181 protein-coding genes, 3 tRNA genes, 2 pseudogenes and 1 riboswitch (1 of these 187 cut by a window edge) are annotated in these 230,686 nt (G+C 58.2%); of the genes and pseudogenes, 132 read left to right on the top strand and 54 right to left on the bottom strand.

The features are described 5' to 3' along the window. Together ACUXHH_RS06925 and ACUXHH_RS06920 are read left to right on the top strand one after the other, a co-directional pair. Nucleotides 1–953: the 3' portion of an FAD-dependent oxidoreductase gene (locus tag ACUXHH_RS06925; protein ID WP_279790639.1), read on the top strand. The gene continues 304 nt to the left of window position 1, outside the view; the window shows 953 of its 1,257 coding nt (coding positions 305–1,257); the start codon falls outside the window, past its left edge; the stop codon is at nt 951–953. Between the two features lie 370 nt (nt 954–1,323). Then, on the top strand, nt 1,324–2,541 hold the full coding sequence (locus ACUXHH_RS06920; RefSeq protein WP_070482926.1) for an MFS transporter: 1,218 nt from the start codon (nt 1,324–1,326) through the stop codon (nt 2,539–2,541). A 132-nt stretch (nt 2,542–2,673) separates the two neighbouring features. On the opposite strand, the gene ACUXHH_RS06915 is transcribed toward ACUXHH_RS06920, so the two are convergent. Then, the gene (locus ACUXHH_RS06915; RefSeq protein ID WP_458391112.1) at nt 2,674–4,080 is read right to left on the bottom strand and encodes a class II fumarate hydratase; all 1,407 of its coding nucleotides are present in this window, start codon (nt 4,078–4,080) and stop codon (nt 2,674–2,676) included. Between the two features lie 222 nt (nt 4,081–4,302). Beyond that, nucleotides 4,303–5,022 carry a carbonic anhydrase gene (locus ACUXHH_RS06910; protein ID WP_279741781.1) on the bottom strand — a complete coding sequence of 240 codons (720 nt, stop codon included), beginning with the start codon at nt 5,020–5,022 and terminating at the stop codon, nt 4,303–4,305. A gap of 403 nt (nt 5,023–5,425) precedes the next feature. Between ACUXHH_RS06910 and glpX the strand changes: the two genes are divergently transcribed. Beyond that, a complete protein-coding gene (gene glpX, locus ACUXHH_RS06905; protein WP_005508933.1) occupies nt 5,426–6,433 on the top strand; it encodes a class II fructose-bisphosphatase in 1,008 nt (335 codons plus the stop codon). Nucleotides 6,434–6,615: 182 nt separating this feature from the next. Here glpX and ACUXHH_RS06900 read toward each other — a convergent pair whose 3' ends face one another. The 3 genes from ACUXHH_RS06900 to ACUXHH_RS06890 form a co-directional block, all read right to left on the bottom strand. Further along, the gene (locus ACUXHH_RS06900; protein WP_458391111.1) at nt 6,616–7,617 is read right to left on the bottom strand and encodes a lipid II:glycine glycyltransferase FemX; all 1,002 of its coding nucleotides are present in this window, start codon (nt 7,615–7,617) and stop codon (nt 6,616–6,618) included. A gap of 19 nt (nt 7,618–7,636) precedes the next feature. After that, the gene (gene purE, locus ACUXHH_RS06895) at nt 7,637–8,275 is read right to left on the bottom strand and encodes a 5-(carboxyamino)imidazole ribonucleotide mutase (protein WP_458391110.1); all 639 of its coding nucleotides are present in this window, start codon (nt 8,273–8,275) and stop codon (nt 7,637–7,639) included. 99 nt (nt 8,276–8,374) lie between these two features. Then, a complete protein-coding gene (locus ACUXHH_RS06890) occupies nt 8,375–9,565 on the bottom strand; it encodes a 5-(carboxyamino)imidazole ribonucleotide synthase (RefSeq protein WP_279754293.1) in 1,191 nt (396 codons plus the stop codon). A gap of 363 nt (nt 9,566–9,928) precedes the next feature. Between ACUXHH_RS06890 and ACUXHH_RS06885 the strand changes: the two genes are divergently transcribed. Next, nucleotides 9,929–10,546 carry a GtrA family protein gene (locus tag ACUXHH_RS06885; protein WP_458391109.1) on the top strand — a complete coding sequence of 206 codons (618 nt, stop codon included), beginning with the start codon at nt 9,929–9,931 and terminating at the stop codon, nt 10,544–10,546. A 164-nt stretch (nt 10,547–10,710) separates the two neighbouring features. On the opposite strand, the gene ACUXHH_RS06880 is transcribed toward ACUXHH_RS06885, so the two are convergent. Continuing rightward, entirely contained in the window at nt 10,711–11,511 is an 801-nt protein-coding gene (locus ACUXHH_RS06880) for a TIGR03089 family protein (protein ID WP_458391108.1), read from the bottom strand. A 679-nt stretch (nt 11,512–12,190) separates the two neighbouring features. Between ACUXHH_RS06880 and ACUXHH_RS06875 the strand changes: the two genes are divergently transcribed. The 3 genes from ACUXHH_RS06875 (at nt 12,191) to ACUXHH_RS06865 (ending at nt 14,324) form a co-directional block, all read left to right on the top strand. Next, a complete protein-coding gene (locus tag ACUXHH_RS06875; protein ID WP_279741790.1) occupies nt 12,191–12,619 on the top strand; it encodes a WhiB family transcriptional regulator in 429 nt (142 codons plus the stop codon). A 20-nt stretch (nt 12,620–12,639) separates the two neighbouring features. Beyond that, nucleotides 12,640–12,861 (top strand): DUF3499 family protein, encoded by a 222-nt coding sequence (locus tag ACUXHH_RS06870; protein ID WP_049362309.1) that lies wholly within the window; start codon nt 12,640–12,642, stop codon nt 12,859–12,861. A 146-nt stretch (nt 12,862–13,007) separates the two neighbouring features. After that, nucleotides 13,008–14,324 (top strand): DUF1461 domain-containing protein, encoded by a 1,317-nt coding sequence (locus ACUXHH_RS06865; protein ID WP_458391107.1) that lies wholly within the window; start codon nt 13,008–13,010, stop codon nt 14,322–14,324. 199 nt (nt 14,325–14,523) lie between these two features. On the opposite strand, the gene ACUXHH_RS06860 is transcribed toward ACUXHH_RS06865, so the two are convergent. Beyond that, a complete protein-coding gene (locus tag ACUXHH_RS06860; protein ID WP_458391106.1) occupies nt 14,524–16,161 on the bottom strand; it encodes a dolichyl-phosphate-mannose--protein mannosyltransferase in 1,638 nt (545 codons plus the stop codon). 199 nt (nt 16,162–16,360) lie between these two features. Between ACUXHH_RS06860 and rsmI the strand changes: the two genes are divergently transcribed. The 7 genes from rsmI (at nt 16,361) to ACUXHH_RS06825 (ending at nt 23,911) form a co-directional block, all read left to right on the top strand. Further along, a complete protein-coding gene (gene rsmI, locus ACUXHH_RS06855; RefSeq protein WP_458391105.1) occupies nt 16,361–17,308 on the top strand; it encodes a 16S rRNA (cytidine(1402)-2'-O)-methyltransferase in 948 nt (315 codons plus the stop codon). A 65-nt stretch (nt 17,309–17,373) separates the two neighbouring features. Further along, nucleotides 17,374–18,447 carry a TatD family hydrolase gene (locus tag ACUXHH_RS06850; protein ID WP_458391104.1) on the top strand — a complete coding sequence of 358 codons (1,074 nt, stop codon included), beginning with the start codon at nt 17,374–17,376 and terminating at the stop codon, nt 18,445–18,447. Between the two features lie 230 nt (nt 18,448–18,677). Further along, the gene (locus ACUXHH_RS06845; RefSeq protein WP_458391103.1) at nt 18,678–19,505 is read left to right on the top strand and encodes a glycosyltransferase family 25 protein; all 828 of its coding nucleotides are present in this window, start codon (nt 18,678–18,680) and stop codon (nt 19,503–19,505) included. Nucleotides 19,506–19,867: 362 nt separating this feature from the next. After that, nucleotides 19,868–20,659, top strand: coding sequence for a glycosyltransferase family 25 protein (locus ACUXHH_RS06840; protein WP_279741802.1), 792 nt, complete (start codon nt 19,868–19,870; stop codon nt 20,657–20,659). Nucleotides 20,660–20,697: 38 nt separating this feature from the next. Beyond that, nucleotides 20,698–21,570 carry a 16S rRNA (adenine(1518)-N(6)/adenine(1519)-N(6))-dimethyltransferase RsmA gene (gene rsmA, locus ACUXHH_RS06835; protein WP_279790619.1) on the top strand — a complete coding sequence of 291 codons (873 nt, stop codon included), beginning with the start codon at nt 20,698–20,700 and terminating at the stop codon, nt 21,568–21,570. Nucleotides 21,571–21,638: 68 nt separating this feature from the next. Then, a complete protein-coding gene (locus tag ACUXHH_RS06830; protein ID WP_279741806.1) occupies nt 21,639–22,640 on the top strand; it encodes a 4-(cytidine 5'-diphospho)-2-C-methyl-D-erythritol kinase in 1,002 nt (333 codons plus the stop codon). Nucleotides 22,641–22,717: 77 nt separating this feature from the next. After that, nucleotides 22,718–23,911, top strand: a complete 1,194-nt coding sequence (locus ACUXHH_RS06825) for a glycosyltransferase (RefSeq protein ID WP_458391102.1) — start codon at nt 22,718–22,720, stop codon at nt 23,909–23,911. Between the two features lie 86 nt (nt 23,912–23,997). Here ACUXHH_RS06825 and ACUXHH_RS06820 read toward each other — a convergent pair whose 3' ends face one another. The 3 genes from ACUXHH_RS06820 to ACUXHH_RS06810 all read right to left on the bottom strand — a co-directional run bounded on the left by ACUXHH_RS06820 (nt 23,998) and on the right by ACUXHH_RS06810 (nt 27,400). Beyond that, nucleotides 23,998–24,936, bottom strand: a complete 939-nt coding sequence (locus ACUXHH_RS06820) for a glycosyltransferase family 2 protein (RefSeq protein WP_458391101.1) — start codon at nt 24,934–24,936, stop codon at nt 23,998–24,000. A gap of 1 nt (nt 24,937) precedes the next feature. Next, a complete protein-coding gene (locus tag ACUXHH_RS06815) occupies nt 24,938–25,420 on the bottom strand; it encodes an acyltransferase (RefSeq protein ID WP_158676576.1) in 483 nt (160 codons plus the stop codon). A 150-nt stretch (nt 25,421–25,570) separates the two neighbouring features. Beyond that, nucleotides 25,571–27,400: an ABC-F family ATP-binding cassette domain-containing protein gene (locus ACUXHH_RS06810; RefSeq protein WP_458391100.1), complete on the bottom strand. Its 1,830-nt coding sequence runs from the start codon at nt 27,398–27,400 to the stop codon at nt 25,571–25,573. 235 nt (nt 27,401–27,635) lie between these two features. Here ACUXHH_RS06810 and ACUXHH_RS06805 point away from each other — a divergent pair. From ACUXHH_RS06805 to ACUXHH_RS06795, 3 genes are all read left to right on the top strand, one after another. Continuing rightward, nucleotides 27,636–27,706: transfer RNA gene (locus ACUXHH_RS06805), tRNA-Gln, on the top strand. Between the two features lie 87 nt (nt 27,707–27,793). After that, the gene (glmU, locus tag ACUXHH_RS06800) at nt 27,794–29,248 is read left to right on the top strand and encodes a bifunctional UDP-N-acetylglucosamine diphosphorylase/glucosamine-1-phosphate N-acetyltransferase GlmU (RefSeq protein WP_458391099.1); all 1,455 of its coding nucleotides are present in this window, start codon (nt 27,794–27,796) and stop codon (nt 29,246–29,248) included. Nucleotides 29,249–29,268: 20 nt separating this feature from the next. Next, nucleotides 29,269–30,249: a ribose-phosphate diphosphokinase gene (locus ACUXHH_RS06795; protein WP_458391098.1), complete on the top strand. Its 981-nt coding sequence runs from the start codon at nt 29,269–29,271 to the stop codon at nt 30,247–30,249. 138 nt (nt 30,250–30,387) lie between these two features. Here ACUXHH_RS06795 and ACUXHH_RS06790 read toward each other — a convergent pair whose 3' ends face one another. After that, nucleotides 30,388–31,518 (bottom strand): arsenate reductase/protein-tyrosine-phosphatase family protein, encoded by a 1,131-nt coding sequence (locus tag ACUXHH_RS06790; RefSeq protein ID WP_458391097.1) that lies wholly within the window; start codon nt 31,516–31,518, stop codon nt 30,388–30,390. A gap of 309 nt (nt 31,519–31,827) precedes the next feature. On the opposite strand from ACUXHH_RS06790, the gene ACUXHH_RS06785 reads away from it, so the two are divergent. From ACUXHH_RS06785 to ACUXHH_RS06735, 11 genes are all read left to right on the top strand, one after another. Beyond that, nucleotides 31,828–33,645, top strand: a complete 1,818-nt coding sequence (locus ACUXHH_RS06785) for an ABC transporter ATP-binding protein (protein WP_279790608.1) — start codon at nt 31,828–31,830, stop codon at nt 33,643–33,645. 103 nt (nt 33,646–33,748) lie between these two features. Then, nucleotides 33,749–34,669 (top strand): glycosyltransferase family 2 protein, encoded by a 921-nt coding sequence (locus ACUXHH_RS06780; protein ID WP_458391096.1) that lies wholly within the window; start codon nt 33,749–33,751, stop codon nt 34,667–34,669. Between the two features lie 259 nt (nt 34,670–34,928). Next, on the top strand, nt 34,929–35,927 hold the full coding sequence (locus ACUXHH_RS06775; protein ID WP_458391095.1) for a CgeB family protein: 999 nt from the start codon (nt 34,929–34,931) through the stop codon (nt 35,925–35,927). Further along, nucleotides 35,918–37,021 (top strand): RNA-binding protein, encoded by a 1,104-nt coding sequence (locus ACUXHH_RS06770; RefSeq protein ID WP_458391094.1) that lies wholly within the window; start codon nt 35,918–35,920, stop codon nt 37,019–37,021. The genes ACUXHH_RS06775 and ACUXHH_RS06770 overlap by 10 nt, the downstream gene beginning before the upstream one ends. Then, nucleotides 37,021–37,749: an acylneuraminate cytidylyltransferase family protein gene (locus ACUXHH_RS06765; protein ID WP_458391093.1), complete on the top strand. Its 729-nt coding sequence runs from the start codon at nt 37,021–37,023 to the stop codon at nt 37,747–37,749. Before ACUXHH_RS06770 ends, ACUXHH_RS06765 begins: the two co-directional genes overlap by 1 nt. A 90-nt stretch (nt 37,750–37,839) precedes the next feature. Next, nucleotides 37,840–40,083 (top strand): N-acetylneuraminate synthase family protein, encoded by a 2,244-nt coding sequence (locus ACUXHH_RS06760; protein ID WP_458391092.1) that lies wholly within the window; start codon nt 37,840–37,842, stop codon nt 40,081–40,083. Nucleotides 40,084–40,100: 17 nt separating this feature from the next. Beyond that, entirely contained in the window at nt 40,101–41,228 is a 1,128-nt protein-coding gene (locus tag ACUXHH_RS06755) for a glycosyltransferase family 4 protein (RefSeq protein ID WP_458391091.1), read from the top strand. Continuing rightward, nucleotides 41,225–42,526 carry an O-antigen ligase family protein gene (locus ACUXHH_RS06750; RefSeq protein WP_279790596.1) on the top strand — a complete coding sequence of 434 codons (1,302 nt, stop codon included), beginning with the start codon at nt 41,225–41,227 and terminating at the stop codon, nt 42,524–42,526. Before ACUXHH_RS06755 ends, ACUXHH_RS06750 begins: the two co-directional genes overlap by 4 nt. A gap of 201 nt (nt 42,527–42,727) precedes the next feature. Next, a complete protein-coding gene (locus tag ACUXHH_RS06745) occupies nt 42,728–43,771 on the top strand; it encodes a glycosyltransferase family 4 protein (protein WP_458391090.1) in 1,044 nt (347 codons plus the stop codon). Nucleotides 43,772–43,835: 64 nt separating this feature from the next. After that, nucleotides 43,836–44,783, top strand: a complete 948-nt coding sequence (locus ACUXHH_RS06740) for a glycosyltransferase family 2 protein (RefSeq protein ID WP_458391089.1) — start codon at nt 43,836–43,838, stop codon at nt 44,781–44,783. A gap of 12 nt (nt 44,784–44,795) precedes the next feature. Continuing rightward, a complete protein-coding gene (locus ACUXHH_RS06735) occupies nt 44,796–46,031 on the top strand; it encodes a glycosyltransferase (protein ID WP_458391088.1) in 1,236 nt (411 codons plus the stop codon). A gap of 86 nt (nt 46,032–46,117) precedes the next feature. Here the strand turns inward: ACUXHH_RS06735 and ACUXHH_RS06730 are convergent, their stop codons facing one another. The 4 genes from ACUXHH_RS06730 to rfbA form a co-directional block, all read right to left on the bottom strand. Continuing rightward, a complete protein-coding gene (locus tag ACUXHH_RS06730; RefSeq protein ID WP_458391087.1) occupies nt 46,118–46,426 on the bottom strand; it encodes a PqqD family protein in 309 nt (102 codons plus the stop codon). Further along, nucleotides 46,423–47,280, bottom strand: coding sequence for a nucleotidyltransferase family protein (locus ACUXHH_RS06725; RefSeq protein WP_458391086.1), 858 nt, complete (start codon nt 47,278–47,280; stop codon nt 46,423–46,425). Before ACUXHH_RS06725 ends, ACUXHH_RS06730 begins: the two co-directional genes overlap by 4 nt. Nucleotides 47,281–47,391: 111 nt before the next feature. Continuing rightward, nucleotides 47,392–48,867 (bottom strand): polysaccharide biosynthesis tyrosine autokinase, encoded by a 1,476-nt coding sequence (locus ACUXHH_RS06720; protein WP_458391085.1) that lies wholly within the window; start codon nt 48,865–48,867, stop codon nt 47,392–47,394. A gap of 96 nt (nt 48,868–48,963) precedes the next feature. After that, nucleotides 48,964–49,824, bottom strand: coding sequence for a glucose-1-phosphate thymidylyltransferase RfbA (rfbA, locus tag ACUXHH_RS06715; protein ID WP_458391084.1), 861 nt, complete (start codon nt 49,822–49,824; stop codon nt 48,964–48,966). 74 nt (nt 49,825–49,898) lie between these two features. Here rfbA and rfbB point away from each other — a divergent pair, with 74 nt between their 5' ends. The 7 genes from rfbB to ACUXHH_RS06680 all read left to right on the top strand — a co-directional run bounded on the left by rfbB (nt 49,899) and on the right by ACUXHH_RS06680 (nt 57,003). After that, complete coding sequence (gene rfbB / locus ACUXHH_RS06710; RefSeq protein ID WP_279789418.1) at nt 49,899–50,897, top strand: dTDP-glucose 4,6-dehydratase; 999 nt, start codon at nt 49,899–49,901, stop codon at nt 50,895–50,897. Then, on the top strand, nt 50,897–52,321 hold the full coding sequence (gene rfbD, locus ACUXHH_RS06705; protein ID WP_458391083.1) for a dTDP-4-dehydrorhamnose reductase: 1,425 nt from the start codon (nt 50,897–50,899) through the stop codon (nt 52,319–52,321). Before rfbB ends, rfbD begins: the two co-directional genes overlap by 1 nt. 244 nt (nt 52,322–52,565) lie before the next feature. Beyond that, a complete protein-coding gene (locus ACUXHH_RS06700) occupies nt 52,566–53,225 on the top strand; it encodes a 50S ribosomal protein L25/general stress protein Ctc (protein WP_012904012.1) in 660 nt (219 codons plus the stop codon). A gap of 146 nt (nt 53,226–53,371) precedes the next feature. Next, nucleotides 53,372–53,959 carry an aminoacyl-tRNA hydrolase gene (gene pth, locus ACUXHH_RS06695; RefSeq protein WP_012904011.1) on the top strand — a complete coding sequence of 196 codons (588 nt, stop codon included), beginning with the start codon at nt 53,372–53,374 and terminating at the stop codon, nt 53,957–53,959. Nucleotides 53,960–54,147: 188 nt separating this feature from the next. Continuing rightward, on the top strand, nt 54,148–55,446 hold the full coding sequence (locus ACUXHH_RS06690; RefSeq protein WP_279789420.1) for a cysteine desulfurase: 1,299 nt from the start codon (nt 54,148–54,150) through the stop codon (nt 55,444–55,446). A 65-nt stretch (nt 55,447–55,511) separates the two neighbouring features. After that, nucleotides 55,512–55,982, top strand: coding sequence for a Fe-S cluster assembly sulfur transfer protein SufU (gene sufU, locus ACUXHH_RS06685; protein ID WP_279754318.1), 471 nt, complete (start codon nt 55,512–55,514; stop codon nt 55,980–55,982). 523 nt (nt 55,983–56,505) lie between these two features. Next, nucleotides 56,506–57,003, top strand: coding sequence for an adenylyltransferase/cytidyltransferase family protein (locus ACUXHH_RS06680; RefSeq protein ID WP_458391082.1), 498 nt, complete (start codon nt 56,506–56,508; stop codon nt 57,001–57,003). Nucleotides 57,004–57,150: 147 nt separating this feature from the next. On the opposite strand, the gene ACUXHH_RS06675 is transcribed toward ACUXHH_RS06680, so the two are convergent. The 13 genes and pseudogenes from ACUXHH_RS06675 to ACUXHH_RS06615 form a co-directional block, all read right to left on the bottom strand. Next, on the bottom strand, nt 57,151–57,648 hold the full coding sequence (locus ACUXHH_RS06675; protein ID WP_458391081.1) for a DUF2505 domain-containing protein: 498 nt from the start codon (nt 57,646–57,648) through the stop codon (nt 57,151–57,153). Nucleotides 57,649–57,907: 259 nt separating this feature from the next. After that, nucleotides 57,908–58,291, bottom strand: coding sequence for a hypothetical protein (locus tag ACUXHH_RS06670; protein WP_458391145.1), 384 nt, complete (start codon nt 58,289–58,291; stop codon nt 57,908–57,910). Between the two features lie 26 nt (nt 58,292–58,317). Continuing rightward, nucleotides 58,318–58,617, bottom strand: coding sequence for a hypothetical protein (locus ACUXHH_RS06665; RefSeq protein WP_458391080.1), 300 nt, complete (start codon nt 58,615–58,617; stop codon nt 58,318–58,320). A gap of 278 nt (nt 58,618–58,895) precedes the next feature. Next, nucleotides 58,896–59,378 carry a PssD/Cps14F family polysaccharide biosynthesis glycosyltransferase gene (pssD, locus tag ACUXHH_RS06660; protein WP_279754321.1) on the bottom strand — a complete coding sequence of 161 codons (483 nt, stop codon included), beginning with the start codon at nt 59,376–59,378 and terminating at the stop codon, nt 58,896–58,898. 219 nt (nt 59,379–59,597) lie between these two features. Beyond that, nucleotides 59,598–60,830, bottom strand: coding sequence for a Wzz/FepE/Etk N-terminal domain-containing protein (locus ACUXHH_RS06655; protein WP_458391079.1), 1,233 nt, complete (start codon nt 60,828–60,830; stop codon nt 59,598–59,600). A gap of 43 nt (nt 60,831–60,873) precedes the next feature. Beyond that, nucleotides 60,874–62,868 (bottom strand): lipopolysaccharide biosynthesis protein, encoded by a 1,995-nt coding sequence (locus tag ACUXHH_RS06650; RefSeq protein ID WP_458391078.1) that lies wholly within the window; start codon nt 62,866–62,868, stop codon nt 60,874–60,876. Next, nucleotides 62,865–64,220, bottom strand: a complete 1,356-nt coding sequence (locus tag ACUXHH_RS06645) for an O-antigen ligase family protein (RefSeq protein ID WP_458391077.1) — start codon at nt 64,218–64,220, stop codon at nt 62,865–62,867. The genes ACUXHH_RS06650 and ACUXHH_RS06645 overlap by 4 nt, the downstream gene beginning before the upstream one ends. 17 nt (nt 64,221–64,237) lie before the next feature. Then, nucleotides 64,238–65,188: a glycosyltransferase family 2 protein gene (locus ACUXHH_RS06640; RefSeq protein ID WP_458391076.1), complete on the bottom strand. Its 951-nt coding sequence runs from the start codon at nt 65,186–65,188 to the stop codon at nt 64,238–64,240. Next, nucleotides 65,185–65,988 (bottom strand): CDP-alcohol phosphatidyltransferase family protein, encoded by an 804-nt coding sequence (locus ACUXHH_RS06635; RefSeq protein WP_279741859.1) that lies wholly within the window; start codon nt 65,986–65,988, stop codon nt 65,185–65,187. The genes ACUXHH_RS06640 and ACUXHH_RS06635 overlap by 4 nt, the downstream gene beginning before the upstream one ends. A gap of 595 nt (nt 65,989–66,583) precedes the next feature. Further along, nucleotides 66,584–69,820 carry a fibrinogen-like YCDxxxxGGGW domain-containing protein gene (locus ACUXHH_RS06630; protein WP_279741861.1) on the bottom strand — a complete coding sequence of 1,079 codons (3,237 nt, stop codon included), beginning with the start codon at nt 69,818–69,820 and terminating at the stop codon, nt 66,584–66,586. 188 nt (nt 69,821–70,008) lie between these two features. Then, on the bottom strand, nt 70,009–70,863 hold the full coding sequence (locus ACUXHH_RS06625; protein WP_279741863.1) for a hypothetical protein: 855 nt from the start codon (nt 70,861–70,863) through the stop codon (nt 70,009–70,011). Nucleotides 70,864–71,207: 344 nt separating this feature from the next. Beyond that, nucleotides 71,208–71,558 carry a hypothetical protein gene (locus ACUXHH_RS06620; RefSeq protein WP_279741864.1) on the bottom strand — a complete coding sequence of 117 codons (351 nt, stop codon included), beginning with the start codon at nt 71,556–71,558 and terminating at the stop codon, nt 71,208–71,210. Nucleotides 71,559–72,375: 817 nt separating this feature from the next. Further along, nucleotides 72,376–72,468: pseudogene (locus ACUXHH_RS06615) on the bottom strand (fibrinogen-like YCDxxxxGGGW domain-containing protein); the annotation flags it as partial. Between the two features lie 697 nt (nt 72,469–73,165). On the opposite strand from ACUXHH_RS06615, the gene mfd reads away from it, so the two are divergent. Both mfd and ACUXHH_RS06605 read left to right on the top strand, forming a co-directional pair. Then, the gene (gene mfd / locus ACUXHH_RS06610) at nt 73,166–76,912 is read left to right on the top strand and encodes a transcription-repair coupling factor (RefSeq protein WP_458391075.1); all 3,747 of its coding nucleotides are present in this window, start codon (nt 73,166–73,168) and stop codon (nt 76,910–76,912) included. Nucleotides 76,913–77,070: 158 nt separating this feature from the next. Further along, a complete protein-coding gene (locus ACUXHH_RS06605) occupies nt 77,071–78,489 on the top strand; it encodes an NAD(P)H-quinone dehydrogenase (RefSeq protein WP_458391074.1) in 1,419 nt (472 codons plus the stop codon). A 154-nt stretch (nt 78,490–78,643) separates the two neighbouring features. Here the strand turns inward: ACUXHH_RS06605 and ACUXHH_RS06600 are convergent, their stop codons facing one another. The 4 genes from ACUXHH_RS06600 to ACUXHH_RS06585 all read right to left on the bottom strand — a co-directional run bounded on the left by ACUXHH_RS06600 (nt 78,644) and on the right by ACUXHH_RS06585 (nt 84,890). After that, complete coding sequence (locus ACUXHH_RS06600; protein WP_458391073.1) at nt 78,644–80,044, bottom strand: MFS transporter; 1,401 nt, start codon at nt 80,042–80,044, stop codon at nt 78,644–78,646. Between the two features lie 366 nt (nt 80,045–80,410). After that, complete coding sequence (locus tag ACUXHH_RS06595) at nt 80,411–82,231, bottom strand: acetyl/propionyl/methylcrotonyl-CoA carboxylase subunit alpha (RefSeq protein ID WP_279741983.1); 1,821 nt, start codon at nt 82,229–82,231, stop codon at nt 80,411–80,413. A gap of 140 nt (nt 82,232–82,371) precedes the next feature. Then, nucleotides 82,372–83,097, bottom strand: coding sequence for a Maf family protein (locus ACUXHH_RS06590; protein ID WP_279741984.1), 726 nt, complete (start codon nt 83,095–83,097; stop codon nt 82,372–82,374). Nucleotides 83,098–83,480: 383 nt separating this feature from the next. Beyond that, nucleotides 83,481–84,890, bottom strand: coding sequence for a dicarboxylate/amino acid:cation symporter (locus ACUXHH_RS06585; protein WP_279741985.1), 1,410 nt, complete (start codon nt 84,888–84,890; stop codon nt 83,481–83,483). Between the two features lie 419 nt (nt 84,891–85,309). Here ACUXHH_RS06585 and ACUXHH_RS06580 point away from each other — a divergent pair, with 419 nt between their 5' ends. Next, entirely contained in the window at nt 85,310–86,179 is an 870-nt protein-coding gene (locus tag ACUXHH_RS06580) for a hypothetical protein (RefSeq protein WP_458391072.1), read from the top strand. A gap of 100 nt (nt 86,180–86,279) precedes the next feature. Then, the gene (locus tag ACUXHH_RS06575; RefSeq protein ID WP_279741987.1) at nt 86,280–87,572 is read left to right on the top strand and encodes a glutathionylspermidine synthase family protein; all 1,293 of its coding nucleotides are present in this window, start codon (nt 86,280–86,282) and stop codon (nt 87,570–87,572) included. Nucleotides 87,573–87,745: 173 nt separating this feature from the next. Here the strand turns inward: ACUXHH_RS06575 and ACUXHH_RS06570 are convergent, their stop codons facing one another. The 6 genes from ACUXHH_RS06570 to ACUXHH_RS06545 form a co-directional block, all read right to left on the bottom strand. Then, nucleotides 87,746–89,503, bottom strand: a complete 1,758-nt coding sequence (locus ACUXHH_RS06570; RefSeq protein WP_279741988.1) for a DUF885 domain-containing protein — start codon at nt 89,501–89,503, stop codon at nt 87,746–87,748. 220 nt (nt 89,504–89,723) lie between these two features. Continuing rightward, the gene (locus ACUXHH_RS06565) at nt 89,724–92,099 is read right to left on the bottom strand and encodes a restriction endonuclease (protein WP_458391071.1); all 2,376 of its coding nucleotides are present in this window, start codon (nt 92,097–92,099) and stop codon (nt 89,724–89,726) included. Between the two features lie 483 nt (nt 92,100–92,582). Continuing rightward, nucleotides 92,583–93,671, bottom strand: coding sequence for a restriction endonuclease (locus ACUXHH_RS06560; protein WP_458391070.1), 1,089 nt, complete (start codon nt 93,669–93,671; stop codon nt 92,583–92,585). 299 nt (nt 93,672–93,970) lie between these two features. Further along, nucleotides 93,971–94,366, bottom strand: coding sequence for an acyl-CoA carboxylase subunit epsilon (locus tag ACUXHH_RS06555; protein WP_458391069.1), 396 nt, complete (start codon nt 94,364–94,366; stop codon nt 93,971–93,973). Between the two features lie 66 nt (nt 94,367–94,432). Further along, a complete protein-coding gene (locus ACUXHH_RS06550) occupies nt 94,433–96,034 on the bottom strand; it encodes an acyl-CoA carboxylase subunit beta (protein ID WP_279754340.1) in 1,602 nt (533 codons plus the stop codon). Nucleotides 96,035–96,343: 309 nt separating this feature from the next. After that, nucleotides 96,344–96,625, bottom strand: a complete 282-nt coding sequence (locus ACUXHH_RS06545; protein WP_005508857.1) for a YciI family protein — start codon at nt 96,623–96,625, stop codon at nt 96,344–96,346. Between the two features lie 232 nt (nt 96,626–96,857). Between ACUXHH_RS06545 and ACUXHH_RS06540 the strand changes: the two genes are divergently transcribed. The 9 genes from ACUXHH_RS06540 (at nt 96,858) to gatB (ending at nt 108,199) form a co-directional block, all read left to right on the top strand. Continuing rightward, nucleotides 96,858–97,787 (top strand): biotin--[acetyl-CoA-carboxylase] ligase, encoded by a 930-nt coding sequence (locus ACUXHH_RS06540; RefSeq protein ID WP_279754342.1) that lies wholly within the window; start codon nt 96,858–96,860, stop codon nt 97,785–97,787. A gap of 106 nt (nt 97,788–97,893) precedes the next feature. Then, nucleotides 97,894–98,382 carry a glucose ABC transporter permease gene (locus ACUXHH_RS06535; protein WP_458391068.1) on the top strand — a complete coding sequence of 163 codons (489 nt, stop codon included), beginning with the start codon at nt 97,894–97,896 and terminating at the stop codon, nt 98,380–98,382. A gap of 289 nt (nt 98,383–98,671) precedes the next feature. After that, on the top strand, nt 98,672–99,823 hold the full coding sequence (locus tag ACUXHH_RS06530) for an adenylate/guanylate cyclase domain-containing protein (protein ID WP_279741997.1): 1,152 nt from the start codon (nt 98,672–98,674) through the stop codon (nt 99,821–99,823). Then, nucleotides 99,820–100,713, top strand: a complete 894-nt coding sequence (locus ACUXHH_RS06525; RefSeq protein WP_279741998.1) for a PP2C family protein-serine/threonine phosphatase — start codon at nt 99,820–99,822, stop codon at nt 100,711–100,713. The genes ACUXHH_RS06530 and ACUXHH_RS06525 overlap by 4 nt, the downstream gene beginning before the upstream one ends. A gap of 223 nt (nt 100,714–100,936) precedes the next feature. After that, the gene (ligA, locus tag ACUXHH_RS06520) at nt 100,937–103,171 is read left to right on the top strand and encodes an NAD-dependent DNA ligase LigA (RefSeq protein ID WP_458391067.1); all 2,235 of its coding nucleotides are present in this window, start codon (nt 100,937–100,939) and stop codon (nt 103,169–103,171) included. 697 nt (nt 103,172–103,868) lie between these two features. Continuing rightward, nucleotides 103,869–104,561 carry a transglycosylase family protein gene (locus tag ACUXHH_RS06515; protein WP_314077936.1) on the top strand — a complete coding sequence of 231 codons (693 nt, stop codon included), beginning with the start codon at nt 103,869–103,871 and terminating at the stop codon, nt 104,559–104,561. A 216-nt stretch (nt 104,562–104,777) separates the two neighbouring features. Continuing rightward, nucleotides 104,778–105,074: an Asp-tRNA(Asn)/Glu-tRNA(Gln) amidotransferase subunit GatC gene (gene gatC, locus ACUXHH_RS06510; RefSeq protein WP_005507016.1), complete on the top strand. Its 297-nt coding sequence runs from the start codon at nt 104,778–104,780 to the stop codon at nt 105,072–105,074. Between the two features lie 15 nt (nt 105,075–105,089). Beyond that, entirely contained in the window at nt 105,090–106,694 is a 1,605-nt protein-coding gene (gene gatA, locus ACUXHH_RS06505; RefSeq protein ID WP_279789144.1) for an Asp-tRNA(Asn)/Glu-tRNA(Gln) amidotransferase subunit GatA, read from the top strand. Beyond that, entirely contained in the window at nt 106,694–108,199 is a 1,506-nt protein-coding gene (gatB, locus tag ACUXHH_RS06500; protein WP_279742001.1) for an Asp-tRNA(Asn)/Glu-tRNA(Gln) amidotransferase subunit GatB, read from the top strand. The genes gatA and gatB overlap by 1 nt, the downstream gene beginning before the upstream one ends. Before the next feature lie 257 nt (nt 108,200–108,456). On the opposite strand, the gene ACUXHH_RS06495 is transcribed toward gatB, so the two are convergent. The 5 genes from ACUXHH_RS06495 to ACUXHH_RS06475 all read right to left on the bottom strand — a co-directional run bounded on the left by ACUXHH_RS06495 (nt 108,457) and on the right by ACUXHH_RS06475 (nt 114,840). After that, nucleotides 108,457–110,634 (bottom strand): S9 family peptidase, encoded by a 2,178-nt coding sequence (locus ACUXHH_RS06495; RefSeq protein ID WP_458391066.1) that lies wholly within the window; start codon nt 110,632–110,634, stop codon nt 108,457–108,459. 216 nt (nt 110,635–110,850) lie between these two features. Next, nucleotides 110,851–112,071, bottom strand: a complete 1,221-nt coding sequence (gene rsgA, locus ACUXHH_RS06490) for a ribosome small subunit-dependent GTPase A (RefSeq protein ID WP_458391065.1) — start codon at nt 112,069–112,071, stop codon at nt 110,851–110,853. A gap of 75 nt (nt 112,072–112,146) precedes the next feature. Further along, nucleotides 112,147–112,995 carry an ABC transporter gene (locus tag ACUXHH_RS06485; protein WP_279790938.1) on the bottom strand — a complete coding sequence of 283 codons (849 nt, stop codon included), beginning with the start codon at nt 112,993–112,995 and terminating at the stop codon, nt 112,147–112,149. Between the two features lies 1 nt (nt 112,996). Next, nucleotides 112,997–113,857: an ABC transporter permease gene (locus tag ACUXHH_RS06480; RefSeq protein WP_314078473.1), complete on the bottom strand. Its 861-nt coding sequence runs from the start codon at nt 113,855–113,857 to the stop codon at nt 112,997–112,999. Beyond that, nucleotides 113,854–114,840 (bottom strand): ABC transporter ATP-binding protein, encoded by a 987-nt coding sequence (locus tag ACUXHH_RS06475; RefSeq protein ID WP_279754350.1) that lies wholly within the window; start codon nt 114,838–114,840, stop codon nt 113,854–113,856. Before ACUXHH_RS06475 ends, ACUXHH_RS06480 begins: the two co-directional genes overlap by 4 nt. A gap of 356 nt (nt 114,841–115,196) precedes the next feature. Beyond that, a riboswitch (SAM riboswitch) is annotated at nt 115,197–115,309 on the top strand. A gap of 103 nt (nt 115,310–115,412) precedes the next feature. Between ACUXHH_RS06475 and ACUXHH_RS06470 the strand changes: the two genes are divergently transcribed. The 3 genes from ACUXHH_RS06470 to ACUXHH_RS06460 all read left to right on the top strand — a co-directional run bounded on the left by ACUXHH_RS06470 (nt 115,413) and on the right by ACUXHH_RS06460 (nt 118,712). Next, the gene (locus ACUXHH_RS06470; RefSeq protein ID WP_279742007.1) at nt 115,413–116,759 is read left to right on the top strand and encodes a bifunctional o-acetylhomoserine/o-acetylserine sulfhydrylase; all 1,347 of its coding nucleotides are present in this window, start codon (nt 115,413–115,415) and stop codon (nt 116,757–116,759) included. Nucleotides 116,760–116,949: 190 nt separating this feature from the next. Then, complete coding sequence (gene metX, locus ACUXHH_RS06465; protein ID WP_458391064.1) at nt 116,950–118,260, top strand: homoserine O-acetyltransferase MetX; 1,311 nt, start codon at nt 116,950–116,952, stop codon at nt 118,258–118,260. 218 nt (nt 118,261–118,478) lie between these two features. Next, a complete protein-coding gene (locus ACUXHH_RS06460) occupies nt 118,479–118,712 on the top strand; it encodes a MerR family DNA-binding protein (RefSeq protein WP_348539262.1) in 234 nt (77 codons plus the stop codon). Between the two features lie 127 nt (nt 118,713–118,839). Here the strand turns inward: ACUXHH_RS06460 and ACUXHH_RS06455 are convergent, their stop codons facing one another. Continuing rightward, nucleotides 118,840–119,655 carry a MerR family transcriptional regulator gene (locus ACUXHH_RS06455; RefSeq protein WP_458391063.1) on the bottom strand — a complete coding sequence of 272 codons (816 nt, stop codon included), beginning with the start codon at nt 119,653–119,655 and terminating at the stop codon, nt 118,840–118,842. A 94-nt stretch (nt 119,656–119,749) separates the two neighbouring features. On the opposite strand from ACUXHH_RS06455, the gene ACUXHH_RS06450 reads away from it, so the two are divergent. Beyond that, nucleotides 119,750–120,502, top strand: a complete 753-nt coding sequence (locus ACUXHH_RS06450; protein ID WP_458391062.1) for an alpha/beta hydrolase — start codon at nt 119,750–119,752, stop codon at nt 120,500–120,502. A gap of 516 nt (nt 120,503–121,018) precedes the next feature. Here the strand turns inward: ACUXHH_RS06450 and ACUXHH_RS06445 are convergent. From ACUXHH_RS06445 to ACUXHH_RS06435, 3 genes and pseudogenes are all read right to left on the bottom strand, one after another. Beyond that, a complete protein-coding gene (locus ACUXHH_RS06445; RefSeq protein ID WP_458391061.1) occupies nt 121,019–122,488 on the bottom strand; it encodes a multicopper oxidase family protein in 1,470 nt (489 codons plus the stop codon). A 71-nt stretch (nt 122,489–122,559) separates the two neighbouring features. Beyond that, on the bottom strand, nt 122,560–122,754 hold the full coding sequence (locus ACUXHH_RS06440; RefSeq protein WP_279789159.1) for a hypothetical protein: 195 nt from the start codon (nt 122,752–122,754) through the stop codon (nt 122,560–122,562). A 139-nt stretch (nt 122,755–122,893) separates the two neighbouring features. Then, nucleotides 122,894–123,207, bottom strand: a pseudogene (locus ACUXHH_RS06435) (sensor histidine kinase); the annotation flags it as partial. A gap of 111 nt (nt 123,208–123,318) precedes the next feature. Between ACUXHH_RS06435 and ACUXHH_RS06430 the strand changes: the two are divergent. The 3 genes from ACUXHH_RS06430 to ACUXHH_RS06420 all read left to right on the top strand — a co-directional run bounded on the left by ACUXHH_RS06430 (nt 123,319) and on the right by ACUXHH_RS06420 (nt 126,137). Then, nucleotides 123,319–123,615 (top strand): heavy-metal-associated domain-containing protein, encoded by a 297-nt coding sequence (locus tag ACUXHH_RS06430; protein ID WP_458391060.1) that lies wholly within the window; start codon nt 123,319–123,321, stop codon nt 123,613–123,615. 260 nt (nt 123,616–123,875) lie between these two features. After that, complete coding sequence (locus ACUXHH_RS06425) at nt 123,876–125,900, top strand: copper-translocating P-type ATPase (RefSeq protein ID WP_371568330.1); 2,025 nt, start codon at nt 123,876–123,878, stop codon at nt 125,898–125,900. Nucleotides 125,901–125,972: 72 nt separating this feature from the next. Beyond that, nucleotides 125,973–126,137 (top strand): hypothetical protein, encoded by a 165-nt coding sequence (locus ACUXHH_RS06420; RefSeq protein ID WP_458391059.1) that lies wholly within the window; start codon nt 125,973–125,975, stop codon nt 126,135–126,137. 374 nt (nt 126,138–126,511) lie between these two features. Here ACUXHH_RS06420 and ACUXHH_RS06415 read toward each other — a convergent pair whose 3' ends face one another. Beyond that, on the bottom strand, nt 126,512–126,727 hold the full coding sequence (locus ACUXHH_RS06415) for an RNA-binding S4 domain-containing protein (RefSeq protein ID WP_279754358.1): 216 nt from the start codon (nt 126,725–126,727) through the stop codon (nt 126,512–126,514). 234 nt (nt 126,728–126,961) lie between these two features. Between ACUXHH_RS06415 and ACUXHH_RS06410 the strand changes: the two genes are divergently transcribed. The 10 genes from ACUXHH_RS06410 to ACUXHH_RS06365 all read left to right on the top strand — a co-directional run bounded on the left by ACUXHH_RS06410 (nt 126,962) and on the right by ACUXHH_RS06365 (nt 139,738). Next, the gene (locus ACUXHH_RS06410) at nt 126,962–128,341 is read left to right on the top strand and encodes a glycine--tRNA ligase (protein ID WP_279789165.1); all 1,380 of its coding nucleotides are present in this window, start codon (nt 126,962–126,964) and stop codon (nt 128,339–128,341) included. Between the two features lie 128 nt (nt 128,342–128,469). Next, the gene (locus tag ACUXHH_RS06405; RefSeq protein ID WP_458391058.1) at nt 128,470–129,447 is read left to right on the top strand and encodes an N-acetyltransferase family protein; all 978 of its coding nucleotides are present in this window, start codon (nt 128,470–128,472) and stop codon (nt 129,445–129,447) included. 207 nt (nt 129,448–129,654) lie between these two features. Next, nucleotides 129,655–130,821, top strand: a complete 1,167-nt coding sequence (gene dusB / locus ACUXHH_RS06400) for a tRNA dihydrouridine synthase DusB (protein ID WP_279754361.1) — start codon at nt 129,655–129,657, stop codon at nt 130,819–130,821. A gap of 137 nt (nt 130,822–130,958) precedes the next feature. Beyond that, nucleotides 130,959–133,046 (top strand): DNA primase, encoded by a 2,088-nt coding sequence (dnaG, locus tag ACUXHH_RS06395; RefSeq protein WP_458391057.1) that lies wholly within the window; start codon nt 130,959–130,961, stop codon nt 133,044–133,046. Nucleotides 133,047–133,262: 216 nt separating this feature from the next. Next, nucleotides 133,263–133,335: transfer RNA gene (locus ACUXHH_RS06390), tRNA-Asn, on the top strand. Between the two features lie 404 nt (nt 133,336–133,739). Next, nucleotides 133,740–134,612 (top strand): phage holin family protein, encoded by an 873-nt coding sequence (locus ACUXHH_RS06385; RefSeq protein WP_279742021.1) that lies wholly within the window; start codon nt 133,740–133,742, stop codon nt 134,610–134,612. A 312-nt stretch (nt 134,613–134,924) separates the two neighbouring features. Continuing rightward, on the top strand, nt 134,925–136,130 hold the full coding sequence (locus ACUXHH_RS06380; RefSeq protein WP_279742022.1) for a glycosyltransferase: 1,206 nt from the start codon (nt 134,925–134,927) through the stop codon (nt 136,128–136,130). A 110-nt stretch (nt 136,131–136,240) separates the two neighbouring features. Then, nucleotides 136,241–136,314, top strand: a tRNA-Ile gene (locus ACUXHH_RS06375). Between the two features lie 267 nt (nt 136,315–136,581). Beyond that, the gene (locus ACUXHH_RS06370; protein ID WP_458391056.1) at nt 136,582–137,538 is read left to right on the top strand and encodes a hypothetical protein; all 957 of its coding nucleotides are present in this window, start codon (nt 136,582–136,584) and stop codon (nt 137,536–137,538) included. Nucleotides 137,539–137,548: 10 nt separating this feature from the next. After that, nucleotides 137,549–139,738, top strand: coding sequence for a flagellar motor protein (locus ACUXHH_RS06365; protein ID WP_279742024.1), 2,190 nt, complete (start codon nt 137,549–137,551; stop codon nt 139,736–139,738). Between the two features lie 131 nt (nt 139,739–139,869). On the opposite strand, the gene ACUXHH_RS06360 is transcribed toward ACUXHH_RS06365, so the two are convergent. After that, nucleotides 139,870–140,406 carry a M23 family metallopeptidase gene (locus tag ACUXHH_RS06360; protein WP_279742025.1) on the bottom strand — a complete coding sequence of 179 codons (537 nt, stop codon included), beginning with the start codon at nt 140,404–140,406 and terminating at the stop codon, nt 139,870–139,872. 611 nt (nt 140,407–141,017) lie between these two features. On the opposite strand from ACUXHH_RS06360, the gene rpsB reads away from it, so the two are divergent. From rpsB to ACUXHH_RS06215, 29 genes are all read left to right on the top strand, one after another. Beyond that, complete coding sequence (gene rpsB / locus ACUXHH_RS06355; protein ID WP_005508818.1) at nt 141,018–141,815, top strand: 30S ribosomal protein S2; 798 nt, start codon at nt 141,018–141,020, stop codon at nt 141,813–141,815. Between the two features lie 153 nt (nt 141,816–141,968). Then, entirely contained in the window at nt 141,969–142,799 is an 831-nt protein-coding gene (gene tsf / locus ACUXHH_RS06350; RefSeq protein ID WP_279742027.1) for a translation elongation factor Ts, read from the top strand. Between the two features lie 195 nt (nt 142,800–142,994). Continuing rightward, nucleotides 142,995–143,738, top strand: a complete 744-nt coding sequence (pyrH, locus tag ACUXHH_RS06345) for a UMP kinase (protein WP_279742029.1) — start codon at nt 142,995–142,997, stop codon at nt 143,736–143,738. A gap of 295 nt (nt 143,739–144,033) precedes the next feature. After that, nucleotides 144,034–144,591, top strand: a complete 558-nt coding sequence (gene frr / locus ACUXHH_RS06340; RefSeq protein ID WP_049350195.1) for a ribosome recycling factor — start codon at nt 144,034–144,036, stop codon at nt 144,589–144,591. 6 nt (nt 144,592–144,597) lie between these two features. Then, on the top strand, nt 144,598–145,506 hold the full coding sequence (locus tag ACUXHH_RS06335) for a phosphatidate cytidylyltransferase (protein WP_279742030.1): 909 nt from the start codon (nt 144,598–144,600) through the stop codon (nt 145,504–145,506). A 202-nt stretch (nt 145,507–145,708) separates the two neighbouring features. Next, the gene (locus tag ACUXHH_RS06330) at nt 145,709–146,296 is read left to right on the top strand and encodes a cell division protein DivIVA (protein WP_279742031.1); all 588 of its coding nucleotides are present in this window, start codon (nt 145,709–145,711) and stop codon (nt 146,294–146,296) included. 152 nt (nt 146,297–146,448) lie between these two features. Further along, nucleotides 146,449–147,774, top strand: a complete 1,326-nt coding sequence (dxr, locus tag ACUXHH_RS06325) for a 1-deoxy-D-xylulose-5-phosphate reductoisomerase (protein ID WP_279742032.1) — start codon at nt 146,449–146,451, stop codon at nt 147,772–147,774. Between the two features lie 487 nt (nt 147,775–148,261). Then, on the top strand, nt 148,262–149,116 hold the full coding sequence (locus ACUXHH_RS06320) for a chromosome partitioning protein ParA (RefSeq protein ID WP_279742034.1): 855 nt from the start codon (nt 148,262–148,264) through the stop codon (nt 149,114–149,116). Between the two features lie 182 nt (nt 149,117–149,298). Beyond that, complete coding sequence (locus tag ACUXHH_RS06315) at nt 149,299–150,489, top strand: secretion protein HlyD (RefSeq protein WP_458391055.1); 1,191 nt, start codon at nt 149,299–149,301, stop codon at nt 150,487–150,489. Nucleotides 150,490–150,498: 9 nt separating this feature from the next. Continuing rightward, nucleotides 150,499–152,547 (top strand): ABC transporter ATP-binding protein/permease, encoded by a 2,049-nt coding sequence (locus ACUXHH_RS06310; protein WP_458391054.1) that lies wholly within the window; start codon nt 150,499–150,501, stop codon nt 152,545–152,547. A gap of 214 nt (nt 152,548–152,761) precedes the next feature. After that, nucleotides 152,762–154,117: a M50 family metallopeptidase gene (locus ACUXHH_RS06305; protein ID WP_458391053.1), complete on the top strand. Its 1,356-nt coding sequence runs from the start codon at nt 152,762–152,764 to the stop codon at nt 154,115–154,117. Between the two features lie 139 nt (nt 154,118–154,256). After that, complete coding sequence (gene ispG / locus ACUXHH_RS06300) at nt 154,257–155,399, top strand: flavodoxin-dependent (E)-4-hydroxy-3-methylbut-2-enyl-diphosphate synthase (protein WP_044142245.1); 1,143 nt, start codon at nt 154,257–154,259, stop codon at nt 155,397–155,399. A gap of 191 nt (nt 155,400–155,590) precedes the next feature. After that, on the top strand, nt 155,591–156,826 hold the full coding sequence (locus tag ACUXHH_RS06295; protein ID WP_458391052.1) for a GNAT family N-acetyltransferase: 1,236 nt from the start codon (nt 155,591–155,593) through the stop codon (nt 156,824–156,826). Nucleotides 156,827–156,938: 112 nt separating this feature from the next. Then, nucleotides 156,939–158,771 (top strand): proline--tRNA ligase, encoded by a 1,833-nt coding sequence (locus tag ACUXHH_RS06290; RefSeq protein WP_458391051.1) that lies wholly within the window; start codon nt 156,939–156,941, stop codon nt 158,769–158,771. Between the two features lie 2 nt (nt 158,772–158,773). Further along, nucleotides 158,774–159,445, top strand: a complete 672-nt coding sequence (locus ACUXHH_RS06285) for a ribosome maturation factor RimP (RefSeq protein WP_279754372.1) — start codon at nt 158,774–158,776, stop codon at nt 159,443–159,445. 109 nt (nt 159,446–159,554) lie between these two features. Continuing rightward, nucleotides 159,555–160,622: a transcription termination factor NusA gene (nusA, locus tag ACUXHH_RS06280; protein ID WP_279742042.1), complete on the top strand. Its 1,068-nt coding sequence runs from the start codon at nt 159,555–159,557 to the stop codon at nt 160,620–160,622. Nucleotides 160,623–160,858: 236 nt separating this feature from the next. Then, complete coding sequence (locus ACUXHH_RS06275; RefSeq protein ID WP_279742043.1) at nt 160,859–161,200, top strand: YlxR family protein; 342 nt, start codon at nt 160,859–160,861, stop codon at nt 161,198–161,200. Between the two features lie 219 nt (nt 161,201–161,419). Then, nucleotides 161,420–164,179: a translation initiation factor IF-2 gene (infB, locus tag ACUXHH_RS06270; RefSeq protein WP_279789190.1), complete on the top strand. Its 2,760-nt coding sequence runs from the start codon at nt 161,420–161,422 to the stop codon at nt 164,177–164,179. Nucleotides 164,180–164,364: 185 nt separating this feature from the next. Further along, nucleotides 164,365–164,805, top strand: coding sequence for a 30S ribosome-binding factor RbfA (rbfA, locus tag ACUXHH_RS06265; protein ID WP_279754375.1), 441 nt, complete (start codon nt 164,365–164,367; stop codon nt 164,803–164,805). Continuing rightward, on the top strand, nt 164,806–165,903 hold the full coding sequence (truB, locus tag ACUXHH_RS06260; RefSeq protein WP_458391050.1) for a tRNA pseudouridine(55) synthase TruB: 1,098 nt from the start codon (nt 164,806–164,808) through the stop codon (nt 165,901–165,903). It abuts the gene before it with no gap. A gap of 191 nt (nt 165,904–166,094) precedes the next feature. Further along, nucleotides 166,095–166,820, top strand: coding sequence for a DUF4345 domain-containing protein (locus ACUXHH_RS06255; RefSeq protein ID WP_279742047.1), 726 nt, complete (start codon nt 166,095–166,097; stop codon nt 166,818–166,820). 253 nt (nt 166,821–167,073) lie between these two features. After that, complete coding sequence (locus tag ACUXHH_RS06250; RefSeq protein WP_279742049.1) at nt 167,074–168,078, top strand: bifunctional riboflavin kinase/FAD synthetase; 1,005 nt, start codon at nt 167,074–167,076, stop codon at nt 168,076–168,078. A gap of 238 nt (nt 168,079–168,316) precedes the next feature. Beyond that, nucleotides 168,317–168,775 (top strand): S-ribosylhomocysteine lyase, encoded by a 459-nt coding sequence (locus ACUXHH_RS06245; protein ID WP_279754378.1) that lies wholly within the window; start codon nt 168,317–168,319, stop codon nt 168,773–168,775. Continuing rightward, complete coding sequence (mtnN, locus tag ACUXHH_RS06240) at nt 168,775–169,668, top strand: 5'-methylthioadenosine/S-adenosylhomocysteine nucleosidase (protein WP_279742052.1); 894 nt, start codon at nt 168,775–168,777, stop codon at nt 169,666–169,668. Before ACUXHH_RS06245 ends, mtnN begins: the two co-directional genes overlap by 1 nt. 220 nt (nt 169,669–169,888) lie before the next feature. Beyond that, nucleotides 169,889–170,227, top strand: coding sequence for a hypothetical protein (locus tag ACUXHH_RS06235; protein WP_279742053.1), 339 nt, complete (start codon nt 169,889–169,891; stop codon nt 170,225–170,227). A 269-nt stretch (nt 170,228–170,496) separates the two neighbouring features. Next, nucleotides 170,497–171,897: an amino acid permease gene (locus ACUXHH_RS06230; RefSeq protein ID WP_279742054.1), complete on the top strand. Its 1,401-nt coding sequence runs from the start codon at nt 170,497–170,499 to the stop codon at nt 171,895–171,897. A gap of 287 nt (nt 171,898–172,184) precedes the next feature. Beyond that, complete coding sequence (rpsO, locus tag ACUXHH_RS06225; protein WP_005507098.1) at nt 172,185–172,454, top strand: 30S ribosomal protein S15; 270 nt, start codon at nt 172,185–172,187, stop codon at nt 172,452–172,454. A gap of 406 nt (nt 172,455–172,860) precedes the next feature. Next, the gene (locus ACUXHH_RS06220) at nt 172,861–175,080 is read left to right on the top strand and encodes a polyribonucleotide nucleotidyltransferase (RefSeq protein WP_279754379.1); all 2,220 of its coding nucleotides are present in this window, start codon (nt 172,861–172,863) and stop codon (nt 175,078–175,080) included. A gap of 200 nt (nt 175,081–175,280) precedes the next feature. Next, entirely contained in the window at nt 175,281–176,612 is a 1,332-nt protein-coding gene (locus ACUXHH_RS06215; protein ID WP_105360564.1) for a M16 family metallopeptidase, read from the top strand. A 209-nt stretch (nt 176,613–176,821) separates the two neighbouring features. Here ACUXHH_RS06215 and ACUXHH_RS06210 read toward each other — a convergent pair whose 3' ends face one another. Beyond that, the gene (locus ACUXHH_RS06210) at nt 176,822–178,768 is read right to left on the bottom strand and encodes an acyltransferase family protein (RefSeq protein ID WP_279754380.1); all 1,947 of its coding nucleotides are present in this window, start codon (nt 178,766–178,768) and stop codon (nt 176,822–176,824) included. Nucleotides 178,769–179,016: 248 nt separating this feature from the next. Between ACUXHH_RS06210 and dapB the strand changes: the two genes are divergently transcribed. The 11 genes from dapB to ACUXHH_RS06155 all read left to right on the top strand — a co-directional run bounded on the left by dapB (nt 179,017) and on the right by ACUXHH_RS06155 (nt 193,383). Then, nucleotides 179,017–179,787, top strand: a complete 771-nt coding sequence (gene dapB / locus ACUXHH_RS06205; RefSeq protein ID WP_279754381.1) for a 4-hydroxy-tetrahydrodipicolinate reductase — start codon at nt 179,017–179,019, stop codon at nt 179,785–179,787. Between the two features lie 9 nt (nt 179,788–179,796). Continuing rightward, nucleotides 179,797–180,465 carry a hypothetical protein gene (locus ACUXHH_RS06200; RefSeq protein ID WP_279789211.1) on the top strand — a complete coding sequence of 223 codons (669 nt, stop codon included), beginning with the start codon at nt 179,797–179,799 and terminating at the stop codon, nt 180,463–180,465. A gap of 206 nt (nt 180,466–180,671) precedes the next feature. Continuing rightward, complete coding sequence (gene dapA / locus ACUXHH_RS06195; protein ID WP_279789213.1) at nt 180,672–181,607, top strand: 4-hydroxy-tetrahydrodipicolinate synthase; 936 nt, start codon at nt 180,672–180,674, stop codon at nt 181,605–181,607. Between the two features lie 390 nt (nt 181,608–181,997). Continuing rightward, entirely contained in the window at nt 181,998–183,713 is a 1,716-nt protein-coding gene (locus ACUXHH_RS06190) for a ribonuclease J (RefSeq protein ID WP_279754382.1), read from the top strand. Between the two features lie 260 nt (nt 183,714–183,973). Next, nucleotides 183,974–187,153 carry a DNA translocase FtsK 4TM domain-containing protein gene (locus ACUXHH_RS06185; protein WP_458391049.1) on the top strand — a complete coding sequence of 1,060 codons (3,180 nt, stop codon included), beginning with the start codon at nt 183,974–183,976 and terminating at the stop codon, nt 187,151–187,153. Nucleotides 187,154–187,339: 186 nt separating this feature from the next. Further along, nucleotides 187,340–187,987: a CDP-diacylglycerol--glycerol-3-phosphate 3-phosphatidyltransferase gene (gene pgsA, locus ACUXHH_RS06180; protein ID WP_279742150.1), complete on the top strand. Its 648-nt coding sequence runs from the start codon at nt 187,340–187,342 to the stop codon at nt 187,985–187,987. 105 nt (nt 187,988–188,092) lie between these two features. Then, complete coding sequence (locus ACUXHH_RS06175; protein ID WP_371568217.1) at nt 188,093–188,665, top strand: CinA family protein; 573 nt, start codon at nt 188,093–188,095, stop codon at nt 188,663–188,665. Nucleotides 188,666–188,958: 293 nt separating this feature from the next. Further along, nucleotides 188,959–189,366: a helix-turn-helix domain-containing protein gene (locus ACUXHH_RS06170; protein WP_005507109.1), complete on the top strand. Its 408-nt coding sequence runs from the start codon at nt 188,959–188,961 to the stop codon at nt 189,364–189,366. A 144-nt stretch (nt 189,367–189,510) separates the two neighbouring features. Then, nucleotides 189,511–189,732: a DUF3046 domain-containing protein gene (locus ACUXHH_RS06165; protein ID WP_279790897.1), complete on the top strand. Its 222-nt coding sequence runs from the start codon at nt 189,511–189,513 to the stop codon at nt 189,730–189,732. 403 nt (nt 189,733–190,135) lie between these two features. After that, the gene (gene recA, locus ACUXHH_RS06160) at nt 190,136–191,242 is read left to right on the top strand and encodes a recombinase RecA (protein WP_279742153.1); all 1,107 of its coding nucleotides are present in this window, start codon (nt 190,136–190,138) and stop codon (nt 191,240–191,242) included. Nucleotides 191,243–191,466: 224 nt separating this feature from the next. Further along, nucleotides 191,467–193,383 carry a regulatory protein RecX gene (locus tag ACUXHH_RS06155; protein WP_458391048.1) on the top strand — a complete coding sequence of 639 codons (1,917 nt, stop codon included), beginning with the start codon at nt 191,467–191,469 and terminating at the stop codon, nt 193,381–193,383. A 154-nt stretch (nt 193,384–193,537) separates the two neighbouring features. Here ACUXHH_RS06155 and ACUXHH_RS06150 read toward each other — a convergent pair whose 3' ends face one another. Further along, entirely contained in the window at nt 193,538–194,902 is a 1,365-nt protein-coding gene (locus tag ACUXHH_RS06150) for a hemin ABC transporter substrate-binding protein (RefSeq protein ID WP_279790893.1), read from the bottom strand. A gap of 35 nt (nt 194,903–194,937) precedes the next feature. Between ACUXHH_RS06150 and miaB the strand changes: the two genes are divergently transcribed. The 3 genes from miaB to dapF all read left to right on the top strand — a co-directional run bounded on the left by miaB (nt 194,938) and on the right by dapF (nt 198,489). After that, nucleotides 194,938–196,452, top strand: coding sequence for a tRNA (N6-isopentenyl adenosine(37)-C2)-methylthiotransferase MiaB (gene miaB / locus ACUXHH_RS06145; protein WP_279742156.1), 1,515 nt, complete (start codon nt 194,938–194,940; stop codon nt 196,450–196,452). An 84-nt stretch (nt 196,453–196,536) separates the two neighbouring features. Next, nucleotides 196,537–197,457, top strand: coding sequence for a tRNA (adenosine(37)-N6)-dimethylallyltransferase MiaA (gene miaA / locus ACUXHH_RS06140; protein ID WP_458391047.1), 921 nt, complete (start codon nt 196,537–196,539; stop codon nt 197,455–197,457). A 96-nt stretch (nt 197,458–197,553) separates the two neighbouring features. Continuing rightward, nucleotides 197,554–198,489, top strand: coding sequence for a diaminopimelate epimerase (dapF, locus tag ACUXHH_RS06135; protein ID WP_279754393.1), 936 nt, complete (start codon nt 197,554–197,556; stop codon nt 198,487–198,489). A 124-nt stretch (nt 198,490–198,613) separates the two neighbouring features. Here dapF and ACUXHH_RS06130 read toward each other — a convergent pair whose 3' ends face one another. Further along, the gene (locus ACUXHH_RS06130; protein WP_279755188.1) at nt 198,614–199,237 is read right to left on the bottom strand and encodes a class I SAM-dependent methyltransferase; all 624 of its coding nucleotides are present in this window, start codon (nt 199,235–199,237) and stop codon (nt 198,614–198,616) included. Nucleotides 199,238–199,380: 143 nt separating this feature from the next. On the opposite strand from ACUXHH_RS06130, the gene hflX reads away from it, so the two are divergent. Together hflX and ACUXHH_RS06120 are read left to right on the top strand one after the other, a co-directional pair. Continuing rightward, the gene (gene hflX / locus ACUXHH_RS06125) at nt 199,381–201,096 is read left to right on the top strand and encodes a GTPase HflX (RefSeq protein ID WP_279755189.1); all 1,716 of its coding nucleotides are present in this window, start codon (nt 199,381–199,383) and stop codon (nt 201,094–201,096) included. Nucleotides 201,097–201,102: 6 nt separating this feature from the next. Next, nucleotides 201,103–203,175, top strand: coding sequence for an ATP-dependent DNA helicase (locus ACUXHH_RS06120; protein WP_458391046.1), 2,073 nt, complete (start codon nt 201,103–201,105; stop codon nt 203,173–203,175). A gap of 212 nt (nt 203,176–203,387) precedes the next feature. On the opposite strand, the gene lexA is transcribed toward ACUXHH_RS06120, so the two are convergent. Beyond that, nucleotides 203,388–204,062, bottom strand: coding sequence for a transcriptional repressor LexA (lexA, locus tag ACUXHH_RS06115; RefSeq protein ID WP_070614766.1), 675 nt, complete (start codon nt 204,060–204,062; stop codon nt 203,388–203,390). A gap of 828 nt (nt 204,063–204,890) precedes the next feature. Here lexA and ACUXHH_RS06110 point away from each other — a divergent pair. The 3 genes from ACUXHH_RS06110 (at nt 204,891) to ACUXHH_RS06100 (ending at nt 207,207) form a co-directional block, all read left to right on the top strand. Continuing rightward, nucleotides 204,891–205,547 (top strand): LysM peptidoglycan-binding domain-containing protein, encoded by a 657-nt coding sequence (locus ACUXHH_RS06110; RefSeq protein ID WP_458391045.1) that lies wholly within the window; start codon nt 204,891–204,893, stop codon nt 205,545–205,547. Between the two features lie 119 nt (nt 205,548–205,666). Continuing rightward, complete coding sequence (locus ACUXHH_RS06105) at nt 205,667–206,419, top strand: imidazole glycerol phosphate synthase (RefSeq protein ID WP_458391044.1); 753 nt, start codon at nt 205,667–205,669, stop codon at nt 206,417–206,419. Further along, a complete protein-coding gene (locus ACUXHH_RS06100) occupies nt 206,419–207,207 on the top strand; it encodes a HisA/HisF-related TIM barrel protein (RefSeq protein WP_458391043.1) in 789 nt (262 codons plus the stop codon). Before ACUXHH_RS06105 ends, ACUXHH_RS06100 begins: the two co-directional genes overlap by 1 nt. A gap of 174 nt (nt 207,208–207,381) precedes the next feature. Here ACUXHH_RS06100 and ACUXHH_RS06095 read toward each other — a convergent pair whose 3' ends face one another. Further along, nucleotides 207,382–207,804 (bottom strand): DUF1844 domain-containing protein, encoded by a 423-nt coding sequence (locus ACUXHH_RS06095; protein WP_458391042.1) that lies wholly within the window; start codon nt 207,802–207,804, stop codon nt 207,382–207,384. 292 nt (nt 207,805–208,096) lie between these two features. Between ACUXHH_RS06095 and infC the strand changes: the two genes are divergently transcribed. The 19 genes from infC to tyrS all read left to right on the top strand — a co-directional run bounded on the left by infC (nt 208,097) and on the right by tyrS (nt 230,310). Continuing rightward, nucleotides 208,097–208,798, top strand: a complete 702-nt coding sequence (gene infC / locus ACUXHH_RS06090) for a translation initiation factor IF-3 (RefSeq protein WP_083294482.1) — start codon at nt 208,097–208,099, stop codon at nt 208,796–208,798. 197 nt (nt 208,799–208,995) lie between these two features. Further along, the gene (gene rpmI / locus ACUXHH_RS06085; protein WP_004006287.1) at nt 208,996–209,190 is read left to right on the top strand and encodes a 50S ribosomal protein L35; all 195 of its coding nucleotides are present in this window, start codon (nt 208,996–208,998) and stop codon (nt 209,188–209,190) included. Between the two features lie 114 nt (nt 209,191–209,304). Then, nucleotides 209,305–209,685: a 50S ribosomal protein L20 gene (rplT, locus tag ACUXHH_RS06080; RefSeq protein WP_005507127.1), complete on the top strand. Its 381-nt coding sequence runs from the start codon at nt 209,305–209,307 to the stop codon at nt 209,683–209,685. Nucleotides 209,686–209,896: 211 nt separating this feature from the next. Further along, on the top strand, nt 209,897–210,808 hold the full coding sequence (locus ACUXHH_RS06075; RefSeq protein WP_458391144.1) for a TrmH family RNA methyltransferase: 912 nt from the start codon (nt 209,897–209,899) through the stop codon (nt 210,806–210,808). A gap of 119 nt (nt 210,809–210,927) precedes the next feature. Further along, nucleotides 210,928–211,854 carry a cation diffusion facilitator family transporter gene (locus ACUXHH_RS06070; protein ID WP_371568186.1) on the top strand — a complete coding sequence of 309 codons (927 nt, stop codon included), beginning with the start codon at nt 210,928–210,930 and terminating at the stop codon, nt 211,852–211,854. Nucleotides 211,855–211,972: 118 nt separating this feature from the next. Further along, the gene (locus ACUXHH_RS06065) at nt 211,973–212,782 is read left to right on the top strand and encodes a DUF421 domain-containing protein (protein WP_458391041.1); all 810 of its coding nucleotides are present in this window, start codon (nt 211,973–211,975) and stop codon (nt 212,780–212,782) included. Next, complete coding sequence (locus ACUXHH_RS06060) at nt 212,782–213,273, top strand: (deoxy)nucleoside triphosphate pyrophosphohydrolase (RefSeq protein WP_279755191.1); 492 nt, start codon at nt 212,782–212,784, stop codon at nt 213,271–213,273. The genes ACUXHH_RS06065 and ACUXHH_RS06060 overlap by 1 nt, the downstream gene beginning before the upstream one ends. A 412-nt stretch (nt 213,274–213,685) precedes the next feature. After that, a complete protein-coding gene (gene efeU, locus ACUXHH_RS06055; RefSeq protein WP_458391040.1) occupies nt 213,686–214,522 on the top strand; it encodes an iron uptake transporter permease EfeU in 837 nt (278 codons plus the stop codon). Nucleotides 214,523–214,660: 138 nt separating this feature from the next. Next, the gene (gene efeO, locus ACUXHH_RS06050; RefSeq protein ID WP_458391039.1) at nt 214,661–215,878 is read left to right on the top strand and encodes an iron uptake system protein EfeO; all 1,218 of its coding nucleotides are present in this window, start codon (nt 214,661–214,663) and stop codon (nt 215,876–215,878) included. A gap of 129 nt (nt 215,879–216,007) precedes the next feature. Continuing rightward, on the top strand, nt 216,008–217,330 hold the full coding sequence (gene efeB, locus ACUXHH_RS06045) for an iron uptake transporter deferrochelatase/peroxidase subunit (protein WP_458391038.1): 1,323 nt from the start codon (nt 216,008–216,010) through the stop codon (nt 217,328–217,330). 272 nt (nt 217,331–217,602) lie between these two features. Continuing rightward, complete coding sequence (locus ACUXHH_RS06040; protein WP_279789242.1) at nt 217,603–218,124, top strand: ABC transporter ATPase; 522 nt, start codon at nt 217,603–217,605, stop codon at nt 218,122–218,124. Nucleotides 218,125–218,359: 235 nt separating this feature from the next. Continuing rightward, the gene (gene pheS, locus ACUXHH_RS06035; RefSeq protein ID WP_279742171.1) at nt 218,360–219,487 is read left to right on the top strand and encodes a phenylalanine--tRNA ligase subunit alpha; all 1,128 of its coding nucleotides are present in this window, start codon (nt 218,360–218,362) and stop codon (nt 219,485–219,487) included. 3 nt (nt 219,488–219,490) lie between these two features. Further along, the gene (gene pheT, locus ACUXHH_RS06030) at nt 219,491–222,061 is read left to right on the top strand and encodes a phenylalanine--tRNA ligase subunit beta (protein ID WP_458391037.1); all 2,571 of its coding nucleotides are present in this window, start codon (nt 219,491–219,493) and stop codon (nt 222,059–222,061) included. A gap of 192 nt (nt 222,062–222,253) precedes the next feature. Next, nucleotides 222,254–223,006 (top strand): hypothetical protein, encoded by a 753-nt coding sequence (locus ACUXHH_RS06025; RefSeq protein ID WP_279742173.1) that lies wholly within the window; start codon nt 222,254–222,256, stop codon nt 223,004–223,006. 396 nt (nt 223,007–223,402) lie between these two features. Further along, the gene (locus ACUXHH_RS06020; RefSeq protein WP_279742174.1) at nt 223,403–223,888 is read left to right on the top strand and encodes an arginine repressor; all 486 of its coding nucleotides are present in this window, start codon (nt 223,403–223,405) and stop codon (nt 223,886–223,888) included. 148 nt (nt 223,889–224,036) lie between these two features. After that, nucleotides 224,037–225,626 (top strand): AMP-binding protein, encoded by a 1,590-nt coding sequence (locus ACUXHH_RS06015; protein WP_458391036.1) that lies wholly within the window; start codon nt 224,037–224,039, stop codon nt 225,624–225,626. A 134-nt stretch (nt 225,627–225,760) separates the two neighbouring features. Beyond that, entirely contained in the window at nt 225,761–226,336 is a 576-nt protein-coding gene (locus ACUXHH_RS06010; protein ID WP_458391035.1) for an adenine phosphoribosyltransferase, read from the top strand. A 202-nt stretch (nt 226,337–226,538) separates the two neighbouring features. After that, entirely contained in the window at nt 226,539–228,833 is a 2,295-nt protein-coding gene (locus ACUXHH_RS06005; RefSeq protein WP_458391034.1) for a HelD family protein, read from the top strand. Between the two features lie 172 nt (nt 228,834–229,005). Further along, nucleotides 229,006–230,310 carry a tyrosine--tRNA ligase gene (gene tyrS, locus ACUXHH_RS06000; RefSeq protein WP_005507861.1) on the top strand — a complete coding sequence of 435 codons (1,305 nt, stop codon included), beginning with the start codon at nt 229,006–229,008 and terminating at the stop codon, nt 230,308–230,310. Nucleotides 230,311–230,686 lie beyond the last annotated feature (376 nt).

The raw sequence follows: 230,686 nt of genomic DNA, 5'->3' as shown, positions 1-230,686 counted from the left end.
CATATGAACATCATCCAGGTTGCCAATTTGTTCACGATTGTGAATTAGTGGATTTTGCTCGAATTAAATACAGTTTCCTTACTGTGACGGAAAGGGAACAAGTTAAAATGTCAATCATGGGGCATCGATCCATAGTTCCTATGGATGTTTTTGAAGGGTTCGTGCGTCATGTGATTGAATTGCATGAACTCGAAAAAAGGCACATTGAGGATGAAGTGAAAAATATTTCCAAGATGGGTGGATATTATACTGTTTCGCTTAAATCTGGAATTATGCTTAAATCTCGCAATGTTGTTTTTTGCACTGGTCAAGAATCTATTGAAGTACCAGATGGGTATAGTACCCCCTGGGACTTGAATACTCTCCAGGAGGCAAAGCCAGGAGATAAGTTTGCGGTATTTGGAGGTGGGCAAACAGCTGCTACTTTGACTTATGCGCTCTTGAAATTAGGTGCTAACGTTGATTTATATCATAGAGGCGAGTCTATTACTTTTCGTTGCGCAGATGTTCCTGCTGAGTTTTTCAGGCCTGAAGGGCGAGAAAAATACAGAAAAAGTTCATCTTTAGGATTTAAAAAATCTTCAGTTATGCATGAGTATTTAGATATATTTAATGCTTATAGGGCTAAGGGATTCCTAAATATTTATCCAATGGCTCACCTGAAAGACCGTTCTATCTATGTGGATGGAATTAGGGTTGATGGTGAAGGAATGGGTTATAAAAAAATTATTCTCTGTTTTGGTTTGGTGCCGAAGAGTTTTCGTTGCCTTATTGATGAGAGTATAGATATCTGGGATGTGGATTATTGGTGTGCTATTCATGATGGATTGTATGTATTGGGGGCAGGGGCTGAGGCCGCCTTGGGTCCTGCGGCTAAGAATATTGATGGGCATAGAGTTGGCGTGATTAGAATTTTGGATTCTATTACAAGGAAGAGCGAAAAACTAAAATGAAATATTTTGATTTAGTTAAGAGTTTGCCTGATGACTATCCAGGTATTTCTCAATGTGAAATTGTTATGATGTCTTTGGGAAATGAAGTTTTGTATGCTTCTCTTCAAGATTCATTAAACTCCTGCAGGGATACAATGTGTTTGGGGGAGCATATTTTAAGAGGCGAAATCCTATCTCATAGGAATTGGCCTGTATGTAAGGAGGTGGAGGATACTGTCAATATTGTCTCTAGCAAAGTTCAGATTCCTAGGACAACATTTCATTATTCTGCCTATAAATCTTTAAGGCATGCCATTTTTTGTGAACTAGGATCATCGTGTTCATCACAATTGTTAGCAGCTATTTTGATGCGTGCTGGAAGGAATAAAGCATGACAACACATAAAATACCGTGGAGAATCTACGTAGCCCTTATCGGCTCTCTGGTAGGTACAGGAATATATTCCTTCGCCCTACCCATCGCGATTCTCGCTAGTACAGGCGAAATTGGGTTAGCTGGCGTGATGGCAGTAGCCATGCAAATCCCCAATATCGCCTTGGCATATCCACTAGCAACCCTATCTGATAGTCTGCCTCGAAAACCTATGATCGTGATTGCCGGGGCAGTAAACATCCTCAGCATCCTTACCTTGGCGTTGATGATTGAGCAGCATATGCTGTCATGGTTCACCATCGCCGCACTAGGATTTGTGAGCGGTGTCTTCTCCGAACTGGCTGCTGCCTCAGAAGCGGGATATATTCCGCAGCTTCTCGGACGAGAAAACCTTCTTTCGTACAACGCACGTCGTGAAATTTGCGAGGGAATATCCGCAATCATTGCGCCCCCTACAGCAGGATTTATTGTTCTTGTCGCGGGTGCAACGGTCGGTCTTATCGTCCCGGTGCTCCTTTTCGGAGCGGCAACTATTTCATACGCAACGTTGCCATCTGTAGAGATGGAAACTAAAACTGAGCAACGCGAAACCGCACAACATGGGTTTATCCACCGGATGTTTGACGGTATCCAATACATGTTCTCCGGTGCCCCGCAGAGACTTATCCTTGTCTACACGTTCTTCTTGGCGGCAGCTACGGCATCGTATTCACTCATCATTATTTACCGCCTGTACGAGGAACTCACCTTTGAAGCCTCAGTGGTAGGCATGATTATGGCCTGCAGCGGTATCGGTGGTATCGTCGCGGCGCTCATCATCGATCGTTTCCTCTCTTTCGAGAACACACGAGGAATGCTGCTGGTCGCCAACGTCGTATCCCTGCTCGGAATACCGCTCGTCACCATCAGCAATAACCCCGTAGTGCTCGGAGCCTTGCTCTTCATCCTGGACGTAGGATGGGCATCAGCTTTCATCTTCTCCAACAATCTGCGTGACTGCATTACACCGAATGAGCTACTGGGGCGTGCCAGCTCTCTTGACGGTGCCGTGTTTGGGCTAGGAACGCTGTACTCCATGGGTGCGGTAGCACTGATGCTTGACCATCTAGGCTCCTTCAACGCTGCACTCGTCGTCAGTATCCCGGCTGTACTCTGCCTCATCTACACGCTGGTCCACTATAAACAGTTCAAAGTGTTCAACATCGTTGAACAATAGTGAGAACCCGCTACCCACTTAATGACGGGGCGGAGAACATACACAGAAGGAGGGGCGACCCGCCGTCATGGCGAGTCGCCCCTCCCTCTATGGTTAAGCCGCGAACCTCAGAGGAGGTTCAGGCGGGTGAGATTAGAAGTTGCCCAGCATCTTGGTGACGTCCAGAGCCGCATCCAGCTGCTCCTCAGTCACTTCGCCGCGCTCCACATAACCCAGAGCCACAACTGCCTCACGGACAGTCACCTTGTGAGCCACCGAGTACTTAGCAATCTTCGCAGCAGCCTCGTAACCAATCAGCTTGTTCAGCGGGGTCACGGTCGACGGCGAAGCCTCAGCCAGGAAGCGGCAACGGTCAACGTTAGCGGTCAGACCGTCAATCATCTTCTCAGCCGAAACGCGAGAAACATTAGCGAGCAGGCGGATCGACTGCAGCAGGTTAGCAGCCATCACCGGGATACCCACGTTCAGCTCAAACGCGCCGTTAGTGGATGACAGAGCAATGGTTGCGTCGTTACCGATAACCTGAGCGGCAACCATGATGGTAGCCTCACAAATCACGGGGTTGACCTTACCGGGCATAATCGAGGAGCCGGGCTGCAAATCGGGGATATGTAGCTCGCCCAGACCGGTGTTCGGGCCCGAACCCATCCAGCGGATGTCGTTGCTGATCTTCATCAGACCGTACGCCAGGGTGCGCAGCTGACCGGAAACCTCAATCAGACCGTCACGGTTAGCCTGAGCCTCGAAGTGGTTACGAGCCTCGGTCAGGGGCAGGCCGGTCTCCTCAGCGAGTAGCTCAATCACGCGAGCGGAGAAGCCGTCCGGGGTATTAATGCCGGTACCCACAGCGGTACCGCCGAGGGGAACCTCAGCTACGCGGGGCAGGGAAGCGTTCACACGCTCAATGCCGTAACGTACGGTTGCGGCGTAACCGGAGAACTCCTGGCCCAGGGTGATGGGGGTTGCGTCCATCAGGTGGGTACGACCGGACTTCACAACGTCCCTGAACTCTGCGGACTTGCGCTCCAGGGACTCAGCGAGCACCTCGAGAGCAGGAATCAGGTCCTTTACCAGAGCCTCGGTCACAGCAACGTGCACGGAGGTGGGGAAGACGTCGTTAGAGGACTGGGATGCGTTCACGTGGTCGTTGGGGTGAACCTCAATGCCCTTGGACTCCAGGGAACGGGTTGCCAGGGTTGCCAGGACCTCGTTCGCGTTCATATTCGAGGAGGTACCGGAACCGGTCTGGAAGACGTCAATGGGGAAGTGGGCGTCGTAGTCACCGGTTGCTACCAGATCCGCTGCGTCGCGGATAGCCTGGGCGCGCTCAGCGTCGAGCACCTTGAGTTCCTCATTGGCGGTCGCGGCTGCCTTCTTCACGAGGGCAAGCGCACGAATATGGGCGGATTCGAGGGTCTGACCCGAAATCGGGAAGTTCTCGACTGCGCGCTGGGTCTGTGCACGGTAAAGTGCATCAGCCGGAACGCGAACTTCGCCCATGGTGTCATGTTCAATGCGGTATTCAATGTTTTCAGCCATACCTCTAGGATAGGCGTTCAAAGTGGCTTACGTCGCCTCGAAAAGGTGTCAAATGAGGAAAAACGCTTATAAATTTTGCGGCGTGAGAAGGCGTGTAAAACCCCCCGCCCCGGCAGATGTGTGAACACTCTACCGTGGCGGGGGTATCCCATAGAAAAATCTGTTCTTCAGTGTGAGTATGTGGGTTCTCGCTCTACGGCTCGTAACGAGTGAAGAAGAAATCTAGTCCAGGTTCTCAGCAACCACAACGCGCGGGGGGGTCTTCACGACCACCGGAAGCGCCTGAGTCAGCGGGTTCTGCGCGCCGTTCTTCTCCTCAGGCAAGGTTAGGTCCTGTGAAGTGAACACCAGCTCCGCCTTACCCTCCTTCAGATGGTAGAAGACACCAATCACGGCGACCTTGCCCTCAACCACTGCATCCGAAATGATGTGGGACTGCTCAATAATGCGGATAGCGGTCTGGCGGGTATGTTCACGCACCATGTCGTTGACGGTCGGGTTCTCCGGCAGCTTCGGAGACATTGCCGAAGGCAGGATGTGCTGCACCAGGTTACGGATGAAGCCGTGTGGCATCCTACCGGAGTCTAGGGCATTGCTAGCAGCAGTGACCGCACCACAGGAGTCGTGGCCAAGAACCATCACGACAGGGGTCTCAAACTCATCGACCGCATACTCGAGCGAACCAAGAGCAGCATTCTCCAGCACATGGCCGGCGGTACGCACCACGAATGCGTCGCCCAGACCCAGATCAAAAATAATCTCCGCGGCCAGACGAGAGTCACCGCAACCAAAAATTGAGGCAAATGGGAACTGCCCCGACGCCAAATCGGTACGGCGAATCGTGTCCTGGTTGGGGTGCTCGTTACTGCCCTCAATAAAACGACGGTTGCCGTCTCGAAGACGCCTCCACGCCTCAGCGGGAGTCGGTTGAATGCCAGCCATGTGATGCTCCTTAGCGGACAGGGATAGGAACTCGTATATGCTCACCCGCTCGTTTCTGTGAGCGGTAGTGGGGAAGCTTCAATCGCTCATACTGAAGCTCAGGTTGGTTCCGGGGTCCCGTGAAATAACCTATCTCAAATATGCCTTAAAAATGCAAAAAATAGCTAGTTCGGCACACCTTCCCGTGCCCAAGAGTACAAAAAGATGCATAAAGAGAGATGAAGCCCTCACAGATTTGCCGCATCTGCTCACGATAAAGTCAACACGCACGCAAACTCGTTCAGAACAAGAAAAACGAAGCGCCCGCGCGCTATCCTGAAAGGAGCACTACTGCGTCGGCGACTTCGTGCTGGAAAGAACCAGCCAGCCGACGGATGTACTCAGAATCCTCGAAGGTGAGTCTATGACTACGAATAATAACCACGGCGACCGCAACCTCGCAATGGAACTGGTTCGCGCGACTGAAGCAGCAGCAATTGCTGCAGGCCCCTGGGTCGGCGCAGGCGAAAAGAACCTCGCAGATGGTGCAGCCGTAGATGCAATGCGTTACCGCCTCTCCACCGTCAACTTCAACGGCACCGTTGTTATCGGTGAAGGTGAAAAAGACAAAGCCCCCATGCTGTACAACGGTGAGAATGTCGGCGACGGCTCCGGCCCCTCCCTCGACGTGGCAGTGGATCCCATCGACGGCACCCGCCTGACCGCACTAGGTATGGACAACGCTCTTTCCGTGATTGCTGTGGCAGACGGCGGTACCATGTTCGATCCCTCCGCAGTGTTCTACATGGAGAAGCTGGTCACCGGCCCTGACGCCGCAGAATTCGTGGATTTGCGTCTGCCCGTCAAGCAGAACCTGCACCTGGTTGCTAAGGCTAAGGGCAAGAAGGTCAGCGAGCTAACCGTTTGCGTGCTGGACCGCCCCCGCCACGCTAAGCTGATTCAGGAAATCCGTGAGGCAGGCGCTCGTACCCGCATCATCCTCGACGGTGACGTTGCAGGTGCTATCGCAGCCTGCCGCGAGAACACTGGTGTGGACCTGATGCTCGGCACCGGCGGCACCCCCGAAGGCGTTGTCGCAGCCTGCGCTATCAAGGCAACCGGCGGCGTCATCCAGGGCCGCCTGGCACCGACCGACGAGGCAGAGCGCGAAAAGGCACTGGAAGCCGGCCACGACCTCGACCGCGTGCTGACCACCAACGACCTGGTCACCAGCGACAACTGCTTCTTCGCCGCAACCGGTATCACCGACGGTAAGCTGCTGCGCGGCGTTCGCTACAGCAAGAACGTTGTGACCACCCAGTCGCTGGTTATGCGTTCCTCCTCGGGCACCGTGCGTACCGTCGAGGCTGAGCACCGCCTCTCCCGCCTGCGCGAGATCCTCTCACACACCAAGAGCCCCGAAGAGCAGTAATCTTCGAAGAGCAGTAATCTTCGCCCCCGCAAGGGCTGAGGAGCCGCGTCAAGACTCCTCAAACATTGCGCATAACATACACAGGGAGCCGCCCCCACCGAAGAACTCGGTGAGGGCGGCTCCCTCATGTATTTAGCTTTTAGTTCTCAGGATACGCCCCAGTAACGGTGCGCCTGAACCCGTTAGCGAGAGCGGAAAGACTGAACCTTCGCCTTCGCCTTCGACACAGCATCACGAACTGCCGGACGAGCCTTGTACGCCAGCGTGTAGGCGCGGTAACCCAGCGAGGACACCGGAACATCCCAGGTACCCGGGTACTCCACAGACTCGCCACCGAAGGACTTCTTGAACTTCGTGAAACCAGCCCACTCGTGGTCCGGCTGATCCTCCGGCGCAATACCGAACAGGTCAACGTACTTCAGACCCTTGCGCTTAGCGTCCAGGATGAAGTTCGTCACTACTACAACACCTGCACTAAGGTTGCGGTGCTCAAAAGAAGCCGCAGCGTGCGCGTAGGTGCGGGTGTCATCCGAATCGTACACAAATGCCGCCGCAATCGGGATGCTCTCACCGTTCTCATCGGTCAACTTCGCAATGTACAGGGACGCCGCACCGGCGGGCATCAGCACCCGAGCAACCTGCATCAGATACTCATCCTGCTGACGGTTAAAACCGTTGCGGTCCGCGGTTTCCTCGAGGAAGCCGAAGAGAATCGTCATATCCGAGGGATTGGTCGACACCTCAATGGTCACGCCCTTCTTGTGGAGATTACGATGACGATTACGGTAACTGGAGCTCATTCCCTTGAGGATTTCGTCCTCGGTGCCCGAGAGATCAATAATCTGCGTATGCGAGGGCTGCACCTGGCGAGGAGCCAGAACCGCACCGCGACGAGCCAAGAAAGCAGCCGCATCCTGATCGCCCCAAATAGCGGATTCAGTCGGCTCAATGCGCACAAACAGGCAACGATGCTTCGCGGCTTCTTCCTTCAACGACGCGAGAGCCTCATCAAAAGCCACAGCGCTGGAGGCGACCGGTCCGTACGGGCTGTACAGGTAGCGGCCGGTAGCGCTCCCCTCAACGGTTGCAAGGTACGACCAGCCGTTACCGCTCTTGCGGATTACGGTGTGACCATTAGATTCCTGAAAACGCGCCCAAATATCGGACTGAAGAATATTGCTCATCCTTCTAGTGTATCTGAGCTTAGGGGACGTAAGCCTGGGGCTCCGACGACGCTTCGGAATCGGGAGTGGGCCGGGGTGCAGAGGAGCTCTCCTCCGCCTCGCGCTCAGCTACTGCCTTAGCCTTAGCCTCAGCAAGGCGGGCGCGCAGAGCGGCTCCCTTGTCCATAGCGGTCTGGCGCAGATTCTGAGAGAACTGACGCAAATCAGTATGAACCTGCTGAGCGAATGCATCAGTACCCGAACCCAGAATACGCAGAGCCAGCAGACCCGCATTGCGAGCACCGTTAATGGAGACGGTAGCTACCGGAACACCGGCGGGCATCTGAACGATCGACAGCAGCGAGTCCATGCCCTCGAGGTTCTTCAGGCGCACCGGAACACCAATCACGGGTAGTGCGGTGACGGAAGCGAGCATACCGGGCAGGTGAGCGGCACCGCCTGCACCGGCAATAATCACGCGAATACCGCGGCTGTGAGCCTTCTTGCCGTACTCAATCATGTCCTCGGGCATGCGGTGTGCAGAAACAACATCAGCCTCGTAAGGGATGCCGAACTCGTCCAGAACCTCGGCTGCGGCCTCCATGACCGACCAATCCGAATCCGAACCCATCACAATGCCAACAATGGGCTGGGAAGAATCATAGGGAGACTGAGACATAATCCTCATATCCTTTCAGGATGCGGTGGCGAACCACCATCAATAGGGTGCGTCGGATACGCAGGATGCTCTCACCCCACGCACCGGCTAAAACAGGGGCTACAGGGGGCGGCCGTCACGCAAAATGGAGGCGGCATTCGCGGCGCTATGGCGCAGCGCCTCAAGCTCAGCCACCGTACCGGTAATGTTTACGTGACCAATCTTGCGGCCCGGACGAGTCTCCTTGCCGTAGAAGTGGATCTTTGCGCGCGGTTCAGCCGAAAGCGCCAGCGGGTAGACGCCAAAGATATCTTCGTTCTCGCCGCCCAGGTAGTTCTTCATCACGGCAACACCCTCCAGCACGGAGGTATCACCCAGCGGAAGGTCGAGTACCGCACGCAGGTGCTGCTCGAACTGGCTGGTCACCGAGCCGTCCTGAGTCCAGTGGCCGGTGTTGTGCGGGCGCATCGCCAGCTCGTTGATGTAGAAGCCGGCGGGGGAGCCGGGAACCTCGAAAAGCTCAGCTGCCATTACACCGGTCACGCCCAGCTCGGAGGCAATGGTCACCGCAGCGGCTGCGGCAGCCTCAGCGATATCGGGGTCCAGGTCCTGTGCGGGTGCAATAACCTCGTCACAGATGGAGTTCACCTGAATCGTCTCAACAACCGGCCAGGGGCGCACCTCGCCGCTTTCACGGCGAGCCACCAATGCGGAGAGTTCACGGGTGAAGGGTACCTTCTCCTCGGCAAGCAGAGCGGAGAAATCGGTGCGGGAAGGTAACTGCTCAAACCATGCAGCACTGCGCTCGCGAGCCTCCTCTGGGGAATCCAGAACGAGTACACCCTTGCCGTCGTAGCCGCCGCGCGGGGTCTTCAGCACAACGGGCCAGCCAATCTCATCACCGAAAGCAAGCAGCTCATCCAAAGTGCTCACTTGAGCCCAGCGAGGGTTCGGCAAACCCAGACGCTCGACAGCCTGGCGCATGAGGAGTTTATCCTGTGCGTACTGCAGAGCCTCCGGGTGGGGTTGTACATTTACGCCTTCTGCCATGAGGGTGCGCAGAAATTCGGTGGGCACATGCTCATGGTCGAAAGTGATGACATCCTTGCCGCGAGCAAATTCGCGGAGGGTGTCCAAATCCTTGTAGTCCCCGACGGGTGCGGTACGTACCGCTGCCACGGCGCCAACGGTGGGCGCCTCCGCGAGAATCTGCAGGTTCAGGCCAAGGTTAGTTGCTGCGGGAGCCATCATGCGGGCCAGCTGGCCTCCGCCGATGACGCCAATTACGGGTCCAGTCACAGGGTAAGTCACAGCACCTAAGTGTACCGGTTTCAGAGTGCTTATGGGAGCAAGACCACATTAAGGTCACAGAATGGGTTTAACTGGGCGGTAGAGCCCAATATTTGGGCGTAAAAGCCGGAAGAAATCGTAAAAACCTGCCTTCTGCACGGTCAGGCAGAGACGAAACTATCAGCGCATGATGAAAAGAGTCACTCGGTGGCTGAGAGATCTATGGAAAAACTCCCCGAGGGACAAACAACGCACCGGAACTGTATTAACATGGAAGAGCTTGTAAAAGAGACCGAAGCACCATGCAGTGACAACGTAACCAACGCTCACCGTTGCAGCATCGGCACCTTTTTCTTTGATAAAATCCCGCTAGATAGGCCACGCATGAGTGCACAGACGAAACTGACCATTACCGAACGCTTGAAATCCCTCTGGGACAGCTACGGTATTGAGGTACTCAAATTCGGTACCGTGGGCGGTGCCGCCTTCATCGTCAACTCTGTGACGGTGTGGGTGCTGATGATGACCATCATGTCGGAGTCCCACACCAAGGCGAAAATTGTAGCGAGTGTTGTCGCAACCATCTTCTCCTGGCTCATGAACCGCCTGTGGACCTTCCGCGACTCCCGCTCCGAAAACTGGAAGCGCGAAGCACTCGAATTTGGTCTGGTGAACCTGCTCGGTATTCTCGTCGAAGCCGGCTGTGTGGCATTCAGTACCTACGTGCTGAACCTTCGTACCCCCGAGGCGTCCTTCATCTCCGGTACGATTATCGGTACCATCCTGGGTACCATTCTTCGCTACTTCCTCTACCGATTCTGGGTGTACGGATCGCACCGCAAGCAGGTTGAAAAGGGCGAAGGCACCGATCACGAAGAGCTCGGCCGCATGTTTGATGAGGCTGCTGCCATTCTCGAAGGCGAAGAACCCACCAAGCAGAAGGCACGCTTTGAGACGTCTGCATCCGAGGCGCAGCCGAAGCCCGGCTTGCAGAACTACTAAGCTCCTCGGAATGTAGAAACAGCATAGTTAGAACGTTACATAACAATCCATCCCCCGATACGAACGGTATCGGGGGATGGATCATTTAAAGTCCTATGTGCATGTTGGTGATCCGGGCGGTCGTTAGCCATCCGTGCGATTTTTCGGGTAACAGTGGAGGAGTACTACGCGCGGGGAAGCTCGACCGCACGCTCAGCAACCATCAGAGACGCCAGCTGCCCATCCTGCCAGTTGACGCTCGGATCAGCCACAAACACCGCATGCCCCGAAACCAAAATAGCTAGCACCTCCAGCAGAGCGCTCAGAGCCGCCTCTGAAGCATCAAAACCGTAGTCGGGGCTCAACTCCAGTGCGAGCGCCCGCTGCCCCGAAGGTAGCATGTATCCCGCCGTGCGATAGGTCTGTGCCTGCGTAAGAACCTGCTCGTAGGCTTCCGCGTAGCTGAAACCCTCAATGATTTCTGCCGAATCATTGGGAAGCAGACCCGAGTACTGGTCGCTAAAGCTGCGCACCAGGGCGCAGTAATCGAGCACCTCCTCGGCGTGCGGAGCCAGTGCCTGCAGATTGTCGGTGTAGGAAAGAGCCAGCGGTGCACGGTCGACCGCCAGAAGGTACGCGGGGTCATTCGTGTAGCCCGCCTCCTGCTCGGTGCAGACCGCAGCAACCAGCGGCTCGTCCTGATCAAGGATCGCGCCCACGCGTAGTGCCGCCAGACCCAGAACAATAGTGCGCCAGTGCAGGGGAGCCTGCAGGTCAAAACCTTCATCGGGCGCCAGTTCACATTCTTCAACCAGCAGGTTTGCGCTCTTGTCTACCCAGTTCATGAGGACCCTGCCGGAGAGCTCAATGCGCTCGCCTGCCGCCGAATACCAGATCAGGGCGGGGGTCTGCTGAGCACTGAGTTTCTCGAAGAAACGGTTCAGAGTCGTGGGTGCGGAAGCGCTGGTGGGGGAGAGAATAACCATGGGTTTCACTCTACCTCACGGTTCAGAGGGAGCGGAGGTAAAGGGGTGGTTCTGCGGGGAGGGGAGTAACCGTTACCGGGCTAGAAAAGTACAGAAGTAAAGTAAAAACTTCTAAGGGGTGCTTGAAAAACCTAATGATGAAAAACCTTTGGACCACCTAAGGTCCTATTTTGAAATATGGCATGCAGATAAATTGGAAATATAAATGTTTCGCAATAAGCCTGGAAAAAATATGCAGAGCATGGGTATCGAAAAGATAAACTTTTCTTTTTGAATGTCCTGAAAATTTCTGGGAGTGGGGTTTGGGGGATTCCTGCAGGGGTAACTTTCCTTATATTTGGAGTCAAGATACTGAATTTGCATGCAGTGGCAACTGGTCCTAAAAAGGGGAAACTTGAGGCTGACTCAAGATGTGACTGGGGGCAAGTGAAGGGGTGAAAAATATATAAAGGTCAAATTCACATTAAATATGAAGATTGTAACAAGTACATCTAAACATTGATTAAGTCTAGTTTGACGAAGCGGCGTGTCGCACGTCTAATAGATATATAAGCGTGTTTGCTCCGGAAGGGACCGTAGAGGCCAGAGCAAACCATGCCACACCATACACATGAAGATTCCGTCTACGACGGATCCGCAGACTCATTATGCTCACAATGAGAACACGGAAGGAAAACCCATGGGCTCCTACATTGCATCCGACCGCTCCGTCGCGGCCGCGCGCGCATCAGGCGCTCAGCACCGTAGCATGAATCCCACTCCACCCCTCGAAAAAATCGCCGATGTCTTTCTCTCAGAAGCAGAACGAGCCAAGCAGCTCAACCCCCCTCCCTGCGCCGACGTGTGGACCGCCGCGGCAGGGCTCTACGGAACCGAAGGCGAAGACGGAGAACTCGCCTGGCAAGCTGAAGCGCTCTGCGCCCAAACTGACCCCGAGGCCTTCTTCCCTGAGAAAGGAGGCTCCACCCGAGACGCCAAAAGGGTATGCGGCGTATGCCCCGTGCGCGAAGAATGTCTACAATATGCAATGGACAATGACGAGCGCTTCGGAATCTGGGGCGGGCTGTCAGAACGTGAACGCCGCCGACTGCGCAAGCAGACGAGCTAAGCCAGGAAGGTACCACCTACATGCAGACTGCACGACTATGCTCCCGCCAGACCTGCCAACGAGAGGCGACTGTTACTCTCCACTACTCCTATGCAGACTCCACGGCACTTATCGATGCACTCTCTGAATTCCGCGAACCCCACGCCTATGACCTCTGCGACCATCACGCTGCACGGCTGACTGCACCCCAGGGTTGGCGAGTGGTCTACAAGGTACCCGTTCAAGACACCACCGAATCCTAGAATTCAAAACCAAGAATTAAACACCCGAATGTAAAGAACCTTCCGCGAATTCATGCGGAAGGTTCTTTGCATATGAGAAACTGGCAGATAGCATAGACACCCGCAACTCACCCAAACACCGACCACTCGAAAAGAACGCGAGATCCATGACCAAAGAAACACACCGAGGGATGTGGGGCGCACTGCGCCCGGCCATCCGTCGCACCAGTGCCGAAGAACTACTCCACGCCCGACGCGCTGAAATTAAAGCCAGCGAACCGGCTCCGTACACCGGCGCCTTCGGACGCATTGCAGCAGACGTACCCACCGTCGCCGAAGAACTCGACCTGCCCACCGGGAGCGTACCCGTCGTCCCTGCACGCAGCAAACTACGCGAACAGGGCGTCGGCACCCGCGTGCGCACCCGCACGAACGTCTCCACCGGTTTCGTGCCCCTCGTACGAGACTCGAAGACCACCCCCAAAAACCCGACGCTCAGCGACCTCAATCGCGAAACCATGCAGAAGGCCGCTGAAGCAGAAGCCAAAAATGCGGTCGAAGCACAAACCATCGATACCGCGGAGGCGGCAAGCGCCTCCACCGCCGGACGTAAGTACCGCACCGAAACCACCCGTACAGGTCACACCCAAACGGTCGCAGACCCCAACGCGCCGCTGTCCTCCCTGGCGGCCTCACCCGAGGCAGCAGAACGCGCCGCAGCCCGCGAAGATGCCGTGGAAGACACCCCGCGCTTCCTCAAGCTCCGCGCAACCCTCATCGCGCTCACAGTACCGCTGACCGTACTCATGATTGCGATCCGCACCGTAGCCTCCGCCCCCTTCCTCTGGTTTGAATACCACCGCCCCGGATTCCCCGAAGACAGCTACGGCTACTACCTCATCGAGAGGATGCGCCTGGGCTCCTACGGCGTGGACTACATCAACAACTTCGCGCCGCGAGAATACCTCGCCCGCGTCACCACCGGTGCCGACAATACCCTCGCCTTCACCGAAGCAGAAGTGAACCACATGCACGACGTGAAGTGGGTACTGCTTGTCGCCATCATAGCTGTTGCCGCGCTCTTCCTACTGACGCTCTTTAGTAGCATCTCCCTGCGTGAACGCTCCCCCGGAACCATCCGCCGTAGCCTCTTCTCTGGCGCTTGGATTACCCTGGGACTCATCGCGGTGCTCGGCGTTATGGGCTTCTTCAATTGGGAATGGCTGTTCACCACCTTCCATCAGGTGTTTTTCCCGCAGGGCAACTGGGAGTTTTCCGTACGAAGCTCGCTCATCCGCCTCTACCCGCCGCAATTCTGGATCGATACAGCAATCGCTGTAGCGGTCCTCATGGCAGCGCAGATTACCCTCCTGCTCGTGGCCACCTGGCCCACCAAATACCGCAAGCTCAAGGCAGAACGCCGCCGCCAGGAACGCCAGGAGCTGCGCGTCAAGCTTGCTTCCGCACGAGTCGGTGACAACTAGAAATCATCAGCCACTTCACCATGCAAGCCAGCGCGGAAAGGGCATGACAGGGGGGCTGGGCTCTACCACACGGTAGAACCCAGCCTCCTTCGTTATACCTAAGCTCGCATCGCTCGCGCTGCGACCCAGGTCTAAAACCAGGACTAAAACCTCAGCCTAGACCCCCAGCCTAAAACCCAAGCCCAAAAGCCGAGCTATCCTAAATCCAGGACTTAAACCACATATGCGAATACCACTGCTCATACGGAATCACCTGAGCAGTCCACAACGGTATAAAGTACGCGCTCAACACCAGCACACCCACCAGGTAAATCGCCACCAGCGTCACGCCCAAACGAGCACGCAACACCGAACCGCGAGAACCCGACAGAGCCAGACCCAAAACACCCGCCAACAGTAGAATCAGGAACGGCTCAAAGGACAGCGCATAGAAATAGAACATCGTGCGAGTCGGGTACATAAACCACGGGAAATAGCCCGCACCGAATACAACCAGCAGCGCACCAAAACGCCAATCCCGCTTCAGCAGCAGAATCAGAAGCGCCACAATAATCGCCGGAATAAAAGCCCACCAAATCGCCGGGTTACCGATATTCAAAATAGCCTCGGAACACGACTTCACGGTACAACCCGAAGAACCCAACTGCGGCGACTCATAGTAGTACGAGGTTGGGCGACCCAAAACCAGCCACTGCCACGCCTGCGAAGAATATGTATGCGGGCTGCTCAAACCAGAATGGAACTTAAACGCCGAGACATGGTACTCCCACAGGGAACGCAAATCCTCAGGAAGCCACATGACACCCTTACCCGGGTTCTCAACCGCCCAGCGACGGAAATACGCATTCGACGACTGGAACCAGCCCGCCCAAGTGCTCAGATACACCAGCAGACCCACACCAATCATCTGGAAGAATGCGGGGATGCCATCACGCACCAGCGCCGTCAAACCCCACTTGTTCAGACCCACAATACGGCGAGCATTAATATCCCAGAACACCGTCAGCAGACCCATCGCCGCAATAAAGAACAACGAATTCCACTTCACGCCCACCGCAGCGCCGGCACATACACCGGCAGCGAAACGCCACAGACGCAGACCCATACTCGGGCCCCATGGCGTCGGTGGAAGCACACCGCTATTTTGGCGTGCTGCTTCCGCAATATGGTGCGCCAACACACCCCGCGCCTGAATACGGTCAAGCACCAGACACACAAAAGTCGCCAAAATCCAGAACATCTGGAAAATATCCAGCAGAGCCAGACGAGACTCCACCAGCATCAGACCATCAACAGCAGCCAGTAGCGCCGCAATAGTCGCCACAGTCATCGAACGGAACAGCAACCAGCCAGAATAGGCAATCAACGCCACCGACAGGGTGCCAACCACCGCAGCAGAAACACGCCAACCAAAGGGATTATTATCACCAAAAATCGCCATGCCCGCAGCAATCATCCACTTACCCAACGGCGGATGCACCACATACTCCGGCGAATCCGTCAACAGACCCGACGGGTGACCGGCAGCGAAGGAAGCATTAGCCTCCTTTGACCAGCTCAGCTCATAGCCGTAATGCACATACGAATAGGCATCCTTGGCGTAGTAGGTCTCATCAAAAACAATGGCATTCGGATGCGCCAAATTATAAAAACGCAGAATGCCGGCAACCAGCACAATCAATGCAGGCGCCAACCAACCCCAACGCGGGGCACGAATATAGGCAACAGCGAGCGCATCCAGCAGAGAATCGAGGCTGTAACGACCATGTTCAGACGAAGAACGGGTCGAATCAGCCGGAGCGGCAGATGCGGGAGAAAGTAGCTTAGGTATCTTCACCCCATCAATCCTAAAGGGTCAGAAGGTACGATGCACCATTTCAGCACGTGAACGGCATATATGACGCACTCGGACCCCCCCACTCGCACTAGCTACTTCTATCCTCTACCTCGCCTAGTAAGCCCACCCGGCATCCGACAGAGCGCGGGCGTTACACTTAGTGGGTACACGAAGACCAGACACAGACACGAGGCCTGCCATGACTGCATCCGCAGAATACACTGAAGCAACCACCGACCCCTTAGAAACGGTCCAGGGACCCCAGACTGACATCGCTGATACCGCTGACACCGCCGTCACTTCCGAAGAAGGCGGCGTGCTCATCCTCGGCGGTACCCCCATCGGCAACCTTGCCGATGCCTCCGACCGACTGCGCTCAGCCCTCGCCACCGCAGACCTCATCGCCGTTGAAGACACCCGTAAGCTACGAACCCTCGCCTCCGGGCTTGGCGTGCGCACGCGCGGCCGCATCATCGTCAACCACGACCATAATGAAGCCGAACGCAGTGAAACCATTGTGCAGGCGGTACAGGACGGCCAGCGTGTGCTGCTGCTCTCGGATGCGGGCATGCCCACAATCTCCGACCCCGGCTATATTGCCGCCGCAGCCGTCGCAGAAGCCGACCTACCCGTCACCGTGGTGCCCGGCCCCTCCGCGGCGTTGACCGCGCTCGCGCTCTCCGGCCTGCCGACGGGACGATTCACCTTCGAAGGTTTCCTCGCCCGCAAGGGCTCCGAGCGCACCCGCCGCCTCGCATCGCTGGCGGGGGAGGAGCGTACCATGGTCTTCTACGAATCCCCGCATCGCACCGCCGCAACCCTGGCAGACTTCGTGCAGACCTTCGGCGCCGCCCGCCGCGGAACGGTCAGCCGTGAGCTAACCAAGCTCCACGAAGAAGTCCGACGCGGTACCCTGGCTGAGCTTGCCGAATGGGCCGAACGAGAACGCGTCCGTGGCGAAATCGTTATTATTGTCGAGGGTGCACAAGCCCCCGAAACCCCCGAAGCGCAGGACGTAGTGCAACTGGTCCTCGACCGTGTGGCGGGCGGCGAGCGGCTCAAGAGCGCCTGCGCCGCGGTCGCCGCTGAGACCGGCACCTCCAAGCGTGACTTGTACGAGGCGGCACTGGCTGCTCGCTCTGAATAACATAGAATCACCGCGCAGCTTTACCCCCCAGTTTTACCCTGCAGTTTTATCCCGAGGATTTATCAATGTGTCAGAGCCATCCCGGTCCTGAAATCACCCAGGAGTACCTGAACTCCCTCGCTGCCCTGGCGAACTACACCCTGCCTACCCCCGCGGCACTCCAGGCAACCGCCCTGCCTAACGGCTGGGCGCCTGTCCCCGGTGAAGTACCCGCACCCTATAAGGCGGAACTCTACACCGGCATCAGCGACGCCGAAGGAGGAGAAGGAACCCGCCGCCGCTCCACCACCGGCGAGAACGGCCGTAGCCGCAATCTGGTCTTCCCGCCTGCCCCCGAGCCGCTGCCGTACCCCATCGTGGATAACCACACCCACATGGACCTGCTCGACGGCGAAGTAGAAATCAGCGCCCGCGACGCACTCGACGCCGGTGAGAAGCTCGGCATTGCCGCCATCGTGCAGGTTGGATGCGATATCCACTCCTCCCTATATGCGGTCGCCGCCGCGCAGGCTGATGAGCGTGTCCTCGCCGCTATTGCGATTCACCCCAACACCGCCCCCGAGCTGGCTGCAACAGGACAGCTGGAGGTGGCGCTGGCCACCCTCGACGAGCTCGCTACCGCCGACCGTGTGCGCGCTATTGGCGAGACCGGCCTGGACTATTTCCGCACCGGCGAAGAAGGCATGGAGGCGCAGCACTACAGCTTCCGCGAGCATATTCGCATTGCGAAGAAGCACAACCTGGCGCTGCAGATTCACGACCGTGATGCGCATGAGGACGTTGTGCGGATCCTGGATGAAGAGGGTGCGCCGGAACGTACCGTGTTCCACTGCTATTCGGGTGGCCCGGAGCTTGCGGCGATCTGCAATGAGCGCGGCTGGTATATGAGCTTTGCCGGCACGGTGACCTTCAAGAACTCGAAGGGTATTCAGGAGTCGTTGGCGATGGCTCGCCCGGAGCTGATTCTTGCTGAGACGGATGCGCCGTTCTTGACCCCGCATCCGTTCCGTGGTCGCCCGAATGCGTCTTATATGACAAATTACACAGTGCGTTTTATGGCGGCTCACCGCGGTGAGGATCTGGAGGTGCTCTGCCGCCGTATTCGTGAGAATTCGGAGCGGGTTTACGGTCAATGGTAGGCGCGTACAGCTTATAGCGGATAGCTACTCTGAGTCGCCTCGCGGTGCGTGGCTGCGTGCTAGACTGTAGCGACTACAAACAACTCACTCAAACAGCTATGCCATGATCTGGTCTGCAGTATTTAGGTACGTATAGTGCCTCAATGACGTGTTCAAAATTTGGTGTTGCAAACGTCCCTACGAGATTTTATGTTTAGCACCCGGCAACTGGTGCTTTTAGAGAGGACACTATGGCGAAGATTCTGAAGTATGTTCTGGGCATGGATGGCGCGAACCGTTTTGAATCGTTCTATTCGGTGGGCGTACCCGCGAAGGATTTTGTGCCTTATTCAGCGGTGGATAACCGCGATAATCATGTGACCGATGACGAATTTGATGTTGAACTTTTCCGCAACCGCTGGCATCGTGACCCCACCCCGGCTGAGCGCGGTTGCATGCTCAGCCACGTAAAGATGTGGGAGGACTTTGTTGCGTCGGATGCTGACTGGGCTCTGATTGCTGAGGATGACGTCCTTATTTCTCCGGATGCTGAGGCGGTGGTGAATGCAATCATCACCAAGTATTCGCAGGTTCAGCTGGTGAACCTGTGCGATGCGTGCTCGTTCAAGGCGGGCACCATGAACCCGCGTGTGGAGTATATTCGCTTGTCTCTGCTGTCTCCTTTTGTGCATGGTAAGTACCGTATGGGCAAGCTGTACGGTTCGACTCGCCTGGGTTGCACCGGTCTGTACTTGATTTCCCGTTCGGGCGCTGAGCTGCTGCTCAAGCAGTTTGAGAATAAGGCCCCGGGTACCGTGGCTGATGATTACAAACTGTACCAGCAGTGGGGTGTGGATGTGCGTTTCGTGCAGCCCGGTCTGTGCGATTGGGAGGGTAGCAGCGTCATTCTGGATTCCGGTAAGAACCACCTGGAGATGCTGGCTGAGAATCAGAAGGGTTCGAGCGCCCTGGATCGAGTGCGTATTGCGTTGGCTCCGAAGATGCGTTTGGTGAATGCAAAGAACGCCCTGGATGCTACTCTTGATGAGGTGAAGCAGCGCCTGGGTAAACCGAAGTAAGCAAGCTCTATATGAAGTCCCTCTTCGTCACATGTGTGGTGGAGAGAGTTTTTTTGACGGGTATTTTCAGATTTTGTGTGTGAGATTGTGCACAAAGTGTGAGACATAACAGGAAACTGTGTACCAGTTGCTGGACTATCTTAGGCTGGGTGATAGGCTATTTTATACATATCATTTCATTCACTCATTGACTAGGCATTATGCCATAATACGCGTGCGCTTTCGGCGTGCCCCGTATATGTTGTTGTCGAGTCAATACTTTGGTAACTCATGCAGGGCTCATGTCGTTTCACGCTAAGGCTGTATGGGCGTGCCACAGAAAAGGGAACATCATGGCAAAAGTCCTAAAATACGTCCTTGGCATGGACAATAAGAATCGCTTTGAATCTTTCTATTCGGCGGGTGCGCCTGCCCAAGATTTTGTGCGCTACTCTGCCGTAGATAACCTTGACGGCCACGTCACTGATGAAGAATTTGATGTCGAATTTTTTCGATCCCGTTGGCATCGTGACCCGAAGAACGCCGAACGAGGATGTATGCTCAGCCACCTGAATATGTGGCGTGATTTTCTGGCAAGCGATGCTGACTGGGCCCTCATTGCTGAGGACGACATTATTATCTCCGCAGATGCTGAGCCCGTAGTGCAGAATATTATTGCTAAGTATCCGCATGTCCAGATGGTTGTCCTCTGTGATGCACTCGCGCTCGAAGCGGGTAAGATGAACCCGCGGGTGAAATATCCTCGTATCTCTTTGCTCTCCCCGTTCGTATACGGTAAATACCGTATGGGAGGGAAATACAGCCTGACCCGCTTGACCGGTACTGGTCTATACCTAATTTCGCGTTCCGGTGCTGAACTTCTTCTGAAGAATTTTGATAAGGGAATGCCGGGTACTGTGGCTGATGATTACCCCCTGTACGAGGAATGGGGCATGGACGTGCGCTACGTACAGCCCGGCCTATGCGATTGGGAAGGCTCTAGCCTCATCGAAGACCTTGGCATTCGCCACGTTGAAACGCTGTATAGGGGTCTGCAAGCTAATAACATTATTGGTCGCTTGCGTGTTTTGCTAGCGCCGAAGGCACGTTTGGCCAACGCTAAGAACGCCTTGCTGTCTACCGTTGAAGATGTGAAGCGTCGCCTGGCACGGTAACCTGGAGTGTAGAAACCTACACCTACCGAAGGAACACCGTGAACGATCTGCCCCTGCTCGGCCCCGCTGAGATTCGTGAGCTTGCCGAGATGCTGGGTATTCGCCCGACGAAGACTCTTGGGCAGAACTTTGTGATTGACCCCAATACGATTCGTCGTATTGTCAGCGCGGCAGAGATTTCACCGGAGGAGACGGTGCTGGAGGTTGGCCCGGGCCTGGGTTCGTTGACCCTCGGCATCCTGGATGCTGCGAAGGACATGGTGGCGGTTGAGATTGACCCGCCGCTGGCTCAGCAGCTTCCGCACACGATTGAGAAGTTCCGCCCCGAGAAGGCGGGCGATATTGATGTGGTGCTCATGGATGCTCTGAAGGTCACCGAGCTGCCCCGCACCCCGGACGCCCTGGTGGCGAACCTGCCCTATAACGTGGCGGTTCCGGTGCTTCTGCACCTATTTGCGCAGTTCTCGAGCATTCGTCACGCCATGGTGATGGTTCAGGACGAGGTCGCCGACCGTCTTTCGGCGACCCCGGGTTCGAAGATCTACGGTGTGCCCTCGGTGAAGGCTAATTGGTATGCCGAGGTGTATAAGGCGGGCGTGATTGGCAAGAACGTGTTCTGGCCTGCACCAAAGATTAACTCGGGCCTGGTGGGTTTCCGTATGCGCGAGGAGCCTCTCTCCACCGTTGACCGCGACCTGGTGTTCACGATTGTGGACGCCGCTTTCGCTCAGCGCCGTAAGACTCTGCGCGCTGCGTTGAGCTCCTGGGCGGGCTCGGGTGCGCGTGCGGAGCAGATTTTAATGGCTGCCGGTATCGCTCCGACGGAGCGCGGTGAGAAGCTGGATATTCACGGTTTTATCCGCATTGCGGAGGCTTCGCTGACTGTCCCGGCTGAGCCTGTAACGGAGTAGCTTCTTCCCGCTCTGAATTTTTCACTAACGTTCTCACGCGAGTTCCCGCGCGAAAGGTGTATACGCTGATGAGTACCGCCTCCCAGGTCGCTATTTCGGTTGATGCTCCAGGTAAGGTCAACCTGTATCTTGCCGTGGGGGATGTTCGTCCGGACGGCTACCACCCGTTGACTACGCTTTTTGCGGCGGTCTCTTTGATGGAGACCATCACGGTCTCTGAGAGGCAGATACCGGGGCTGAGCTTGAGCATGGATATTGTGCCCGGCTCCCTGGTGGATCAGCAGATGCAGGCGGGGCAGTTCGACTCTGCCGCTGTGCCGATGGATGAGCGGAATCTCGTGTATCGTGCCGCTGCGCTGATTCTTGCGGAGCACGGTATCGAATCTGCCCCGGCGCTGCACCTGCATATTGCGAAGGCTGTACCCGTGGCAGGCGGTATGGCAGGCGGCTCAGCGGATGCAGCTGCCGCCCTCATTGCTACAGACCGCTACCTGCACGCAACCGGCCGCACCGGGGCGCTCCTGACCCAGACAGATTATGAACGTCTTGCCGCGCAACTGGGCGCCGATATTCCCTTTAGCGTGCGTGCCGCGCTCGGGCAGACCCTCGCACTGGGGCAGGGGACCGGTACCGAGCTGCAGAACGTTGCGGCTCCTCGGAAACCCCTGCATCTGGTGATTGTTGCCGCGCAGTTTGGCCTCTCAACCCCCAGTGTCTTCAAACAGTTGGACGCCGGCCGCGCCTCGGCGCTGTACCCCGCCTCCGGTGAGCTGCTAGAACCCGCAGAGCTTCTCGAAGCACTGAACTCTTACGACGGTTCAGAGGCGGCGCTCGCCTCCTTGACACCGCTGCTACATAACGATCTGCAGGCTCCCGCACTTTCCTGCGCCCCGCAGCTGGAACAGACCCTGAACCTGTGTGATAGCGAGGGCGTGTACGCGTCCCTGGTGTCCGGTTCCGGTCCGACGGTGCTTCTGCTGGTTTCTTCGCAGGCTCGGGCGGAGGCTCTGGCTGCCTCTCTCCGCGCTGCGGGCAACCATGCTGTAGCTACCGAAGTAACTAGTGCATAGCTTTTTTATCTGTCACACTAGATAACGATTTATCACTCACTGACTTCTACCGTTCTCTGATTGAAAGGGAGGATACGATGAAGGTTAAAAATATTGTTGTCGCCCAGGACCGTTTTAGCCTTCTTGGCGGTATTACGACAGTTAACAGGATTTTGGGTAGGGCTTTCGAAGAAGCAGGGTACAACGTTAGCTACCTGGCTCTCTACGACAATATGGGAGATAACCCTGACGCAGTCACTCCTGATTTTATTGTTCGATCTGGTTCGCTTGTTTCGAAGACCACTCATAACAATCTGGTGTACAACAACCCCGGCCCCCTGGACGCTGTGCTGACTGCCAAAAAGGGATTTACCGCGCTGTGGGACCGTTACAACGCGGTGCGTACCCGTCGTTACCTGCAGTCTTTGGGCGAGGAGACTGTCATTTTGACGACGATGACCAGTATCGCCACGTACCTGGTGGATTATGCGCGCTCTGCTCAGAAACAGGGGATTGGCTACCTATACGAGTTCCATAGTAGCTATGACAGCTCATACCGTCTGGACGCAGAGAAAGAGTTGCGTCAGATTTCCGATACCTTTGATTCTTTCGTTGCGCTTTCTGAAGGTGACGCGCAGCTTTTCGCCCAGTGGCTGAACCGCCCGGTGGATGCCGTATCGAACCTGAACGCATCGTTGGACCCTGCCGTTGAGCGGAAGGTTCTGGCGTTGGCTGAGCAGAAGAAACCGGTGGTGCAGTATATCGGCCGCTACTCTGAGGAGAAGGGCCTGATGCGTATCCTAGAGAGCTTTATCGCGTGTGCGACGGAGTTTCCCGAGTGGATTTTGAAGCTTAACGGTAGCGGTGGTGAAGCGATTGAGCGTCAGCTGAAGGAGCGTATTGCTTCTCTGGATTCTGTGCTAGCTGAGCGTATCGTGGTGGATGGGCCGTTGAACTCTGAGCAGGTACTTGAGGCGTATGCCGAAGCGTCGTTGACCATTGGTGCTTCAGACTTTGAGGGTGCACCGATGGCACTGCAGGAGGCGATGCGTGTGGGTACTCCTATGGTGTCGTACCCCTCATGCTGGGTTTTGCGTGATGTGCTTCCCCAGGTGGGTTACTTGGCTCAGGAGCGTAGCATAGAAGCGCTGACCGAACAGTTGCGTGTTGCGATGGGCGATGATGCGCAACGTAAGGAGAAGTCCGAGCGTTGCCTCCAGAAGGCTCAGGAATACACCCCGGAGCATATTGTTCGCCGTTGGGAAGAAGTTTTCGCCTCGATTCAGCGCTAGTCTAGGGCGCGAATATAAACCTGAATATAAGAGAATGCCGGTTCTAGATTCACTCTAGAACCGGCATTCTCTATATCTACATATTTTTAGCTATCCATCAGCTGACGCTCGGGAACCGTGCGGAAGCGGTACTGGAACATGCCCTCAAGCGCACCCAGGTTCGCGCCTGCTTCTCGTGCACCCACCAGACGAGTGGCTGGGGAAAGCAACAGCGGTAGGGACTTTGCCAGAGCGATGACGGAATACTTGATGCTGGGGCCATTCATACCCTGATCCTTGAAGCGCATCCACAGGAGCATACGGTAGTGCTGGTAGTTGCGCTGCTGACGGAAAATCTTCTTCGGAGTAGAACGAAGACGGTAGTGTACCAGCGCTGCATAGGTCTTGTAGAAGGGGATACCGCTCTGGCTAACACGCCAGGAAAAATCGGTTTCTTCAGAACCTGCGATGTAGCTGCAGTCCATGCCGTTGTTGCGCAGGTACACATCGCGCGGGACGGAGAAATTACAACCAGTAATTGAGGGCAGGAAACCGGCGAAAGGCGGGATTTCTTCCTCAGCCTCTACCAGAGAGGGATTCGCTAGGACCTTCTCATCAGAGTCGAGGGGAACACCGTAGGCGTTGAGCACCTCAACAGGATTGTTATTGTGCAAGTTAGCACCCGAAACGAGTGCGGGACCGTGCTCATCCTGGACCGCCAAGTGACCGTCCAACCACCCGGTTTCTACATAGTCGTCGGAGTCGCAGAAGACGAGAATCTTGCCGCGTGCCTCACATGCGCCGACATTACGAGCGTTGGCGGGGCCCTTAATATTGCTGGAATCCACCCATCGGAGGGGATAGGGGGCGTCGAAGGCTTCGATCAGGGCGATGGTGTTATCGGTACTGCCGTTATCGCTGACGACCACCTCAAAAGAGCGGGTGGTGGTTTGCTTAGCTAGAGCCTCCAGCTGCGTTGTGATGAAGCGGGCTGCGTTGTATGCGGGGATGACGACGGATGCCTCGTACTCGTACTTTTCGCTCATATTATTCACCGAGTTTCTTGATACGGCGGGCAGGGACACCAGCATAAAGGCCATTCGGCTCGCAGTCGGAGACTACTACGGCACCCGCTGCAATCATGCATCCGGCGCCAATGGTCACGCCGGCAATGACAGATACATTCTGTCCAAGCCAGGAACCGTCACCAATCACGATGGGAGCCTCAATATTTTTGCCTGCACGCTGGCGTGAGGGGCCCATCTCGTGGCTTGCGGTGCACAGGGTAACGCGCGGTCCCAGGTAGACGCGGTCGCCGATCTGCGCGGCACGGTCGATAAAGATATCGCGGTTGACCCAGCAACCGGCGCCAATCTGGGCACCGGGAAGAATTTCGGAGCTGGGATGCACGTAGGTGCCGTCACCAATGGAGACGCCAGCAGCGCGGAGTTTTTCAATGCGTGCCGCGCGACGCTTGGTTTTCTGCTTCAGAAAATGCTGATGCTTGAGCTGTTTGAGAGTGTTGAGCATAGATACCTTCATAAGGGCGAGCGGGAAAATTACTCCCTAAAAGTGTTAAAAGCTAATACCTATAGTAACGGGATATCGTCCCGAAACGAGGCGGTATCCTGCAGAAGCAGATGAGAAATCCGCTGTTACATATGGCATATGAAGTTGGCGTTAGCCCAGCAGTTCGGAGAGTTCGAGCCAGCGCATTTCTAGCTCGTCAATCTCATCCTGAAGTGCCTGTTGCTGCTCGCCGAGCGCCGCCAAACCGGCGTAGTCAGCGGCATTGTGCGCGCTCATCTGCTCGGATAGCTTCTCCTGCTCTGTAGAGAGTTTGGCGAGGCGACGCTCAATCGCACCGGACTCCTTCTGTGCCGCACGCAGCTCGGCACCGGAGACCTTCGGGGTATCCGGCTCAGCAGAAGCCTGCGCCGAGGAGACGGCACGTGCCTGCGCGCTACCGGCAGCAGAACCGCCAGTACCGGCTGCCGAGAGCGCCAAATACTCGTCCACACCACCGGGCAGGTGACGGAACAAACCGTCAATCACGGCGTACTGCTGATCGGTCACGCGTTCCATGAGGTAGCGGTCGTGGCTGACCACCAGCAGGGTACCCGGCCAGGTATCCAGCAGATCCTCCATGGCCGCGAGCATATCGGTGTCCAGGTCGTTGGACGGCTCGTCGAGAATCAGCACGTTCGGCTCATCCAGCAGAATCAGCATGAGCTGCAGGCGACGCTTCTGACCACCCGACAGGTCCTTGACCGGGGTAGACAGCTGCGCGCTCGTAAAGCCCAGACGCTCCAGCATCTGTGAGGGGGACAGCTCCTTACCATCGGCAATGTAGCTGCGCTTCTTGCGGCCAATCACATCTGAGACGCGATCGTTAGCGACCTCGTTGAGCTCATCGAGCTGCTGGGTCAGGGTCGCAATCTTCACGGTCTTACCGTGCTTGACACGGCCCTCGGTCGGCTTCAAATCGCCGGTCACCAGAGAGAGCAGAGTAGACTTACCCGCGCCGTTCACGCCCAGGATGCCGGTGCGCTCGCCGGGGGCAATACGCCAGGTGACCTTCTTCAGCACGGGACGCTTGCCGCCGGGCATTGAGGGGTCGTCGTAGACGACGGAAACATTCTCGAGGTCGACCACGTCCTTGCCGAGGCGGGAGACTGCCATCTTCTTCAGTTCCACGGTGTCACGCACCGGCGGAACGTCCGCAATGAGGGCGTTGGCGGCATCAATGCGGAACTTCGGCTTGGAGGTACGCGCGGGCGCACCGCGGCGCAGCCAAGCGAGCTCCTTGCGCATCAGGTTCTGACGCTTCGCCTCCGCTGCGGCTGCCTGACGGTCACGCTCCACACGCTGCAGGATGTACGCCGCGTAGCCGCCCTCGAAGGGCTCGACGATGCGGTCGTGCACTTCCCATGTGTCGGTACAGATTTCGTCTAGGAACCAGCGGTCGTGGGTGACGACCATGAGGCCGCCCGCGTTCTTGGACCAGCGGGACTTCAGGTGGTTAGCGAGCCAGGTGATGGCTTCAACATCCAAGTGGTTGGTGGGCTCATCGAGCATGAGCACGTCCCACTCCTGCGCGAGCAGGGAGGCGAGAGCTACGCGTCGACGCTGACCGCCAGAGAGCGAATAGACAGGTGTATCCCAGGGCAGATCGGAGACCAGGCCCGAGATGACATCGCGGATACGGGACTGCGAGGCCCACTCGTATTCGGGGGTGTCGCCCACAATCGCGTAGCCAACCGTGTGGTCGTCGTCGAGGACGTCTGACTGGTCAAGGTAGCCGATGCGGGTACCGCCGCGCACGGTGACCCGGCCGAAGTCCGGTTCGAGCCGGCCGGCAAGGATTTTCATGAGGGTGGACTTGCCGTCGCCATTGCGACCAACAATGCCGATGCGGTCGCCTTCGTTCAGACCGACCGTGATGCCCTCAAAGATGGTTCGGGTAGGGAATTCGAGGTGCAGCGATTCGCCGCCAAGTAGATGTGCCACGCCTTCTAGGGTACAGGGTGAGTCTTCAGTTCAAGTATCGCTCCAAGCTTTGATGAGGGGGTACTTGGCGGTGCTGAGAAAAGCTGTGGGGATTGCGGGGTGCGCGGCTAAGCTGAGCACAGATATTTGATAAACTGAGGAAAGCATTTCCTGCATTGCGCTGTTCTGTCCCCAAAATGGCGGTCAATGACGATGAGCACCCGCTAGCGGGGACTTGTCGTGAATGTAAGGATAATCCGCCATGGTGTAATGGCAGCACAGCGGCCTTTGGAGCCGTTTGTCTAGGTTCGAGTCCTAGTGGCGGAGCGTAAGCACTCACCGGCACCGTTGATAGAGAGTTAGCGGTCCGCGCCCACTCCTCACTCTTACAACCTCGTCTAAGGAGTCTTCCCAGTGAATACTGAACTGGCACCCTCTGCAGTGATTGTTCTCGCTGCAGGCGCTGGTACGCGCATGAAGTCCTCTACTCCCAAGGTCATGCACGGCATTGGTGGTCGTTCCATGGTTGAGCATGCTGTCGCTGCTGCACGTGATCTGAACCCTGAGCGCCTCGCTGTTGTGGTACGCCACCAGCGCGATAAGGTCGCTGAGCATGTGCTTACATTTGACCCTGAGGTAACCATCGTTGATCAGGACGAGACTCCGGGTACCGGCCGCGCTGTTGAGGTCGGTTTGAACGCTCTGGATGCGCAGGCATCCGTCTCCGGCACCGTCTTGGTGACCTACGGCGATGTTCCTCTGCTGCGCCCCGAGACTCTGCGCGAACTGATTGCTTTCCACGAGGAAGACAAGAACTCTGTAACCGTCCTGACCACCCACATCGATGAGCCCGGCGCCTACGGTCGTATTGTCCGTAACCAGGCTGGCGAAGTGACCGCCATTGTTGAGGCGAAGGACGCTGCCCCCGAAGAGCTCGAAATTACCGAAATTAACTCCGGTATTTACGCTTTTGACGCCGCTGTTCTGCGTGAGGCACTGCTCGAAGTGACCACCAACAACGCGCAGGGTGAGAAGTACATTACTGACGTTTTGTCCATCGCTCGTTCTAAGGGTTACCGTACCTCCGCTCTGGCTATTGAGGACCGCTGGGAGGTTGAGGGCGCTAACGACCGCGTGCAGCTGGCTCAGCTGGGTCGTATGCTCAACAACCGCATCCTTGAGGCTCACATGCGTAACGGCGTGACCATCGTTGATCCTGAGAACACTTGGGTTGACGTCACCGTCAGCATTGAGAACGACGTAACCCTGTTGCCCGGTGTGCAGCTGCACGGTTCTACCACCGTCGCTACCGGTGCCACTATTGGTCCGGACACCACCCTGACCGATATGACCGTTGAGGCTGACGCTACCGTCATCCGCGCGCACGGTCACGGCGCTGTCATTGGTGAAGGCGCAAATGTTGGTCCCTTCGCATACCTGCGCCCCGGTACCACCCTGGGCAAGGACGCTAAGCTTGGCACCTTCTGCGAGGCTAAGAATTCGCAGATCGGCGATGGCGCAAAGATTCCGCATCTGTCCTACGTTGGCGACGCCACCATCGGTGAGGGTGCCAACATTGGCGCTGGCTCGATTTTCGCGAACTACAACGGCCTGGTGAAGAGCCGCTCCGTTATTGGCGCGCACGCCCGTATGGGTGCTGCAGGCATTTACGTTGCACCTGTTACCGTCGGTGATGGTGCCTACTCCGGCGCGGGCGCGCTGATCCGTAAGGATGTTCCTGCGGGCGCCCTCGCCTACTCTGAGACCTCCCAGCGTACTATCGATGGCTGGGTTCTGAAGAACCGTGCTGGTACCGAACCCGCCGAGGCTGCTAAGGCTGCTGGCGCTCAGGATCCGGCAGAATTCTAATTCGAGGAAAGAACAACACCATGAGTAGCGAGATTACCAATCCCGGTGAGCGTAAGCTTGTAGTGGTCTCCGGTCGAGCACACCCTAAGCTTGCCGAGGAGATTGCACAGGCGCTTGATCACGACCTGCTGCCCACCTCCGCATACACCTTCGCCAACGGCGAGACCTACGTTCGCTTTGAGGAGTCGGTGCGCGGTGCAGACGCTTTCGTGATTCAGTCCCACCCGGCACCCATCAACGAATGGCTCATGGAGCAGATCATTATGATCGATGCGCTCAAGCGTGCATCCGCTCGTTCCATTACCGTGGTGTCTCCCTTCTACCCCTACGCTCGTCAGGACAAGAAGCACAAGGGTCGCGAGCCCATCTCGGCACGTCTAATTTCGGACCTGTATAAGACCGCGGGTGCTGACCGCCTGATGTGCGTGGATCTGCACACTTCGCAGATTCAGGGCTTCTTCGATGGCCCGGTTGACCACCTCTTCGCGATTCCGGTGCTGGCTAAGCACATCCGTGAGCGCGTTGCAGATCTGTCGAACGTGACCGTCGTATCCCCGGACACCGGTCGTGTGCGTGTAGCGGAGCACTGGGCTGATCTGCTGGACGGCGCACCACTGGCATTCGTACACAAGACCCGCGATATCAACGTCCCTAACCAGGCTGTTTCTAAGACTGTTGTGGGTGACATTGAAGGCCGTACCTGCGTGCTGATTGACGACATGATTGACACTGGCGGCACCATTGCTGGCGCTGTGAAGGTCCTCATGGACAAGGGCGCAAAGGAAGTTATCATCGCAGCAACCCACCCGGTTCTGTCCGATCCGGCTGCTGAGCGCCTGTCTCAGTGCGGTGCTGTGGAGGTCGTCGTGACCAATACCCTGCCCGTGCCGGAAGAGAAGCAGTTCGATAACCTGACTATTCTCTCCATCGCTCCATTGATTGCTCGTGCTATTCGCGAGGTCTTCGATGAGGGTTCTGTAACCGAGATTTTCGAGCACTAAGCTTTCTTAAAGCGTGCGGAAAGTCCCCCGCTGACCGTTAGGTCGGCGGGGGACTTTCTGTTGTAGGGGGCTAAAGCTAACCCGGCAGGAATAGAGATCTGTTTCAGTCGGGTTAGTACTGTATTTAGAGTCGTACGCTTAGCGGTGTGCCTGTGCGAGCCAGGGCAGAATCACACGCAGGGACTGCTCCACCTCGTCCACTGCGACCTTCGCTGCTGCGGGGCCGCGGCGGTAGGGGTCTTCCAGCTTGTCGCTATCAAGTGGGCGGGCGCCGTAGGCGTAGAGGTAAGAGAGCGGCTCGGCGCGGCGTGCATCCTCGCGAATACGAGCAGCCTGCTTGAGTAGCTTGATCTTGGCGTGGTGCTGGGGCCACTCGCGAACGATCCAGTCGGCGTGTACCTTCTCAGCGACCAGGATGACGGTGGCGTTCTCGATAATCTGATCGTTGAGCTGGCGGGAGGTGAAACCTTCGGGGTTGTAGCCGCGCTCAATAAGTTCGTTGGCTACATGCTCGTAGACACCGTGACCGACGAGTGCGCCGGTGCCCGCGCTGGTGAAAATCCATTTGTCTTCCAGACCGTATTCTGAAGCGAGGTGCTTGGAAATCACTTCACCGGATGCGCTACGGGCAATGTTGCCGGTGCACACGAAGAGTGCTTCGAAGGGGCCGTCTTTGCCGGTGCTGTCGGTACGGTTGAGAGTCTTGGGGGAGAACTTGAAGAGCGGGGTGCGTTCGCCGCGGGAGTTAGTAGCGGGGGAGGACTGTGCGTTTCCTGCGCTCTGGCTGTTGGCTTCTTCAGGGTTGGCGAGTTCTTCGGCATCAACGGTGGGCGCGTTGTGCTGGGCCACGCGGATGATACCGGAGCTTGCGGGCTTGCAGTCTACGTCGAGAATGTCATCGGGGGTAGCCTTGATATCGGTGTGTGTGAGGGGCTGTGCGGAGACGGTTGCAGTGCCGCCGGCACTGAGCTCTTCTTCGGGAGTGACTCCCTGAGCGGCTACCTCGGAGGGGGAATAGACTTCGTAATCTCCGATAGCTTCGCGGAGTGAGTCGTCGGGGGTGATGGTACGGCCGGCAACCCCGCGGCGGTTCTTATCCGCAAGTTCGGGGTTGCTCTTAACGAGGGAACGGCCTCCATCAGCAATATTTGCGGAGGAAGAAACAACGGTCGCCGAATGTTCCTCGGTGGTTTCTGCGGAGTTGGTTTTATCCTCGGAGGAGCCCCATGCGTACTTGTCCTTGAGGGACTTAATGTTGAAGATGCCCATCAAAAAGCCTTTTCTAATTGACGTACCCAACAGTGAACAGGGAAGCCGGAAGTGTCGGGTTGGTTGAATGAATAGTATCTATCATACCGAGTTACTTGCACCTTCAACGGTTCCTTTTCCTGTGTGTGGCGAATACCCATAAATGTCTTGTGTTTTAGCTACGAATTAGAGGTGCTTCTTTCCGCTAAAGATGACCAAAAGTACAAGCTTGATGCTGAAAATGTTTAGAGGGTGCGTGCTAGAATTGGCGTGAAATGCTGGTCTTCTTCTCGCTCAGGGGCCAGCGAGTACACTCACCAACGAGGACCAATGAAGAGCATTTATACTAAGCTTCGCCTGTTTTTTCCCGGACGGAGCTTTACGCTACTTGTCTTTAACCTGATCGGCCTGTTCGTTCTGTCTTTGATGGAGATGGTCGGTGTTGCTGCTGTTCTTCCCATCGTGAATATTGCGATGGGCGCGGAAATTACCGGCTATCTGGCTGTTCTCTCGGATGCTTTTGGTAATCCTCAGCGATCTGAGCTGGCGCTCTATCTGGGCAGTGTTCTGGTGCTCGTCTTTGTCATTAAAGGCATTGCATCGCTCATCTTTAAGCGCTGGAGCCTGAAATTCACCGGTTACCAGCAGTTGGCAACTTCTTCGACTATCCTTAACCACTACATGAAGGATAGCTACTTCAATCATAGGAAGTCCCAACCTGAAGATACTGTGTATCTGATTGGTACTTATGCGGTTTTTGCCTACCGCGGTTACGTCGGCTCAATTATTAACTTCATCGGTGACCTACTGTCGGTTCTTGTGTTGCTGGTGATGATTCTCTGCGTTATGCCGATTCCGGCTTTGATTGCCTTTGCTTATTTCGGTATCACTATCTCTGTGATGCAGTTCTTCCTGCGTCAAGGAAACGCTAAGTACGGTGAGATTTCTGCTCGTGCCGGTCGTGACGCTCTCCGCTCGCTTTTCGACAACATCAAGGGTTTTCGCGAGATTCGTATTTCTAATTCGCGTGAATTGACCGTTGAAGAGTACCGCCAGTACGCGCTGCGTAGCGTGAATAGCGATGTGAATATTTCCTTCTTCGCTGATTTCCCCAAGTACGCTCTAGAAATTATCTTCATTGTCGGTATTGCAGGTCTTTTGGGCCTGATGACATCGACCCAGGGAGCCGATAGTCTGCCAGCTCTGATGCTTTTCGCAACCGCATGCATCCGTATTCTGCCGAATGCCACCCGTATGGTTGCTTCTCTGGGCAGCATTCGTGCGAACGAGTTCGCTAGTGAAGAGGTTGCTAAGGTTATCCGCTCAATGAGCCCCGAAGAGCAGCGTCTGCAGATGGTTAAAGCCAAGAGTGAAGTTGACCCGGCAACCATTATCAACTCGGGTATTGAACTCGTGGATGTTCAGATCGATAACTTGGTCTACCGTTACCCGGATGGTGATAAGGATGTTCTCAAGGACATTCAGCTGGATGTTCCGGCTGGTACCTCGGTTGCTTTCGTGGGTGGTTCCGGCTCGGGTAAGACTACTCTGGTTGACTTGATTCTTGGTCTGCTGATCCCGGCGAGCGGTACGATTTCTAGCCAGGGTAAGGATATCCATACTGATTTGCCTTCCTGGTACCAGAAGATTGGTTATGTCCCTCAGGATCCCTACCTGGGTAATGGCACCCTGCGTGAGGCAGTTGCCTTCGGTATCCCCGACAAACACATTGACGATGACCGTGTGCTCTACTGCCTTGAGCTGGCGGAGCTGATGCCCGTTGTCGAGACTCTGGAAGAAGGCATTAACACTCCGATTGGCGAGAACGGTAACCGTCTTTCCGGTGGTCAGCGTCAGCGTGTGGGTATTGCGCGTGCGATGTACCGTAACCCGAGTGTGTTGATTCTGGATGAAGCAACCAGCGCATTGGACAACGAGACCGAGCACAAGATCACGAAGACAATCGAGCGTATTTCTAAGGACATTACGGTCATTATCGTGGCTCACCGTCTTTCCACGGTGCGCAACGTTGATCAGCTGGTATACCTCTCCCAGGGCCGCATTGCCAATAAGGGAACTTTTAAGGAAGTTCAGGCGGCAAACCAAGAATTCGCGAACCTCGTTCGCCTGGGCCAGCTGCCCGACTAATTGAAACTAAGGGGGTGATCGTATACAGATATAGATACGGTCGCCCCCATATTTAGACTTCTATAGCTTGTGAATTTCCGGCACATCACTCAAAGGACATATTGTGACTCATACTCCCCGTGTTTCTGCGGTTATTCCTTTCTACGGCGAACCGGAACCGGTTCTTGCCATTATTGACACTCTGCGTGCTCAGCAGGGCATTGACCCTACCGATATCGAGATTATTGTCTCTGATGATGTTTCTCCCACCCCCTTCCCCGAAGTTGAGGGCGTGACCATGGTTCGCCGCCCTGTTAATGGTGGTTTCGGTAAGGCTGTGAACTCTGGTGTTGCTGCCGCTACCGGTGAGTGGGTTTTCATCCTCAACAGCGACCTGGAGCTGGATAACAGCTTCGTCTCGCGCATGCTCGCAGCCGTGGAACGCCACGGCGAGATCCTGGCTAGCCCGCAGATCATTGGCCACGACGGCAAGCAGCAGTGGGTGGCACGTAAGTTCCCCACCGCAGCGCATGTGGCGTGGGAGTGGTTCACTCCGTTGGCTCGTTTCAAGCCGACCAACTGGTGGCACCGCGGTGTTGGCCACGATGTTGAGGCATGCACCGGCACCTCCGATGCGAAGGTCGACTGGGTTATGGGTGCGTGCATGGTCGTTCCTCGTGCGACCTTCAACCGCATTGGTGGCATGGATGAGCGTTTCTACATGAACAGTGAAGAGGTGGACTTCCAGTACCGCCTCCGGAACGCTGGCGTGGACCGTTACCTGATTCCTTCGGTGACTGTAACCCACGAGGGTGGCGGATCTTCGCCCTCCGAACGTCGTGTACAGTGGCTGACCACTGCTCGTTTCATTTATGCGGACAAATGGGGCTGGGAGAAGAAACTGACCAACCTACTGCGTGTGACCAGCTACGCGAACTTCCTGGTGAACTCGGTACGCGGCCTGCGCAATAAGGATGTGGATGCTCGTGGCTTCCTCGCCACCGAGTTGGAGCGTATCTCCAAGGCAGAGCACCGCGAGAACTAGACGCGGAACGTGCGGAATCTACCGCGGTAGTTCCGCAAGATTTCTATTGCTCTTCATTAGAAGGCTCACGCAGAACGTAGGAGGCGACACAACGCACTCGCGTGTGTCGTCTCCTGCTTTCGTTGTAAAATTTTAATAGATATGTTTTGCCTCAAATTGCAGGTGAAACTTTCCGTTCCTCTTCACTCCAACACATAGCACCGTACGGTTTTACCCTGCGGGTTCGTATAGCAAACGCCGACAGGATTCAATCCTCAATATGACTCAGACCAAACTTCTACTGCTCTCGCCCGCATTCCACGGGTACTGGAAGGCAATTCAGGCATCTCTGGAAGTGCACGGATACGAAGTGCGCACCCACATCTACGATGCGCCGGGTACTCTGCCCGAGCGTATCCTCAACAAGCTTGCCCACGAGCTGCCTGAGAAGTACCGCCCTGAAAGTTTCGCAGCGCAGGCAACCCGTAAGGCTATTGACGCTTTCAATGAGTTCCGCCCCGATATTGTGCTGATCATTAAGGGCGATATGCTCTCCCGCGAATGGTGGGATCTGCTGGAGACTTCCGGTGTTCGCTACGGTACCTGGCTCTACGACGAAATACGCCGCATGAGCTACACCGAAGAGGACCTGCACCACCTGGGCGCGTTGGCAAGCTACAGCCCGCTGGATGCGCAGCACCTGCGTGAGCAGGGCTTCGAGGTGCTCGACATGCCTAACGCCTACGACACCCACTGCCCGGTTGTCCCCATGCGCGAGGACTCCATCAACTTCGTGGGCGCTAAGTACCCTAACCGTGAGGAGACCCTGCAGGCGCTGGTCGCAGCCGGTCTGCCGGTGCGTGCTTATGGTCGTGCTTGGTCGCGTCACCCCTACGACATTATGCGCACTAAGCAGTTCAATGATTCCGGTGTGCCCGCAGGTCGCGATATTGACCGCTCTGAGGCGTACGGTATTATGGCGTCCTCCCCGGCAACGCTGAACATCCACAATAATCAGGATGGTTTCACTATGCGTACCTTTGAGGCTCCAGGCGTGGGCGCTCTGCAGGTGATCGACCGTGCTGATGTGGATCGCTACTACATTCCCGGTGAAGAGGTCCTGGTCTACCAGAGCATTGATGAGCTCATTGAGATTTGTACCCGTATTTTCCGTGAGCCGAAGTGGGCTCGTCAGATTCGTGAAGCCGGTCAGAAGCGCACTTTGGCCGAGCACACCTTCGATCAGCGTGTAAAGATTTTGGAGCAGCTATGGGCCTAACCTATCCCATTGATATTGATGCATGGGCTGCCTGGCAGAAGCGCCAGAACACCCTGCGTTGGGCTAAGACCGAGGCTCGTAGCCTTATCGGCCGTCTGCGTGGAGGAGGTAGCGTTGAGCAGGAAGGCCCCGTCGGAGGCGTGCTATACACCCGCGGTGCTGTACCCCGTGTGCTCATCGTGCTCGATTCTTTCTCCCCGACAAGTCGCAACTCCCTGCTGGAGCCGCTCAAGCATCTTGAGAATGTGGGTGTGGCCCTGTGGGTCCCTGAGGACGCCTCGGAGTACCTTAACGGTCAGTACGCCACCGAGCGCTACAGCCGTGATGCCTGGACCGAACAGGAAGTGACGGGTAACCAGTTGCAGGAGCTACTACCCGGTGTGCGCGTGGTTCTATCCCTAGGCCACTACCTGGCCCGCGGTGCAGTAGCTTATGAGTTCTCTCGCGCGATTGGTGCTGAGTACTGGGTGGTTCAGCACGGTCTGCTGGTGCCTCAGGCACCGCCGCTACCGGTAGGATGCACCCTGCTGGCTTTCAGCGAGGCAGACGCCGAGTTCTGGGCATCGGGCCGACGCGACGTGACCACCCACACGGTGGGTTCACAGCTGCTCTACCTGGCAGCGCAGAAGGCTGCCGGTGCTGAGGCGCAGCAGCAGGACCACCTGGAGCCGATCTTCCTGGGGCAGATGCACGGTGCGGAACTGCCGCGCGCATCCTTCGCGTACGCATCCCACTCTTTCTTGAAGAAGTTCGGTGGAAGCTACCGTCCGCACCCGAGCGAGAAGGACAAGCTTTCAGTACTGACCCATAAATTGTGGGAGAAGGAAGGCATCCGCATTGACCGTTCCGGCACCCCGCTGAACGAGGTGCCGAACCCGGTGGTATCCATCTTCTCCACAGGTGTTCTGGAGGCTGCAATACGCGGAATCCCGGCGTGGGTTTACCATCCGGCACCGCCGGCATGGCTGGTGGAATTCTGGGACCGCTACGGCATGAACCAGTGGGGTCAGGAACCGACCCCGGCACCGGTTCAGCCGAATAAGGAGCCCGCGCGTCGCATTGCCGAGCTCATGATTGAAACTTTGGAGGCATAATGCGTATTCTCTGCGTCATCCCCGTGCGGGGTGGCTCAAAGGGCATTCCGCGTAAGAACCTGCGCCCCATCGCGGGTAAGCCGCTGGTCGCATGGACCATCGAGCAGGCACTGTCTGCTAAGGAAGAAGTATTCGACGAGCACGAGCTACGTGTTGTTGTCTCCACTGATGATGTTGAGCTGGCTGATATCGCCCGCGAGTACGGGGCAGAGGTGCCGTTCATGCGCCCGGTACATCTGGCTGAAGACACCACCGCAACCGAGCCGGTTATCGAGCACGCTATCGAGTTTTACACTGAAAACGGTTGGGAACCTGAGGCAGTCATGCTGCTGCAGGCAACCAGCCCCGTGCGTCTGCCCGGCACTCTGGCTCGTGCGGTTCGCCAGTTCGCGGAGAACGGTAAGGAATCCATGGTCGGTGTGATTCCGATTGGTCCGTTCATCTGGACCTGGCACGCTGACGGTGAGCCCACTGCGGCGTTCGAGATTATGGCTCGTCCGCGCCGCCAGGAACTGACCAAGGAAACCTTCCGCTACCGCGAGAACGGGTCGATGTACATCACCAAGACTCACGTGTACATGGACCACCACAACCGCCTGGCGGGCTACCCCGGCGGTACCATTGACTTGTTCATGCTGGACGAGGTCGAGGGCGTCGACATCGACGCGCCGATTGACTTCTCCGTGGCAGAGCACCAGCTCACTCAGATCCTGGCCGAAGGCAAGTAACCTTCACCCGCGGCAGTACCTCGTCTGCCGCTCCCGGCTTGGCCGGCACTCAGGCATTCAACTAAACGCTCAAACGAAAAGGTCAAAATCGTGATTATTGAACGCAATATTGCCCCCTACGTGGTCTTCGCTGAAGACCCGATTCTCAACGCTCTGCAGAAGATTTCTGCTAACGGCCAGCGCATTATCTTCCTGGTGAACGAGTCCGGTATTCTGCGCGGTTCGCTCTCTGACGGCGACTTCCGTCGTTGGCTGATTGCTAACCCTACCGCATCCCTGGAGACCAGCGCGCTGGAGGCAGCAAACACCAACCCGCAGACCGCACCGGCTAACGCTGAACCCGAGACCCTGCGCGCATACTTCGCGAAGGGTATTAACCACGTGCCGCTGACTGACGAGCGCGGTCACCTCGTAGCACTGGCAATGGACGAGCAGGATGTCCTGCGCATCGGTAAGCACACCATCAGCGAGGATTCCCCCTCCTTCATCATTGCTGAGATCGGTAACAACCACCAGGGTAGCGTTGACTTCGCTAAGGAACTGGTGGACCTCGCTGTTGAGTCCGGCGCTGATGCTGTGAAGTTCCAGCTGCGCGATATGGACGCTCTGTACCGCCAGCGCGGTGCAGCAACCGCAGGTGAGGATCTGGGCGTTCAGTACACCCTGGACCTGCTGTCTCGCTTCTCCCTGACCGTTGACCAGATGTACGAGGTCTTCGACCACGTCAAGCAGCACGACATGGACATCATGTGCACCCCCTGGGACGCACCCTCCGTTCAGGCGCTGGTTGATTACGGTATCCAGGGCATGAAGATTGCTTCTGCTGACCTGACCAACCACGAGCTGCTGCGCGACGTTGCTTCCCGGGGCCTGCCCATGTTGATTTCTACCGGCATGAGCCGTGAAGAGGAAATCCTCGAGTCCGTGGCTCTGCTGCGTAACGCTGGGGCATCCTATGCTCTGCTGCAGTGCCAGTCCGCATACCCGGCACCCTTCAAGGACGTCAACCTGGCATACATGGACCGCCTGGCTGAGATTGGTCAGTGCCTGGTTGGTTACTCCGGCCACGAACGTGGCTACCACGTGCCGATCGCTGCTGTTGCTCGCGGTGCGAAGATCATTGAGAAGCACTTCACCACTGACAAGACCCTTGAGGGTAACGACCACACGGTCTCCCTGCTGCCTGAGGAATTCAAGGCAATGGTTCAGCAGATCCGTGAGGTTGAGGCCGCTATTGGCTCCGCTGCTCCTCGCGAGGTGTCCACCGGTGAGCTGATGAACCGCGTGAACCTGGCGAAGTCCCTGGTCGCTACCCGCCACATTGCCAAGGGTGAGGTTGTTACCGAGGCTGACGTTGCTGTGAAGTCCCCCGGCCGCGGTCTGCAGCCGAACTACCTGCCGAAGTTGCTGGGCCGTACCATGCAGCGCGACGTTGAAGAAGGCTCGTTCTTCTTCGAGGGCGACCTGAAGGACGATCTGGTGACCCGCCGCGACTTCAAGTTCGACCGCCCCTGGGGTCTGCCGGTTCGTTACCACGACTACAAGCCGCTGATCGAAGAGGCAAAGCCGGACTTCCTGGAGTTCCATTTCTCCTACAAGGACCTCGAGATCAACATCGACGACGTCTTTGACTCTAAGCTGGACATGGGCTTCACCACCCACCTGCCCGACCTGTTCGCAGGCGACTTCCTGGTGGACCTCGCGTCGAAGGACCCCGAGGTGTGGGAGCGCTCCATCGCTGAGGTTCAGCGCACCATTGACATCACCCGTGATTTGACCCGCTACTTCACCGTAGATGAGGACCCGGTCATGGTCGTGACCATGGGTGGCTTCACCAAGGACAAGCACATCCCCGCATCGGCACGTGCTGAGAAGTATGAGCGCATCGGTGAGGCACTGAAGCGTCTGGACGCATCCGGCGTTCGCCTGGCTGCTCAGACTCTGCCTCCGTACCCCTGGCTGATGGGCGGTCAGCAGTACCACAACCTGTTCCTGGACCCGAAGGACACCGCAGAGTTCTCGCGTGCGTTCGAAACCGCGCTCTGCTTGGACATCTCCCACACCATGCTTGCTTGCAACTTCCTGAACATTCCGCTGTCGGAGGCTGTTGAGCAGCTGGCACCGCTGTCCATCCACCTGCACCTGGTGGACGGCACCGGCGTCGACGGTGAGGGCGTTCAGGTCGGCGAAGGCGATGTCGACTGGGCATCCCTGGGCAAGCAGCTGCGTGAGCTGGCACCGAAGGCATCCTTCATTCCCGAAATCTGGCAGGGCCACATCAACAACGGTGAAGGCTTCTTCACTGCACTGGACCGCCTCGAGAAGTGGCTGTAGAAAGTAGACACTCACTCATGAATTCAAACGGATTTCCCACTGCCCTGTGGGTCGTTCCGGTTCCCGAGTTTGGTGGAGTAGCTCGGCACGTTGTCGATATGGTACGTGCCGGGCTCCCCGGCTTTAACCTGGTGGTTCTCGCACCCGAGGGTAAGCTCACAAGCCGTCTTGAGGAACTGGGCGTCACCGTCATCAAGGCTGAGTTCGGTCCCGACTACGGTTTTAAGACTTCTTTTGCTTCTTTGCAGAATGCTATTGAGCAGCTCCGCCCGGATATTGTCCACAGCCACCTGGCGTATGCAGACGTTGTCGCTACCGCTGTGGTCAACGCACTACGCATCCGTAGGGTCATCAAGCGCGGCACCTGCGTGCCGAAGCGTCTGACCACTGAACACGGTATTGCCGGTAATGACTCGGTGTACCACGGTAGCTCCTGGCGTTCTAAGCTCATGGAGACCGTGCACCGTGTGCGCCTGTGGGGTACCGACCAAGCGATTGCTGTTTCTCGTTCCACCGCTGATCAGATGCGTGCCAAGTGGGGCGCTCGTGGCGTGGAACTGGTGTACAACGGCGTGGATATCCCCGAGGTGCACGCGGCTGTTGAGCAGCAGCGTGCACCCGCTGAGGGCGGCCCTCGTATTCTTTCGCTGTCTCGTCTGTCTCCTGAGAAGGGTATTGACGTGCTGTTGGACGCTTTTGCACAGCTTCGTGTTGATTACCCGCAGGCTCATCTTGAGATTGCGGGCTCTGGTGATTTGGCGTCCGAGTTGCAGGCTCAGGCTCAGCGTCTGAACCTGGGTGATTCGGTGACCTTCAGCGGCTTTGTTAACCCGATTGAGGCGATGGGCCGTAGCGACATGATTGTTCAGCTGTCGGTGTGGGAGAACTGTTCCTACACTCTGCTGGATGCTAAGGCTGCTGGCCTGAAGACGGTCGCTACCGCTGTGGGCGGCAACCCGGAGATTTTGGGTGCCGACGAGCTGGTGGACCGCCAGAGCGCAACCCTAACTCAGGATGTTCTGCAGGCTATGCGCCAGCAGCTGCAGAAGGGTGAGGCTGAGTCTTTCACCTGGATTTCGAATGAGCAGATGGCCGCTCAGACGGTTGATGTATACGCACGTGTACTTCGAGGAGGCAGCTCATGAGCCAGACTTCGCAGGTTTACGCGCACTTGAACGAGCCCGCTGAGAAGCCGGAAGCTTCACGTTTCTCTGAAGCGGTGTCTCGCAGTAGCGATTATGTCCGCCATCAGACTAGCCAGATTCGTATGCCCGAGTTCATTATGGCGTTCCTTCTGCTTTTTGGTGATGCTGTGCCTGGCCTCGGTTTGCCCTTTAACCAGGTGGTCATTCTTGTTTTGGCAGCGTACGGTCTGACCCGTAAGCCGACCTTTGACGTCAGCCATTTTTCCGGTTTGCACGCCATCATGTTCGTTGCGATGGGTTACCTGGCAATCGTTTCAATCAACGGTGTGCATTCAGAGGATGCATCGGATTGGACACGACGCTTACTTCGTCTGGTGGCAGCAACAGTGCTGGTTTGGGCTATTGCAGCCGGACGCCTGCATATTCGCTCTATTGTTCTGGGATACTCAGCAGCGATTCTTTTCAACGCGGTAGCTTACTTTGCTGGTTTTGCTCCGGTGACGGGATACTACGGTTACCTGACTGGTTGGCTGGGTGACAAGAACTTCTCGGGTCTGGTGTACTGTCTGTTTGGTCTGTTGATTCTGAGCTTTGCCCGTAACAAGTTTGAAGTTATCGGCGCCATTGTTGTTTTCTCCGGTCTGCTATGGGCTACGGGTTCTCGTACCTCTATTGCGGCGTATGTTGCAGGCCTGATTTGGATTGTCATCGCGAACCGTCTGAAGACTTTCGGTCGCATCGCCTTGGGTGTGGCCCTGTACTGGCTGATTGATATTTTGACCAGTGACTACGCACAGTCCGGTGTCTTCGCAGATCGTACCGGTACGGATGCGCTTCGTTCGCTGATTGACCAGGCATCTGAGATTAAGGTTCAGGCTTCTGGCTTCTTCGGTCAGGGTTTGGGTGAGGCATACGTTTATCTAGCCCATACTGGTTCGAAGACCTGGTTTTTCCATAACTCGTACTGGTCTGCTCTGGTTGAGGGCGGCTGGCCGTGGATGATTCTGGTTGTCACCATCACGCTGCTCTTTATCGTGAATGTGTTTAGCGGCCAGAAGACACTACCTACAAAGTTCTATGTTGTACAGGGCGCTGGTGTTGCCATCATGATTTGTGCTTCTCGTCTGGGTGAGGTGTTCTACACCTGGCCGTGGGCCGTCACCTGTGGTTTGGCTCTGCGTGTGTTGTTGATTGAACGCGAACAGCGTTTGGGCACTGGCCACGATGAGGCAAGTATCGAAGGCTTCGACGAGCGAATTGAGATTCGTGATGCTGAAGAAGCCGATAACCACGTGTAGCGACCCAGAACATCCATAAGGCGTAGAGGATATTCATATTGTGTCGTCTGCCTCGGCAGGTAGTTTCTCTAAGTCTCCAGCATAGCGTGCTACATATTTGTTGAAACGCTTATTGGAGCGCCTTGTTTTGGCGTATCTGGGGGGTACTAATGATTCCCTAGAAGAACTATTCCCCTCGTCATTTGCTCTAGGAGTAGAACGTTGAAGAAAGAACTGTACATCGCTACTAATAACGGTGATATTGGCGGCGGCGAGGTTATGCTTCTGAACATCGCCCGCGCAGCCCGTAGCCTTGGCTACAAGGTCACTATTGTGGGTCCTTCCGAGCCGAAGCAGCTTGTAGAAGCCGCTGCGGATGAGGGGTTCCCCCGCATTGTCTTGCCGGCTAAGAACCGTGCACAGTACATGGTGGCTCTGCGTAGTTGGCACGCCCGCCACAAGGATGTTTTGCTGTGGTGTAACGGTCTGGTTCCTGCAGCGGCTACCGGCGGTCGTAAGAACCGCATCGTGCACCTGCACCAGCTGCCTACCGGCGTGAACGCTAAGCTCGTACCCTTTGCCCGCCGTAAAGCGTCTGTCACCCTGGTCCCGAGCCGCTATGTGGCACGTGCCTGCCCCGGCAGCGAGCTGTTTGCGAACTGGGTCAACGGCGTATCCACCGAGCTGGATCACCGCGTGGGGGAGCGCCGACTCCGCGTCGGTTACCTGGGGCGTTTGACTCCGTCTAAGGGCATCGCAACCCTGTGCCAGGCGATGAGCTCCTTGAACTCTAACGGCATCGAATACGACTTGGTGATTGGTGGCGAGCCTGTCTTCGCATCTGACGAAGAACGCGCTGAGGTTGAGGACGCGCTAGCCCGTGTTGCTGCGTTCAGCACTCGCTTGGGCTGGACTACCCTGGACCGTCTTTTCGGTGACATCGACATGCTCGTTGTGCCTTCGATTGCCCCCGAGTCCTTTGGCTTGGTGGTCGCTGAAGCGATGAGCGCACGCGTCCCTGTGATTGTCAGTGACGCGGGTGCTCTGTCGGAGGTGCTGGGCGGCGCCTCGTACCCGTACGTCATGCCTGCTGATCAGCCGGTAGCTCTTGAGCAGGCCATTAAGAGCCTGGGTACTGAGCTTCGAGAAGATACGGATGCCCTGGCGGAGCGAACCTCCGAGCTGTTCTGGCGTTGGCAGGAGAATTACTCGCCTGAAGCAGGTAAGGTCCGTGTTGGTGAGGTTCTGGAGCGTTTTATCCGCTAAGGTGCTTCTAACCCTATAGATCATTCCCAACGGATATCCTCTCACTCAAACCCGAAGGAAAATTATGACGACTACCCACCGTTACAAGGCTGCGGTTATCATCCCCTCTCGCGGTGGTGCAGATATTCTGCACTACCCGCTGGATGCGCTTGCTGCCCAGACCGAGAAGGACTTCCAGGTTATCGTGGTCCTCGACGGCGATATTGATAACAGCGAAGCTGTGCTTGACCGCTACATTGCGGAAGGCAAGCTGAACCTGACCAAGATTGTTTTCGAGGAGAACCGCGGTCGTGTGGCAGCGCTGAACGCTGGTCACCGTGCGGCTGACGCGGATATCCTCATCCGTTGCGATGACGATCTTGAGCCTGCTGCTGACTATGTCGAGGCGCAGATTCGCCTGCACCGTGATTATGGCGGTGTGATTGGTACCTTGAAGAACGTGTACCCGGACACTCCCTATTCTCGTGTGTACGGTAATTTCCGCGATGCCCGCTTCAAAGAGGGAGCCCTCAGCGTAGCTGAAGAAGGCCGTTGGCTGTACTGGAACGGCAACTCTTCTATCTCTGCGGAGTACTTTGACCGTACTGGCGGATACGACCCTGCGTACCGCCTCTACGGGTGGGAAGACGTAGACATGGGCAAAATGGTCCATGACGCTGGTGGTCGCATCATCATCTCTGATGAGGTTGAGGTCAAGCACTATGCTGAGGCTACCACCACTGCGGTGCGTGCCCTGCGTGCCCTGCACTCGGGTTCTGCCCGCACCATCTTCGTGCGTAAGCACGGCGATGCGGCGCACCCTGCCCCGAACCCGACCGGTCCCTGGGGCTTCTTGGTCAAGACCCTCGCTCATTTCACCACCGAGAAGACCATCAAGGCTCTGGGGGATGCGAGCGATAAGATTCTGCTCAAGCTGCCCGCTAAGGCGGCTGAGAAGCTTGTGGCTTTGCAGGTTGAGGCTGCATCTTACGCCGGTATTCACTATCCTGAGCGAGCTCAGAAAGTTTTCTAGGAGGAAAAGAAAATGTCACTCACTCAGCTCTTGACCTCCGCTCCGTTTACCGGGCCAAAGAACCCCGACGCGGTGCTCGCGGATATCCCGAAGAGCCTCAAGAAGCTTGGCCGCCTGGCGCGCCGTTACGCGCCGATGGTCAAGCCTGAGGCTACTGAAGAGATTGCGATTGCCCATGATTACCTGACTCAGCGCGGCGGCGCGGAGCGTGTTGTCCTGGCAATGCACCGTGCGTTCCCGGACGCACCGATTTACACGACTCTGTACGACCCGGAGGGTACCTTTCCCGAGTTCAAGGACGCGAAGATTATCACGAGTCCTTTGAATAAGATTGGTTATCTGCGTCGTAACCACCGCATGGCTTTGCCGATTCTGCCGTTTGCTTCTTCTTTCTTGAAGGTGCCGGCTGAGCGTGCTGTAGTGTCGACGACCGGTTGGGCGCACGGCTTCAACTTCGCCGGCCGTAAGTTCATCTACTGCCATTCGCCGGCGCGTTGGCTATACCTGAGCGATCAGTACTTGGGCGAGAAGAGCACCGGCCCCGTACCTCTGCTGCTGAAGACCCTGCGTCCTGCACTGATGCTGTGGGATCACTGGGCGGCTCACCGCTCGGCGGTATACGTGGCGAACGCGAGCGTAATTAAGAAGCGCATCGAGAACGTGTACGGCAAGAAGGATGTTCCGATTTTCTTCCCGCCACACTCGGTAGACACCACCGCACCGGTTGAGCCTATTCCGGGTCTGGAAGAGTTCACCGAATCGGACGATTATTTCTTGATCGTTTCTCGCCTGCTGCCCTACAAGAATGTTGACAAGGCTGTTGAAGCCTGCAATGAGTTGGGTAAGAAGCTGCTGGTGATTGGCCGCGGTCCGGAGAAGGAACGTCTGGAAGCGCTTGCGGGCCCGACTGTTCGTATTGCTTCGGGTGTTTCGGACGCGCAGCTTCGTTATGCGTACCGTCACTGCCTGGCACTGCTGGCTATCTCGTATGAGGACTTCGGTATTACTCCGCTGGAAGCGGGTGCTAGCGGCAAGGCCGTGATTGCCTACCGTGCGGGCGGCTTCTTGGATACTATTCAGGAAGGCAAGACCGGTATGTTCATCAACCAGCCGACCGTGGAGCAACTGGTGGATTTCAACCCGGACGACTGGGATGCCGACTACATCCGTGAGCACGTTGACGGTTTTTCGGAGGCTCGTTTTATCAGCCGCTTGAAGACTTACGTGCAGGCCCTGCCCGAAGACTAAAAGAGCTAGACGGCTCATAGAAGAAGGCGGGGCGGTAGAACTATAAAAGTTCTACCGCCCCGCCTTCTTTATTCGTTCTGAGAGCCTTAGCGGGCCTCTAGGAGTCCCTTGGAGAGCAGCTCGGGAATGAAACCCTCAATCTGCGGTCCCATGGTCTCTATGGGCTGTTCATACATTTCGCAGAGCGCATCGATAGCATCCTGCAGAGACATCGGATCTTCAAAAATACTCCAAATAATGGAGGCTGAATCCTGAAGAACAGACAGCTCACCGTTGGCAAGATTCGCGAGATAAGTTGCCGTGGGGGAGTACTTAGCGAACTCTTCAGAATGAACGTACGCGATGTTCTCGGGGATGCCGTACACGGTCTGACGGGAATCTACCGGATTGCTCATTTATTCACCTTGATTCCGAAACGTTCAAAGAACTTTGCACGTATCTCTGCCTTAGTGGGGGTGCGTCCCAGCTGCATCGCCAGGTGGTCCTTATTTACGAGGAAAATGTTCTTGAGGGTGCGTAGCTTATCGTGCAGGGTGGTCGCTGACTGCAGGCGCCCAATCCACTGAATATAGTGGGGCACATCCTGGGAGACTGAGAGCCACAGCAGATAGTCGCGGTCGTCACGGTACTGCTCCAGACCACCCATAGCCGCGCTATATGCGAGGGATGAGTCAAGCTCCTCGGCACGGGCTCGCAGGCGCTGCCAATCGCTATAGGAGAGTAGAGAAACCAGATAGTTAATATCCGCGCTGTAGCGTGATGCCGCACGGGCGCGGTGAAGCACCACGAGAAGACGTGCGTCCAGATCGCTGGGAACAGCGCAGGGATGGTGAGCAATCATACGGGTCTTACGTGCCGCCCAGACACGGTCAAACGCCTTCTCATAATCGCCGTGGCGTCCAAGACCGGGGAAGAAACGATGAATATCGGTTAGGCCCCATGAAGCGTGGTAGAGCGTCATTGCGTGCTCGAACACTGAGCCTGTCTCGAAGTGCGCTTGAATACGCCATCCATCTGCCAGAAGAATCTCTACAAAACGGTCCACATGAGAGGGACGGACCAGCAGGTCAGCGTCGGAGCTGTACCTACCCTTGCGGTAAATTTCCTGAGAGAAAGCGTAGCCTTTGACATGCAGAATATCGATGGAGTGCATGTCAGCAATCCGCTGGAAGTAGGCGTGCGCAAGCCGAATTCGTGCCGCGAGCGGAGTAGTCTGCGGCTTCGGGGTATTGGGTGAGTGAGTGGTCACAATAGCCTTTCGGTGCACATGTATACCAGATAAGTATAAGGCGGGACGGGCAGAAAAACTGCCCATCCCGCCCTAAGTCGCTCCCTATGGTTTAGGGCGCTTATTATGTTGTTACTTACTTCTTGTCGAGGACTTCTTTGACGACTTCTTGTCGCCTTCCTTGCCGTAACCGTAGTAGGTCGCATAACCAACGTAGGCGCTTGCGTAACCGAAGCCGTAGTAGGAGTTACCCAGGCCCTTACGGGGTGCACGGTTCAGAACCATACCGAGGAGGTTCGCATTGACCTTCTTCAGGATGTTGGAAGCTTCAGTCATCTGCTCACGGTGGCTTCGGCCGATAGAACCAACGAGAATCACGCCATCCACGGAGCGGGAGAGCAGCGAAGCGTCGGTCACGGGCAGCAGCGGCGGAACGTCGATGACCACGATGAACTCTTCGGAGAGCTCGTTAATTAGCTGGCGCATCTTATCCGAGCCCAGAAGTTCGGAGGGGTTCGGGGGGATACGGCCCGCAGGTAGGACGAAGAGGTTAGATTCGTCTAACTGGTGGACGGCGTTAGCAATCTCAACCTGACCAGCCAGAACCTGGGTCAGACCGACCTTAGCGTCAAGTTTCAGCTTCTTAGCCACGGTCGGGCGGCGCAGGTCGGCGTCAATGAGGAGGACGGGCGAACCCGCATCAGCCATTGCGCGAGCCAGAGACAGCGACACGGTCGACTTACCTTCACCGGGCACTGCGGAGGTGACGATGAACGAACGCGGGGGGGTATCAACATTCACGAAGCGTAGGTTGGTGCGCAGCTGACGGATGGATTCCTGTGCAATGTGGTCGTCAGTGTTGCCGTTAACGATGTTTTCTTCGTTCAGGTCGTCACTAACAGGCAGAACGCCCAGGACGCTTGCGCCGGTTGCCTTGGTAGCGTCGTCACGGGTACGGATGCGCTGATCCAGTGCACGGCGCAGGAAGATTGCCGCGTAGACCAGAACCAAACCGGCACCAGCACCCATGAGCACGTTCTGCTGGTAGTTCGGAGCTATCAGCGGAGGGTTTACGCTTGCGTTATTCAACGGAATCACGCGAATGGTGTTGCCTCCAGCAGGTGAAGCAGCAGTATCGTCGCCATTTACCAGAGCCTCAGCGTTACCGGGGTTCTGCTCAATTTGCTTGATATAGTCCGCAGTAGCCTGCAAAGCACTGTTAGCGAGCAACTGTGCGTTTTTTGGCGAAGAAGCTTGCGCGTTCACGGTAATCAGTGCAGTATTTTCACCTGCAGCTGCAGTGAGGCTTGCGCGAATCTGGCCGGTAGTCAGGGACAGCTCAGGGGTGTTCTGCTTAATCTTCTGTGCCACAGCCTCAGAGGAGACGATAGCTGCGTAGGCGCGAGCGCGATCCTTAGCGGCCGAAGAGCCTGAGAGAACATCCACCGTACCGGATTCACCCACGGTCACGTAGCCCGAGGCCGATGCGGCGTAGACCTTCGGCTGGAGAGAAGCATAGCCGAAGCCCGCTGCGGCACCGACAACGATGCCAATGATCAGCAACCAGAGGTTAGCCCTCGTGGTGCGGAAAAATTCCAAAATGGTCATGGTAGTGAGAATACTCCAGAAAGTTTGAGTTAGTGTACCTGCGACGTGGAGTGTTGTTGCAGACGGTGAAGGGATAGGAAAATCCCCTGGTGTTTATTAGCGGAACAATCCGAGCAGGTAGCTACCGTAACCGCTCTTGACGAGGGGGGTAGCAATGTCGCGCAACTGCTCATCGGAAAGCCAACCGTGGCGCCACGCAATTTCCTCCGGGCAACCAACTGACAGGCCCTGACGGCTCTGAACAGTGCGGATGAAGTTACTGGCGTCAGCTAGTGAATCAAAGGTTCCGGTGTCCAGCCACGCGGTACCGCGAGGTAGAACCTCTACCTTCAGTTTACCCTGTTCCAGGTAGACGCGGTTGAGGTCAGTGATTTCCAACTCACCGCGCGGGGAAGGCTTGATCTGACGTGCATACTCTACAACCTTTGAGTCGTAGAAGTACAGACCCGGAATAGCGTAGTCGCTCTTGGGGTTTTCAGGTTTCTCCTCAATGGATAGCGCGTTGAAGTCCTCATCGAACTCCACCACACCGTAGGCGCGAGGGTCAGCAACCTGGTAAGCGAAGACAGTCGCGCCGTCCTTCTGCTCGTAGGTGGCAAGCTGAGTGCCCAGACCGGGACCGTAGAAGATATTGTCACCGAGCACGAGCGCTACAGGGTCATTGCCAATAAAGTCGGCACCCAGAATGAATGCCTGTGCCAGGCCATCCGGAGAAGGCTGCACCTTATATTCGAGATTAATACCGAAACGGGAACCGTCACCGAGCAGTCGCTGGAACTGCTCCTGGTCGGCAGGAGTGGTAATAATCAAAATATCGCGGATACCCGCCAACATGAGAGTGGACAGCGGGTAGTAAATCATCGGCTTGTCATAGACCGGAGTGAGCTGCTTGCTAATACCCTGAGTGATAGGGTGCAAACGGCTTCCGGTACCGCCGGCAAGAATAATTCCCTTCATAACTTCTTATTGTGTCATGTTTATCTCTTTGTTGAGGCATAAAAATCACTGTTTAGCCAGGTAAAATCTACCGTATGACTCACATTCTTGTTACCGGCGGTGCCGGTTTTATCGGTTCGAACTTTGTTCACCACCTCATCGATAACACTGATCACACTATTACTGTGCTAGATAAGATGACCTACGCCGCAAACGCCGCGTCTTTGGAAGGTCTTCCTGAATCCCGCTTCAAGCTCGTCGTAGGCGACATCGCCGACCGAGAGCTGGCTGATGAACTGGTCGGCAAGGCGGACGCTGTTGTCCACTACGCTGCGGAATCGCACAACGACAATTCTCTGTCCAACCCCGAACCGTTCATCCACACTAACCTCATCGGTACTTTCAGCCTCCTGGAAGCAGTCCGTAAGCACGGCACTCGCTACCACCATATCTCCACCGACGAGGTCTTCGGTGACCTTGAGTTGGACGATCCGGCAAAGTTCACCGAAACCACCCCCTATAACCCCTCTTCCCCTTACTCCTCCACTAAGGCAGGCTCCGACCTGCTCGTGCGTGCATGGGTCCGCTCCTTCGGTATTGAAGCAACCATCTCTAACTGCTCCAATAACTACGGCCCCTACCAGCACATCGAGAAGTTTATCCCCCGCCAGATCACTAACATCCTCTCGGGTCTGACCCCGAAGCTGTACGGCGAGGGCCTGAACGTTCGTGACTGGATTCACGCATCCGATCACTCTTCTGCTGTGCTGCGCATCCTGGAGCAGGGAAAGATTGGCGAAACCTACCTCATCGGTGCAGACGGTGAAGAGAATAACATCACCGTTCTGCGCACCATCCTGCGCCTGATGGGCAAGGATGAGAACGATTTCGAGCACGTGGTTGACCGCCCCGGTCACGACCTGCGCTACGCAATCGACGGTAGCCGCCTGCGTGCAGAGCTCGGTTGGGAGCCGAAGTTCACCGACTTCGAGTCCGGTCTTGCCGACACCATTAAGTGGTACACCGAGAACCGTGGCTGGTGGGAGCCCCTGAAGGCTGAAGTCGAGGCTAAGTACGCAAAGGCAGGTCAGTAATGACCAAGGAACTAAAGGTTACTGAAACCGAGATTCCGGGTCTGCTCATTATTGACCTGCCGGTTCACGGCGATAACCGCGGCTGGTTCAAGGAAAACTGGCAGCGCGAGAAGATGCTCGCAGCTGGTCTGCCCGACTTCAACCCCGTCCAGAACAACATCTCGTTCAACGCTTCGGTAGGTACCACTCGCGGTATCCACGCCGAGCCGTGGGATAAGTACGTTTCTGTTGCGACCGGCCGTATCTTTGGCGCGTGGGTTGACCTGCGTGCCGGCGAGTCCTTCGGCAAGCTCGTCACCGTGGAGCTGGGCCCGGACACCGCAATCTTCGTGCCCCGCGGCGTGGGTAACTCCTTCCAGACCCTGGAAGAGAACACTGCCTACACCTACCTGGTGAACGACCACTGGTCGGCGGACGCAGTATCCGGCTATAGCTTTCTGAACCTTGCCGATGAGACCGTTGCAATCGACTGGCCCATCGACCTGACGAAGGCAGAGCTCTCCGAGAAGGACCGTAACCACCCACGTCTGAACGAGATCGAGCCCCTGGAGGCCGATCCGATCCTGATCATTGGCGCGGGCGGTCAGCTCGGTACCGAGCTGGTTCGCCAGCTCACCGAGCAGAACGTACCCTTCCTGACTGTGGATCGCGACCGCCTCGACCTGGGCAAGCCCGAGCAGTGGCGCGATGCATTCCGTTGGCGCTCCTTCCGTGCGGTCATCAATGCTGCAGCGTACACCGCAGTGGATCAGGCTGAAACCCCCGAGGGTCGCCGCGACGCATGGGCAGCTAACGCCCTGGGCGTGAGCGCTCTTGCCTCCATCTGTGAAGAAGCTAACCTGCCGCTGGTTCACGTATCCACCGACTACGTCTTTGACGGCTCCCTGCCCCTGGGTGAGGAATACCCGGAGAATTATCCCCTGGCGCCGCTGAGCGTCTACGGCGCGTCCAAGGCTGCTGGTGAGGTTGCCGCTGCCGCATGGCGTAAACACTACATCCTGCGCACCAGCTGGGTTGTTGGTGCCGGCAAGAACTTCGTTGGCACCATGGCGTCCCTGGCTGAGCGCGGTATCGACCCGTCCGTGGTTGCCGACCAGTGGGGTCGTCCGACCTTCACACAGGATCTGGCAGCAGTTGCCCTGTACCTGCTCTTCTCCGGCGCTGAATACGGCACCTACAACGTGTCGAACACCGGTGAAGTCATCAACTGGGCACAGTTCGCTCGTGCAGTGTACGAAGGCACCGGCCACGACCCGGCACGAGTCAGCGACACCACCACCGAGGAATACTTTGCCAACGCTGAGCTCTTCGCTCACCGTCCGGCGAACTCGGCAATGGACCTGTCCAAGCTGATTGCTGCAGGCTTCATCCCGCGCGATCACCGCGAGGCGCTCGCCGCTTACCTTGCGGAAATGGGTTCCTAATCCTCGAGGATTTGGTCCTATATCTGCTGATAACAGCATAAAAGGCGTGAAAAGCGCCATATCACAGGTTCCCGGCCCTTGAAGATAGAGCCGGGCACCTGTACAATACTGTCTTGGCCAAGGCGGTGGAATACACGAAACGTGTAGGTCCGTAACTGACGGTGGCTGGTTGGAAAGAGATTTCTGGCGCCAGTCCCTATTCCACTTGGCGCATCACTTCTAACCAAGAAAGGGTGGACAACTCATGTCAGATACCATCAAAATTTCAGCTACCGTACGTAGCGACTTCGGCAAGGGCTACGCGCGCCGCATCCGCATGGCAGGCGACATCCCCGCCGTCATCTACGGCCACGGCGAAGAGCCCAAGCACGTAGTACTCCCCGGCCACGCAACCACCCTGGCTGCCCGCGTCCCCAACGCTATCCTCGACCTCGACATCGAAGGTGAATCACACCTCGCAATGATCAAGGACATCCAGCGTCACGCAATCCGCCCCGAACTGCAGCACATCGACCTGCTGACCGTTAAGCGCGGCGAGCGCGTTGAGATTGAGGTTCCTGTACACGTTGAAGGCGAGCCCGCTGTTGGCGCCGTTGCTAACCAGGAAGAAACCGTTCTTCTGGTTGAAGCTGACGCACTGAAGGCACCCGAAGCTTTGACCGTGAGCATCGAAGGCCGCGAAGCTGGCGCTCACGTTCTGGCATCAGACGTTGAACTGCCCTCAGGCGTAACCCTGGTTGCAGACGCTGAACTGCTGATCGTTAACGTTTCTGAGCCCGAGGAACTCGACGTTCCCGAGCCCGGTGAAGAAGGCGAAAACGCACCCGAGGGTGACATCGTTGAAGCTTCCGAGGAATCAGATCAGGCTGGCGAAGCTCACGACTCAGATAACTCAAAGCACTAGACCGCGCCCTGCGCCTAGCACAACAGTGATTTGTGGATGGCCCGCCGCTACCTCTCTTCTGAGGTGGTAGCGGGCCATACTCATAGAATGGTGTAGTCCATGAATTTTCTAAAAACCTTTTACAGCGCCGTGGAAAGGGCGAAGATATGTCTGATGCGTGGCTCATTGTTGGTCTGGGGAACCCGGGCCCGGAGTACGAGAAAACCCGCCATAACATCGGCCAGATGGTGGTTGATGAACTGGCGCGTGAAGTAGGCGGTGGCTTCAAGAAGCACGGACGCGCGCGCGCCCAGGTGCTGGAAGGACGTTTGGGTATAGGCGGGCCCAAGGTAGTGCTGGCCAAGCCCCTGACCTATATGAATACCTCGGGCGGCCCGGTATCGGCTCTAGCCCAGTTCTACGATATTAACCCCGACCGTATCATCGCGGTGCACGATGAACTGGATATCCCCTTCGACACCATTAAGCTCAAGATTGGTGGGGGAGAGGGCGGTCATAACGGTCTGCGCGATATCACCAAGGCGCTGGGTACCAAGGACTACTACCGTGTTCGCACCGGCATCGGTCGTCCTCCCGGACGCATGGACACCGCAGACTTCGTGCTCAAGCCTTTCAGCAGCACCGAAGCGAAGGACCTGCCCTTCCTCATCTCAAACGCAGCGGATGCAACCATGATGCTCGTGAAGGAAGGCCTGCTGGCAACCCAGCAGCGCTACCACGGAGCAGGCTCCTAGCCGTATGACCCGTACCGAGTAAATGCTGAACTGAGGTAACGCATGATGCGGGCCGATGCGTGAACTAGGCTCTACCTAACTATGCAAGAGCCAGATGAGGGAATAAGCTAGAAAAGAATGACGTTATACGCTCCACGACGGGAAAATACCCGACCCGTGGAGCGTATGAGCGAGAGAAGAAGGTACCCGTGGCTGAATACTCCACCCCCGCCAATACCCCGCTGAGCGACGACATCGTACGCCAGCTTCGCCAGGACTTCCCGATCCTCAACACTGAGGTTAACGGGCACCCTTTGATTTACCTGGATTCGGGGGCGACCAGCCAGAAACCCCTTCAGGTTCTCGACGCAGAACGCGACTTCTACCTGCACGCCAACTCTGCCGTACACCGCGGCGCCCACACTCTCGCGGTCGAAGCAACCGACCTGTTTGAGGATGCGCGCATCACCGTCGCGAACTTCGTCGGTGCCGCTGAGGAAGAAATCGTGTGGACCTCCAACGCAACCGAGGCGCTAAACCTGGTTGCCTACTCCATCGGCAATGCCTCCCAGGGCATCGGCGGTTCCGCCGCTGAGCGCTTCGTGCTGAAGCCCGGCGATGAAATCGTCACCACGGAGATTGAGCACCACGCGAACCTCATCCCCTGGCAGATTCTTGCACAGCGTACCGGCGCGACTCTGCGCCACATCCCCTCCACCGAGGACGGCCAGCTCGACTACGAGGCAGCCGAGAGCATCATCAACGAGAAGACCCGCATCGTGGCCTTCACCCACGTCTCGAACGTGACCGGCGCGATTACCGATGTGCCCCGCATGGTCGCCATGGCACGCAAGTATGGCGCGCTCGTCGTACTGGACGCCTGCCAATCCGTACCGCATATGCCCGTAGACTTCCACGCCCTGGATGTTGACTTCGCGGCGTTCTCCGGCCACAAGATGCTGGCACCCACCGGTATCGGTGCCCTCTACGGCCGTGCTGAACTGCTCGAAGCTCTGCCGCCCTTCCTGACCGGTGGCTCCATGATTACCCGCGTGGGTCTGCAGGATGCCGAGTACATGCCCGCCCCCATCAAGTTTGAGGCAGGTACCCAGCGTGTCTCGCAGGCAGTCGCTTTTGCTGCTGCTGTGTGCTACCTGCAGCACCTGGGCATGGAGAATGTTGAGGCGTGGGAACACGAACTGGGTGCCCGCCTGGTTGAGGGAGTTCAGAAGATTGAGGGTGTGCGCCTGCTCGGGCCCACCGACCCCACCAAACGTGCCGGCCTGGTATCCCTCGCTATTGAGGGTGTGCACCCGCATGATGTGGGTCAGCTGCTCGACACCCAGGGCATCGCCGTGCGCGTGGGTCACCACTGCGCCCAGCCGCTGCACCGCTGCGCAGGCGTGACCGCCTCGACCCGCGCCTCCACCTACATCTACAACACCACTGAAGATGTGGATGCTTTTCTGAAAGCACTTGCCAAGGTGCGCCCCTACTTCGGCTTTTGAAGCAGATGCGTTAGAAGCTAACGTCCCAATTTTTCAGACAGACCAACTGACGGAAGAAGATCACCGTGTCTCTTGAATCCCTGTACCAGGAAATTATTTTGGAGCATTCTAAGCAGCGCAGCGGCGAGCACCTCGTAGAGGTACCCGTCGGCCATGCAAGCGCCGATAACCACCAGTACAACCCCACTTGCGGCGACGAAATCAACCTGCGCGTGGTGCTCTCTGACGAGCTGAAGGACGGCGAGAAGACCATTGAGTCGATCTCCTGGGAAGGTGATGGTTGCTCCATCTCCATGGCTGCCGCCTCTGTGCTTTCTGAAATGGCTCCCGGTATGACCACCTCTGAGCTGCAGAGTCACGTGGATGCGTTCCGCGAGATGCTGCGCTCGCGCGGTAAGGTGACCCTGGACGAAGAGGAGTACGGCGATATGGCGGCTTTCTCCGGCGTTTCGAAGTTCATGGCACGTGTGAAGTGCGCGATGCTTTCGTGGGTTGCGGTTGAGGAAGCTACTAAGGAAGCAGCCGCAAAGAGCTAATTCTTTGCCGAGAGGGTAGGCTGGATTGTTCGGTAAGTGACCAATATTTGAACACCAATCGAAAATATCGAATGGAGCCATCGACAATATATTGCATGGATATGTAATGCTTTTCGATGAACTTTTAGCGGTGAGCGCCGAACAAGACTCGGGTCGAGAATCTACACCCTACTCTTTCTTGATATAAGATTTCTTTATAAATCAATATGATGAAAATATGAGGTGGATACTACTCTGTATCCGCCTCATATTTATATCTTTTCCTTTTTCCTTCAAAAAGGTGACTGGTAAAATAAAAGGACGAAGGGCACCCAACCAGCACCCTCGAGAAACTCTTTTCGGACCCGCATATTCTCATGTGATAGCGAGAAGAAAAACAGCTTAGAGAGAGTATTTTCTCAGTGGTAAACATTCTTCGCTAATTCTCGTGTTTTCACTACAGATATCGGTTATATTTCTCACCCCTCCGATACTTCAACCACACCGGAATAACTATCGCCGCTACCAACCACAAGGAAGCCCCATGATTATTGGCTACGCCGCTGGCGCCTACGACCTTTTCCACTACGGCCACCTCGAGATTCTCCGCAAGGCTAAGGAAAACTGCGACTACCTCATTGCAGGCGTCGTGCACGATGACGTTCTGGAAATGACCAAGGGCCGTCGCCCCGTCATCCCCATCGAAGAGCGTGCCGCCATCGTCAGCCACATCGACTACGTGGACGAAGTGCACATTGAAACCACCCCCGACAAGCTCAAAACCTGGAAGCAGAAGCCCTTCAATATCTTCTTCAAGGGCGACGACTGGAAGGGTACCGAAAAAGGCAACGCCCTGGAAGCATGCTTCGCAGAGGTCGGTGTGGAAGTACACTATTTCCCCTACACCGAGCACACCTCCAGTACCAAGCTGTGCAAGGTCGTTGATTTGCTCGAAGCAGAACACGATCTGCGCGTAGAGATGCGCCGCTTCGCTGAGCTGCTTGGCGAGCGCGAATACTCCGAAGCGATTGTCGCCCCCTAACACCCCTACCCCTTCATCGGTGCGTTAGAGCTCATAAGACTCATGAAGAGACACAAAGAAGATCCCCGCCGTAAGTACTTACAGCGGAGATCCTCTGCATATTCGCGGTATATCAGCTACACCTCAAAGGTGAGCGTCTCATAAGCTTTAGCGCTGTGCCAGCCACTTCTCAGCGGAGGACCCCAGAACCTTCAGCACACGGCCAACCTGCGGCTCAGCAGCGACTGCAATCTTCTTGCCCACCAGCGGGATGGAGCAGGAAACTTCACCGTTGACGTCCAGGCGGGTCTGCTCACCCTCGGGGGTCAGCTTCTGAGTAGCCTGAGCGGACACGGGCATGCCGTTGACCTTGACCTCGGTAGAAACAGTGCGGGAGCCGTCAGCAGCCGGTGCGCTTACGGTGTCCACCTGGGTCATAGCAACGCCGTTGCCGACGAACTTACGAGCGATGTCCGGCACGCGCTCGGCGGGCACGGTACGCTCGGTGGTTGCGGTGAACTCAGCGGAGGTGTCACCGGAAACGGAGAAGCTACCGAATTCCACGCCAATCTCGGAGCATACGAAGCGTGCGAAATCCTCGTTAGAGAATGCCTCGATAACCTGCTCAACGCTTGCGTTGATAATGGTTGATTCCTGAACTGCCATAATTATTCCTTTCGTAGTGCGCGAAAAGCCCGCGCATTATTCCTTCTAAGGATACGGTGCGCGGGGTTTCGCAACCAATGTAAAGACGCGAATCCACCTGAGAATATGCCGTGAACAAGGGAAAATGTCCGCAGCCTCTCCCAGAGTGGTTGGAGGATTTGCATGCCGGCCTAAAAATGCGGGAAACACCTCCGAGTAGCTCCCACCTCGTATCACTAAGGATGCTAGGGTTTAGAAAGCTAAAGCTTTTAGACGCTGGTTAGGTGCTGGGAGCCATCGCGTCAATGCGAGCCATCTCAGCCTTACCCGCACGGTGTGTGTGAGCAGCCTGCTTCAAGCGAGCCCAGAAGGAATCCTTACGGTGGGTCTTGCCAGCGAGCAGATTCTGCAGTTCCTTGCCCAGTTGCGCTGCAGAAATCTCCGGGGTGGAGATGTAGGGCTCAGCGGTGCGGAACAGGGAAGGGTTTGCCAGAGCAAGATCCAGCTTGCCGAAGAGGTCTTCGCGGCTTTTAACAACAACAGCGTGACCGCGCTTCTCCATCAGAGTGGTGAAGGGGACCTGGTGGTTGTCAACGACTTCGTCGAACTCTGCGCGGCGCGGAACAGCCAGGGGCAGAGCGCCGGTACGGCGTGCATCATGGATGGAGCCGGGTCCGCCCTGAACCAGTACTACGCGTGCTGTTGCGTAGTATCCAGCAGTTCGGAGGCGGGAAGAAGCTTAAGGTTGTCTGCGTGCTTAACGGGAGCAGTGTGGCCATGCTGCACGAGGCAGGTGACCTCGGGGTGAGCCTCAAGATAAGCCTCAACCCAACACAGGAGACGATCAAAAGTGTGAACGTCGGTGCCGAGGGACACCACCAAATCGTATGTCTTAGTAGGAATATGAACGGGCGCGACGGCAGGGGTAAATACGGGCAGGTCGAACTTGGAAGTATCAACGCTGACGTGGGGGAAGTTCTGAATAGACATAGCCTATTCCTCTCTACGTATTTATCGGTAGTAACCCCGTATACTTGACGCAAAAATCCGGAGGGCATCATTGGTATATGCGGCGGTGTCGTGCCGGAGAAAATGGTGAGTAATCTCCGCATACGCTTCTCTGGCGAGTGGTTAGTTCGCTTGGATGGTGAGTCCATAGCGGAGTGTGCGACTTATGCGTATCTGTATGTATTAATTAAATACCATACCCTGAAAATAAGGCCCTCAGTACACGCGAGGATGCTATTTTCAGGATAAATTCATCACTCTTAGAAAATGGGATGAATTACACGAGAATCAGGGAAATTCTCCTGCTGTTCCTCGCTCTGAACAATCATTCGATCAGCAAAGGTGTATAATATCTTGCCAGTCATCGTCGGTAGAGTCGGGCGGTCAAAACACTCAATATAAAGAGTCTTTACGCCAAAGAGTCTAGCCGCCACAAAGAAAGGAACGGCAACACCGGCGCCGGCAGAAACAACCGCATCCGGATGTTCCTTCGGAAAAATATGAAATGCCAAGAACAGATTACGAATAGCGTTCTTAATATTTCGAGTGGTTGGGTAATAAGCCCAATAGGTCTTCTCATCAGCCAGAGAAGATTCAACATCGGGCTGCTTAAAGCTAACCCACACGCGGTCATAATCCTGCCACGCAGCAGAAGTAGCCGTCAGATGCTTCAAGTGTCCGCCACTGCTAGAAACCAGCAGAAGCTTCTTCTTCGGTGCCTGAGAGGAAGCTGCCTCAGTCATAGTGTTCTCCTAAAGCCCGAATACAAGAGAAAAATAAGAAGAGAAGATAAAGGTGAGTTGACGGGTTTGGCAACGCCTGGATCAACAGACCTGCTACAACAGATTCGCCTCAACAGGAGTTACCGACCCCACGCTTAAGGACGAAGAATGAACCCGCACAGAGGCGAGGTATCCATCAACAGACCCCGATTACGCGCGGTCCAGTTATTCCCGGCCTAGTTATTCGCGGTCCAGGAAAACAGCTAGAGCGTTCACGCCCTCAAGCTGATCCAGCTGAGTGAAAAGCTCACGAACCTGCTGCAGAGAAGTAGCAACAGTAACCGGAACCAGAGCCAGGCCGGCAGCCTGAACGAAACGCAGCTGGGTCGACAGGGGAGTAACGGTGCTCAGGCTAATCACCAGAGGAGTCTCGCTCTTCTCAACCAGTGACTCGGGAGTGTGACGGGTCAAAATGTTACGAACCGAAGCGTAATCGGTGAAACGGGCGTACTCGGTGGGCATAACGCGCTGCAGCATCTGGTACAGGTGCTCAACGCCGCGGTCAGTACCGGGTAGAATGACAATGCCGGATGCGCCAGCACTCTTCAGATCGCCATCAGGAGCGCCAATAGTGCGCAGCAGCATGAATGGGTCATTCGATTCAGAAGAGGAGCCCAGCTCGTGAACCGGGATACCAGCATCTTCCAGACGGTCAGCGTAACCAACGTGACGCATGGTGCGGTCACGACCGTAAGCCAGTACAGCACCAATCAGCAGACCGGCAACAGCACCAACAATAGCCATCTTTACCGGGCCAAGAGCCGAGGAAGAAACCGGAATCTGAGCCTCGCTCATCACGCGGCCACCGGTGGTGGAAGTCAGCTGGATCTGGACGCGACGCTCCTGTAGCTGAGAAAGCAGACCTACACGGCCGTTATCACCCTCGAGAGCAGAAATCTGCTCATCAATCTGGTGCACAGCAGAATCAACGCTGCTCTTTAGAGACTCGGAACGAACCTGCAGGTACGCGTTAGCCATAGCGTTAGCGTAATGTGCAGCATCCGTGCCGTTGGGGCGGGTTACCTCAATATCCAGCACGGCAGTCTGGGAGGTACCGGTCACCTTGACGGAGCTCATCAGGCGGCTGGTCAGCTGAGCCTCAGAGAGGGTATCGCCGTTAGCAATCAGAGACTTCGCGGCGTTCTGCGCAACCTCACGAGAGGAAGCAACGCGAGACTCAGTAGCAATATCCACCTTCGTAGAGTTAGCACTACCGGTACCGGCGGGATCAACCACCAGCGGGTAAACAACCAACGAAGCCTTAGAAGTGTACTTGCTATTGGTCATGTAGCCGTAAGCGGCACCCGCTACAGCGAAAACCACGACCGACAGCAGAATTAGCAGACGGTGTCGAAAAATGCGACGTACCTGGCTGCCAAGGGTAACTGAGGAGGTATGAGAGGTGTTATCCATAAGGACATCCTAGAGGAAGAGAAATGTAGAAGAAGTCGAAGGCTTAAGACTTCGCGCGGCGGGCGGAGAAGAAGCGCTCAATACCGAGAGCCTTGCGGAAACGGTATAGCACCGCACCGTATACCGGAACGAGCAGCACCAGGTACACGATGATGCCCTGAACGCTCTGACCCAAGAAGGCCAAAGACACCAGAGCATACGCTGTCGGGACAGCCGCACCCACGAAGAGTGAAGGAGCCATCTCACGGAGCGAAGCACGAATACCTACGAGGCGGAACACCTGGTAGCTCGCCAGGAAGGTGTCAACCAGCAGAGCAGAAGCCCAAGCCGTCACCGCACCGTAGAGGCCCCAGACCGGCACCAAGGTGAAGTTCAAGGTCACAGCCACCACCAGCGAGGAGAGCTTGTTCAACAGCTGCCAGCGACTCTTACCGCTCATCAGCAGAACAGACTGCACCCCACCGGCACTTATCGACAGCATCGCCGCCGGGCAAATCACCCAGAGAATACCGGCGCCAGCCTCAAAGCCCTTACCGAAGAAGCCCAGAAGAACCGGACCAAAGAACGCCAGAGAGAGGTAGAACGGCCAAGACAACGCAGTCAACACGCGAGTGGTCGAAATGAAAATCTCTCGAGCACGATCCAGCTGACGAGTAGCCAACGCCGCACTAATCGATGGGCCGGTCACCACGCGGCCGGTGTGCTCAATCATGGCGCCCACACGAACACAACGGTTCACAGCACCATAGACACCACCGGCAACGGCACCTGAGAATGCCGTCACCACCAGCACGTCAATCCATTCCAAGATAGTCTCCATAACGGTAGCGACACCCCGTGCAGAGCTGAAACCCCAGAACGAACGGAATGTCTCGGTCGGAGAATCTTCAGAAGGAAGAACCTCCACATGCTCCTCAGAAGGGAACGCACGCTCCAAAAGCCACAGGGCAACCACCGCAGTAATCGCAACCGGAATAGTCCAGGCGTACACCAAATCCATGAGCTGACCCGAGAAAAGAACCACCAAACCCACTGCCGCAAGACGCAGAGTAGGAAGCAGAACATTCTGTAGGAGCGTAAAAGTCACCACACGCTGCAGACCGCGTAGCGCGCCGAAGAACACCGTCATCAACGCCGCTAGCAGCACAAAAGCTGAGCTGACGCGCATTGCCGCCTGATACGCAGGAGCCATCGGCACAAGCTTGGTGTACATGTACACACCCGCCACCAGAAGTACCGAAGTCACCAGTGAAGGAATCAGACCGTAACGGATCAGCTGCGGAAGCACACCGTAACGACCCAGCGCACGCTGAGCACTCATCGTACGAACCAAGCCAGTATCCGCGCCGAAGGTCACCAGCGAAATCGAAATCGCGAATAACGCCATCAGACGGAAAAACTCGCCCGAGCCCTCAGCACCGATACCGTTCGACACCACCATCGTGGTCACAAAGGCGATACCCGCACCGTACATCACACATAGAGAAGCAAGAGAGCCGCTCTTTGTGAGGCTGGGCTGCTTATCCCTTCCGGGAGTTTTCTTAACCGGCGCGCTCTTCGCGGACGCGGTATCAGCCTGAGTACCTGATACGGAAGGCTTAACCTTCTCATTCAGAGTCTTTTCTTCCTGCGCCTTTTCTACAGCCCCAGCAGTAGCCGGGACAACCCGCCGGGAACCGGACAGATGAGCACCCGCTACAGCGGTAGCTTTCGCTGCTGAGGAACCTACAGCCGAAGTACCTGACTCCGAAGAACCCGCCTCCAAAGAATCGGGCAACGATCTCTCGGAAGCAAAGCCTCGAGCCGGAGGCACAACCGACAGTGCCATAGTCGCAGGAAAACGACCGGAACGGATATCATCTACCGTCAGAGCGAACTCATCGGCAGAAGACTCTGCCAGCGAGTCAGTCTGCTCAACATACTCGCCGCTCTCATGCAGGTGTGCACAGCGGCTAGGATGGCCACCCGTCGAGTAGGCATCATCGAAAGGTGAAACCGCGGTGGTCTCTAAACCAAGGGGGGACTGGTTCTTCGTCATAACCGCTCACCACCCCGGATGGAACGGATGCAGGCCATCGACGCCAGCATCAGAATGGTTAGCTGAGCAATATCGAAACTGTAGAAGATGAAAACAACACAGCACGTGACCGGCACGCTATGTAGCCAGTACCCGGAGGTGGTCTTCACTCGCGCGCCGCTTGCCACAGTGCACGCCATGAAGAGCACGAATAGCGCCAGACCCACGAAGCCGAAGCAGAACATCAGAGTCCACAGATACCCCTGGGTACCCATTGACACACCAATGCTCGGTTCCATACGCGGAGCGCCGTAACCAATAATCGGGGACTCCAAGGTTGCCTTCCAGGTGGCGCGGTAGAGCGCCGCACGGCCACCGGTGGAGTCCGAGTAGTCCTGACGACCCAGAATATTGTCCACAGTGCCCGACGCAAAGAGTGTCACAACCACAGCTACGATTGCCGCAACACCCATACCCACCGCACGCCAATGAGCCGCCAGGAACTGACGCAACAGTACGTATGCTGCGCTGATGCCAAGACCAATGAACATACCGCGGTTACTGGTCGCAATTGCTGGCACGGTAGAAAGTGCCATACCGATCAGCAACGCAATACGCAGCCAGATGGAACGCAGACGAAGTAAACACGCCAGCATCACCGGGGTGAGCAGGGTGTACGCCAGACCCCAACTATTTGTATAAGGGAACGGTGCGGAGGGTCGAATATACGCCTTGGGTGCACCCCAAGGATGCTGAACCTCAGCCAGGGGAGGAAGCATGTAGTCGCGAACCAGCGGGTTCTGCATAAAACCAGCAGGCATGATGAAGCTCATTGGAGTATGCAGACGGAACTCGGGGAAGAGAACACCACCGTAACCCAGAACAATCAGGGTCACCCACAGAGTCGCTAGACCACTCAGCAGCCTATTGATGCTAATAGAGGATCGTGCGTTGTAGTAGTACAGGGAGTAAATGCCGGCACTGAGAATATTTATAAAGCGCAGACCCCAACCAATAATGTCGGTGGAGCGGGTCAGTGCAAGGGCTGCAACAATAACCCACACGCAGAATGCGCCCCACACCCACAGGGAACCGGGCACATGCACATTACCTCGAATAATGAGGTAAAAAAGCATGATCGCTGCCAGTACCAGCGGTGCAATCTGAAGCACACCCAAAGCCCACAGCGCCGGGAAGCTGTACAGCAACGCCAACAGAGGCCAGGCGGGGAGCTTCTTCTGCGCCGTAGATACCGGGTGGTTGCGCGCGCGGGCACGTAGAATACCGCTGGGCGGTGTGGCCACCGACCCGGTGGAATCCTTGAGGGTCACAGGCGAAGTACCCGGAGGGGAAAGAACGGAAGAAGAAACCATATCTGTGCGATACCTGGTTAGAGACCTCGACCGGTCTTCTGGACGAGATCAAGAAGAGTAGCGGGCTTAATAATGCCGGTGGACACAATATATGCCGCCCAAGCACGAAGCTGCTTGGGGTCGCGGCGCAGAGCAGCGCGAGTGTAGGCACGCGCCTGCTTGTTGTTACCCAGGGACGCCTGAGCGTATGCAATCTGACCGGCGATACGTGCCAAGCCTTTGGGATCCTGCTCGAATTCGGGGAACTTACGCAGAATGTAGCTGAGGCCGTCAACCATGGATTGCCACTTGCCGGAGAAGAAGGAAGGGCGGTCCCAGAGCACCAGAATCAGCGGCTCGGGTACGCTCAGTACATCGCCGTGGCGGGTTGCGCGTAGCAACAGGTCGTAGTCTTCACCATAGGCGGCGGGCAGCTCCTCATCGACCAGACCGATGCGGGCGGGCTTACCGTCAACGCCGAGTAGATCCTCGCGGGAGTACAGCATGGCGGAGGGGTGAATTTCGGTAATGCGCGAACGCAGGAAGTCAGCGAAGGTTGCGTGCTCGGGTGCCCGGCGCACGATGTCCTGACCGCCGGAACGGACGGTAATACCCGAAGAGATAGCGGCTGCTTCGGGGTTTTCGCGCCAGAGAGCGACCTGCTGGGTGAGCTTGGAAGGCATCCAGTAGTCGTCATCATCGCAGAAGCCAATCATCTCACCGATGGAGGCGATGATGCCGCTGTTGCGGCCGCCAGCCAGACCACCGGAGCGGGTGTTGGAGACAATCTTCAGGGCACGGTTTTCACCGACCTCAATGTCCTCAAGGCGGTCGGGGTCGACTCGGTCAAAGACGACAACAACTTCAACGTAACCGCGGTAGCTCTGCTCAAGGATGGAACGTACAGCCACGCGTAGCAGTTCGGGACGCTTGCCGTTGGTTGTGATAACAGCGGAAACAGCAGGGTTGCGAGAGGTGAAGCGCATCATTGGGGTTCTCCTGACTCAGCGGGGGTCGCGAGGCTAACGTACTTGCGACGCATGGACAGAAGGGCGGTTGCTGCATTAGCCAGTAGAAGCAGTGCGTAGATGATGACGAATACGGGGCCGAAGCCAACAAAAATGTAAATCCAGCAGAGGGCGCCGGCGTCCATGTGCAGGTTGATGAAGGAGCGCAGGGGACCACCGCTCGGGGGAGCAGCGGTCTTGCGGTTGTTGCGTAGCTGCTCAGCCAGAGTCTGGCTCATGAAGTGACCGGCGGTCAGCGCGGTGAAAATCATGGGCATCGCAATGATCCAGCTGTTGAATGTGCTGGATCCGGTGAAGGAGTAGTGCGCCGGGTACAGCAGGAAGGAGAGCAAAGTCGCCATGTGCACGGAGGGCACACGGATGGAGTCGACTACATGGTCGAGCCACTCACCGGCGGGGGAGGATGCGCCGGTCACGCGAGCAACCTGGCCATCAGCGGAGTCCAGGCCGTAACCGAGGGCGAAGAGTAGTGCAACGCAGACACCCATACCAACGCTAGGTGGGTAGGTAATCAGAACGATGAGCCCTGCTGCGGAACATGCGGCGGAAATTGCGGTGACGCGGTTGGGGGTGATGCCCAGCGCGACAGCAGTCGCGGCGAAGTAGCGTGCTACTCGGCGGTTGACCCAGCGGGTGTAGGCGGGAACGCCAATGCTAGGCTTCTGCGCTGCTTCAAGAGAGCGCAGGGTGTGAGAAAACTTCGCAGAAAATCCCGATGTGGGCGTGGAATTTGGGGTGTGAGGTGCCTCAGAGGTGGACATGTATATTCCTTTTTAACCGGTGAGAGAAGTGAAGGAGAGTGAATTACTCCCTTTCGAGATGGTTGCGAGAAAGTCCGGAAGTCTCACACACGAAAAAGAGGCGGTTAATCCCTTTTTTCACATACACCACTATATAGATATTTTACAACGAGATAAAGTGCAACAGGGGGCGTATGGTCAGGGCCAATAATTGTATTGTAAAAAGCTGGTGAAAATGCGCTTTAGTGCAAATGTACGGGTCTATGTGAAGGGTCTGCGACTGCTTCTCGCTCGGCATGTCAGTGCTTTCCTCCCGCACACTGCGGCTGTAGAAAACATTTCTGGACATTGTACAGAGATGCACATAACAGGAACACAATAACCGGAATAAATAATGCAAAAAACACAGAAAAGCGAGTGGAACACGCAAATGGGGTTTGATTTCCTGAAATATCAGAAAATCAAACCCCATTTATCGAGATTGTCTAGAAGGTATTAGTTCCTTCGGGACTGAATCGGAACACGAGTTCCAATTCCGTTGTTGAGAGCGCGTTGCTCACCCTGCTCAGCGGTAGCGTTATTCGCCTTCTCAACCACGGCTGCTCAGCCTCGTTGGCTACGGGTGCCTTCGCTCCCTTGTCTTGGCGGGCTGCTCAGCAACCGGTGCCTTAGCAGTTGCCTGCATGTCGAAGCTTATATTCGGGCGAACGTTACGTCGAGTAATGCCCGCATGAACCTCAATCGCGATGAGGTTCTCGCCAACCTTCAGCTTGGAAGAAGGAACGGTGAAGGTCACCGGAGTCTTCTGAGCATCAGCAGTATCAATCGAGCTTGATGCCAGCGAGCTAGCCCACAGCTTTCCATGGGTGTCGAAGTTGGTACGACCAACTTCTTCACCGTTGACACCGACCGCAATAGCATCGTCTGCGTAAGTAGTTAGCACGAGATCACGGCTGGCCTGCTCACGGGTGAGATGGACGGTGGCGTAGGCGTAGATGTTATTGCGGGTCTGCATCGGCGGGGTCTCAGCAATGGTGTTGAGTTTGTTGCTGCCCAAGCCAATCGGAGTCTTGCCGGTCTTCCATGCCTCCTGGGCGATATCCTCCAGGGAGAAGTGGAAGCCGTACTTCCAGCCGTACTTACGGTTGGGAGCATTGGAAGCAACCATGTACTTCCACTCGGATGCATAGGGTAGAACAATCTGGTCCTTAGTGGCCTCGTCCTTCTGCTCGTCCTTAGGAGTTTCTTCCTTCGGCGCCTCAGTAGTTGCTTCTGCACTCGGGGTAATGCTTGCGGTCAGGTCTGCAGTTGCAGTTGGGTCTGCTATAGGCGTTTCGGTTGTTGTATCCGTAGGAGTCGGGTGAACCGGTGCTACCTGAACCGGAGTAGAGGCAGAGTAGTTATCCGAGCTGTCCACAGCACGCACAAAGTAATGTGTGTTATCGGTGTGATCAATCTCGAACTTCGTACCCGAAGTGCTAGCGATGACTCGGTCATCACGCAGAATCTGGTAACGAACACTACCGGTATCCTGCACAGCGTCCCAGGTCAGAACGTCCTTATCGTCCTTCAACTCTACCTGCAGGTTCTGCGGGGTAGGCGGAGGAGTCACATCACGAGCCTCAAAGCGTGCAAAACCAATGGTCTCCTGAGTGCCGTGAACACCCAGCGAACGGTGGATATCGCCGCCAACCCACAGGGTACCCTTCGAATCCACGAAGGACTCCCAGATACCGAAGCCGTTATTACCCTTAATAGAAGGGGAGAACTCCGGCAGCATCTTACCGCTGTCCTTATCGAATGCAGCAACCAGCTTGACCGAGTGGACCACACTCGAACCGCCCAGAGGGCGCTGTTTATTACGAGAACCCTGGTAGAGGAAGTCACCACAGTGGCAGGCACCGTAAATATTGTTACCATTCAGGTGCAGATCCTGGAAGTCGCCACCTTCGCGAGTAATCGCGGTGTAGGTGGGGGTCAAAGACGCCTTGTCGTAACGAGAAATGAGGTGTTCAGTACCGCCCACCCATATGCCGGTACCGGCATCCTGGACGTCGAACTGGAAACCCCAAATCTTAGTTTCATTACGCAGGTCAGAGACATGAGCACGGGCAGGAATCTCAGACTGCTGGTACACCCACGGGCTACCCTTCTGCATGTGCTGAGTAATATCGGCCACGCGGTAGGCAAGACCGCCGTTGAGCCAGGTGAAGTAACCGGCGACGTAAACGTGAGAGTTATCAGCGGAGGCACTAATACCGTTGACGGTACCGTTGAACACCTGGCGCCAATTACGGTCCACGCTCACAGTACCGGGTACGCTGTTAGAAGGCTCACCCAACTTAAAACGGGCAATATTGCGTGAATACGCAACACCCGCTTTTTTACTTTCGTAAATGTGGGTAAAGGTGCCACCAATATACACATAGTCACCCTGACGGTGGATGGTCTTCACCTTCATGACCTCAGTAGAAATACGATCTTCGATTCTAACCTGGGCCCATTCGGGGGCAATTTCACCGGTCGTAGCGTCAACGACAACGAAGCTCTCATGCTTCTCACCGTTCACCATGGTAAAGAAGCCACCAACAGCCAGGCGGTTATTTGGCAGAGCTTCAACAGCCTTCACCTGACCATTAACAGTCAGCTTGAAACCGCGGCGCAATTCGCCAGTTTCAGGGTCAAAGGCAGCAATATTAGCCTGCTTAACCACCTCTCCGGAGGAGGACTCAACATGCTTGAAGTCGCCGGCAAGGAACACGCTGGAGGTGCCGTTACCGTGATCAACCTCGGTAATAGCCTCAACGAAGGTGTTCATTTCGGTGGTTTTACCTGAGGCCGTGCTATTGCTGGTACGCCAACGCCAAGTAGCCGAACGGCTACTGGGCAGGGCACGACGAGCGCTCGCCGGAGTACCGGAATCCGGGATAGTATCCAGGTTCAAATTATTCTGAGTCAGCTTGGGGCGCAGGAACATCTGGGTGTAACCGAAAGAGGTTTCACCGTTGCCTTCCTTGCCGTAAATATAGGAGTTCCGCGCGTCGGTCAACGCCGGCTCAGAACCATCCTGCGAAATGGGGGAGTTTGCACCGTAGCGGAAACCCATGCGGTAATCCTGTGAAGCTAACTCATCAAAAATCAAGGCCTTGAAGCCGTTGTTCTGGCCACGCAGAATGTGGTCCTGCCACGTGCCGTCAGCCCAGTACTTGCGGCCCTCTTCGTTATAGGAAGAGAACTCGTCAGGGTTGGTGATGGTCGCATTCGACCAGACAGCGCTCGCACGCAGAGCCCAGGTCCACTCGGAGGTTTGACGGCGGTCAACCGTAGTTTCCTGCCACTTGGTGCCCGAAGTGTTTAGAGCGCGGCGGAAACGGTAACCGTCGGGCAGCTGATCGGGGCGAGTGCCGTTGAGCAGCTGAGAAATAGTGGTGCCCGAAAGCTGAATCGGGGTCTTCGCAGCGGGCAAGGAGCTCAGCGCCTTGCCCTGTTCAAGAGTCATACCCGAAGATGCGGGCGCGGCATCGCTGTAGAGCTGCGAAGTGTCACCCTGACCTTCGTAGTTTTCGGTCCAGCCGTCGCGGCCCTCACCAATCTTGACCCAACCGCCACCATCGGTTTCCTGATCGCAGTAGAACTGAGTCGGCTGGCTCATCGAAGGAGTGTATAGCCAATAGGCGCCGCTCTTTGCCTCGGGGTCAGCCTGCTTGGCTTCCCAGCAGCTGGCGGCAGCACGCTCAGAGGTCGTGCCATTGTAGAAAGCAGAGTTCCTTTTTTCCGCAGTCTGTTCGACAGCGGTACTCGGCGTAATAGTGGGGATAGCTACAGGCAAAGCCAAAGCCGTAGCAATGCTCAAGCAAAGAGCTGAGCGAGTTATAGCAGAACGTGAAAAGCCGGAGCCCGTCATGCCAAGGTGGGCTTTCATAATATCTCCAAATGAATGCCAAGAAATGTTATCGAGTGCGCATCAACATTAATGCGCTATGGAGGATAATGCACGGTTCCCAGCGAATCATAGCTGGAAACCGGTATTTTTATTAAACCCTAGCAGTCGGCGTTGTTCGGGAAATCATGGGTTGCAATCTTCCACTGACCGTCAACCTGGACAAGGGTATAAATATTGAGCGAACGCTTCGGAGAATTGTCATCCTTAACAGGATGATTATTCTCGTCATAGATCTTCACCGAAGAAGAGTCCATGCATACTTCCAGCATGTGTGCGGGCTGACCCTTGTACTGGGTTTCAGCCATACGGGGAGTACCCACCACAGTGGAAGAACCATCATAATGCCAGCCAGCCAGAGCGTACTCGGAAGCCTGCACGGCAAACTCAGCCGCAGCGGAATCTACGGCTACTGCCTCGATAGAACGAATCGTCTCATCGTCGAGAACAGCACGAGCCTGCTTAACGTTCTGTCGCTCAACTTCCTCATTGCTGGTCGGTTCAGCAGCGTTCTCAGGGGAAGGAACAGCAGAAGGAGCTGCCTTGACCTTATTCAGAATATTTTCATAGGAGTTGACCAGCTCGGTAATCTTCTTAACCTCTTCGCTGTCAACGGCCGCAGAAGAAGCATTCTTCATCTCTTCAGAACCGATGTAAACCTCTTCAAGCTTCTGAGCATCAGAGGAAGTCGCCTCATTCTTTGCTTCAGCTGAAGCCTCGGTGGAGGCGTTGGAGGAAGTCTTAGCAGTGCCCTGATCGGAAACACGGGGAGAAGAGCTAGAAGACTGCGCAGAAGAAGCGTGAGCAGAAGCGCTCGCAGATGCAGAAGCAGAAGAAGAGCTATCGGATTTCGGGTTCTCGGTGGCGCAACCGCTCAGAATTAGAGCAGATACACCAACGGTGCCCAGGGTACCCAAAAGGAGGGAGTGGGAGGACTGCTTGAAAAATGCTGACATAGGAAGCCTCTTTAGTGGTTGGACTGAGAATGACTATATTCAGGAAAATATTACCCCGCGGTGACAAAACACCTAAGGCTAACACGTAAAGCTGGGAGAATACTTAGACTTGTAAAAAATAATGTTTTTATAACTTATGAGAATAGAACCTAAAAAAATGCCTATTAGTACCTAACTTGAAGGTAAATGTATATCGCCGAATGAAAGAAATTTCAAGGAAATGAATAAAATAGATTCACTTTGTGCAAAAATATCCCTGGCGATTATAAAACCAGCCCGGGATAATAGGGTGAATATCACTAAAAATCTTTGTTATAAAAGTGGGTATCGCCCTTATGAGGGGGTTATACCGCCTGAACAGCCTTGGTACTTGCTGAATAGTTGTCCGTAGTATCTACCGCACGCACATAATAGTGGGCGCCATCGTGGTAATCCACCGAATAGCTCGTACCCTTAACCGTCGCAATAGGACGATCATCACGCAGAACCTGGTAGCGAGCGCTGCTCTCGCGAACGCCAGGCCAGGATAGCTTATCGGTCGAACCATAACGCTGAACCGACAGCTTAGGCGGAGCCGACGGGGCAGTCACAGTGCGAGGAGCAAAGGGAGTGAAACCAACCGTATGCTGCTTACCGTGAGAGTCCAGCGAACGGTTGTTGTCGCCACCAACCCACAGGTTGCTACGAGAATCCACGAAGGACTCCCGGATGCCGAAAAGGAACGAACCGGCTCACCCGAATCCACGTTGTAGTCAGCCAAGTATGGCTGATCAACGCGCTCGCCGCCAGCGGACTCCATATACTTGAAGTCGCCACCGGCGAAGACAATATCGCTCACCTGAGTAATAGCCTGACCGTAGGTGTTCATCTCGTTCTTTTGCTCGGTGCCAGTCTGCTAACTGGTACGCGAACGAACGGGTATTGTGTAGCTATTGGGCAGATCACAACGGTTGCTAGTGGCAGAGTCAGAACCAATCTGCGAGAAATTCAAGTCACGCTGAGTTAGCTTTGGGCGCAGGAACACCTGAGCGAACGGAATAAAATAACCGGTAGAACTGCGCCTCGTTAAATGTTAAGAATCGGCACGATCATTACCGAAGTTCACCAGCGAACTGTATGTAAAACGATCTGGTAGCCCTGGTTTGTGTGAGTGAATAAACGCACTGAGCTGGTGGTAATACCGGGAGCCATCTCCGAGGTGGAACCGACCATATGGGGGTGCGGTTAATGTCGGCATCGGTGAACTTCACGTTGCCCCAACGCTGACCGTAGCTCAACGCCCAGGTCCACTGCTCAATTTGAGGACGCTGAACATAAACATTCTGACACTGGGGCCCCTCGCATTGTGAGCACGGTGCAGGCGCATGCCGTCGGAAAGGTTCTGAGGCTTAATGCCGTTCAGTAACACATAGACAGTGTTTTCCGGAAGCTGGATCGGAGTATAAAAGCGGAAGGGTCGGTGAGGTTCTGGTGCAGCTGATTCGGGTCGCCGGGGCCATTGTAGGACTGGATCTAACCCTCATGACCGCCGCCAATCATGACCCAGCCGCCGCCATCAGGTTCCTGATCGCAGTAGAACTGCGCCGGGTCGCTCATCTGCGGGGTGTACGGCCAATAAGTGCCAGAGGAGGCTGAAGGGTTGACTTGCTTGACCTTGTAGCAGGAAGCAGCCGCCTGATCGCTGCTGGAACCATCATGGGTGCCGGTAGAGCAGCCGAAGCTGGGGTAGTAGGAGTAAGAGGTGCCGCGCTGAGAGCGGTAACAAAAGCGAGTGCGAAAGCGGCATACTTCTTAGCGGACCATGAAAGGGTTATGGGCTTTTTCAGCGGGATTGTTCGTGTATATGGTTGTCATATGCGTCTTTCTGATGCGACGTTCCGGGAGGAAGACGCGGTGCGGTTTTTCTATAAGTGTTATTGAATGGGTTACATGATTAAGCTATGAAAATAATAGTGCACAAAGTGCAAAGATGCGGATGAGGGTGTGATTTGTATCCTATAAAATCGACTTTGTCGTCAAGAAATGACGCAGAAGAAAACCATACTCATATATCGCCATTGAAAGTGACAATCGGGTACAAAAAGCTATATCTACAGCCAAAGAAGCCCACGAAAGAAAAATGCCATAAAAAGCAGAGTAGACCTACAATAGAAAAGCCGCACACATCACCAAAAGTGCACATAAAATTCCTCAAAATAAAACACTCGGGCACCCCACCCGACACCACCTCACACCAGCCACCCATCGACACCCTCAACCAGCCAAACCGCCGGAACCGAGGACAGCAGATTCAGGAGAACCCGTGAGCACCACCCGAAAAGCTACCGCACAGCCCCTCGAAGCGCCCCTGCACCCCCTCCTGAAAACCCTCAACCAACTCAGCAGCTGGGCCGCAATCCGCACCGCCGCCTCCGTGCACCCCACAGAACGTAGCGCACACACCCTCATCGGCGCCGTCGGAGGAACACACGCCGCACTCATTGCCGAGATCTCCGCCGCCGTACGCGCAACCACCCCCGAAGCTCTCAGCCTCATTATCACCCCCACCGATCGCCAAGCAGAAGACCTCGCTGCAGCCCTGCGCTCCTACCTGCCCGCCGCCGACATTGCGCTCTTCCCCGCCTGGGAAACCCTGCCCCACGAACGTCTCTCACCGCGTTCCGACACCGTAGGCCGCCGGCTACAGGTACTGCGCGCCATGACCGGGGAAGCAGCCAAACGCCCCCAAATCGTTATTGCACCCGTACGCGCCGTGATCCAGCCCATCGTCACCGGCATCGAAAAACTTGAACCTGTACACCTGGTTCGCGGCGAAGAATACCCCTTCAAAGACGTAGTACGAGGCCTCAACGACGCCGCATACTCCCGCGTAGACCTTGTCGCCAAGCGCGGCGAATACGCCGTACGAGGCGGCATTATCGACGTCTTCCCGCCCACAGCAACCACCCCCGTCCGCCTCGAATTCTTCGGTGACGAACTCGATGAAATACGCCACTTCTCCGCTGCTGACCAGCGCACTCTCAGCGAGGGAGAAGAGCTCGCTGAACTCACCCTGCTGCCCTGCCGTGAATTGCTCATCACCCCCGAGGTTATGAGCCGCGCCGCCCGCCTGAAAGCCGACTATCCGGCAGCTGCAGCCATGCTCGAAAAGATTGCCGGCGGAATCTACGTCGAAGGCATGGAGTCGCTCATCCCGCTGCTCATCGAATCCATGAACACCCTCACCGAGCTGCTGCCGGCAGGGTCCATGATCATTAACGTCGAACCCGAGCGCGTGCGTGCCCGCGCCGAAGACCTCGTCGCCACCAACGAAGAATTCCTCGCCGCCGCATGGGATACCTCCGCAGAAGCCGACGCAGTAGCACCCATCGACCTCGGCCAGCTACGCATGAGCGACAGCGGATTCCGCACCATCGACCAAACCGCCGCACAGGCGCTCGAAGCCAAGCTCAGTTGGTGGGAAATCACCGAACTCGTCACTGACGCAGACCTACTCGAAGACGCCGCCGGGGCACTCCAGCACCAGAGTATTGCCGACGCCATCGAAGACGGAATCGACACCTACTCCGTCAACGCCACCCCCGCAACCGCCTTCAACGGTTCCGTCGAACGCATGCTCAGCCAGGTTGGCGACCTCATCCGCCAACAGTGGACCGTCCTCGCCCTCACCAATGGCCGTGGATCCACCGACCGCATCATCGACCTCTTCCACTCCGGCCAAGGGGCACCTGCCGTACCCGCAGCCCGCCGAACCAGTCTAGAAACTGACCCCGCTGGCAAGCTCGACCACGGCATTGTCGAGGTGTGCGAGGCGCCCGCCTCCGCAGGCTTCCTCATCGAGGAGGTGAAGCTAGCCGTCTTCACCGAAGCTGAACTGCTCGGCCGCCGCGGCACCTACTCGCCCCGAGGCGCTGCCGGACAAAAATTCAAGACACGCCGCCGCCGCAACGCTGTCGACCCGCTCGCCCTGAACCCCGGCGACTACGTGGTGCACGAACGCCACGGTATCGGCAGGTTCGTCGAGATGACCTCCCGCCCGGTGGCTGGCGTATCCCCGGTCAATGGCGTACAGCCCATGAAGGAATACCTGGTCATCGAGTACGCCCCCGCCAAGCGCGGCGGCGCACCTGACCGCCTCTTTGTTCCTTCCGACCAGCTGGACCTCATTTCTAACTACGTGGGTGGCGAGAACCCGAGCCTGTCGAAGATGGGCGGTAGTGACTGGGCTAAGACCAAGTCCCGCGCTCGCAAGGCTGTCAAGGAAATCGCCGCCGACCTGGTGAAACTCTATTCGGCTCGCCAGGCATCGCGCGGTCACGCCTTTGCGGCAGATACTCCCTGGCAGCGAGAGCTGGAAGAATCCTTCCCCTACAACGAGACTCCCGACCAGCTCACCGCCATCCACGAGGTGAAGGAAGACATGGAGAGAGAAATCCCCATGGATCGCCTCATCTCCGGTGACGTGGGATTCGGCAAAACTGAGGTTGCTGTGCGTGCCGCATTCAAGGCGGTACAGGACGGCAAACAGGTCGCCGTGCTCGTACCCACGACCCTGCTCGCACAGCAACACTACGAGACGTTTAGCGAACGCTTCTCTGGCTTCCCCGTGAAGATTCGCGTGCTCTCCCGCTTCCAGAAGGCGAAAGAAACCCGCCAGATTACCGAAGAAATTGCATCCGGCGCGGTGGACGTGGTGATTGGCACCCACCGGATTCTCTCGGACAGCGTGGTGTTCAAGGACCTGGGCCTGGTCATCATTGACGAGGAACAGCGCTTCGGTGTGGAGCACAAGGAAAAGCTCAAGCAGATGCGCACGAATGTGGACGTGCTCGCCATGAGTGCTACCCCGATTCCGCGCACCCTGGAAATGTCGCTAACCGGTATTCGCGAGACCTCTACCCTTGCCACCGCGCCGGATGAACGCCACCCCGTGTTGACATTCGTCGGTCCGCGAACCGACAGCCAGATTACCGCCGCAATCCGTCGCGAGCTCATGCGTGAAGGACAGGTGTTCTTCGTGCACAACCGCGTGGCTGACATCGACGATGTCGCCGCGGAAATCGGCAAGCTCGTGCCGGAGGCACGCATCGCCACCGCCCACGGCCGCATGAGTGAATCGCGCCTGGAGCAGATTATTGTGGACTTCTGGGAACGCCGCTTTGACGTGCTGGTCTGCACCACCATCGTTGAGACGGGCCTGGATATTTCGAACGCGAACACCCTTATTGTTGACCATGCCCAGAACTACGGTCTGAGCCAGCTACACCAGCTGCGTGGACGCGTGGGCCGTGGCCGCGAGCGCGCCTACGCGTACTTCCTGTACCCGGTGGATAAGACCCTCGGCGAGATTGCGCATGAGCGTCTGAAGGCTGTGGCGACCCATAACGAGCTGGGTGCAGGTCTGCAGCTCGCCATGAAAGACCTGGAGATTCGCGGTGCCGGCAATCTGCTCGGCGGCGAACAGTCCGGCCATATTGCCGGTGTCGGTTTTGACCTGTACCTGCGTCTGGTCGGCGAGGCGGTGGCGAACTATCGCGGCGAGAAGGAAGAGCGAGAGGTCGAAACGAAGATTGACCTGCCCGTCAACGCGCATATTCCTCACAACTACATTGATTCTGAGCGTCTGCGCTTGCAGGCGTACCGTCAGATTGCAGCCGCGGACACTGAAGAAAAAATTGCTGAGGCTCGTGAAGAGCTCACCGATCGTTACGGTGAGCTGCCGGAGGCGGTAGAAAACCTGCTGGCCGTCGCGACGGTGCGTATGCATGCCCGTGCCGCCGGTATTCACGAGTTGGTGGTTTTGGGCCCGAAGGTGCGTGTGGTGACCGCTACGCCGCTGCCGGAGTCACGCCAGATACGTCTGAAGCGCGTGTACCCGGGCTCTACCCATGCCCAGCCGAAGGGCATGGACACCTGGCTGACTCTGGTGCCGCGCCCGAAGACCATGCCGGTTGGCGGTAAGGACCTGGTGGACGGTGCGATGCTGCAGTGGGCTGAGAAGTTCATCAACTCGATTTATTCGGAGAAGCCGCAGGCTCTCGAGGACTAGAAGTCAGAAGAATAGGGTAGAGGTTAGAAGAACATGGGAGCGCCCCGTCTAACCGGCATGCCCCAAGTAAATGCTCGCCGTGCAGGTTGCCATAATATGGCATATCTGCACGGCGAGTGCGTTTGCCCCGTAGGGGCGGCATAGCTCACAATTAAGGTATGACTTCAACGGTGAACTATGCATCTCAGCGAATTGTAATTATTGGTGGTGGCCCCGGTGGCTACGAGGCAGCGATGGTGGCTGCCGCATCCAATGCGGACGTGACTCTCATCGAGCGTAATGCCATTGGTGGCTCCGCCGTTCTGACTGACGTTGTACCCTCTAAAACCCTGATTGCTACGGCGGATATGATGACCCGCTTCTCCGAGGCGGGTAGCTTGGGCATTGAAAATACCAAGGGTAAGGCTCCGCAGCTTCGTGTTGATATGGACCGTGTGAACCGCCGAGTCCGCGACCTGGCTCAGCAGCAGTCTGCCGATATCAAACGTGCTCTGGCTTCTGCGGGCGTGAAGATTATTCACGGTACCGGTAAGCTCCTGGACCGCCACACCGTTCAGGTGACCGATGAGGCGGGTCTGGTCTACCCCCTGCAGGCGGACTTTGTGTTGCTGTCGGTGGGTACGCATCCGCGTGAAATGGCGACCGGTATGCCTGATGGAGAGCGCATCCTGACCTGGACTCAGCTGTACAACCTGTGCGAGGTTCCTGAGGAGCTCATCGTGATTGGTTCGGGTGTGACTGGTGCGGAGTTCGCCTCTGCATATAACGGTCTGGGTTCTAAGGTGACCCTGGTGTCTTCGCGTGACCGCGTGCTTCCCGGTGAGGACGAGGACGCAGCCCGCGTGCTGGAGGACGTCTTTGAACGTCGCGGGGTGCAAGTGATGCCGCGTTCTCGCGCGTCTGCTGTTGAGCGTACTGAGGACGGCTCCGGTGTCATCGTGACCCTGTCCGATGGCCGTAAGGTCTCTGGCACTCACTGCCTGGTGGCTATTGGTTCGATTCCGAACACTGAAGATTTGGGCCTGGAAAATGCTGGTGTTGAACAGACTCCGAGTGGCCATATTAAGGTGGACGGCGTGTCCCGCACGAGCGTGAACAGCATTTACGCCGCTGGCGACTGCACGGGCGTGTACCCGCTGGCTTCCGTGGCTGCAATGCAGGGACGTATCGCTATGGCACACATCCTCGGTGACGCGGTGCGCCCGCTGCGCACTGATAAGGTTGCCGCAAACATCTTCACCTCTCCGGAGATTGCGACCGTAGGTGTGGGCGAGAAGGACCTTGCCGAGGGGGCGTACCGTGGCGATGCAGTGACCCTGCAGCTGAGCACCAACCCGCGTGCGAAGATGATGGCGATGCGCGATGGATTCGTGAAAATTTTTGCTCGCCGCCACTCCGGCACCGTCATCGGTGGCGTGGTGGTTGGTCAGCGCGCCTCCGAGCTGATTTACCCCATTGCCTTGGCTGTGGAGAAGAAACTCGCGGTGGATGATTTGGCGGATACCTTCACAGTCTACCCCTCGCTCTCCGGCTCTATTGCTGAGGCGGCACGCAAGCTGCACACTCGCGGTCTGTAATCTGTGCAGATGAGGCACTGAGCCGGACTTAGCATCTCTGAAGGTCCAGTATCTCTGCGCGTATAAAAGCGGTGGGTGCCGCCTCCTGAAGTTCTAAGATTCAGGAGGCGGCCCCCACCGCTTTGCTGTAGAGACGCGTTAGCTCCGCGAAGTTTTACTTCGTGGTGCTGACAGCGTTCATGTCCACATCACGGGTTTCGTGAGTGAGCAGGATGAAGACAACGCTCAGGATCGAAGCGAACGCCAGGTAACCGCCTACGGCAGCCACACCGTAGGAGGTGTTCAGCCACACTGCCACGAACGGGGTCAGCGCCGCACCGAGGATGGACGCCACGTTGTAGGCGATACCGCTGGCGGTGTATCGCACGTTGGTGGGGTACAACTCCGGCAGGTATGCGGACATGGAACCAAAGGACAGACCCATCAGGCACATACCGATGAAGATGAAGAAGGTGACCACTGCGACGTTCGCATTCTGGCCGGTGCCGACAACGGAGGGGGAGATGAACAGGCCGAAGCACAGACCGAAGACTGCCATCGCGATGGTGGTCCACAGCTGCTGGGTGCGGCGGCCGTACTTATCGGCCAGCCAACCCGAGATCGGGATGAAGATTGCGAAGCCGATGATGGAAATCAGCTGAATCACAAGGAACTCTCGGTAGGGGATAGCCAGACCGCCCTTTTCAACCTTGCCGATACCGTAGGAAAGAACCCACGCTGTCATCAGGTAGAACAGCACGTAGCATGCAACCATGATGAAGGTACCCTGAATCATGGGCCACCAAGCGACCTTGAACGCCTCAACGAGGGGGGTCTTAACCTTCTCGTTGTTAGCGGCAGCCTTGGCGAAGACGGGGGTCTCCTCCAGCTTAAAACGCACGTACAGGCCGACAGCGACCATCACGATGGACATCAGGAACGGAATACGCCAACCCCAGACGAGGAAGGGATGATCAAGGGTCTTACCGTCGGTCGCGGAGTTGAAGGAAATCCAGCTGGTCAGCAGCAGCATGAAGCCGTTTGCAAGCACAAAGCCGATGGGTGCGCCCAGCTGAGGCCACATAGCGGCGCGGGCACGCTTGCCTTCCTCAGCATATTCGCTGGCGAGTAGTGCTGCACCGGACCATTCACCACCCAGGCCCAGGCCCTGGCAGAAACGCATAATGGTTAGCATAGTCGGTGCCCACAGACCAATCTGGTGGTAGGTGGGCAGCAGACCGATGATGAAGGTTGCCAGACCCATAGTGAGCAGCGCACCGACGAGGGTTGCCTTACGGCCAATCTTGTCGCCGAAGTGGCCGAAGATTATTGAACCGAGAGGGCGCGCGATGAAGGCAACGCCGAAAGTAGCGAAGGACGCCAGAAGTTCAGTGGTTGCGTCCTTCGAGGGGAAGAACAGCACAGGGAGCACAGCCACGGCTGCGGTGGCGTAAATGTAGAAATCGTAGAACTCGATGGTGGTACCAACGAGCGAGGCAAGAATAACTCGACTACGAGGAGTCGTATTCTTCACCGATGCAGCAGACGCTTTCGTGTCAGGTGCAGAGGCGCTCATGAGGAAAACTCCCAGATGGTGAATTTGTGTGTACACAAGGAGCCTGAGGTAGGTGTTCCATGACCGTTCAGCGCGGGATGCGGGTGTGCTGTAGACGCGTACCGGGGGCCGTAACTGCACCGGGTGGGGTGCGGTGGGCGCTGGATTCTGAAAGGCTCCTCTAAAGTGCAACATTATAACTCTGTTCAGAAAAAGCCCAACAAATGCAGTCACTATCTGGACGTAATCACAGGGGTTAGTCGCGTAAATCCCATAGAAACAGAAGAGAGCACATATGGAGAATCCCCCGAAAGGGTACGAGGTAATACCTCAACCCTTCCGGGGGATTTGTATAGCCTGGAGCGCTCGCGAGGGTGCTGAAAGGTCTTACTTGATGGTCGCCAGCACCGTACCGGAGGTGACGGTATCGCCAGCCTTAGCCGACAGACCCGAAACCTTACCCGCCTTGTGCGCGATAATGGGCTGCTCCATCTTCATGGCCTCCAACACCAGAATCAGGTCGCCTTCAGCGACGGTGTCACCGTCAGAAGCGGCAACCTTCACAATGGTGCCCTGCATGGGGCTGGTCAGCTCGTCACCGCCACCCTTCGCGGCGCCGCGCGCCGAACGGGACTTGCGGGTTTTGGACGCGGACTTAGCGGCAGGCTTCGCGTTACCGCTCAAATCGGGCAGAGATACCTCCATGCGCTTGCCGTTCACCTCAACGACCACGGTGGTGCGTTCATCCTCATCGGAGCCCACGCTACCGGGTGCACCAGAGTACATGGGGATGGTGTTGTTGAACTCGGTCTCAATCCAGCGGGTGTGCACCTTGAAATCGCCGCCCTCAGCCGGCGCGAAAGCGGGATCATTCAACACAACGCGGTGGAACGGAATGACGGTGGGCATACCCTCAATAGTCAGCTCAGCCAAGGCACGGCGGGCACGCTGCAGAGCCTGCTCGCGATCCGCTCCGGTGACAATGAGCTTAGCCAGCATGGAGTCGAAGTTACCGCCGATAACGTCGCCAGCCACGAAGCCGGAATCCCAGCGAACACCGGGTCCGGTGGGTACGGTCATCTTCTCTATGGTACCGGGGGCAGGCATGAAGGAACGGCCCGCATCCTCACCGTTAATACGGAACTCGAAGGAGTGACCGCGCAGAACCGGGTCCTTATCCTCAATCTTCTCGCCGCGGGCAATGCGGAACTGCTCACGAACCAAATCCAGGCCGGAAATCTCTTCAGAGACGGGGTGCTCCACCTGCAGTCGAGTGTTCACCTCCAGGAAGGAGATGGTGCCGTCGGTACCGACCAGGAACTCACAGGTGCCAGCACCCTGGTAGCCAGCCTCACGCAGAATTGCGCGGGATGCCTCGTAGAGGCGCTTGTTCTGCTCATCACTCAGGTAGGGGGCGGGTGCCTCCTCGACAAGCTTCTGGTTACGGCGCTGCAGGGAGCAGTCACGGGTGGATACCACCACAACGTTGCCGTGCGCATCCGCCAGGCACTGGGTCTCAACGTGGCGGGGCGAGTCCAGGAAGCGTTCAATGAAGCATTCGCCACGGCCGAATGCTGCGGTGGCTTCACGAACAGCGGATTCGTACATCTCGACGATGCTTTCACGGTCACGGGCAACCTTAATGCCGCGGCCACCGCCACCGAATGCGGCCTTCACCGCGATGGGCAGACCGTGCTCATCTGCGAAAGCAACAACCTCATCGGCGGACTTGACAGGGTCCTTAGTACCGGGCACCAGGGGAGCGCCCACCTTCTGCGCGATGTGGCGGGCAGCCACCTTATCACCCAGCTGGGTGATGGACTCGGGGGAGGGGCCAATCCAGGTCAGACCAGCGTCAATGCACTTCTGCGCGAACTGTGCGTTCTCAGAAAGGAAACCGTAGCCGGGGTGTACAGCGTCAGCACCGGAGCGGCGAGCGATTTCAATGAGCTTGTCCATCACCAGGTAGGACTGTGCCGCGGTGGCTCCGCCGAGAGCGTAGGCTTCATCGGCAAGCTTTACATGCTGGGCGTCGCGGTCGGGGTCAGCGTAGACGGCGACGGTCTGCAGGCCCTCATCACGGGCCGCACGAATCACGCGGACAGCAATTTCGCCGCGGTTAGCAATCAGAATCTTGCTGACCGGGCCAGTATGGCGGCCGGGGACTGCAGTAAATTTCTTGGGGGTTTCTGCCTGGTGCTGAGTCACTTAAAGCTCTCCTTTAATCTCCTGCTCCAAGGATACATTGGCAGGATTGGCGAATATAACGCGCATCATACTGTTCTATCTTATCGATTGGTGTTCAATAATGTGTATTTCAGGGCGCGCTTTGAGACAGATTTATATGATTACGCTGGATCTAATTCCTCGTCTTGGGCTGCTATCCACAACTCGGTTACCGCAACTTCGCGGCGGCGCAGCATATCGCGTAGCGCGTGGATGGATAAGCCCACCACCGTGTGGAACTCACCCTCAATACCGCGAATAAATGCCGAACCGTAGCCGTCCAGGGTAAAGGAACCGGCTACCCAGAGCGGCTCACTGGTAGCAATGTACGCCTCAATTTCTTCGGGGCTGAGCGTATCGAAGTGGACGGTAGCACTGCGCAACTCAGAAACAGTGGGTAGGTCAGAAGTAGCGGGTAATTCGGCACCCAGCTCAATGCCACGCAAATCCACGAGTGCGTGACCGGTATGCAGCACACCGTAGTTGCCGCTCATTGCGCTGATGCGCTCACGTGCCGCCTGAGCAGTGTGAGGCTTACCGTAGGCAACCCCCTCAAACTCGAAGACCGAATCGCATCCCAGAACCAATGCATTGCGTACACCCTCGGCGGCAAGTTCGGCGGCAACTGCCTGCGCCTTCAGTTGCGCCAGCAGGGAGGCTGTTTCAGCCGGGGTGAGTCCTGCCCGTCCCTGCGCTCGTGCCTGGTTGTTGGCGGCGGTGAGCGCGGCGTCCTCATCTACGGAGGAGACGCGCACCGTGAACACGATGCGCGAGTCTTCCAGGAGCTTGCGGCGCGCCGGAGAGGCGGAGGCAAGAATCAGTTGGGTTGATGAAGCACTGGTAGTCATGGGTTCTATTTTAGAGTGTTGCCGGCGAGTTTTACTCTCGGGTGCAGATTGAGGGTCACTAGGTGGAACCCTCCGCCGGTGTATCAGCGCTGAATACGGGCCCTAGGAGTAATCTGAGGGCGTGATCTGCGGGAGGGGAGGGCCGGAGCGTCGAGCTCGGAGGGTATAAAAAAGAGCGTGTCCCATCCCCCTCAACCACGTAGGAGATGGAGCACGCCGCTCAAAATCATAACTCTTCTCAAGAATTAACGAAAAGAAGGGTCGATCGTGATGTTTTATGACGTTTGGCGAATGTATTTTGCCCATGCTGGGGGCATAGACGGTGGAGAAGCAGCACGGCGCTAAGCAGTACCGCCTAGCGCCGTGTGTGAGCCTCAGCCAGATTAGCGGCGTGCCGTCTCCTCCACCTCGTGAAGTCGCTGCGCCTCGCCGGCGATGCGCTCATTGTAGAATTCCTGAGTCACAAAGCCACCCTCCAAACGGGGAGCGTTGTAGAGATCCTCATCCAGGATGCCCTCGCGGCGAGCCACAATTGCGGGAACCAGAGCCTGACCGGCAACGTTCAGAGCGGTACGGCCCATATCAACAATCGGGTCAATCGCCAGGAGCAGACCCACACCGTCCAGCGGCAGACCCAGAGTGGAAAGGGTCAGGGTCAGCATCACGATAGCGCCGGTCGTACCGGCAGTCGCAGCCGAACCGAGAACGGATACCATTACAATCAGCAGATACTGGGTGAAGTCCAGTTGAATACCGTAGAACTGAGCCACGAAGACCGCGGCAAGAGCGGGGTAAACCGAGGCACAACCGTCCATCTTGGTGGTCGCACCCAGCGGAACGGCGAAGGATGCGTAGGCGCGGGGAACACCCAGGTTGCGTTCGGCAACGGTCTGAGTCATCGGCATCGAACCCATCGAAGAGCGGGACACGAAGCCCAGCTGGAGCGCCGGCCACACGCCAGAGAAGTACTGGCGGACCGACAGGCCGTTCGCGCGAACAATAATCGGGTAGACCACGAGAAAGACCAGTAGCAGGCCAATGTAGAGGGCGATGACGAACGCGACCAGCGAACCCATTGACGCCCAACCGTACGCGAACACTGCCTTAGCAATCAGACCCACGGTACCCAGCGGTGCCAGGCGAATAATCCACCATAGAATCTTCTGAATAATCTCCAGAGCGCTCTTGACCACGTCAATGAACGGCTTGGCTGCCTCACCGACCTTGAGCGCGGCAATGCCGACCACGCCGGAAATGACCAGGATCTGCAGCACGTTGAAGGATGCCGAGGCGGTGATGCCGGAATCACCGGACTTAGCGCTGACACCCAGACCCAAGAAGTTCACCGGAATCAGACCGGTCAGGAACGCGGTCCATGACCCGGTCGAGCCGGTGTACGCCTTGCCCTGCACCTGCGCGCCCACGCCCGGCTGAACAAGCAGGCCCATCGCAATACCAATGAGCACTGCGAAGAACGCGGTAATCGCAAACCAGATGAGCGTGTTAACCGCCAGACGCGCCGCGTTAGTCACCTGTGACAGGTTAGAGATGGAGGCGACCACGGCGGTGAAAATCAGCGGAACAACAGCCGCCTTCAGCAGGGTGATGTAGGAGGAACCAATGGTATCTAAGGTCACCATGAGCCAGTTAGGGTTGCTCTTCGCGTCCCCGCCCAATGCGAGAGCGAGCGCGCCAAGAACAATACCCAGAAGGAGGGAGGCAATGATTTGGTTGCCGAAAGAAGTAGCCCACTTGGGTAGACGTGAACGAGATGCTGCATGCGGTGTAGACATGTGGCATACTCTAAACCTTTTGCGTACTCCGGCGCGAGTTTGTGTGAAGAAGTATTGCAATCCGGTGCAGTATAGGGTATGTGTGACGAATCGTGACCTTCCGGCGGCACCTTTCGGCAGTGCATCCAACAGCACATCTACCAGTGTGTCCACCAGTGCTGCCTGCTGCGCCAGTAGGCAGTTAGATCGGCTGATAGTTAACCGGCAGTCACCGCAAAAGCAAAAAGAAAGGAAACAACTGCGCAACATGCTGGGAAGCTTGCTGAGATTTTGCCGTCAGCTAATAATCCGAAAGCTAGAGCTTGATATGCTGGAGCCACACCGGTAGTCCGGCGAAAGTCGCCGGATGATGCTGTATTCACTCAGTTTTATATACGCGCTGAGTAATACGCCACGCACCACCGTTCAAGGAGAGATGCATGAGTTCTGCTCCCCAATACCCCGGCGGAACCACCACCCCTAACGTTCCGAAGAAGCCCGGCAACCGCATGGAAGCAGTTGCCAACTTTGCTACCCGTGCCGCACAGACCTCTGCCCAGCAGGCCCTGAACCTGGGTGCAACCCGCCCCGGCATCGCCAAAATGATTGCCGTAGCTGGCGCTGGCGTGCTACTGATTGGCGGTGGCATCTTCGCCTACAACTCCATGCACCAGGAAGAGAACGCATTCCTGTCGCAGGGTGAAGAGTACGCCCGCGTCTGCCAGGACGCGAAGACCGCCCTGCGCGTGGAAGATAGCGAATGTGAGAAGGCATGCGTTCAGGAGCCGACCGAATCGCCTTCAGGCTCTTCTACGGAGTCCTCAAGCTCTTCCGGTTCTTTTGGTTCCTCTAGTTCCTCAGGTTCGACCACCACCCACAGTAATTCGAATGCGTTCCTCTGGTACTACCTGGGTCGCCAGAGTGCTGCGAACTCCACCGGTACCCCCATGGTTCCCGGTGTGGGTACCAGGCTCTCCGGAGGTAGTACTACCCGACCCAGCAACGGCACCGTCTACAGTGGCGTTTCCTCTAAGGGCGGTAGCTTTGAAGACTCCTACCGCAGCGCGAAGAAGTCCTCCACCATCTCCTCGGGCAAGGTGACCGGCACCAACAACTCCGGTAAGACCTCCTCGGTGCGTAATAAGACCACCGGCTCGGTCTCCAGCGGTAAGCAGGGCACCAGCAATAGCGGTAGCACCGGCTCCTACAGCAAGTCGAACACCTCCAAGTCGGGTTCGTCCTCGAAGTCCGGCAGTAAGGGCGGTTTTGGCGGCGGCTCCAAGTCGGGTGGCGGTACCTCTGGTGGCTAAGCCATAAACCATCACACTGAATGCGGGCAGGGACTGAACGGTTCCGCCCGCATTTTCCTCACTATTTTCCAATCACTATTTCGAAGGAGCCTAGCCCCTCATGCGCCGTGAAGAATTTCCTGTCGGTCGACCCGACTGGGAGAACGTCATCATTGAGGAAGGCCTCACATACAGCGTGGACGGCCCCCACGACACCGACCACTATTGGAACGAATACGCCGCCTACATTTTCAGTCCGCAAGAAATGGACTTCCTGCGTGCCCAGGCGGAAGAAATGCACCGCATATGCCTGGAAACCGTCGAATACATTGCCTCCGGCGCGTTCGGTACCCTCGGTCTGCCGCAGGCGGCATTCAACCTCGCCGTAGAATCCTGGAACCGCCGCGACGCCGACTTCTACGGCCGCTTCGACTTCAGCTACTCCGGTGTGCCCGGAGACCCTATGAAACTGCTCGAATACAACGCAGACACCCCCACCGGCATCGTGGAGGCGGCAGTCAGCCAGAAAACCTGGGCGAAAGATCAGCGCCTCGACACCCGCGGCTACGCCCACTGGGGCGAAATCGGCGAAGCCTTCACCAACCGTTGGCGCCATATCTTCGCAGCCGAAATTGCCGCCGGCGTGCAGCCTGTATTGCACCTGGCGCATGTGACCGCTGAGATTGATGAGAATAACGAGGACTACAACAACCTCTGGCTCATCGCCTACGCGGCACAGCAGGCGGGCATCAAAACCCACATGATTCCCATCGACGAAATCATCTTCAACGATGAAACCAAGAGCTGGGAAGATGCCTACGGATGCGCCATCACCAACCTCTTCAAGCTTTACCCCTGGGAAGACCTGGTCACCGACAGCGATGCAGGCTACGACAAGCTCCTCTTCGCCTACCATGGCGCTGTGCAGCGCTGGATTGAGCCAGCGTGGAAGATGTTCCTCTCCAATAAGCTGCTGCTCGCTGCGCTCTGGGACAAGTACCCGGGCCACCCGAACCTCGTACCCACCTACGCGGGCCACCGCGGCGGCATGCGTAACTGGGTTCGCAAGCCCATCTTCGGGCGTGAAGGTGACGGCGTAGAAATCTACGCCCCCGACTACGACGTCTTCATCAAGCCTGAAGACGACGATTTCTTCGCCAGCGCTCCCGAAAGCGAATTCATCTACCAGGAGTACATTCCGGCACCGCACTACGAAGGGATTATCAATCCGGTCAGCCACCCCATCCTCGGCGTGTGGGTGGTCGACGGACGCACCGTAGGTGTGGGCATCCGTGAATCAAACGGCGCGCTCACCGACTACTGGTGCCGCTTTGCCCCGCACCTGGTGGATCTGAACGACTCTACCGGCATGGGATTCGACACCACCGACCCCCGCACCGCAAACTTCGGATAGCCCCCAGAAGATATAATCCTCAGAAGACACGAAAATACAGCGAAGTCCCCGCATCAGCCGCAAAGCTGGAGCGGGGACTTCATCTATAGAGTTCCTCATCGAAGACTCTAGCTCAGAGATTCCAGATCAGAGGCTCCAGAGATCCACTCGCCGAGGAACGAGCAGACGAGGGGCTACTCGTCGTCCTCATCATCGTCATCCTCAGTATCCAGAGGAAGCATCATCTCGTCGGTCAGGGCGCGGCGCAGAGTGTCCAGACCCACCGAACCAAGCAGAAGCGCACGTGTGTGGAACGCACGCATGTCATCGCCGCGGTGCAGAGCCTGATCGCGTAGCTCCAGCCAGAGGCGCTCGCCAATCTTGTAGCTTGGTGCCTGACCCGGCCAACCCAGGTAACGCAGGAACTCGAAACGCTGCTGACCCTCGGACTCGTCCAGGTTCAGCTTCAAGAACTCGTAACCCAGGTCAGAAGTCCAGATGGTGCCCGGCTCAACGCCCAACTGCTCAGCCCACTCATCGGGAATCGGCATCTCGCAGTGAACACCAATATCGAAGACCACGCGAGCGGCACGCATACGCTGAGCGTTCAGCATGCCCATGCGGTCACCCGGATCCTTCAGATAGCCCAGTTCCTCCATGAGTCGCTCGGCATACAGTGCCCAGCCCTCACCGTGACCGGAAACCCACAGCATGTTTGTGCGCCAGGAGTTCATGGTGCCCTTCAGAGCCGTAGCGATAGCGATCTGCAGGTGGTGGCCCGGAACACCCTCGTGGTACACAGTGGAGGTTTCACGCCAGGTAGTGAACGTGTCCTCACCCTCGGGAACCGACCACCACATGCGTCCGGGGCGCGAGAAATCGGGGGAGGGGCCGGTGTAGTAAATACCGCCCTCATTCGTGGGCGCAATGCAACACTCAATGCGGCGCATGGGGCCGCCAATTTCAAAATGAGTATCCGCCAGGTTCTCTACCGCAGTGTCGGCGAGCTTCTGCATCCACGCCTTCAGCTCATCGGTGCCGTGCAGCTGACGTGCCGGATCCTCATCGAGCAGCTGCTTCGCACGCTCAATGCTTGCGCCCGGCTCAATCTCTTCGGCAACCTCACGCTGACGAGCAATAATGCTCTCCAGCTCCTTCACGCCCCAGGCATAGGTTTCGTCCAGGTCAATGGTGGTACCCAGGAATGAACGGGAGTGCAGGCTGTACGCCTTACGGCCCACAGCGTCGCGGGAGGGCGCGACCGGCTGCAGCTTCTCCACCAGGTAGCTGTTGAGGCAGCGGTAGCCTTCCTTTGCAGCCTCGGCACCGGCGGCAGCCTCATCCTTTAGGGAGGGCACAGCTGCGGCAACTTCGGTCGCAAGCTCGTCAAAGAAACCACCGGGAGCATAGTATGCGGCGGTCTGCTCAATGACAATATCCACCTGGCGGCGCGGGGCAACCTTACCCTCTTCACGAGCCGCCTCAAGAGTCTGGATGTGGCCCTCCAGCGCCTCGGTCACGCGGTGCATACGACCAATAATGTGCTCCCAATCCTGCTGGGTATTGCGCTTCATCAGGTCAAAGACTGAGCGCACCTCCTGCGGGACGGAGGCAATATTGTTCATCTGCCAGCCACCAAAGCCAGCCTTGTACTGCTTGCGATACAGGCTCAGACGCTCCTGCAGAGCATCCAGGGTGACCAGGTCAACGTCATCAACAGGCAGGACGTTATCGACCTTCTTCAAAGTCTTCTTAGCAAGGCGCGCAAAAGCCTTCTCCCCGGCGGGTGAGTAGTCGGGATACAGCGTCTCTACACCTTTACGACCAAGCTCGGTTGCCTGGACGGGGTTCAGGTCGAGGACCTTTTCAAAATATTCGTTAGCGATCTGATCGACGTCGGTCAGCGAGCGCTTCAATCGGTAGATGCTGGGAAGTTCCTGGTAAGTGCTCATGTTCATATCCTAACTCAGGGGTGTGCCTTCAACCACGATTTTCGGTGATTTAGGTCGCCTAAACCGGCAATATTACGGGCTGAGCAGCACCGAATGCGAGGAAAATGGCTCACCTGGGGACAACTCACCGGGGCGCAGGCGCGAAAACGCCCCGGCTTTCTCCCACCTGAACGTGCAGGAAAGAGAAGACCGGGACGCCGCCAAGATAGGCTAAAAGCTGCTAGATGGCGAAGTATTCGCCGTTGAGTTCCAGCAGACCGTTCGTGCCCTCAACCACGCCGAGGCGGTGGGCAATGAGGCGGTCCTGCAGCTCATCGCCGGATACCAAGTCAACCAGAATGTTCGGGTATTTGGTTGAGCAGCGGATGAACTCATCGTATGCCTCATCACTGAATGGTGCGTTCGTGATGAAGGTGCCGAGCTGACCACCGCGGGCGTGAATCGCCAGGAAGAACGCGGTAATATCCTGCGGCTGAACGCTTGCGGACAGAACACTGCCAGCTACCGGGCGCAGAGTACGTACGTAGAATGCGCGTTCTTTTTCGCCGGTGGCGGGGATTGCCACACCGTCCACGCCCTGAGCTTCCAAAGCCTCTACAGTGTAGCCGCGCATTAGGAACAAATCGAAACCAATGCTACGGAAACGCTCCTCAGACACCTGAGCCAACGCCGGAGCCAACGCCTCGCGGCGGAACACCTGACGGTAACGCTTCAGCGCCTCACGCACCTGAGCGGCAGCCACCTGCAACGCGGTCGAGGGCTCAGTAGCCGAAACAGCAGGAGTGGGTACAGCAGACTGGGCGGTAGCCTCAGCGACCGGTCCCGCCGGAACCTCAGCGGGCCCCTGGGCAGTAGCCGCTACCGGCGAACCAGCTGGACGCGCCAACAACGCCGGAGAAGCACCCGGAACCGGAGCCAACTGCTCACGAGATGCACCCTCACGAGCCGCCAGACGAGCCTGACGCTCCGCCGCGCGCGCCTCCTTAGCAGCCTGAAGAGCCTCCTCACGAGCCTGCAATTCAGCCGCAATATCCTGAGGCAGCTTGTGCTTGAGTGACTGCGGCGGCAACGGTGCCATGCGGGCGGTCACCGCCTCCGGAGCACCCTCCGGGAATCGCTTGAGCAGCTCCTTACCCGCATCGCTCAGCTCATAACGCTCCGGATTCTTGCGAGAAGTACGACCCGTACCCTCACGCAGAGCATTCAGGTAGCGTTCGCCCTTAAGCACATGCATCGCCACCGAATAGCGGTTACGCAGACGTGGGGTCAGCTTATAACGGTGCGGAGCAACCTCACCCTGCAGGTACGGGATATCCAGGGCGAGCTTCAACTCATCGTAGATGTTGTAGTAGGAAATACGCGGGTTCTCCTCCACAAGCTTCAGAATCGGGTGCAGCAACTGATGTGGGTATGGCAGAGCATCTACAGCAGCGGGATCCAGTAGGGCCGAAGCCACCAGCTTCTGAACGCTCGGCTCAACCATCTGCGCCAGAGCCGGCGCGAAAGCCGAACCCAGTGAATAGACAGTCTCACCCTCGGAGAGGTAGTGGTGGGCAATCAGCACATCGTAGAGGTAATCCTGTGCGTCAATCTGCACAAAGTAAGGGTTTGAGGACTCCTGCTGAATGCGCTCGTCGCGGTCAAAGACCTGCTCCAGGCTCGGAAGGCTCAGCTCCACATCGGCGCCATGGTCGTTGAGGGTGTCGAGCAGAAGAACACCCATATGGGTCAGCAGAGCATCAGTTGCGGCAATATCCTCAGCCGTAATGGAGGCGCCCTCATCTTTCACCAGTGCCAGCACGGAGCTTAGCTCGCTCGCCGGCACGCCGGTCTCCTCATAGCGTGCCACCAGCTCCTTCGCCGAAGGCGACAGCGAGTACAGAGTCAGCGGAGAATCCGTGTGCTCGTGAATAGTCTTGGTGCGGAGGTAGCCCTCGCGGGTCAACAGGCTCAGCGCCTTAGCAATCACCGGCTCAATAATGCGCTGCTCCAGGTATGACAGACCGTACCAGCCCTGTACGAAACCGCACTCGCGTAGCACCAGCTCGCGAATCTTCACGGGAGCCGCCGCAGGGTAGGACGGGGTCACGCTCAGAACGATGGGCAGAAGCTCACGTACCGTAATGTGAGAGAGCAGAACCGGGTAGAACTGCTTCAGGTAGAAGAGGTGCACGCCGCTAAGGAGAGGCAGAACCGGCAGAAGAGCCTGTGCCTGCTGTTCCTTCGGAGTACCGAGTAGCTCACGGCCAGCCTTGCTGAGGCTGTAGTGCAGGTTGCCCGGATGCAACTGGCTGAGGGATACCTCAAGATAGTTAGCATTGACCAGCGCCGCGATCAGCTTATTGAGTGCCTCACGGAAGAGAACATTGTCATCGACCGCAATGAAACGCTGAGTCATATTGAAACCCAGGTCCACACCTACGGGGGTGTACATATCGGGGAAGAAAACCTTCTCGCCATGGTCCTGAGCGCGCTCAAAATGGCGGAGCAGAGAGAAAGCCGCCGCAACGCTGAGAGTGCGTGCTTCCTCTGGTAGAGCCTCCCACGAGGTTTCCTGCTGCAGAGAGTGCAATTCCGAATGGTCGATATGGAGCATTGTTTTATTCACAAAAGCCACGCTGGGCTCCTTATCTGGTGGTATTTATCGTGCGGGCATTCTTCATAAAGTGCAGTCATTCGAGCGGGAAAATAATCACACAATACTGGGCGACACCATCTTTATTTTTGGGTCGTCACTTTGGTAACCCGTCGTGAAGAGAAGCAGGAAAGACAGATTTCTCAGCCCGTTTCGCTTACGTACCGTCTTCTATGACGTGCACCCGGAAAGAACGCTATAAATTATGGTGAAGTACTGACACCGTCACGGGTATATGCACTTCGTGAAATAATGCGAGTATATATAACGCATTACAATCCCATTGTATCGGCTGGTTCAAAAAATAACCTAGATTTCTAAAACCAGCCGATATATGAAAAATATCCTCAAGGAAAAGTGAAAATACATTAAGTGAAATAACGCAGGAAATGCGCGAAGACCAGAGACATTCAGAGAGAAAAACTCACCTCAAAACACCCCCGGCTACTCCAAACCGCAAGCAAAATACTCCTCATCAATGCGATAACCGCACTCGCCCTCACCATCAAGCACGCCCACACGATGGCGAATCATCAGCTCCACCAAGTGGTGCTGATCAACCAGAGCAATATTGCGTGCACCCGGCAAACCCTGCAAATACTCAGGCACCGGATGCGCAAAAGCACCGCAGGTCACCAAAACGCCCTGTAAACCGCCGTGTAAAAGTACCGCACCGGCAAGCTTCTGAATCTGGTTGGGGGTGACCTTCATAGTTCCGCAATAATGCTTCACCTGAATATAAATCGGCGCGAAATCCAGGCCCTCAGAATAGTGGGCAATAACATCAACACCCTTATCATCAGCACTGCCGGTTACCTCGGTACTAAAACCAAGAGCCGTAAAAATATCGGCAACAATCTGCTCAAAATATTCTGGCGTCACCGCGTGAATATGCTGAATCAGATCCTGCGTAAAATGCTCCGCAAACTCAGCCTGAGCGTGAATCACCGGCGAATCGCTGGCACGCAAAATAATATCCAGCGGAGACTGACCGGCAGGCCAAGAATTTGCAGGTCCAGCAGAATTTAGGGCGGGGATAGGGTAGTCGGCATCGGTTGCATCATAAGCAGCGGGGTTCAGCTGAGTATAATCAGCACCTGAGAAAGGTGACAGAGTATGAAGGGCACCGGTATCAGAAGCGCCAAAAATGAGGCGATGCTCTTCCTCAGCATTCTCCAGTAGCGCGTTCGCCTGCTTCTGCAGCTTCTTCACACTCTTCGCCGTCAAACTCTGAGAGCACAAAGCCTGCACCTGCTTCACAACATGCGGCGGCACCGAACCGTGCAGATGCGGGGTGCAGGTCAGTTCGGCACCCAGGGGAGTAAGCAGGTACTTCCTCTTCTCCCACGGAGTCAAACGAGGCATAAGCTGGGCATAACGAAGTGCCACCAAGATTTTCAAGGTGGTACGCACAGCCACCGCAAAATCGGTGGATTCAAGAGCCGGTAGGTTCTTCTTCGACCCCAACGCCTTAGTCTGCTGCCGCAACTGCTCGCTAACATAGGCGGCGGTGCGAGGCACAGTCTTCGACAAGCGCCGTAGTGCCGGCAACAGAAGCGTGATATAGACATCCGGTGGGGGCCTATGGTTTTTATTCATCATCTTTGCCACGGTCCCTGCCAATTTACTAACACTATTGTGACGGTATATACATCGTAGCATCAGCATATATCATCATGACTTTATTGGCTCTAATATGACGAAACCATATGAATCAGTGTATTAGATATTGAATAACGCAATATAAGTCTTGAATTTGGGACAATACAATAGATTCCCGTCATACCAGCAGGTGTAACGGGAATCTATCCGTCAGATGTGAGCTACCCGCATTACATGGGGCGAGCGCGCCTCCACGAACCGGGGCCCGGGCGCAAGGAAGCGCCCAGGCGCTGACCGCGGTTCAGGATCCGTGAAGCGGCACCCACCAGCAAGTTCTGCTCCTGCTGCTCGCCATTTGCCTGTATCATTGCAACCACCGCGGTGAGGGCAGCAATCTCCTCCGGGGTGGGGGATCCCATAACCACCTTCAGTAGAGGCTCCTGCTTAGTGTCAGTATCTACCGAAGGCTGAGCAGAATCCTTCGCGGCGCTGGATGCGGTATCTGCATGCGCAGAAGAATGTGCGGAGCTACGCTCAAGCTGCTCGGCGCTCTCAGTAGCCTCCGAACTATCCTTCTTTTTACCGAATGAGAAATAATTCAGCGGGTTGTAGCCTGCCAAAGGCACACCTCCTTAGAAAACCTAAAATCCTGTGAATGCCCGCGCCACAAATGGTGCGGGCACATCGGAAGCCTACAGCGGGATATTGCCGTGCTTCTTCGCCGGGGTTGCCGCACGCTTATCGTGCAGGGCACGCAACGAGGAAATAATACGCATGCGAGTCTCACTCGGGGCAATAACCTCATCAATGTAACCCAGCTCAGCAGCCTGGTATGGGTTCAGCAGCTCTTCCTCATACTTGGTAATCAGCTCAGCGCGGCGAGCCTCAACATCGCCACCCTCAGCCGCCAGAGCAGCCAGCTCACGACGGTACAGAATATTCACCGCACCCTGGGCACCCATCACGCCAATCTGAGCGGTGGGCCACGCCAGGTTAATATCGGCACCCAGCTTCTTCGAACCCATCACAATGTACGCACCGCCGTACGCCTTACGGGTAATAACGGTGACCAACGGAACGGTCGCCTCCGCGTATGCGTAGAGCAGCTTAGCGCCGCGGCGAATAATACCGTTGAACTCCTGATCGGTACCGGGTAGGAAGCCGGGAACATCTACAAAAGTCAGAATCGGAATGTTGAACGCATCGCAATGGCGCACAAAACGGGCAGCCTTCTCCGAAGCGGAGATATCCAGGCAACCTGCGAACTGCATCGGCTGGTTCGCCACAATACCAACCGTGCGGCCCTCAACGCGGGCGTAACCAATCATCACGTTCGGGGCGTAAAGTGCCTGCATCTCCAAGAAGTGGCCGTCATCCACGACGGACTCAATGACCGCGCGCATGTCATAAGGCTGGTTTGCCGAATCCGGGATGAGAGTATCCAAATCCAAATCGTCTACAGTTACCACCGGTTCCTGGTCATGCTCCAGGGGCAGAGGCTCAGCAAGGTTGTTTGAGGGCAGGAACTCCAGAAGCTCACGCACAAAGTCGAAAGCGTCTTCCTCATCTTCAGCCAGGTATGTGCTGGTGCCGGTCACGGCGTTATGCTGACGCGCACCACCGAGGGTTTCCATGTCCACGTCCTCACCGGTCACAGTCTTGATGACGTCCGGGCCGGTAATGAACATGTGTGAAGTTTTATCCACCATGATGATGTAGTCAGTCAGAGCGGGGGAGTACGCGGCACCACCAGCGCAGGGGCCCATAATGACAGAAATCTGCGGAACCACACCGGAGGCGCGCACGTTCATGCGGAAAATATCGGCAAACATCGCCAGAGAAGCCACACCCTCTTGGATACGGGCACCACCACCATCGTTAATGCCGATAACCGGGCAGCCGTTCTTCAGAGCGAACTTCTGCACCTTCACAATCTTCTCGCCGTTCACCTGTGAGAGAGAACCACCGTAGACGGTGAAATCCTGCGAATACACGGCAACAAGGCGACCATCCACGGTGCCGTAACCGGAGACTAGGCCGTCCCCCAGAGGCTTCTTCGCCTCCATGCCGAACGCGGTGGTGCGGTGGCGGGCGAGGGCATCAAATTCTACGAAAGAACCCTCGTCTAGAAGCATGTCGATGCGCTCGCGGGCGGTGTTCTTACCGCGTGCGTGCTGCTTCTCAATAGCTGCCTCACCGCTGGGAGCAAAGCTATGTTCTCGACGTGCATAAAAATCAGCGAGCTTACCGGCGGTGGTGCTCAAGTCAAAATCCTGCTGGAGGTTCTCGGACATTATTCCTCGTTCCTGCTCCACCCGATCGTCGGGAGCCAGTGGTTGCGGTGATAGGGTGCTCAGGTGCCCCGAAGAGCACTCTTGAACAACGTACATATCTCTCAACTATAGTGCGAACTAGCACACATATGCCAGATGAGGAGCCAGAATATCAACACTAGATACACTTTCATGCACACACTGCCCGCAATGATGCGCGAAGAGCGCGAAAGAGGCATCTAGGACGCAAAGATACGATGCGGAAAAACCCCCTCTTGCACCGGCAATCCTTGTCGGCGAAGGGGGGGAGCTACTTGAGCTTTGCGAAATTTAGATGGTGCCCAGGACCGGGTTCCATTCAGTCACGGTGTGAGACAGAACTGCGCCACCAATGTTCATCGGGTCGTTAGCCACAATCTTCTCAGCAGCCTCAGCGGAATCAACCTTGGCAATCAGCAGAGCGCCGGCGGGGGTCTCGCCATCCAGCAGGGGGCCGGAAACAATCAGGTTGCCCGCCTCAATCTGCGAACCAAGGTACTCACGGTGAGCAGGACGGTACTTCGCCTGCTCCTCAGGAGCAGCGTAAACGTAAGTAATTGCGTAATAAGCCATATCGGTCTTCTTTCGAGCAGAGCGGAGGAACCTCCGCAGCCGGTCGGTGCTTCATGCACCCTCACTGTCTAATGTACCGTCTCGGGTGCCGGGTGGGTATCACCGGCGGCAAGAAATTGATATGGTGAGAAACCAGTGCGATTGGAGAGAAACCGGCAGGTTTTGGCGGCGGGTCGGAGTACTGCAGAGTAGCTTCGGACAGGACAGAAAGGCGCAAACTATGGAGGAGAATATGCATACCGAGAGTGATCGTTCGGTTTTGGATGCGCCGCGCATCCGCACCATTGCAATGGAAACTGGATACTCCAGCGTAAATCTCTACAATAAAGTCGACTCCACTACCACCCGTGCCCGCGAGGTACTTATGGGCGGCACGGACTCCGAACGCGAACAGCTCGGCGAGCTCTCTGTCTACACTAGCCTCTACCAAAGCGCCGGACGCGGCCGTCTGGCCCGAGTCTGGATCGCCCCTGCCGGTGCCTGCCTCGCCACAAGTATCGTGGTGCGCCCGCATGCCTCCGCCGACCCTCTCGCTCGAGAACTCACCGAAGACAGCTACCACTGGCTGACCCTCATCGCCGGGCTCAGCGTGGTCGATATTTGGCGTGACTACGGGGTAGACGCCGCCCTCAAATGGCCCAACGATGTGATTGCACAGGGTGCCAAAGGCTGCGGAATCCTCGCCCAGCTCGTTCCCGAAAGCGGCTCCACCGAGCAACAACGCAGCATTATTGTGGGCATCGGCCAGAATACGAACATGTCCGCCGAACAGCTGCCCGTACCCACCGCCACCAGCCTGAGCCTGTGCACCGGGCAGGTCATCGACTCCTCCGAGGTGCTCACCCGACTCCTTAAGATCTTCGCCCGCCGCTACCGCGCCTTCGTGCGCGCCGGCGGTGACCCTGAGCGCCCCGACCCCCTCAACCCGCAGAGCATCAGTCTGCTCGATCAGGCACGCGCCGCCACTGCAACTCTCGGAGCTAGCGTGCGCATGAGCCTGCCGGATGGAAGCACTGTAGAAGGCATCGCCGAAGACCTCGACGCGCAGGGGCGCATCCTCATTCGCCGCGAAGATGGAACCCTAGAGCCCTACGCGGTGGGCGATATTGAGCATCTTCGCCCCGTCAACGGTAGCTACGGAGACTTTCAGCAGGCACACTAGAACCAACCCCTAAAATTACAGTCCGGCACGGCAACTGCATCAATCCACACCGCCTCAACTGGCGCCTCCAGCCGGCCCATAACAACCAGCACAGCTAAGGAACACCATGCGTCTGCGCGGAAAACTCAACCCCGGTGAGCATGTCATCATTACCACTCGACAGCACTACGGCGCCCTGCTACCCGCGCTCGCCTACATACTGGTTGCTATCGCCGCCTCAACCTTTGCCTCCACGGTACGGTCCTCACCGATTCTGTGGACTCTCGGCATGATGTGTGCGGTTGGTACTGTTCTCGGAGCGGTGCGTACCGGATGGCGTTGGGCTACCACCTCCTACCTGCTCACCACGCACCGGCTTGTGGTTCGCCGTGGCGTGATGATCCGAACAGGAGACGACTCTCTCTACTTGGATTCCATGGGGGAACGCTGGGTAAAACAACGCGGCCCGGGCGCCTGGTTAGGCTATGGCTCCGTGTATGTGGTCTGCCACGGAGCGCACCACTGTCTGACCTATGTGCCTGAACCCAGGCGTTTTGAAAAAGAAATTAAATCCGCTAGACGTGACTATTACGCCTTGAGTTCCCGCTACATCTAGCTTTTCGGGGGTGTGTCTGCCAACTATAAAGAGGGTAGACCGGTTGACTCAGAGCCTAACCTGGCACCTAAATCAGCTGAAAAATGTGGATTAGAGTATTCTTAAATGTGAATTACTCCACTAAAATATCTTTGGGGGTGGATGCTTTGGTGCCCAAAACACCGCAGTGGAGGGTATATTAACAAGGCGCTATACAGTGAAGTAGTGCACAATCGACGCACAGCACCAGCTAGCGCACCCGCACGAGAGAACAGATGATTCGGCAGATATGAAAGGAGCAGCAACGGTAATGAGCACGGCAGACCCCCAGAAACCTGCACACTCTCTGCAGGGTACTGGCGCCACCATGGGCCCCGAAACCCAAATGCTGAACCTCAAAATTCTGCAGAACCTCGCGCAGAACAATATCTATCGAGACGAGGAATCCAAAGCAGGAATCCGAGCCCTCGAAAAGTCGCTCCTGGGACAGGGCCGCCGCTACACCCCCGTAGAAGCCGCAGAGTGCGCCGGACTTCCTCTCGAAACCGCCCAGCGTATCTGGCACAACATGGGTTTCCCAACGATCGCCGACCACTCGCCCTACTTCACTGAAACAGACGTGCAGATGCTTGCAGACCTGCAGAAGTTGGACGCAGAAGGCGACATTCGCATGGAATACGTGGCATCCCTTGTGCGCTCCGAAGGTCAACTGACCGACCGTACCGTCGCATGGCAGATTGAGGCGCTCGTGCACAATATCATGGTCACCGAAAACCTCAGCGATAATGATGCCCGCCGTAAGCTCCTCAAAGACTTCCCGCGCTACCTTGACGTTCTTGAGCGCCTGGCGCTCTACGCATACCGTCGCCAGATGTACGCCGGAATCCTGCGCCTGGGATTGCGCGAAAACAACGTGACCACCTCCGGACTTTCTCGCCTGCCCCTGGTGCGAGGCGTAGGGTTCGTTGACCTGGTTTCCTACACCTCCCTGGTACGTAACCTAGATGCCGCAGCTCTCTCTCAGCTCATCAACCACTTTGAACAGAGCTGCCTGGACGTTATCGCACCCCTGGGCGGTCGTATTATTAAGACCCTCGGTGATGAAGTTTTCTTCCTTACCGAAGCCCCGGACGCTATCGCAGAAATTAGCCTGCGGCTCTCCGAAAAGATCGGTGCCGACCCGCAACTACCGGATGCCCGCGTCGCCTTCATCTGGGGCGAAGTTCTGGCTAACCGCGGCGACGTGTACGGCTCCAGCGTGAACCTGGCCGCACGCCTGGTCTCCCTCGCTGAACCGGGTACCGTACTGACCGATAATGAGACAGCAAACACGCTCCGACAGGTGGGAAATCGCTATACTCTCACCTCGCAGGGAACGCGAAATGTTAGAAGCTTTGGTAACGTAGACCCCGTGGCGGTGACCCGTCGCGTGAACTACACAATGGAGATAGACCTCTCATGACTGAACTGAAACTACGTACCGGTGGTGCAACGCACCGCGGCGCACATCGAGAAAATAACGAAGATTCGATGGTCGTCGCCGGTTCCCTCTGCGTGGTCGCGGACGGTATGGGAGGCCATGAATCGGGCGAGGTCGCTTCGCGCCTGTGCGTGCGTCAGCTCGCCTACTCGCCCTTCTTCACCATGCCTGGCGGACGCAGCGAAGGAGAACAGCAGACCTACGTTAAGCGCCTCGCAGCTATTGATGAGGAAGACCCCGTTAAGCGCCGTCGCCGCGCAAATACCCTGCTTAACAACGAAATTGTGGGCGCCCTGAACCGTTTGCACGATATCCTCGGCGAAACCAACGAAGAAATTAAACAGGCGCTCTCCCACGCTGGCGGCACGACCGTCACTGGCGCCTGGCTAACCAACATCGGGGACCGTAACCTGTGGGTTATTTTCAACGTGGGCGACTCGCGAACCTACCGTCTGTTGCGTGAGGATGAGGGTATTCACCACTCCGCCATGGAGAAGCTGCCCGGTTCTGAGGGCTCCGCCTCGCTGGAGCAGGTCACCGCTGACCACTCCGAGGTGCAGTACCTGGTCGATGAAGGTCAGATTACCGCCCTGGAGGCGCTGACCCACCCGCGCCGCAACGTAATTACCCGCGCGCTGGGTACCGGTAACTACTGGGAACCGGACTTCTGGGTTCTGCCCGCCCGTGCCGGTGACCGCCTGATGCTCTGCTCCGATGGTCTTTCCGGTGAGCTTTCGCACGAATACATGGCGCGAGTACTCACCTCGATTCGCCACCCGCAGGACGCCGCTGACGTGCTCCAGCACGAGGCGTTGCGTTCCGGCGGTCGCGATAACATTACCGTGATTGTTGCTGACGCGGTCGAAGCCTAAACTTCATACTGTTTGATTCACCCCCGCCTTCTATAGGCACTCGCTCGAGTGCCTATAGAAGGCGGGGGTGAACTGTATCCGCGCACAGAAACTAAGGAGGCATAATCGGGTAAGCGGCTACGGCACTCTTGCATTATCGTTTACGTCATCGTTTGCGTTCGCGGAACCTGCCAATATGACCAGCGATAGGGGAGAGGCGGATCAAAAACGCTAGACTGGACGGGTGACTGAGAACAACACCACCCAGCAGACTGCCCCCGCCGAGATTCGAGCAGAGAGCCCCGCAGAAAACTCCGTGGAGATTACCGAGGCCCTGCGTGCCGAGTATGCGGAACTGACCGATAAGATTCGTGCCGCACGCCGCGCCTACTACAACGAGGATGCGCCCTTCCTCTCTGACGCCGAGTACGATGCGCTCTACCGCCGCCTTGGAATCATTGAGGCGGAATATCCGCTCATTATCGCCAACGACTCGCCCACCCAGGAAGTCGGTGGTGAAGCCATCGAAGCCTTCGCGCCCGTCACCCACTTGCAGCGCATGTACTCCCTCGAGGACGTCTTCTCCTTCGAGGAGTTGCGCAGCTGGCTGACCAAGACTGAAGAGAACGCCCGGAACCTTACCGGTGGCGCACCGCAGTGGCTGACCGAGCTGAAGATTGACGGCCTGGCGGTGAATCTGCTCTACCGCAACGGCACCCTCGTGCGCGCGGCAACCCGCGGTGACGGCACCACCGGTGAAGACGTCACCCACAACGTGCGCACCATTGCGGGCATCCCGCAGCAGCTGACCGGCGAGAACCACCCTGAGGAAATTGAAATCCGCGGCGAAGTGTTCATCTCCTCCGCAGATTTTGAGAAGCTCAATGAGTCCATGATTGCCGCCGGTAAGAACCCCTTCGCGAACCCGCGTAACGCCGCGGCAGGCTCGCTACGCCAGAAGGACGCGGCGATTACCGCCTCGCGCCCGCTGAGCATGTACGTGCACGGCATCGGTTCACGCACCGGCCTGGATATTGCCACTCAGTACGAGACTTACGACCTGCTCGCCTCCTGGGGTCTGCCCGTGAGCCCCTACAGCGAAATTGCCGATAACACCGAGGCGGTGTTCGACTTCATTAACAAGTACGGTGAGCAGCGCCACTCCCTGGTGCACGAAATTGACGGCATCGTCATTAAGGTCAACGACTTCGCGACCCAGGCTCAGCTGGGCTACACCTCCCGCGTGCCGCGCTGGGCGGTGGCGTATAAGTACCCGCCCGAAGAGGTGCACACCAAGCTGCTGGACATCCGTGTGGACGTGGGACGCACCGGCCGCGTGACCCCCTACGGCGTCATGGAGCCTGTGTTCGTCTCCGGCTCGACCGTGGAGCGCGCCACCCTGCACAACCAGGACGTGGTCAAGGCTAAGGGCGTGCTCATCGGTGATACTGTGGTGCTACGCAAGGCAGGTGACGTGATCCCCGAGATTGTCGCCCCCGTGGTTGCCCTACGTGACGGCACTGAACGTGAGTTCGTCATGCCCAGCGAATGCCCATCCTGCGGTTCGCCCCTTGCCCCCGGCAAGGAAGGCGATGTGGATCTGCGTTGCACGAACCCTCGCTCCTGCCCGGCGCAGCTGACCGAGCGTGTGTACTATGCGGCAAGCCGCGGTGCCTTCGACATTGAGGCACTCGGCTTCGAAGCAGCTAAGGCGCTCACCAGCCCCGCAACCCCGGACACCCCTCCACTAACAACCGAGGCACACCTGTTCACCCTCAACATTGAGGACCTGCGCGAGGTCACTATCGAGCGTGAGAAGAAGGTCAAGGGCGTGGTCACCGGAAAGATGGAGCGCGTGCCCTACTTCTACACCAAGCCGACCAAGGCACGCCCCGAGCCGAAGCCTACGAAGAATACGCTGAACCTCTTCGCTGAGCTGGAGAAGGCTAAGCAGCAGCCGCTGTGGCGGGTGCTGGTGGCTCTCTCGATTCGTCACGTGGGACCGACCGCTGCCCGCGCGCTTGCCGCCGAGCTCGGTTCGATGCAGGCAATCCGCGAGGCTGATCGTGAGCGTCTTGCTGCTGTGGATGGTGTGGGCACCACGATTGCCGATTCGATTATTGAATGGTTTGCTGAGGATTGGCACGCCGAGGTTGTGGACTCCTGGGCTGCCGCCGGTGTGCGCATGGAAGATACTCGTGACGAGTCCGTGGAGCGCACTCTGGAGGGCCTGACCGTGGTCGTAACCGGCACGCTGAACGGTTACACCCGTGACGGTGCGAAGGAAGCCATTATTTCTCGCGGCGGTAAGGCTTCGGCGTCGGTTTCGAAGAAGACCCACTTTGTGGTCGCAGGCGCGAATGCCGGCTCGAAGCTGGATAAGGCTCAGCAGCTGGGTCTGAAGGTGCTGGACGAGGAAGGCTTTACTGCTCTGCTTGAAGGTGGCCCCGAGGCAGTTGAAGCCGCTTCGGAGGAGTAGACCCGGTAGCGGGGTTATCTGAATCTGAACCCTGCAATATATATAGAGCATTCAGGCTCTGGAGTACGGGCTTCAGAGCCTGAATGCCAATTTTGGGCATTTGTAATTACCACAGCATTTAAGGTGGAAGCGCCTTAAAACACTCCCAAAGCGTGTAAATATTTAAAAAATATTTACACGCTGTTCAAAACCTTTGAAATCGGCACCCATTCAATACTGAATCGGAGCACTCCAGGAGGGGAAACCTCCGACTGCACGCCCTAGAAAACCCCGAAATTCCGCGGTTAAACCTTGAAGATATGCGGCCTGCAAGAGCGCCAATAAAGTTTCTTGCACTTTTAACCTGAAAGAACCCTGGGAACCCTGCGCGTTCGCCGTGAACCTGAAACTGGGTTGGAATCATAAAAAACCTCGGTTATCTTTGAGACCAGATAGATTCTCGCAAGGGGATCGCCTGTGTGGTTTCAAGCTTGGAATGCTTGAAACGATGCCCGGTTCTACCGCACGTCCCTATCGAGGAAGTGCCACCCGGATTCCGCACACAAGTGCAGAATCACTCACGGTGACATGAAATCGGTGGAGAGCCGCTCACATGGTAGAGCCAGAACATGAGTAACCTACTTCGTTATCAAAGGGTGAGCGGCAGCGCGTTAGAGTTCCGGGGACGGAACGAGCGGGGACGGCCCCAAGGAGCATTATGAAGAACACTTCCATTCGTCGTACCGCAGCAGCTCTCGCCATCGGTGGCGCTGTAGCAGCTACCATGTCGATGCCCGCTGCAAACGCAGTAGACGGTGCTACCTGGGACGCACTGGCACAGTGCGAGTCCGGTGGTAACTGGTCCATCAACACCGGTAACGGCTTCTACGGTGGTCTGCAGTTCACCCAGCAGTCCTGGAACGGCGTCGGCATGTCCGGCTCCCCCGTGACCGCTTCCCGTGCACAGCAGATTGAGGCTGGCGAGCGTCTGCTCGCTATCCAGGGCTGGGGCGCATGGCCCGCTTGCTCCGCTAAGCTTGGCCTCTACGGCAAGACCGGCGCAGCTCCCACCTACACTGAGCCCACCACCGTGGCTGTCCAGTCGCAGACCCAGCAGACCTACACCGCTCCCGCGGCACAGGCTGCACCCGCAGCTCCTGCAGTTCAGGCTGCACCCGCAGCTGCTGAGGCACCTGCAGCACCGGCAGTTGAGGCTCCCGCAGCACCCGTCGCAGTAGCTCCCAAGGCTGCAGCAGGTACCTACACCGTGGTTCCCGGTGACTCCCTCTCGCTGATCGCTGCAAAGCTCGGCGTTGCAGGCGGCTACCAGGCAATCGCAGCTGCGAACACCGACATCATCTACAACGTTGACCTGATCTTCCCCGGCCAGGTTCTGACCATCCCTGCCTAAGGTTTTAACTCTCAAGCGTAACTTGGGCACGTTGTAGTCCAACGCCCCGCACCTCACACGAGGAGCGGGGCGTTGAGCATTTAACCGAAAACAGGGGAGAAAAATACCGCCTGAACACACAAGCCAGCAGGTAAACCCTCCAACCCTCAATGAGACGGAAAACGCAACCTCCACTACACTAGAGAAGAGACAAGAAAACAAAACTACGGGAGAACCATGTCTGCCATCACCTTTGAACAGGTCAAGCACCTGGCATCGCTGGCACTCATTGAGATGACCGATGAAGAACTCACCGCGATGGCGTCTGAGCTGGACGTCATCGTCGCATCCGTTGAGACCATGTCGCAGAAAGCAACTGCTGACATCCCCGCGACCAGCCACCCCATCCCCCTCGAGAACGTCTTCCGTGAAGACGTACCCGTCACCACCCTTACCCAGGAAGAGGCGCTCTCAGGCGCCCCCGACGCACAGGACGGCAAGTTCCGCGTGCCGGCAATCCTCGACGAAGACTAAGAGGAGAACAACCAAGTGAACGAATTGATCCAGCTCACCGCCGCAGAAGCAGTAGAAAAGCTCGCATCCGGCGAAATCACCTCCGTTGAGCTTACCCAGGCACACCTGGACCGTATCGCAGCCACCGACGGCGCACCCCTGAGCGACAACCGAGCAGACGGCAAGAACGGCCTCAACGCCTTCCTGCACGTCAACGCTGAAGAAGCACTCGCCACCGCAGCCGCAGTGGACGCAGACCGTGCAGCAGGCAAGGAATTGCCGCTGCTCGCAGGCGTACCCATCGCCGTCAAGGACCTCATCGTCACCAAGGGCCAGCCTACCACCGCAGCATCGCGCATGCTCGAAGGCTGGATGAGCCCCTACGATGGCACCGTCACCCGCAAGGTCCGCGAAGCACGCATGCCCATCCTCGGCAAGACCAACCTCGACGAATTCGCAATGGGCTCCTCCAACGAGCACTCTGCATTCGGCGTAGTCCGCAACCCCTGGGCACTCGACCGTGCACCCGGCGGCTCCGGCGGCGGCTCCGCAGCAGCCGTCACCGCCTTCCAGGCACCCCTGGCGCTCGGCACCGACACCGGCGGCTCTATCCGCCAGCCTGCAGCACTGACCGGTAGCGTTGGTGTCAAGCCCACCTACGGCTCCGTCTCCCGCTACGGTGTCATCGCCATGGCATCTTCCCTCGACCAGGTAGGCCCCTGCGCCCGCACTGTCCTGGATACCGCACTGCTCCACGAAGCAATCGCAGGCCACGACCCGCTCGATGCAACCTCCCTGCCTGATGAGCCCGGCAACTTTGTTGAAGAAGCCAAGGCAGGCGCAGAAGCCGCACGCAAGCGCGACCTGTCTGGCCTGCGCATCGGCGTCATTAAGGAACTCGGAGGCGGCGACGGCGCAGGCTTCGAAGCAGGTGTCCTCGCACGCTTCCGTGAATCCGTCGAAGAGCTGCGTGCCGCAGGTGCAGAAATCGTTGAGGTCTCCCTGCCCTCCGTCACCGAAGCCATCAGCGCCTACTACATGATCATGTCCTCCGAGGTGTCCTCCAACCTGGCACGCTACGACGGCGTCCGCTACGGCCTGCGCGTCGTACCCGAAGACGGCCCCGTCACCATCGAGCGCGTCATGTCCGCAACCCGCTCCGCAGGCTTCGGTCACGAGGTCAAGCGCCGCATTATTCTCGGCACCTACGCACTGTCTGCAGGTAACTTCGATGCCTACTATGGCGCCGCACTGCGCGTACGCACCCTCATCCAGCGCGATTACGCAGCAGCATTCGAAAAGTGCGACGTGCTCATCTCCCCGACTGCACCCTCCACCGCGTTCAAGCTCGGCGAGAAGACCGAAGGCGACCCCATGGCAATGTACCTGGGTGACGTCGCAACCGTGCCCGTCAACCTGGCAGGTGTCCCGGCGCTCTCCCTGCCCGGCGGCCTCTCCGAAGAGAACAACCTGCCCGTCGGTATCCAGTTCACCGCACCCGCACGCGAAGACGCACGCCTCTACCGCGTCGGCGCAGCACTGGAAGAACTGCTCACCGCAAAATGGGGCGCACCGCTCTACAGGAGCCTGCCCGACACTGAAACTCTGATCCGCGACTTTGACTTTGGGGGAACCAAATAATGAGTGAAGAAGTCCTCAGCTTCGAAGAAGCCATCGAAAAGTACGACCCGGTCCTCGGCTTCGAGGTGCACGTCGAACTGAACACCAAAACCAAGATGTTTGACTCCGCACCCAACGAGTTCGGCGACGACCCCAACACCAACGTCACCCCCGTATCGCTCGGCCTGCCCGGTGCGCTGCCCATGGTGAACAAGACCGCTGTTGAGTCTGCCATCAAGCTCGGCCTGGCACTGGGCTGCGAGATTGCAGACAAGTCCTACTTCGCCCGCAAGAACTACTTCTACCCGGACTCCCCGAAGAACTTCCAGACCTCCCAGGCTGGCGGCCCCATCGCGGAAAACGGCTCCCTGGACGTTGAGCTCGAAGACGGCACTATCTTCACCGTTGAAATTGAGCGCGCCCACATGGAAGAAGACGCAGGCAAGCTCACCCACGTCGGTGGTGCAGATGGACGAATCCAGGGTGCAACCTCCTCACTGGTCGACTACAACCGCGCAGGCGTTCCTCTGATCGAGATCGTCACCCGACCCATAGTCGGTGCCGGCGAGCGTGCACCCGAACTGGCACGCGCCTACGTTGCCGCAATCCGCGACATCGTCCGCTCCCTCGGCATCTCTGACGCCCGCATGGAACGTGGTAACGTCCGCTGCGATGCCAACGTCTCCCTCATGCCCAAGGGCGCAGAGAAGTTCGGCACCCGCTCCGAAACCAAAAACGTGAACTCCCTTCGTTCGGTTGAGCGCGCCGTCCGCTACGAGATCCGCCGCCACGCAGCAATCCTCGAACGCGGTGAAAAGGTCACCCAGGAGACCCGCCACTGGCACGAAGACACACGCGAAACCTCCTCGGGTCGCCCCAAGTCCGATGCTGACGACTACCGCTACTTCCCCGAACCGGACCTCGTACCGGTCGTCACCAACAGCGAATGGATTGAGCGTCTGCGCGCTGAACTGCCCGAACCCCCGGCAGAACGCCGCCGCCGACTCAAGGGCGAATGGGGCTACTCTGACGAAGAGTTCCGTGACGTAGTTAATGCCGGCGCACTCGACGTCATCGAAGAGACCGTCGCCGCAGGCGCAACCGCCGCAGCAGCCCGCAAGTGGTGGATGGGCGAAATCGCCCGCCGCGCAAAGCAGGCTGAAGTTGAGCTCACCGCACTCGGCGTGGAGCCCGCAACCGTGGTTGCCCTCGAAGCACTCATCTCTGAGGGGAAGATTAACGACAAGATCGCCCGCCAGGTGCTCGAGTTCGTCCTCGCCGGTGAAGGCACCCCCGCCGAAATCGTTGAGGCACGCGGCCTCGCCGTGGTTTCCGATGACGGCGCGCTCACCGCAGCTGTCCAGGAAGCACTGGCGGCAATGCCCGACGTTGCCGACAAGATTCGTGCCGGTAAGGTTCAGGCTGCTGGTGCTATCGTCGGTCAGGTTATGAAGGCTACCCGCGGTCAGGCTGATGCCGCCCGCGTGCGTGAGCTGATTCTGGCTGAGTGCGGCGTGGAAGGCTAAGCTTTTCCGCTGACCCGGCTCTAACGAAAGAGGCGCTGTCTCCCGAGGTGGGAGGCGGCGCCTCTTTTGCTCCATTCCAGGGTCTGCGCGAGTGCGGCCGTGTTTTCCGGATGCGCCCTCCGGGTGACGGGTGCCCCTGCGTAGGCGCGGAGGAAATATGCGGTGCCTCACCCCTCGAGCAGAGCAACGTACATAAACGAAGAACGCTCCGTCCGTATCACTTAGATACAGACGGAGCGTTCTATTTAAGAGACCAGCTACTCAGTAACGCCGAGGTTGCTCATGAGGAACGCGTAATCCCACGCAATCTCGCGCCAACGCGTATACCTGCCGGAACCACCACCGTGACCGCCCGACATGTCAATCTTCAGCAGCGGCACCGGCGACGAGGGGTCAATTTGCTCACGCAGCGCCGCAACCCACTTCGCGGGCTCCACGTAGAGCACGCGCGTGTCGTGCAGGCTCGTCACCGCAGCAATCGCCGGGTAGCGGACCGGGCGGATGTTCTCGTACGGGGTGTACGACTTCATGTAGGCGTACACTTCCGGGTCCTCAATCGGGTTGCCCCACTCTTCCCACTCCATTGCCGACAGTGGCAGCTCCGGATCGAGGATGGTGGTCAGCGCATCCACGAACGGTACGGCTGCCAGGCAGGCGGCGTACTTTTCGGGGGCGAGGTTCAGCACGGCGCCCATGAGCAGACCGCCGGCGCTACCGCCGTAGCAGCCGATACGCGCCTCATCAGCCCACGGCTTAGCCGCAACGTAGCTGGTGACGTCCACGAAGTCGGTGAAGGTGTTCTTCTTCGCGAGCTTCTTGCCGTTCTGGTACCAGGAGCGGCCCATCTCGCCGCCGCCGCGAATATGCGCGATGACGTAGATGACGCCGTGGTCCAGAATCGACAGCATCGGGATGGAGAACATCGGGTCCATGGACGACTCGTACGAGCCGTAACCGTACTGGATGACCGGGTGCGGCTTGCTCATGTCCAGATCGGCGCGGTGAATCACCGAGATCGGGATGAGCGTGCCGTCCGCCGCCGGTGCCCAGTCGCGGTAGGCGCGGTAGTCCTCACGGTTGTAGCCGCCGAGTACCGGGGTTTCACGGCGCAACAGCAGGGTCTGCGACATGGGGAAGTAGTCGTAGACGCGGCGCGGCGTCAGGTACGAGGTGTAGGCGATGCGCAGCACGGGGGAGTAGTTCTCCGCACGTAGTACGGAGGCGGTGTACAGTTCCTCATCGAAGCCGGCAGGTTCCATGAAGGTCACGCCGGCGGGGCGGCGGCGGCGCCACTGGATGGGCAACTGCTCACGCGGTGCGAGGAAGATGCGGGTGGTGGTGTCCGCGCGGGCGGTGACGACCAGGTGCGTTGCGGTGAAGGTGAAGCCCTCCAGGCGCACGTTTTCGCTGTGGCGGATGACCGGCACCCAACGCTGGGCGTACTCTTCGAGGCTTTCACTTTCGCGCGGCATGTCTGCGAGGACCAGCTCGGAGTTCAGTGCATTGTAGTCGTGCTGGATTAGCAGGTGCTGCTCGCCGGCAATGTTGAGCGGCTCGGCGTAGTATTCGATGCCTGCGCTCTTGGGAATGAGCAGGGTCGGCTCGCTCTTGGGTTCGTGGGTGGGGATGAGGCGCACCTCCGTGTACTCGGAATTCGAGCTGGTAATGACCACGGAGGAACGGTCGGAGCTCATGGCGGCGCCGAGCCACATGGTGTTGTCCGGTTCCTCGTAGATTAGGTGGTCTTCGGTGCCCTGTCCGACGTCGTGCACGTAGACACGCCAGGGGCGCCACGAATCGTCGGGGACGAGGTAGATGAGCTGTTCGGCGTGGTTGATGAAGAAGGATCCCGCGGCGATGTTGGGGATGGTGTCTTCGAGGAAGGAGCCGGTTTCCATGTTGAGGAAGCGCTGCTCGTAGCGTTCGTCGCCCTTTTCGTCCACGGAGATGCTCAGTAGCTTGCCGTTACGTGCGGGCTGGAAGCTGCCGAGGGAGAAGAACTCCATGTCCTTGGCGTATTCGTTGCAGTCGAGGATGACGACTTCACCCTCGAGTACTTCGCCGGGGGTGACGGTCGGCGGGGTGTAGCGCACTACCTCGTCGCCTTCGTTCAGGGCGGGGTAGCGGTAGAAGACGGGGTACTGGCCGCCGGGCACCATGCGGCTGTAGTACCACCAGTCACCGATACGGTTCGGGACGGTCAGATCCGACAGCAGGGTGCGGTCCTTGATTTCGTTGAAGATGGATTCGCGGAGGGGCTGCTGATCTGCGGTGACAGCTTCGGTGTATTCGGCTTCTGCCTTGAGGTAGTTGAGGACCTCTTCGCTTTCCTTGTCACGGAGCCATTCGTAGGGGTCGTTGAAGATGTCGCCGTGGTGTTCGCGGCGGTGCTCGACCTTCTTCGGTACGGGCGGGGTGAGGTTCTGTTCAGCCATGCTGCCACCTCTTTCATTGAGTTATGGGTTTGTGAATGGTGTGTGCCGTCTGCGCCCGCGTTCCTGTGCCGCCGGGTGGCGGTGAGGGCGCGCGGGGGACTGTGGGCACGCCTAGTTCTAGTGTATCGAAGAGTGAGGCAGGCTACTATATTGCGGCCTGGGCAGTATCACCCAGATTAGCCCCCTGCGCTCTTCTGGAACGTGCGCATTTGGTGGCTAGTTAGCGCGCCCCTTAATGGACATGAGGGTGCGGCGGCCCGCCTTATTCGCCTTCGTGAAGGCACGGTTACTTTGCCTGTACTCACGTTCTTGAGAGCGCAGGCGTAGACGCGCGGATTCGGCTATCATCCTGCGGTAGCGTTCGAAGCGCTCGGGGTCGAGAGAGCCGTCGGCGAGCGCCTGCTGCACCGCGCATCCGGGTTCGGAACCGTGGGAGCAGTCGCTGTACCGGCAGGCAGAAGCGTAACCGGAGACGTCGTCGAAGGTTTCGTCAATCGCGGCGCTATCGCTCGTTGCGGCTAGGGCTCGTACGCCCGGAGTGTCGATCAGCACCGTGCCAGATGATGATTTTGCGTTGGTCGAGTCTCCTTCGCTTGAGCCTTCCGCACCGGGTAAAACAAGCATCTGGCGGCTGGTGGTGGTGTGGCGCCCCTTGCCGTCAGCATCTCGGACTGTGGAGGTGACCTGCACCTGATGTTCTTGGTTATCCTCGCGGGGGTCAACTCCGGGGTTGAGCAGGGCGTTGACCAGGGTGGATTTTCCTGCGCCGCTGCGACCCAGGAATGCGGCGGTGCGTCCGGCGACAAGCTCCGCCACCGGGGCAGGGTCGTAGCCGTTGTCCGTGCAGACGGCAAGCACCGCATCCACACCACCTGCGAGGGAGTCCCTGTAGTTGGTGAGCTGTTCGGCCGTTACCAGGTCACCTTTGGTGAGAATCAGCGCGACCTGCACCCCGGAAGCGTGCGCCAGGGCGGTGTAGCGTTCAATTCGCCCAATGGACGGCTCGGGGAAGCAGGGCTCAACGATGCAGAGTATATCCACGTTGGCGGCGACAGGCTGATCCGCGGATTCTCGGGTGGCGCTGGGTCGGGTGAGGTAGCTTCGCCGGGGCAGTATCGCGAGAGGTTTGTGCTCCGCGGGCTGGCTATCGCTACCGGTTCCAGGGATGGGCTGGGTGAGTACCCAGTCGCCGACGACGGGGTACTCTTCTTCGCCGTAGTCGTTCTCAACCGGACGCAGCGGAGCGGAAAGCTTAATGAGCTCACCCCGCTCGCAGGTCAGTAGCTCGCAGCGGGTGCGGTGCACGGCGCTGACACGGGCGAGGGTAAAGTTTTCGAGGGTACCGCCGAGGGTGAACGCGGCGCGGATTGCTGAACCCTGCCAGGAAGGGTCGAACCCTAGGGTCTCTAAGGTGTATGAAGCGGGAGCAATGGTCACAGGAATAGTCTTTCTTGGTTGCGGCGCCCGGATAGCGGGTGATTACAAGGTTCGTTCTTTTTCAGGTTTCACCGTTTACAACAGCGAGGCGCGGGCGCCGGCACGGATACGGCGGGCGGCAAGGACCATCAGCCCCAACCCGATTGCGGCGTAGAGTACTGCCAGGGCTGTGTCTGCCGCCAGGAGCGCGAAAAGCTCCGGCGCGGTGCCGTTCGCGATACCGCTAGAGGCATCTAAAACCTGCACCAGCCGGGACCCTGGAACCCAGGAACACAGCCATGCAAGCCAACCCGGGTAGGTACTCACCGGCACAATCACGCCCGCGCTCACTGGCAGAATAATCGACAGAAAATTCGACCCCGTGTACGGATCCGACAGGTACAGACCGAGCCCGGCGGCAAAAATGCCCAGGCAGACCCCGCCCAGAACCGCAACCGGCATCAGTAAGATGGCACCGACTAAAAGTCCGGAACTTGCTCCCGTAGCGGAGGATGTGAGGGACAGTAACCACACGATGCCCACATTGCTCAGACCCGTTACGGATGCCAGCAACGCGGGTACCGCCGCCGCACCGAGCCAGTATCCAGCATCTACCGGGCGCGCCGTGCACACGTACTCGAAGACGCCAATCCACCGGTCTGTGGCAACGCGCGCGACAATACCGGCTGCCACGGAGCTGAGGGTCGCAATCAGGGCGGTCGCGCAGCCGATGCGTACCGTATCGTTTGCGGCAAGATCAGCACCCAGAAGCACCGTGAAAAGCACGTTAAGACCGGGTACGAGAACCAGGGTCGTGATGGCCGTTCCGAGGGTTGCGAAGGTAATAGACGACGACCAGCCAATAGAAGCGGTCGACAGAGCCCGACGCGCCGTGCCAGACAGTGATACAGCGCCAGGCAGGGCAACAGAGGAGAGAGCACGCACGCTACATCGCCCCCAGGGTGCCGCGACGGCGGGCTGAGGCGAGAGCCTTCCGAGCAAAGAGGAAGGCGCACAACGCCCAGATGAAGCTCACGACCAGGGTCTGAATTACGGGCAAGAGTGCATCCGCCGAGGTAGTGATGGCGGTACGCCCAAGTAGCAGGTGAACCGGCGCCTGCAGGGGAATGAGCATGCCTACACTATCTAGCCAGGCGGGCGCTTCAATGGTCGTGAAGAGAACCCCGGAAAGAATAAAAACCGGTACGAGCAACAGCTCCTCGTAGGCGATAGCGTTCGGCGTCGCCACGAAGAACACCGCAATCATGAACGTGACCGACAGACACGCAAGCCACAGCAGGGGAACGCCCAGAACGTAGCGCGGCCAGAGTGCTGAAAAGTCTGTGACCTGCGGGTTGAGCGTCACAAGAGCCCAGATGAGCCACGACAGGGGCAAAGCCGCTAAACCCACAACGGATGCGCTTGAAACGATAGCCGCCAGCACCCGCACCGGAGAAATCGACCCCGAACACAGGTACACGAGGGTCCCACGGAAACGCTCAAAATTGATGATGCCCGCAGACACGATGCAGACCGACCACATGCCCACAATGCCCGCGCGGGTCCACGCGAGAGTCGGGTCAACGGAGTGACCCGCGGAGCTCTGCGCCGCCGCATGCACGGCGAGCGCCTGAAGGATGACTGAGCCGAGTACCGTGCTAATGAGCAGCTGAATGAAGTAGGGGACCGTCAGGAACTGGCGCAGGCTAAAGCCCATGAGCCGTAGCTGCCGGGCGCACTCCTGCCACAGGTCGTACCGTCGACCCTGCCGCTGGAACTCTTCTGAGCGTTGCGTCTGAGCGTTCATCGCTTGAGCCCCTCCGCCATCGCCAGGTATGCCTCTTCCAAGGTTGCCGGGCGCGTGTACGGTTCGGTTCGCGCCCCAATGCGTGCGGCGGCAAGTCCCTCCGCCAGGATGCGGTGCGTCTCGCCCGCCTCGAACGTGGCGCGCTCGCCGTGCCAGTAGAGGGTCAGTTCCCAGCCGGAACCGCGTGGGGCAAAAAGTACCGCCGCCTTATCGCCGAGGAACCCGCGGAGCGTATCAATGCCCTCGGTGGCGGTGGGCTCGACCTGAACCACGGTCGTGGCGGCAATACCTGCGTGCGCGGCAACGTCCTCGAGACTGCCGCTCACAGCAACGGAGCCAGCGCCCAAGACGGTGATGGTGTGCGCCAGGTCCTCGATTTCGCCCAGCAGGTGGCTTGTGAGCAGAATGGCGGCGCCGTCTTCCGCGAGAGAACGGATAAGGGTTCGTACGGTTAGGGCGATATCGGGGTCGAGCCCGTTGGTCGGCTCATCCAGCAGGAGCAGAGCGGGGGAGCCGAGCAGTGCACGGGCAATATGTAGGCGCTGCTTCATGCCGCGGGAAAACTCCTGGACAGGCCGCGTTGCCGCATCGGTGAGTTCCACACGGGCTAGGGCATGCTCAACCTCGTGCCCTCGGGCCCGCCCGGAAACCCCCGTAACATCGGCAAAGAACAGCAGATTATCGCGGGCACTGGCGCGCGGGTAGAAGCCGTTCTCCCCGCCCAGCGCGAGGCCCACGTGACGGCGCGCCCGTTGCGGGTGGGCGATAGCGTCAATACCGTTCACGGTGAGGCTACCGCCGGTGGGGGTGAGCAGAGTCGAGCACATCTGCACGGTCGTCGTTTTGCCCGCACCGTTGGGGCCGAGGAGGGCGTGAATTTCCCCGGAACTGACGCGAAGTGACACCCGGTCGACGGCGGTAAAGGTATTTTTACCTTTGCCAAAGACTCGGCTGAGTTGCGTGGCGTCAAGAACAAGAGACATGGTAGGTAACCTTCGGGTATGACCCTCTGGCTCCTATACCGGAGGGATGTTGAGCAGGATAAGCGGCTTAGCGAGCCGTAGCGAGTTGTACCCTGCGTGAGTGTATGTGTCATTTCAGTGTACCGAAAAGCACAGATAAAAGTGATGGAGGTTACTACGCAAATAGTGGGTGTTCACCTCCGCATTCTAATTACCTCGCCCTCTGACTGTCCCGGCATCGTCACTCACGTTTTGTTGCAGGCGATTTTTGGTGACAGACGTTAAAAAACGTCATCTTTGCAATGAAATGTCTTAAAGTACCGCACACCCACAAAACCCTTGACCCCACCCCGTGCCCTATGACACTCTAAATAACAGGTCAAGAGCGCCAGCGATAAGCCCCAGCTAGCTGGCCGGCAACCCTCCTCCGCGGTGGGGTGCCCTGGGTGAAGACCGGGCGGCACGCAAGAGCGTGACGCAAGCGCGGGACCGATGTGACCGAAAACGGTACATCAATCGTGACAGGATTATTCGACGACGATTCCTGTACCGTCGGCATGCGGCCCCCTAAGAATCCCCATTAGGAGCCACGCATGAGCAACAACACTACCGTCCCGACTCCCGCCAACCCCGCCGGTTGGAAGTTCGAAACCCGCCAGATTCACGCAGGTCAGGCGCCGGATGCCGCAACGGGAGCTCGGGCACTACCCATCTACCAGACCACCTCTTTCGTCTTTGAAAGCGCCGAGCAGGCAGCGAACCGTTTCGCCCTCGCCGAGCTGGGCCCCATTTACACTCGCCTCAACAACCCCACCCAGGAAGCAATTGAAAACCGTATCGCTTCCCTGGAAGGCGGCGTTGGCGCGCTACTGCTGGCATCCGGTCAGGCAGCTATCACCTACGCAATCCTGAACATTGCCGGTGCAGGCGACCACGTAGTTGCATCGCCCTCCGTATACGGCGGCACCTACAATCTGCTCAAGTACACCCTCGCCGACCTCGGTATCGAAACCACCTTCGTTGAGGACCCGGACGACCTGGACGCATGGCGCGCCGCAGTCCGCCCCAACACCAAGCTCTTCTACGGCGAGTCCGTGCCTAACCCCCGTAACGACGTGCTCGACATTGAGCCTATTGCTGCAATTGCGCACGAAAACGGTGTACCCCTGATTGTGGACAACACCGTACCCACCCCCTACCTGCTGCGCCCCATCGAACATGGCGCGGACGTGGTCGTCCACTCCGCAACCAAGTACCTGGGTGGCCACGGAACCTCCATCGGCGGCGTAATCGTTGATTCCGGTAACTTCGACTACGGTGCAGACCCCGAGAAGTTCCCCAAGTTCAACCAGCCCGCCCCCGGCTACCACGGCCTGGTCTACGCACGCGACCTGGGCAAGGACTCCGCATTCGGCGCGAACCTCTCCTACATCCTGAAGGCGCGCGTCTCCCTGCTGCGCGACACCGGTGCCGCCATCTCCCCGACCAACGCCTTCAACATCGGTATCGGTCTGGAAACTCTCTCTCTGCGCATCGAACGCCACATTGAAAACGCTACCAAGGTTGCCCACTGGCTCGAAGCAAACCCGCAGGTCGAGAAGGTCATCTGGGCTGGCGTGGAATCCTCCCCCTGGTACGAGCGTGCACAGAAGTACCTGCCCAAGGGCCCCGGCGCGGTTCTCGGCTTCACCCTCAAAGACGCAACCCTGGAGCAGACCCGCGACTTCGTAGATGCCCTGAAGCTGCACTCCAATGTGGCGAACATCGGTGACGTGCGCTCGCTCGTAATTCACCCCGCCTCCACCACCCACTCCCAGCTTTCCGCTGAGGAGCTGGAGAAGATCGGCGTGTACCCGAACTTTGTGCGCCTGGCAGTAGGCATTGAGAACATTGATGATATTCTCGCCGACCTGCAGCTGGGCTTTGACACCCTCTCCTAAACGGTGATGTAATCCGCAGGTGGACCGGTAAGCTACGGCTTTTCGGTCCACCTGCGGATTCCCCGTTACGGAGCGTTTTGTCACTGCGCGGCGCTGATGCCGCCCCACCCGTTGCTCCTTCTACCCACAGACGAGTACCCCGCTCACACCCGGCACTACCTTGCCGGCCAAACCCAGTGAAGGGACCCCCATGACTACCCAGAGCACTAACCAGTCCGGTACCACCCAGCCTGTTACCGCGCCCATCCCCGTGGCAGGTACCCAGCGCGAACACCCCGAAGCACAAGGCTATCTGCGTCAGCTGAACATCGGCGATTTGGAGCTCGTATCCGGCGTGATTCTTCCGCAGGTCACTATCGGCTACGAAACCTGGGGTACGCTCAATGAGGCTGGCGACAATGCCATCCTGATTTTGCATGCACTCACTGGCGATACGCATGTCTCTCGGGGCGTACCCACCCCCGACATGCCCGCCCCGCTGATTCGGGCTATTGAATCGGATGGCTGGTGGGAAGGCATCGTGGGGCCCGGCTCGGTCGTAGACACTAACCGTTATTTTGTGATTGCCCCCAATATTCTGGGTGGTTGCTATGGGTCGACTGGACCGGCAAGCATCATTCCCGAAGGTTACCCGGGTGCCGGTGAATACTGGGGTTCCCGCTTCCCGCAGGTAACCATCCGTGATTCTGTGCGTGCTGAGGCGTACCTGGCCCGGGCCCTGGGGGTGACCAGCTTCCGCTACGTGATTGGTGGTTCTCTCGGCGGCGCTCGTGCCCTGGAATGGGCGGTAACTAACCCTGAGCTGGTACGTGGATGCGCGGTGATTGCCTCCGGCCCTTCAGCAACGGCGGAGCAGATTTCATGGGCTCACACCCAGAATATTGCGATTCGTTCGGATGCGAACTTTGCCGGCGGTGACTACTATGCCGGTCCCGCGCCGACCGCAGGACTTGCCTTAGCTCGCCGTATCGCGCACACCACCTACCGCAGCCCCGCCGAGCTGGAGCACCGCTTCGGCCGTGAAGAGAACCGTGGCGAAAGCACCGTGGGTGGCTCGCTGGGTGAGCCGCGTGGCCGCTACGCTATCGAAAGCTACCTGGACCATCACGGTGCCAAGCTGGTTGAGCGTTTTGACGCGAACAGCTACCTGGCGGTTAATGAGGCACTGATTTCGCACGACGTGGCGCGTGGCCGCGGCACCCTGGCGCAGGCGCTGGTGCACACCGATTGTGAGTGGACGATTGCGGCGGTGAACACGGACCGCCTGTTCTTCCCGCATGAGTCGCACCGCCTGGCGGAGGCGCTACCCACTCCGGTGCCCGTGGACATTATCGAGTCGAACCACGGCCATGATGGCTTCCTCATTGAGTCGAAGCAGGTGGAGAAGATTCTGGCGCGTGCCCTCGGCGTTGAAGATGAATCCGCCACCCAGAGTGAGGCGCAGCGTGAACGTGAAGCTCTGGAGTCGATGACTCGACTGTACGGCGCTGTTACTCGCTAAGGCAACCGGCACCCGGGCGCGTTACGCGCATCCCGCTGAATGTTGTTTTCTCCAAACAGTGGGTGTGGGATTGTGAGGGAATGGCTGGGTATTCTCAACTGTCTTTCCGCCCGTTGAGAATTAACGTTCACCTTAACGGTTGGGTTATGGGACGCCGGGTGCTCGTATAGCGTGAGTGCCCGGCGTTTCTTGGAACTCGCGCTTTTGACGAGGAATTCATCTCCTCGGTACGGTTTATTGCTACCTGCCGTCAGACCGGAATGAGTCTTGCCGACAATCGCACAATTTTGGATAATCTGGATAACCACGCACTCTCCATCGACGTGATGGAGCGCGCCCGCCGAAAGATTGAAAACGAGATTGTCGGGCTGCAACAGAACCTTAAACACCTGGATCGCCGTATTCAGGAGCACCGCCATCACCTCGACAGCACCCGCTCGATAACCATCTAGTTTTAATGCACAAACAGCATGTAACACCCGGTAGACCCGATGTAGGGAATACCGGGCATCTTTTCATATTCAGCTGAGTATGCTTGGTTACTCATGCTAAGCTGCTGGGTATTTTCAGCTTCTAGCTTTAGCTCCAGGTAGCTTCCAGCGGGTCAACACCGTGTGCACGAGCATTCTCATAGATGACTTCCCGCAACCACTCTGCAAGCCCGGTCACGAGCTTCTCGTAATACGCCTTGAAGCGGGCATCCTCAACGTAACCGCGGGCTAGAATAGCGTGCTTAGCGGGGGTGACCTCAAAGAAGAACAGGGAGGCGCGGTGCCGTTCGGCGAGCGCATTCGCCTCCTCGCTGCCCGGCTGCACGCCGTGGTTGAACGCCTCGACGAGGGCTCGTTCTACCTCGTCAATCTGCTGTTTGCCGTTCTGCCAGTCGGCACGGTCCATTGAGGCAGTACGGCGCTGGTATTCAGCCCAGTCGTCAGTTTTTTCGTAACGCTCCTGCGCTTCCTGCTGGTGGGCGAGGCTGAACCCTTCACCCATAATCTCTGCTTTTTCGGCAGCGCTGAGCTGCTCATTTTTAGGTGCCATAGTGTCCTCCAAAAGGCGTTCGATGGTTTCAAGCATGCGCCGGTGGGCGGCGATTTTGCGTTGAAGCATATCCCGCTGAGCGAGCAGATGCTCGGTGCTGTTCTCCTGGTCCTGCAGTATGTTGCGAATAGCGTCAAGGCCCATGCCGATGGAGCGGTACCCCAGGATGACGGTGATTCGTTCAAGGTCTGTATCGGTGTAGTACCGGTGCCCGTTGAACTCATCATGTGCCGGGTTGAGTAAGCCCCGCTGCTCCCAGTGGTGTAGCGTGCGGACTGTGAGCCCGTGCAATGATGCTGCTTCTCCTACGGTGTATTCATGATGCCCGTCAGGTGGTGTTATGTTCGCGTCCATGGTGTCACTCTAAAACCTGACGTTAGGTGAGGGTCAAGCTGGCGGCGGAACCTACGGTGCAGGTTTGCGCGGCAGTCCTCGCTAAGATGGGTGCATGAGCGAAAACAAATACGTCGTCGAATACACCCGCCCCGAGAACGAACGAGCAGGCACCCACCTAGTGCTCATGCTGCACGGCTACGGCTCCCAGGAGCACGATCTGCTGTCCCTGGCGGCGCACCTACCACAGGAGGGGTTTACCTACGCCTCCATGCGTGCGCCGCAGCCGGTCGGTACCCAGTTCTCCGCGGACTCGACCGGCGCTTACATTGCCGCAGATGCTATCGGCTACCAGTGGTACCCGCTGAACCAGCAGCTCGAATCTAACCAGCGCGCCATCGAACAGGCGAGCGACTACGTGCTGGAATGGGTGCGCGAGAACCGTGCACCGTACGCTTCGGTGACCCTGCTGGGCTTCTCGCAGGGCATGGGTGTCGCAACTTCGATGGTGCGTCATGCCCCCGGCGAGTTCGCTGCGGTGGTGGGTCTGTCCGGCTACGCGGTGGACTCGGATTCGCCGTACTTCAAGGATGATGAGCTGAAGAAGACCGAACTGCCGGTGTTCTTTGGTCGCGATCAGGAAGACCCCGTCATCCCGCAGGAGATGGTGAACTACACCTATGACTGGATCCGCAAGTACACCGACGGCATCAAGGTGCTGTACGCCGGTACGGGTCACGGCGTGAGCGCCATGGAGATTCGCCATGTGGGCGAGTTCCTGGAGGTGAAGGTGCAGGGTCAGGAGCCGCGTATTCGTGCGCAGAAGGTTGCGGAGGCGACCGGCGCCGCGGAAGGCTCTGACGCCTAAATCGACTATATGGAAAGCCCTCGGGTCATGACGACTCGGGGGCTTACGTTGAGCTTTTGCTTCTGCTTGGGATGCCCGGTTCCGCTTGGAAAGGTGGTTATCGTCCTCGTTCCTACAGGGAACCCGCCTTCGCTTCGCTTCGGGCACCCTGATGTCACGTTCGGACGATACCGCCTTTTCGCGCTGGAGTTAGCAGGCCTGCCTGTAGAGCTGTGCGGGTGCGGCCGCGTTTTCCGGATGCGCCCTCAGGGTGTCAGCCCGGACGCTCTCCGATGCGGAGCGAGGAGAGGGCGGAGCGTCCGGGTGACGGGTGCCCCTGCGTAGGCGCGGAGGAAATATGCGGCGCCCCGCCCCTGCTTAGTGAGGGGAGGAACGAAGGGGAGCACCGCGGCAACCACGATAAGACGGTGTTCTGGCTGTCCCGGAAGACCACAACACCGAGGAAGATCATCGTGCTGCCCGGTGGGTGGTCTGTAGCGACTCTGCCCACCTCGGCACTCAACCCTGCTGTGGGGGTTACGTGTAGCGAAGCGAGCTGAACATCCCGGTTTCCATGTGATAGGCGTTATGGCAGTGAAATGCCCACTCACCGGGGTTCTCAGCGATCAGGTCGGCGATTATGGTTTCGCCGCCGCGGAGAAGGACGGTGTCCTTGCGTAGCCCGCCGCTGCCGGGCAGCGACCACGTGTGGCCGTGGATGTGCATGGGGTGGGGCATCATGGTCCTGTTGTGCATGACCATCCGCAGGCGCTGGCCCTCCTGCACGGTCGCGGAGGAGGATTGGCCGTCGGTGAGAATGCTCCATTTATACGGCATCATCTGCCCGTCCAGGTCGATGCTGACTTCTCGGTCTGGTGTGCCCTCGGGCAGGAGTGCACGGTCTGCTGGCTTCAGGGAGGACAGAAGCAGCCCGGTGGACGACAACTCGGGGAAGTCGACATCGGGGCTGGGGGCCTGGCCGCCGGCGGTGCGGATGACGGCGAAGGCGCGGTCGTTCTTACCCACCGCCAAAGCCGTGAGCGGGAAGACGCCGTCGCCGAGGATGACCTCGACGTCGACACGCTCGCCCATCGACAGGTAGATCGATTCGGTCTCCAAGGGCTGGACAGGGAAGCCGTCGGTGTGGGTAACGGTCATGCGATGACCCCCGAGGGCCAACTTGAAGATGGTGTCACCGCCGGAGTTGATAAACCGCAGGCGGGCCTTGTTGCCCGGGCGAGCCTCGAAGGTCCGGTGAGCACGGGGGATACGTCCGTTGATGAGGTAGTACGGATACATCACATCGCCGGCATCCCCGCCCAGTACCCGATCCGGGGTGCCGTGATGATTTCCCATTCCCATCTTCCCGTGATGGTCGCCCGAACCCATTCCGGTGAGCTTGTCGAGCTCATCGTCGGGAGTGCCCTGAATGCCATCGACCCAGTCGTCGAGCACGATGGTCCACTCGACGTCCTGGTCCTCAGCGTCTTGCGGGTCACGGATGATCAGTGGGGCGTGGAGGCCGCGATCAAGCTGCAGGCCGGTGTGGGAATGGTAGAAGTAGGTGCCACCGTGGGGGACTTTAAAAACATAGGAGAAAGACTTACCAGGTTCAATGGGGTCCTGGGTCATGCCGGGCACACCGTCGGTTGCGTTGTGGAGTGCGATGCCATGCCAGTGGATGGAGGTGCTCTCAGGCAGTTCATTGGTGATATCGACCTGGAGGACGTCGCCGACGGTGGCCTCAATGGCCGCATCCCCGGTGTTAGAGACGTATCCCCACGTCTTGGCTTCGATGCCGCCGATATCCAGGGAGAGGGGCCGGGCGGTCAGCGTCCGGCGCACCGTCGGCTCACCGAGCGCAGTGGGGGTGGGAGTGGGGCGAAGGGAGGGACCTGGTGTCGAGGCAGCGGGTCCAGGGTTGCTGGTGCAGGCGGCCAAGGCCCCGGTGCCGGCGAGGGCGAGCCCGCCGAGCAGAAACTGTCGTCGGGGAAACGCGTTCGTCATGATTTAACCTTTCTTGGTACAAGATTTCAGTGATATGGGAGACAGGCGCAGGTGAGGACTCTGCTGAGCCATCACGTCAGGCGCAGGTCTGTGACACAGATGGCACCGTCGTCGGTGGTGGAAAACTCCGTGGTGCCGGTACGCCCCTGGTAGCTGACCTCAATCAGGCCGATGGCATCATCGGTGATTGTGACCTGGATATCCTCATTGTCGAGTTCCCCCAGGCAGGTCGTGAGGCTGTGGTAGAAGCAGTCGTGGGAGGCCATCGGCAAGAGGCGGGGCGGTGATCACGGGAAAGCTCCTACGAGTCGGTGGGATGCGGTGATGCCACTTCTCCAGCATATACCCCCCTGGGGTATATTTTCAAAGGGGGAGGGTATGGCTCTCGCGCGGGGCAGGGCGTGGTCACCGAGTAGCCTCCTCACTATTGGGAGGGGACAGTGGGAGGCGGAGGGTAAACACTGCTCTGCGACCGGGCCCGGGGGAGGTGGCGGTGAGAGTGCCGCCGTGGGCCTCAATCTATGCCTTGGAGATGGTCAGACCGATACTGGCCCCGCCATTGTCCCGACTGCGGGCGCCCCCCCCGGGTAGAAGCGTTCGAAGATATGTCCGGGCTGGCCAGGTGGGATGCCCTCGCCGTCATCGGCGACGTGGATGAGCACGGTGGACGCCCCCTGTCGGTGGACGCTAATCCGGACCTGCCCGCCGGCCGGGGTGTGTCCTCCACCTCTTGAAAATATACCCCTGGGGGGTATATACTGGAGAATAGCATCGCCGCATCCCACCGACCCGTAGGAGCTTTCCCGTGATCACCGCCCCGCCTCTTGCCGATGGCCTCCCACGGCTGCAGCTGTTGCGGACCTGCCTCACGTGCCGACACCGTCTCCAACCCTGCCGCCAGCGACTCGTCAGCAGGAGGGTCCTCCTCTAGCTATCAGGTCACCGGCCTTACCTGCGGGCACTGCGCGAAAAGCGTGACCCAGGCCCTTCATACCCTCCCCCAGGTCGACGACGTCCAGGTTGATCTCGCTGCTGGTGGTGTTTCCACCGTCACGGTCACCGGTGTCGTACCTCCGGAGATGGTTCGCCGGGCTATCGAGGCGACCGGCTACACCGTCTTATCCTGATCGATTTACCCATCATCTCGACCCCGACCGGGTTGAGCGAAAGGAACGTCATGAACACTCCCCACCATTCCGGCGATCACCATGGTGATCACCCCGCTCCAGAAACAGACCACACCCACCACCCGGATCATGCCAGCCACGAACACCATGCAGATGCCGACACTCACGGCCAGGCGATGTCCCACGGTCACCCGCACTCTGTCCTGGACGAAGACCACCAGGTTCATGGTCACGGCGAACACGCCGGGCACAGTACCGCAATGTTTCGGGAACGCTTCTGGTGGTCACTGATTCTGTCCATTCCCGTCGTTATTTTCAGCCCCATGGTCGCCCACCTGCTCGGCTACCCCCTCCCGGAATTCCCCGGATCCACCTGGATTCCCCCGATACTGGACACGATCATCTTCGTCTACGGCGGAACGCCTTTCCTCAAGGGCGGATGGAAGGAACTGAAATCCCGCCAACCCGGGATGATGCTCCTGATTGCCATGGCCATCACCGTGGCGTTTGTCGCCTCCTGGGTCACCACTCTGGGGCTGGGCGGTTTTGACCTGGACTTCTGGTGGGAGTTGGCCCTGCTGGTGACCATCATGCTGCTGGGACACTGGCTGGAGATGCGCGCTCTCGGGGGTGCGTCCTCCGCGCTTGACGCGCTGGCTGCCCTATTGCCGGATGAGGCCGAGAAAGTCATCGATGGGACCACCCGCACCGTGGACATCTCCGAGCTGGTCGTCGGCGACGTCGTACTGGTGAGGGCCGGTGCCCGGGTGCCGGCCGACGGAACCATCATCGACGGAGCCGCCGAATTCGATGAGGGGATGATCACTGGCGAATCCCGTCCCGTCTTCCGCGACACCGGTGACAAGGTGGTCGCCGGTACCGTGGCCACCGACAACACCGTCCGCGTCCGGGTGGAGGCTACCGGCGGGGACACCGCCTTGGCCGGAATCCAACGCATGGTTGCCGACGCACAGGAGTCCTCCTCCCGGGCCCAGGCCCTGGCGGATCGGGCGGCGGCGTTGTTGTTCTGGTTCGCGCTGATCTCTGCTCTGATCACCGCGGTGGTGTGGACCACCATCGGCAGCCCGGACGATGCCGTGGTGCGCACGGTCACGGTGCTGGTCATCGCCTGCCCGCACGCCTTGGGCCTGGCGATTCCGCTGGTCATTGCGATCTCCACCGAGCGGGCCGCGAAATCCGGGGTGCTCATCAAGGACCGGATGGCGCTCGAGCGGATGCGCACCATCGACGTGGTGCTCTTCGATAAAACCGGTACCCTGACCGAGGGCGCGCACGCGGTCACCGGTGTCGCGGCAACTGTCGGCGTCACTGAGGGCGAGCTGCTGGCCCTGGCCGCCGCCGCGGAGGCCGACAGCGAGCATCCCGTGGCCCGCGCCATCGTGGCGGCCGCGGCCACCCATCCCGAGGCCTCTCGTCGGCAAATCCGTGCAACTGGTTTCAGCGCCGCCTCCGGCAGGGGGGTCCGGGCCACTGTCGATGGCGCTGAGATCTTCGTGGGCGGGCCGAACATGCTGCGCGAGTTCAACCTCACCACCCCGGCCGAGCTCACCGACGCCACCAGCGCCTGGACCGGGCGTGGGGCCGGTGTACTCCATATTGTCCGCGACGGTCAGATTATCGGTGCGGTGGCCGTCGAGGACAAGATCCGCCCCGAATCCCGCGCCGCTGTGAAAGCCCTGCAGGACCGCGGGGTGAAGGTCGCGATGATTACCGGTGACGCGCAGCAGGTGGCCCATGCGGTTGGCCAGGACCTGGGGATTGATGAGGTCTTCGCCGAGGTTCTGCCCCAGGACAAGGACACCAAGGTCACCCAGTTACAGGAGCGTGGCCTGAGCGTGGCCATGGTCGGCGACGGTGTCAACGACGCCCCGGCCCTGGCCCGCGCCGAGGTCGGCATCGCCATCGGAGCCGGCACGGATGTGGCAATGGAATCCGCCGGAGTGGTCCTGGCCAGTGACGATCCCCGGGCAATATTGTCGATGATTGAGCTCTCGCAGGCCAGCTACCGTAAGATGATCCAGAACCTCATCTGGGCGTCCGGTTACAACATCTTGTCCGTGCCCCTGGCCGCCGGCGTGCTCGCCTCTAGCGGCATTCTGCTTCCCCCGGCTGCTGCTGCGGTGTTGATGTCGCTGTCGACGATTGTGGTGGCGCTTAACGCTCAGTTGCTGCGCCGGATTGATCTGGACCCGGCCCACCTGGCTCCCACCAGTCCGAAGGAAGAACACACCACGCCTACTCCGGCATCCACCGCCGTCCACTGATTCACCACTTCTCTCCACTGCCCCATATGACCCTGAAAGGCTCCACCATGAAGCGCACCCTTTCAGGGTCATATGGGGACCATGGACGAGATGGGTGGAATGGATCACGGCGTGAGCGCCATGGAGATTCGTCACGTGGGCGAGTTCCTGGAGGTGAAGGTGCAGGGTCAGGAGCCGCGTATTCGTGAGCAGAAGGTTGCGGAGGCGACCGGCGCCGCGGAAGGCTCTGACGCCTAAATCGACTATATGGAAAGCCCCCGGGTCATGACGACTCGGGGGCTTACGTGTGGTTCCGCTTGGAAAGGCGGTTATCGTCCTCGTTCTTACAGGGGCTGGGTGGGTGGACGATATACCCTTCCTCCGCTCCTGCAGGGGTACCCGCCGCACCCGGACGCTCCGCTTCTCCTTGCTTCGCAGCGGAGAGCGCCCGGGGCGGCACCCTGATGTCGCTTCCGGAGGGTATAGCTACCCCAGCTGTCCGTGGTGCGCGCGGAGGGGCGGTGTCGTCCGTAGTGACATCAGGGTGCCCGAAGCGAAGCGAGGGCGGGTTCCCTGTAGGAACGAGGGCGAACACCGTCCCTCGCATGTAGCCCTAACCAAGCAGAGAGAGGCTAGCCCTCGTGCGCAACCTTCACGGTCACGCTGTTGAAGGTCACCGTATCGCCGGGGTGCAGCTGCTTGCCGCGTGCTTCCTCAATGTCGCCGTTGACCTTTACCAGGCCGTGCTGAATGACCTCGCGTGCCTGCGCGCCGTCCTCGACAAGGTTAGCTAGCTTCAAAAACTGGCCCAGACGAATCATGTCGTCGCGAATAAAAATTTCTTCCATGCTCTCTAGTTTATCCCGCCGGGTGCATCCTGGCGTCCGGCAAAAAAAGGGGGAGTGGTGGGCCGGGGCAGGCATACCCAGGGGTGGGGCGGTGATGGTACCCTAGTGTCTTGCATCAAAAAGTGTGCATATTGCGCCGATGAGCGCGAATACGGGCGCCCCGTTCTGGGCGGTGTCCCTTATGAACCCGAACTCACGCACGTCACAGCCGGTGGCGGGGCAGAAGGAGTAACTATGGCTGAAAAGTCCACCCTCGATAACGTTATTGCGCTCGCGAAGCGCCGCGGCTTTGTTTTTCAGGCCGGTGAAATTTACGGCGGTTCCCGCTCCGCATGGGACTATGGCCCCCTCGGTGCAGAGCTGAAGGAAAACATCCGTCAGCAGTGGTGGCAGCGTTTCGTCCGCTCTCGTGCGGATATGGTTGGCCTGGATTCTTCCGTTATTCTGCCTCGTGCGGTGTGGGAGGCGTCCGGTCACGTGGCGACCTTCACCGACCCGCTGGTTGAGTGCCTGTCGTGCCACAAGCGTCTGCGTCAGGATCACCTGTTGGAGAACTTTGAGGCGAAGAAGGGTCGCGCGGCTGAGGGCATGGATGAGATTGCTTGCCCGAACTGTGGTACTCGTGGTGAGTGGACTGAGCCGCAGAACTTCTCCGGTCTGATGAAGACTTACCTGGGCCCGGTTGATAATGAGGAGGGTCTGCACTTCCTGCGTCCGGAGACCGCTCAGGGTATTTTCGTGAACTTCAACAATGTGGTGACTGCTTCTCGTAAGCGCCCGCCGTTCGGTATTGGCCAGATTGGTAAGTCGTTCCGTAACGAGATCACTCCCGGTAACTTCATTTTCCGTACTCGTGAGTTCGAGCAGATGGAAATTGAGTACTTCGTGCACCCGGATGACGCTGATAAGTACTTCAACGAGTGGGTTGAGGATTGCTGGAACTGGTTCATTGACCTGGGTATTAACCCGGAGAACATGCGCCGCTTCGACGTTCCTCAGGATGAACGTGCACACTACTCGGCTGGCACTATTGACGTTGAGTACCGCTTCGGCTTCCAGGGGTCTGAGTGGGGCGAGCTGATGGGTGTTGCGAACCGCACCGACTACGACCTGGGTGTGCACAACGAGCACTCCAATGCGAAGCTTGAATACTTTGACCAGGCTACCGGTGAGCGTTACGTGCCGTACGTGATTGAGCCGTCCTTCGGTCTGACCCGCTCCATGATGGCGTTCCTTGTTGACGCATACGTCGAGGATGAGGCACCCAACACTAAGGGCGGCGTGGATAAGCGCGTCGTGCTGAAGCTCGACCCGCGCCTGGCGCCGGTCAAAGCTGCTGTCCTGCCGCTGTCGAAGAAGGCTGAACTGTCTGAGCCGGCAACCAAGCTGGCGAATGAGCTGCGTGGCCTGTGGAACGTGGACTACGACGAAGCGGGCGCTATTGGCCGCCGTTACCGCCGCCAGGATGAGATCGGTACCCCGTTCTGCATCACCGTGGACTTTGACACTCTCGAGGATCAGGCTGTGACTATCCGCGAGCGCGACACCATGAACCAGGAGCGTGTGGCTCTGGATCAGGTGAAGTCTTACCTGGCTGCACGCCTGGCAGGCTAAAAATAATTCATAACATGGTCGGCGGGTAGCTTCTTAGAGTGAAAGAGGCTACCCGCCGTCGTGTATTTGGGCTACCCTGGTTAGACTGATTGGCACGATTGATGCGAGCGAAGGAAAGGTGCAGGAACATGGCTAAACGCCTCAGCGAAAAATTTGAGATTCGCCCTTGGCAGGAGGGTGATGACCTTGCCCTGCTTGAGATTTGGAACTCTGCCCGCAATGAGAATGAGGAGCGCCAGCGTGGCCTTTTCGGCCCGGATACGGACGCGCCGTTTAGCCGCACCCTGGTGGTGACTGTTTCTGGTGTTCCGGTTGCTGCGGGTACTGTGGTTGCTTCGCTGATGCATCCGACGCGTTTGTGGTCGTATGTGGAGGTGGCTACTGATCACCGCCGTCAGGGTATCGGTTCGGCGCTGCTGGATGCGTTGCGTGAGGTTGCGGCGGAGCACGGCCAGACCACTACTCTGCGTGTGAAGCTTGCACCGTTTAGTGACGGTGAGGAGTTCGCTCAGGCTGCTGGTTTTAAGCTGGTTCAGCGTTCCCGCATGGTGCGTGTGGAGCCGGGCGCGATCCCTCCGGTGTCTTTGCGTGAGGATGCTGACGGTAACGAGACTCAGGCGATTGAGGATTTGGCGACCGGTTCGGTGGAGCTGACCTCCGCGCTCTGGAATTTCTACCGCCGCGCCCATGAGTGGGATGTTCCCGCCGAGGTGGGTCTGGGTACGGTGAACCGCTACTTCCTTTCCGATGAGTCGCGTGCTTTTGGTGCCGTGGTGCTTCGCGACCATATTCGTGAGGCTGCTGCCGAGGGTAAGAAGGGCCCGATTGTTGCATTTGCGGTGAGCTACCACCCGTTCGAGACTGACCCGGAGGCGGCCCTGGTGGATGAGAACACCGCCACCGAACTGCTGCTGGGCTACGACTTTGATAATGAGGGCGCCGTGGAGGCGATTATGCAGGTACTGTCCCTGCTGAGCGCTAAGTATCCTGTGCTGGTTGAGGTTGATGACTCTATGGAGGCGCTGGTTCAGGTAACCGATGTGTTGCTGCGCGCCGGTACTGCTTCAGTGGAGGGTGATCCGACCTATATTTACGTGACCGAGTAGGTTTTCGGTACCGGGCCTGCTGGCTGATTCTTGCTGAGAGGGGCGGGGGAGTGGAGTGCTTCCCCGCCCCTTGTGCGTACCTGCGCCTCCTGGCGGTTGCTGTGCCTGCGCCATGCCGCTGTGCTGTGTTGTGCTGTTGTGTCGCGCCGCTGTACCCCCTCAGCTGAGTCCGGTTCTCAATTTGCCCCCGTATGCCACAATATAGGGGTGAATTCTGAAGCACCCCGTCTTACCCTTCCGCCCCTGAAACTGGGCAAACTGACCGTTGATACTCCCGTGGTTCTCGCCCCGATGGCTGGCGTGACCAATAAGGCTTTCCGCCGCCTCTGCAGTGAATATGGCGGCGGCCTGTACGTTACCGAAATGGTGACTGCGCGTGCCCTGGTGGAGCGTAAGCCCGAGTCCATGCGCATTATTGAACATGACCCGGACGAGAAGATCCGCTCCATCCAGATTTACGGTGTGGACGCGGTCAATGTCGGTAAGGCTGTGCGCATGGTCGTTGAAGAGGACCGAGCCGACCACATTGACTTGAACTTTGGTTGCCCGGCTCCTAAGGTGACTCGCCGCGGTGGCGGTGCCGCCCTGCCCTGGAAGACTGACCTGTTCACTGCGATCGTGCAGACCGCGGTGAAGGAGGCGTCCCGTAACGATATTCCGCTGACCATTAAGATGCGTAAGGGTATCGACGATGACCACATTACGTTCTTGGAGTCCGCCAAGATTGCTCGTGATACCGGTGTTGCAGCGATTGCCCTGCATGGTCGTACTGCGGCTCAGCATTATTCGGGTAAGGCTGACTGGGATTCGATTGCGCAGCTGCGTGAGCTGATTCCGGATGTGCCGATTCTGGGTAATGGCGATATTTTCTCCGCTGAGGATGCGGTGCGTATGGTTGAGCAGACCGGCGTGGACGGCGTGGTGATTGGTCGCGGCTGCCAGGGTCGCCCGTGGCTGTTTGGTGACCTGCAGAATGCGTTTGATGGTTCGTCGGAGCGTATCCGCCCGACCCTGACTGAGGTGTCGGACATGATTTACCGCCATGCAGAACTGCTGGTGGAAACCTTCGGCGATGAGACCCGAGGCCTGCGTGAGATCCGCAAGCATGTGGCGTGGTACTTCAAGGGTTACCCGGTCGGTGGCGAGCTACGTGCGAAGATGGCTCAGGTGCCCGATCTGGTGACGTTCCGTGAACTGATTGCTCAGCTGGACCACTCGATTGGTTACCCGGGTGCCGCCGTGGAGGGTTCGCGCGGTCGCGCCGGCAGCCCCAAGCAGCCGCACCTGCCCGATGGCTGGCTGGATTCGCGCATCCTGGGGGATGCTGAGCGTCTGGGCCTGGTCGAGGCTGAGCTGGATATTTCCGGCGGCTAAACACCTGTACTTGTGTGCCGCGGCGTGCTGTTTGCGCGTCGCGGCGCATCCTTTTTGCGAGCCTGTTTGCGCGCTATCTCCCGCTCCTGCAACGCCTGTAGGCGCTACCTGTTGACCCTCACCGTAGAATTGAGTTTATGGCTGGATTAATCCGCAAAGAAGATATTGACGAAGTCCGCGCTCGTACCGATATCCGCGAAATCATTGAAGGCTATGTGAGCCTCAAAAGTGCCGGTATAGGCACCTTCAAGGGGCTGTGCCCGTTCCACGACGAGCGCACGCCCTCCTTCAATGTGCGCCCGCAGGTTGGCTCGTACCACTGCTTTGGCTGCGGTGAATCCGGTGATGTGTACTCCTTCGTCATGGCGATGGAACACACCAGCTTCGTGGAGACGGTGGAGCGCCTTGCCGCGCGCATCGGCTACACTCTGCATTATGAGGGCGGTAAGCCGGGCGACCGCTACGAGGCGGGCATGCGCCGCCGCTTGCTCGATGCGCACAAGATTGCCACTGAGTTCTTTGAACGCAACCTCTACTCACCGGATGCGCAGGAGGCACAACGCTTCCTCGGCGCCCGCGGTTTCGACCCCGCCGCAACCCGCAAGTTCGGTGTCGGCTACGCCCCGCGCGGCTGGGACCACCTGCTCAAGCACCTTCGCTCCCAGGGGTTCACCGATGAGGAACTGAAGGCTACCGGCATGTTCTCGGAGGGTAACCGTGGCCTGTATGACCGCTTCCGTGGCCGCATCATCTGGCCGATTCGTACCATCGCCGGTGAAACCATCGGCTTCGGTGCTCGCCGCCTTTTTGACGATGACCAGGGTCCCAAATACCTGAACACTCCCGAGACGCAACTGTACAAGAAATCCCAGGTGCTCTACGGCATTGACCTGGCAAAACGCGATATGACCAAGACTAAGCAGGTTGTCATTGTGGAAGGCTATACGGACGTCATGGCGGCACACCTCGCCGGAATCACCACCGCCGTTGCGACCTGCGGCACCGCGTTCGGTCCCGGGCACATCAAGATGGTGCGCCGTATGATTACCGACGACGGCTCCGGTGGCGAAATCATCTTCACCTTCGATGGTGATGCCGCAGGACAGAAAGCCGCCATGGCCGCCTTCCAGGAGGATCAGCGCTTCGTCGCAAAGACCTTTGTGGCGGTAGCCGAGAATGGTATGGACCCCTGCGACCTGCGCCTGCATAAGGGCGACGCCGCCGTGCGCTCTCTGATTGCTTCGCGCCGACCGCTCTTCGAGTTTGCGATTGATTCGACCCTCGTCAAGTACGATTTGGCGACCCTTGAAGGTCGCGTGCTGGCGATGCGCGCTATCGCCCCGATTATTGCCGGCATCAAGGACCGCGATCTGCGCCCCGCCTACATGCGTAAGGTGTCTGGTCAGCTCGGTCTGGAACTCGACGAGATTCAGCGTGCCGTGGCGTACGCGCAGAACCACCCGAAGCTTTCGCGCATCCAGCAAGCGGAGGCTACCGCCGCGCCGCGGTACGAGCGTCTGAATGAAGGTCCGCAGGGTGTGCCCGGCGCGCCGGGGTATGCAGGTATTCAGGGGGCAGTTCATGCGGACGCGCCCTACGACCCCGCCTACGATGCACCGCCCCCGGAAGACCACGTCGCACCCAGCGCCTACGCCGGGCAGAACGCTGCCGCGCACCCACCGAGCAGTATTCAACCCGCTGTACCCCAGCCGGAGGCGACCGCCCCCGCCGTCGAGGAATTCCTCACCCCCGACCCGCGCGACCCGGTTGCCCGCCTCGAAAAGGCGGCGCTCGAGATTGCCCTGCAGCACCCCGAGCTCATCAGCGTGGAACAGTGGCGTAATCTTGCCATCGTGCAGTTCCGCTACCGCACCCACCGCGAGGTAGCGGCCGGCATTATTCATGCGGCAACCGTCATGGCACCTACCCCTGGAATCGAATGGATTAACTGTGTGCGCTCCGGCGCCGTGGAAGGCGTACACCCCGCTATCGCGGAGCTTGCTGTCTCACCGCTACCGGTCAGCAGCGACGAGTACCTGCCCAATTTCGTTACCGGCGCACTCAACGCCCTATTCGAACAGCAGATCGCCCGCCAAAAATCTGACCTGATGATGCGCCTGGAACAGCTCAGCGCCAACCCCGACGACGAAGAGTTTGAAGCGGTACAGCGTCAGCTCCTCGAACTGGAAATGCGCCGCCGCCAGCTCAGCACACAGCGCGGCTAAGCACGGTTCCTTGTGAATACCCCGGCTAGCTGTAGAACCTCTACGTTCCACAGGTAGCTGGGGGAGCACCGCCAATCAGCAGGAGCCGTACCGCCCAATCTCATCAGACAGCCCAAAGAGTGACGCACTTCACGGTATTTAAAGTTGCGGAGCCCAAACAGTCCCGGTATAGTTATTACTCGTTGCAAGGGAAACCGGCAACGAAAAGCAAAATAATCCCCCGTAGCTCAATTGGCAGAGCATTCGACTGTTAATCGAAGGGTTACTGGTTCGAGTCCAGTCGGGGGAGCAAATAGTGAAAGCCTCAGAACAAAGTTCTGAGGCTTTTCCATTTTCCCGACGGGACTCCAGCGCAGTAACCACTCGGCGAGGCAACGATGCTTCACCCTGCAAAAATGTGAAGTCTAACGCACAGAAAAGTTCCCCACTTACACGCCACGCATCCACCCAGCGTGTAGCGGGGGAGTGGTCGGTCAGCATCCTCTTGCGCCTGCTCCAGAGCAAATCCGTAGCGCAACCAAACCCAGAAAGCTACGCCTGTAGCTCAACACAATCTCCAGAAAGTCGAAAATACCTGAAGAGATAGTATAAAACCGCACTCAAACGGTCATCCAGAGATGGAATAAGGGGCTAAACTATAGGAGGTGGAGTGCGAAAAAGAAGCCTCCAAAAACACGTCACGGAGAGGTGGTCATGACCACTACTACTAATCCTAAGGCACCTAAGGGTTTCTTTGCTGGCATCAGCGGGATTAAGTCCGGCGTCGCGAACATCATCGACGCTGGCAAAACCTTCAAGACCCTTGGACCCAGCCAGGTTAAGGACGAAATCCAGATTGCAAAACACGAGCTGAAGACCAAGGGTATCGCCGTTGGTAAGGGTGCGGCCTTCTTCGGTGTAGCAGCAGTCTTCGGTCTGTTCCTGATCATTGCCCTGGTTGCTGCAGCAATCCTCGGTCTCGGCACCGTCATGCCCTACTGGGCATCCGCGCTGGTCTTCGCCCTCATCTTCCTCATTGTCCTGGCAATCTGTGCCCTGGTCGGTCTGAAGAAGGTCAAGGCGCAGCTGCCGTTCAAGCCCGAATCCGCAATCTTCGGTCTGCTCTTCGACCTCGGCGTACTCAAGGAAGGTACCGCCATGTCCGCTGAGCGCCTGAAGAAGGAACAGGCAGAGCGTGCAGAGCAGAAGGCTAAGGAAGCTGAAGAAGCAGCAGAACGCGCACGTCAGGAAGCTGAAGAGCGTAAGGCACGCGGTGAGGAAGAGCCCAAGCCGCCGACCTTCGAAGAGCTCAAGCAGCGCACCGCAGAGCGTCGCCAGCACCTGGCAGCCTTGCGCGACGACCTGCAGTCCTACACCGGCGACGTTCAGAACAACACCGAGCAGGCTCTGGATGCTCTCAAGGCAGTCCCCTCCGAGGTTGCTGCAGGTGCAGCAGCTACCGGTCGTGGCCTGGCAGAGAACGTGCGCAAGCCCGAGGTTTTGCAGGCACGCTGGAAGTCTTTCGCAGTACTGGGTGCATCCATTGCAACCGTCCTGCACTTCCTGAACCGCCTGGTTCGCCGCTAATAAAGACCGTTTGCCGCTCAAACCGGCATAGGTTTAATGCCAAGCGTCCAAACGCCCCGATGAGTACATCGGGGCGTTTGCGCGTCTTGGGTAAATTGAGGGCACCTGGCCGGACGGGAGGTTTAGAGGCAACTCCCAGCCAAACCCTCCCTCCATGAATCGGAGAAGGACGCAGCTCACAGGTAGAATAGACAAGTGCTATACGTACTGGACCCACCCGGTTCACGCGACAGGCAGAGGTAGAAGCGGCGCACCGTCGCACCCGAAACCCCAAAGTCACCGACACGCTACACCCCGATGAGGAGCCCCGTCATGGAACAGGCAAAGACGATTCTGATTGGCGCAGAAACCTACCCGCCGGACATTAACGGTGCAGCACAATTCGGTCACCGCCTCGCCACCTCCATGCTCAAGCGCGGCCACTCCGTACACGTAGTCGCAGCCAGCCCTATCCCCGGCCCCAGCTACCGCACCGAAGTAGAGGGCGGTATCGTTGAGCACCGCCTGCGCTCGCATCTGCCCCCGACCCACGAGACGAACCGCATCTGCCTGCCCTGGGAGATTTGGTCCGAGGTCGGCGCAATCCTCGATGAGGTCCGCCCGGATGTGGTGCACGTGCAGTGCCACTACATTATTGGTCGCGCCCTTATCTTTCAGGCGAAGCGTCGCGGTATCCGCGTCATCTCCACGAACCACTTCATGCCGGCGAACCTTGACCCGTTCCTGCCCTTCCCCTCCGCAGTGAAGCGTGTGATTGAGAAGATCACCTGGAGGGACATGCGTTTCTGCTTTTCCCAGACCGCCGTCGTTACCACCCCCACCCAGATTGGTGCGGATGCGATGCGCGACCTGGGCCATTTTAATCGCCCCGTTATGCCCGTTTCTAACGGTATTGAGATTAGCGACTACGAGCTGGCTGAGGGCGCTGACGCTGGCAAGGTTCCGGGTGAGCTGCGTATCGCCTTCGTGGGTCGCCTGGCTGAAGAGAAGAATGTGGACGTGCTGATCGAGGCGCTCTCCCTGCTGCCGGATACTCTCGAGCACGTCGTGCTGGATATCGCCGGTGGCGGCGAGCTGCGTGAGGCTCTCGAACAGAAGGCGCACGATTGCGGCGTGTTCGACCGCGTGATTTTCCGCGGCTTCGTTCCGGATGAGCGTCTGCCCGAGGTGTACCAGATGGCTGATGTGTTTTGCCAGCCCGGTACCGCCGAACTGCAGTCCCTGGTTTCCCTGGAGGCGATGAGCGCCTCCACCCCCGTGGTTCTCGCGAATGCGCTGGCTCTGCCGCACCTGGTGGAGGATGGTGTGAACGGCTACCTCTTCGAACCCAATAACGCTCAGGATTTGGCCAAGAAGCTGGAGGCTGTGCTCTCCCTGCCCGCCGCTGAGCGTGAGCAGATGGGTCGTGAGTCCCACCGCATCGTGGGCTTCCACAGCGCTGAGAACACCTGGCGCACCTTCGAGGAGCTGTACGTGAGGGACGCTCCGTACCAGCGTTACCTGGACTCGCGACGCTAAGCTTCTCTAGCCCCTTGAGCGGCGGATTGAGTATTTTTCGTTCTCAGTCGCTGTTCAGGTATTCTAGAGGATGGTGCTGGCGCCCATTGTGCGCCATCACTGCACCGGATGGGGAGTTAGCTCAGCCGGTTAGAGCAGGGGACTCATAATCCCTTGGTCGCGGGTTCGAGCCCCGCACTCCCTACTGCCCCGCCCGTCGACTTCACCCACTTGTCGGCGGGCGGGGCTTTTTCGCACCCTCTTTTCGTGCTTTTGTCGTGCTCTCAGGGCGCCTATTTTCATGCATGGAGTGCATCAATGGTGATGAAAATGGGTAAATGACGAACGAAGACGCATCATAGCGTTCAATACGGTAGGGTTGAAAAGTCTTGTCACGAAAGACGGGGAGATACCGCAGGTAAGCTAATTCTGCCGGCGATATTGCTTCCACACACCATACGAGAGGATCTCAATGTCGGAGAACACTCCCAACAACCCGTCGCAGGGTGCATCTGCAGTCGGTGGTTACGGCTATGATCCCGGCGTGCGTCCCGCGCAGGACGCTTCGCTGCCTGCTCAGCCGGGTAAGGCAGCTCAGGTGAGCCAGCAGGGTAATGCTACTCAGCCTGCCGTGCCGCTAGCACCTCAGCAGCCCGTCCATCCGCAGCAGGCACCTCACCCCGCTCAGGTAAATGCTAATGCACAGCCGAGTGCTGAGGCTCAGACAGCCCCCGCACAGCCTGGCCAGCCTGCACAACCGGTATATGCTGCTACCGGGCCGGATCCTTTTATGAAAGCTTTGAGTGCTACATGGGACGCTTTTCAGGATGTCTTTGCTGGTAAGCCTGGCCCGGCTCACGCCCGTTTGGAGGCTTCCGGTCTATGGGGCTGGGTAATTCCTGTCTTTCTGCAAGCCATCGTTGCTGCCTTCTTCCTTACCCAGCTTCTGCTGGGATTCCTCAAATTTATGTTCCGCGATGCTTACAGCTTTATGACCGCTAAGATTACCTTCGGTCAGCTCTTCCTCGTTTTTCTGGGACTCCTCGTAATCTCAGCTGTAGTGTTGATTCTGCGTGGAGTACAGATTATGCTGACTGCTCGCACAGGCAAGGTTCCGGTTACATTTGCTTCCTCGATGCAAGTAGTAGCGGTGTCGACTCTGACTGTAGCCCCTACGTATATTGTATTGAGCCTTGTAGCTCTCTTCATGCGTGGAATCAGTAGCAACGAAGGGTTCGGTTTTATCTTCGTACTGCTGGGGCTGTTGCTAGCTTTCGCTGTTTTCTCTGGTGAGGCCCTCGTCTACCTTGGTTTGAATCGTCTGGGCCGTTTCGTGAAGTCCCCGATTATCATGCACGCGACGCTGAGCACAGCATGGGTACTTGCCGTCATGCTTGTGTACTTCATCAGCTACCGACTGGTGAGTTAGGGAGATATACGTGCAGACTTTGAATTACTCTGTGAAACCTGACAGTCACCAGCGTTGGATATTCTTGGCGGTTCTGCTGACCATTGCCGCCCTGATCCTGAGCGCCTGCGGTGCTAAGATTGAGACCCAGCTTGGTCTTGAGAATGCTGAGAAGGGTACACGCACCATGCTGGTTTCTTTCGATATGAAGGACAACAAGGACAAGATTAAAGGTGGCGCCCAGGCGCTGGATGCGTCCGTGCGTAAACACCTGCCTGAGGGCCTGGAGTACGGTGGTATTCAGTCTGAGGGTGGCAAGGCACGTGCGACCTTCACCATTCCCTTCTCCTCTGTGGACGAGTACCGTACCAAGGTCGCTTCTATCCTGAAGGCTGCTGGTTCCAGTGCTACCCCGCAGATTAGCATCGTCAACTCTGACCAGGGTCTGGTACAGGGTATTCAGGTGAAGGAAAACTTCAGCTCGAAAGACTTGCTGGACTGGCTCCCGGAAGCTCTTGTTGTTGATGGTGTGATTGATTCCTCCCAGAAGAACAGTGTGTTCAACAGCAGCGGCAGCGAAACCACTGTGAAGTTTGGCGAGAAGAAAGTGAAGAACTCCGGCGGCTCCACCATTTCTGCGAAGGACGTCCAGGACCGCGGCTTCAAGGCTGTATTCATGGATATCAACGAGAAGGATGGCGGTTACTCTGTTATGGTTTCCTTCTCGGCCAAGGAAATTATGAATAGCGAAACTTCCTCTGCAGTGGATGCCTACCTGAATCAGGTCAAGCCTGAAGGCGCTGAGCTGAAGAAGGGGCTGGATTCTTCTGAAGCGAGGGGTTACGCTCCTTCCGCATCAACCAACGCTGCTAAGGAAGAAATTGGTCGCACCCTGATCTTCCAGGCTTCCTCTTCGCAGGACCTGAGCGATAAGCTCAAGAAGATTTTTGGTGCAAGCAGCTCTGATTTGTCCTTTAGCCGTGAAGTAACCGAGAAGGACGGATCTTTCAAGGTTGAGAAGACCATCTCGGGTACTCTGGATTGCTCCCTGCTGTGCTCCCCGGAGGGTCAGGGTATGACCCTTACGATGAAGGAGAGCGAGGACCGCCGCTACGAGCCTAACTACAGCCGACGCGATAGTAACTCTTCCAGCTCGAACAATAGGATTCTCGCGGTTAACCTTGTTTCTTCGCGCCAGATTGAGATGAAGAGTATGAAGGTGGTTACTTCCCTGGGCCTGGACGGTTCCATGGAAGCGCGTTTCCTCTACGCATTCCCGACCGAGGATGTTTCGGGCGCTGAGCAGAAGCTCAAGGACGTTTTCGCAGGCGGTAGCAATGACGAGACCGAGGTCCGTCAGGACGGTGGCGCCACCATCGTGAGCGTGAAGGTTCGCGGTAAGGACCAGAACGAGTTCAACCAGCGTTTGAACGGGTACCTGCCCGATTCGAAGGTGACCGTCACCCGCCCCGGTGGCTACCACCCCTTCGGCTCCGACTACATTGTGACCCCTGAGATTAAGCTCTCTTCGAAGCTGGGTAGCTACTACTCGGCTCCCTTCGAGTTCACCTTCAAGGCACCGACTTTCTCCTCGTTGGACCAGCAGAAGGTAGATGCCGCGAACAGCATCGCGAAGAACTCTCAGCATGTGCAGCTCACCGTGAATGGTGGCGAGCTGAGCGTCAAGACTGACCGCGGTGTCAGTAGCACCTCCGGTCTGACTGTTCCGGCGTCCGGTCTGAGCATGATTGACGTGATTGTGGATGCAATCATTGTGGGTCTGCTGCTGCTCATCTTGGTTCTGCTCTTCGTCTTCCGCAAGAAGATTGCGGCGGCTCGTGCGAAGGGCCGTGAGCGTCGTGCCGCTTCGGCGGCAGCCCTTGGTGCTGCGGCGGGTGTTGCGACCGGTTACGGTGCAACCCAGGCTGATGTACAGAACGGCTATCCGGCACAGGGTGGCTACGCTGGTCAGCCCGGTTACCCTGCGCAGAACACTGCCTATACTGTGGGTGATGACTCGCCGACTCAGGTGTTCACTCCGCAGCAGGGCTTAAACTACGGTGAGACTGAACCGACCAAGGCAATGCCCGCGTACGATGCGCACGCAGCACATGCAGCGCAGCCGGTTCAGCCCGGTCAGACTGCTCAGCAGCCTGCACATCCCAACCAGTCGGTACAGCTGAACCAGTTCGGTGCTGATGACGGTGACATCCTCCAGTAAGTAGCTACCTCTAGCGCCTAGACTAGTAAGCACAACTTAGACTGGCTCCTGTGGCCCGTTACCTCCTTTCCCGGAGGTGACGGACCACAGCTGTATTTGCTTCAGCTCATGCTCGGCACAAGTACCCGTGCCTAATATCCGCCCGGTACGGGAAGTAAAATGCTCGGCTCCTTCGACCCCAGCAGGCTCATGGGGTTGATGTACTCGGCGGTCTTGCCGCTGCCGTCCCCGCGGGCGCCTCCCTGGCGTACGCCCCAGTACAGGCACGGGGTGGAGCATCGCCGGTAGGGGCGCTCGCTGGTGCCGTCCGCCGTGACAGCGACGGTGCCGATTACCTCACCGGCTGCAACCATGGTGCCGACCGGTAATGTTTCGTCCATAGGTTCGAAGGTGCTGCGTCGCCCGTCCGGATGTGCAAGGACCAGTACTTTTCGGTTGACGACCGTGCCGCTGAAAACCACTTTCCCCGCCGCCGGTGCGTAGATGCGCCGGTCGTTCTCAGGTACGGCAAGGTCTATGCCGCGGTGCCCGGCGCTCCAGCGTTGGGCGGGCTTCTCAAAGGGGCGGATTACCCGCGGTCTGGATTCGGCGGTGGGGGAGCGGTAGCGTAGTCGGCTCGCGGTGAGTTCAACGGCGCTGGGAGCTCGCGCACTACTGGGAACGTGCACACTTGAGGTGCCACTCTCTGTGAAACCATCCCCGTCTGTAGAACTGATCCAGCTCAAATAACCCTGACTACCCGCGTAGCCCTGCTCACCCGCACTCAGAAGTGCACCCAGCAGACAGCACACCACCAAGATCGTGTGCCGTAGCTTTCCCTCTAATGTCTTCATGTTCTGCTTCATCTTCTGAGCACATCACGAATTGCCCCGCCCCGCAGTGCCTCACGAAAAATTGTGGATAACCCCGCCGTTGCCGCCTTAAAATCCTTTATCCACAGTGCCCCTGCACACACCCGGCCCGCCTTCACAGGCTTTAACCCTAATCCGGCGGATTAATCGCGGAATATACGGTATAATGTCGTATTGCAGTGTGCCTGCGCCGGTATTCTCCCTCTTCGAGGGGATTTGCACAGCATCACTGACGACGCGCGGCGTGAGCGGCATCCTCAGACGGGGAGTCGATAAGGGACCTTCGGTCCACCCACACAGGGTGGTTAGGGCCTGAGCAAAACGGGTAACCGTGAACGCTAATCGCCGCCAGGAAAAACTGATAACTACTATGCGCGCGTTGGGCTAGCCCGAATGGGAGGTCCGCGCGGCACCACAAAGGAGACGACATGCCCGTCGTAACTATGCGTGAAATGCTGGACTCCGGCGTTCACTTCGGTCACCAGACCCGCCGTTGGAACCCCAAGATGAAGCGTTTCATCCTGACCGAGCGCAACGGCATCTACATCATCGACCTGCAGCAGTCCCTCGCCTTCATCGACAAGGCATACGAGGCTGTTAAGTCGACCGTCGCACACGGTGGCAACATCCTGTTCGTGGGTACCAAGAAGCAGGCTCAGGAAGTTATCGCTGAGCAGGCAACCCGCGTGAACATGCCCTACGTGAACCACCGCTGGCTCGGTGGTATGCTGACCAACTTCAGCACCATCTCCAAGAGCATTGAGCGCATGAAGGAACTCGAGCAGATTGACTTCGACGATGTAGCAGGTTCTCGCTACACCAAGAAGGAGCTGCTCCTTATGCGTCGCGAGTTCGAGAAGCTCGAGAAGACCCTCGGTGGTATCCGCAACCTGTCCAAGGTTCCCTCCCTCCTGTGGGTTGTTGACACCAAGAAGGAGCACCTGGCAGTTAACGAGGCTCAGAAGCTGGGCATCCCCGTTGTTGCTATCCTCGACACCAACTGCGACCCCGACGAGGTTGCTTTCCCGATCCCCGGTAACGACGACGCTATCCGCTCCGTCAACCTGCTCACCCGCGTGATTGCTGACGCAGTGGCAGCCGGCCTGATCGAGCGCAACGCTAAGAAGAACGGCAAGGCTGAAGCAGCTGAAGAGCCCATGGCAGCTTGGGAGCGCGAGCTCCTGGAGCAGCACGAGGCTGCACAGGCTGAAGAGGCAGCTAAGTAAGCTTCCTTAGCCCACTAAGCTTTATGCTTTGTGGCCCCCGCCCGCGGGGACCACGTTCGGACGGCGCCCGCCCTGACCTGGGCGCGGCGCCGTCCGCCATTTGTACCACCGGGATGTCATCCCGATTTATTACAGCAACACAAGGAGTTCACAATGGCGAACTACACCGCAGCAGACATCAAGGCACTGCGCGAGAAGACCGGCGCAGGTATGCTCGACGTCAAGAAGGCTCTGGACGAGGCTAACGGCGACCAGCAGAAGGCTGCCGAGATCATCCGCGTTAAGGGTCTGAAGGGCATCACCAAGCGCGAGGGTCGCGCAACCGCTGAGGGTCTGGTGGCTGCACGCGTTGAGAACGGCGTTGGCTACATGGTTGAGGTCAACTCCGAGACCGACTTCGTGGCAAAGTCCGACCCCTTCATCGCTTTCGGCCAGAACGTGCTCGAGGCTGCTATTGCTGCTGACGCTTCCACCCTGGAAGAGCTGCAGGCTGCATCCTACGAGGGCAAGACCGTTGAGGAGCTGACCACCGACGCTGGTGCACTGCTGGGCGAGAAGATCGTTGTCCGCCGTATTGCACGCGTTGAGGGTGAGCACGTTGCAGTGTACCTGCACAAGACCTCCAAGGACCTGCCCGCACAGGTTGGCGTTCTGCTGGCTGTCTCCGGTGAGAACACCGAGGAGATCGCACACGACGTTGCAGTCCACATTGCTGCAATGAGCCCCAAGTACCTGGATTCCGAGTCCATCCCCGCAGACCAGGTTGAGACCGAGAAGCGCGTTGCTCGCGAGACCGCAATCGCTGAGGGCAAGCCCGAGAAGATTCTGGACAAGATCGTTGAGGGTCGACTGAAGGGCTTCTTCAAGGAGAACACCCTGCTCGACCAGGACTTCGCAAAGGACGCAAAGAAGTCTGTTGCACAGGTTCTGTCCGAGGCTGGCGCAACCGCAACCGCATTCGCACGTTTCCGCGTGGGTGCATAAGGACTCGCAGCAGTTCTACCCTCCCGTATTGCAGGTTCCCGGTAGGGGAAATAGTATGACGTTGGGGTTATAACCTGAAGCCGGGTAGTCACCACTGGTGGCTACCCGGCTTTGCTGTATCCTTGATAAGGACTAGGCGGCAGGAGCCCGCCCCGATCACCTATAACAACCCCTAGGTAAGCCACTGGAGGAACCATGACCGAAGCTATTTCGCACCCGATTAACCATGACGAGACCGGCCGTCGCCGCGTTCTGCTCAAGCTTTCCGGTGAGGTTTTTGGTGGCGGTGAAGTTGGTATTTCGACCGAGGTCGTGCGCAGCATCGCTAAGCAGATTGCCGCAACCGTTGGTGAAGTTGAGACCTCCATCGTGATTGGTGGCGGCAACTTCTTCCGCGGCGCTGAACTCTCCCAGGCAGGTATGGACCGTTCCCGTGCAGACTACATGGGTATGCTCGGCACCGTGATGAACTCCCTGGCTCTGCAGGACTTCCTGGAGCAGGAGGGCATTGACACCCGCGTTCAGTCCGCAATCACCATGCCGCAGGTTGCTGAGACTTACATTCCTCGCCGCGCGATCCGTCACATGCAGAAGGACCGCGTCGTGATCTTCGGTGCCGGTGCGGGTCTGCCCTACTTCTCCACCGACACTGTGGCTGCTCAGCGCGCCCTGGAAATCCACGCAGATGAGGTTCTGGTCGCTAAGAACGGCGTGGATGGCATCTACACTGCTGACCCGAACAAGGACCCCAACGCTGAGCGCCTGTACAACCTCACCTACGATGAGGCAATGCAGCGTAACATCCGCGTGCTGGACCAGACCGCGTTCTCCCTGTGCCGTGACAACAACGTGACCATGCGCGTGTTCGGCATGCAGGGTGAAGGTAATGTGACCCGCGCAATTCTGGGCGAGAAGATGGGTACCCTCGTTACTCGCTAACACCTAAATTTTTAGGGTGGGGCGTATGGAACGCCCCCTCACACTGTGACCGTGCTCGATAGCGCGGACTTATTCTGGACGGTACCGCGCGGGTAAGCGCTAAAACTCGCTTATGCCCGCCGGCACCGTCTAGACTTATATCAAACAAGATGTTCTGCCTCTTTCCCGTCGACTTCGCGTTATTTCTAAGGTTTTCGCCTCGGATGCGCCGCGAACCGGTGAGAAATCATGAGGGCTGAACGCGCACCCACCGACAATTCTGGTCCCCCAGAATTCCGACAAAGGAGATCCTTTCGTGATCGAAGAAATCCTTGCCGAAGCCGGCGAGAAGATGGAAAAGACCATCGAAGCAACTAAGACTGAGTTCGCTAAGGTCCGCACCGGTCGTGTGAACCCCGCAATCTTCAGCGGCCTGACCGCCGACTACTACGGTGCACCGACCCCGCTGCAGCAGCTGGTGTCCTTCAACGTTGAGGACGCACGTACCGTCAAGATCGTTCCCTTCGACGTGACCGCACTGGCAGCTATCGAGAAGGCTCTGCGTGACTCCGACCTGGGTGTTAACCCCAGCAATGACGGTGCAGCTATCCGCGTTGTTATGCCCGAAATGACCGCTGAGCGCCGTAAGGAATATACCAAGCTCGTCAACCACAAGGCTGAAGAGGCTCGTATCTCCATCCGTAATGTTCGCCGCCATGCTAAGACCGCTATTGACAAGCTGGTCAAGGACAGTGAAATCGGTGAAGACGAAGGCGCACGTGCTGAGAAGGAACTGGACGCACAGACCAAGAAGCACATCGACCAGGTCGACGCACTGTACAAGCACAAGGAAGCTGAACTGCTTGAGGTCTAAACCCTAATGAGTGCACGCAAAGATGCGAAAGAAGAGAGAAGCGAGCCGCCTGCTCCACAGCCGAGCCCGCAGACTGCTGCAACACTGGTGAAGTCGCGTAGCGCCAAAGCTGGCCGTAACCTGCCCGCTGCCATTGGTGTGGGCGTTGGTTTCGGTGTGCTGTTGGTGCTGGGCTTGATTTACCAGCCGATTTTTGTTGCGGTCGCTACCGTCTCGGCGGCTTTGGGCGCCTGGGAGATTGGACATGTGCTCAATACCCGCCGCGGCTACGGCATCCCGGAGTACCTGCTGGGTGGCCTGTCGGGCGCAATTGTGGTGGTGGCCTTCCTGTTCGGTTTTACCGGGCTGGGCATCGCCCTGGCGGTGAGCCTGCTGGTGTTGCTGCTCTCTTCTGCTCTTGTGCGTGCTGACCGTCAGGTCTCACTGGGTAAGTCTTTGAGCGGTAGCGCCCTGGCTCTGCTGTGGGTGCCGCTGATGCTGGGTATCGCCATGGTCTACTTCCAGACGGAACACGGCGAGCGCGGCATCCTCATGATTCTGCTGATGGCCATCTGCAATGACACATTCGGCTTTATTGCCGGCGTGAATTGGGGTAAGCACCCGATGGTGCCGAAGATTTCCCCGAAGAAAAGCTGGGAGGGCCTGGCCGGTTCCTTCATCGGCTCGGCGGTTGTTGGTGCTATCGCCTTGGCGGTCATGGATTCGCCCTGGTACTGGGCTATTCCGCTGGCGGCGGTCATGGTGATCGCTTCGACTGCCGGTGACCTGGTGGAGTCCGTGTTCAAGCGCCGTATGGGTGTGAAGGATATGTCGAATATTCTGCCCGGTCACGGCGGTATGATGGATCGTCTGGACTCGATTCTTTTCGCTGCGGCGGCTGGTTGCCTGATTTTCCGGTTTATTATGCCGCTCTAAAGCCTGAAGCTTTGGTTGCTCATGAAAGGCGGGGCGTTTCTTCCCATGAATGGGGAGGGACGCCCCGCCTTTGCTGGACCCATTTACTGTACCCGGTGCATCAGGGGCGTAAGGGACTATATTTACGACACCGCCCGCCAACCTTGCGTCAGGTAGCCTGCGCATTGGTATTCTTAAAGTTCAATCGTCGAGAGGAGCCACCTTGGCAAGCACCACCCGCGGAGGCGGATTTGCCCGTGCAGCAGAAACCGAACCCGGCTACAAGCGCAGTGAAGTCGACCGCCTGTTCACCCGCCTTGCCGAGGACTACGAGAAGCTCAGCGGAGCCCCCGAACTGCCCGAAGACCTCTACACCTCCCGACGAATCCGCCAGGTCGTCTTCCGTGAAGAACCCGGCGGCTACCAGCTGGATGTGGTCGACCGCGCCCTTGAAAAGATTGAGGAACGCTTCGCCAAGCTCGAACGCAGCCGCTACATTGAGGCGTACGGCCTGGAGAACTGGGAACGCTCCCTCGTAGAAACCGGCGAGTTGCTTGCAGGCCGCCTGGAACGCCCCGCCGGTGAGCGTTTCCGCCGCCCCAGCAAGCGCCGACACATGGGCTACTTCGTCGGCGATGTGGACGCCATCTGCGACCGTGTGTACGCCCAGCTCAACAGCGAAGAGCCGCTGGACCCCTCCGTGGTGCGCCACGCAAAGTTCAGCCCCGCCTCGGGAACCGTCAGCTACGAGGAATCACAGGTGGATGCTTTCCTGGACCGCTGCATTGAGCTGCTGCAGGATCTGCTCTAAAACGTATGCGTTGAATCCCCCGCCCCGTACCAGGGTGGGGGATTTTTCTGTGCTGGAGCGTTCTGCCCTGATGTCTTCTATACTGAGTCCATCTACGTAGCGGCGAATCAGCGTGCCCCTGCAAAGCCGCGAGCTCATGAGACACTAGAACCATGAAGTTTGGATCCTCAGCACGCGTCGGCGGCAACCGCGACCGCCTCACCGACGCCCTCACAGAACTCACCCGCGCACCGCAGCGCGTCACCCTCCTCGGCTCAACCGGCTCCATCGGCACCCAAGCCATGGAAGTCATCGACCACCTCGCCGCGCTCAAGGGTACCAGCGCCTCCGCCGCCGACGCACCGCTGAAGGTTGTCGCCCTCTCTGCAGGCTCCCGCTCCCTCGAACTGCTCGCAGGCCAGGCAGTGCATGTGCGCGCTGAACTGGTCGCCACCAGCGGCACCGCAGAAGACGCGCAGCGCCTCCGTGAACTTATCGAAGTGGCAGCCTCCGAAGCCGGCATCACCGGCTACACCCCGCAGATCGCCCACGGCGCCGAAGCATCCGTACAGGCGGCAGCATACCCGGCAGACACCGTGCTGAACGGCATCACCGGCTCCATCGGCCTGGAACCGACCCTCACCGCGCTCAACAGTGGTTACCGCGTGGCACTGGCTAACAAGGAATCCCTCATCGCAGGTGGCCCACTCGTATGCGCTGCCGTCGATGCATCGCCCCTGGACACCCCCATGGTGCCCGTCGACTCCGAACACTCCGCCCTCGCCCAGGCACTCGCCTCCGGAACCGACGCAGAAATCGACCGACTGATTCTCACCGCATCCGGCGGCCCCTTCCGCGGCTACAAGCGAGAACAGTTGCACGATGTGACCCCCGCACAGGCGCTCGCACACCCCACCTGGGACATGGGCCTGGTCGTCACCACCAATTCGGCAACCATGGTCAACAAGGCACTCGAAGTGCTTGAGGCACACCACCTGTTCGGTGTGGACCTGGATCGTATTGACGTGGCGGTTCACCCGCAGTCCATCGTGCATTCCATGGTGCAGTTCGTGGACGGCTCGACCATTGCGCAGGCGTCCCCGCCGAGCATGGTTCTGCCCATCGCACTGGGTCTGACCTGGCCGCACCGCATCCCCGGTGCTGTGCCCGCATGTGACTGGTCGAAGGCGACATCCTGGACTTTTGAGCCGCTGGACGAGGAAGCATTCCCCGCCGTGCGCATGATCAAGGAGGCTGGCAAGGTCGGCGGCACCCACCCGGCAGTGTTCAACGCCGCCAACGAGGAAGCCGTCGCAGCATTCCATGCAGGCGCGATTCGCTTTACCGACATTGTCGATTCGGTCGCACGTGTACTGGAAGAGCACACCGGCAGCGCTGAGGCTGTCTCTGACGCTGATTTGACGCTGGAGGCGGTGCTGAACGCGGAGCGTTGGGCTCGCGTTCGCGCGAATGAGCTGCTGGGTATGACAGGCAACTAACCGGTTCTTGGGGCGGTACTTGCATCTCTACGGATGCGGCCGGTGCAGACCTTCCTACGCTCCTACAGGGGAACCCACCCTCTCGGGCGCTCCGCTCTTCCTTGCTTCGCGGCGGAGAGCACCCGAGAGGGTACCCTGATGTCGCTTCCGGAAGGTACACCGGCTTGATCTGGCAGTGGTTGGTGCGCGTGGAGGGGCGGTATCGTCCGAAGTGACATCAGGGTGCTCGAAGCGAAGCGAGGGCGGGTGCCCCTGTAGGAACGAGGACGAATACCGTCCCTCCAGTCACATCCAGATGGAGAAACATGCGGCGTGCCGTCCCAGACACTGCATGAGGCGAGAGGACGGATACCGGTCCCTCTTGCCTCCCCCCCCGGCGCATAGTAGGCTAGTGTTCAAATACTCTTCTCTCAAGGGCAAACAACGATGAGCCCTGTGAACGAGTGGACAAAGATGCAGCATATATTTCACGAGGAAGTGCCCACCTATGCGTCGACAGAACACCCTACGAACCCTCGCCGGGGCTCTACTCCCACTAACCCTGCTGCTTAGCTCCTGCGCATCCGGGCAGCCCAGTGCCGACTCCTCGGCGTCCGCTAACGCTGAGAAAGCGTATAGCGCCTCCACGAGCCCCGATAGTCAAGCTATCGAAAAAGTAGAGAACCTCGCCTCACTTTCTGACAACGTTGTTCGTGCCTACCAGCGCTCCCTGAGCCAGTGCATGGCTGAACGAGGATTCCCGAACTACAAGGTTCCTGCCGGAGAAACTGAAATCCCGCTGCTTCTGCAGGCTGATCTTGAACCTCTCACCGTTGCGGATGCCCGCGCTCGCGGATACGAAGAGCGCTACTCTTTGGCTACTACAGCACTGGAAGAGCAGAGCCCTACTATGAGCGAAGCCGAAATGCAGGCTCTAAACGGCACCGAAGGAAAGGGCGGTTGCCAACAAGAAGCCACCCGCGCAGTCTTCGGTTCAGAAGAATCCCGTGCGACCATAAAAAAGGTCTACGTCACTGCGGTTCACTACCTCAACAACGACGCAATCTTCAAAGACCTTGGGCCCGCCACCGAGAAGTGGGCACAGTGCATGAAAGAACGCTTCGGAGGCGACTACACGTCTCCGGATATGGCTCGCCTACAGTACCGCCAGAACAACCAGGACACCCATGAACTGGCGATCAACGATGCGACCTGCCGCGAAGCAACTGGGCTGGATGCCGAACAGCGAAAGATTGCTATCGCTTACCTGAGTTCTTTCCTCGAAAAGGAGCAGGGGCTCATCGAGCAGGTGACCACCGCCAAGAAAACTGCTGAAGAGAACGCCCGAAAGATTCTGAGCTAATCCTGTGGACTAACCAGAACAAGCGTACAGAGTAGCTGCAACGGCTACACCTCGTCACAGCGTATTGTGCACGGCACGTATCCCGTGCCGGGCACAAACTAATCCCACACGGCATCGCCGCCCCTAAGCCCAAACGGCACAGACAATAGCGTTTCCGTACGCGCACCCAAAGAAGGGACACCATGAGCGCCACCCCCACCCGCCAGAAGAAAACCCTCTGGCTCTACGGCATTATCGCCCTGCTCCTCATCATCACCGTCGGTACGCTCATCAGCGCCCAAAACATCAAAACCACCGCCCAAAAAGATGCGGAAGCGGCACCCCCGGCCCCCTCCACCATCACCGCCACGGTCACCCGCGAAAAACTGCGCACCACCGTGCCCCTGACCTGCACCGCGAACTACGCCACCTCAACCCCGCTGCGCTACAGCGGCGAAGGGCAGTACACCGCAATCACCATCAAACACGGTGACACCGTCGGCAACGGCACCCTCATCGCAGAAGTTAACGGTGAACCTCTCATCACCCTCACCGGTGGTTTCGCACTCTACCGCGACCTCAAGCTCGACGACAGTGGCCCCGACGCCGCACTCCTCAACGAGGCACTGACCGCCTTGGGACGCCAGGGGCCTCAGCCCGCGCGCATCACCGAAGACACCTACGAGGCTCTCAACAACCTCCTCGACAGCCTCGGCTACGCACACGTAAAGACTGACCAGCCTATTCCCGCCCGCTACTTCCTCATCATCAACCGTGCCGGAGTTGTCACCGGCAACCCCCGTGCAACTGGCGCTATCGCAGATGGTCCCGTAGCCACCATCGCAGAAGGTAGCAAGACCCTCAGCTGCACCGGAACCACCGGTAGGCTCACCCCCGAAGCCCGTAGCGGCCAGAAGGTAACCGTGCCCTCCCTCGGTGATACTGAGTACGTCGCAACCCTCGGATACAAGAACACCTCCGAAGCCGCCGGTGCCGCAGGCAACAGCCAGGCTGGCCGCCAGGTCAATGGCGCAGAAGGTGCGGCTGGCTCCAACCTCAACGGTGTAGCCGGTGCGGCAGGAAACACCGAAGGGGAACGCATCCTCACCCTCGACGTAGGGGATAAGGCGGACAGCCTCCGAGGCACCGTCAACGCGGAACTCACCCTCGAAGAAACCCCCGAAGCACACCTGGTCGTACCCTCATCGGCGCTCTACACCCGTGACGGACAGACCCGAGTCATCGTGCTCGGCCCCGAAAGTTCCAACGGATCGAAGGCCCGCGAAGAACGCGAGGTAACCGTTACCGTCATCAGCAACGCCAACGGCAAGAACGCCGTCACCGGTGACCTGCACGAAGGCGACAGCGTCAAAATCATGCGCGAGAAAAAGTAGGGAGTAGCCATGACTGACTCCCGCGCCGCTCACGCGCACCCACCAGCCTATAGCGTCGATATTCAGGGAGTGTCCCAGCACTTTATGCAGGGTGACACTCAAATTGACGTGCTCAAAAATATTGACCTGAAAGTCCGCTACGGAGAAGTCGTCGCAATCCTGGGACCGTCCGGCAGCGGCAAATCAACCCTGCTGAACATCCTCGGTCTGCTCAGTACGCCCGCCTCCGGCAGCTACCTGCTGGACGGTATAGACACCGCAACCTTCAACGCGGCACAGCGAGCTGAAGCGCGCCTGGACAGCATCGGTTTCGTCTTCCAGGCGTTCCACCTCATCGAGCATAAGAATGTGTACCGCAACGTTGAGCTGCCGCTCATCTACCGTGGCGTGCCCAAAGCTGAACGAGCACAACGGGTTACGGACACTCTCGCCCTGCTGGGGCTGAGCCACCGAACGGATGCCCCCATCACCACTCTCTCCGGCGGTGAAAAGCAGCGTGTGGCTATTGCTCGTGCGCTCATTGGGGAACCAGCGTTGCTGCTCTGTGATGAGCCGACCGGCTCGCTGGATGAAGAGCTCACCCGTGAAGTCATTGACCTGCTCCGCGAATGTACGGGTGACCAGCAAAGCACGATTGTGATTACTCACGACCCGCTCGTGGCGGAGCACTGCGACCGGGTGCTACGTATGCACGAGGGGCAGCTCATCGAGCAGGATGCACCGCGGCAGGAAGAAACGACCGCCCGCGCGTCTCTGAGCCTGCCTAGCTTTGCTGAGGAGCAAACATCTAAGCCGCAGGGGAGCGGTCGTGCACCTTGGGCGCTCGCCTCCCTCAAAGAAGCCTGGGACGCTACCGTTCACCGGGTGAGGCGCAATATCTTCACCATGCTTGGTGTGGTGCTGGGTATTGCTTCGCTTGTGCTGACCGTTGGTCTGACCGCCACCATTTCTGGGCAGTTGGCTGACAGTTTCGACATTTTTAGGGCTAAGTACCTGACGATAAGCTCCACTCGAACCGAACCCCTGAGCCGGGCTGAACTATTGAGCCTGGCGGCTAGTGAGAACTACCGGCGTGTTAGCCAACTGAACGGAGTGACCGGTACCGCGCTAGTGGATCAGCTGGATGAATCCGCCGATATTCAGCGCGGCCCAGACAACTTTGGCGAGCGCGGCGCTAACGTGACGGCTGCCGTCCTTGCGGCAACCCCCAGCATCTTTAGCGTGCAGGGTCACGAGCTGGTGTGGGGTCGTACCTTCGACGAGGGGCACGTGGAGCGGAACGATAAGGTTGTGGTGCTCAGCGAAAGCGTGATGCGCCAGCTTGCGCTGCCCTATAGCCTCGGAGTTACGGTCTATATTCACGATGAGCCGTACACCGTTATTGGTGTGGTGCGGGAGAACCCTTCGCTGACTCTGTCGTACGGTTCGGTCTACCTGCCTCTGGGCGCGAAGCCTGGTGCCGATGCGGAAGAAGCGCAGCCCGCTGCCGGTGGTGGCGCGGCTGCGGCGCAGACCGGTAAGCGTTCCACTCAGATTGTGGTGAGTACTGTTGCCGGTGCCGCAAACCAGATTGCGGAGGAAGCACCGTACGCGCTCTCGCCGGAACGTCCCGCCCTGTATAGCGTGAGTGTCCCGCCGGAGCCGAAAACTCTTCGTGAGGCTGTCGACCAGCAGCAACGCACCATGCTTATATCCATGAGTGTTATTACCCTCGTGATTGGCGCGATGGGCATTATGAATACGTTCCTGGTTGCGGTGATGGAGCGTCGCCGTGAGGTTGGTTTGCGTCTGGCTATTGGTATGCGCCCTTCGGGTATTCTGCTGCAGTTCTCGGCGGAGGCGCTGCTGACCGGCATCCTGGGCGCTGTGGCTGGTATCGTGCTGGCGGTTAACGGCATCTCGATTGTGTCTTTGATGAACCGCTGGACGCCAATTATTAGTGTTGACACTATCCTGCTGGGTTTGGGCGCTGGTGCGCTGGTTGGCGTGTTGGCTGGTCTGTATCCGGCGGCGAAGGCTTCGCGTATTGATCCGGCGCAGACCTTGGCGGCAGGCTAGTCGCGTTGGCTAGGTGTTGAGGGGCGGTATCGTCCGAAGTGACATCAGGGTGCTCGAAGCGAAGCGAGGGCGGGTGCCCCTGTAGGAACGAGGACGAACACTGCCCCTCTTATCGTCCCCCATCCAGCCCCTCCAGAAAGCGGGGGAGGGCGCTTTCACAGGCTAAGCGAGTATCCTAGAAGCTTCGTATCCCCGAACCGAAACGAGAAAAAGCGTGGAAATCCTGCTGTACGCTGTGGGCATTATCCTCATGGCAATCGCTATTGCCGTCTCGATCGCCCTGCACGAGGTGGGGCATCTGGTGCCCGCAAAGCTGTTCAATGTGCGTGTTCCGCAGTACATGATTGGCTTCGGTAAGACCGTGTTCTCTTTCCGTCGCGGCGAGACTGAGTACGGTTTCAAGGCGATCCCGTTGGGCGGTTACATTTCGATGATTGGCATGTACCCGCCGAGCCCTGCTGAGGTGAAGGAGCACCATGAGGAGGGCCATTCGGGCAGTACCAGCCCGTTTGCGTCCATGGCTGAGGAGGCGCGTGCGGCGGATGCTGAGCGTATGATGCCCGGTGATGAGGACCGCCTGTTCTATAAGTTGCCGGTGCTCAAGCGCATGGTGATTATGTTGGGCGGTCCGACCATGAACCTGCTGATTGGTGTGGTGTGTACTGCTGTGCTGATTTGTGGTTTTGGTACGGCGCAGGTGACGAATAAGGTTTCGGCGGTGTCTGAGTGCGTGCCGAGCGTGAATGTCACTCATGATTCGATTAGCTATGGTGAGTGTACGGATAAGTCCACTCCGTCGCCTGCGAAGGCTGCTGGTGTGCAGGTGGGTGACCGTGTGGTTGCTGTGAATGGTGCATCGACGGGTTCGTGGGAGGCTGTGTCTTCGGCGATTCGTGCGGCGGGTTCTCACCCGAGCACCTTGACGGTGGAGCGTAATGGTCAGCGTCTGGATTTGTCGGTAACTCCGGTTGAGATGATTCGCCCGGTTTCTGATGGTAAGGGCCAGTATGCGCGTGCTGCGGATGGTTCGATTGCGACGACTCGTGGCGGTTTTGTGGGTGTTTCGCCGTCGAGTGAGTTGGTGCCTGGTTCTATTACTGAGGTGCCTACGATGGTGGGCGATACGCTCTCTCGTGTGGGTTCGTCGATGCTTTCGTTGCCGCAGCGTGTGTGGGAGTTGACGGTGACTTTGGTGACTGGTGGTGAGCGTAGTGCCGAGTCGCCGGTGTCTGTGGTTGGTGTGAGCCGTATTGCCGGTGAGGTGACGGCTACTGACCGTATTGATGTGAAGGCGAAGGCTGCGATGTTGGTCTCGCTGGTGGCGAATATGAATTTGATGCTTTTTGCATTCAATTTGATTCCGCTTCTGCCTCTGGACGGTGGCCATGTGTTGGGCGCTGTTTGGGAGGGCGTGCGTCGCTTCTTTGCACGTTTGACTGGGCGTAAGGATCCGGGTCCGTTTGATCCGGTGAAGTTGTTGCCGTTGACGTATGTGGTGGCGGGCGCGTTCATTGTGATGTCTATCATTCTGATTGTGGCGGATATTGTTAAGCCCATCACCCTGTTTTAGTGTGTTGTTGCACGCGGTAAGGGTACCCGTATTAGTGCTTTCTTTCGCGTCAGTGGCACAATAAAAAGTTGAACGAAGGATGCGTCGTACGTCCTTCACAACCCATGTATGGAGGAAAACCTTGTCGGTCAGCCTTGGTATGCCGAAGCCCGCTCCCGCGGTTCTGTCCCCGCGTCGTAAGACCCGCCAGTTCAAGGTGGGTTCTGTCGGTGTTGGTTCTGAATCTCCGATTTCGGTGCAGTCGATGACGACGACTAAGACCCATGACATTGGTGCGACTCTGCAGCAGATTGCTGAGTTGACCGCTGCCGGTTGCGATATTGTGCGTGTGGCGTGCCCGACTGATAAGGATGCGGAGGCTCTGCCCATTATTGCCAAGCAGTCCCGTATTCCGGTGATTGCTGATATTCACTTCCAGCCGAAGTACGTGTATGCGGCTATTCAGGCTGGTTGCGGTGCTGTGCGTGTGAACCCGGGTAATATCCGTAAGTTCGACGACCAGGTGAAGGAAATTGCGCAGATGGCTTCGGACCACGGCGTTTCTCTGCGTATTGGTGTGAATGCTGGTTCGCTGGATAAGCGTCTGCTGGAGAAGTACGGTAAGGCTACTCCGGAGGCTTTGGTTGAGTCTGCTGTGTGGGAGGCGTCGCTCTTTGAGGAGCACGGTTTCCGTGATTTCAAGATTTCTGTGAAGCATAATGACCCTGTGGTGATGGTGGAGGCGTACCGTCAGCTGGCTGAGCGCGGTGACTGGCCCCTGCACCTGGGTGTGACTGAGGCTGGTCCGGCGTTCCAGGGCACCATTAAGAGCTCGGTGGCCTTCGGTACTTTGCTGTCTCAGGGTATTGGTGACACTATTCGCGTGTCGCTGTCTGCTCCTCCGGTTGAGGAGGTGAAGGTGGGCACCAAGATTCTGGAGTCACTGAACCTTCGCCCCCGCAAGCTGGATATCGTTTCTTGTCCGTCGTGTGGTCGTGCGCAGGTGAACGTATGGGAGCTTGCTGAGAATGTGACGAAGGGCCTGGAGCATATGAAGGTTCCGCTGCGTGTTGCCGTGATGGGTTGTGTGGTGAACGGTCCGGGTGAGGCTCGTGAGGCTGACCTGGGTGTGGCGTCCGGTAACGGTAAGGGCCAGATTTTCGTGAAGGGTGAGGTCATTAAGACCGTGCCTGAGGATCAGATTGTTGAGACTCTGATTGAAGAGGCTACCCGTATTGCTGCTGAGATGGAGGCTTCGGGCGAGTATGTTCCTGAGGGTTCCCCGGCTGTTTCGGTGAGCTAGTTAGCTTTTGTGCGCGGAGGCGCCCTGGTGAGGGCGCCTCCGCGCTTTTCCGGTTATGGTGGTGGCAGGCTCGGTGATTGCCGCTGCTGGTTGTGGCCGCATGATCCGGCTACCTTTTAGGGATCACATGTCCCCGTATTTTCACTCAATTTTTATCACTCGTTCTCTATCACTCAACCACTCAACACGTCATGTTCACTCTTTTTTCTCGCCGCCGTAAAGCTAATCGTGCCCGGCGTGCTGCTGTTTCGTCTGCTGCTGTTTCGTCGATGGATTCTTCCCCTATGCCTAATCGCGTGAAGGAACACGTTTTTGCTCTGGATGCTCGGTGGTGCGATGAGTTGGAGGAGGCCCTGTTCAGCGACCCGGTCCCGAATCTGTATTCCATTGAGCATTATTTGGCGTGTCCTCTTCCGGTGAGGTCCCCGCGTATTCCGCTGCACTACTATCAGGGTTTTGTGGGTTGTGAGCGCGATGGGCAGTTGTGCTGTGTGCTGCTGTTGGGTTCGAATGTGGTGCCGGTGCGATTGTGCGGTGCCGCAGTTGAACACATTGGACATGATGCGGATTCTCATGGCGCTGAAGTGCCGGATGCCCCCTCCTTGGACACTCCCACCCTGGACGCGACGGCGCTTGCGCATCGTGACGCGCTGGCTCAGCTACTGCTACAGGTGGGTTCTCGCCTGGAATCCATGTTCGGTGAGAGCGCCTTCGTGATGCCCTTGTGGACGCGTATGCAGGAGCTGTGCGAGCAGACTCGGGGCGGTAAGAGTCCGCTACTGCCGATGCGGCAGCTGAGCCTGCGTGACGGTTGCGATCACCGTGCGCGGGTTTTGTCGGAGCGCCCCAATCAGCCGCTGCTGTATCTGCCACCGGAGAAGGACCTGGCCCGCTTCTACACTGTGGAGCTTCCTGAGCTGCCGGCGCACCTGCCCGCGCCCCTCAAACCGGGGGAGAGCCTCGCCGGTGCTTTCCAGCTCAGCGGTGAGGCTGCCGGGTATGCGCGCCTCGCCACCTCCGCGGATCTGGGGGAGCTTCTACCTGCTGCAGCGGCCATGTTCACCGAGGAGGTCGGCTTCGACCCGATTGCCCGCTACGGGGACGGTTACGCGGGGCGCCTGCGTATGCTCATTGCCGGTCAGCGCAGCGCCATTGTCACCGATGTGAACGGGCGCATCATCTTCAAAGCGGATGCGGGCATCGTGAATCTGGATGTCGCGCAGGTGCAGGGTGTGTGGCTGCACCCGGACTACCGCGGCTACGGTCTGGCTAAGCCGTTCTTTGCTGCCGCCGTGCAGCTTCTGCAGCACCGATACCCGCACTTGAGCCTGTACGTGAACGACTACAACGCCCGCGCTCTTGCCATATACCGGGGGACCGGTTGGGAACAGATTGGGCAGTTCTCGACCATCATTTTTGAGCGCTAAACACGCCGAACCCTAAAACGCTATAAAATTAAAGACGATTGTGCCTTTTTCTCGGCTTACCTGGTGAGCAATGGGCACCCTACCTAAACCTATCGACCTTTCAAGGAGAATCGTGGTACTTCGCCTTTCCAACCTCTTCGTGCGCACTCTGCGCGAGGATCCCGTAGACGCTGAGGTCGCCAGCCACAAGCTGCTGGTCCGCGCCGGTTACATCCGCCGCGCAGCCCCCGGCGTGTACACCTGGCTGCCCCTGGGCCTGAAGGTACTGCGCAAGGTCGAGAACATCATCCGCGAAGAGATGGACGCCATCGGCGCGCAGGAAGTCCACTTCCCCGCACTGCTGCCCCGCGAACCCTACGAGGCAACCAACCGTTGGGATGAGTACGGCGATAACCTCTTCCGCCTCAAGGACCGTAAGGGCGCAGACATGTTGCTGGCACCCACCCACGAGGAAATGTTCACCCTGCTGGTGAAGGACCTGTACTCCTCCTATAAGGACCTGCCGCTGTCCCTGTACCAGATTCAGACCAAGTACCGCGATGAAGCGCGCCCCCGCGCGGGTCTGCTGCGCGGCCGTGAGTTCGTCATGAAGGACTCCTACTCCTTCAACATTGATGATGAGGGCCTGAACGAGGCGTACATGGCGCACCGTGCCGCCTACCAGCGCATTTTCGACCGCCTGGGTCTGGAGATTGTCATTGTGACCGCACAGTCCGGTGCGATGGGTGGCTCCCGCAGTGAAGAGTTCCTGCACCCGACCCCCATCGGTGAGGACACTTTCGTGCGTTCCGCGGGCGGCTACGCGGCTAATGTTGAGGCCGTGACCACCGTGGTTCCCGAGGAAATCGAGATTACCGAGGGCACCCCGGCCGCAATCGTTCTGGACACCCCCGACTCCGTCACCATTGAGACCCTGGTGGAGCGCATGAACGAACTGTACTCCGAGGTTACCGGCGGCACTCTGGATGCTTCGCAGACCCTCAAGTGCTTCCTGGGCGCCGTCATCACCCCCTCTGGCGAGCGTAAGGTCTTCGCCGTGGGCGTTCCCGGCGATCGTGCCGTGGACCTGGGCCGCGTTGAGGTCAACATCGGCACCCTGCTGGGCATCGGCGGCGAGGTTGAGGTTGAGGCAGCCAACGAAGAGGACCTGAAGGCATTCCCGCAGCTGGTTAAGGGCTACATTGGCCCCGGCCTGAGCCTGGATGCGCCTCTGCTCGGCGCGCATACCGAGGACGAGGATGCGGTGGCTTCCGCAACCGGCATTCCCTTCTTCGTTGACCCCCGCGTGGTGCGCGGTACCCGCTGGGTGACCGGCGCGAACGAAGAGGGCAAGCACGTGGCTAACCTGGTCTTCGGCCGCGACTTCAGCGCCGACGGCGTGATCGAGGCGTGCGAGGTACGCGAAGGCGACCCGGCACCGGACGGCTCCGGCGACCTGGTGGCAGCCCGCGGCATCGAAATGGGCCACATCTTCGCTCTGGGACGCAAGTACGCTGAGGCACTGGGCCTGAAGGTCCTGGACCAGAACGGCAAGCTGCAGACCGTGACCATGGGCTCCTACGGTGTCGGCGTGACCCGCGCACTGGCCGCCATCGCCGAGGGCAACCACGACGAGAAGGGCCTGATCTGGCCGCGTAACCTGGCACCGGCAGACGTGCATATTGTCATCACCGGCAAGGATGCAGCATCCCACGAGTACGCTGAAGAACTCAGCGCATCCCTGGAATCCGCCGGCCTGCAGGTCATGCTCGATGACCGTCCGAAAACCAGCCCCGGAGTGAAGTTCGGCGACGCCGAGCTGCTGGGTGTGCCCACCATCCTGGTGATTGGTCGCGGCTTCAAGGACGGCGTGCTGGAGCTCAAGGACCGCCGCAGCGGTGAGGCTCGCGAGGTGTCCGTCGAGAATGCGGTGGCTGAGGTCATCGCTGAGGTCAAGGGGGAGTAGCCGTGGCGTATAAGCCGAAGCGTTCTGGCTCTAAGAAGAGCGCCCCGAATGCGCGCGCTCGCCGTGCCGCATCCCGCGTAGCGAATGGTGTGAACACTTCCCGTACTCGCGCTGAGAGCGAGCCCGTGGTGGAGGCACCGGTTCGCGTGGGTACCCGTGCGATCCGTGAGGAAGAGGTTGCCGAGGCGATTGCTCCGGTTATCTCCGAGTTCTCGCTGGTGCTGGAGGACCTGAAGATTTCGGGCCCGGCGGCGAACCGTACCGTGAAGATTACGGTGGACTACACCACTGAGCGTACCGATTCGCTGTCGCTGGATTCCCTGGCGGAGATTTCCGGTGCGATTTCGAGCGCCCTGGACCGTGCGGATGAAAACGATGAGTTCTTCCCCTACGAGCTGGAGGTGTCCTCGCCCGGTGCTACCCGCTCCCTGACCGAGCGTCGCCACTGGGAACGTGCCCGTACCCGCCTGATTGCGGTCACCGCACCCGACGGCACTGAGTACCTGGCGCGTCTGCACGAGGTGCAAGACGAGGGTCCGGTGCTGGCTCGTAAGAAGAACACGAAGAAGGGTCAAAAGGAGTCCTACCACGAGCCGAGCTTGCTTCCGTGGGAAAATATTGCTTCTGCTCACGTCGAGATTGACTTCAATTCGTCTGCTGAGCCGGTAGAATAGAGTTATTAAAGCTTCAGGCACGGGGTTCTCCGTGCCAGGTAGATACCGTTCGGGAGCCGGGGCGCATTCAGCGTCCCGGCGCCGTGCTAACTGGGAAAGGCTGAAAAGCGTGGAGGATATTAAAACTATTGACCTGGGCGCACTGCGCGCATTGGCGAAGCAGCGCTCTCTCGTCATGGAGGAGCTCTTCACCCTGGTTGAGAACGCCCTGCTGCTTGCGTACATGAAGCAGCCTGGCGCTATTAAGGGCTCTCGTGCCGTCATCGACCACACCACCGGTGAGTTCGTCATTCTGGCTCCTGAGCTTGATGAGGACAACCAGAAGATTGACGAGTTTGACGATACCCCGAACAACTTTGGCCGTATCGCTGCCGCAACCGTCCGTCAGGTGCTTTCGCAGCGTCTGCGTGACGCTGAGGACGCATCTGTTCTGGGCGAGTTCAAGGACCGTGAGGGCACCCTGGTGTCTGGCGTGATTCAGCAGGGCAATAACCCGCGTATGGTTCAGGTTGACCTGGGCACCGTTGAAGCTGTTCTGCCTAGCAATGAGCAGGTTCCGGGCGAGAAATACCCGCACGGCGCCCGCCTGCGCGCCTACCTGGTTGAGGCTCGCCGCGGCCCCAAGGGTCCCTCGATTGTGGTTTCTCGTTCGCACCCGAACCTGGTTCTGCGTCTGTTCGAGCACGAGGTTCCCGAAATCTCTGAGGGCTTGGTGTCTATTAACTCCATCGCACGTGAAGCTGGCCACCGCTCTAAGATTGCTGTGTCCGCGAAGAACCCGACCATTAACGCTAAGGGTGCGTGCATCGGCGATATGGGTGCCCGCGTGCGTGCGGTTGCTGCCGAGCTGAACGATGAGAAGATTGACATTGTCGACTACTCGACCGATCCGGCCACCTTCATCGCTGCGGCACTGTCCCCGGCGAAGGTCACCGAGGTCATTATCGAGAACCCGCGTGAGTACTCCGCTCGTGCGGTGGTTCCGGATGATCAGCTGTCCCTGGCTATCGGCCGTGAGGGTCAGAATGCACGTCTTGCAGCAAAGCTGACTGGCTGGCGTATCGATATTCTCTCCGAGTCCAAGTACGCTCAGGTTCGTGCTGAGGAAGAGGTGGCAGCACGCGTGGCTCGTAGCCTGGCTGAAGAAGCAGCAGAGTACGCACAGGACGCTGAATAAGTATTAGCCCCGGTGAGGGGTGTATCCCTTTGATGCAGGCGTAGGATATTGGGCAGTAAGGTGCCCGGTGTTTTTGCGCCTGCGTCACAGTTTTGCCCATGATTCTTAAAAACGGGATACACTATTAAGATGTGCCGGTGTGTAACCGGGCGCTTTAACGTGCCCTCACACACCGGATAGACCATCACGAATGTACCGCGAACGCGGTTCTACACACGCTAGAGAGGGGAGAGACCATGAGCGATCACGACCTCACTGCAACCTCCGAAGCGTTTGAAGGACCGATCCGCACCTGCATCGGATGCCGTGCCCGCGATGAACAGCGCAAGCTGCTACGCATCGCCCGCACACCCGTCACGTCTGCTACAGAGCAGGCGGACACCCCGCCCTATCAGCCCGATGTGGCGGGAACTATGCCCGGACGAGGCGCTTGGATCCATCCGAGCGAAAAATGCGTAGCCGCTCTACAGAAAAAGAACGGTCTGGCGCGCGCCTTCAAAAAAGCGGTCCCTGCAGCACAGCTGCAGGCGTGCTGTGAGCAGATTCGAGCCGTGATTGCGGGCTCGACCCCCTCATAGATGCTTTTCGGGTATATGCCCTCTATAAGTCAACGAGTTTGACGACTTCTTATCTGAAAGCGAGTCAGAAAACTGATGGATATCTAATGAGTGCCGCGAAATGAGTGCCCTTTCGTGCTCACCCACCGGCAATTTCACGAATTGGCGCGCCTTCGGGCGTGCACCCCGTAAACATTAGTGTCCGCACCATTCCCGGTGCGGACCGGGAATGGAGAAAATTTGGCTCAGCCTCGAGTACACGAGTTTGCTAAAGAGGTAGGCGTTCCTTCTAAGGAAGTTATCGCCAAGCTCAAGGATATGGGCGAGTTCGTTAAGAGCTCCTCTTCCACCCTGAACCCCATGGTTCTGAAGAAGCTGCGCGCGGAATTCCCTGCCGCAGCCGCTAAGCCTGCCGCAAAGGCAGCACCCGCGGAGTCGGCAGCTAAGCCGGCACCTAAGCCCGCAGCGGCAAAGCCTGCTGTTAAGCCGGCACCCAGGCCTGCAGCTAAGCCCGCCGCAAAGCCGGCAGCAGCAGCACCCAAGCCCGGCGGTCCCCGCCCGGGTAACAACCCCTTTGCATCCCAGCAGGGCATGGCACGCCCCGAGGCTGCACCGAAGCCGGCAGCGCCCAAGCCTGCTGCACCGAAGCCCGGCCCCAAGCCCGGTCCTCGCCCCGGTAACAACCCCTTCGCATCCCAGCAGGGTATGAAGCGTGGCGGCGGTGACTCCCAGCGTTCCGGCGGTCCCCGTCCGGCACGTAACGGTCGTCCCGGCGGCAACGGTGGCGCACGTCCCGGCGGTAACGGTGGTCCCCGCCCCGCAGGTGGCGCACGTCCCGGCGGTAACGGTGGCCCCCGTCCGGCAGCTGGCGCACGTCCCGGTGCACCCCGTCCGTCCGGCGGTGGCGCGCGCCCGAACCCCTCGATGATGCCCAAGGTTTCCAACGTTGGTGGCGGCGCGTCTGGTTCCAACAACGGCGGCGGTAACGGCGGCGGCGCACGTCGCGGTGGCGGTTCCGGCGGCTTCAACCGCGGTCCGGGTCGTCCCGGCCCCGGCGGTCGCGGTAATGCACAGGGTGCATTCGGTCGCGGTGGCTCCAAGCGTAAGGGTCGCAAGTCCAAGGCAGCTCGCCGTCATGAGCAAGAGCAGCTGAACGTACCGGCACCCGGTGGCGTGGTTGTTCCTCGCGGCGACGGCTCGACCGAGATTCGTCTACGCCGCGGCGCGTCCATCATGGACTTCGCTGAGAAGATTGGCGCAAACCCGGCATCGCTGATTACGGTTCTCTTCCACCTGGGTGAGATGGCTACCCAGACTCAGTCCCTGGATGAGGAGACCTTCGAGCTGCTGGGTGCCGAACTGGGCTACTCGATTAAGATCGTTTCCCCGGAGGATGAGGAGCGTGAGCTGCTCGAGTCCTTCGACATCAACCTTGAAGCCGAAGCAGAAGCTGAGGGCGAGGATGTTCTGGAGGCTCGTCCCCCGGTCGTTACCGTCATGGGTCACGTTGACCACGGTAAAACCCGCCTGCTGGACGCTATCCGTAACACCAATGTCATTGAGGGTGAGGCCGGCGGCATTACCCAGCACATCGGTGCATACCAGGTCCACACCACCGTCGAAGGTGAAGACCGCGCGATTACCTTCATCGATACCCCCGGTCACGAGGCGTTCACCGCTATGCGTGCCCGTGGTGCGAAGGTCACCGACGTGGCAATCCTCGTGGTCGCAGCGGATGACGGCGTTATGCCTCAGACCGTTGAGGCACTGAACCACGCCCAGGCAGCTAACGTACCGATCGTGGTGGCAGTGAACAAGATCGATAAGGAAGGCGCGTCCCCGGACAAGATTCGTGGCCAGCTCACCGAGTACGGTCTGATCCCCGAAGAGTACGGTGGCGACACCATGTTCGTGGACGTCTCTGCTCGCAACGGTACCAACATCGACGAGCTGCTTGAGGCCGTCACCCTGACCGCTGACGTGCTCGAACTGACCGCTAACCCGAACAAGGAAGCACGCGGCGTTGCTATTGAGGCAAACCTGGACAAGGGCCGCGGTGCGGTTTCCACCGTCTTGGTTCAGTCCGGTACCCTGCACGTCGGTGACGCTATCGTTGCCGGTGTTGCTCACGGTCGTGTTCGTGCAATGTTCGATGAGAACGGTCAGGCTGTGAAGGAAGCTGGTCCGTCCCGCCCCGTTCAGGTGCTGGGTCTGTCCACCGTTCCTCGTGCAGGCGACACCTTCCTCTCCACCGAGGAAGAGCGTACCGCACGTCAGATCGCTGAGAAGCGTGAGGCTGCTGATCGTAACGCTCAGCTGGCTAAGCGTCGTAAGCGTGTGACCCTCGAGTCCTTCGACGCCGCTGTGGCTGAGGGCAAGATGGACACCCTGAACCTGATTATTAAGGGTGACGTCTCCGGTGCTGTGGAAGCACTGGAGGAGTCCCTGATGAAGATCGACGCCGGTGGCGACGAGGTTCAGTTGCGCGTCATCCACCGCGGTGTGGGTGCTATTACCCAGAACGACGTGAACCTGGCTACCGTGGACAACGCGGTCATCATCGGCTTCAACGTCCGCCCGGCAGAGCGCGTTGCAGAACTTGCCGACCGCGAAGGCGTCGAGATGAAGTTCTACTCGGTCATCTACCGTGCGATTGAGGAAATTGAGCAGGCCGTCAAGGGTATGCTCAAGCCCGAGTACGAGGAAGTGGAGCTCGGCTCCGCAGAGATCCGCGAGGTCTTCCGCTCTTCCAAGTGGGGCAACATCGCAGGTTCGATCGTCAAGAACGGCATCATCAAGCGCAACGCCAAGGCACGTCTGGTGCGCGACGGTTCCGTGGTGGCAGACAACCTCACCATCGAGTCGCTGCGTCGTTTCAAGGACGACGCTACCGAGGTTCGCGAAGGTTTCGAGTGTGGTATTGGCCTTGGTTCCTTCAACGACATCAAGGAAGGCGACATTATCGAGACTTGGGAGATGCGCGAAAAGCCGCGTGTCTAAGACTCACATGCTGATGCGCCCGTCGCCCGCTAGTGTTCCCGTACCCACAGGCTTCTAAAACTGGAGCTTGCGGGGCGGGCGCCGGCGGGGCGGGCGCTTCCGTATTACCTGGAACGCTTCCAAAGCACCTCGAGTGCCCACGGAAGCGCCACAACATTTCACCACGACATTTCAAGGAGAAACACATGGCTGATGCAGCCCGCGCGGCACGACTTGCCGACCGCATCAAGGTAATTGTGGCGAAGGCGCTGGAGCGTCGTGTTAAGGATCCTCGCCTCGGTTTTGTGACCATTACCGATGCCCGCGTGACCAACGACCTGCAGCACGCAACCCTCTACTACACCGTGTTCGGCTCCGAAGAGGACGCCGAAAACACCAAGAAGGCGTTGGAATCCGCTAAGGGTATTCTGCGCTCCGAGGTGGGCAAGAACATTACTGCCCGCCTGACCCCCACCCTGACTTTCGTCGCCGACGAGGTTCCCGAGAATGCCTTCCACATCGAGGCGCTTCTGCGTGAGACTCGCGAGCGCGACGCCGCCCTGGCTGCTGCAGCCGAGGGCGCGCAGTACGCTGGCGAGGCCGACCCTTACAAGAAGGATGAGCCTGCCGAGGGTGAGGACGCCTAAGTGGCGAAGAATCAACCTCAGGGCCCGTCCGGCCTGATGGTCATTGACAAGCCCGCTGGGATGAGCAGTCACGACGCAGTCTCTCAGATGCGTCGTATTGCTGGCACCCGGCGGGTTGGTCATGCCGGTACGCTGGATCCTGCCGCGACCGGCGTACTGATTCTGGGCATTAATAAGGCGACCAAGTTGCTGACCTACCTGGTTGGTCAGGATAAAACCTATGATGCGACGATTCGCCTGGGCATTGAGACGCTGACTGAGGACGCCGAGGGGGAGCACACTGCCGCACATCCGGATGCTGTTGAGGCGCTGACCGGTATGGACACTGAGCAGATGCGTGCGCACATCCTGGAGGCTGTGGCGCGGCTGAGTGGCGACATTCTGCAGGTTCCTTCTGCGGTGTCTGCTATCAAGATCAACGGTGTTCGCTCGTATGCGCGTGTGCGTAGCGGTGAACAGGTTGAATTGGCGGCGCGTCCGGTGACGATTAGTGAGTTCACGGTGCATTCTGTGACTGTCGGCTTTGCCGAGTACGTGATTGAGGACCCCGAGAATGAGGGTGAGCACACGGCAACCTCGGTTCCCGTGATTGACTGCGATGTGACGGTTTCGTGCTCTTCGGGCACCTACATTCGTGCCCTGGCGCGTGATTTGGGCAAGATTCTGGGCACCGGTGGCCACCTGACGGCCCTTCGCCGTACCCGTGTGGGTGCCGTGGTGCTTGAGGACGCCGCCGACTTGGCGCACTTGAAGCAGCGCCGTGAAGAGTCGGAGGCACCGCTGGAAGATTTGCCGTTGCTTCCCCTGGAGGAGGCGGCACGCCGCATCTTTGGTGCGCGTGAGCTCTCTGCTGCGGAGGCAAGCGATATTTCCTACGGACGCCGTATTAGCCCCAGCGGTGATGGTTTCGTGGTGAAGCGTTCCGTGCACCCGAGTGCGGATGAGTCTGGTGCGGTGCAGCATGCCAGCGTTGAGGGTATTGTGGCGGGCTTTGCCCCGGACGGCACCCTGGTTGCCCTCCTGGAGAATAAGAAACAGCGCGGAAAGGTTCAGGCTGCCCCGGTACTGGTTTTTGAGGCGAATCGTTCCTTCAACTAGGTGTTGAGGCATTATGATGGGCGAAGAGGGTTCGGTGTTTGCACCTAACCCAAAGCTGATTCCTCAAGCCTGATTGATTCAGCGCCTGTTGAACGTGAGCCCTTATTCATTCAACACGCTAACGTAATACAACCCCCGAACACACATGACTACTCGTGCGGGTGCCACCCGGCCCTGCTGAAGGAGAGAAAATGAGCGAGAACCAGAGCTCCGCTAATAAGGCGAGTGAGCCTCGTACTGCGCCGGTACCCCGCGTAGAGTTTGCACAGGCTGAAGCTACCGCATCCAGGGCTGCTGCTCAGAGCGGTGCCGCGAAGGTTGCCGGTGCTAAGACTGCTGAGCCTATTTCTGCGGTGAAGGCACCCGAGGGTGTTCGCGTGGCCGCACCGGCGTCCGGCGATAAGGCGTCGCAGAAGGCGGAGAAGAAGGCAACCCGCGAGGCGTTTGTCCGCCCCAAGAGCATTGAGGAAGCGGCTAAACCTCAGAATCGTGCGGCGTTTCGTGCGGCGGTGGCGCTGTACGGTCTGTTCATGATTGCGTACGGTGTATGGCAGGTTCTGGGTGGTATCCGCGTCATTCCGGATGCGCCTGCAGATTTTACGAACCCCTCGGTGCAGTCGAACTACGTGTTCTTCGCGGCAACCTATGTGGGTGTGGGCCTGTCATTCGTGTTCATTGCCCTGAAGTTCAAGTGGGTGAACATGCTCGCGTTCTCCTGCCTGGTGGTTTTCCTGGGCGGCGTGGGTCGTATCCTGGCGTGGGTGTTCTTTGGTACCCCGCACTGGTCGCTGATCGTGCTGATGGTGACTGAGCTTGTGATTCCTCCGTGCCTGCTGGTGTGGTATAGCTGGATTAACAAGTCCAATAAGATTCGCGAGGAGATGCTGAAGGCTTCTCGTAGCCAGGCTCGTAAGTAGTCGTAACGCCCGGGAAGGTTCCTGCCGCACGGTGGGGTGCCTGCCCGGGCTTTTCTTATGGGCTGGGTTTTCTGCGGGCGGGGCTTGGCTTGTAGGTGTGGTTCTGCTGCTGCCTGTCAGATACGCCGCTGCACCCGGCACGCTAGGGGAGAGGGGTGCCGTTCCATTCCCTGTTGATTCCCGTTTTAAATTCTGCATCCTGCCGCCTGTGGTCTAGGATGGTTAGGTACATTTATCTTTTTCAGGAGAGCCCGTGACCCTCTACACCGCTTTGAGCGAGGTCCCCGCCGGCTACGGCCCCTCGGTCGTGACCATCGGCAATTTTGACGGCGTGCACCGTGGACATGCCCGCGTGATTTCGCGCGTGGTCTCCCTTGCTGAAGAGCAGGGTTTGAGCTCTATCGCGGTCTCTTTTGACCCGCACCCGATGCAGGTGCACCGTCCCGAGGTAACCCACCACGACATTATGGGCCAGGGCTCGCGCCGCTACTTTATGTGCCTGCTGGGTCTGAACGACTACCTGCTGTTGAACTACAATTTGGAGTTCGCTTCGCAGACCCCCGAAGAGTTCGTGAAGTCCACCTTCGTGGATGCGCTGAATGCGCGTTTCGTGGTCATCGGTGACGACGTGCGCTTTGGTAACAACAACTCGGGCGACCTGAACACCATGCGTGAGTTGGGCGAGAAGTACGGCTTTGAGGTGGTTGTCGTTGAGGATCTGATGGTGGATGAGAACACCCGCTGCTCTTCGACCCGCATTCGTCAGCTACTGCTGGAGGGCGATATGCCTGCTGCCACCGAGCTGTTGGGTCGGCACCATATGATGGCTGGCGAGGTCGTGCACGGTCTGGCGCGCGGCCGCGAGTTGGGTTTCCCGACTGCGAACCTTGAGTTTGAGGCGCGCGGATTGATTCCGGCCGATGGCGTGTACGCCGGCTGGCTGGTGGATGAGGCGGGTAACCGTCACCCCTCCGCTATTTCGGTGGGTACAAACCCGACCTTTGACGGTATTGAGCACCGCCAGGTTGAGGCGCACGTGATTGACCGCCCCGAGGAACGCGTGGAGGATTTCAACCTGTACGGTCAGCATGTGCTGATTGAGTTCGTGAAGCGTCTGCGCCCCATGGTGGCGTACACCGGTGTTGAGGCGCTGATTGAGCAGATTAATGATGATGTGGTGCAGACCCGCGAGGTGCTGGCTGAGGACGTTAGAAGTTACTGCCCGCCGGAGTGCCCGGTGCAGGCGGAAGTAAAGTAGCCCCACTGCTCATCTATGAGCGGCGTCCTGCGCTCATGCCCCTGTGATAACAGCTTGTAGCCCCGGCGGCAGATTTTTGAATCTGCCGCCGGGGCTTTTGTGCACCGGACTGGGTATCTTTCCGCGCCTGACCTGCTGCGCCGCCCGTGAAACATCCTGTGTTGTCAGTCTTTACGTCCTATGTCGCCCGCGAGGTATCCCTGTTTTAGTCGCCCCGGTTTTAAGAGAAGATAGAGTCATGGAAAAAATGAACGTCGAATCCTTCAACCTCGACCACCGCGCGGTAGCAGCACCCTACGTGCGTATCGCAGACCGCAAGGTCCTGCCCGGTGGCGACACCCTCATCAAGTACGATATCCGCTTCACCCAGCCGAACACCGCGCATCTGGAAATGCCCACCGTGCACTCCATCGAGCACCTGAGTGCCGAACATATGCGCAACCACACCGACCGTCTGATTGACTTCTCCCCGATGGGTTGCCAGACCGGTTTCTACGCGCTGACCCTGGGCCTGGAGCCCGAGGAGTTCTTCCCCATCCTGGAAGCAACCCTCAACGATATCCTCAATGCGACCGAGGTTCCGGCAGCGAACGAGGTGCAGTGCGGTTGGGGCGCCAACCACACCCTCGAAGGTGCGCAAGTTGCGGCTCGAGAGTTTCTCGCGGCACGCGATGAGTGGGCGCAGGTGATGGCGTAATGAGTGCACAGATTCCCGACGCTTTCGCATCCGCCTTCAACCCGGTGGACTTTGATCCGAATGCTTTCGACCCGGCTGAGGCGTTCAACAGCATGTTTGAGCTGATGGACGGCATGTCCAACGCCATTATTATTCAGGTGGCTATGGATGAGGAGCTCGCGCCTTTCCTGAAGATGACCGAGGAACTGCAGCCCTCCTTCACCGAGGGCGCGGCGGTATTCCACCCGCGCTACCTGCAGGTGGGCGAGGACCAGGTTCCGCTGCTGCTGGTTCGCTCCAAGATTGGTCTGGTGAACGCGGCGAGTGCCGTCACCGAGGCAATCAGCTACTCCTCGAATTGCCTGGGCGTCATTAGCGCAGGTACCGCAGGCGGTTTGGCTCGCGGCATTAACGTGGGCGATGTGCTGATTGGTGAGAACTACACTTATACTGATGCCGACGCGACTGCGTTCGGTTACGCACGCGGCCAGGTTCCCGGCATGCCCGAAAGCTACGACGGTCAGGCGGACGAGTGGCAGGATGCTCTGGAGCATGCGCTCGCCGCATTGGAGCCGGTGCGTGAGCAGTCTGAGAGCGCGTGGGAGGTGCGCCGCGGCCAGATGCTGGCGGGTAACTCCTTCGTGACCGCCCACAACGTGAAAGACACCCGCGAAGCATTCGAGGGTGCCATCAGCACCGACATGGAGACCACCGCTATTGCGCAGGTCTGCCACAACTACGAGATTCCGTTTATCGGTGTGCGTTGCGTGTCTGATCTGTGCGGCCCGGAGGCTGACCAGGACTTCCACCTCTCCGTGGATGTCGTGGCTCCTCGTTCGGCTCGTTACGCTCTGCAGCTGGCTGCTGAGCTGTGGACCGAAGCGCAGCTGGAGGCGCTGGATCTGGCTCTCTAAAGCTAAATCTCTGAAACTAAAACTCTAAATCTTTTAGAGCATGCGTCGGGATGTGAGCTCGCATTGAGAAGCGCCGGGGCGTGAGCCTAATGGGTTTGCGCCCCGGTCTTTTTTACCTCAGTCTTTCTGTTGCCCGGCTCTTTGATGCACCCGATCCGTGATAAATGCAGAAATATTAATCGTGGTGAATATACATTCTGTGTGTCGTGGAGTACTATGAATGTGGAAACTATCCGATCTCACAGAGGAGTCCGTCGTGAAGTTCTGCCCGACTCTCGCCTCCGTCACCGGTCTGCTCGGTGGCTACAAGGTTGCATCTAGCACTGGCGTCCGCCCGCTCGGTGGCGCTGTCCTGGCACTGTGTGGTGCCGTGGCTTACAAGAATTGGAAGCGTAAGGCTGGCGCAGGCCGTGCCACCTTCCTCACCGCTCTCTACCTCGGAGCGTTCGGCGCCGCTCATCCGCTCGCCAAAAAGCTTGGCGCGTGGCCTGCAGTCTACACTGTGACTGCTGTAACCGCTCTGTGTTCTATCGTCATTGGACGTAAGCGACAGAAGTAGTCTTTGACAAAAAAGACGGCGGAAAGGCAACGTTGCCTTCCCGCCGTCTTTTGCGTTCCCTCCCGCCGTGCAGGCTGGGAGCGGATGCGTCGGGGCGACGCGCGAAGACAACACCTTCTCGCAACGCCCCATCACTCGATGGGGAGTGAACCAGTCGGTGCCGCGCTAGACCACCTGCGAACTGCTATAGCACAGGCAAGCTCAGCACCGCCCGATACGTTTCCCCGCCATAAGCGGGTACACCCCACGAGGTAAAGGAAAAGAAGAAGATGAATACCACTCCGGACTCATCCCCGGTACAGCAGGGAGCAGTAGCCCCCGAGAGCCCGCAGTTAGCGCGTGGACTCTCCCTGCGCCATATCATGTTCATCGCCCTCGGCTCCGCCATCGGCACCGGCCTGTTCTACGGCTCGGCATCCGCCATTCAGCTGGCGGGCCCCTCCGTACTGCTTGCCTACGTTATTGGCGGCGCGGCAGTGTTCATGGTGATGCGCGCAATGGGCGAACTTGCCCTGGCGCACCCGGTCTCCGGAGCATTCTCCGAATACGCCACCCGATACCTCGGGCGCTGGGCTGGTTTCGTGACCGGCTGGACCTACGCCCTGGAAATGGCGCTGGTCGCCATTGCGGACGTCACCGCCTTTGCCGTGTACATGAAGTTCTGGTTCCCGAACAGCCCCTCCTGGATTTGGATTGTCTCTGTCCTGCTGATTCTGCTCGCCATTAACCTGGCGAAGGTCAAGGCATTCGGCGAGACCGAATTCTGGTTCACCCTCGTGAAAGTCACCGCCATTATCGCCATGATTGTTGGCGGTATCGCCCTACTTTTCGTCGGCGTGCAGGCGCATGATTCGGTGGCACCATCGGTCACGAACCTCTGGTCACTTGAGGGTGGCTTCTTCGCGAACGGATTTACCGGCTTCCTTGCCTGCTTTACCGTGGTGATGTTTGCTTTCGGCGGTATTGAGAACATCGGTATTGCCGCCGGTGAGGCGAAGGACCCGCGCACCTCAATTCCCAAGGCGATTCGCACGGTGCCGTTCCGCATCCTCATCTTCTACATTCTGACCCTGTCGGTCATCATGTCCCTGTACCCCTGGTACTCAGTGACGAAGGCAAACTCGCCGTTCGTGCAGATCTTTGAGGGACTGGGTATTCCGGCTGCTGCTTCGATTCTGAACGTGGTCATCATTACCGCCGCAATCTCTGCGCTGAACGCGGACGTGTACGGTGCCGGCCGCATGATGTACGGTTTGGCGAAGCAGAACCTGGCACCGGCCTCCTTCGCGAAGGTCACCAAAAATGGTGCGCCCTGGATGACCACCATCATCATGGTGCTGGTCATGGCGGTCGGTGTGATCGTGAACGTGCTCTTCGAGAATGCGTTCGAGGTGGTCGCCTCCCTGGCAACCTTCGCGACCGTATTCGTGTGGGTTATGATTTTGCTGGCGCACATCGCGTTCAAGCGCAGTGGTGCTGATATCAAGGTGCAGCCGGTACGCCAGCCTCTGTGGCTGAGCTACCTGGCGTTGGCGTTCATGATCTTTATAGTGGTGCTCTTCGGCTGCTTCGCCGATACCCAGCTGGCGCTGGTGATGGGCGCAATCTGGTGCCTGTTCCTGCTGGGCTACTATCGCCTCGTGGTGGTCCGCGCTCGCGCTGAAGCGTAGAGAAGAGAAGCACAAAGAGCAGAAGCATAAACACTGAATTCTCAACGTCAAGCCCGGTACACGAACCCTGCGTGAGAACCAGGCTGTGAAGCCCGGCGACTGGTAGTGTGATGAGCTACCTGCCGCCGGGATTCTGTTCACCCTTCCACGAAAGTGCCCCGGTAGCGTAGAATGGGAAGAACGCGTCTGCAGTCCGCAGTAGACGACGTGTAGTACAGGGCGTAAGCCCACCCCCGGCGGCAACCGTCCGTACGGGACGTATGCGGTACTAACTCTAGGAGTTAAAAGTGGCACTGGATCCCGCTGTCAAGCAGGCAATCATCAAGGAATACGCAACCCACGAGGGCGACACCGGTTCGCCCGAGGTTCAGATTGCAGTTCTGTCTCGTCGTATCGCCGACCTGACCGAGCACCTGAAGTTCCACAAGCACGATCACCACTCCCGTCGTGGCCTGATGATCCTCGTTGGTCGTCGCCGCAACATGCTCGGCTACCTGAAGAGCGTCGACATCGAGCGTTACCGTTCGCTGATCGAGCGCCTGGGTCTGCGCCGATAAAACAGGAGCGTCTTGACGCTTTTGTGGTGATTAATCGCCTTGAGGCGGTGTGTGCGGACGTGCTGTCAGCACTACCAACCCTCCATCATGGAGGCGGGTAGCGCCAGCGCGTCCGTACTGCCGCGTTGAGGGGCGCATCTTCTACTCGCTAGATTTCAGTGTTAGATTCCAATGCTAGAATCCACAGCGAGTAATCGTGAGAAGATGCCGTCCCACCTGAAAGAAAGAACAGAAGGCCGTGCCGGCACACACGCCGCGGTCCTCGGTAGCGAATTACGGAACAACACCACCCCACAACCTTGCTGACACGCGTCGCGCACACGAAAAGGTAGGGGAGAGGTGCCGTGGTTTCCTATCGAAGGCCGACTCGTGCACCGTACGGCCTGCCAAGAAGAAAGAAGGAACCGTGGAAGGTCCCGAAATCAAGTTTGCCGAAGTCGAAATCGACAACGGCATTCACGGTAAGCGCCACGTGCGCTTTGAAACTGGCCGCCTCGCAAAGCAGGCAGCTGGCTCCGTCCTCGTCACTATCGATGACGAGACCACCCTGCTCTCCGCAACTGCAATCGGCAAGTCTCCCCGTGAGGGCTTCGACTTCTTCCCGCTGACCGTGGATGTGGAAGAGCGCATGTATGCAGGCGGCAAGATCCCCGCATCGTACTTCCGCCGCGAAGGCCGCCCCAGTACCGAAGCAATCCTGGCTGCACGCCTGATTGACCGCCCGCTGCGCCCCGCCTTCACCAAGGGCATCCGCAACGAAGTGCAGGTTGTTGTTACTGTCCTGACCTATGAGCCGGATGAAATCTACAACACCTTCGCAATCAACGCTGCCTCCGCATCGACCTCCCTGTCCGGCGCGCCGTTCAACGGCCCCATCGGTGGTGTGCGCATGGCACTGATTGACGGTCAGTGGGTCTGCTTCCCCAAGTACTCCCAGCTGGAAAACGCTGTCTTCGACATGGCTGTTGCAGGCCGTATCGTCACCAAGGCTGACGGTACCGAAGACGTCGCAATCATGATGGTTGAGGCGGAAGCAACCGACAACTCCTGGAAGCTCATCAAGGAAGACGGCCAGACCGCCCCCACCGAAGAGATCGTGGCAGAGGGTCTGGAAGCAGCTAAGCCCTTCATCGCAGCACTGTGCAAGGCACAGGCTGACCTGGTGGCTCGCGCAGGTAAGCCCGCCCTTGAACTGCCCTTCTTCGGCGGCCACGGCGAGGATGTTGACGCAGCAGTTGAGGCATTCGCAGCAGACCGCCTGGCAGAGGTGTACTCCATCGCTGGCAAGCAGGAGCGCGAAGCAGCAGCTGCTGAGCTGCAGGAAGAGCTCATGGCAGCTCTCACTGGTGAAGGTAAGGAATTCGAAGAGCGCTCCAACGAGGTCTCCGTAGCATTTGCTGCCCTGACCAAGCACGTGGTTCGCCAGCGCATCCTCACCGAGCAGGTCCGTATTGACGGCCGCGGCCTGACCGACATCCGCCAGCTCACCGCTGAGGTTGAAATCCTGCCCCGCGTTCACGGTTCCGCTCTCTTCGAGCGCGGCGAAACCCAGATTATGGGTATCACCACCCTGAACATGCTCAAGATGGAGCAGCAGCTGGACTCCCTCCACCCGGTGAAGTCCAAGCGCTACATCCACCACTACAACTTCCCGCCGTACTCCACCGGTGAGACCGGCCGCGTGGGTTCACCCAAGCGCCGTGAAATCGGCCACGGTGCACTAGCAGAGCGCGCAATCACCCCGGTGCTGCCCTCCCGCGAAGAGTTCCCCTACGCAATCCGTCAGGTCTCTGAGGCTCTGGGCTCCAACGGCTCGACCTCCATGGGTTCGGTTTGCGCATCGACCCTGTCCCTGCTGAACGCCGGTGTGCCGCTGCGCGCACCCGTTGCAGGTATTGCAATGGGTCTGGTCTCTGACGAGGTTGACGGCGAGACCCGCTACGCAGCCCTGACCGACATTCTCGGTGCGGAAGACGCACTGGGCGATATGGACTTCAAGGTTGCAGGTACCTCCGAGTTCGTGACCGCTATCCAGCTGGACACCAAGCTCGACGGTATCCCCGCATCCGTGCTCGCTGGCGCACTGACTCAGGCACGTGAGGCTCGCCTGCACATCCTCGAGGTGCTCGTCAGCGCGATTGACGCACCGGATGAGATGAGCGAGTTCGCACCGCGCATTATTTCCGTGAAGATCCCGGTTGCCAAGATTGGTGAGGTCATCGGCCCCAAGGGTAAGATGATCAACCAGATTCAGGAAGACACCGGCGCAGACATCTCCATTGAGGACGACGGCACCGTGTATATCGGCGCAGCTGACGGCCCCTCCGCCGAGGCTGCCCGTGCGGCAGTAAACGCTATCGCAAACCCGCAGGTTCCCGAGGTCGGCGAACGCTACCTGGGTACCGTGGTGAAGGTGACCGACTTCGGTGCGTTTATCTCCCTGACCCCCGGTAAGGACGGCCTGCTGCACATCTCCGAGATGCGTAAGCTTAACGGCGGCAAGCGCGTTGTTGATGCTGAGGACGTTGTCTCCGTGGGCCAGAAGGTCCAGGTGGAGATCACCAAGATTGATGACCGCGGCAAGCTCTCGCTGGCACCGGTTGTTGAGGGTGGCGACGACGAGTAGTCGTAACCTCTGCTAAACGATGAGGGGCGTTCGGCGCACCCGGTGCGGTTCATTCCCCACCGGATGTACCGGGCGCCCCTTCGCTGTGCTTGTCCTGCATCTTTTGACTCTCACCCGCCCCACCAACTGTGGGACTGCCTACAGGTAGTGGGACAGAAATGCTTACCTTCAGATGTACCTGTTGAAAGGTTCTTCTCTCTATGTCTATTTCCCTACCCGTCGAGCTTGAGGCCATTGCCGAAGAGCTCAACTACGAGCATGGCCGCCTCATCTACGAGGGTGTAGGCGGTAACGAGGTGCGCCGCTCCATCCTGCCCGGTGGCGTACGCGTGATTACCGAAAAAATGCCCGGTACCCGCGGCGTATCTATCGGATTCTGGGTCGGAGTCGGCTCCCGAGACGAAGCCCCCGGCATGCTTGGTTCCACCCACTTCCTGGAGCACCTGCTGTTCAAAGGCACCGGCACCCGCACCGCCCTGGACATCGCATCATCCTTCGATGCGGTAGGCGGTGAATCCAATGCGCTGACCGCTAAGGAACACACCTGCTACTACGCGCGTGTGCTCGACGATGACGCGCCCATGGCGGTGGACGTCATCACCGATATGGTCACCAACGCCCTGCTGGATCCGGCTCATCTTGAGCAGGAACGCGGTGTGATCCTCGAAGAGATCGCCATGGACCAGGACGACCCGACCGACGTTGCTTTCGAAAACTTTGTGGAGCAGCTCATGGGTGAGAACCCGCTGGGCCGACCCATTGGCGGTACCCCGCTGGAGATTACCGAGGTGCCGCGTGACGCCGTGTGGGAGCACTACAAGCGCTACTACACCCCGGACCGCCTGGTTATTTCTGCCGCCGGTTCGCTGGAACACAGCACTATGGTCCGCCTCGTGCTGGAGGCACTGACCCGCTACGGCTGGAACCTACAGGAGGGTGTGGCACCGGCACCGCGTCGCGTACGTACCGACAGCGGCATTGTTCCGCTGAGCGAGCTGCGTGAGGTGGAGAAAGGCTTCGAACAGACCAACATTGTGATGGGCTGCCCGAGCATTATTGCCGGGGATGACCGCCGCTACGCGATGAGCGTACTGACCAGCGCGTTCGGTGCGGGTATGTCCTCGCGTCTGTTCCAGGAGATTCGTGAGAAGCGCGGTCTGGCATACAGCACGTTTGCGTTCTCCGGTGCGTACTCGGACGCCGGCTACTTCGGCATGTACGCAGGCTGCCTACCCGCTAAGACCGAGCAGGTGCGCGAGGTCATGGGCTACGAGTTCGATAAGCTCGCCACCGCCGGTATTACCGAAGAGGAGCTGACGAAGGTCCGCGGCCAGCTGGCTGGTTCCACCGTGCTCGGTAGCGAGGATTCGGGTTCGCGCATGTCCCGCCTGGGCCGCGCCGAGCTGGACTCGGGTCTGTTCACCAGCACCGATGAACTGCTGGAGAAGATCCGTGCGGTCTCTCTGGAGGAGGTGCGCGACCTGGCGGCGTACCTGGGGCAGCAGCAGATGATTACCACCATCGTGCGCTAACGCTCAATGCTTACGGCATAGAATGCCCGTTTCCACACCCCACTAAAGCGGGGAGGGAACGGGCATTTGGTTTGTATCGGTCCTATTGCAGAGGCGTTTCCGAGAAGTGCTTCTGGGGCACTCTGCCGTCCATGCTCTTGACGCTCAGCATGAGCGGCAGAATCGAAAAGCTACCCCAGAACACTACCTCTGAGGGCTACTTCTGCACGCTACTTCTGTGCCTTGGCGATAGCCTCCATCAGCACTTGAGCGTAGAGTTCCTGGCCGGCTGCCTCCGGATGAACACCATCGGAGGTGAGAAGACCATTCTGAGTTTGCAGAGCCTGGCGAATCGCAGAGTTCCAATCCGCAATAATCACACGATTAGAATGCTGAGCCGCAAACTCGTGAATCTTACCGTTCGAGTAGTCAATCCAGGTTAGGTTGCGCGGGCCGTAACCGGTGACCAGCACCAGTTTAGAATCGGCGGGCATAGCCGCCAGAACCTCGTCGAGCTGACCGTCCAGAATGGTCGAGTTCGCGGTCACCGACAGCACGAAGGTCTTACGGATTTGGCCGCTGGCTCCCATGGACTTAATAATCGGCAGAGCCTTGGCGATGGTGCGTCCCTCCGCCGCATCGATGGATGCTTCGGGCATCTTGTCGTACAGCTCGGGGGATACTGCCACCACAATGGAGTCACCCACAATAGTCACCTGTGAAGAGTTCACGGAACCGGTCGCTTCCTTCGAAGCTGAGGGGCTTGCGGAAGCCTTTGTATCCTTACCCGTAGCGCTTGCGCTTGCTGATGCGCTCGCAGCCTGCGCCTCCTGACGTGCCTTCAGACGCTCAACGGCGGCACGCTTGCCATCCTCAACGGACTGCTGGGCGGTAGTCATTGCCGGAGCGGTGTATACCGCCAGACCGGTTGAAGCAGCCGCCACGACAGCCGCAAGGGCGACCGAAACCGGCAGGAACTTAGTGCGCGAGGACTGGAAGGCCGCCACCACACGGTTAGCACTACCTCGGAAACCGTAGCGGCGAATCGGGGTCTCAACCCAGCGGTACGACATCTCTGCAATAACGAAGGTCGCAACAAAAACGCCCGCGTTCACCAGCGGGGAGCGATCCGCGCCCAGCACATAATGCATCACTACAGCAAGCGGCCAATGCCACAGATACAGGCCGTAGGAGCGCTCGCCCACCCAGCGTAGGGGAGCGAAGTTCAGTAGGCGGCGCAACATTTCGGAGGCGCCAGCAAGCATATCGGGTAACATACCCTGAATTACGCCCAGCGCCAACAGGGAGGCACCGAACAGACCCCAGGGAATCGCTCCGGGTGCAGACTCAGGAACCAGAATTGCGTAGGGAATCAGGGCGAATAGGGATAACCAGCTAATCATGACGCGGGCGAAAGCGACCAGACCGAAGGGCTGAGCTACGCGGTACAGTACGGACTGCTGTAGCGGGGGATACAGGGACCAGGGGCGAGCGAACGCCAGCAGGGCGCCGAGTAGCAGACCGTAGAGGTGAGTGTCAGTGCCGTAGTAGATGCGGCTAATGGGGGAGCCGGACATCAGCAGTGCGGTGGCAGTGCTCAGCGACGCAATAATACCAAGCACCATGACCACGCTGAAACGACGCCATGAACGGCGCAACAGTATGCCAGCGCTAACAATCAGCAGGGGCCAGACCACGTAGAACTGTTCTTCCACTGCCAGGGACCAGAAGTTCGTGAAAAGCTCCGGGGAAGTCTGCGCGAAGTAGTCGTTACCGGAAAAAATGGAAATCCAGTTGGACGAGAAGGTCGCCGCACCGGCAAGTTGTCGACCCAGGTTCACCTGAATATCGCCGCCAACGAGCAGGCTGACCGGTCCCATGACCAGAATCAGCAGGGCAATGGCGGGAAGCAGTCGGCGGGCACGGCGAATCCAGAAGCTACCCAGGGCAATTTTGCCGGTGAGTGTACCTTCACGTAGAAGCAGGGAAGTAATCAGGAAACCGGAGATGACGAAGAAAATATCTACGCCGATCATGCCGCCGGGTAGTACGGTGGGCCAGAAGTGGTACACCATCACGAGGAGCACAGCGATTGCTCGCAGGCCGTCCAAACCCGGCAGAATATAACGCCGGTTAGCCTCATCTGGACGCACGGAGGAGGTAAAGAGGGACTTCATACTGTTTGTGTACTCCGTAGGACGGAAATTATAGAAATACTTGCTAATTATATGTTTGTTCCCTTTAGATGACATATAAATACCCGTATATGACGCACATAATACTTCGTTTTTATACTGATGAGGTTCCGCAGGGTATCTCACCCTGTGTGTGCGATGGCGTGCACCGTGCCCACAGAGGGGATAATAGAGGCTGTACGTCACAACCCCCATCGTCGGGGCGCCAACAAGTTACGGAGGAGAGAATCATGACCCACGAGGTTGATGAAAAAATCTGGAAGGTAGCGGTACTCGGTGCTGCGGGCCGCATGGGTTCCGAGGCGGTGCGTGCCGTCAACACCTCCGCAGACATAGACCTGGTGGCGGCGCTGGGCCGCGGCGACGACCTGCAGGAGCTGGTCGATGCCGGGGCAGAGATTGTTATTGACCTGACCGTTCCTGAATCCAGCGAAGCAAATGTGCGCTTCGCGGTGGAGCATGGTATGCACGCTGTGGTTGGTACGACCGGTTGGACCCCCGAACGCCTGGAGTCCCTGAGAGCGCTACTGGCTGAGCACACCGAGGTGGGTGTGCTCATCGCCCCGAACTTCGCGATTGGTTCGATCCTCGCCACCGAGTTTGCGGCGAAAGCGGCACGCTACTTCGAATCTGTAGAAATTATTGAGATTCACCACCCGAATAAGGTGGACGCCCCCTCCGGTACCGCTGTGCATACTGCCCGCAAGGTGGCTGCTGCCCGTACGGAGGCTGGCGTGGGTGTAAGCCCCGATGCCACCACTTCCGATCCTTTGGGCTCGCGTGGCGCAGTGGTCGACGATATTCACGTACACGCGGTGCGTCTGCGCGGCATGGTGGCGCACCAGGAGATTCTGCTGGGAGACCCCGGTCAGCAGCTCGTGATTCGTCATGATTCCTTTGACCGTGCCTCCTTTATGCCCGGCGTGCTGTTGGGTGTGCGTGAGGTGGCGGCGTATCCCGGTTTGAGCGTGGGCTTGGACGCCTACATGGATTTGTCCTAGGAGAGAGTATTGTCTGAACAGACTTCACACGAGGTTTCGTCGGCTCCGTCTGAGGCGCGTAGCCGTGGCCCCTGGTGGACTTCCCTGCGTTTGTGGGCTGTCTGCGCCTGTGCGCTGATGGTGCTGACTGTGCTGATTCTGCCGCTGCCGCTGACGGTGCGTGCTTTGATTTTGGGCGTACTGATTTTTAGCGCCGTCTTCGTTGCGGTGGATGCCGGCGGTTGGGGTAAGACCTTCGCGGCAATGACTTGCGCCCTACTGACCCTGTATTTGGCGCATATTGCGCAACAGGGCTTTGTGATGCTGGCTTCCGGTTCGGTGGCTGGCATTGTGCTTGGTGCGGGTATGATTTTGCTGCCGATTCTGGGCGCGTGGGCGCTGGTGCGTGAGGTGCTTTTCGGCGCCCGTATTCAGCGTATGGCTCGGGAATTGGCGGCTTCGAACGAGCTGGTGGAGGATAACCTGCCGCGCACCCCCTCCGGCCGTGTGGACCGTGAGGCTGCGGCTGCGGAGTTTGAGAGCTTCGCGGAGGCGGTGGAGCAGGAGCCGAATAACTGGAAGGCGTGGTTCAACTTGTCGTGCATGTACGATGCGGGTGGTGAGCGCAAGCGTGCCCGTGCGGCAATGCGTAACGCGTGGGCATTGCGTTCGGGCCGTCAGGCGAAGGCTATTCACTAGGCGTAGCCGCGGTGATTCATTCTCAATGCCGCATATTTTTTTGATGTGTGGTTGATAACGCTGAGGCTTCGCGCCCGGTTTCATAGCCCCTGCGGGTGAACCTTCGCGAAAGTACCGTGGGTTTGAAAGAGTCCGAATAGTAGAACAGATATGAAAACTTATGCGCTCTGTGGCAAAAATCTGCAGTTCGGGCGTACTCTGGACATATGTCTGAGAACCTTTCGAATCCCGGCACTTTTGTTGAACCAGTCTTCGGTCGCCTTCTGACCGCAATGGTAACCCCCTTCGCGAAGGACGGCTCCGTTGACGAAAAGCAGGTCGCAGACCTGGCGAGCTACCTTGTGGAGAATGGCCACGATGGCCTGGTGGTCTGCGGCACCACCGGCGAATACTCCACCATGACCGATGACGAAAACGAGCGCGTCTTCCAAATCGTGAAGGACACTGTTGGTTCTCGAGCAAAGATTATTGCCGGTGTTGGTTCGAACGATACCGCGCATACTATTGAGCTGGCGCACCGCGCCGAAAAGGTTGGTGTGGACGGCCTGCTGGTCGTGACTCCGTACTACAACAAGCCGACTCAGCCGGGTGTCTACGCTCATTTTGCGACCGTTGCGAAGGCAACTGAGACCCCCGTCATGCTTTACGATATTCCGGGTCGTGCGGGCATCCCCATCGCACCCGAAACCTACCATCGCCTGGCAGAAATTGATAGTATTGTAGCGGTGAAAGACGCCAAGGCAGACTTCGGTGCCGCAACCGAAGTCATGGCAACCACCGACCTGCACTACTACAGCGGCGACGACGGACTGACCCTTCCCTGGATGGCAACGGGTGCCGTCGGCCTTGTTTCGGTGACCGCACATGTGGCACCCGCACTCTTCCGTGCCCTGATTGATGCTGTCGTTGCACAGGATCTGGTGGAAGCGCAGCGTCTTCACCTGGAACTGACTCCGATTGTCCGAGCGACCATGGGACGTGCCCCCGGTTGCGTTGCCGCCAAGGAAATTCTTTCCTGGCAGGGTGTACTGGACCAGCCTGTCGTTCGCCTGCCGCACGTACTCTCCGAACCGGATGTTGCCCAGGCGATGCGAGCTGACCTGCTCTCCTCGAGTATCGCTCACACCCTGAAGAACTCCTAAACTTTGATGCCTGCCCAATCACGCAATAGTGCGGGGAGCGCATATATAGAGGATTTTGGCTACCGTCATACCCCGCCTTCGGGGGGGCATGATATAGCCAACGGACGCGGACTCCACACCTAGCAATGGGTGAGGGGTCCGCTCTGACGTATTGCCGCGGTTTACTGCCCAATGATTCGGTCCCCACTCAGGCAGGGACTTAACTTAGGCAGAGGCACCCGTGCAGTACGTCCCCAATACTTTTAATACTTTCGGTGATTTGGACGCACCGGCAGCACTTCCGCAGCCTCGGCACGTGAGAGCCGAACCCGCTGGAGTGCTTGCGGTACGAAGCATCGCCTACGAATCACAGACATCACAAGAAAACATAGAAGAAAGAGGAGACACACGATGAGCGTCTTTGAAGCGAATCTTCCCCTCCCGCCCCGCCTGAAGAAGGACACCCTGCGCGTGGTGCCCCTGGGCGGTTTGGGCGAAGTCGGTCGTAATATGACCGTGTACGAAATTAACGGCAAGCTGCTGATTGTTGACTGTGGCGTGCTCTTCCCCGAAGAGTCCCAGCCCGGCGTGGACCTAATCCTGCCCGACTTCAGCTACATTGTTGACCGTCTGGACGACGTCGTTGCCATGGTTCTGACCCACGGCCACGAGGACCATATTGGCGCGGTCCCCTACCTGCTGCGCCGCCGCCCCGATATCCCCCTGGTTGGTTCCGAACTGACCCTGGCGCTGGTTGAGGCGAAGCTCGCCGAGCACCGCATCAAGCCCTACACCCTCGCGGTGAAGGAGCACCAGGTGGAGCGTTTCGGCCCGTTTGAGTGTGAGTTCGTTGCCGTGAACCACTCGATTCCGGATGCGCTGGCTGTCTACATCCGCACCCAGGCGGGTAAGGTCCTGCACACCGGTGACTTCAAGATGGACCAGCTGCCGCTGGATGGCCGTATCACCGACCTGCGCCACTTCGCCCGCCTGGGCGAGGAGGGCGTGGACCTGTTCCTGCCGGACTCCACCAACGCTGAGGTTCCCGGCTTCACCCCGACCGAGAAGCATATCGGTCCGGTGCTATCGAACGTTTTCCGTGACGCAAGCGGTCGCATTATTGTGGCGTCCTTTTCCTCGCACGTTCACCGAGTGCAGCAGGTGCTGGATGCAGCCGCTGAGCGTGGCCGTAAGGTCGTGCTCGTGGGCCGCTCCATGGTGCGTAACATGACCATTGCTGAGAAGCTGGGCTACCTGAAGGTTCCCGCGAACGTGCTGGTGGACTTGAAGAAGGTCGATGACTATCGCCCCGACCAGATCGTGATGATGTGCACCGGTTCGCAGGGCGAGCCGATGGCGGCACTGTCGCGCATGGCGAACGGTGACCACAAGATTCAAATTGAGCCTGGCGATACCGTGGTGCTCGCATCCTCGTTGATTCCCGGTAACGAGACCAGCGTCTTCCGCATCATTAACGCCCTCATGAAGCTGGGAGCTAACGTGGTGCACAAGGGCAATGCGAAGGTTCACGTTTCCGGTCACGCTGCTGCGGGTGAGCTGCTGTACTGCTACAACATTCTCAAGCCGAAGAACGTTATGCCGGTTCACGGTGAGGTTCGCCACCTGATTGCCAGCGGCGACCTGGCGATGGAGACCGGTGTTCCGAAGAAGAGCGTGCTGCTCTGCGAGTCCGGCACCGTCGTGGATTTGCGCGATGGCGTGGCCTCTGTGGTGGGCGAGGTTCCCTGCGAGTACCTGTACGTTGACGGCCGCTCTGTCGGTGAGGTCACCGAGAGCGATCTGAAGGACCGCCGCATCCTGGGCGAAGAGGGCTTCGTGTCCATTGTGACCGTCATTGACCGCGCAACTAAGCGCGTGGTGACCGGCCCGGATATTCATGCTCGCGGTATCGCTGAGGACGACTCGGTCTTTGACGAGATTGTTCCGAAGATTACTGCCGCTCTGGAGGATGCTCTGCACCGCGCACCGGAGAAGGTGCACACCGTGCAGCAGCTGCAGCAGATTGTGCGCCGCACCATCGGCGCCTGGATTTCTCGCCGTCTGCGTCGCAAGCCCATGATTGTTCCCGTGGTTGTTGAGAACACCTCGAAGGCCGCGAAGAACTAATACTCTGCGCGAGGCTAGCTGCCTGTCATAGCGAAAAGGCGGGGTCGATACGTTGTGTCGGCTCCGCCTGCTGTGTACCTGCAGAACGTATGCGCGAAAGCTACGCGAAAGCGAACGCAGTGGGGGGGGGGGGGGGGGGAGAGAAGCGCCTTATCAGTGCCCTATCAATGCCCACATAGGCGCCGGGCGAGGTGCACTTTTTAGCTCACTGATAACGAAAGAATCGGTACATTAACGGGAAGGTTGATACCCTAAAAGGTATGGCTCCACGGACCACGAAGGGTCGTAACACGACCTCTACTAAAGCAAACACTAAAAAGACCACCCGCAAGCGCACCACCTCCCGAGGCGGCGCCCAGCGCGGTGCCAACACAGCGAACCCTGTAGCGGGCGCTATCTCCTCCGTCTGGCTGAGTATAGCTCACGCTATCGGTGGGCTCTTCCGCTCCATTGGTGCGGTGCGCACCGACCTTGCGCCCGAAGACCGCCGTGACGGTGGCGCGCTCACCATCCTGCTGTTTGGCATGATTAGCGCAGGGGTGGAGTGGTACAACTGGCGTTCCCATACCTCCCTCGGTTTGTTGCGAGCGCCGCTGGATGCCTGGCACACCATGCTGGGCGGTATTTTCGGTCAGGGTGCCCTGCTGATTCCGGTGTTCTGCCTTATCATGGCGTGGTGCATTTTCCGTGGACCTGACCTCATTAAACGTAATAACCGCGTGGCGGTGGGCTCCTTCATCATACTGGTGGCGACCTCCCTGTTCTTTGCCCGCCATGCGGGTCACCCGACCTTCGCGGATGGTTTTGACGCCGTCTGGGCTGGTGGAGGCGTGGCTGGCGTTCTGCTGGGCACCCCCATTGTGCGTGTGAGCGGCGGTATTGCGTTCGTTGAGATTCTGATTCATCTGCTGCTGGGTATTGCCGGTCTGATGGTTCTGACGAATACTCCGATTCGTCAGGTGGTGCCGCGTACCCTGCACATGGTCGGTCTGGCTCTGGGTGAGAAGCCCAACGGCACGACTCGAACCTCCGTGAAGGACAGCCCTTCGGATGCAACTCAGACCGTGAATCTGAACGCTGAGGAGCACGACCGTAGCTACCTGTACGAGGATGAGAAGCCGGCACGTACGGCTCCGAAGTCTGGCGGCCTGTTCGCTCGTCTGCGCGGTTGGTTGGGCATTGCTCCCGCTGCGTCGACGGATTCTTCCCTGGACGAGTACGCCGGTGATGAAGCATTCGTGAGCGCCGTGGTGGATGAGACTCACCCGGAGACCACGCAGATGCCGGTACAGCCCGTGGACTCTGCACAGGGATCCGCTCAGCAGGCGCGCCCGGCGGCTAAGCCGAACCGCCTGTCCCGTCTGCCGGGCCGCCTCAACCAGGCACCGGCTGCGCAGGGTACTTCTGCGCAGAACAGTGCGTATTCGAGCAGCCCGGACCTCTTCGATGTTGAGGCATCGGATGCACCCGCAGCCCGCCTGGACCAGGTGCAGCGTGCCGCCGTGGCGAATGGCCGCGTGAACCGTATTCCTGGCGAGGAGCCCCTCTTTGACGTTGAAGCATACGATGGCTTCGGCGCTTCTGAGGAAGCTGCACCGCAGACGAAGCACCACCAGGTAGTTAACTCTGCACAGCCTGCAGCACGGTCGGCGGCCCCGGTTTCTGCACCCCAGGCTCCTGTTGCCCCCGCGGCTCAGCCTCCGATTCCGACCCGCATGCACTCGCCGGGTGCGCACCCGAAGAACGTGGCTCCCGCGGCTTCGCGAGCGCCTGAGGCTGGCGCATCCCGCCCGCTGCAGAACAATACTCAGGTGGCAACCACCGAGCAGGCGCGCGGCGAGCAGGTTGTGCAGTCCTCCCGCGGCACCTATGTGCTGCCCTCGGAGGAGTTACTGGTTGCTGGTCCTCCCGCCAAGGAATCTTCCGAGGTCAACGAGCATGTGGTTGAGGCTCTGACGAATGTGCTGGAGCAGTTCAAGGTGGATGCGCAGGTCACCGGCTTCTCGCGCGGCCCGACCGTGACCCGCTATGAGATTGAGCTGGGTCCCGCCACGAAGGTGGAGCGTGTGACCGCGCTGAGCAAGAATATTGCGTACGCTGTGGCGAGCCCGGATGTTCGTATTCTGTCCCCGATTCCGGGTAAGTCTGCTATTGGTATTGAGATTCCGAATACGGACCGTGAGACCGTTGCGCTGGGTGACGTGCTGCGTTCCTCACAGGCTCATGCGAACTACCACCCGATGGTTATGGGTGTGGGTAAGGACGTTGAGGGCGGCTTCGTGCTGGCCAACCTCGCAAAGATGCCGCATATGCTGGTCGCTGGTGCGACCGGTGCCGGTAAGTCTTCGTTTGTGAACTCGATGATTACCTCGATTCTGATGCGTTCAACCCCGGACCAGGTGCGCCTGGTGATGGTCGACCCGAAGCGTGTGGAGCTCACCGCCTACGAGGGCATTCCGCATCTGATTACGCCCATCATTACGAACCCGAAGAAGGCAGCTGAGGCTCTTCAGTGGGTGGTTCGTGAGATGGACGCCCGCTACGATGACCTCGCCCATTACGGCTATAAGCACGTGGACGATTTCAATAAGGCGGTGCGTGAGGGTAAGGTTCAGCCCGATCCCGGTAGTAAGCGCACGGTGCACGAGTACCCGTACCTGCTGGTGATTGTTGACGAGCTCGCCGACCTGATGATGGTCGCTCCGCGTGACGTGGAAGAAGCGATTGTTCGTATTACGCAGCTGGCGCGTGCGGCGGGTATTCACCTGGTGCTGGCAACCCAGCGTCCGTCGGTGGATGTGGTGACCGGTCTGATTAAGGCGAACGTTCCGTCTCGTATGGCGTTTGCGACCTCCTCGGTGACGGACTCTCGCGTGGTGCTGGATCAGCCCGGCGCCGAGAAACTGATCGGTCAGGGTGACGCACTCTTCCTGCCGATGGGTGCCTCGAAGCCGATGCGTGTTCAGGGTGCGTGGGTGTCTGAGTCTGAGATTCACGCAGTGGTTGAGCACGTGAAGAAGCAGGCGCCGACCATCTACCGTGAGGACGTGATGGTCTCTGCCGCGAAGAAGCAGATTGATGAGGAAATTGGCGATGACCTCGACGATCTGTTACAGGCGGCGGAGATTGTGATTACGACCCAATTCGGTTCGACTTCGATGCTGCAGCGTAAGCTGCGCATGGGCTTCGCGAAGGCTGGCCGTATCATGGACCTGCTGGAATCGCAGGGCGTGGTGGGCCCCTCGGAGGGCTCGAAGGCACGTGAGGTGCTGATCCGCCCGGATGACCTGCAGGTGACCCTGGCACGTATTCGCGGTGAGGAGCCTCCGGCTGCCGACCCGTACGCGAATGCGGTGGACCCGGGTGAAGCGGTCACCGACTATTTCGATGAGCCCGATGATGAGGGTTCAGAGGACGCCTGGCAGCTGACTGGCCGCTAGTCCTCCAGCGCCCTGCCCACTCAGCTGAGTGAACCCGCGACATGCACCCCGCATTGTCCCCGTGATGTCTGCTACGGCACACGTATAATGGATGGTACGGGGTGTTTGCGTATCCCCGATACGTTTAGGTGTCGGCGCGTACGCGGTCTCTCACCGTCGAAAGCGATCTACCCGTAAGGAGCCGTTATGAGTGAAGCTCGCAATTCCGCACCCGCAGGTGCGGTCAGCGCAGCGAAGCCTTCGAACTGGAATGTGCCGAATGTGTTGACGGTTCTGCGTATTATTGCGGTTCCTTTCTTCATTGTTGCCCTGGTTACGGGTGGTACTTTTGGTGCCGCAGATTCGATGCACCGCTGGTTGGCGTGGATTATTTTCATTCTTGCCATGCTCACGGACTGGGCGGACGGCTATCTGGCGCGCTCGCGTAATCTGATTACGAGCTTCGGCAAGATTGCTGACCCGATTGCCGATAAGTTCCTCACCGGCGCGGCGTTTATTGTGCTGTCGACGCTGGGTGAGCTGTGGTGGTGGGTCACGATTGTGATTCTGCTGCGCGAGTGGGGCATTACAATCATGCGTCTGTTCATCATTAAGTACGGTGTGATGGCCGCTAGCAAGGGCGGCAAGATTAAGACCGTGCTACAGACGGTGGCGCTGGTGCTGATGCTTCTGCCGCTGGGTCAGCTGGGTCTTGGGTGGCTGATTCCTGGTTGGGTTCTGATGGGCGCGGTCACTGCGATTACCGTGTGGACCGGCCTGGTGTATGTGCGTGATGCGTATATTTTGCGTCGTAACTGGTTGCAGGCTCAGGCCTCCCAGGGCGGCGGTCATTAGAGGCGAGGGGGGAGTGGCGTGTGCTGCTCCCCTTCGTTGTACCTGCGGTGCGTTGTGTGCCGCGTGAGGTTTTGGTCGGCGGTTCGCCGCTGAAAGGAGAGAATAATGGTTCCCCTCATACTTGAAGATGCTCCGTCCCTTGATCCTGCTGAGGTTTTCTCCGGTACCCCGGAGGCGGCGGCTCTGCTGCTCCGTGATGCGGTGCGGTTGCGTGCCTCCCAGGAGGGGCCGGTGCTGGTGGCAACGGCTGAGTCGCTGACCGGCGGGGATGTGGGCGGCGCGATTTGTACGGTGCCGGGCGCATCCGCGTATTACCGTGGCGGAGTGATTTCCTATGCCTACGAGGTGAAGGCTCAGGTGTTGGGTGTGGATGCTCAGCTGCTGGCGCGTGAGGGGGCGGTGCATCCTGCGGTGGCGGTGCAGATGGCGGTCGGTGCGGCGCGTGTGTGCGGTGCTGATTATGCGGTGTCGACCACGGGTGTTGCCGGTCCTGATCCTGCGGATGGTCAGACGGTGGGTACGGTCTATATTGGTGTGTGTTCTCCGTCCGGTTCTGAGGTGTTTGAGCGGCACTATTCGGGGGATCGGGCGCAGATTCGTGAGGCGGCGAGCGCGGATGCGATTGCTCTGCTGGCGCGTGCGGTGCGCGGTGGTGCTGGTGGGGGTTCTGGAGAATGAGCTGGCGTAGCGACTCGGCTAGACTGTGCTGTGCTGTGTGGCGCCTGGAATGGCTGTGTAATCATCTGTGCAGCGCCTACCTGAGAAAAAATTTTACGGTTCAAATATATTCACAGGGTTCTTTCAGCTCCGCAGGAATAAAGGCATAGGTTCGTCTGTTTGAATAGATACAAGCCGTAAGAAGAAGACGAAAGTGGCGGGGCACCTAGCTCACGCTCCAAAAATCAGTTAGGCTTATTCTGTACAGTCCCGCGCGTCGGGAATACCTACTCAGGAAAGTGATATAGAAGCTCATGGCTAAGCAGCGTGTATCGATTAATGGCATTACTAAGTGGAAGGAAATCGAGGAGACCCCCCGACAGGTCGCCCCGGTCGTTGAGGAAGCTAAGGTTGTTCCCCTGCGACAGGCAATCGGTGAGGTTCTTCGCGATGTTCGCCAGCGTCAGGGTCGCACCCTGCGCGAGGTTTCCCAGCGTGCCCGTGTTTCCCTCGGTTACCTGAGCGAAGTTGAGCGCGGTCAGAAGGAAGCTTCCTCCGAACTGCTGGCATGGATTTGCCAGGCTCTGGATATTCCGATGTCCCAGATGTTGCGTGAGGTTGCCGACCGTATGGCAGTTCTCGAGGGTGTTCAGATTCCGGATACTGTTCCGGCTGAGATGTCTGAGCAGTACAAGAGCGATTACTACATTCTCTCGAAGTAACGCAAGGCGGCACATGCCGCGCTAAATGTGAAGCGATGCCGTGCATCCCCGTAAGGTGGTGTGCGGCATCGCTTATTCTCAGTTTATTCTCGGGCGATGTGACGAATTATGAAGCAAACTAGCGGTGAAGAGGAAGGAGCGCTTGTGAAGCTGAGCGAATTTTGGGTGTGCATGGAGTATGAGTTCGGTGCCGGGTATGCTCCGGTGCTGGCGCGTGACTTGGTGCTGGGGTCGTTGGGTCATGTGACCGCTGCGGAGGCGCTGGATCAGGGCGTTAACCCGAAGGATGTGTGGCTTGCGATTTGTGAGGAGCAGGAGATTCCGCAGGAACGCCGCCTGGGTCCCGATAAGGAGCCGTTGCGCTAGGTAGTGAGCCTGGCGTGTTCTAGCGCCTGTGCGGTGCCTACCAGCTGTTCCCTGGCAATTGTTCGAGTGCTGGCGCCTGTGCGGGAAGTATTTTCGAATAATTAGCCGAGAATCCGGGTTTTTCGAAAATATATGCCGAAACCCTATCCGATTTATTCGAAACCGGGTCGTAATTTTGTTCGACTCATGCTAGACTTTTCCACATCAGGAATTTTTTGGAAAAGTCTTCAAAGTTTTCCACAGATTTTAAAAAATGGCCTTATCCTGTCAGGCTGTGACCCTAGAGTAGTCTCAGAAGGAACCGGTAGGCCAAAACCTTCAAGGTCTCGATTACGAGTCCCACCGATTCCGAAGAAACATTACTCCCGTCAACCACTGACAACACAAAGAACGAGGTACTACCGTGGCTAAGAACACCAAGTCTCAGAGCGTAGCTCGCGTTCCCGAAGAGGGTCGCGCCAAGGCACTTGAAGCCGTGATGGCACAGATCGATAAGAATTACGGCAAGGGCGCGGTCATGCGCTTGGGTGATAAGGAAATCACCAAGACTGAGGTGATCTCCACCGGCGCTATCGCTCTGGATGCAGCTCTGGGTATTGGCGGCCTGCCCCGTGGCCGCGTCATCGAGATCTACGGTCCCGAGTCCTCTGGTAAGACCACCGTTGCACTGCACGCTGTAGCGAACGTTCAGAAGGCAGGCGGCGTGGCGGCGTTCATCGACGCCGAGCACGCACTGGATCCGATCTACGCGGCTAAGCTGGGTGTGGACATCGACCAGCTGCTGGTCTCTCAGCCCGACACCGGCGAGCAGGCACTGGAGATCATGGACATGCTGGTTGGTTCCGGCGCCGTTGATATCGTGGTCGTCGACTCCGTTGCAGCACTGGTACCCCGCGCCGAAATTGAAGGTGACATGGGTGACTCCCACGTGGGCCTGCAGGCTCGCCTCATGAGCCAGGCTCTGCGTAAGATTACCGGCCGCCTCTCCGCAACCGGCACCACCGCAATCTTCATCAACCAGCTGCGTGAGAAGATTGGTGTCTTCTTCGGCTCTCCCGAAACTACCACCGGTGGTAAGGCACTGAAGTTCTACGCTTCGGTCCGTATCGACATCCGCCGCATTGAGACCCTCAAGGACGGCGCTAACCCGATCGGTAACCGCACCCGCGCCAAGATTGTGAAGAATAAGATGGCTCCGCCCTTCAAGCAGGCTGAGTTCGACATCCTCTACGGTGAGGGCATCTCCGTTGAGGGCGGCATCCTGGACCTGGCGGTGGAGAACGACATCGTCAAGAAGTCCGGCGCATGGTTCACCTACGATGGTGAGCAGCTGGGTCAGGGCCGTGAGAACGTTCGTAAGCTGCTCAAGGACAACCCCGAGCTCACCGAGGAACTGCAGTACAAGGTTCTGGTGAAGCTGGGCATCATTGAGGAAGAAGCTGAAGAGCAGGCAGTTGCTTCTGAATCCGAGGGTAACGACCCGCTGGACGAGCTGGCTGAGGACTTCTAAACCGGCCCGCGTAGCTTCTTGCTAACGCCACGACTGATTGCCGTGTGCTGTGCATTCCGCACGGTGCACGGCAATCTGTCGTTAACGGAGAGTGCTTTAAAGAGAGTATCGGGGGTGCCGAGACAGCGCCTCGTTACAATGGGGGAGCGCCGTATAGTCTGGTGCACGGGTCAACAGTGACCCGTCAATAAACGATCCAATACAGGGGAGAGGAGGAACTGAGCATGACGGAACAGCACGGTCATGAAGAGCACGAGCAAAACAGCGCGCGTGACGACGATGCCGGTTTTGCGGCGCTGGATGGGACCGAACCGCACTTCGGTTCCTCGGCTCTGGAAGGTTCAGCCTTCCAAGACTCTGCATTCTCTGCGTCTGTTTCCTTTGAGACCGCTATTTCCTTTGAACCGGCAGCCCCGCCTGTTGAGGTAGGCGGCTTCGAAGCGCTCAATTTTGAGGCGCCTACCGCCCTGGCGGAGCCCACCCTCAGCTGGGAGGCGCCTCCTGCTGTTACGCTTCCTGCTGTCGGAGAGCCCCCGTATCAGGATGAACCCCCGTACCCTGACGAGCCTCCTTATGAGGTTGAACCTCAGTATCCGGCAGAGCCTAAGTATGTAGGGGAATACTGGGTATCCTCGGACGAAGCAGCACCCGCAGAAGCGATAGCGGAGAAGCTTGAGGGTCAAGAACCTTCACCCCAAAAAACCAAGCCGAAAGCGCGGCAGGCTGAAAAGCCCGCGCCCAAGAAGAAGTTAGCGGCTAAGAAGAAACCAGCGGCCACAGAAAACGCATCCAAAAAGTGGGCGCGGAACAGGGTCGCGGATTCGGTAGCCGCTGAGGAGTTCCCGGACTGGCACCCCGCCGCGCACGGCTTTGTTGAAGAAAGCATCGCCCGCGATAACGGCGGCGACTACGCGGGGGAGTTCCGCGTACCCGAGCTGCTCCTGAAAGCTGCGCCCGCCAACTTTAAAGATGGCAGTTCCGAAGAAAGTAGCGAGCCCCCGCGTCGTAGCCTGCTCGTTGACCCGAACCTGCCCGCCGTCTCCATTGACGAAGCGCCCGTTCGTGCCTTCACCCCCGGCGGTGCCGAGCCGCGCCCCATGGCGGCTGGCCGTATGAGTCGAGCCGGTGCCGCATCCATCGGGTCGGGGCTCACCGCCGAAGAAAAGGAAGAGATTGAGCGGCAAGCAGCTCAGCGGGATAAGCAGAAGAAACGCAAGTCTTCGCGTGCCTCCAAGAACACAGACTACAAGCGTGGGTTCCGTCGTATGAGCGCGGCGCAGGAAGAGAAAATGCGGAGCCGTTCGCCCTACGCGCCCGCCTTCGGAGCTCGCAGTGACGATGAGGAAACCCGCAAGAGTCCAACCGGCCGCGGCTCGGGGAGCAACCTATTCAGGGAAGGAAGCAGCTTGAACGAAGAACTCACCCCGGCTGAAGAAGCACTCATTCGCGGCATTGCTGAGGAAGAGGCGCAGGGCGTTGGTACCGGAAAGAGCCGTGCCGCTTCGGCGGGTTCCCCAAAGAGCGGTTCTCGAGCTCGGGGCTTCCAACCGGGCGGCTCTCAGATAGGACATGCTTCCTCACCGTCGGAAAGCAACGTGCCTTCCTGGAAGCAGAAGGTGCGTACCGCCCGCGTCGCGGAAGAAACAGACCCCTACACTCGCGCTAAAACCATCGTGTACAATCAGCTGGCGTACTCGGCAAAAACCCGAGGTCAGCTGCGTAAGAAGTTGCAGGCAGAAGGCTTCGAGGCGGAGCTCATTGAGCCGCTGCTCGATAAGTTTGAGGCGGCAAAACTCATTGACGACGCCGAATACGCCCAAATGTTTGTGGCACAGAAGAGCCGCACCAAGAAGCTCTCCCGCGCCGCGCTGCGTCGTGAGCTCGCTGAACGCGGGGTGCGCGGTGAAGAAGCAGAGAACGCACTGGCTCAGCGCACCGACGAGCAGGAACGTGAGGACGCTGCCGAGCTGGTGCGTAAGAAGCTGCGCCCCGGTATGGACCTGAGCGACCGTGCCGAAAAGGATAAGGTGACCCGCCGACTACTGGGGATGCTGGCTCGCCGCGGGTACTCCTCCTCGGTGTCGATGTCGGTGATTCGTGAGGAACTTGCCGACTACGGTGCGGATGACGAGCTCTGGTAGTTGGCGGCTCTGGTCTAGGATGAGTAGGTCGCTCCGTCTAAGGCTTCCATCAATGAGTTAAAAGGGTGAGTCCGCTACAGACATACTCTGTAGCGGGCTCACCCTTACGTTTTTGAGCTTTATAAAACGACTTGTCGAAGGCTATATTCGCTGTTTACTTGAGCGCTCCCAGATGGTCCGCGAACTCGGCGAGGGTTGCATCCTGAGAACCAGCGATTTCCAGCAGCAGGCGCATCAGTTGCGCACCCTCACGGCGAATACGAGGTAACAAGCCGGAGCGTGCCGAAGAAGAGTACAGTTCCAGTAGAGCGCACACGGTTACCGCCGTGCACACCGCCAAATCCTCCGCCAGGTGCTCATCCAGTGGGGCGTCCTCGAACAGCGCAGAGTACAGCGCCGGCAGCGCCTTCTTACGATCCACCCGGTAGCGCGGGTACTCCGGTGAGGATGGGAAGCCCAGCATCGCCTCAACGAAGGGGAAGCCGCGGTGGTGCAGGCAGGTGCCCTCCGCATCGACCATGCGCACCTGCGTCCCGTCCGCCGAGCCAATCAGCACGTTCTGCGGCGAAAAATCGCCCGAAGAGAGCATATAGACCTTGCCGCGGTTGAGCTTGAACTGCTCGGGTACCGGCGGACGCTTGGTGAAGAAGGGCTGCAGAACGCGGCGGAAACGGAAGGACAGCTCCTCAACAGCGGCGGGAAGAACGGGTGCGTCCTCATGCTCGGCAGAGCTGGAATCCATGCTGTCAGCATCGGGCTCGGGGGAGCGTGCCTCATCAGCCACACCGTACAGCTTCTTCAACCCGCGCTCAGCTAAACCCGGCGAGGCAATAGCTCCCGGGAAGTGTGCCTTGCGATCGGCACGTGCTAGGTTCAGGCGATATTCCTCCACCGCCTCACCCATAATGCCGCTGGCGGCAAGCGGACGGTACGCCTCAATGTAGTAGTTCAGTGCATCCAGTGCCTGCTGCTCGGTGCCCTCCAGCAGGGCGTGGGCGACCGAATACTGCTCGCCCTCAACGGTTCCGGCGCTCACATCCTCCAGAGCCAGCACTCGTAGCTCAGGATCTGCGCCGTAGAGCTGCGGGAACAGGCCCGGAACCTGCAGGTTCAGTGCCTCCAAACCGTAGCGCTCACGCAGGTACCCGAAACCGCCCGCGTTCACCGTCGAATCCTTACGGCGGTAACGCTTCACAATAATCGAGGTCGGCAAAGACTCCGCAGACTCGGCTGCAGGCTTATACGCCACACACACCACAACGGAACGCATGCCGGTGCCTAGAATCTGCAAACGCTCAACCGTGCGGGCATCCACCTGCTCCAAAGAATGCGCCCAGCTGAGCAGCTGCATAAGGTTCTGACGCATCGAGACAGAATCAGCGCTCGCCTGAGGTGGCACCGGGGAGTAAGCGGCAATCGCCTCCTCAATGAGGGCGCTCAGGAGCTCGCCGTCAGGGGCGGGAGCAGAAGAATCGTTCGGTGACAGAGCCGGAAAGTTACTACTAAGGGAAACCTGCATAGAGCCATTATCCCCCATCGGATACCCTATAGGGCATGACTTCGACCCTCAGCGATTCCGCCCAGATCCCCGAAACCAGCCCCCGCACCTACGAAGTGCGCACTTTCGGCTGCCAGATGAACGTGCACGACTCCGAACGAATGTCCGGCCTGCTGGAGGCTAACGGCTACGTTCGCGCGGAGGAAGGCACCCAGCCCGACCTGGTTGTTTTCAACACCTGCGCGGTCCGCGAAAATGCTTCCAACCGCCTGTACGGTCATCTTGGCCAGCTCGCACCGGTCAAGCGTAGTCACCAGGGCATGCAGATTGCTGTGGGCGGCTGTCTGGCGCAGAAGGACCAGGACGCCATCATTGAGAAGGCACCCTGGGTTGACGTCGTGTTCGGTACTCACAACATTGGCTCCCTGCCGGCGTTGCTGGAGCGCGCCCGCCACAACCACGAGGCGCAGGCAGAACTGCTCGAATCCCTCGAAGTTTTCCCCTCCACCCTGCCCACTAAGCGCGATCACGTGTACTCCGGCTGGGTGTCCATCTCCGTTGGCTGTAATAACACCTGCACCTTCTGTATCGTGCCGTCCCTGCGCGGTAAGGAAAAGGACCGCCGCCCCGGCGACATTCTCGCAGAAGTTCAGGCGTTGGTCGATGACGGCGCTATTGAGGTGACCCTGCTCGGCCAGAATGTAAACTCCTACGGCGTGGAGTTCGGCGACCGCCAGGCATTCTCCAAGCTGCTGCGTGCCTGCGGTGAGATTGAGGGCCTGGAGCGTGTACGCTTCACCTCCCCCCACCCGGCAATGTTCACCGACGACGTGATTGACGCGATGGCGGAGACCCCGAACGTCATGCCCGTGCTGCACATGCCGCTGCAGTCCGGCTCCGACAAGGTGCTCAAGGATATGCGCCGCTCCTACCGTTCCAAGAAGTTCCTGAATATTCTGGACAAGGTGCGTGAGCGCATCCCGAACGCCGTGATTACCACCGATATCATTGTGGGCTTCCCCGGCGAGACGGAAGAGGACTTCCAGGACACTTTGAAGGTTGTGGAGCAGGCTCGTTTCTCCTCCGCATTCACCTTCCAGTACTCGATCCGCCCCGGCACCCCGGCGGCGACCATGGAGAACCAGATTCCGAAGGAGGTCGTGCAGGAACGCTACGAGCGTCTGATTGCCCTGCAGGACCGTATCGCCGGTGAAGAGAACCGCAAGCAGCTCGGTAAGACCGTTGAGCTGATGGTCGTTGCGGAGGCTGGTCGTAAGGCTGACCAGACTCACCGTCTCTCCGGTCGTGGCCCGGACCAGCGCCTCGTGCACTTTTCGGTGCCCGAGGGTTGCGAGACTCCACGCCCCGGTGACATGGTCACCGTGCCCATTACCGAGGCTGGTTCCTTCCACCTGATTTCTGACCCGACCGCCGAGCAGTACCAGCTGCGCCGCACCCGCGCCGGTGACGCGTGGGACCGCTCCCAGGCTGACTCTTGCGGTACCGGCACCACCCAGGTGCCCGGTGCGCCGGTGGGTCTGGGCATGCCGACCATCGGTCTGCGCCCCTAAAACCTATAACGAATCATGGGCCCTGTTCTTCGGGCTCTTGCCACCACCGCAAGTGGGGGTGAGGGAACCGGTAGAATGGGGCGCATGACTATCTCCGAAACTCTGCCCGTTATCGCTATTGTGGGCCCGACCGGCACCGGTAAGAGCGCGCTCGCCATTGAGCTGGCTCTGCGCCTGAATGGTGAGTGCATTAACGCTGATTCTATGCAGTTCTATCGGGGCATGGATATTGGTACCGCGAAGGTTACCGCGGAGGAGATGCGCGGCGTTCCGCACCACCTGCTGGACATTATGGATGTGCGGGATGAGGCATCCGTGGCGGAGTTTCAGGAGCGTAGCCGTGAGCTGATTGAGCAGATTCGTGCTCGTGGCCGCTACCCGATTTTGGTGGGTGGTTCCGGTCTGTATGTGCGTGCAGCCCTGGATAGGTTGGAGTTCCCCGGCACGGATGCGCGGGTGCGTGAGCGCCTGGAGGAGCAGGCGCGTACCGAGGGTATTGGTGTTCTGCACTCCCGCCTGGCGGAGGTTGACCCGGAGTCGGCTGCGCGCGTGAAGGATGAGCGCCGCATTATTCGTGCCCTGGAGGTGTTTGAGGTGACGGGTCGCCCGTTCTCGGCGTTCATGCCGGTGCGCGAGTACGTGACGGAGAGTATTCAGATTGGTTTGGATATGGATCGTGCCCTGCTGCATGAGCGTCTGCACCGCCGTGTGGAGCTGATGCACGAGCAGGGTCTGCTCGATGAGATTCGTACCCTGAACGAGCAGGGACTGCAGGAGGGTAAGACTGCTTCCCGCGCGATTGGTTACGCGCAGTTCGCTCGCGCCCTTGAGGATGCGGACTACAGCGTGGAGCAGGCGATTGAGGATACGACCATTGCGACTCGCCAGTTTGCGCGCCGCCAGCTGACCTGGTTCCGTGCGGACCCGCGCGTGCACTGGCTGGATGCGCTCTCATCCACCCTTGTAGATGAGGCGGAAGCCATCATCTGCGAAAGCACCCGATAAGCCACAATAACGAGCTGGAGCCGAGCGGATACCCCTTTGAACCGGTCCGCGCGGTAAAATCATAAACGGATAGGTCACCAACCTTAAGGACAGCATATGAGCGAGAACCCTTCCATCTGGGGCGAGCTGGCAGGCCTGACCCTCACTAAGGGTCACGGCACCGGTAACGATTTCATCTTTCTGACGGACGAGAACGCAGAAATTGCCCTCACCCCCGAGCTGGTAGCCCGCGCCTGCGACCGACACTTCGGCATTGGCGCGGACGGCTTCATTCGTGCTGCCCGCAGCACCGCCTCCCGCGCGAGTCAGAAGCTGCTCGAGGAGCACCCGGACGCTGTCTGGTTCATGGACTACCGCAACGGTGACGGTTCTGTCGCTGAAATGTGCGGCAACGGTGTGCGTGCGTTCGTGGAGTACCTGCGCACTGAGGGCCTGATTGAGCTTGAGGTGGGCGAGACCGTCAAGATTGGTACCCGTGCCGGCGTGAAGACTGTGGCGCGTACCGAAGAGGGCTACGCGATTGATATGGGTCCGTGGAGCTTCATTCACGGTGAGGCTGCCCGCGAGGGTGGCGAGGACTGCCTGGTGTCTGCTCGTGGCCTGAAGACTCCGCGTGCTGGCCTGTCCATTTCGATGGGTAACCCGCACACCGTGGTGATGCTCGGCTCCGATGGTAAGCTGGACGGTCTGGACCTGCACAGCCTGCCTCAAGTGAGCCCCGCCCCGGTCAATGGCACGAACGTTGAGTTTGTGGTGCCGGTCGACCTGGATGTTGAGAGCGGCGCGCATGTGGGTGCTATCCGTATGCGTGTGCACGAACGCGGCGTGGGCGAGACTCTGTCCTGCGGTACCGGCGCGTGTGCGGCTGCTGCTGCGACCCGTTTCTGGGGTGGTGAGGAAGCACCGGATGAGTGGCTGGTGCATGTGCCCGGCGGTACCCTCGCGGTGACTTTCGTGCTGGGCCCGGACGACCTGGAGCATGTTGTTCTGGCTGGCCCGGCGCAGATGGTTGCGACCGTTGTGCTGCGATAGCCTGCAACGATAGCGAGCAGCCCTAGACCAGAGATTTTATAGAGAAAAGCGGCGGGTGTTTTCTGACAATAAATTCAGAAAACACCCGCCGCTTTTACGTTTTTAGCAATGAGCGCGAGAGGTTCTAGTCCTCGTAGCGGTGCACCTGCAGAATACGGAAGCCCTTCGAGGTCGCATAGCGCGACACCTCAAACTCGCCGGGGTGCAGCTCCTCAAGCTGCGCGTCCATCCACTTCTGCAAAGAATCGGAGCCCAGGTTCTTCTGAACCACCAGGTAGGCGTCACCACCGGGTGCCAGGCGCGGCAGCCAGGTCAGCAGGATCTCGTGCAGAACCTCCTTGCCCACGCGAATCGGCGGGTTCGACCAGATGGTGTCAAAACGCAGTTCGGGGTCAACCGATTCGGGGGTTCCCACGGTGACGTTGGACAGGCCGAGAGCGGCGGCGTTGCGTTCGGTCAGGCTAATGGAGCGGGAGTTCACATCCACCGCGTGCACCTGCGCCTGCGGTGCGAGCATCGCCAAAGTCAGGGTGATGGGGCCCCAACCGCAGCCGATGTCGAGCATGCGTTCGCCCTGCGGGTCGGGTGCTTCCTGCAGCAAAATAGCGGTGCCCTTATCAATACCGGAGGGGCTAAAAATGCCGGTAGCTGTAGTGACGGTGACCTTGCGGCCGGCAAGCTCCACCTGCACGGGGCGGGGCTTGAATTCGGTCTCGGGGGTCTCAGAGAAATAATGCTGCTCGCTCATGCTATCCAGTGTACCGGTCGGGCAAGAACCCGCCGCACACGGGCAGAGAATGCACGGGGCGGGTCGGCAGCTTGCACGCCCTCAGCGCACAGGCGACCGAATCCCCTACCTGATGCGGGCAACGGCGGTAGAATTAGAGTCGTATGAATTCTAAGAACAACCCCGTATCTGATACCGAAAAGCTGCCCAGTGATGAGCAGTTGCGCCGCACCGTAGACCGCGTTCTGGGCCGCTCCCAGGCCACTGCCTCCGTCACGACGTATGACGCAGCCGGTACCGCGCATCACAGCGATAACTCTTCCAGCACCCACGGCAGCCACAATAGCCGCCGTGTGCTGGATACTCGCGCACGTGAAATTTCTGACGTTCAGCGCGAACATTCCGAATATGACGGTGACCAGGAAGACCTCGCTGAGCGCCGCGCACTGCGCCGTATCGCAAACCTCTCCACCGAGCTTGAAGATGTCACCGAGGTCGAGTACCGCCAGCTGCGCCTGGAGCGCGTGGTGCTGGCTGGTCTGTGGACTGAAGGCACCGTAGAGGACGCGGAGAACTCCCTACGTGAGCTCGCGGCACTGGCTGAAACCGCAGGTTCCGAGGTTTTGGACGGTTTGGTTCAGCGCCGACTCAAGCCGGACCCCGGCACCTTCCTCGGCTCCGGTAAGGCGCTGGAACTCAAGGACATTGTGGAGGCGACCGGCGCCGACACCGTCATTGTCGACTCCGAATTGGCTCCCTCTCAGCGTCGTGCCCTCGAAGACATTGTGAAGGTCAAGGTCATTGACCGTACCGCCCTGATTCTCGATATTTTCGCTCAGCACGCCAAGTCCCGAGAGGGTAAGGCGCAGGTTGAGCTGGCACAGCTGGAGTACATGTTGCCGCGTCTGCGTGGTTGGGGTGCCTCCCTGTCCCGTCAGGCGGGTGGCCGTGCCGCAGCCGGTGAGGGTATCGGTTCGCGTGGTCCCGGTGAAACCAAGATCGAGATGGACCGCCGCCGCCTGCGCGCTCGCATGGCGAAGCTTAAGCGTGAGATTGCTGCGATGGCGCCGGCGCGTGAAACGAAGCGTCTGAACCGTCGCCGTAACCGTGTGCCTTCGGTTGCTATTGCCGGGTACACGAATGCGGGTAAGTCCTCCCTGCTGAACCGTCTGACCGATGCCGGCGTGCTCGTGGAGAACGCCCTGTTTGCGACCCTGGACCCGACCGTCCGTAAGGCTCAGACCCCGGACGGTATCGGCTACACCCTCTCTGACACGGTGGGTTTCGTGCGTTCGCTGCCGACCCAGCTGGTGGAGGCTTTCCGCTCCACCTTGGAAGAGGTCGCTGACGCTGACGTCATCCTGCACGTGGTGGATGCTTCGCACCCGGACCCGGAGGGGCAGATTCGTGCTGTCCGCGAGGTCATTGCCGAGGTTGACGCCCGCCATATCCCCGAGATTATTGTGCTGAATAAGGCTGATGCCGCCGACCCGTTCGTGCTGGAGCGTATGCGTCAGCGCGAACCGGAGCACGTAATCGTTTCGGCGCGTACCGGTGAGGGCATTGATGAGCTGAAGCAGAAGATTGCGGACACTATTCCGCGCCCCTCCATTGAAGTGAAGCTGCTGATTCCGTACTCGCACGGTGAGATTATTTCGCGCCTGCACGAGTGGGATGCCGAAATTAGGAGCACCGATTTCGTATCGGACGGCACTTTCGTGGTGGCTTTGGTTCGTGAGGATGTCGCCTCCGAACTGTCCGAGTATGTGCTGGAAGGCGACCTGCTGGAGGTTCTGGAGGAAGAACTTGCGGAGGCACACACCCTGGCTGAAGCGACCGCATCTGTTTCCGAGCAGTCCTCTACCGCCGAGGCTCTCTAGGAGCGTATGAGCGTGACCGAGAGCATCAACGCGCCCAAAAACGCCCCGGGAACCGTGCCCGGATCGGCGACCGACGGCACCCGATTCACCGGGCAGGAGCTTGAGACCCTGCCCGGTGCGAAGGATGCCCTGACCCTGCTGGACGAGGCGGTTGCCGCCACTGGCGGTCAGAATCGTGCCGGTCAGCGCACCATGGTGGCGCATGTGGCGCAGGCTCTTGAACTGCAGCGTCACCTGCTGGTCCAGGCGGGTACCGGCACCGGTAAATCCCTGGGCTACCTGGTGCCTGCCCTGGCGCGGGTGGAGGAGTCAGACCAGCCGATTGTGGTTGCGACGGCGACCCTTGCCCTGCAGGCGCAGATCGTGAACCGCGATATTCCGCGTCTTCTACAAGCGCTGGAGCCGCGCCCGGAGTCGCAGGCGCAGGTTGCTCTGCTCAAAGGCCGCAATAACTACCTCTGCCTGCACAAGCTGGAGGGCGGCTACCCGGAAGACGAGCCGGATGCTCTCTTTGACATGCCTTCTTCAACTTCCCGCGTGGGTGAGGAAGTGGTGCGCCTGCGCGAGTGGGCCGACCGCACGGAGACCGGCGACCGTGACGAGTTGAAGCCCGGTGTCTCTGACCGTGCCTGGGCTCAGGTATCGGTCAGCGCCGCCGAGTGTCTGGGCCGCCGCTGCCCGCTGGTGGAAGAGTGCTTTAGCGAGATGGCGCGTAGCCGTGCCGCTGAGGCTGACATCGTCATCACGAACCACGCCCTGCTGGCGATTAACGCTTTTGAAGGCATGAAGGTTCTACCCGAACATGAGACGGTCATTATTGATGAGGCTCATGAGCTGGTGGACCGTGTGACCGGTGCCGTGTCTGGTTCTTTGACGGTTGCGATGGTTCGCCGTGCGGCACGTAGCGTGAAGAAGCATTCGAAGGCTGATTCCGGCGCACTGGAAATGGCTGCCGGCACCCTGGAGACTGCTTTCGAGGGTCTTGCTGAGGGCCTGTTGAAGGGCCTGGACGGTCGCCTTTTGACCGCTATTTCTGCGGTAAATGATGCCGCCCGCACCGCCCTGTCCGATACCAAACCGGACGGTCAGGACGTTGACGCTGGCCTGCAGATGGCGCGCTCGCGTGTCTCTGAGGTGCACGATATGAGTAGCCGCATTCTGGAGGCATCTGCTGAGCAGGACGTGCTGTGGATTTCTCGTCAGGGTGGCTGGGAGAACGGCCGCTACGTTGCTGCTTCCGATACCGACCCGGCGACCCTGAACATCGCCCCGTTGAGCGTCGGTCTGCAGTTGCGTGACGGACTGTTCGCTGACCGCACCGTGATTTTGACGAGTGCGACCCTAACGGTGGGTGACTCTTTTGATGTTGCAGCCGCCGCCCTGGGACTGCAGGGCGAGGGCGCGCCGCGCTGGACGAGCATCGACGTGGGTTCGCCTTTCGACTACCGCAAGCAGGGCATTATGTATGTTGCCGGGGATTTGAAACCTCCGGGATTTGGTGTGCATGAGGGTCAGCTGGAGCGTCTGCGTGAGCTGTGCGAGGCGTCGGAGGGCGGTGCCCTGGGCCTGTTTTCCTCAAAGCGTGCTGCTGAGCGTGCCGCCGAGTACATGCGTGAGCATAGCGACCTGAACATTCTTCTGCAGGGGGAGTCTTCGCTCAAGGCTCTAGTGGAGGAGTTCAGCGAGGACGTTGACTCGTGTCTGTTCGGAACGATGAGCCTATGGCAGGGCGTGGACGTTCCCGGTGACTCTTGCCGCCTGGTGGTGATGGACCGCATTCCGTTCCCGCGCCCGGATGATCCGATTGCGCAGGCGCGTACGGAGGCGGTGAACCGTCACCGCGGTAACGGCTTTATGGCGGTTTCTGCTCACCATGCGGCGATTCGTATGGCGCAGGGGGCGGGCCGCCTGATTCGTTCGGTGTCTGACCGCGGCGTGGTGGCTGTGCTGGATTCTCGTGTTGCGACTAAACGTTACGGCGGTTTCTTGATGAAGGCGATGCCGCCGATGTGGTCGACGCAGAATAAGGCAGCCGTGATGGGTGCGCTGGCTCGTCTTTCAGCAAGTATTGAGCGTTAGCTCGGGCGAGATTCATTCCATGCCGCACCGCCGCTCCGCTTTGGGCTATAAATTTGGACATATAGGAATCATCCCGGTGATACGTGAACGTTCACGTATCACCGGGATGATTTCTATAGAGAGCTAAAAGGCCTAACGGTTATGTCTGTTAGAAGTCGTGCTATTTAGACCCAGCTGCTTTTAGAGGCTGCGCTGGTGAGAGCCCGCGTCTTCTAGAGACTGCGCAGCACGGAGACGACCTTACCCATGACGGTTGCGCGGTCACCCATAATCGGCTCGTAGTTAGAGTTGCGCGGCATGAGCCAGGTGTGGCCGTCAACCTGACGGAACACCTTCACGGTTGCTTCATCGTCGAGCAGAGCAGCAACGATATCGCCGTTGTCTGCGGTGTGCTGCTCGCGGACAACCACCCAGTCGCCGTCGCAGATTGCGGCGTCAATCATGGAATCGCCCTTGACCTTGAGCATGAAGAGCTTGCCGTTACCTACCAGCTGGCGGGGCAGGGCAAGCACATCCTCCACGGACTGCTCGGCGGTGATGGGACCGCCCGCTGCAATTCGTCCAACCAGGGGAACGGGTACGAGGTCTTCATCGCCGACTTCGAAATTCGGCAGCTCGGGCAGGGACGAGGAGGAACTACCGTGGATGCCGACGCCGTTCTCATCCAGCACCTCAATGGCGCGGGGGAGCTTCGGGTCGCGGCGAATGTAGCCCATGGTCTCGAGACGACCGAGCTGGTGAGTGACCGAGGATAGGGATGCAAGACCCACCATGTCACCAATCTGGCGCATGGACGGCGGGTAACCCTTTTGTTCAATCTCGGTGCGGATCGCGTCAAGAATCTTCTGCTGGCGCGCGGTCAGCGCCGGACGGGGTGCTGTTGCCATTTCTTTTCCTTCGGTCTGTGCCCCGAATTCTGTATTCCGGTCTCTGTAGTCTGTTTGAGACACAGTCCGGTCGGGGCACGGATGGGTGCTTCACACGTTTTCCGATGGTGTCCTAAAGATTTTTTGGTTCTGCCGAAATGGGTCTTATCTCGTCAGGGGGTGGAGGAATTCTATCCGTGCCGGAGCGATACGCGGGCAACGAGTATGCGCCTCCGCCCTATAAAACTCACTCAGTAGCACCTGCATTTTGATACAGAACCAAGCTGTAACGGGTACAGAAACCTGCTGTGAGTAGGACTCATCAGGAGCGTGTGGAACGTCTCTTGACACCAGTGTAGAACACTACACCGAAAAACTCAAACAAATATTCTAGATTTTTTCTTCGAAGCTCGAAGAAATTTTTAGTACATATCTGCTATACTTTAGAATAAAATTTCGTATATACTCTTGAATCTCTCCTGAAACTCAGGATTTGCGGGTGAATGTTCGAAAAATATTCGAAGATTCGGTCCGGAGTCTTCCAGGAGGGGCGAGTGAATGAGTGTTCGAATGTATTCGAATCCTCTGTCTCTCTTCGCACTATCTACCCCGGATGCTCTAGGGGTCATCTGGCGAAGAGAGAGCGCAGGGGATGGGGGTGCTGGGGCGACCCAACGCAACCCGGTGTATCCGGTGCTCTGACCTAACTAGAGAATAGCTATCCAATAGTTATTGCTTAACAATCACCACTCCATAGTTATCACTCAACTAGGACCTCCGAGCGGGTATCGCTCGGCATTGCTAGACCCGCGGGGTAACCCCGGGGCGAGCTGAGAGAAAGGAACCACAATGACTCTTGCAGCACCTATTGCTTCTCGTGGCACTTCTGCACACCTTCCGGCAGGTTTGGTGGTACTTCACCCTGCCCGCACTGTGTCCGCCCGCACCGTGCAGGGGCGTTCTCGTGTGCCTGCATCTTCGCAGTCTGTTCGCTCTTCTCGTGCGGCTCATGCACCCCGCCCTGCGCCGATGGCTCTGCCTACCCATGCTCCTACCGTTTCTGCCACCTTGGCTTCCACTCAGGCGCCGGTTCGCTCTGTAGCTTCTGGTGTGCAGACTGTCTCTGATCCACAGGCGCCTCGACTGAAGAGCGTTCTTCAGGCTAAGGGCGGCGAGCTTCTGCGCGCGATTCCCTCTTCTATCCGTCGTCTTGGTACTGTGCGCGGTTTCCTGAAAGGGCTGCCTCTGCTGACTTTGGCGGTGCTGATTGTGCTCGGTGCTATTAGCTTCTTTGGCCCGGCGGCTTCTGCTTCCGTGGAGAACGCTTCGGCGACTCGAACCATCGTTGTGGTCAAGCACGGCGAGACCCTGTGGGATATTGCTCAGGCGGTGGATCCGCAAGGTGACACCCGTGATACTGTGGTTCGTATTATGGAGTTGAACTCGTTGACTAGCACCTCTGTTGATACCGGTCAGCATCTGGAAATTCCTCAGACTCAGCGCTAAGCATGGACCCGTGTGTGGTTGGCTTCTGCATGAGGTTGGTGTCTTGACTCCGAACTCTTCATCTCTCAAGCTAGAGCGCTTGAGCCAAATTCTTGAGCCTATGAAATAGGAGCGCACCGATGCCTGTTCCCGTTGAACCCACACCTGTCGAAACTGAATCTGTACAGAGTGCTCAGACCGCTCGTCCTGTGGTTGCTGTTTTGGGGAAACCCGGAACTCGTGGCGCCCTGGTGAAGCTTCTTCAGAATGCGGGGGCACAGGTTATCGTGACCGATATACCCGATCAGTTGCGTGAGGCTGACGGAATGGTGGTTACCGGCGGTGCGAGCTCTCTCGAGGCGTACGAAGATCTGAAAGCTAAGGATGCTGAGCGCGTGATTGGTCGCCGTGTGGCTGGCGGTCGTCCGATGTTGGTTGCCGGTGCAGCGTTGACTTGCCTCTTCGACTCCGTTACGGTGAAGCATCCGCAGATGGGGCAGATTCAGGTGCAGTGCATGGGGGAATGGCCCGGTGAGAGTGTGGAGCTTTCTACCCGCGACCTGGTGCCCGGTGTGTCTGCCCTGCGTTCTTCCTCCGATAGCGCGCTGCTCAAGGATCTTGAGGGTGAGGCTCACTTCAAATCTGAGCACGCCGTTTTTGAGTGGGCTTTTGATCAGAGCATTGAATATATTGCCCCTCCCGCGGTGACTTGGACTGTCACCGAACCTGCCTATATCGCGGCAGTTGAGAACGGTCCGCTGACGGCGGTGCAATTCTGCCCGGTGGAATCTGGCGAGCTGGGTGCGGAGTTTATGCGCCGCTGGGTTGCATCCCTGGCGGTGACTGGTCGCCTGTCTTCTGAGGGCTCCGCTACTGCTGCGGGAGGTAACTAATGTCTGCACCCATTCTTGAACTTCTGCCCGCTGTTGATATTTCTGAAGGCTACGCGGTGCGCCCGGTGGGCGGCACCCTCTCCGGTGGTGAGCAGCGCCTTGACCCTGTTGAGGCGGCTCTGACCTGGGTGAAGGCTGGTGCTCGCTGGATTCACCTGGTTGATCTTGATTTAGCGTTTGGTCGTGGCACGAATACTGAGGTTCTGGCTGAGGTGGTTGCCGCTGTCCGCGCTGAGAATGCCCGGATGACCGGCTCCGCTCCGGTTCGTGTTCAGGTCAGCGGCGGTGTGCGTAATGCTGAGAGTCTGGAGCGCGCCCTGAGCTTGAGCCCGGACCGTGTAAACGTGACTAGTGCGGCTCTGGCGGATTCTTCCTGGCTTGAAGGTGTTCTGGCTCGTTATGCCAATTCTGATCTTCTGGCTCTTGGCCTCGATGCCCGTTACAACCCCGAGCGGGGCTGGGTGACGGTGGCTCGCGGTACCGACTGGTCGGGTCCTGATTTAGCGGAGGCGCTGGCGTGGCTGGAGAGCGCGGGCGTGCGCCGCTATATCGTCACGGATGTCAGTAAGGACGGTTCTCTGGCGGGCCCCGGTGCGGAGCTGCTGGATGAGGTACTGGCTCAGACGGCCTGTCGGGTGGTGGCGTCTGGTGGTGTGGCGTCGCTGGCTGATCTTGTGAAGCTGCGTTCTGTTGTGCCTTCTGGTTTGGAGGGCGTGGTGCTTGGTAAGGCGCTGTATGTGGGTAACTTTAGTTTTGAGCAGGCTCTTGAGGCCGCTGGCTCCCGCTAAAGTTACCGCTCCGCTCAAATCCGAGTAGATTTCTTATCCGCATAGGTTTTATGTATGACGAAGCCCCGCCTTCCTCAGCACAAGGGAGGCGGGGCTTCGTGATGACATACACCAGATACGGCTTAGTAGACCAGCTGGTTTAGTGCACGTCCTGGCTTAGTGCACCAGTTTGGTTTAGTACACCGGGCCGGTGAGCTTTTCGCCGGGGCCCTTGCCGGGATCGTCCGGGAAGGGAGACGCTTCGCGGAAGGCGAGCTGTAGGGTGCGCAGGCCGTCGCGCAAGGGTGCTGCGTGCTGGGAGCCGATTTCGGGTGCGGCGGCGGTGACGAGGCCTGCCAGTGCGGTGATAAGCTTGCGTGCTTCGTCGAGGTCCTTGAGATCGTCAGCGTTTTCCTCGGCTGCCAGGCCGCACTTGACGGCTGCGGCGCTCATCATGTGGATGGCTGCGGAGCTGATGACTTCGATGGCGGGTACGTCTGCAATGTCGCGAAGCTGTTCGTTGACGGCTTCGACCTGCTCTTCGGTGAGTTCGGTGTGTCCGTGTACGGGGGTTTCTTCTTCCGCTGTGAAGCGGAAACTCGTGTTTTCAGTGCTCATAGTCCTAGAATCTCATATTTCGTTTGTTTCGGTAAATGCGTCCTTAAGCGTGACCGTCGGGCGAGCCACCTGCGCGATTTCCCGCAATTTTTATGGTGTTTTACGTCTAAATCCTTGCGTCTGTCGGGGAATCTGCGGTATGGTTGTAGGCAGTTTGCAAGTGGAGCATGCCTCCCACCCGGTTGACCGCTGCAGGCGTTAGCTTGCGAGTTTTGAGGTGAACGGGTTTGTCCGCCGCTTTCGGCGTACGCTGGTTTGTGCCTCCGCTTGTGTAACTGCGGGGGCTTTTTTAGTGCCCGCAACGGATAGTATTCACGGGGAAACCCACAGAGCACAGGAGCTAGTCATTAGCGAACCACGCATTAACGATCGTATCCGCGTTCCCGAGGTCCGTCTTGTCGGTCCCGGTGGCGAGCAGGTAGGCGTTGTCCCTCTGAAGGACGCTCTGCGTCTGGCTGAGGACGCTGAACTCGACCTGGTCGAGGTTGCCCCGAACGCGAAGCCGCCCGTGTGCAAGCTCATGGATTACGGTAAGTACAAGTACGAAGCCGCAATCAAGGCTCGTGAATCCCGCAAGAAGCAGGTTAATGCCGTTCTGAAGGAGATCCGTTTCCGCCTGAAGATTGATACCCACGACTACGAAACCAAGGTTGGGCACGCTCGTCGTTTCCTTTCCGGTGGTGACAAGGTCAAGGCAATGATTCAGTTCCGTGGTCGTGAGCAGCAGCGCCCCGAGATGGGTGTGCGTCTGCTGGAGCGTCTGGCGGCTGAGCTGGCTGAGGTGAGTACTGTTGAGTCTCGCCCCCGTCAGGATGGCCGTAACATGGTGATGGTTCTGGCTCCGCTTCGCGGTAAGGCAGAGGCTCGCCGTGAGCAGGGCGCCGGCGGTCGCAAGGGTCGCGAGCGTATTGACACGACCAAGGCGAAGCCCGTAACTAATTCTCTGGCAGACGCTATGCCTGCCGAGTTGAAGGCACAGGCTTCCGCCGAGTAGGGAACCGGGTCGTCACTTTAGGATGGGCACGCGCCTCCACCGTTGGGTGGGTGTTGCGGGTTCACCCGGTGCCGGTTCCGAGGCGCCTCCTCAGGGGTGCCTCATCTTTGGTCCTTGGGGCTGATGCGTCTATCGCTCAACCCCACTAAGCTACCCCGCCATTGTGGTGGGGGATGAATGTAAGGAGAACGGCAGCTATGCCGAAGCAGAAGACCCACTCTGGTGCTAAGAAGCGCTTCAAGCTCACCGGTAGCGGCAAGGTTAAGCGCCAGCAGGCGAACCGTCGCCACTACCTGGAGCACAAGTCCTCTCGTCTGACCCGTCGTCTGGCTTCTGACCAGATCGTTACCGGCGGCCAGGCAAAGGTTGTCAAGAAGATGCTGGGTAAGTAAGCACCGCTTACTCTCTGCACCTGGCGTACCGATAGCGGTGCGCACTGATTAAAGACTCGCTCCTGTTCAGCGTGATATGTGAGCTGTTCAGGACATAAGACGAAGGAGACACACGTGGCACGTGTGAAGCGCGCGGTTAACGCGCACAAGAAGCGCCGTACTATTCTCGATCGTGCATCCGGCTACCGCGGTCAGCGTTCTCGCCTGTACCGTAAGGCTAAGGAGCAGGTCACTCACTCGCTGGTTTACAGCTACGACCACCGTCGTAAGAAGAAGGGTGACTTCCGTCGCCTGTGGATTCAGCGTATCAACGCTGCTTCCCGCGCACAGGGCCTGACCTACAACCGCTTCATCCAGGGCCTGAAGGCTGCTGGTGTTGAGGTTGACCGCCGTATGCTGGCTGAGCTGGCTGTTAACGAGCCCGCTGCCTTCAACGCACTGGTTGAGATTGCTAAGAACAACCTGCCCGAGGACACCTCGGCTCCCAAGGCTTAATGAGCCTAGGTTGTGTTCTTACCTCGAAGATCTAGGTTCGGGGTAAGATGCGTAAGCGTCGTGAGCGGCCGTCTGCACTTTTGAGTGTGGGCGGCCGCTTTCTGCGTATCTGGGGGTTGCTTGCGTGACTGTTCTGCGTTTTTTGGGTGTGCCTTTGGCTGTGTACCCTTTAAGAGTGAACTTTTTTGAACGTATTAGTACCCCCGTTGTGATGTCCAATCCGCAGGCAGATCGTGTGCGTGATATTGCCAAGCTGCGTACCCGCGCTGCCCGCACGAAGAAGGGCCAGTTCCTGGTGGAAGGCCCGCAGGCTGTGCGTGAGGCGTTGAAGGCGCATCTGAAGAAGCCGATTCTGGATGCTGTCTATGTCACGGAGGCAGCTTTCGACCGTCACGAGGATATCGCTGAGCTGCTGGAGCAGGTGTACGGCACCCCCACCCCGGAGGAGGGCCGCCGCGTCTTTATGCGTGTGGTGACCGATGAGGTGCTGGAGGCGATGGCTGATTCGGTGAACCCGCAGGGCATTATTGCGGTTTCCTTTATGGTTGATGCGTCGTTCGCGCTGCTGTGGGGTGAGGGCGCGTTGAACCCGAAGCTGATTGCTGTGCTGTCTCGTGTGCAGGATCCGGGTAATGCGGGCACTATTCTTCGTGTGGCTGATGCGGCTGGCGCTGACCTGGTGATTACGACTAAGGGTTCGGTGGATTTGTATAACCCGAAGACGGTGCGTTCTACTGCTGGTTCTCTGTTCCACGTGCCAGTTATTCAGGGTGTGCAGCTGGAGGATTTCGCGGAGGATGTGAAGTCTCAGGGTACTGTAGTGCTGGCTGCTGACGGCTATGGTGCGGTGAATCTGCAGGAGCTGAGTGAGTACACGGCGGCTCGTCGTGCCGGTGTGGAGGCGAGTGCCCCTTCCGGTGTGAAGGGTAATTTTGATCTTTCTAAGCCGACCATGTGGCTTTTTGGTAATGAGGCTCAGGGCCTGAATGCTGAGGAGAAGGCTGCCGCCACGATGCGCGTGGCGGTGCCTGTCTATGGTTCGGCTGAGTCTTTGAATGTGGGTACGGCTGCTGCTGTGTGTCTGTATGCTTCGGCGATGGCTCAGCGTGGTGTTTCTCGCTAGGGTTTATCTCGCTATATTTTTACGAGGTTTCGGGGCGGTTCGTAGCTGTGAAACAGTGGCGGGCCGCCTCGACCGTATAGGTTTGAGAATGCAGGATTAGGGCTGTAGAAAGGGAAATTATGTCTGCTCCTTCTGGTCATTCGGGTTCGGGCGCGATTGTTGCTGCGCTGGGTGCGAACCTGGGTATTGCGGCGCTGAAGTTTTTGGCTTTTGCGCTGACTCGTTCCTCGTCGATGCTGGCGGAGGGTATCCATTCGGTGGCTGATTCCGGTAATCAGGTGTTGCTTCTGGTGGGCGGTCGTGCTTCGCAGAAGCAAGCTGATGAGGAGCACCCGTTTGGTTATGGCCGTAATCGCTATATTTACGCGTTTATTGTGTCGATTATTATCTTTGCCCTGGGTGGCTTATTTGCTCTGTATGAGGGTTATGAGAAGCTACATGACCCGCACGGTATTACTGAGTGGCAGTGGGTTCCGGTGGCTGTTCTGGTGGGTTCGATTCTGCTGGAGGGTAATTCGTTCCGCGTGGCGGTGAAGGAGTCGCGTGAGCTGAAGGGCAAGCAGAGCTGGATGCGTTTCTTGCGTACTTCGAAGAACCCGGAGCTTCCGGTTCTTCTGCTGGAGGATGCGGGTGCGTTGCTGGGTCTGATGTTTGCGCTCTTCGGTGTGGGTATGACCTTGCTGACCGGTAACGGTCTGTGGGATGCGTTCGGTACGCTGGCTATCGGTGTGCTGCTAGTCTTTATCGCTGTGTTCCTTGCCGTGGAGATGAAGTCGCTGATTTTGGGTGAGGCTGCTTCTGCTGAGGATTTGGCGAAGATTCGTGCAGCGATTGAGGATGGCGATAGCGAGCGCATTATCCATATTAAGACCGTGCACCTGGGTCCAGAGGAGATTCTGGTGGCGGCTAAGATCCGTATTCATGATGCTGATACTGGCCGCGCTGTGGCTGATGAGATTGATGCGGCTGAGGTTCGTATTCGCGAGGCTGTCCCTGCTGCCCGCATAATCTACCTGGAGCCGGATATTTTGCGGGCCGACGCCTAGATACTGGTTCCTTGGGGCGGCACCTGTGCTGGCGCCTCTTGTGGGCGTATCATACCGCGCAGACACAGCAGGTGAGGCATATCCACTTAAACACACAAACGTATAGGAGAGACGATTCATGACTGTCGAAATGGTGACTGACGGCTTGCTGAAGATTTTCTTCGGTCTGGTCATCATCCTGGTGTATCTACGCCTGACCCACCGTTCTCAGGCGGGGCACCAGACCCCGATTGATACCATCGGTAACTTTGTGATTGGTGGTCTGATTGGTGGTGTACTGTATAGCGAGCAGATTAGTCTGTTCTACTTCATCGTTTACCTGGTCTTTACGTTGTGTATGATTCAGCTGCTGAATGTGGCGACTTCGAAGATTCATTTTTTGCATATGGCGGTGCGTGAGCAGCGCGTGCCGGTCATTACTGATGGCGATATCGATATTAAGAGCTTCCAACAGTCCGACGTGGTACTTGACCCGATGCATCTGGTAGCAGATCTGCGTGCGCAAGGTATTTACGACCTGGAAGAAATTGAGTTCGCTCAGATTGAGCTGAATGGCGCGCTGAGCGTGATTCGTAAGGGTGACGGTGTTCCAAACTTTACCCTGGTGGTGAAGGGAACCCTGGTGACTCGCGATATTGCGGATGCTCACAAGACTGAGGATTGGGTGCGTTTGCAGCTACGTGCAGCTAAGGTTGAGCTTGAGGATATCTTCCTTATGGAGTTTAAGAACGGCAACCGCTTGCTGATTCTGCTGAACGACGGCACTAATATTCGCCGTGAGGTGGTAGAAACCTCGAATATGAATGACGAGGAAGAAGAGTGGAAGACAGGCATCGAGAAAACTGATAAACAGCAGGACGGCAATTCTGAGGACATGGATAAGGCTACTGACGCTCAGGTGGCCCCTAAGGAGAAGAAGGAGCAGTAGTGTCTACCTCTAACCAGGTGCCCGAACACTTTGAAGTGCAGGTGGTAGGTGCAGCAGTTTTGGATTCTTTCAAGAATCCCACCCGCCTGCTGATTGCCCAACGCTCGGCGCCACCCATCCTGGCGGGCCTCTGGGAATTTCCCGGTGGGAAGGTCGAGGCGGCAGAGAGCTGCGAGCAGGCTCTGGCGCGTGAGCTGAGTGAGGAACTGGGCGTACGGATTCTTGTGGGTGCTGAGGTGCCCGGACCGCACGTTCAAGGTTGGCCACTAAACGAGCGCCTGGCGATGCGTGTGTTCTTTGCTGAGATTTTTTCTGGTACTCCGGATACTTTGGAAGATCACAGTGCTCTGCGGTGGATGCCGCTACCGAACTCTAGGGATGACGCGCAGGCGTATGATGATTTGCTGGGTTTGCCGTGGATCCCGGCGGATTTGCCGATTGTTGTGGCTCTTCTTCAGCAATTGCAGGATGCAGGTGTTGGCGAGGCATAATCCTAATGCCGTAGTGCTAAGACTCTGTGTTAGTTTGGTGCAAGGCTAATTCCCGTTGTGTAACAAGTTCGCGGCGGTAACAGGATAAATTTTCTCTATCTTTTTTTGACACTGTTTGAAGGTGGGATTCCCTGTGGGGAGTCCCGCCTTTATTCATGTTTTAAGGGTGATTTATGCGCCATGTGATCCTGACTTGCGTGTTTATTAGGGTGTTTATTCAAAGTGCGTAAAGTTATGGCGACAGGTCGTGTCTAAGAACCGGCACCGTAAAGATATAGGCGATTTTAGGCATGTGTAGCCCCATCAGCCGGGATGCAATCTAGCACCAATCACCGTATGTTTATTAGGTAAGAGAAAACTAACTAATTGGTGATACTGAGATGAACTTTTGGGGGCCTTCCTCGGAAACTTTTTGATTGGCCTACGTGAGGGCCTCGAAGCGGCTCTGGTCGTAGGTATCCTGCTCGCCTACATCCGCAAAACGCAGCGCACCCACCTGCTGGCCCCGATGTGGGCTGGCGTCAGTGTGGCGGTGCTGCTGTCCCTCAGCTTCGGCGCCCTGCTGACTTTCGGCCCCCAAACCCTCACCTTCGAAGCGCAGGAAGCCATCGGTGGTTCCCTGTCCATCATTTCGGTTGGCTTCGTCACCTGGATGATTTTCTGGATGGCTGAAAACGCCCGCATGCTCTCCGCCGAGCTCAAGGGCAAACTGGACGCTGTGCAGACCAGCGTCTGGGCTGTGGTTCTGCTGGCAGCGCTCTCCGTGGGCCGTGAAAGCTTGGAGACCACTCTCTTTATCTGGTCGGCTACCCGCACCTCCGGTCAGGAGGCTAACGCAATCCCCATGCTCGGTGCGCTGGTCGGTATCGCAATCGCTGTTGTCATGGCGTGGGGCATGATGCGCGGCATGATGCGTATTAACCTCTCCCGATTCTTCACGATTACCGGCGCGTTCCTGGTCATTGTGGCGGCGGGCGTACTCTCGTACGGTATTCACGACCTGCAGGAGGCAGCTATCCTGCCGGGTCTGAACAACATCGCGTTTGAGTCCTACCGTTATATCGACCCGAGCGGTTTTGTTGGCACACTGCTGAAGGCTGTATTCAACCTGTCTTCGACCACCACCTGGCTTGAGGCGGGCGCCTGGATCCTGTACGTGGGCATTGTGATGCCGTTGTTTATCCGTGCGCAGCGTCCGGGGCTGAAGGCATCGGCTAAGAAGCCGGAAGACGAAAAGGCTGCAGCCTAATAGACGGCGTCCTCAACCGAAACTAGCCTCCACATTGTCAGGGAAGCACCCTTAGATTTTTGCGGCAATGACTGGCCGCGAACCCTCACTATTCATTCATATATTTACCCTTCACGGGACCATACATAAGGAGAATCAATGCGTAAGACTCTCGCCTCCGCTGGCGCACTGCTGTCGGTTGGTGCCCTCGCCCTGACCGGTTGCACCCCGAACAATCAGAACGTGGCATCCTCCGCTTCGGGATCTGCGGCGTCCGATGGTGTCATTAACGTCAGCGCTAGCGACACTGCATGCAAGCTCTCGGTGACCACTGCGAAGGCTGGCAAGGTGACTTTTAAAGTCAAAAATGAGGGCACTAAGGTCAACGAGTTCTATGTGCTTGGCTCTGACGGTCTGCGCATTATCTCCGAGGTGGAGAATATCGGTCCGAACCTCAGCCGCGACCTGACCGTGGAACTGAGTGAGGGCAGCTACAAGACTGCGTGCAAGCCCGGCATGGTGGGTGACGGTATCCAGGGTAATTTCACCGTGACCAAGAATGAGAACGCGGCAACTATCTCCGCTGATGAGCAGGCCCTGCGCGATACCGCGGTTGCCCAGTACACCGCCTACGTCAAGGACCAGGTGGAGTCGTTGAAGACTAAGACTGAGCAGTTCGCTGAGCTGTACACCGCCGGTAAGGCGGAAGAAGCGAAGGCTCTGTACTCTTCCGCACGCCTGCACTACGAACGCATTGAGCCGGTGGCTGAGTCCTTCGGTGACCTGGACCCCGCCCTGGATGCACGTGAAACAGACGTGGAGGAGGGCAAGGAGTGGACCGGCTGGCACAAGATTGAGAAGGACCTGTGGCAGCCCACCGCTGAGAAGAATGGTGGTAAGGAATACACTCCGCTGACTGAGCAGGAGCGCGCTGAGCTGGCGAAGAAGCTTGTTGCTGACACTCAAAAGCTCTACGACGAGGTTCACTCCTCCGAGTTCAAGCTTGAGGCTTTCCAGATTTCTAACGGTGCCAAGGAACTGCTGGACGAAGTGGTAAACACCAAGATTAGCGGTGAGGAAGAAACCTGGTCGCACACCGACCTCTCCGACTTCCAGGGCAATATTGATGGTGCCCGCGTGGCCTACGAGGATGTTCTGCCGATTCTGAAGCAGAAGGACCCGAAGCTGGCGGAGGACATCGAGAAGAAGTTCGACGCCGTGCAGAAGCTGCTGAACCACCACAAGAAGGGCAACGGTTTCGCTTCCTACGATGAGCTGACCAAGGAACAGGTGCGTGAGCTGTCCGATGCTGTCGAGGCGCTCTCCGAGCCGGTTTCGAAGATGACTGAGGTTGTGACCGGCGCGGGTACTAAGTAGTACCCTGCGGGTTGATACCTCACTGCGCTTGAATGCGGGTGATGCCGGGTGGGGACTACGGTTGATTCGGGTCTCTGCCCGGCACGGGCGCATTATTCATTATTCACACATCATACGAAAGGCCTTCCCATGCCTACCGAATCTAACCACCACACCCCGGAAATAGCCCCCGAAGCTAAGCCTGCGGGCACCTCCCGCCGCGGTGCTCTCGGTGCCGCACTGGCTGGTGCCGGTGCCTTGGGTGCCCTTGGCGCGCTCGCCGGCTGCTCCTCCAATTCCAGCGCGCAGACTTCTGCGAGTGCTTCCTCGACCGCTGTGAAAGATTCCCACTCGTTTTACGGGGAGCATCAGAGCGGCATCTCTACTGAGGTTCAGGACCGCATGTACTTTGCGGCGCTGAACCTGAAGACTACCGACCGTGATGAAATCCAGTCCCTGTTCAAGGAATGGAGTGCCGCTGCTGCGAAGCTGCAGGTGGGTGAGCTGGTGGGGGAGGACCGCTCCTATGAGGCGCCTCCTAAGGACACCGGCGAGGCGATGGACCTGTCTGCCGCGAACCTGACCCTCACCTTTGGGCTGGGTCGTAGCTTCTTCGTTGATGATGAGGGTAAGGATCGCTTTGGCTTTGCGAGCAAGCTCCCGGAGGCGCTGGTCCGCATCCCTCATATGACCGGTGATGCGCTGGAAGATAAGCGTAGCAACGGTGATATTTGCATTCAGGCTTGTGCGGATGACCCGCAGGTGGCGTTCCATGCGATTCGTAATCTGATTCGCATTGCTGGCGGTCGCGCTGTGGTGGCATGGAATCAGCAGGGCTTTGGTCGTACTTCTTCGACCTCGACGAGCCAGGTGACGGCTCGTAACCTGTTCGGTTTCAAGGACGGTACAAATAACCTGAAGGTGGAGAGCCCGAATCTGCTGAAGAAGCATGTGTGGACTTCTTCTGAGAATTCGGCGAATAGCCCGGCATGGATGGAGGGTGGTAGCTATCTGGCTGCTCGTCGTATCCGTATGAATATTGAGACGTGGGACCGCACTCGTCTGCGTGAGCAGGAGGAGATTGTGGGCCGCACTAAGGTCAGTGGCGCGCCGCTGTCTGGTGGTGACGAGTTCACGGCTCCTAACTTTTCGGAGAAGGGCCGCTCGGGTCCTCTGATTCCAGCAGATTCGCATATGCGTCTGATGCATCCTGACCAGAATCAGGGTGTGCAGATGTTGCGCCGCGGGTTCAACTACACGGATGGTACTGATGAATTGGGCCGCCTGGATGCTGGTTTGTTCTTCATTGCGTACGTGTGCGATCCGCGCACGCATTTTATTCCGATGCTGAGCACGATGACTTCTTCGGATGCGTTGAGTGAGTATCTGCGTCATACCGGTAGTGGGCTGTTTGCGGTGCCTCCGGGTGTGAAGGATGAGAACGACTACATCTGCTCGGGTCTTTTCAACTAGTGGATGTGTGGGACTAGCGCCTGCTTAGGCTTGCTAAGCGGCGTGTTTATGCTGTTGAAAGCAGGAGGTGCTGTCACCTCCTGCCTTCTCTTGTTAATGCGTGCACAGCCACTATTTTGCGGGTGTTGGGGGTGCCTGGATTGTCTCTTTGTGGGTTTTTGTGAGGGAGGGGATTTTGTCATATATGGTTTCAACACGGGGGCATACTTTGGAAACCAACCGGTAGGCGGGTAGTATTGAGGGAGAAATCACATACGTATTGGGAGACAATGATGACTGCTCAACCCCCGTTTGATCCGGGCGCCTACCGCTCCGACGCGGTTCCCTCGGACACTCAAGCTATTTATATTCAGGAAGGCGGCGCTGAGCCGCGCGGAATTCTGTTCCACTCGCCGACCAAGCACCCGAAGATTCTGCGTCTGCAGGAGATTATGATTGTCTCCGCACTGCTCTGCTTTATCCACGGTGTTATTTCCTCGTTGGCGCCGGGTAACTTGTCCCCGCTACATGGGCTGCCGCAGTTTGGTATTGTCGGCGGTATCGCTCTGCTGGTCGTTTCTGCGGTTGTGTACATCTGGGTGTACTTCACGATTCAGAAGGGCAAGCGTCAGGGCCTAACCGTCGGTCTGGTTTTTGCAATTCTGGGTGCGTTCGTGGCGATTATGTCTCTGATTGGTAATGTTATTGACGCTCAGCGCTACGGCTTTGTGCCCCTGTACGCGGCATGGTTCATTGCGAACGTGCTGTGGATTCGTGCTTCTTTCGACCCTGCTGTAAAGCAGGCTCTGAAGTAGAAGCACCCCTTCAACCCTATTGTTGAAAAGATATACTCTAGAACGCCCGGATGGATTATCCGGGCGTTCTGCTGTTTGCGCTTCCTTCTCTGGTCTAAAATGGATAGGATATGCGCCCGTCGCCTACCTTTGTTCCGCACCCTGTGCGGGCAGTCGGGAGAGAGCAGACGGTGCTGCCTAAGTTGTATAACGAGCCAGCCGGCATTCGGCCGGTGGTATGCAGAGAAGAGTGACAATGACCGATTCCGTGCAGGAACACGAGGGTCTTAACGGCCCGGCTCAGGTTCTCGCCCGCATTGCGCAGGTTCTGGAGGAGAACCCCGAGAACGGTTTGGACGCTATCCGTGAGGCCTTTGAGGCTGAGCGTGAGCGTGCCAAGCAGGAGATTCGCGAGAAGGCTAAGGACTTTGACAGCCTCAAGGAGGTGCGCCTGAGCTTCTTCGGTGAGAAGGGCATCATGAGCATCGCTAACCGTCAGATGCGTGATCTTCAGAACCAGCACAAGGGCCCGGTGGGTAAGCTGATGGGTCAGGCTCGTGCCGCCCTGACTGAGGCTATTGAGGCTCGCACCGCTGAGCTGGAGGCTGAGCGTGAGGCTCGCATCCTGGCTGAGGAAGCTGTGGACGTTTCTGCTGCTTCGGCTCGCCGTTCCCTGGGCGGTCGCCACCCGATTGCTCTGATGCAGGAGCGCCTGACCGACATTTTCGTCGGTATGGGCTGGGAAGTTGCTGACGGCCCGGAGCTTGAGTCTGAGTGGTACAACTTTGACGCTTTGAACATTAAGCCGGACCACCCGGCACGCGAAATGCAGGACACTTTCTACGTTGAGCCGAAGACCGCTCACCTGCTGTTGCGCACTCACACTTCGCCGGTGCAGATGCGCTCGCTGCTTTCGCGTGATCTGCCGCTGTACATTGTGTGCCCGGGTCAGGTGTACCGCACCGATGAGCTGGACGCGACCCACACCCCGGTCTTTCACCAGATTGAGGGTCTTGCCGTGGATAAGGGCCTGACCATGGCTGATCTGAAGGGCACCCTGGAGTATATGGCACGCGCCATGTTCGGTGAGGACGCTAAGATTCGCCTGCGCCCGAACTTCTTCCCGTTCACTGAGCCTTCCGCGGAGCTGGATTTGTGGCACCCGAACGCTAAGGGCGGCCCGCAGTGGATTGAGTGGGGTGGCTGCGGCATGGTGAACCCGAATGTTCTGCGTGCTGCGGGTATTGATCCTGAGGAGTACTCGGGCTTCGCTTTCGGTATGGGTATTGAACGTACCCTCATGTTCCGTAACAACGTCGCTGACATGCATGACATGGTTGAAGGCGACATCCGTTTCTCTGAACAGTTCGGGATGGAGATCTAAATTATGCGTGTACCCCTGTCATGGCTGCGCGAGTTCGTGCCTGTAGCTGAGGATGCTTCCGCTGAAGATTTGATGGCAACCCTGGTGAAGGTTGGCCTGGAAGAAGAAGACGTTCACCGCCCCTCTGATGAGCTGTCCGGCCCGATTGTGGTTGGTCAGGTGCTCTCTATGGAGCCGGAGACCCACTCTAATGGCAAGACCGTGAATTGGTGCCAGGTGCGTGTTGTTCCGGAGGGCCAGGAGCAGACTCTGACCGGTAAGGGCATTGAGCCTTCCGGAGTGCAGGGCATTATTTGTGGTGCCCACAATTTCAAGCCCGGTGACAAGGTTGTTGTGACCCTGCCCGGTGCTGTTCTGCCCGGCGGTTTCGCGATTACCGCCCGTAAGACCTATGGTCATAAGTCGGCTGGCATGATTGCCTCTACCCGTGAGCTGGGTATTGGCGATGATCACGGTGGCATTCTGGTGCTTTCGACCCTGGGCTTGGACCCGGAGGTCGGCACCGATGCGATGGAGCTGCTGGGCTTGTGCGATCAGGCTGCTGAGGTGAACGTGACTCCGGACCGCGGTTACGCGTTCTCTCTGCGCGGTATCGCTCGCGAGTGGTGCCACGCTACCGGTTCTTCTTTTGAGGATTTTGTGCTGGCGTACGGCGAGCGTGCCCCGGAGGCGAACAAGTCCGGTCACGCGGTCTCTCTGCGTGATGAGGCCCCGATTCACGGTAACCCCGCATGCACTCGTTTTGTGATGCGTGAGGTGTCGGGCGTGAAGGCGGATGCGCCAGTTCCGACTTGGATGTCTTCGCGTCTGCGTCTGGCGGGTGTGCGTTCACTGTCGCTGCCGGTAGATATTTCGAACTACGTGATGCTGGAGACCGGTCAGCCTCTGCACTTCTACGATGCTGACAAGGTCCAGGGTGAGATTGTGGTGCGCCGCGCCGCTGCTGGTGAGAAGCTGGTGACCCTGGACGGTGTCGAGCGTATTCTGCATCCCGAGGATATTGTCATTGCTGATGGTTCCGGGGTGATTGGTCTTGCCGGTGTGATGGGTGGCGCCTCGACTGAGGTGACCGATTCGACCGCCCGCATTCTGGTGGAGTCTGCTCGTTTTGATGAGGTGTCGGTTGCTCGTACTGCTCGCCGTCACAAGCTGATTTCTGAGTCCTCGAAGCGTTTTGAGCGTGGCGTGGATCCGCAGATTCAGACTGCGGCTGCTCAGCGTGCGGTTGAGCTGCTGGTTAAGCTGGCTGACGCCCAGGCTGAGCCGGGCGTTACTGATGTGTCACTTGGCTATGAGCCGGTCGTGATTGACCTGCCTGCTGATTACACTGCCGGTCGTATTGGCGTGGATTACTCGCCGGAGCAGATTGAGTCTTGCCTACGTGAGATTGGTTGCTCGGTGGAGCGTACCGAGTCTGGTTACGCGGTGACTGTCCCGTCATGGCGTACTGACCTGCGTGCGAAGGAGGACCTGACTGAGGAAATCGCACGTATTGACGGTTACGAGAACATCCCCTCGACTCTGCCGGTGGCTCCTGCGGGTCGCGGTTACACTCCGGAGCAGGCGGGTAAGCGTCGTGCGCTGAATGCGCTGGCAGCTTCGGGCCTGACTGAGGTTTTCGCGTACCCCTTCGTGTCGGCTGATGCGAATAACCTATGGTCGGCTCCGTGGGTGAGCACCCCTGAGAATCCGGTAACTGAGGTTCCTTCGGTTCGCCTGGAGAACCCGATTTCTTCGGCTGAGGGCTGGATGCGCCGCTCGCTGCTGCCTGGCCTGGTTGAGGTTTTGAAGCGTAACCTGTCTCGCGGTTTCAAGAACCTGGCTATTTTTGAGACGGGTCACGTGTTCATTCCGGGTGAGCAGCTGGGTTCGGAGTCTATTCCGCCGCTGGGTGCTCGTCCTTCGGATGAGGTTCTGGTTGATTTGAATGCCGGTATTCCGCAGCAGCCCACGTTCATTGGTGGCCTGTTTGCTGGTACTGAACATGAGGTAATGCCCGGCATTGCTCCGCGCGCTTACGATTGGCGTGACGCTCTGGACGCTGTGCGTCTGGTTGCTGCCGCTGTTTCGGCTGAGATTCAGGTGCGTAACGGTGTGCATACCGCGTTCCACCCGGGCCGTGTGGCTGAGGTTCTGAGTGCTGCTGGTGAGCGTGTTGGTTTCGCTGGTGAGCTGCATCCGAAGCTACTGCAGGAGCTGAACCTGCCGGAGCGTACCTGCGCGTTTGAGCTGGATTTCTCGGCGCTGTTTGCTGATCGTGTTGAGGCGCGTCAGGCTACTCCGGTGCTGACGTTCCCGGCTGCTACTCAGGATGTGGCGCTTCTGGTGGGCCGCGATCTGCCTGCTTCTGAAGTGGAGCGTGTTCTGCGTGAGGGCGCTGGTGAGCTGCTGGAGGATATCCGCGTCTTTGATGATTACCGAGGTGTCGGTATTGATGAGTCAAAGAAGTCTTTGGCGTTTGCTCTGCGTTTCCGTGCGCCGGATCGTACGCTAACTGCTGATGAGGCGTCGGCTGCTCGTGAGGCTGCTGTGGCTGCGACTGTTGAGCAGCTGGGTGCGGAACCGCGTGTCTAACCGGGGCTGACCCTATGACGTAACGCTTAGTGCTGACGGGGTGGGAGTTGTTGGCTCCCGCCCCGTAGCTTTTGGCGTTGCGTGGTGGGTTTATCTGTTGGGTTGGTTTATGAAGCGTTGATAAGCGCTTTCATTGATGAACTCATGTGGTTATGGGTACCCTAGAGGATAGATGAAGTGAGGGAGAGAGTAATGGCTAATCTAGAGAACTCGCGCGAACAGGATGAGCTGTCGCAGCCTGAGGTCGAAGAAACCTACTTTGAAGATTCTGAGTATGAGGAGTACGACGAGCCCGAGGATTACGACGACGATGAGGAAGAGAACTCCTCTCTTTTCGCGATGAGTGAGGAAGAGCTGGATCACCGTCCGGGCGTGAATTGGCTGTCGGTTCTTTCTGCTGTTGTTGCGGTTATTCTTTCTATTGTTTTGGCTGTTGTGGGTGTTCGTGCTTTTGCGTCGGTGAATAATAACGCCGAGTATGCTGGCAAGAGCTGGGTTATTCAGGGCACTTATCAGGATTTGACTCCTGACCTGATTACGAAGGGTAATGTGGCTCGCTATAAGGGCAACCTGCCGGCTGATGATGCGCTGAATGGTAAGACGTATGTGTCGAACCTGAAGGATAAGTATCAGGTGACTTCGGGGGCTCCGATTGAGTTCCGAGGTTCGCAGACTGGAGATGTTCCCTCCGAGTTCCCGCGTGAGGTGGACGGCCTGCTGGTGGAGAAGAACGGTAGCCTTGAAGTTGTGTATACCGCTGAGAAGGGCACGTTGAAGCCTGTGACTGAGGACAGCGTGAATGCTGAGCGCTTTGCCGGTATCGCAAGTATTGTTGGTTCGGTGCTGGTGCTTCTGCTGGGTATGGGTTTTGCTGTGTGGCTGAACCGCCGTTCGCGCGATGTCGAGTATGAGGACCTGGATGGTCTGGTGGAGGATGAGCGCTAGGCGTTCTGAATCTTGAGGATTGACCGGTTGATGTTTTGTTGAGGGAGCCTGTTTCTGGTGCACGTGGTGTGCTGGAGGCGGGCTCCTTTTTTGTGCTCACCTGCCGGAGGCCTCTTGATGGGCGCAGCGGACCAGTCCACAATGTTCTTGCATGCTATGCATTCATTGCGAGGTTATGCGCCTGAATGTGTAGATACACGCTACATTCACGGCGTTTTGCGTGACAGTTGGTGAGATAAACCCTGAAATTTCCCCCATATCTTGGAATAATCCATATTTGGTGCGCATATTTATGTGCATATGTATTATCTTGGGTAGTAAAGAATGTTGCGCTGCGCCACCGTTGGGCAGCTCCGTTCTGAATTCGTGATTGGCACCGTAGGAAGAAGAGATATTATGCCTTTCCCCTCGACCAAGATCGCGCGTCAGGCACGCATCGTTGAATTGCTGCAGACCCGACGTGTCCGCTCCCAGGCTGAACTGGCGCAGTACCTGACCGATGATGGTATGAAGGTTACTCAGGCCACCCTTTCCCGTGATCTTGTTGAAATTGGCGCTGAGCGCATCCGTGATGAAGGCGCTGGCCTGATTTATGCTGTGCCGAATTACCCTGCTCGTCGTGGCAGCGGTACTGCACCTGACGCCCGTATGATTTCCCTGTTTAAGGAACTGCTGATTACCGCTGAGGGTTCGGCAAATATTACGGTTCTGCGTACTCCTCCGGGTGCTGCGCAGTTCTTGGCGTCGTCTATTGATCAGGGCGGTCTCGAAGCGATTATGGGTACTATTGCCGGTGACGATACGGTAATAGTGGTTACTCGTGACCCCAATGGTGGGGCTGCGCTTGCCGAGAGCTTCTTGGATTGGTCTGCTGCTCAGTAGTAGCTGGGGCGTATCTTGCCTGTTCTTCTGATGTTTCGGGAGAGCGGTTTAAGGTACGCCCTTCTGCTGTCTTCGGGCTTTTTGCCGGGCTTCTAGCTCGACTTCTTTTCTAGATATACCGATTTTTCTGTGGTGAGAGTTTTCTATTATGTCTGAAATGCACGATTCAGCGAACAATATTGCCTACCTTTTGGCGGAGGCTGCTTCTGGTTCGGGAGCTAAGACAGCTTTGGCGATTCCGGCTTCTGACTCTGCTGATGTGCGGGTAGTGAGCTACGCGCAGTTGGCGTCTGCGGCCGCGCAGGTTCAGCGTCATTTGGCGGCGCTCGGTGTTGGGCGTGGTGACCGCGTGGCGTTGTCTATGCCGAATGTGGCGTTGATGCCGGCGCTGTATTACGGCATTGTGGCTGCGGGTGCGATTTGTGTTCCGTTGAATCCGCTGTTGTCGGGTGCTGAGTTGGAGTATCATCTGCGCGATAGCGGGGCGAAGGTACTTTTTGCTTTTGCGGGTACTCGTCTGGCGTCGGTGGCATCCTCGACGGTTCCGGTGAAGAACGGTTCGGTTCATTGCGAGATTTTCACCGGGGGAGAGGGCTCGCCGGTGGCTCCTTTTGATACGCCTGCCGATAGTGCGCTGTTGGCTACTGTTCTGGAGCCTGTCCCGGTGGCGGTGAGCGAGCCGGCGATTATTCTGTACACTTCGGGTACGACGGGCAAACCGAAGGGTGCGACGCTGACCCACGCGAATATCCTCTCGAATGCTCGTAGCTGTGTCAGCGTTTTTGGTTTTACCGCTGAGGATGTCATTTTTGGTGGACTTCCGCTATTCCACGCGTTTGGGCAGACGGTTTCGATGAACGCGGCGTTTGCGGCGTCGGCTACTGTGGCTTTGCTGCCACGTTTTACCCCTGATGGTGCGCTGAATCTGATTGAGGGTGCAGGGGTGTCGGTGTTGGCTGCGGTCCCAAGCATGTATGTGTCGTTAGCGGCGGCGCTGGAGGCTGAGCCTGAGCGTGCACGCTCGCTGCGTGGTTGCATCCGTTTCGGTATTTCGGGCGGTTCGCCGTTGCCTGCGCCGGTGCATTCTGCGTTGAAAATGCTGATTGAGTGCCCGGTATATGAGGGCTACGGTTTGAGTGAGACGTCGCCGGTGGTTTCGTTTAATCAGGCGGAGTTTGGCATGGTGCTCGGTTCGGTGGGTCGTGTGCTGCCGGGTGTGCAGGTGCAGGTCCGTTGCCCGCAAGGCTCCGAGTGCGCTCCGGGTGTGAGCGGTCAGCTGTGGGTGCGCGGTGAGAACGTGATGGCTGGCTACTGGAATAACCCGGCGGCTACTGCTGAGGTTTTTGACGGCGAGTGGTTTGCGACCGGCGATGTTGCTCGTGTCGATGAGCAGGGCAATATTTTTATTGTGGATCGTATTAAAGACATGGTTCTGCGTAACGGCTATTCGGTGTATCCGCGTGAGATTGAGGATGTTCTCTATACCCATGAGCAGGTGCAGTCTGTAGCGGTGTTGGGCGTGCCGGATGAGCGAGTGGGCGAGGAGGTTGTCGCCGTGGTGATGCCGCGTCCGGGTGCTGATGAGGGTGTGCTGCAGGCGGAGTTGAATGCGTTGGCTCGTACTCGTTTGGCGGCGTATAAGTACCCTCGCCGCTACGTGATGGTGGAGAGCATGCCTTTGGGCCCGACCGGTAAGATTCTTAAGCGTGACTTGCGGGTTTTGATTCAGCGGGGCTAATTCCGATAGGGAGTTCTTGGTGCTCATCTGAGGACAACTGTAGATGAAGAGGGTAGAATCTTGTAGGCGGCTTCTACCGCGCTATTGTTCCCGGACGGTTTTTCCGGGGCTATCCCCTTCACGAAAGAGAGAGCATGAGCGTTCCCGCTTCTGAGGCTTCGCGAACCCCTATTGAGCAGTTGATTCCGGCTGCTTGCGCTACAATTCCGAATTACCCGCACGAGGGTATCCTCTTTTACGATGTGACCACTCTCTTCGCTAATGCTGAGGTGTTCAAGGCGTGCATTGATGAGCTGGCTGCTCGTTTTGAGGGTCAGTTTGATGTGGCGGCTGGTGTTGAGGCTCGCGGTTTCTTGCTGGCTTCTGCGCTCGCATACGCTACGGGCACTGGCATTATGACGGTTCGTAAGGCGGGTAAGCTTCCGCGTGAGACGTACCGTGAGGAGTATGCACTGGAGTACGGTAGCGCTGCGATTGAGATTCACTGTAATGATTTCGCGCCGGGCACCCGTGTTCTTTTGCTGGATGATCTGCTGGCGACTGGCGGTACCCTGGTGGCTGCCGCGAAGCTGGTGGAGCGCGCGAACCTGAAGGTTGCCGGCGTTGGCGCTCTTCTGGAGCTGGAGGGCCTGGGCGGTCGTGAGGCGTTGGACGGTTACCGTCTTGAGACGCTGAGCTTGGTGTGTGAGTATCCGCTGCCGTCGAAGTAGTTTTATAGAGTTTGAGGCTACCGCCGTTTGGGTGTGTGTAGCTGATATTGATGAGGGGTGCCCCGCCGGTTGAACCGGTGGGGTACTTTTCTATGGGGGCAATATTTCTGCCCTTCGGAGCCTGTCCTGTAAAATAGTGACCCGTATTTTTGGGTGTCTGTCGCACCCTGTCTTTGAGACACTATAGGTTTAAGGAGCTTACGTGTCATCTGAATCTCTACCCCAGAAGTCTGCTGATTCTTCGGCGGCTGAGAAGCTGTTTGCCGAGCAGATGGCTGCGGAGCGTGAGTATGTTGCTCGCGTGTATGCTCGTCTGGATAAGCTCCGTGAGGAGACGGCTGAGATGCTGGCTGCTGTTCGTAATAATCAGGCGGTGGGCGGTCATCAGAACCGTTCGGAGCGTGACTCTTTTGCTACTCACTATGAGGATCGTTTGGCGCAGCTGAATGCTGTGGATTCTCGTCTGACGTTTGGTCGTTTGGATATGGACCGTGAGGGCGCTGATGCGGTGCGATATATCGGTCGTATTGGTATTACGGATAGCAATCAGCAGCGTCTGCTGATGGACTGGCGTGCCCCGGAGGCGGGTACGTTCTATCAGGCGACTGCCTTTCAGCCGATGGGCGTGCGCCGCCGCCGTCACCTGATGCTTGAGGGCCGCACTGTCGTAAATATTGAGGATGAGGTCTTCGATTCGGAGATGCTGCAGGATGAGGACACTCTCCACGGTGAGGGTGCTCTGTTGGCGGCGTTGAATAAGAAGCGTACGGGCCGCATGGGCGATATTGTGGCGACGATTCAGGCTGAGCAGGATGCTATTATCCGCTCGGAGCTACCGGGTGTGCGTGTTGTGCAGGGTGGTCCGGGTACCGGTAAGACTGCTGTGGCGCTACATCGTGCGGCGTACCTGCTGTACACGAACCGTGAGCGCCTGTCGAAGGCTGGCGTGCTGGTGGTTGGTCCGTCGAATTCGTTCATGTGGTATATCGAACGTGTGCTTCCTTCGCTGGGTGAGACCGGCGTGGTGATGTCTTCGTTGGCGACCCTGTACCCGGGTTTGCGTGCTGTGCCTGAGAAGGATCGCGCGGTTGCTGCGTTGAAGGGCGATTTGCGCATGGTGAAGGTTATTAAGCGTGCGGTGGCGGATCGTCAGAAGGTGCCGGCTCAGGTTCAGCGTCTGAATGTTGAGGGTACTGATGTTGAGCTGACTCCGGAGATGGTTCGTTCGGCTCGTTCTCGCGCTCGTTCGACTGGCAAGCCGCATAATGAGGCTCGTGAGACGTTCGTGAAGATTCTGTTGAAGGAACTGACCGCGAAGCTGGATGATCAGCTGAACCGTGCGGCGGGTCGTGTGGTGGAGCGTCCGTATCTGCAGGATGATGTGCGTGCCTCGATGGATGTGCGTCGTGCCTTGAACTTGGCGTGGATGCCGCTGTCGCCGGAGACTCTGTTGCGTTCGCTGTTCTCGAGGCCGCACTACCTGGAGTCTGCGACTCGTGAGTTGTCGAAGGCTGAGCGTGAGCTGCTGGTTCGCCCGGCGGATGCCCCTTTCACGGAGGCTGATGTTCCTCTGTTGGATGAGGCTGCTGAACTTTTGGGTGATTTTTCGAAGGTGACTGGTGCGGCTGCTGCGGCTCGTGCTGCGGCGGAGCATCGTGCGAACCTTGAGAATGCGGCGAAGGCTCTGGAGAATGTTCACCAGTCGCTGGAGGATATTGGCGCCGATGGCGTGATTACTCCAGAGCAGATTGCGATGATGAATGAGGTTCGTGGCGAGCGTATGACTGCTGCGGCTGCGGCGTCGGCTGATCGTACGTGGGCGTATGGTCATATTGTGGTGGATGAGGCTCAGGAGCTCTCGCCTATGCAGTGGCGTCTGTTGATGCGTCGTTGTCCGATGAAGTCGTTCACGATTGTGGGCGATATTGCTCAGGCTTCTTCTGCTGCGGCTGCTTCGTCGTGGTCGCAGGCATTGGAGCCGTTTGTGGGTGAGCGTTTCACTCTGGAGGAGCTGACGATTAATTACCGTACTCCGGCTCAGATTGCTGAGGGGGCGGTGTCGGTTGCTCAGGCTGCTGGCTATGAGGTGTCTGCGCCTCGTGCGGTGCGTGAGGGCCGTTGGGCTCCGCTGGTTCATGAGGTTGTTTCCGAGTCTGTTGTGGAGCAGACCGTGTCTGTGGTCAGTGAGGAGGTCGCTCATTCGGGTGGTGCTCTGATTGGTGTGGTGTGCCCGCCGAGCCTGTATGTTCAGACGGTTCAGGCTGTGGCTCGTGCTCATTCTGATCGTACGGGTACTGCGCAGACAGCGTTGGAGAGTCAGGTGCTGGTTTTGACTCCGTGGGAGGCGAAGGGGCTGGAGTTTGATGTTGTGGTGATTGTTGAGCCGCAGCAGCTGATTGATGATGCTGATGGTGCTGTGGGTGATTTGTACGTGTCGATGACTCGTCCGACTCAGCGCCTGCACATGGTGGGTTCGCGGATGCCTGCAGGTCTGTAGCTTTGTGGCTCGTGTAGCCTCTATCGGTTATTTCTATTTCTTTGAGCCGGTTCCGCACCGGTTTGGGCGCTCGCTTGGTTTTTTCTGAGCGTTTGGGCTGGTGCGGTGCTAGGCTTGTTACATATTTTGTTCGAGCGCCTTCGGGCGTTGTTACCTTGTGAATGGGAGAAGCATGTCTGCCGAGATCCTCAACGCGCAGCATAATGACGATACCTTCGAGAATATTTGGCAGGAGCTGAAGTGGCGCGGCCTGGTGCACGTGAGCACTGATGAGGCTGCTCTGGAGAAGGCGCTGAGCGAGGAGAGCCTGACTTTCTATACGGGTTATGATCCGACTGCGGCTTCTTTGCATCTGGGCCACCTGGTGCAGCTGCTGGTGATGCGTCGTCTGCAGCTTGCTGGTCACAAGCCGCTGGGTCTGGTAGGTGGTTTCACCGGTTTGATTGGTGATCCGCGTCAGACTTCTGAGCGTGTGCTGAACTCTCCTGAGGTTGTTGCTGAGTGGGTTAAGTCTCTGCGCGCTCAGATTGAGCGTTTCCTATCTTTCGAGGGTGAGAACGCTGCTCGTATGGTGAATAACCTGGATTGGAGCGGTCAGATGTCTGCTCTGCAGCTGCTGCGCGATGTTGGTAAGCATTTCCGCGTGGGCACCATGGTGAAGAAGGAGATTGTTGCGAAGCGTCTGAACTCTGATGAGGGCATTTCGTACACTGAGTTCTCGTACCAGATTCTGCAGGGCTTGGACTTCTTGGAGCTGAACCGTCGTTTCGGTTGTACTCTGCAGACCGGTGGTTCTGATCAGTGGGGTAACCTGACGAGCGGTACTGAGCTGATTCGTAAGGTGGAGGGTAAGAGCGTTCACGCTATTGGTACTCCGCTGATTACTAACTCTGATGGCACTAAGTTCGGTAAGAGCGAGGGTAACGCTATTTGGCTGAACCCGCAGATGTGCTCGCCGTACGCTTTCTACCAGTTCTGGCTGAACACTGCGGATGCGGATGTGCTGGATCGTTTGAAGGTCTTTACTTTCTTGACTCGTGCTGAGATTGCTGAGTTTGCGGAGAAGGTTGAGAAGGAGCCGTTTAAGCGCGAGGCGCAGAAGACTCTGGCATACCTGGTGACTTCATTGGTTCACGGTACTGAGGCTACTGATCAGGCTGTGGCTGCTTCGGAGGCTTTGTTCGGTAAGGGCGATTTCGCTGCTTTGGATGAGGCTACCTTGGAGTCTGTGGTTGCTGAGCTTCCTTCAGCTAAGCTGTCCGAGGATCGTCTGGACATGATTTCTGTTCTGACTGAGCTGGGCTTTGCGAAGTCTAACTCTGAGGCTCGTCGCATTCTGAAGGAAGGCGGTGCTTCGGTGAACGGTGTGAAGGTTCAGGGCGAGGACGCAGCTATTTCTAAGGATGATCTGCTGCACGGTCGTTTTGCGATGGTTCGCCGTGGCAAGAAGAACCAGGGTGCTGTAGAGCTTATCTAATACAGAGTTGATTTAGTCTTCTCGATATATAGAAGGGGAGGGGTCTTCTCTGCTGAGTGTTTAGTACTGAGTGTTTGGTACTGACAGTTCGGTGGGGGAGTGCTCCTCCTTTTCTGTCCCCTATATATGTAGAGCCCCTTCGTCAGGAGAGGCTCTAAATATATGTCGTTCTGTATCTTTGCTGTCCAGGTGTTCCTCCGTTGTACGCTTCTCGAGTTGGTCGGCGCTGCCTGGTTGTTTGATGGGCGCTGTCTGTTCTGTGTGGATGCTCCGAGAGGGTATTCTGCAGGTTTTTTGGGTTCTTTTGAAGGTTTTTAAACTTTTTTCGAAGAACTTTTGAGGAGCTTATCCTTTCCTGACTAGGGGTTCTAGTGTC

The sequence above is a fragment of the Rothia sp. 110740021-2 genome, assembly GCF_054263775.1.
This window is presented reverse-complemented; position numbering and strand designations above follow the sequence as displayed.

Bases quoted from the DNA above. Each gene is read 5' to 3' on its own strand.
- ACUXHH_RS06475 (WP_279754350.1), bottom strand. From the start codon at position 114,840: ATGTCTCTTGTTCTTGACGCCACGCAACTCAGCCGAGTCTTTGGCAAA.
- ACUXHH_RS06175 (WP_371568217.1), top strand. From the start codon at position 188,093: ATGGTTCCCCTCATACTTGAAGATGCTCCGTCCCTTGATCCTGCTGAG.
- ACUXHH_RS06410 (WP_279789165.1), top strand. From the start codon at position 126,962: ATGGCTGAAAAGTCCACCCTCGATAACGTTATTGCGCTCGCGAAGCGC.
- pgsA (WP_279742150.1), top strand. From the start codon at position 187,340: ATGAGTGAAGCTCGCAATTCCGCACCCGCAGGTGCGGTCAGCGCAGCG.
- ACUXHH_RS06495 (WP_458391066.1), bottom strand. From the start codon at position 110,634: ATGGCTGAACAGAACCTCACCCCGCCCGTACCGAAGAAGGTCGAGCAC.
- ACUXHH_RS06830 (WP_279741806.1), top strand. From the start codon at position 21,639: ATGAGTACCGCCTCCCAGGTCGCTATTTCGGTTGATGCTCCAGGTAAG.
- dapA (WP_279789213.1), top strand. From the start codon at position 180,672: ATGTCTGAGAACCTTTCGAATCCCGGCACTTTTGTTGAACCAGTCTTC.
- ACUXHH_RS06545 (WP_005508857.1), bottom strand. From the start codon at position 96,625: ATGGCTTATTACGCAATTACTTACGTTTACGCTGCTCCTGAGGAGCAG.
- mtnN (WP_279742052.1), top strand. From the start codon at position 168,775: ATGAGTGCACAGATTCCCGACGCTTTCGCATCCGCCTTCAACCCGGTG.
- ACUXHH_RS06530 (WP_279741997.1), top strand. From the start codon at position 98,672: ATGAGCACGGCAGACCCCCAGAAACCTGCACACTCTCTGCAGGGTACT.
- ACUXHH_RS06065 (WP_458391041.1), top strand. From the start codon at position 211,973: ATGACTGTCGAAATGGTGACTGACGGCTTGCTGAAGATTTTCTTCGGT.
- ACUXHH_RS06790 (WP_458391097.1), bottom strand. From the start codon at position 31,518: ATGGGCATCTTCAACATTAAGTCCCTCAAGGACAAGTACGCATGGGGC.
- ACUXHH_RS06130 (WP_279755188.1), bottom strand. From the start codon at position 199,237: ATGAGCGAGCAGCATTATTTCTCTGAGACCCCCGAGACCGAATTCAAG.
- tyrS (WP_005507861.1), top strand. From the start codon at position 229,006: ATGTCTGCCGAGATCCTCAACGCGCAGCATAATGACGATACCTTCGAG.
- ACUXHH_RS06370 (WP_458391056.1), top strand. From the start codon at position 136,582: ATGTCGGAGAACACTCCCAACAACCCGTCGCAGGGTGCATCTGCAGTC.
- ACUXHH_RS06440 (WP_279789159.1), bottom strand. From the start codon at position 122,754: ATGGCCTCCCACGACTGCTTCTACCACAGCCTCACGACCTGCCTGGGG.
- dnaG (WP_458391057.1), top strand. From the start codon at position 130,959: ATGGCTGGATTAATCCGCAAAGAAGATATTGACGAAGTCCGCGCTCGT.
- ACUXHH_RS06755 (WP_458391091.1), top strand. From the start codon at position 40,101: ATGAATTCAAACGGATTTCCCACTGCCCTGTGGGTCGTTCCGGTTCCC.
- ACUXHH_RS06740 (WP_458391089.1), top strand. From the start codon at position 43,836: ATGACGACTACCCACCGTTACAAGGCTGCGGTTATCATCCCCTCTCGC.
- gatB (WP_279742001.1), top strand. From the start codon at position 106,694: ATGAGTGAAGAAGTCCTCAGCTTCGAAGAAGCCATCGAAAAGTACGAC.
- ACUXHH_RS06605 (WP_458391074.1), top strand. From the start codon at position 77,071: ATGACTTCAACGGTGAACTATGCATCTCAGCGAATTGTAATTATTGGT.
- ACUXHH_RS06665 (WP_458391080.1), bottom strand. From the start codon at position 58,617: ATGTCTATTCAGAACTTCCCCCACGTCAGCGTTGATACTTCCAAGTTC.
- ACUXHH_RS06190 (WP_279754382.1), top strand. From the start codon at position 181,998: ATGAGCGTCTTTGAAGCGAATCTTCCCCTCCCGCCCCGCCTGAAGAAG.
- pheT (WP_458391037.1), top strand. From the start codon at position 219,491: ATGCGTGTACCCCTGTCATGGCTGCGCGAGTTCGTGCCTGTAGCTGAG.
- ACUXHH_RS06015 (WP_458391036.1), top strand. From the start codon at position 224,037: ATGTCTGAAATGCACGATTCAGCGAACAATATTGCCTACCTTTTGGCG.
- rfbA (WP_458391084.1), bottom strand. From the start codon at position 49,824: ATGAAGGGAATTATTCTTGCCGGCGGTACCGGAAGCCGTTTGCACCCT.
- ACUXHH_RS06840 (WP_279741802.1), top strand. From the start codon at position 19,868: ATGGACAATAAGAATCGCTTTGAATCTTTCTATTCGGCGGGTGCGCCT.
- ACUXHH_RS06185 (WP_458391049.1), top strand. From the start codon at position 183,974: ATGGCTCCACGGACCACGAAGGGTCGTAACACGACCTCTACTAAAGCA.
- ACUXHH_RS06785 (WP_279790608.1), top strand. From the start codon at position 31,828: ATGAAGAGCATTTATACTAAGCTTCGCCTGTTTTTTCCCGGACGGAGC.
- miaB (WP_279742156.1), top strand. From the start codon at position 194,938: ATGACTTCGACCCTCAGCGATTCCGCCCAGATCCCCGAAACCAGCCCC.
- ACUXHH_RS06245 (WP_279754378.1), top strand. From the start codon at position 168,317: ATGGAAAAAATGAACGTCGAATCCTTCAACCTCGACCACCGCGCGGTA.
- ACUXHH_RS06415 (WP_279754358.1), bottom strand. From the start codon at position 126,727: ATGGAAGAAATTTTTATTCGCGACGACATGATTCGTCTGGGCCAGTTT.
- pth (WP_012904011.1), top strand. From the start codon at position 53,372: ATGTCTGATGCGTGGCTCATTGTTGGTCTGGGGAACCCGGGCCCGGAG.
- ACUXHH_RS06380 (WP_279742022.1), top strand. From the start codon at position 134,925: ATGGAACAGGCAAAGACGATTCTGATTGGCGCAGAAACCTACCCGCCG.
- ACUXHH_RS06170 (WP_005507109.1), top strand. From the start codon at position 188,959: ATGGCTAAGCAGCGTGTATCGATTAATGGCATTACTAAGTGGAAGGAA.
- ACUXHH_RS06815 (WP_158676576.1), bottom strand. From the start codon at position 25,420: ATGCTCAACACTCTCAAACAGCTCAAGCATCAGCATTTTCTGAAGCAG.
- ACUXHH_RS06820 (WP_458391101.1), bottom strand. From the start codon at position 24,936: ATGAGCGAAAAGTACGAGTACGAGGCATCCGTCGTCATCCCCGCATAC.
- ACUXHH_RS06020 (WP_279742174.1), top strand. From the start codon at position 223,403: ATGCCTTTCCCCTCGACCAAGATCGCGCGTCAGGCACGCATCGTTGAA.
- ACUXHH_RS06575 (WP_279741987.1), top strand. From the start codon at position 86,280: ATGCGCCGTGAAGAATTTCCTGTCGGTCGACCCGACTGGGAGAACGTC.
- ACUXHH_RS06445 (WP_458391061.1), bottom strand. From the start codon at position 122,488: ATGACGAACGCGTTTCCCCGACGACAGTTTCTGCTCGGCGGGCTCGCC.
- tsf (WP_279742027.1), top strand. From the start codon at position 141,969: ATGGCGAACTACACCGCAGCAGACATCAAGGCACTGCGCGAGAAGACC.
- rfbD (WP_458391083.1), top strand. From the start codon at position 50,897: ATGACCAAGGAACTAAAGGTTACTGAAACCGAGATTCCGGGTCTGCTC.
- pyrH (WP_279742029.1), top strand. From the start codon at position 142,995: ATGACCGAAGCTATTTCGCACCCGATTAACCATGACGAGACCGGCCGT.
- efeB (WP_458391038.1), top strand. From the start codon at position 216,008: ATGCCTACCGAATCTAACCACCACACCCCGGAAATAGCCCCCGAAGCT.
- ACUXHH_RS06645 (WP_458391077.1), bottom strand. From the start codon at position 64,220: ATGGTTTCTTCTTCCGTTCTTTCCCCTCCGGGTACTTCGCCTGTGACC.
- gatC (WP_005507016.1), top strand. From the start codon at position 104,778: ATGTCTGCCATCACCTTTGAACAGGTCAAGCACCTGGCATCGCTGGCA.
- ACUXHH_RS06655 (WP_458391079.1), bottom strand. From the start codon at position 60,830: ATGGATAACACCTCTCATACCTCCTCAGTTACCCTTGGCAGCCAGGTA.
- lexA (WP_070614766.1), bottom strand. From the start codon at position 204,062: ATGGCAACAGCACCCCGTCCGGCGCTGACCGCGCGCCAGCAGAAGATT.
- dapF (WP_279754393.1), top strand. From the start codon at position 197,554: ATGAGCGAGAACCCTTCCATCTGGGGCGAGCTGGCAGGCCTGACCCTC.
- rpmI (WP_004006287.1), top strand. From the start codon at position 208,996: ATGCCGAAGCAGAAGACCCACTCTGGTGCTAAGAAGCGCTTCAAGCTC.
- ACUXHH_RS06255 (WP_279742047.1), top strand. From the start codon at position 166,095: ATGAGCGAGAACCAGAGCTCCGCTAATAAGGCGAGTGAGCCTCGTACT.
- ACUXHH_RS06100 (WP_458391043.1), top strand. From the start codon at position 206,419: ATGTCTGCACCCATTCTTGAACTTCTGCCCGCTGTTGATATTTCTGAA.
- ACUXHH_RS06765 (WP_458391093.1), top strand. From the start codon at position 37,021: ATGCGTATTCTCTGCGTCATCCCCGTGCGGGGTGGCTCAAAGGGCATT.
- ACUXHH_RS06635 (WP_279741859.1), bottom strand. From the start codon at position 65,988: ATGTCCACCTCTGAGGCACCTCACACCCCAAATTCCACGCCCACATCG.
- ACUXHH_RS06275 (WP_279742043.1), top strand. From the start codon at position 160,859: ATGAGCGATCACGACCTCACTGCAACCTCCGAAGCGTTTGAAGGACCG.
- ACUXHH_RS06845 (WP_458391103.1), top strand. From the start codon at position 18,678: ATGGCGAAGATTCTGAAGTATGTTCTGGGCATGGATGGCGCGAACCGT.
- ACUXHH_RS06040 (WP_279789242.1), top strand. From the start codon at position 217,603: ATGACTGCTCAACCCCCGTTTGATCCGGGCGCCTACCGCTCCGACGCG.
- ACUXHH_RS06770 (WP_458391094.1), top strand. From the start codon at position 35,918: ATGGGCCTAACCTATCCCATTGATATTGATGCATGGGCTGCCTGGCAG.
- ACUXHH_RS06920 (WP_070482926.1), top strand. From the start codon at position 1,324: ATGACAACACATAAAATACCGTGGAGAATCTACGTAGCCCTTATCGGC.
- ACUXHH_RS06470 (WP_279742007.1), top strand. From the start codon at position 115,413: ATGAGCAACAACACTACCGTCCCGACTCCCGCCAACCCCGCCGGTTGG.
- ACUXHH_RS06775 (WP_458391095.1), top strand. From the start codon at position 34,929: ATGACTCAGACCAAACTTCTACTGCTCTCGCCCGCATTCCACGGGTAC.
- ACUXHH_RS06730 (WP_458391087.1), bottom strand. From the start codon at position 46,426: ATGAGCAATCCGGTAGATTCCCGTCAGACCGTGTACGGCATCCCCGAG.
- ispG (WP_044142245.1), top strand. From the start codon at position 154,257: ATGCCGAAGCCCGCTCCCGCGGTTCTGTCCCCGCGTCGTAAGACCCGC.
- ACUXHH_RS06865 (WP_458391107.1), top strand. From the start codon at position 13,008: ATGACCAAAGAAACACACCGAGGGATGTGGGGCGCACTGCGCCCGGCC.
- miaA (WP_458391047.1), top strand. From the start codon at position 196,537: ATGACTATCTCCGAAACTCTGCCCGTTATCGCTATTGTGGGCCCGACC.
- dapB (WP_279754381.1), top strand. From the start codon at position 179,017: ATGACCCACGAGGTTGATGAAAAAATCTGGAAGGTAGCGGTACTCGGT.
- ACUXHH_RS06335 (WP_279742030.1), top strand. From the start codon at position 144,598: ATGAGTGCACGCAAAGATGCGAAAGAAGAGAGAAGCGAGCCGCCTGCT.
- ACUXHH_RS06215 (WP_105360564.1), top strand. From the start codon at position 175,281: ATGTCTATTTCCCTACCCGTCGAGCTTGAGGCCATTGCCGAAGAGCTC.
- rbfA (WP_279754375.1), top strand. From the start codon at position 164,365: ATGGCTGATGCAGCCCGCGCGGCACGACTTGCCGACCGCATCAAGGTA.
- ACUXHH_RS06885 (WP_458391109.1), top strand. From the start codon at position 9,929: ATGAGTGCACAGACGAAACTGACCATTACCGAACGCTTGAAATCCCTC.
- hflX (WP_279755189.1), top strand. From the start codon at position 199,381: ATGAATTCTAAGAACAACCCCGTATCTGATACCGAAAAGCTGCCCAGT.
- ACUXHH_RS06120 (WP_458391046.1), top strand. From the start codon at position 201,103: ATGAGCGTGACCGAGAGCATCAACGCGCCCAAAAACGCCCCGGGAACC.
- ACUXHH_RS06625 (WP_279741863.1), bottom strand. From the start codon at position 70,863: ATGTCAGCATTTTTCAAGCAGTCCTCCCACTCCCTCCTTTTGGGTACC.
- ACUXHH_RS06385 (WP_279742021.1), top strand. From the start codon at position 133,740: ATGACCACTACTACTAATCCTAAGGCACCTAAGGGTTTCTTTGCTGGC.
- ACUXHH_RS06450 (WP_458391062.1), top strand. From the start codon at position 119,750: ATGAGCGAAAACAAATACGTCGTCGAATACACCCGCCCCGAGAACGAA.
- ACUXHH_RS06405 (WP_458391058.1), top strand. From the start codon at position 128,470: ATGGCTAAACGCCTCAGCGAAAAATTTGAGATTCGCCCTTGGCAGGAG.
- ACUXHH_RS06480 (WP_314078473.1), bottom strand. From the start codon at position 113,857: ATGAACGCTCAGACGCAACGCTCAGAAGAGTTCCAGCGGCAGGGTCGA.
- ACUXHH_RS06580 (WP_458391072.1), top strand. From the start codon at position 85,310: ATGAGTTCTGCTCCCCAATACCCCGGCGGAACCACCACCCCTAACGTT.
- ACUXHH_RS06075 (WP_458391144.1), top strand. From the start codon at position 209,897: ATGTCCAATCCGCAGGCAGATCGTGTGCGTGATATTGCCAAGCTGCGT.
- ACUXHH_RS06640 (WP_458391076.1), bottom strand. From the start codon at position 65,188: ATGATGCGCTTCACCTCTCGCAACCCTGCTGTTTCCGCTGTTATCACA.
- ACUXHH_RS06680 (WP_458391082.1), top strand. From the start codon at position 56,506: ATGATTATTGGCTACGCCGCTGGCGCCTACGACCTTTTCCACTACGGC.
- ACUXHH_RS06230 (WP_279742054.1), top strand. From the start codon at position 170,497: ATGAATACCACTCCGGACTCATCCCCGGTACAGCAGGGAGCAGTAGCC.
- ACUXHH_RS06795 (WP_458391098.1), top strand. From the start codon at position 29,269: ATGAGTAGCGAGATTACCAATCCCGGTGAGCGTAAGCTTGTAGTGGTC.
- ACUXHH_RS06525 (WP_279741998.1), top strand. From the start codon at position 99,820: ATGACTGAACTGAAACTACGTACCGGTGGTGCAACGCACCGCGGCGCA.
- ACUXHH_RS06110 (WP_458391045.1), top strand. From the start codon at position 204,891: ATGACTCTTGCAGCACCTATTGCTTCTCGTGGCACTTCTGCACACCTT.
- ACUXHH_RS06210 (WP_279754380.1), bottom strand. From the start codon at position 178,768: ATGAAGTCCCTCTTTACCTCCTCCGTGCGTCCAGATGAGGCTAACCGG.
- ACUXHH_RS06430 (WP_458391060.1), top strand. From the start codon at position 123,319: ATGGCCTCCCACGGCTGCAGCTGTTGCGGACCTGCCTCACGTGCCGAC.
- pheS (WP_279742171.1), top strand. From the start codon at position 218,360: ATGACCGATTCCGTGCAGGAACACGAGGGTCTTAACGGCCCGGCTCAG.
- ACUXHH_RS06565 (WP_458391071.1), bottom strand. From the start codon at position 92,099: ATGCTCCATATCGACCATTCGGAATTGCACTCTCTGCAGCAGGAAACC.
- ACUXHH_RS06105 (WP_458391044.1), top strand. From the start codon at position 205,667: ATGCCTGTTCCCGTTGAACCCACACCTGTCGAAACTGAATCTGTACAG.
- ACUXHH_RS06870 (WP_049362309.1), top strand. From the start codon at position 12,640: ATGCAGACTGCACGACTATGCTCCCGCCAGACCTGCCAACGAGAGGCG.
- ACUXHH_RS06650 (WP_458391078.1), bottom strand. From the start codon at position 62,868: ATGACGAAGAACCAGTCCCCCCTTGGTTTAGAGACCACCGCGGTTTCA.
- ACUXHH_RS06010 (WP_458391035.1), top strand. From the start codon at position 225,761: ATGAGCGTTCCCGCTTCTGAGGCTTCGCGAACCCCTATTGAGCAGTTG.
- ACUXHH_RS06295 (WP_458391052.1), top strand. From the start codon at position 155,591: ATGTTCACTCTTTTTTCTCGCCGCCGTAAAGCTAATCGTGCCCGGCGT.
- dxr (WP_279742032.1), top strand. From the start codon at position 146,449: ATGAAGTTTGGATCCTCAGCACGCGTCGGCGGCAACCGCGACCGCCTC.
- rsmI (WP_458391105.1), top strand. From the start codon at position 16,361: ATGACTGCATCCGCAGAATACACTGAAGCAACCACCGACCCCTTAGAA.
- ACUXHH_RS06025 (WP_279742173.1), top strand. From the start codon at position 222,254: ATGGCTAATCTAGAGAACTCGCGCGAACAGGATGAGCTGTCGCAGCCT.
- pssD (WP_279754321.1), bottom strand. From the start codon at position 59,378: ATGACTGAGGCAGCTTCCTCTCAGGCACCGAAGAAGAAGCTTCTGCTG.
- ACUXHH_RS06320 (WP_279742034.1), top strand. From the start codon at position 148,262: ATGCGTCGACAGAACACCCTACGAACCCTCGCCGGGGCTCTACTCCCA.
- ACUXHH_RS06590 (WP_279741984.1), bottom strand. From the start codon at position 83,097: ATGACTACCAGTGCTTCATCAACCCAACTGATTCTTGCCTCCGCCTCT.
- ACUXHH_RS06315 (WP_458391055.1), top strand. From the start codon at position 149,299: ATGAGCGCCACCCCCACCCGCCAGAAGAAAACCCTCTGGCTCTACGGC.
- ACUXHH_RS06310 (WP_458391054.1), top strand. From the start codon at position 150,499: ATGACTGACTCCCGCGCCGCTCACGCGCACCCACCAGCCTATAGCGTC.
- ACUXHH_RS06675 (WP_458391081.1), bottom strand. From the start codon at position 57,648: ATGGCAGTTCAGGAATCAACCATTATCAACGCAAGCGTTGAGCAGGTT.
- ACUXHH_RS06915 (WP_458391112.1), bottom strand. From the start codon at position 4,080: ATGGCTGAAAACATTGAATACCGCATTGAACATGACACCATGGGCGAA.
- ACUXHH_RS06600 (WP_458391073.1), bottom strand. From the start codon at position 80,044: ATGAGCGCCTCTGCACCTGACACGAAAGCGTCTGCTGCATCGGTGAAG.
- ACUXHH_RS06850 (WP_458391104.1), top strand. From the start codon at position 17,374: ATGTGTCAGAGCCATCCCGGTCCTGAAATCACCCAGGAGTACCTGAAC.
- ACUXHH_RS06720 (WP_458391085.1), bottom strand. From the start codon at position 48,867: ATGACCATTTTGGAATTTTTCCGCACCACGAGGGCTAACCTCTGGTTG.
- ACUXHH_RS06825 (WP_458391102.1), top strand. From the start codon at position 22,718: ATGAAGGTTAAAAATATTGTTGTCGCCCAGGACCGTTTTAGCCTTCTT.
- ACUXHH_RS06420 (WP_458391059.1), top strand. From the start codon at position 125,973: ATGGGGACCATGGACGAGATGGGTGGAATGGATCACGGCGTGAGCGCC.
- ACUXHH_RS06700 (WP_012904012.1), top strand. From the start codon at position 52,566: ATGTCAGATACCATCAAAATTTCAGCTACCGTACGTAGCGACTTCGGC.
- ACUXHH_RS06750 (WP_279790596.1), top strand. From the start codon at position 41,225: ATGAGCCAGACTTCGCAGGTTTACGCGCACTTGAACGAGCCCGCTGAG.
- rfbB (WP_279789418.1), top strand. From the start codon at position 49,899: ATGACTCACATTCTTGTTACCGGCGGTGCCGGTTTTATCGGTTCGAAC.
- ACUXHH_RS06515 (WP_314077936.1), top strand. From the start codon at position 103,869: ATGAAGAACACTTCCATTCGTCGTACCGCAGCAGCTCTCGCCATCGGT.
- purE (WP_458391110.1), bottom strand. From the start codon at position 8,275: ATGTCTCAGTCTCCCTATGATTCTTCCCAGCCCATTGTTGGCATTGTG.
- ACUXHH_RS06910 (WP_279741781.1), bottom strand. From the start codon at position 5,022: ATGGCTGGCATTCAACCGACTCCCGCTGAGGCGTGGAGGCGTCTTCGA.
- ACUXHH_RS06235 (WP_279742053.1), top strand. From the start codon at position 169,889: ATGTGGAAACTATCCGATCTCACAGAGGAGTCCGTCGTGAAGTTCTGC.
- ACUXHH_RS06900 (WP_458391111.1), bottom strand. From the start codon at position 7,617: ATGAGCAATATTCTTCAGTCCGATATTTGGGCGCGTTTTCAGGAATCT.
- ACUXHH_RS06735 (WP_458391088.1), top strand. From the start codon at position 44,796: ATGTCACTCACTCAGCTCTTGACCTCCGCTCCGTTTACCGGGCCAAAG.
- ACUXHH_RS06095 (WP_458391042.1), bottom strand. From the start codon at position 207,804: ATGAGCACTGAAAACACGAGTTTCCGCTTCACAGCGGAAGAAGAAACC.
- ACUXHH_RS06570 (WP_279741988.1), bottom strand. From the start codon at position 89,503: ATGAGCACTTACCAGGAACTTCCCAGCATCTACCGATTGAAGCGCTCG.
- ACUXHH_RS06070 (WP_371568186.1), top strand. From the start codon at position 210,928: ATGTCTGCTCCTTCTGGTCATTCGGGTTCGGGCGCGATTGTTGCTGCG.
- ACUXHH_RS06875 (WP_279741790.1), top strand. From the start codon at position 12,191: ATGGGCTCCTACATTGCATCCGACCGCTCCGTCGCGGCCGCGCGCGCA.
- ACUXHH_RS06155 (WP_458391048.1), top strand. From the start codon at position 191,467: ATGACGGAACAGCACGGTCATGAAGAGCACGAGCAAAACAGCGCGCGT.
- rpsB (WP_005508818.1), top strand. From the start codon at position 141,018: ATGCCCGTCGTAACTATGCGTGAAATGCTGGACTCCGGCGTTCACTTC.
- glpX (WP_005508933.1), top strand. From the start codon at position 5,426: ATGACTACGAATAATAACCACGGCGACCGCAACCTCGCAATGGAACTG.
- metX (WP_458391064.1), top strand. From the start codon at position 116,950: ATGACTACCCAGAGCACTAACCAGTCCGGTACCACCCAGCCTGTTACC.
- efeO (WP_458391039.1), top strand. From the start codon at position 214,661: ATGCGTAAGACTCTCGCCTCCGCTGGCGCACTGCTGTCGGTTGGTGCC.
- ACUXHH_RS06535 (WP_458391068.1), top strand. From the start codon at position 97,894: ATGCGTCTGCGCGGAAAACTCAACCCCGGTGAGCATGTCATCATTACC.
- ACUXHH_RS06150 (WP_279790893.1), bottom strand. From the start codon at position 194,902: ATGCAGGTTTCCCTTAGTAGTAACTTTCCGGCTCTGTCACCGAACGAT.
- ACUXHH_RS06425 (WP_371568330.1), top strand. From the start codon at position 123,876: ATGTTTCGGGAACGCTTCTGGTGGTCACTGATTCTGTCCATTCCCGTC.
- ACUXHH_RS06540 (WP_279754342.1), top strand. From the start codon at position 96,858: ATGCATACCGAGAGTGATCGTTCGGTTTTGGATGCGCCGCGCATCCGC.
- ACUXHH_RS06880 (WP_458391108.1), bottom strand. From the start codon at position 11,511: ATGGTTATTCTCTCCCCCACCAGCGCTTCCGCACCCACGACTCTGAAC.
- ACUXHH_RS06550 (WP_279754340.1), bottom strand. From the start codon at position 96,034: ATGTCCGAGAACCTCCAGCAGGATTTTGACTTGAGCACCACCGCCGGT.
- ACUXHH_RS06455 (WP_458391063.1), bottom strand. From the start codon at position 119,655: ATGGACGCGAACATAACACCACCTGACGGGCATCATGAATACACCGTA.
- ACUXHH_RS06585 (WP_279741985.1), bottom strand. From the start codon at position 84,890: ATGTCTACACCGCATGCAGCATCTCGTTCACGTCTACCCAAGTGGGCT.